This window comes from Carnobacterium viridans, assembly GCF_900102725.1.
In the GTDB taxonomy this organism is placed as follows: domain Bacteria; phylum Bacillota; class Bacilli; order Lactobacillales; family Carnobacteriaceae; genus Carnobacterium_B; species Carnobacterium_B viridans.
In genome coordinates, this window is record NZ_FNJW01000008.1 from 1,325,951 (window position 1) to 1,556,636 (window position 230,686).

Here is a 230,686-nt window from a genome sequence, read left to right on the forward strand (position 1 = left end):
CAGGTCGCAGCACGATCAAGAATGTTCAACTATCTGATGATATCCTTGCAACTATAGAGGGTATGCGTTCGTTTGGAGCGATTATTTCTTACGATGATCAGACATTGACTATTGATGGCATCCGTAATGGATCTGCTAAGGAAATTCGTACAATCAATTGCAATGAGTCCGGCTCTACCTTGCGTTTTCTGATTCCTTTAGCGACACTGTTTACAGGAGAAACGCATTTTATCGGTCAAGGACATTTAGGCAAACGCCCGCTTGAACCTTATCAAGAATTATTCGAGGCTCAATCACTCCACTATAAACAAGCCGCAACTGAAAATCTACAGTTGAGTGTCGCTGGACCTTTAACATCAGGTATCTATGAAATGCGTGGCGATATCAGTTCCCAGTTTATCACCGGTATGTTACTGACCTTGCCTTTACTTACCGAAGACTCTATCCTAAAAATTACGACTCATTTAGAATCGAAAGGCTACATTGATTTAACCCTGTCTGTCTTGCAATCCTTTGGCATTGTGATTGAACAAGATGAGGATGGGCAAGAATATCGCATCAAAGGCCAGCAAGCTTATACCGCCCGTGATTACACAGTCGAAGGTGACTACTCACAAGCAGCCTTCTGGTTGAGTGCAAATGCATTAGGGAATGAGCTTTTGGTAAATGGTTTGGATTCAGATTCTTTACAAGGTGATCAAGCTATCGTCTCGATCTTAGAGACAGTGAACGGCGGGTCTAATGATAGTGAACGAATTATAGATGGAGCTCAAGTTCCCGATATTATTCCAGTAGTAGCTCTAGTCGCTGCGTTAAGCAAAGGAAAAACAAAAATTATCAATCTGGAACGTCTACGGATCAAAGAAAGTGATCGCTTAGTTGCTACACAAAAAGAGTTGACTGCTTTAGGCGCACAGATTGAGATTGTAGGAGATTCGCTTTTGATTGAAGGGGTTTCTGAACTATCAGGCGGTCAAGAAGTTTGGAGTCACAAGGATCATCGCATGGCTATGATGTTGGCCATCGCTTCAACGGTGTGTCAAGAACCAATTCACATCAAAGACACAGATTGTGTTAAGAAGTCTTATCCCAACTTTTGGGAGACATTCCAACAACTAGGAGGAAAAATACATGAGTGGAATATGGGGTAAAAATTTACAACTCTCACTATTTGGAGAGTCACATGGTGTGGCGATTGGTATTACCATCAATGGCCTGCCTCCAGGTTTGGAAATAGATATGGAACAGGTTTTAGTTGAAATGGCACGCAGAGCGCCAGGGAAAAATGAATTGACGACACCAAGAAAAGAAAAGGATCATCCAGAAATTTTAAGCGGCTTTTTAGATGGGAAAACAACTGGTGCACCACTGACTGCCATTATTTGGAACACAAATACGCGCTCCAAAGACTACAGTGTGCTGAAAGATGTTATGCGCCCAGGACAAGCTGATTACCCCGGACGAGTGCGTTACAATGGCCACAATGACCATCGTGGCAGCGGCCATTTTTCCGGGAGGATCACTGCTCCTCTCGTATTTGCAGGTGCTATTTGTCAGCAATGGCTGAAACAAAAAGGCGTAACAGTAGGATCTCATATTCAATCGATTGGAACAATCGAAGATGAAACTTTCGAGGATCAAGAAACGGTCACGTTAGAGCAAATCGAACAGTTCAAAGAAGAACAGCTTCCTTTGTTTAATGCTGAAAAAAAAGTGGAAATGACCGACTTGATTTTGGAAGCCAAAGAAGATGGGGATTCTGTAGGCGGCGTCGTTGAAACATTTGTCTTAGGATTAGATGCCGGGTATGGGAATCCATTTTTTGACTCAGTTGAATCTCAACTGGCTCACCTCGTATTTGCCGTGCCAGCCATTAAGGGCATTGAATTTGGAACAGGATTCGATATTACCAAAATGCGCGGTTCAGAAGCGAATGATGAATACTACTATGATGAACAAGGGCGCATCAAAACACGCTCCAACAATAATGGTGGAATCATTGGCGGGATTACTTATGGCATGCCCATCGTCTTCAGAGCTGCCGTTAAACCACCTGCTTCCATCAAAAAGAAGCAACAGACAATCAATATCCAAGAAGGAACAGAGACTGAATTAGAAGTTGAAGGACGTCACGATCCTTGTATCGTTCCACGGGTACTGCCGGTCTTAGAGGCGGTTACCGCTATCGGATTAATGGATTTGATGCTTGGAGGACAATCGAATGAATGAATTGGAACAGTACCGAAAAGACATTGATGAGATTGATCAGGAACTTACTCGCTTGTTTGAGTTACGGCTAAACACAGTTTTAAAAGTCGGTCGCTACAAAAAGCAACGCAACTTACCTGTATTGGATGCCAGCCGCGAGCAAGCTGTTATCGAAAAAAATATTAGCCGCTTAACAGATAAAACATTTGAACCGCAAGTAACGAAGCTTTTTCAATCTATGATGGATATCACGAAAGAAACTCAAACGGCTCTCTTAAAATCAAAACCGTAATTTATCGATTTATTGCACAAAATCGGGTTATTCATGAACGGTTGCGTTCATTGAATAACCTATTTTTTTATAGCTGATGTTTCCCTTTTTTTCTCCCAAAGATAACTTACTCCATTAAATTTATTCCTTCTAAATTCTCATACAACTGGAGATACTCATGGCATTTCATATTTCTGGGCACGCATATTTATCTTCCGAAAGAAATCATGGATTGGTGTGCTCTTCCCCAGTATTTTGCTGGGATAATTTCTGTCACGCGTTCTTCAATTTGTTTGGGCGTGGCATTTTCTGCTATAGAGTTTCATAATTTCATAAACAACGTGTTGAGCAGCTTCTTTTGTTAGCATAGATATTCTTTTCCTTCTTTCAATCCCCTCTATGTATACCCTGTCTTCAGTTATAAAATTTTTAATTCGATTGGCACAATTTTAGTATATCTTATAACGAGCAAAAAAATCCCAGAAATAATTCTTTTTCCTTCTGGGATTTACTATTTTTCGAATCCGCAAATTATGCGTGATAAGCGTGATCTGTTTCAGATAGCATGTTGTATACCCCTGCATAGGTTCCACACACATCTCCAGGAATAGTATAGTTGGATGTTATTTTACGTAATTTCGCAAATTCTTCCTCTAAATGTGGCTTACCGGTGGTACCTGCTTCTGTTGTCTTTTCCTTCATTGTATTAAATAAACTTCGTACTTCAAACGCTTCAGGATGGTTCTTACCGTGTGCACGCGTGATTGCTAGTGTAAATATATCCAATTTTTCAAAATAGTGCTCTGCTACTTCATTAAATGTTGCCATTAGTGAATTCCTTCTTTCTTGTGTAGGTTATTTTGCTTTATAACAGCAGTATAGTCCATATGTCACAATGGAAAATTGACCCACATCAAGTTTTGAAATCTTGACAAAATCAAAAAAAGTCAAAGAAACAAACTATTGTAAAGCTTACATTTTATTTCTTTGGCTTTTTATGAAGTAACACCATCACACAGATTATTAGGTAATTAAAGTAAAATCGACACAATCAAATCATCAAATTTTCTACTATCGATATCTTTTCCTAAGCCAATTTTGATATTGCCTGCTCTCGTCCATAATTCAACTTTCGCATTGATATCAAAATTTCCTGCATTTTCGGTGGACTACATGTTGATTGAACTATAAGTTAAAGAATAAATCTCGATTTTCTTCCCACGTAATCCTTGTGCATCACGAACAATCAATCGTTTGTTCGATTTTCTATTTTCGTTTCTAAATAGTTTTTCTAATTTAATACACCACGAGGTATTGTATGTAAAGCTTATTTTTTTTAAATATAATAAAAGCTAGTAGCTACATTCAAGTCATTAATACTTGTTTTTCAACTGATAATTTGCTATATTTAGATTGTAATTAATATAATTAAATAATTATTATGAAATGGAGTGATTAGGATAATGAGTATTGATTTTAAAGATCATGGCAAGAAACCTTATGTTGTAAATATTGAAGATGCTACAGTGCAAAATGATAACTACCGTACAACGATATGGACAGGCGCTAAATTACAAGTAACCGTCATGACTATTCAACCAAACGATGATATTGGCCTAGAAGTTCATCATGGAATTGATCAATTTATTCGCATCGAAGAAGGCCAAGGGCTATGCCAAATGGGACCTTCTGAAGATAACTTAAATTTTGAACAAGTTGTTTCTGAAGATGAAGCAGTATTGGTTCCAGCAGATATGTGGCACAATATTAAAAATACTAGTGACAAACCACTAAAATTATATACCATTTATGCTGGTCCTGATCATGTTGAAGGTACTATACACCCAACTCATGAAGACGCAGAAAACGATCCTAATGAACACTAAAAAAAGCCTCGCTTTATAAAAAAAGACTGTTTTGAGTCCAAATATTTGAGCAACAGCTCTAAATATTGGACTCTCATTTTTGTAATTTATTAAATATAGACTAAGGAGGAGAATATATGGAGACACCACTATTAAACACAACCCAACTAGGCTACGAATTAGATGGAAAAGCTATTTTAAAAGGAATAACGCTGTCTGTTGAAGAGGGAGAATTCTTAACGATTACAGGACCCTCAGGAAGTGGAAAAAGTACCTTATTAAAAATTATTGCTTCACTCTTGTCTCCAACTGAAGGAACCGTTTCTTATCAAAGTAAACCAATTGATGACTACGAACCTACTGATTATCGCAAAGAAGTATCCTACTGTTTCCAAACAGCAACGCTTTTTGGAGAAACTGTAAAAGATAATCTAATGTTCCCATTCGTTATCAGAGATCAGCCTTTTAATGAAAAAAAAGCCTTAGATGCTTTAAAAAAAGTTGGTTTAGGAGCAGAGTATTTAACTAAATCAGTCAACGCATTGTCTGGTGGGGAAAAGCAAAGGGTAGCATTGATTCGTAATGTTTTATTTATGCCTAAAGTCCTCTTACTAGATGAAGTAACCAGCGCGTTAGATCATGAAAACCAAGAAATTATTCGTAATTTAATTCGTAATCTCAATCACGAACAGGGTGTTACAATCTTGTGGGTCACCCATAATGCAGTAGAGATTCAAGCTTCAAATCGTATTATTCAATTAGTTAATGGCGAAATGGAGGAACCGAAATGAACTTAGCTATTAATAATTCATCCTTATTCTTTGCAACTGCCTTAGTTGGTATAGCACTTATTGTTGTTTATAAAGAAAAGTTAGGCTTAGGTAAAGATATTTTAATCGGTGTTGTTCGAGCCGTTATTCAACTATTTGCTGTTGGTTATTTATTGGGCTATGTCTTTAAATTAAATAATATTATTGTGACATTAGCACTTGTTTTAGTTATTATTTTTAATGCCTCTTTTAATGCGGGGAAGAAAAGCAATGGTATATCAAATGCATTTAAAATATCTTTTATTGCAATCTTAACAGCTACTAGTTTAACTTTGATTGTTTTACTATTATCAGGAGCTATTTTATTCATCCCTTCTCAGGTTATTCCAATATCAGGAATGATTGCCAGTAACTCAATGATTGCGATTGGAATTTGTTACCGTAATTTGAACTCGAAATTTAAAGACCAACGTCAACAAGTATTAGAAAAATTGGCCCTAGGGGCAAATTTAAAACAAGCTTCTATCTCTATAGTACGTGATAGTATTCGTGCAGGAATGCTCCCAACAATAGAATCTGCAAAGACAATCGGAATTGTTAGTTTACCCGGTATGATGTCAGGATTAATGTTTGCTGGCGTAAACCCTACGCATGCGATAAAGTACCAAATCATGGTTACCTTTATGTTGCTATCCACTACAAGTATTGCATCTGTGATTGCTAGTTACCTGGCTTATAAAGAATTTTATACAGCAAGGAAACAACTAAAAGATTAAAACCAATAAAAAGCGTGTGAGCCTATCGGAAATTCCAATAGGCTCACACGCTTTTATATTTTTTTTAACGCAACAAACGTAATCCATTCAAAATAACTAAAATCGTCGATCCTTCATGGAAGACAACTCCTACCGGCAAATCTAAATAACCTAAAAGGTTTAAAATCATCAATAGGATGATCACACTGATGGAGAAGAAAATATTTTGTTTAATAATTCGGTTCAATCGTTTGCTTAAGTGATAACTATAAAGCAATTTAGCTAAATCATTTTTTACAATCACCACATCAGCTGACTCTATCGCCACCGATGATCCACTCCCCATAGCAATGCCGATATCCGCATTCGCTAATGCGGGTGCATCATTGATTCCATCTCCAACCATGCCTACCACCTTTTTATTTCGCTGACTTTTTAGGATATGTTTAATCTTATCTTCTGGAAGACAATTTGCTACATAATCATTTACTTTGACTTCCTTAGCAACTTTCGAAGCAACCATTTCATTGTCTCCAGTCAAAAGTACAACTTGAATACCTTCTTTTTGAAAACCAGCTACTGCTTCGATTGCTTCATACCGAATTTCATCAGAAAGAGAAATGTACCCCACAATTTCATTACTTTTCGCTACAAAAATAGTCGTATTTTCTTCAACTACTTTATCAAGATAATAATTTTTATCAGGATACCCAATAAACGTACTTGGTTTTCCTATTTCAATTGCTCCTTTTCTAACGCCTTGTCCAGCTATTTCCTCCACAGGTTCTGAAGTATCAATGTCTTTAAAGTTTCTGTTTTCAAAAGCTGCCACAATAGCATTAGCTATTGGATGGTTAGATTGTTGTTCCATATAAACCACTTCATTCAGAATATCTTCTGGAATTTCATAATTTAATACTCTGAAATCACCAAATGTCAGTGTACCTGTTTTATCGCTATATAAAATATCCATCGTATTCAAAGACTCCATTGCTGCTCCTCCTTTAACTAACACCCCATTTTTTGCTCCATTACTGATAGCACTTAATGTTGCTGGTGTAGCAGAAGCGACCAAAGCACATGGACTAGCAACGGTTAATAAAACCATTCCTCTATAAAAAGCTTCCTCAAAGCTATACCCGTTAAAATAATAAAGACTCGCAATGAATAATGGGACCATAATTAAAACTACTAGTACGTATTTCGTTTCAAAACGATCAATAATTTCCGAAATTTTCGAAGGGCTTTTCTGCGCTTCTTCTACCATCCGTATAATATTTGAGAAGACGGTTTGATCACTCGTTTTATTCACTTCAAGATGAAAGGCATTCCCTTCATTGAAAGTTCCAGAAAATACTTCGGCTCCTTTTTCTTTTTCAACAGGCATTGATTCCCCAGTAAGGCTGGATTCATTAATTTGCGTTTTTCGGTCGGAATACCCATCAATAGGTATCTGTGCTCCTTTTGAAACGACTACAATGTCACCAACTTTTAACAATTCAGTAGGTACTTCACTCACTTCATCATTATCTTTTAGCAGTTGCGCTGTAGAAGGCACATGAGATAGCAACTCAGAAATAGCACTTTTTGATTTATTGGTTGCATAGGATTCTAGAGCTTCTGAGCCAGCAAAAATGAGCAGTAATACAGCTCCTTCTGATTCATAATGAATCAAACATGCACCTAATGCTGCTAAAACCATTAGCAAATCAACATTGGGAGCTTTAGAATGGATTGTTTCTGTCACCGCTTTTTTAGCTGAAAAGAACCCTAAAAAGAAAATTGCCCCATAAAAAGAAATTGAACTATAAAAACCTCCCATCGTATTTAAAATAAATCCAATAATCGTAAAAAAGACTCCAATGACTAAAAACTGTCCTGAACGCGTATTGCTTAAAAACTTCAACATTTCCCTCTTCCTTTCTGTAATTATTTTTAAGTTAGTGGTTAAATTACCCCTCCTTAATAAAAAGTAAAAATAAAAAAGGCACACCTATAGGACAGTAGTACTGTCCCACAGGTGTGCCTTTTTTGGCACTACTCTGCTATCACACATGTGTGATCCGGCCGCATGAACCTCTAAGAGTTCACCGCCTGTTCAGATTTAATTGGCTCTCATTCTTACATTAGCTATAAGAAAGAAGAGCAAGTTAAATTAGATTTATATACACTTATAATACCATTTACTAATTGAAGTATCAAATGTTACTCCACTTTTACTGAATTCAATCGAGTTTACTCTATCAATCCAAGATGGAGAAAGGCTTTTTCTAGTCCGTCATTATCAACACTGTCAGTTATGTGATCAGCCATAGCTGTTATTTCTTTACCGCCATTTCCCATTGCTACACCTATTTCACAATATTCAAGCATAGGAATATCTACTTTTGCATCGCCAAAAGCTATCGTGTTCTTTCGGTCAACTCCATGATGTTCTAACAGTTTTTTAATAGCTGTCTGTTTTGTAATGTTTGCTAAGGCAATATCTCCAAACAGAGCTTGTTCACCTATACCTCCCCACGTACCTACTTGAAAGTCAGAAAAAAAATCGGCTGCAGCTAGGTAATCTTCATACTCTTCTAAAATGAAACTGATTTTGTTCACGTCAGCTCGATACAATTGACCATCAAAAATCATTTCTGGAAATGCTTGTCGCACCGTCATTGTTTCTGTACCGGATTTTTCTTTATAAGCAGCATAGTCTTTAACCGTTTGCTCTCCACGTGTCTCAAACTGTTCACTTGCAAACAATCCATTGTTGGACTCCAAATAAAAAGCTAATCCACGGTTATTCAGCCAGTCTACAATCATTTTTTCTTGTTCTGCTGTTATTAATTGATGCAAAATAACTTCATTATCACTTTCAACATAGTTGCCATTTCCACCAATATACCCATCAAAACCGATCTCTAATAGTTCATCATACATTTCAGCTTTGCTGCGTCCAGTCACCGGGTACACTTTATGACCGTTGGCTTGCGCAACTTTAATAGCTTTGACTGCAGAATTCGGTAATTCATTAGAATAATCTACTAATGTTCCATCCACATCTAAAAAAACATAGTTTGATTCCATAGTAACCTCCTTAAAAAGGCCATACCAATAAGTAAGCATGACCTTCAAACTAAATTATCCTTTTGTATAGTCTACATTTTCACCATTAGAAGCAATCACTTGTTTATACCAGTCAAAAGACTTTTTCTTCGAACGCGCCATTGTTCCATTACCTTCATTGTCTCGGTCTACATAAATAAAGCCATATCTTTTTTTCATTTCCCCAGTTGACGCGGAAACCAAATCGATACATCCCCAAGACGTATACCCTAAAATTTCTACTCCATCTTTGTCCACAGCTTCTTTCATAGCTTCGATATGTTGTTTTAGATAATCGATACGGTAATCATCCACTATAGATCCATCTGCATTAGGCGTATCGACTGCTCCTAATCCATTTTCAACTACAAATAACGGTTTTTGATAACGGTCATATAACTCATTGATCGTGATACGGAAACCGATTGGATCGATTTGCCAGCCCCATTCGCTTGCTTCTAAATAAGGGTTTTTAATGGAATCAAATATATTTCCACCTACTTTTTCTTGTTCATCTTGAACGGCAGAAACCCGCGAAGAATAATAAGAAAATGATATATAATCAACCGTATGCTTCTTCAGTAGTTCCTTATCTCCTTCTACAAAAGGAATTTCTATCCCTTCATTAGCCAAGCGTTTCAATGCATAATTAGGGTATTCGCCACGAGACTGTACGTCAATAAAAAAAAAGTTTTCTTGATTGTCTACTTGAGCTTGACGAACATCTGCAGGATTTGGTGTATTTGGATAATACTGTCCAGCTGCGATCATACAGCCGACTTTATTTTCCGGATCTACTTCATGAGCGATCTTGGTCGCTAACGCACTGGCTACTAATTCATGATGGGCTGCTGTATATTTTACTTGTTCTTCATTTTCTCCTTCTTCAAATACTAATCCAGCTCCCATAAACGGTGCATGCAATAGCATATTGATCTCATTGAAAGTGATCCAATACTTTACTTTTCCTTTATAACGATTAAATAATACAGTGACAAGATTTTCATAAAAATCGACTACTTTACGACTGCGCCAACCCCCATATTCTTTAATCAAATGGATTGGCATATCAAAATGTGTGATTGTAACAATAGGTTCGATGCCGTACTTAAGACATTCATCAATAAGGTTATCGTAAAATTGTAACCCTGCTTCATTTGGTTCAGCCTCATCACCTTTTGGAAAAATACGTGTCCAAGCTAGACTAAAGCGATAAGATTTAAATCCCATTTCTCCAAATAAAGCGATATCTTCCTTATAATGATGATACATATCAATGGCTTCTTTAGCTGGATAAAAATGCTCCTCATCGAAGTCCAGATGTTTCATTTTTCCTGTTATGATTGGGTAACGGTCTTCTCCAATTGGAACGACATCTACATTCGCTAAACCTCGGCCATCCGCGTTATAACCACCTTCACTTTGATTAGCAGCAGTAGCCCCACCCCAAAGAAAATCTTTATTAAATCCCATACTTTTTCCTCCTAATAAAATCAGTTTTATCTTACTTACATCTTATCTAAACGGTTTCATTTTTTCAATCTCTTATATACAAGTAGAATGTTCCTACACATACTTTCTAAATTTAACGATTGCTCTTGTAAAACCTGTACACAAAAACATATACTATTTGTGTAAGGAAGGAGTCTTTTTATGCTACTTATTGAACGATTAAAACATACTTCATTTTCAGATGCTGAACAAGTACTAGTAAGTTACCTCATTGATCACCCTGAAGGCTTACAAGACATGACGACTCAAAAAATTGCAGATTTAACTCATACGAATCCTACGAGCCTTATTCGTGTAGCGAAAAAAATGGGATTTACAGGATGGCTAGACTTAAAAGAAGCTTACCTTGAAGAATGGCAGTACCTCAATAGCCACTTTACAGCTATTGACGCCAACTTACCTTATGAACAAACGGATCATTTAATTTCTATCGCCCATAAAATAAACACGTTGCAACAGAATACTCTTCAGGATACCCTATCCTTAATAGATTCAAAAGATTTGGAACATGCACAAAAACTCTTATTAAACGCTGATGAAATCAAGGTATTTGCGAGCAAAACTAATGCGCTCATTGCTCAAGATTTCGTGACTAAGATGCGTAGGATCAATAAAAAAATTACTATTTCTTCCACTTATGATTACAGTACGTATGAAGCTTTTAACAGTGGTAACCGAACTTGTGCCCTTATTATTTCATACACAGGTGAAGATGATTCCTTCATAAAATGCATGGACATTTTGAAAAAACAAGGAGCTTCCACTATTAGCTTAACAAGTATAGGAGATAATCCTATTGCAACAAATAGCGATTGTTCATTAAAAATCACTACTCGAGAAAAACTCTATTCTAAAATCGGAAACTTTACCTCAACCACATCTGTCATTTATCTATTGAACCTTTTGTATTCTATCGTCTTTACTGCAGATTATGAAATGAACTTGAACCACCTCATTCAAATCGGTCGTTCAACAGATACCCGAAAAACAAACATCGACATCATTAAAGAACAGTCTTAATTGGATAAGTAAATTTAAGGAAGGAGAAGGGATATCTAAATACTTCTTCCTCATTTATAAACACAAAAAAACGGGAAGCTCATTGCCTCCCGCTAATTAAAATTAATTTATTTAATATTCGCAAAATGTTCTAACGTTCCTACCATATTAGCCACAAAACCGTACTCGTTATCATACCAAGCAACCGTTTTGACTAATTGTCCGTTCGTTCCCTCGATGACTTTTGTTTGAGTGGCATCAAAAATCGAACCTGCTGGTACCCCGATAACATCTGAAGATACGATTTCGTCTTCATTGTATAAGAATGCCTCAGATGCAGCTTCTTTCATTGCCGCGTTGACTTCTTCCACTGTTACTTCTTTATTCAAAACAGAATACAGTTCTGTCATTGAACCTGTAATGGTAGGAATTCTGATGGCTGTTCCGTCAATTTTCCCTTCCAATTCAGGAATCACTTTTCCTACCGCTTTGGCAGCACCTGTTGAAGATGGAATGGCGTTTTGTGCTCCTGCACGATTTTTGCGTCCACCTGGTGAATCTTGCAATGCTTGCGATGCAGTATACGCATGAATCGTTGACATTAAGGCACTGTTAATACCATATTTTTCGTTCAAAACATTTGCCATTGGTGCCAAACAGTTCGTGGTACAAGATGCTGCAGAAATGATTTCATCATTTTCATCCAGCGAATCATGATTCACACCATAAACAATCGTTTTAGTGTTGTCTACTTCTGCACCTGAAGCTTTTACTGGCGCGGAAATCAGTACCCGCTTTGCACCTGCATCCAAATGAGCCTGGGATTTTTTCGCTGAGGTATAGAACCCCGTACATTCTAAAACAATATCGATTCCTAAATCGCCCCATGGCAATTGACTTGCATCTTTTTCTGCGTAAGCTTTAATCTCTTTTCCATCTACTACAATCGCGTCATTCCCAACTGCTACTTCATATGGAAAACGTCCTTGTGCGGTATCGTATTTTAGCAAATAAACTAAGTCGTCATTATCCGTCAAATCATTGATCGCGACAACCTCTAAATCTGTATCCTTTTCCAACATTCGACGCAATGCTAAACGTCCAATCCGGCCAAATCCATTAATCGCTACTTTTATCGACATGAATATTTCCTCCTTCTTTATTTGAATCTAATTTTATGGTACCGCTTTTAGAATAAAATTTCCAATTGTTTGCATCACTAGTTTAGCGATCAGGCACAGTTAGTCCAACTCCACCGAATCGGATATATAATACTGCCAGCCTCTTTTAGTCGCATAGTCATGGACATCTTTAGCCAGCTCTTTTTTTGTAGAGTATTCAAGCAAATAGATCTCTTTCCCAGCTTTATCAACTGTATATAAATAATTTAAGTAGTAGGTTTGATTTTCTTTTGTTTGAGTACTCAGCTTATCTTCCTCAAAATCAATAGCTGAAAAGACGGTTTCTTGGTTTACACCAGTCAAAATATCATCTAGTTGCTGATTTTGCTGTAAATATGCACTAACAAATTCATTTCCTCCATTAATAAGGACCGGTTTGCCATAGCTCATGAGTGTCTTTAAGATTTTTTCCACTCCAATATACGTTTCTTTTGTTTGAAATTGCCAGTATACATCTACATTATCGATCCAAAAGCCATCAATTCCCTTATCAAGTAGTTCGTTAGCTAAAGTAACGGCACTAAATTTTTGCCAGTCTTCATTGGTTACATCGACCCAATATTCTTCTTCCCAATTTTCATAAGGGCTCAAAGTAAGATACTGAAATTCTTTATAGTAAGGTCTAAAAGTCTCCAATGATCCTATATTTAAATAACTATAGACTTCTTGACCTCGAGCTTGCATCTCAGCAATTTCTGCTTTGGAGAGATTTTGTGCATCAATAATGACCGTTTCGTAACCTTCACTAGCTTCAATCGCTTTGCTTCCATCTAGACTCAAAAATACACCATACTCACCTGTATTTTCGAGTTTACTGTTGCTTTTTCCTTCTAAGTTTGCACAACCTGTTACTCCTAGAATAGCCATTGCTCCTATCAAAAAACGTATTGCAGTAGTTTTCATGTAATGGCTCCTTTATCTCTCTCGCTATCCACTTAATTCAAACTAAAATCCAATTCCGGTCCTGCTGGAACGATGCCAGTTGGATTGATATTTTTATGGCTGCGGTAGTAATGATCTTTTATGTGTTTGAAGTTCACTGTTTCCGCTATCCCCGGCCAATTGTATAATTCTCGCGTGTAGCGCCATAGGTTCTTGTACTCTGTAATACGTTTGATATTGCATTTGAAATGACCGTGATAAACACTGTCAAAACGGATCAGTGTAGTAAATAAACGCCAGTCTGCTTCAGTGATTTGCTCCCCTACTAAGTAACGATTCTCTTCTAGGCGTTCTTCAAGTTCATCTAACGCAGCAAATAAGTTCATCACTTCTTCTTGATAAACTTCTTGCTTCGTCGCAAATCCAGCTTTGTATACTCCATTATTAACTGCATGATACACTTTTTCATTGATTTCATCAATTTCTGGACGCAATGCTTCAGGATAATAATCGCCTTCTTTTGCACCGACTTCATTGAATGCAGAATTCAACATCCGCATGATTTCAGAAGATTCATTGTTGACGATTTTATTTTGTTTCAAATCATACAATAAAGGCACCGTTACACGCCCACTATAATTCGGCTCTACATGTGTATACAGTTCATAAACATACTCTGCATCAATTACAGGATCCGGAATCACACCTTCTTCTGCATCAAATGTCCAGCCATTTTCGGCCATCAAAGGATTCACAACAGATACCGAAATCATCTCTTCTAATCCTTTTAATTTACGCATGATCAACGCACGATTTGCCCAAGGGCACGCCAAGGCTACGTACAAATGATAGCGTCCAGGTTCTGCTTTAAACCCGGCTTTACCAGTTGGTCCAGCACTTCCATCCGGCGTGATCCAATTGCGGAATTGTGATTCCTGACGAATAAATCGTCCACCGCTGCCTTCCGTGTCGTACCATTGATCATGCCACTTGCCATCTACTAATAAACCCATCATTATTCCCCTTTCAACTACTAATCTTTATCTCTTATTTTATTTATCTTCTCTTTTTATTATAGGTAGGGCTTAATTTATAATCCAGGAATCGGTTCAACTAACAAAGCTTTATGATTCGTGTCATAATAAACCACTTGCTTCAACACTAAATCACTCGTCCAAAAAGGAACACCAGCTTTTCCAGCTAACTCACAAAAAGTTTCAAAATCAAACTCCCCAGATTGCGCTCTTTGTACAGCTATTTTGATAGCTTCAGGACTACTTTGTTCAGCAACTTTTTTCGGTTTCCCATTTAAAGGCAAATCGACTGAACTTTCTTCATCAAAATAACGGTACAGTCCTTCAGCAACTAGGTAATCGTAACGTTTAATGCCTAACGTTTTGAATTCCTGCATCAATTGAGCAAATCCACCTGCATTTTTTTCTGCATATACAGCTTTTTCAATCTCTTGTTTGTTTAAACTCATATTTATTATCTCCTTTTAATGAATGACGCTTCGGTTACACTTTTGGCTGTTCAACTTCAACCGTAACCATTTCTTGATAGTTTGTGCCCCAATCCTTCATCGCATCTAAAATTGGTTTTAAACTATTGCCTAATTCCGTCAATGTATATTCCACACGTGGAGGGACTTCTGCAAAAATTTCACGATCCACCAATCCATCTTCTTCCATAGACCGTAAATGTGACGTCAAAACTTTTGCCGAAACCGTTCCAATAGCTTTTCTTAATTCACCAAATCGTTTAGTCCCATCTAACAGCTCTCTTAATATCATTACTTTCCAGCGATCATTTATCAACAATAATGTCGTCTCTACTGGACAAGCTACAACTTTGTTACGCATAGAAACCCTTTCCTTTCACATTAGTTACTTATTAGTCACTAAGTAACTCCAAAGTACTTACTTTACATAAGTTACTTAGAGTCCTATTATAATAGTAGAACTTGAAAGAAACAAGCTAAGAATCTAACTAGTAGGAAGGTTGATACCAAATGAAGTACTTATTAACAGGCGCAACAGGAGAACTAGGCACTCATGCCTTACATTATTTAAAAGAACAAGTTGAGTTAAATGAAATTGTGGTATTAGCACGAACAGAAGAAAAAGCTGCTATGCTGCGTGAACATGGAGTTGAGGTTCGTATTGGTGATTTTGGCGACTATGCAAGTTTGATTGAGGCATTCAACGGCATCGATCGTTTATTATTTGTTTCCTCACAACCTGGTGCAGTAGTTTCACGTGGTGAGCAGCACAAAAATGTTGTAAATGCTGCTAAAAAGACTGGCATTTCATTTATTGCTTATACAAGTTTCCCTAAAGGTGCTGAATCCAAAAGTCCTTTAGCTCAAGACCATATTTTAACGGAACAATTAATTTCTAAATCCAACATTTCCCACACTTTTTTACGCAACAACTGGTATATAGAAAACGAAAAGGACACACTAAATGCTGCAGCAGCAGGCCATCCTTTCACGTATTCTGCTGGAGAAGGCAAAACGGGTTGGGCGTTAAAACGTGAATATGCCGAAGCTGCCATCAATGTCTTAACTGGACAAGCAGCAACACCAGAAGTACTTGAATTATCAGGCAATCCTATTACTTATGTAGAATTAGCAGAGGCTCTTAAAATTGCTAGTGGCTCAGCATTTAAGGTCGTTAAAATGAATGATAGTGATTATCAAACTGCATTAACCAATAATGGCGTTCCTGAGGCAGTTGTCGGCTTCATCTTAATGATTCAGAATGATATTCGTAATGGAGAATTGGATGTTATGTCAGATGATTTTGAACAAACGTTAGGCAAACCATTGACACCGCTAGTTGATGCTTTAAAAGAGTTCTTACAAAAATAACAGTTTATAAGTAGTTTTATTCTTCAATCATGTAGAGAACAAATAAGAAGAAACCTTATTAAAGGCTCCTTCTTATTTGTTTTGCTTTTGATAAAGTTCATCTATTTCTAAGCACTTTTTTGACATAAAGTTCTTTAAAGACATCAAAATCGCTATTCACACTAATTTTTTCAGTCCCAGCAGCATTCAGCAGTTTTTTGCAACTTTAGCTGCTGGACTGCCAGCCGGAAGCTTTAAATCATCGAACGGGGCAAAATTAACTGGGTTCTTAATATCAATAATATGTTTATATTCTATGTTGCCCCACAAAGAGCTATCCTGATTCCGTTTAGATTATTTGAATCATCTAAAGATATCGTAAAAGTGAAGGAACTCACTCAAATAAACATTGACTCAAAAAGTACAAAATTTGAAGATTAGCACGAATGCATCACCCTATAAATTGAATGAATATAGAATAAAAAAAAGCGAGAGGTTGGCAGATGATTCAATCATCTGCCAACTTCTCTTATCATCATGACTTGTATTTGTTTACCTTAAATACGCTACTCCTTGTCCGTTTTCTAAAAGATAGTGGGTACCATTCCACCATCTGCTCGAATAACCGAACCGCTAAAACTACTTGCTAGAGGACTACAAACAAAGGTAACTAAGCGACCTAACTCTTCTGCTGGAATAAATCGTTGGATCAAAGAAGCGCTACGGTGTTCCGCCATGAAGCGACGTTCTTGTTCTTCAAAGCTTATGTTTTCCTTTCCGTAAAATCCTTCTAGCATCCCGCTAACCCCTTCAGTTAAGGTTGGCCCAGGTAAAACAGTGTTGACTGTAACCTGTGTTCCTTTGGTTTGGATAGCTAAAGTTTTAGCTAGAGAAAGCTGCATGGTTTTAGTCATACTATAGTGAGCCATTTCCCCAGAAGGCATTAACGCTTCTTCACTAGCAATAAAAACAATCCGTCCAAAATTAAGCTTAAGCATATGCGGTAAATACTGTTTCGCTAAGGTGTTGCTGATTAGGACATTCATTTTGAAAAAACGTAGCCACTCTTCATCATTAATCTCATAATAGTCCGTTGGTTTAAAAATACCTAAACTATTAATTAACAGATCTACTTGCGGAAATTTCTCCATCAATTGATTGATTTCTTTTTCCTGACTTAAATCGTAAACTGCGCTTTGAGGGTTGGTAGTAGGAAATTTTGTTTGAATTTCAGCAATCACTGTATCAACATCTACCTTACCACGTCCGTTAATAATTACATTTACGCCTTCACTGGCTAACTCTAGAGCAATGGCTTTTCCAATCCCCTTAGTTGAGCCGGTTACAAGAGCGGTTAACCCAGTCATTTGCATTTTCATAGTCTGCTCTTCCTTTCTAAAATTCAAAATTGTCTGGATCTGGACCAATTCGACGGTTTTGATTTAATGCTGTAATACTTGCGACTTCTTCTTCAGTTAATGCAAAGTCAAAAACAGCTCTATTTTCAAGTAACCGATCTGCATTGGTTGATTTAGGAATTGTAATAACGCCATTTTGTAAATCCCAACGTAAAATAATTTGGGCAGCTGACTTCCCATATTTTTGACTTAACGCTAAAATTAAATCATTTTGCAAAATTTCTCCATTCATCAACGGAGACCAAGCTTCCATTTGAATATTTTTTTTTGTTAAATAATCCTTTAGTTCTCCTTGAGTTAACAAGGGATGGTATTCCACTTGATTAATAACCGGGGTTACAGTACTGTGTTTCGTCAATTCCTCTAAATGATGAACTTGAAAATTACTTACCCCGATACTCCGAACCTTTTTAGCGGCATAAAGTTTTTCCATTTCTTGCCAAGCAGCAACATAATGTTCTGCAACTGGCCAATGAATCAGATATAAATCCAAATAATCCACGCCTATTTTATCTAAACTTGTTTGATAAGCTTCTATTACTTTTTCACTACGCATATCTTCATTCCAAATTTTAGAAGTGATAAATAAATCTTCACGACTAATCCCCGCTGCAGCAATCCCTTGACGAATCCCTTCGCCTACTGCTTCTTCATTGCCATAAATACTTGCCGTATCAATGCTTCTGTAACCTGCAACAATAGCCGTTTTAATTGCCTCAACTAATTCTTTATAATCTTCCACCCGAAAAACGCCTAAGCCTAAAGTCGGCATCTCAACTCCATTATTCAAAGTAATAATTTCTTGCGTTTTCATAAATATTCCTCCAATTTTATATTTACATTTGCCTAACATGTCGTTAGTATAGACCCTATACAACTTAATGGGAAGTAGGTACTTTTTTGTGCTATAGGAACTAAAAAGTACCTATAAAAAGGAGAGAAATAAAATAAAAATGAAACCAACAATTGTTTACGGTATTGGGGTTGAAGCTACCATTGAAGTAATTGGCGGAAAATGGAAGCCGATTATTCTGTGTCACTTAAAGCATGACACCAGACGGCCTTCTGAATTAAAACGTCTTATGCCCACAATTACTCAAAAAATGTTAACTCAACAATTACGTGAGTTAGAGGATTCCGGAGTGATTGATCGCACCGTTTATGAACAAGTACCACCTAAAGTCGAATATTCTTTAAGCACTTATGGCCGCTCTTTAGAACCCGTTTTAGAATTGTTATGTACTTGGGGCGAAGAGCATATTGATCGCCGGAAAACACAATTTAATGAGAACATTATTTTAGAACATACTGAACTTTAAACGTTCAAATACGAAAAATAAAACATTAGATAATCATCCCGTCCTTAGATAGAAACATTATATAATCTATTTGTCTATGATTGCTATTACTCCAGCTGTAATACTCAACTACACGCTATTTAAATTCTTCCTCGTATTTAACTATAAAAAGACCTCTAAAGTTAATTTTTTAATTTAACTTTAGAGGTCGCTACATTAGGTCAGATGCTTTTTTCATACCTTCCGAACAGGATCACGAAGAATTGTACGTAGAGTATCTTGAGGAGTTTTTGCTGTAAATGAGTCTAGGTGAATCTCAAGATGAGAACCACTACGTCGTACACCATTTTGTTCAGCATTCCTTTCTAAATCAGCAAGCGTTCTAAGTTCATCAGAAAAAGGTCCATGGTGCATAACCTGAATGACTGTTTGGGCTGGGATTGAAAAAGGTTCAAGAATATCAGAAGACTTTTTATTTGAACTAGAACTAGCAGTAATAATCTCTTCAATTTCTTCTTTTGTTAAAAGTTGAGACGTTTTCGTCATGATCCGGTATTCTAGCAACGACAAGGGGTTAGCAGTATAGAAATCCGCAATGTTAGCTGGTTTAGCACCTTTTGCATACCAATATTGAACTTCTATAACTGGCACATTTATTTGTTGATCCAATTTTTTTGATATATCTGCAACTAAAGCTTTCTTTCGATAAAACTCAGTGCTTCCTGGAGCCCCTTTTCCAAGAATCGATAAATAGTTAACAGCTTCTGTATGGACGATCTCTGGAATATTTGTTGCCGAATAGTGTTCAGTCAATTTAATCTCTGCCATTTAAAAGCCTCCTTTATTAATTTGATAAATTAGTTTTGGTTTCCGTTAGAAAAGTATCTAATGCTTGTTCAACATTGATGTTCGCTTGATTGGCAAGAATTGTAAGCCACCAAATATTTTCCCCAATTTTATGTGCTAATAATTTTTCGTTATTCTCCCCAGTCGGCCAGCTGCCTGTTTTGTCCATGATTAACCTACTTAATAAACCAGCGTCAGTCAAAAATGCTAATGTGTCCTGTTCTATCGTCCATTTTTCCCCTTGGGTTGCTTGCTCAATTCGGTGATACTGTTCTCTAATCTCATCTGAACGTTGCACTAATTCATTAATATCCATCCTATTTTTCTCCTCTTTATTCTATTTAAGATCGGCAATCAACTGCTCAATTTTTCCTGTCGGCGATAAACTAAATTCATAAAATCCTGAAATCCCCTGCCCTCCATTAGGAAAACTCCCTTTAAAAATAACCTTTACAGTGACTACGTTGTCTTTGATCTGATATTCTTGAATTTTCGTGCTGGTCTTGTAGTCAATAAAATAATTTCTAAAGTATTGTTTGATTTCTTCCTCGCCTTCAAATTTTCTGCCGACTGATAGTTCATCGATAACACCATTGTCGATAAAGGTGTCTGCATATCCAGTTTCGTCAAAATCATTACTAGCTTCAATATATTTTGAAATAATCTCAGGTAATTGTTTTTCCATTTTGACACTTCCTTTCTTATATTTGAAGTATATAAAAAAAAACATGACAATAGTCTGTCACGTTTTAATAATAATCAAGCATACTTTTTAATTCTTTTTTTAATCGATTTTGAATTATAGTTGGCGCCAACACTTGTAAATATTTACCAAACGAAAGCAAGTAACTATCTAACCACTCGCCATCATTGGTTAAACAATTGACAAGATAATAGTTGTCATCAATTTTGCTGATTTGTTCTTGAGTAAATTCTTCAAATATACGATAACTCATTTTAGCGTTGATTTTCAAAGTTAAGGATATTGAATCAGTTATTTTTTTATCCTCCTGTTGCACCATTATGGGAGCAACAGTTCGTTGGGACTTGGATTCTGCAGAAACTATAGCAGTCTTATGCATTCTAGTTAACTTAAATAATCGCCAATCTTTTCTTTCAATGGAGTACCCCTTCAAATACCATGCCTTATCTTTAAATATAACTTGGTTAGGGTAGACTTTTCTTGATAGATATTCATTTTTAGCATTCAAATAGTTAAAAGTAAGCAGTTCAGATTGAAAAATGGCTTGTTTTATCAATGCTAATGTCGACTTTTGTTCCTGACTGTTACTCCAATTTGAAGGATCAATTTCAATCCAAGAGATTGGCTCTTTTTGGAAGACTGCGGATAGTTTGTCCAACGTTTCTTGATCACTTTGACCAACTCCTACTAAACTTTGCAATGAAGATAATATATTTATCTGCTCATCTTCTGAAACCAAGGTACTATTCATTCTAAATTGTGGCAACAAAGAAATCCCGCCATTTCTCCCCTGACTAGTATAAATCGGGATACCTGCTTCTGATAAATTATCAATATAGCGATAAACTGTTCTTACTGAAACTTCTAATCTATCGGCTAATAATTTTGCTGGCATTTTTTCATTACTCATTAACAAATAGACCATTTGAAATAAGCGGTTTGATTTCATATATTCACACTTTCATGTTGACTCTTAAAAAGTTGCTTAAATCTTCTTTTCTGGGTCTTAATACTGATTCCATTCTTACGTTCAATCATCTTATAAGTCTTTCTTGATCGTCTTAATGGATAGGCAAAAATAGTTGTAATTACTAATTCAAATATTAGAAACCCCCTAAGAATTTTATCCATATCAACTACCTCCCTATATTTAAACAATTTAATTTCTATTTAATAGCATCCAAATTCCTTCTAAACCTTTATTTTATATTACTATTTTAATTCTTGAAGTTCACTATAAAAAAATTTTATGAAGACCATCTATGAACATAATGTTCAGGTTAACTCACTTTATTTGGAAGAAAAAAGAACATGGGAACCTTAATGGATGAGTAACAGCATATTTCACTCGTTTTCATATATAATCTAATTATCAGATACTATAGGAGGTTTTTTAAATGTTAACAATGGCTTATATTGGTAACGGAAAAAGTACGAATCGCTATCATTTACCTTTTTCATTAAAAACAGAGAACGTTAAAGTGAAGACAATCTATTCTCGTCATGAAAATAGTTCATGGGATAAGGTTCCTGGAGTCCACTATACAACAAATTTAGAAGATATTTGGAATGATCCAGAAATTCAATTAGTGGCAATCTGCCTTCCAAGTTCATTACATTTTGAATTTGCAAAATTATCACTAGAAAACGGAAAAAATACACTAGTTGAAAAGCCATTTACCGAAACTGCTGAAGAAGCAAGAGAACTATTTGAGTTAGCAAAATCAAAAAATTTACTCGTTCAATGCTACCAAAACAGACGTTACGATTCAGATTTTCTGACAGCTCAAAAAATTATTGAAAGTGGCATGATAGGTGAATTACTAGAAGTTGAAATGCATTATGATTATTTTAGACCAGAAGTTCCAGAAAACAGCACAGAATTTTCAGCCTCTTCAAGTTATTTATATGGCCATGGGTGCCATACAATCGATCAAGTTCTTTCCTATTTTGGAGATCCAGATTCTATTCATTATGATGTAAGGCAATTATTGGGTCCTAATCGTATGAATGATTATTTTGACTTAGACTTTTACTATTCAAAAATAAAAGTTTCTGTTAAATCAAGTTATTTCAGAATAAAACCACGACCAAGTTTTGTTCTATATGGTAAAAAAGGTATGTTTATCAAGCAAGAAAAAGATAGGCAGGAAGAACATCTAAAATTATTCTATATGCCAACTAATCCTGATTTTGGTATAGATACCCCAGAACATTACGGTACTGTAACTTATATAGATGCTGATGGTTTATATCATGAAGAAAAAGTCATTTCAGAAATTGGAGATTACAGTCATGTTTATGAAGGTTTATATGAGTCTATTATAAATGGAAAAGATAAAACAGTGAAAGATGAAGAAACGATTCGTCAACTAGAAATACTTGAAGAAGGGATTCAAAGTATTAAATACTAACTTATCAACTTGTCTAAAAAAACAAGGATCACTCAACTAAGAAAGAAGGTTTATAATGAAACTTGCAATTATAGGTTCTGGAATGATAGTAAATGATTTTTTAACTATGGTCTGTGATGTTCCAGGGATTCAATTAGAGGCAATTGTGGGAACGGATAGAAGCATGGATAAAATGAAGCTTTTAAAAAATGAATATGGTATTCGTCAAGTCTCAACTAATTATTCTGATTGTTTAAACAATCAGAATATCGATACCGTTTATATTGCGTTGCCTAATCATTTGCATTTTTCTTTTGCTAAACAAGCCCTACTGAGTAAAAAAAATGTTATTTGTGAGAAACCCTTTACCTTAAACTTATCAGAAATGAAAGAGCTGAGAGAACTAGCTTTAGCAAACAAAGTCATGTTGTTAGAAGCTATAACCAATCAATATTTAACCAATTATAAAAAAATAAAAGAAGCCATCAATACTATTGGAGCTATTAAAATTATTGAATGTAATTATTCTCAATATTCATCAAGGTATGATGCCTTCAAAAAAGGAGATATATTACCAGCTTTCAATCCCAAAATGGGCGGGGGAGCTTTAATGGATATTAATATTTACAACATTCATTTTGTAACGGGTCTTTTTGGGGAGCCCCAAATAGTAAACTATTTGGCAAATGTTGAAAATGGAATTGATACTTCTGGCATCTTAAGTCTTGATTACGGGGATAAAAAAGTAGTCTGTATAGGTGCTAAAGATTCTACAGCTCCGATACGAACCATTATCCAAGGCGAAAAAGGAGCTATTATTATTGAAGGACCTACAAGCACCATCGACCGTTTTACTGTAATCGATCATCAAAATAAGAGCGAAATCGTTGATTCTAAAGTGCATACGCACCGGATGTACGAAGAATTCATTGAATTTGAAAGAATCATAAGAGAATCTGACGTTGAAACTATGATAAAACACCTTGATCACAGTGAAATAGTTATGTCCATTGTAGATAAAGGATTAGAAACTGCAGGTATAACATTAGGCTAAATTTTCAAAGCAAAAAACAGGTGCTTTTTCAATATATGGACAGGTCATAGCTCTTCTGACAAAATTCCATTTTGAATGAGTGACTGTTTTTCTTTTAATTTCTCCAAATTACTTCTATATTCTTTTGCATATAAAATAGAATATAATGTGTCTAATACATACTGAAAGGCAACTTGTGATGCAAAAGTTCCAACTTTTACAAAATCATATTCTTCCTGGACTACTACTATCGTGTTGGCAGCTAATTTAATCAAATCAGATTCTGTATTTCCTGTTATCAAAATGGTTGGAATATTTTTGTTAGAAAAATGTTGTAGCATACGCTTATATTGTGGACTAGTTCCACTATAAGATAGAAATAAAGCACAATCTTTTGGAGTAAGGTTAGAAGCATTCCATGCCTCATCTGCATATTCTTCAGAAATAATAGCAAATCTATTAATCTTTACTAATTTATTTTGAAAACTTCTCGCTCGTACTTGTGAATCACCACGAGAAAACAGAAAAATATGCTTAGAGTTGAAAAGGATTTCTGCCACTGACTGTAGTAAATCTTCATCTAATTGATTTAACGTTTTTTTTATCGTATCAATCGTTAAATTTGCCATATTCTTAGCTATATCCATGGTTAAATCTTCTTGTTTAAAAGGAAAGTTAGCATCCACTTCACTAGGTAAATGCATTTGGCTATAAACTACACCTGAAATAGCGTCCTTAAAACTTCTAAATCCATCATACCCAATTTTTTTACAGAGACGGATAATTGTTGAGTGAGAAGTGTATGTTAATTTTGCTAAATCCTCAATATATATCGTAGGAATCGTGGTGATATTTTGAATGATATAGTCAGCAATTCTCATTTCTGTATTTGTAAAGTTCGTTTGATCTTTCAACTTATTCAATACTTGCACCAAATTTAACAACTCCTTTATAAAATGATTCTATATCATTTAGTTATAGTTTACTATATAACCGTAAGTGTAAAATAGTATCTTTTTATAAACAAACTATGAAACTGCGGTATAAATCTCCCCTTTCAAATTAAAAAGGCTGTAGGTTTGCATGGAATATGCATATCTACAGTCTCTTTAATTTTTTATGTCAGTACTTTCCCAGTCTTTTCCTCGTAACCTTTACTCCTAGTTTTTCAATATCTTCATCGAATCGAATCAGTTATAATCTGTTAATTTCGCTTACGCAAGATATTATAATTTGCATAGTGAGCGGTATAAATACTATCTACTAGTTCTTGTGAATTTTTTTAATAACGGCGGTTTTCTATTTACAAAAGATACCTAGAGTTCTAAACTAACTACTGTTACAAGTAGAATAAAATACGAATGGATATGAAGTAAAATGGACAAAAATGAAAAAAATAGGAATAAAGGCTGGATAAGGAAAATAGATTCTATCAGCTTGGAAGAAGTAAATAATTCAGTAAAAATCCCACCAGCAAATGCTTCTTTTCTAAGAAAGTTGCTTGCTTTTATGGGTCCAGGCGCATTAGTGGCTGTTGGGTATGTTGATCCGGGTAATTGGGCGACATCTATAGAGGGTGGATCTGAATTTGGCTATACCTTATTAAGTGTCATATTGATTGCTAGTTTAATTGCAACCTTAATGCAAGAAATGGCTGCGCGATTAGGAATCGCCACAAGTATGGACTTAGCTCAAGCAACTAGTGCTTCTGTCGGAAAAAAATTATCTTTTTTCTTATGGATTTTAACAGAAGTTGCCATTATCGCTACCGATATTGCTGAGGTTATTGGATCTGCTATCGCTCTAAAACTATTGTTCAACATTCCCATCCTTTTAGGTGTAACAATCACAACATTAGATGTGCTCTTGTTGCTTTTATTGCAGAAACGCAGTTTTCGTATTATTGAAAGTGTCGTTATTATCTTAATGGCTACGATTTTTATCATTTTTGCATATGAAATTTTATTATCCAATCCAAATGTCACAGACTTAGTTCAAGGTTATATTCCTAGTTCAGATATTGTTACAAACCCTTCGATCCTATTTGTAGGTTTAGGAATTTTAGGTGCCACAGTTATGCCCCATAATCTATATCTGCATTCTTCAATTATTCAAACGAGAAGCTATGAACGTACAGAAAAAGGAAAAAAAGAAGCGGTAAACTTTGCTCGAATCGATTCTATCTTTTCTTTAACCATTGCTTTTTTGATTAATTCGATGATTTTAATTTTAGGTGCGTCAGCTTTTTACGGCAACGGACAAGTTGTCAGTGGAATAGAAGATGCTTATGCTTTACTTGCACCAACTATTGGCGCATCTATAGCGAGTACCTTATTTGCAATTGCTCTACTAGCTTCTGGCCAAAACTCAACCATCACCGGAACATTAAGCGGTCAGATCGTTATGGAAGGCTTTATTCATTTAAGAGTTAAGCCATGGGTACGCCGAATCATCACAAGATTACTAGCTGTAATTCCAGTATTTATTGTGACCATTATTGCCGGAGAAAATGGAACTACCAATCTTTTAATATTCAGTCAGGTTATTTTAAGTATGCAACTCCCCTTTGCACTTGTTCCACTGGTTTTATTCACCAGTGATAAACATAAAATGGGAAGTTTCGTAAACTCAACTTGGGTCAAACTAGTGGCCTGGACAGCTACTGTTATTATTATTTGTTTAAACGTTTATTTAGTAGTCTATACATTGATTGGCCTATAACTATTTGTCTGATTCCTTTAATAATTAAATAGGCTTACTCTATCATTTAAACGATCTCAGCAACAAAAAGACGACAGCTAATTAAACTAGCCGTCGTCTTTTTGGTCTTTCGACATCTTTAATGTACATGCTATTGTTGATAAATTATAAAATAGCATTAAGCCATCACAGAACGAGTAGATGTAAATATCAATTTCGTTTTCTAAACTCTCTACGCACTTTGGCAATTATAAATGTTGCAAAAAAAAGCATAAGGCCAACTTTGTTAAAAAGTAAAAATACATTTAGTACATCATCAAAAGAGCTCAACGGATAATAACCGCTTAGCAAAAGAATGGGGAATACCGTAAGCAACATTGTTATGTAGTGAACTATGATTTGTTTGGAGAAATTCCAGCGGTTGATTTCATAGATGACGCTCGCTATTCCCAAAAACATAATTATAAGCCCGTTTATTAAGAATGTCCTCGCATCACTAGATGAACCTTGAATAAGCTCCCACACTGACATGACCAACATAAAAATAAATGGAATTGCTCCTCTAATGAATCCTTTTAAAAATAGTTTCATTTGTCTATCCTTTCGCATTTTTATATATTTAACCAATACTGATTACCATCGCTGCTTCTTTTGAAAAAATTAAAGGTGATTAAATATCTTCTCTGTTCAACATACTCTCCTGTTGGATACACTTTAAGTAACTCCGCATTTATTTCTTTTTCCGTATAAATTTTACCTTGTTCGAATCTTGTAATAAATTCCGCTAATAAAATATATTTCTTTTTTTCTTTCTCTGGCACTTTAGTCACTTTGTTGTTTTTCATAAAGTTCGTGACTACGCTTTCTTTTCCCTGTTCTATGTAGTGATACCTCATAAGTCATTTCTCCCTCTTTACACTTTATTTTCCCTATCAATAATAACTGCTTCTTTTAAATCGAATTTACCAAATCTAATATATAAAAATACGGCTAGATACATGGCAATACCGCTAATAATGAATATAAATGAATCCCATACTACCGGTACTCCAATTTTATTATCGAAAAGCGCTACATAAATAAGGATGCCTATAGGTTGTATACATGTGCATAATACTCCCAGCAAATGGAAGACTCGGCCTTGTATATTCGTTGGTACATTTTTTTGCATCCAAATTGAAAAAGGAATATTCAAAAGCGAATTAGAAAGTCCGTTTAGTATCATTAAAATACTGATCCAAATCATAATAACTGTATTTGAACTACTTAATGCCGATAATGCAATCCCAATAAAAATTAGCGGAAGAATTTTACTGAGCCGCAATAAGTCATAGACAGGAGTGTCTGTTTCTTTTTTTCTCGTCAACATATAAGCACCTAGTATAAAACCTAAGCTAGTGGCTCCTTGCGTGACACTATACTGAAGTGAATTAAATTGTAATGTTTGCAATAAGAATGAAGGTAGACCAACAAATGTAATGGCATAAAAGAAATTAATAGCCATACACGCAATCATAGCTACCATTAAGTAAGGTTGTACTTTAAGATAATGAAGTCCTTCAAGAAATAATTTCCAACTTGAAACTTCCAAATTATCATTGAATTCCATGTTGTCAGATTTAGTAAATTTAAAATCAATCGACCATGTTAAAACTAATGTCAATAGTTCAGTGAGTATTTCAATCCCAATAAGGATACTGAATGGAAATACTGCGTACAATAGCGCGCCCATAACCGAAGAAAATAGACCTGATAAATTTGAACTAAGTTCTTGGTATCCTGACAATTTTTGTAAATCACTTTCTAAAACAATATTAGCTTTGCTGGACTCTTGGGCAGTACTTGTAAACTCATCACTTATTCTCAAAATTACAATAAGTATGATGGTTACTAAAAAGATATGATTATCTGATAGATAGGCATAGATAGTATATAAGATCAATGCCATTATCACTATAGATTGACTAAGTAAAATAACAGCTTTTCGGCTTTGTTTATCTACAATAGGGCCAACTAAAGGAGCAAAAAAGAGACTAACTAACGCAGATACCATTATCGAGAGTGCGAAGCTTATAGATAAACCCGTTCTTTCCATTAACATCAATCCTAAAGAAAATGAAAATATTGAACTTCCTAATGATCCAATAAGGCTAGAGACTGCAGACTTTATCATTTGCAGTTTTGACTTTTTATGTATTGTGTTTAACATACTTTTTGCCTTTCTTCCGTTACTATTTGTTTTAATGACTAATACTAGTAACTATTAGCTTCTAAACATCTATTACTCATAAGAAGGATATCATTAAAAATAGATGAGAGTCAATATCCTAAACAATTTTATTCAAACTTATAAAGTAACTTTCCACCTAAAATTTGCTTTTGCGAATGTCTAATTTGTGAGATACTGATAAGCGTGACTGAAAACGGAGGGAACAAGATGATTTATATAAAAGAAGCCATTTTACACATTTTTGATTTGAACAGTAACGAACCTATCTTCTCTTTTGCCGGCTTAGATCTTACAGAGAAATTCACATTTGATTATCTCCATGCCATGATTGAAAAAGTAGAAGACTCAGACAACATGAAAACCGGGATATTAACCGAAAATAATCCTTTAAACCAAACTTTTTCTACGATTCCAACTGATTTTATTGAGACAACCAAAACGTTGACCGAAAAATTCTTTTCCATTACAAAACTTAATCCAGAAATACCGCCAGCTGACTTATTATTTGTCTACTTTACTTTGGACGAAGTACCGCAGTTAGGTCTGTTCAAATTAAATTATTCTGACAGCATCACTCACTATGTCTCTTATGAAGAAGAAACGCTAACGAATCAGTTGATCATTAACCGTTCTATCTTACCGAGTGCACGCCAAGCGATTCAAGAAGGAATGGTGCTAAATTTGAATACCATGGAATACCATGTGATTGAGAAAAAGCACCTAATTGATGAATTAGCAGAGAAAATTTATTATTTCACAGAACTATTTTTAGAAGATAAACCTCAACCTAGTCTTAAAGAGAACATTTCGATTATCAAAAAAGCCGTTCAAAAAACAAGCAAGGCATTTGATGATGAAGAATTCCAAGTACTGGCTGATACGAAAGATGCACTTGTCCATAGTATGACGGAAGAAAACGTCATTGATAATCAAGTGATTGCTGAGACTCTATATGGGGATAATCATGCGAAAAAAGAAAAGTTTTTTGAAGAAATCAAAGAGTTAGGTTACGTAGATCGTGCTCCTGCTGAAGTGGCAGTAGCTGGACCAAAATATTCCAAACAAAAATTCCGTTTAGATAACGGAATCGAGATCAGCATTCCTATAGAACTTTACAGAGACCCAGATGTTGTCGAGTTTATTAATAATCCAGACGGGACGACTTCTGTAATGATCAAAAATATCGAAAAAATCAAAAACTTATTCTAAAAAATCTTCCTTTGTATGAGCCTTTCAATGCTCAGTACAGAGGAAGATTTTTCTTTTATGACAGCGATTGTTTAACCATTGCTGAATAGTATGTACTTTCGTAGGCCCATTATCAATACAAATGAAAGCATCAATAATGAAAAATGTTAAATCCTTTTAGCGTCACAGATTGATTAGATTTTTTTGATTTCTGACTAAATAAACATAGTTAAATTTAGACAGCATCAATTGAGTCAGTTGGATCTACTTCTTCTAAATTCTCATACAGCTGTGGATAATCATGACACTTCATATTTCTAGATGTACATATTTCTTTTCCAAAGGAGATCATAGATTGGTGTGCTCTTCCCCAGTATTTAGCTGGGATAATTTCTGTCACGCGTTTTTCAATTTGTTTGGGTGTGGCATTTTCTTCTACTATTTTGTGATGCTTGCAGATTCGTGCAACATGTGTGTCCACTGCAAAAGCCTCTTGGTTAAATGCGACATTCAATAATATATTAGCTGATTTAGGTCCAATTCCAGTTAATGATTGAAGTTCTTTACGTGTACTTGGAACTTTTCCATCAAACTTTTCAAGTAATTGACAACTGCTTTTATAAATATACTTTGCTTTATTCCGGTAGAGTCCGACTGTTTTTATGTATGATTCAATTTCTTCAGGTGAAGATTCAATAACAGCTTGAGGATTTGGATAGCGTTTAAATAATTGGTCTGTCACTTTAGCGACTGAAATATCTGTTGCCTGAGCACTTAATATAACGACCATCAACAATTGAAATGGATTTTGATAACGCATCATTGGGACAGCATCAGGATAAAGTTTCATAATTTCATAGATAACGTGTTGAGCGGCTTCATTTGTCAGCATAAGCTTTCCTTTCTTTTATTTAGTTTTTTTTAATATAACATACTTTCAATAACACTAAAATCAAGTTTATTAGTATCTTAATTTCTATAAAGCCAGAATCATAAGGATAGCTTTACTTAGAGACATGCCATTCTGACTTTTCATGTTCAAAATAACGTTTCAACAGTTCTTTAGCACTGCTGGCTGATGTATAATAAATTAAAGATTTATTCCTCAAAAACAAGCCTAAGGAGGGTCCTCTATATGAGACAGAATGACGAAGAAACGCTCAATGATTTATATAATCTGATCCTCAATCCCGCGACTCGTGAATGGGAACGGTCAGCACTATCTTCGACCAAAAATGCCTTAGAAGAGGGTGCAACTATTGACGACCAGCTTTCAAAGCTTGAAGCTAAATTACGCCCGCTAGCATTAAGAAACAACTTAACGCCTGACGTGACAGATTTTTATAACAGCATAACTGGAAATGCTAGTGCCGACGCTCAATTTGATTTTACAAAACACTCCATTGATGATCTGACTTACCAAGATTCTGCGGTATTTGCAGGGGGCTGTTTCTGGTGTATGGTAGAACCTTTTGAAACCAAAAATGGAATCATTTCTGTCTTATCGGGTTACACTGGAGGGCATATGGATCATCCCACTTACGACCAAGTGAGCGGCCAGTACACAGGGCATGTCGAAGCAGTTGAGATTATTTTTGATACGCGGATCATACACTATGAAGAACTGGTAGAACTTTATTGGCAGCTGACAGATCCAACAGACGCGTTTGGTCAATTTCAAGACCGCGGCAGTCAATACCGTCCGATTATTTTTGTTCGAAATGAAGAACAACGAAAGATTACTGAAAAGTCAAAACAACGATTAATAGAATCCGGAAAATACAAGCGTCCAATCGTTACATTAATTGAGCCAACGTCTGTATTTTGGCCAGCAGAAAACTTCCACCAGCAATTTTATAAGAAAAATCGAAAGAGATACAAAAGAATTGAGCGTTCCCGTCAACAGTTTTTGGCTTACCAACGTTTGCAAGGTAAAATCCGGAAAGAACTTAATCATTTTACACGAAAACCTTAATGAACTGTGCCATGCTAGCTATTCTTCTCTACCATATTGAATAGCTATTTTATTTTTCTTCGTTCCTTGTTTTAAAAATGAAGAATGATTAGAACGTCATTTATCTTTTCATTGAATTGATTTTGTTTAAAAATTCACAAAAATAGTTTACCATAAAGAGAAACCTTTATATTTTTATAAGAGAAAGAGGAAATTACTGTGTTGGAAACAATTTTAAGTTTATACGTTACATTAATGTCAGTCATTTTTGCAGGTGTTGCCAATATGGCTTTTTGTAAATACCCTACCTATCAACGTTTAAATATCCCCATGGATGCAGGTAGATTATTATCGGACGGAAAGCGATTATTTGGTCAAAACAAAACTTGGAAAGGCTTTATTGGCATGATTCTTTTTGGCGGACTATCTCAGATCGTCTGGGGGCTCATTTTAAAAACTATTCCCTCTCTTGAATCGCTGAATCTATTCTACGACGTCTATGCAAATTCTATACTAACGAATCTTTGGATTGGACTTTTATTAGGACTAGCCTATATTGTTTTTGAATTACCGAATAGTTTTATGAAACGCCGTTTAGAAATCATGCCAGGCAAACCAGCAAATAATCAATGGAAATGGTTCTTTATTTTTATTGACCAAGCAGATTCATTGCTGGGGTGTGCTTTAATCGTAGCAGTTCTGGTTCCCATAAGTTGGACTCAATTTTTCGGCTTCATCATTTTAGGAGCAGGTACTCATATTGTGATCAATCAGTTATTGTATTTTTTAAAATTAAGAAAAAATCCATTCTAATTATTTTAGATGTACAAAGAGGTGTATAGACAATCTATTGGACTTTAATAGAAACTGCAGAAAAAAATCCGCGGTATGGCGGTAAAATAAACGCGTTAATCGATTTGTCTCAATTAGGCCTTCAGGTACCTAAAGGCTATTTCATTTCAGAAGATAAGCTCACTTCACTATGGATGGAAGCAATCCCAGAACTAGTAAGATTAGAAGCAACGGATCAACCTAGCCTACCAACTTATGAAACGATTGTTCAACGTCTGGACCAGCTGAGTTTTCCAATGAAATTATATAGGGAAATAAATGATCTTATGCTTCCTAATAAAACGTATATCGTACGTAGCAGCGGTCTAATGGAAGACCACGCGTCTACTTCTTTTGCTGGACAGTATGACACGATTGCAAATTGTACAACAATTGATGACATTATTGCTGCATTAAAACAGTGTATCGCCTCTCTTTTTAAGCCCGCTAGTTTAAATTATTGGCAGACACAACAATTGGATATTCAAAATCTAAGAATGTCTGTCATTATTCAAGAACAAATTTCAGCAGTTTCCAGTGGTATTGCGTTTACACTCAATCCTTTGACAAATAATGATCGCCAGTTAACGCTTGAAGTAGTAGAAGGCGCAGGAGAACAGCTTGTTAGCGGGTTGGTTACCCCTGAACAATTGACGATCGACTGGTTTTCAACGATTGGACCAATAAATGTCTCCCAAATTTTATCTTCAGACCAGTTGAAGCAACTTCAAGAACAATTGCTTTTGATTGCAACCTTTTATGGCTATCCTGTCGATGTAGAGTTTTGCTTCAGCAAAGATTCCTTATTTTTCTTGCAAGCTCGTCCGATTACAACCATCCGTCGAAAAATCAATGAAGGCAATTGGACCACTACGAATTTTCGTGATGGCGGTGTCGCTGCGCAGCCTTGTCCAGGATTGATGTGGAGTTTATACCGCGAATCATGGCAAACAACGTTAGAAAAATTTCTGATTCAAAATAAGTTATACGATTCAACAAACATCAAGCAGCTTTCCATCAATCATTTTGCAAGACCTTATTGGAATATTGGTGTTGTCAAAGAAGCCATGTCACGAATACCTGGCTACATTGAACGCGAATTTGACGATGAGCTTGGCGTTTATAAAAATTATCAAGGAGACGGCTACAAAAGCAAGCTGACAGTTAAGACAATCAGCCATTTACTAACTGTGGCGACTCGCATCACTAAAACGACTCAGCAGCAGCGTCAAACGGCAGCACAGCAACACAAACAACTATTAGAGACTTATCAATCAATCGATAAAAAAATCCAATCGCTGTCTTCCATAACAGATCAGCAAGACATTGAAATGTTATGGGAGTCCGTCATCAATGATGCTTATTTGCAAAGTGAACAGACTTATTTTTGGCAAGTCTATGTCAACACGGTACAGCTTTCCATGAAAAAAACGGCATTATTGAAAAAATTGCCATTAGAGACCTTTTTCCAGCTCATCTCAAAACTAGGAGAAGTCTCACATGTCCAACCGCTACGTGATTTGTATGAAATCGTTGAAATCATCGTTACAAACGAAAAATTTAAGCAGGAATGGCTGATAAACAGTCCAGTAGACATCAATACGCTGCTAACCAAACAGCCCCATCGTCTAGATGCGCAGCGGATTAAAGTTTTTCAAGCAACATTTGGCTATCATTCAAATCGTGAATTGAATTTATTGGTGCCAAGTTATAGCGAAGACCAACAGCTCGTTGTTGATCTGTTAAAAGACTACGTGGATCATCCAGAGAAACTCACGACTGCTAAACGTTCCTTCTCGCAAACGCTGACAGATGAGCAACTGGGGAAACTGATTGAACCCTATGTCACTAAATGGCAACGTACCAAAGTAATCAAGGATATCAAAATGCTACGCGAATTATTGTGGTGGCGTGAGGAGTTTAAAGATGTATCGACTCGTTTTTATCATTTGATTCGTCAAATCACTTTGAAATTAGGTGAAAGGTATTCCCAACTAGGGTATATTGATCAAACAGAAGACCTCTTCTATCTTGAAAAAGAAACGATACACTCTTTTATTACTAACCAACTTTCTCAAGAAAGTCTTCAAAAATCCGTACAAGACAATCGTATGTACTGTCAGGCTTATCGCCACTTTGTTCCTCCAGGAGATTTAATGGAGACAAGTATTTCCCCAGAGATGGAAAATCTTTTGGTAGATACTCCATCCAGTTTATCTGGAATCGGTGCTAACGATGGAATTGTTTCTGGAAAAGTAAGAATCCTTCTAGACCCTAAAGACATCCATCAGTTGCAAGCTGGCGAAATCTTGGTGACTCGTTTTACAGATACAGGTTGGAGTCACGCTTTTGGTTCCATTGAGGGTCTGATTACAGAAACTGGCGGTGTTTTATGCCATGCCTCAATTGTTGCCAGAGAATTCGGGATTCCAACGATCGTCTGTACAGCACACGCTACTGAAAACTTAAAAACAGGTATGACCGTTACAATGAATGGAACAACGGGTGATATTACAATTCAAAAAGGTGGATGCTAAAAATGTTTATTGGAGAATATGGAAAGTTTGTCTATTTAACCTATTTTGGGACAGCCCTGTCGTTAGTAGCGATGCATTTTATCATTCAAGGTGAAATGATCTGGGCGATGAGCTGCTTTATTGTGAGCGGACTTTGTGATTTATTTGATGGCATGGTTGCGCGTTCTTTTGAAAGAACAAAAGCGCAAGAACAATTTGGTGTGGAGATCGATACCCTTTGCGATATGATCAGTTTTGCGGCATTGCCCGCAGTTTTATTGATCGCACAAGGCCGGTTTCCTTTAATGAACATTTTTTTAGCTATTATTTATGTCATCGCTGCAGTTACAAGACTGGCTTATTTCAATCGTGAAACGAAAGAAAATTTAGCAGAAAGAGCTACTTATTTCCGGGGAGTTCCGGTTACCTATGGTGCACTTGTTTTTCCGGTCGGTTATTTGGTAAGTGAATGGTTAATAAGTGGCAGTTTTCAATCTGTTCTTCTACTGCTTGCTCCTATAATGGCTTTTCTATTCATCTGGGACATTAAGATTCCTAAACCCAATCGTGTAATGTACCTCTTTTTCCTAGGATTAGCGCTTGTAACGTTGTTCGGATTATGGAGATTGTAGTATGCCAAAAGTCTATCAACGTGAAACGAAATCGATTACTGAACCTAAGGAATATCAAGCAGCATGGTTAAAACGATTGTATTTAACAAAGTGGGGAAACATTTTGCTTTTCGTAGTCACTTCCCCATTGTTTTCAATCATGTGGACAGCTATTGACCATACCCGATTTTCTAAAAATAAAGTTGCTCAGTTCACCAAAGAGTACGGTATCAACATAAACGATTACGAGTCTGCAAACTATAGATCTTTTGCAGCATTCTTTATCCGAAAATTAAAAGCGGCTAACATTCACGTAAGTCCGTCTAATCGCGTTTGCGCTGTTGCGCAAGCGAAACTATTAACTGTTCCCATTCATAGTGATCAGACCTTTACCGTCAAAGGACAGAACTATCGTTTAGAAGATATCCTTCAAGACCGTTCTTCAGCTGATTATTACGAGGGTGGCACACTATTTATTTACCGATTAGCAGTCGATGATTACCATCGTTATCTGGCTAGTGAAACAGGCTCGGTTATTCATCGTCGCAAAATCCACGGAAAATTACATACAGTCAGAGAAATCGCCCAACAACACTTTCAATTATTCAAAGAAAATAAAAGAGAATATTGTCTACTTGAAACAAAGAATTTAGGGATGATCATGCAGATGGAAGTTGGAGCGCTTTTGGTTGGAAAGATTTATAATCAACCATTCGATAGTTATCAGCGAGGTAAAGAAAAAGGCTGGTTTAGCCTAGGTGGGTCCACTATACTGGTGGCTTATCCAAAGGGAACAGTAACCGTTGATCAAGATATTGATTATTATTCTAATCTAAATATAGAAACTCAAGTCAACATAGGGGAAGGAATTGGTCTGAAAACATGCTAAAGAGATTATTAACTTACTATAAAGAAATGTACCCACTGATTCCGCGATTCCTATTAGCAATCATCTACTTTTTTGAAATCTACTTTATCTTACTCCTCAACGTAGGAAAGTCAGATTTTTCAATAGGAATACAAGAATGGACCGGAGTTTGGACAATATTCACATTTTTGATGGCGCTTAGGATCGCAGATGATTTTAAAGACTACGAACACGATCAACGACTATTTCCTGATCGAGCACTGCCTTCTGGTAGAGTTAAGAAACGTGATTTAGCTATTGCTTTAGCTGTCATGGTCACGATCACTGTTGTGCTCAATGTCATCTTTATGAATAATATAGGCTGGTTTCTCTTTTTATTCATCTATGGAACCTTGATGTCGCTGTGGTTTTTCAGCAAAGCTAAAATTCAAAAATCATTACCTTTAGCACTTGTTACCCATAATCCTGTGATGATGGTCATGAATATCTATATCATCACATTCGTTTGTTACAAATATCAATTGCCATTGCTATCCCTACCTACTGTTTTGCTGGCATTTACGATGTATTTCCCAAGCTTGATATGGGAAATCAGCCGTAAAATAAGAGCACCCAAAGACGAGACAGAATATGTGACATATTCCCAACTCTTCACTTATCAAAAAGCCACACGTTTCGTTCAAGTGCTGACGATTATTGATATTTTAACGAATTTTATTTTATTATGGAATATTTCAAAAATCGGCGTCGTTGTTCTATTGGCAAATGTCATCTGGATGACGATTCAATTTCAACAATTCATTCATGATCCGACACGTTTCAGTATCAAAAATCGAGTAGAACGTTATACCTACATTACGGAAACAACGATGGTTCTTTCGGTTGCCGCACATCTATTGTTACAGGGGTTTGTCCGATGAAACAACTCACTAACTTTCACCGTCGATCAGTAGGTTCAAAAGCAGCTAATTTGCATCTCATGAAAGAGCAGGGTCTCGTTGTTCCTCCTTTTTCCGTTTTTTCATTTGATCTTTTTGATCAAACAGATGTACTTACTTTCTTGCAGGAACAGCAAGAAGCATACCATACAGGAAACGATACATTGAATGCATTAAGTCAACGATTACAACAGGAACTTAAGGCGAAATTTTTGCAAGAAGATTTTACAGCTATCCATGATTTTAGCAGACACGCATCTGGCAAGCATACCTACTCTGTGCGATCTTCAGCAAACGTTGAAGATGATGCCTCTGCCTCATTTGCTGGACAATTTTCTACGCGTTTGTTTGTTGAAGTAGATGACTTAGTTGAGGCTGTAGAGGAAACTCTTTTGTCGTTGTACCAGCCCTCTGCATTGAGTTACTACTTTGAAAATGGCATCTCGTTAGAAGCAGTTAAATTATACGTCATTCTTCAAGACATGATTTCAGGAGATTTATCTGGGGTCTATTTTACCGCGAATCCTCAAGGGTTATTGAACGAACAGTTAATTGTTGTCGGCGTTGGCGTTGGTAGCGGGATCGTTGAAGATAAAGTAGATACAACGATGGTTACGATCCATTCGGATGATCAATTGTCTTACTTTGAAACTTCTGGTACTTCTCCAATCTTAACAGAAAAACAACAAGTCGAGTTAGAAGATATGGCGGAGAAAGTAACGGACATCTTTGGTCCGCGAATGGATATTGAATTTACTTTTTTGAATGACCAACTGTACGTTTTACAGGCACGTCCTATTACAAAATTGCCTGCAGAACCGGTCACCATTTTAGATAATAGCAATATCGTGGAAAGTTATCCCGGAACAACGACTCCTTTGACATTCAGTTTCATTCAAGAAGCTTATGGGAGTATTTTTAGAGGTTTGGCCAAGCGTATGCTGAAAAATGATACACAGACACTTCAATCATTTGAGCCTACTTTTCAAAATATGATTGCTCAAGTAAACAGCCGTGTATACTATCAAATCAATAATTGGTACAAATTACTTCATCTTCTGCCCTTTTCTAAGCAGATCATCCCTATTTGGCAAGATATGTTAGGTGTTCAAGCCACCGATATCTCTGCAATTACAGTAAAAATCAGTCGCTCAACTCGACTGAAAATCATGGGACGCATCATTAAGAGTTTCATCCAAGCGCCTCGTTCAATGAAACAACTCGATTCGGATTTTGAAGCGATTTCTGAACATTTCAATCAAACGTATACGCGAGAGGCTTCATTTGAAGAACTTCATCAATTATTTGAGCAGATCAAACGACAAGTATTGGAACAATGGGATGTCACTTTGATCAATGATCTCTATGCGTTTGTTTATACTGGGCTGTTAAAAAAAGTCTGTCCGCCTGAAGAAGTTCAAGAGGCAATAGCCGGGATAGAACAAATTGAAAGTATGAAACCAGTGTTTGAACTGAATAAAATCATTTATGCCATTCAGGAAGAACAACATAGCGACTATCGAAAAATAATTGAAAGCATTTCTTCGGAACTTGCAGCTGATTTTATTGAGACAGATTTGCATCCAATCACACAAGATATCCGACAGTTCATTCAACAATTTGGAGATCGAGCTCCAGAAGAATTAAAATTAGAGACGGCAACCTTTCGTAGTCATCCTTTTTCATTAATTCAACTGATCCAACAGCAATTGGAATTGCCGCAAACAGCTATACGTACTGACTCTAAAGCAACGATAACAAACAAATCACGAAGTCCATTGGTGAATGGGCTGAAAAAACGCGCTATGACAGGGATCAAATACAGAGAAAGTTCTCGCTTGAATCGTACGCGCATTTATGGAATGATGCGACTCATCTTTATCACTATGGGCGAGCAGTTGGTAAAAGAAAATCGTCTTGAGCAATCAGAAGATGTATTTTATTTAACGATGGCTGAATTATTCGATTTGGCTAGCCATAGAGATCTTTCAAATATGCAAACAGAGATACAAAAACGGAAACATAAACGGTCTGTAGATCAGAAATTACCTGCATTCAGCCGGCTGATCTATGCTGGAAGTATTTTCGAAAAATATCCACAAACGATCAATCAGCAGCAGATCGTCTCGACCAGCCAACAGGACTTCCAAGGAATCGGTTGTTCAAAAGGCGTGGTTCGAGGGCAAGTTTTAGTTGTCGAAGATATTCAAGCCGTTAATGTTCAGCAATCCTATAATAGAATTATCGTCACAAAAATGACGGATCCGGGATGGGTGTATTTACTGACCCAAGCAAAAGGAATCATTGCGGAAAAAGGCTCGTTATTATCTCATACAGCAATCATCTCTCGCGAATTAGGTATTCCTTCTGTCGTCAATGTCCAACAAGCCACACAACAACTAACGACTGGAGAATGGATCGAAATAAATGGCCAGACTGGTCTGATCAAACGTTTGGAGGATGAAAATGATTACTCATAGTTCTTTAAAAATCATTCCAGTGGTTTCAGGTGAAAAATCAGAAGCCGATTTCCTGCAATTCCCACAACGGGTTTATAAAAAAGAGGAATTGATGCAATCCGTCTCAGAGGAACAAGCACAGATCAGTGGACAGCATCCGTTGAGTCCAACCTATACTTTCCAAGCATTCAATGGTTACCAAGAGGGTCAAATGGTAATTCGCGGGGCTCTGATAAAACCACATCACTTGGAAGACTATTACTTAGGGTATTTTGAAGCAGTAGATGATGTAACCGTCATGATTCAGTTTATCCAAACACTGAGTGAAAAAGTACGAGACAAAAATGTGCAGCGCATCATTGGTCCTGTTCAAGGAAGTTTCTGGCTAGGCTATCGAATGAAAGTTAAAGGATTTGAACGAGCGCCATTTACGAGTGAACCGCACAATCCATCGTATTATCCGAAGTTATGGCAAGCGGCCGGTTTTAAAGAGGTCGAACACTACACGTCAAATTTTTATCGTTCGATTCCACCTCAATATGAATCAAAAAAACTAGCCAAACGTTATCAATTATTTGTGGAAAAAGGTTATCGTTTTGTTTCTCCTAAACCAGAAGATTGGCCAACCGTTTCGCTTGAAGTCTTTGAACTTTTAAGAGTACTCTACAAAGACTTTCCATTGTATCAAGAGGTTACAGCTGAACAGTTTAGTCAAATTTTTGCCGATTTAAAACAAGTGATCGATTTTTCTATGGTGAAGTTGGCCTACAAAGATCAGCAGCTTGTTGGCTTTTTGATTACTTTGCCGGATTATGGCAATTTGATTTATCAAAAAATGAATCTGCTAAATCTAGCGAAAATTATTTATAAAAAATGGCGTGCTAAACGTTATGTCATTCTGTATTTAGGTGTAGACTCTAAGCATCTGGGTTTGGGATTGGCGATGTCCTATCCGGTTTTCAAACAGGTAAAACAACGCAAAGCAGAAGTAGTTGCTGCATTGATCCATGAAAATACGGTAACAAACCGATATGTGACAGAGATGCAGGAAGATTCTCATGCTTACAGCTTATGGATGCTGGAATTGGAGTAAACAAAGCTGGGGCGAAATTTAGAAAAATCAAACGATCTCACCAATCATATGATGTGCTTTACTGCATAAAAAGACCCCAAAAGCTAAGCTTTTGGGGTCTTTGGCTTAATTATTTTAAATTACGGACAGCTTCTTCAACAGCTGTATTACCAGATAGAACTTCAAATTCTTGTTTGATTGTGTTGTCATTATGAAGTACCGAAATCAACGTTTGAGCTACATCTTGACGTGGAATCTCAGTAATATCTTGGCCCATACCGACTTTTATTTGATTGGTACCAGGTTCATCAACTAGTATACCAGGATGCACAATCGTCCAATCTAGATCTGTACGATTTTTTAACCATTCATCCGCATAATTTTTAGCGATGGTGTAAATTTGTAAATCCTGTTCTTGAGACATGGCTTCACGCCCTGTACGGAAGGTACTAACCATAACAAAACGTTTAACGCCAGCTTGTTCTGCAGCCGTCATTGCTTTAATGGCTCCATCTAAGTCAATCAAAATGGTTTTGTCCAAACCACTTCCACCAGCTCCAGCACTGAAGATAACTGCATCGACATTTTTCATAGCGTCTGCCAATTCATCTACTGAATTTTTAACAAGATCTAAGAGAACCGTTTCAATTCCTCGTTCTTCGAAGAAACTAACTTGTTCAGCCTTACGGATCATTGCGATTTCTTCAATAGCAGAATCCTCTTTAGTAAAATCTGCAAAATGACGAGCTACTTTCCCATTGCCACCTACAACTAGTACTTTCATTTAAAAACTCCTCTCAATAAATAATTCAGCTTACATTTAGTATAACGCATATCACTTACTTTTTGTTGTATTGTGAACTAAACACAGGCATGACTTGATCGTCACCATAAGTTTCGATAAGCGGCAACTCATTTAACGTATTCATATCCACTTCAGAGATTGTAAAGTCGATATCGGCATTCGATTTCATATGATCCTTATTAGTCGTTTTAGGTAAAGCAACTGTGTCTAATTGTAAGACATAGCGAATACTTAATTGAGCAGGTGAAGCCTTATACTTTTCAGCCATCTCTTTAACGACTGGATGATCAAGAATAGCTCCGTGAGCAATTGGTGAGTAAGCTTCGACAATGATGTCTTGGCTTTGACAATACTTAATGACATCGGTTGGAACATTCGTAATGTGTGCAAGAACTTGGTTTACCATTGGTTTGACTTTTCCGTTATTGATCAAGTTTTCCAAGTCTACTTGCTCAAAATTAGACACACCGATTGCGCGTAATTTGCCTGCTTCATATGCTTCTTCTAAGGCGCGCCATGCTTCCAAATTCCCTTCGAAGTAATGGTTGCCATCACGGAAATTTGCCCAAGGCTGCGGACTATGAATAATCATTAAGTCGATATAATCCACATTTAAAAGTTCAAGTGATTTCTCAATTGCTTTGACCGCTTCCTCATAATTTTTGATATCGCCTTCGAGTTTCGTGGTGACAAAAATAGCTTCACGGTTAACACCTGACTCTTTAAGTCCACGGCCTACACCTTCTTCATTAAGGTAAGCTTCAGCTGTGTCAATATGACGGTAACCTGAATCAAGGGCATCTTTTACAACTTGAACAACTGCTGCATTATCTATCATCCAAGTTCCTAAACCTAATTTAGGAATTTCAACTCCATTTGCTAATGTATACGTTTCGTTTACTACCATTTTCAGTTCCTTCTTTCTATCTCTTTTTATTTTTCAACAGATTAATGAAAGACGATTTCTTTAGTGATTTTCGCAGGTGTACCCGCAACAATCACATTGTCTGGTACATCTTTAGTGACTGTAGCATCTGCTGCAACAATAACATTTTTACCAATTGTTACGCCAGGCAGAACAGTTGCATTTGCTCCGATCCAAGCATTCTTTTTAATTTGAATCGAATCCACGATGATTCCTCTTCTTTTTACTGGATCCACTAAATGGTTCACTGTGAGCAAACGCGCGCCAGGTCCAATCAAGACCTCATCTTCGAGATAAATACCGCCTAAATCGACAAACGTGACGTTTTGATTGATAAAAATATTTTTCCCAAATGAAATGTGTTTTCCAAAATCTGTGTAAAAAGGCAACGATACAGTAACCGAAGAATCAATCGTTTCACCAGTGATTTGTTCAAGAGAAGTGCGTACCTCTGAAGGAGTATGGTAACCGGTATTCAATTCCATGACTAATCTTTCGTTTCCTGCCTTCTGCTCATGTATTTCTTCAAAATAAGAGGATCCTTTCACTATTTCTTTCCTAATAATTCGGCTTAATAAGTCTTTCATAGCTCTTCACCACCTATATCGTTATTTCTTGTTAAACCCATCATACTAAGATAAACTGAATCTGACTAATACTTATATAGCATACGCAGCTATGCTTTTTAACTATACATAGGAGGGATACATATTGGATTTTCGTGTATTAAATTATTTTTTGACGGTGGCTCAAGAAAAAACAATTAGTAAAGCAGCAGAATCCTTACATTTGTCTCAACCGACCTTATCTAAGCAACTAAAAGAACTGGAAGAAGAATTAGGCGTTCGATTATTTACTCGCGGAAACCGCGAAATCACCTTAACTGAAGATGGACACTATTTGGTGAACCGTGGTAAAGAGATCCTTTCATTAGTCGACACCACAATGACAAACTTATCGAGTAAAGAAACGATCAGCGGGAAAATCGTTATTGGCGGTGGCGAAACCAAAGCCATGCAATTTATAGCTGAAAGTGTACGTGTCTTAACTGAAGAATATCCTGATGTAAAAATCCATTTATATAGTGGAAATGCAGACGATGTTTCTGAGAAATTGGACAAAGGGATCTTGGATTTTGGGATCGTCATCGATCCAGTAGAAAAGAAAAAATACGATTACTTAAGACTGCCTAGAACCGATCAATGAGGTATTTTATTCTACAAAGACCATCCTTATGCAAAAAAAGAAGCTATCTTACCTGAAGATCTAAAGTCTCTTTCGCTCTTTGTTTCAAGCCAATCTTTAGTTGATGATCAAATCGGTGAATGGCTAGGGAAAAATCTCGACAGTCAACAAATCATCGGCACCTATAACCTTTTGTATAATGCCTCGATCATGATAAAAGAAGGTATAGGTTGCGCACTATGTATTGATGGGATCATAAACACTCAAGGAACAGATTTAACATTTGTTCCACTAAAACCCAATTTGGAGGCTAGCTTAAATATAATATGGAAAAAGAATGCTATTCTTTCAAAAGCAGCAGCTGTATTCATAAAAACGGTTCAAACTTCTATCCATTTGTAGCAGCCTTTCAATACTATCGTCATTCTATTACCCATTCCTAATTAGAAAGGATCTATTCAAAAATGGAAATCGAAAATGCGCTTACTATTACGAACAGACAAGACTTAAGAAATTGGCTTGCGGTACACTCATCTACAGAAAGCTTTTGTTGGGTAGTTATCAATAAGACTGAAACCTCAGAAGTTGTTCAGTATCTAGACATCGTTGAAGAAGCTTTATGTTTTGGTTGGATCGATGGCATCAAGAAAAAAATCTCCGAGAAGGAATCTGCTCAACGAATTTCTCCAAGAAGGAAAAAAAGCAACTGGACAGAATTAAATAAAGAGCGTGTAAGAAGATTAGAAAAACTGGGTTTAATGACAGAAGCAGGCTTGAAAGTTCTTCCGGATATGCGTCCTGAATCATTTATCATCGATCAAGTGATTGAAACTCGTTTAAAAGAAGATGACCAAGTTTATCAGAATTTTATTAGCTTCCCTGAACTCTACAGAAGAATCAGAATTGATAACATACAAGCTTATAAAAATGATCCAGAACTTTTTAATAGACGATTGGATAAATTTATTGAAAGTACCAGAGCAAATAAACTTTATGGTCAGTGGCATGACAATGGTCGGCTGCTCAATTATTGATAAAATAAAAAAACGCAGACAATAAAATTATCTGCGTTTTTTAGATAATTGCCATTTTTATGTTTAACGAACAGATAAACAGTGTTAACTTGGTTTGGATAATATACGTACTCGTTTAACAGAAGGAATATCCTGAATTTTTTTTGCAACAGGTTCTATTCGGTCAAAACTTTCTTCTAAATCAATCAGCATATAGTCGTATCCATCTTTTCCATTACTGGTCATGTTTCCAATTTTAAGGTTTTCTTGGTCCAAATAGTTCATGATTTTGGACCATGCTTTTCTAGTTTTTTGATAAAAAATGGTAAGACGGTATGGGGACTGAAACACAAGACGAGTAGCTGGAAAGTTGACAGATTCTCTAACCGTTCCAAATAATAAAAAATTACGCAATGCTCTTACAGCGAGTCGGTCTCCACCCTTTAGAGCTTCCTGAGTAGTTCCACCAATATGGGGAAGCATTAAAATATTCGGGTGTCCAAGGTATTCTTCTTGAGGAAAATCAGTAATGTAACCGGCTATGGTTTCATCCTGTAGGACCTTCAATAGTCCTGTACTGTTCACAATCGGGTCACGTCCAAAATTAAGCAAATAGGCTCCTTTTTTCATTTGACTCAATTTTTCTCCCGTTAGTAGATCTTTGGTTTCATTAGTCAACGGCAGAACAACGACAACAAAATCTGAAAAGCGAAGCAATTCATCTAACTCCACTTGGTTTACATAATCAATATCATGATCCCGTCTAGCGTAGCCCAATACTTCCATTCCTAAATCATAACAGCTTCTAGCAATTTGGGTGCCGATAGCCCCCATTCCTAGTAAGCCAATTGTTTTTCCTTGAAGTTCTTGCCCAACATAGTCTGAGCGTTTGGATTCTGCTTGTCCAAGTATATCCGGACCTTTAAGTGTGCGAACCATTTCCGCTGCTGTCGCAACAGGACGTACCGTTAAAAAGAGGCAAGCCAAAACCAATTCTTTAACTGCATTTGCATTGACCCCTGGCGTGTTCAAAACAGCTGTTCCATTTTCAGTAGCAGCTTCTAGATTGATTGTATTGACACCGACACCTGATCGAGAAATAACCAATAGTTCTTCTGTGATCGCTTCATCAGGAACGTTGGAACTTCGAACTAAGATTCCTTCAGTCTCTTTCTCTTGGCTAATTTCAAAGTTTGGTTGCTGCAATCTAGCGATAAGTCCATCAGGAATTGAATCAATCAGTCGTAACTTATACATATAGCTCTGCCCCGTTTCTTCTACTGTCTCGTTCTCGTAGTCATGCAATGAATCATATTTTGAATTGTTGCTTTTTATTTTATCATTCGATACACTAAAAGAAAAGATGGAGAGGTTTGAGGCTATGCATATTGAACCAACAAAACTATACCCAGATCGTCCTGTCATTGGAAAAGACAGTCAAATCAAAGACACCCTCTTTGGTGAATATAACGAAATTGGCAAACAAAATGCGGTTGATCACTCAGAATTCGGCAGCTATACGTATATTGGAGATTATTGCTTCATCCAAAATTCAAAATTAGGCCGTTTTAACAGTATTGCCGATATGGTTCGAATTGGTCCCACAAATCATCCTTATGAACGTCCTTCTCAACATATATTTGCCTACAATGGTAGCGGCTATGGTTTCCCTGAAAATGATACAGATTTCTTGGGAAAAAGACGGGAGAACTATACAACTATTGGTAATGATGTCTGGATCGGCCATGGCGTGATCATTCAGTCTGGTGTTACTGTGGGAGATGGAGTGGTCATTGGAAGCGGCGCTGTCGTGACTAAAGATATACCACCCTATACTATTGTTGGGGGAGTACCGGCAAAACACATAAAAGATCGTTTTCCAGAAGCTATCAAAGAAAAACTTGCTCAAATTGCATGGTGGAATTGGACCCGTCAAGAATTAGAAGAACGCTATGAAGAGTTAAAATTGCCTATTGAACTGTTTGTTGAAAAATGGTCAAAAGAATAAAGATACCCTTTTAATTAGTTGATACAAAATAAGTTAATGTCTTATTTAAGATGAAGAAGATCACTCAAACCTATTTTTATAAAAAAAAGCGTGAGCCAGCTGCTCACGCTTTTTAAATTTACTGAAATTTTTGACTCCTCCTATTTTATACATAGTATTCGACAAGGAGTTTTTTTTATTGCTATTTGTTAAAATGCTTCTTTTAATGGTTGGCAAACTTCGCACTTGCGTTGATTTTTATTTTTAAATTTTGTAAAGGATTTCTCGAATGTATTGCCGCATGCACATTCAAATTGTAGTTTTTGAGAAAAACCGTGATATTCTGTCGTTAGCAATTTGCTATCCGAATTTTTTTCAACAAATTCCTTGATTGAATCGATTGTCCATTGTTTATTCATTTTCTTACACCTCCATAGTTTATTGATAGGCGGAGGCTTTCTTTGCATCCGTTCTAAGTAAACCTTAAGCTATTCATTATAACACGAATAGATACAATTAAATAGATAGAAGGTATCTCTTTAAGTTAGCTCGAAGCACATCCAACTGCAGAAAGATTCTGTCAGGTAATCATCAATCTGACTGAAACCTCAGAAGTTGCTAAATATTTAAGTCTCGTTGCGGAAAAATCTTGTTATAGTTAGATCAGAGAAAATCTATATATATAATTGTATCAACTTCTCTAAACTTTCTTTCATAATATGTTTAATTGATAAAATACGAAAAGCGTCCTGTAACAGAATTTGCAGCAGAATAATAATGATTAGTAAGAAATTTGCGAATTTGAATCTTTTTTGTTTACTTACTAAATATAAGTGTTATACTCAACTTGTACTTCAAAAAAGACATTATAGGGGGAAAATAAACATGGCAAACATTACAATTTTTGGTAAAGGAAATATGGGTTCAGCAATTGGCGGTAACTTCGAAACAGCAGGAAACGTTGTGTCTTACATCGGTAGCGGTGAATCATCAGATCAATTAGGCGATATCGTAGTATTGGCTGTTCCTTATTCAGCACTTTCTTCTATTGTGGAAGAAAATTCAGAAAAATTAGCTGGAAAAGTTGTTATTGATATTACAAACCCGCTTGATTTTGCTACATTTGATTCTTTGGTTGTTCCTTCTGACAGTTCAGCAGCAGCTGAAGTTCAAAAAGCACTTCCAAACTCTAAAGTATTGAAAGCTTTCAACACAACATTTGCTGGAACTTTGACAAGCAAAACTATTGGTGATTCACATCCAACAACTGTTTTAGTTGCAGGTGACGACACAGATGCTAAGAATCAAGTTTTCGATGCTTTAGATGGCAGTGGTTTAGCGACTCTTGATGCTGGTTCTTTGAAGAGAGCACGCGAATTGGAAGCTTTAGGATTCCTACAATTGACTCTAGCTGGTTCTGAAAAAATTAGCTGGAATGGTGGATTTGGACTTTTCAATTAATTATAAATAATTGAACTGTGCTCCATTTACGTTCCTTAAATATACTAGTAAAAATTAAATAGTTAGTATTAAATAAGATCTTGAAAACTCTATTAAAGAGTGCTCAAGGTCTTATTTGAAGGTTATCCTGACTTAGATTGTTTGTATTATTGAGTATATTTTATAGTTTAAAAACAGCTAACTGACAAGTATAAATCCGGTAGTAAACCAGACTCCTAATTGTCAATTAGCTGTTAAAGAGAACTATTTAAATGCTAACAATTCTTTACAATAATTGAAGTATCAACAAAAATAGTGTTAACTTATTATTTGATTTTTTTTTAAAAAGAGAATCCTTATACTTGTAACGTACCCTTTAGTTCCGCAGCTTTAGTAGCAATTAAATCCATTAACTCAGGAGACAAGGTATCGTAAGTCGGTAGTCCCAGATTATTTAATTCTTTACGAACATCCGCCATTTTAGAAGCTGGTGTACCTGTTTCGATTACAGATGAAACAAAGGCTGCGAATTTTGGTGCAGACCATCCTTTTTCTTCTGATAATTCTGTATGAATAAAGTCTAATCCGTAAAATGCATGATTTTTATTTTCTATACGACCATACATATGTGCACCACAATCTCTACAATAATGTCTTTGGATTGCCGCTGTTTCATCAACTACTTCTAACTTATCTTCATTGTTAATGACTTCAACTGTTTCACGAGAAACTACAGCTACTAAAGAAAACCTAGCGTCTTCTGGTTTCCAACACTGAGAACAGCCACATGCGTGGTTGTGTAGCGTTTGCGAGCTTACTTTGACCTCTACTTTATTCGATTCACAAAGACACGTTAATGTGCCCCCACCGAATCCTTCTACTTCAGGGTAATCTTGGATTCCGTTATCTAATCTTGGGTGTAATTTAATGTTAGTCATATACTTCACTCCTTGGATTTATTGTTTTTGATTCAGCGATATGAAACTCTAACTGTTCTTTTATAAATGATGAAATCATCTAATAGTTCTAAACATGTCCACTTGATATCCAAACAATCAAAAGATGATTCTTTTATTTCACGACTGCAGTTAGCTTAATCGTCTCCAATTCCTTTTTTTAGAATGGATTTGCATCGCTGATTGTTTTTCTAAAAAATTATTTGCGAAAAAAACAATTCTTAATAAGACAGGATAGTGCGGATTGATTCACCTTTGTGTAATAAGTCGAATGCTTCATTGATATCTTTAAATTCTAAGTTGTGAGTAATAAATGAATCTAAATCAATTTCACCATTCATGAAATCCAAAACCATTCCTGGTAATTCAGTTCTTCCTTTTACTCCACCAAATGCTGATCCGCGCCATACGCGTCCGGTAACTAATTGGAATGGACGTGTTTGAATTTCTTTTCCAGCACCTGCTACACCAAGGATAATACTTTCACCCCATCCTTTATGGCAAGATTCAAGTGCAGATCTCATTACATCAACGTTACCAATACATTCAAAGCTATAATCTACACCACCATTTGTCATTTCTACAATAACTTCTTGGATTGGGCGATCATATTCTTTTGAATTAACAAAATCAGTTGCGCCCATTTTTTTAGCTAATTCCCATTTGCTAGGATTAATATCAATTGCAATGATGCGTTTGGCGTTTGCTTTCTTTAATCCTTGAATAGCGGCTAAACCAATTGCACCAAGACCGAATACAGCTGCTACAGCGCCTTCTTCAACTTTTGCAGTGTTTTTAACTGCTCCCAGACCTGTAGTAACTCCACAACCAAGTAAAGCAATTTTGTCCAAAGGAGCATTTTCGTCAACTTTCACTAAGTTGATATCATTTACTACTGTGTACTCACTAAAAGTACTGGTTCCCATATAATGATAAATAGGCTCTCCTTTATATGAAAAACGAGTCGTTCCATCAGGCATTAACCCTTTACCTTGCGTCTCACGAACTGCACTACATAAATTTGTTTTGCCAGAAAGACAAAATTCACATTTTCCACATTCTGCTGTATAAAGTGGTATAACGTGATCTCCTGGTTTTACAGTTGTTACATTTTTACCTACAGATTCAACTACACCTCCACCTTCATGGCCTAAAACTGCTGGAAAAACTCCTTCTGGATCATCTCCAGACAAAGTAAAAGCATCCGTATGACAAACAGATGTATACAATATTTTAACTCTTACTTCATTTTCCTTTGGTTCTTCTACATCGATCTCAACAATTTTAAGTGGTTCATTTGGACCAAATGCTACTGCTGCTCTACTTTTCATCATTATACCCTCTTTCTTATAAACCAATTGTAGTGTATACTATTATAAATGTTAATACTGACATTTTTGTCACTACTAAATTTAACAAATAATTCTTTTTACATATGGGAGGATATGATTAAGATGATTATTCATAAAGGAAAAGAATTTTATACGGATAAAGATTTAGCGCTGTCTGTAATTGGTGGACGTTGGAAAGTTGCTATCGTCTGGGCCCTGTTGCAAGAAACTCCACTGCGTCTTAGTGAATTAAAAAAAATATTACCAGACGTCAATCAAAGAATGCTGATTCGTCAATTAAGAGAACTAGAAGAAGACAAAATTATCGAAAGAACTGTTTATCCGGTCGTACCCCCAAAGGTTGATTATAAATTAACTGATATAGGCTTAAGCTTAGAGCCTATTGTAACAGCGATTTGTGATTGGGGAGAAACCTTCCATCAGTTTCTAGATTCAAAATGAAGTTGCTGTCATCGCATTCCGTTCATAAGCAGTCAATACAAAGCGTATAAATGGTATTTTAGTTGACCAAATAACAAAGTGAACTAGGATTAGGTTAAGGTAGCTTCGACGGCACCATGACAAGGAATTTCTTCATCTAAACTAGTATGAAAGAAGATTGACATTTGCATCAGGATTACCTGAACTATATAGAAGGAATTTAAGGAGTGTAACATCTCTGGTATAAAGTGAATGAATCTTTTTAACAGACTATTATTTAAACTCGTTTATCACTAAAAAAGAAGATACTCTCGATAATGAATCGAGAACATCTTCTTTTTGTTTCTTGACTTAAAGTTTCACTTTAGCAAGGTTGATATCGTAACGTCCGCCTACCTTTTGCAATTCTTTTAACGCTTTTTTCAGTAGCGTTGCTGCTTCAACTTTCTGACTAATGCCTTTATCAATCTCGACAGTATAAGCTCTTTTTTCAATTTCGTATTTCAATCCATCAATAGTGTCAACTTCTTTTTCAAAATCATTGTACAACACACCATATTGGAGATACTGATGTGTATCACTTCCCGCTAAAACCGGCTTATTGTATTTAGCAGCTATAGCTTCAATGTTCTTTTCGTTACTCATTCCCATTAATCCTGTATCTTTCCCATTCAAATCAAAGAAGTCATAACAGTCAATCAGTTCATCAGATAATGCTAAATTGTTGCATCCGCTTCGGTAAACATGTGCAGCCCCAAAAAGCACATTGTATTCTTTGATGATGGAAAATAAGGCTTTTGCTGGTAGAAATGCTTCATTTGGTTCTGGTAAAACGCGACGACGGATCTCTAAAATATCTTCGAATCGCCCGATAACTAAATTATGGCCACCTTCTTGAATATCTACTTCTAATCCAGGGAATACACGTACACCTTCTACTAGATAAGTGTCTCCATCTTTTGGGTAGTTCTCTGTAATGTAGCCATAAATTTTTTCGAATTCTTGAGTGTTGAAATGCTCCGTCAGACAGAGTGCATCCAAGCCTCTTCTTTTTGCCTCTTTAAATAACTGTACAGTATATTCTTCTGAGAATGGTAAGTTTTTAGCTAATTTACCATGTGTGTGAAAATCTATTTTCAAAATAAGTTCCTCCGTTTAAACTAATTTAGGTGCGATAAGCGCTGCCGTAACGACTAAAGCAAAATACAAAACTGAACTTGCTAAAAATACAAGATCTTTTGAAGTGAAGTTTAATGTCTTCAATTTCATTTTTTTCACTCTTGGATCTGTCATTGAATTACGGTAGCCTTTTATTTCTAGTGCTTCTACTGTTGTTCGGCTTCGTTTAGCCATATTCAACATCAAGGGATAGAATGAACGCATGACGATTTTTAATTGATACATAATGAAACGGATTTTACCCATAAAGCCTGTTGAATCAGGTTGTACACCTCTCAATCGATAAGAAAGATTAACACTCTGGAATTCTTCCATAATGATCGGTAAGATTCGGTAACCATAAGAAATACTGAATGCAAACTGATCAGGCAAACCAATCGATAGAAGTCCATTAGATAATTTATCAGGATCCATCCCTGCAAAGGTCGTAATTGAAGCTAATGAGACGACTCCGATTTTCAAAGTCAGCTGGAGCACTGGAATCAATGCAGTCCAATCACCGCCGAATAATAAAATGAATAAAAACAGGAAACCTGTTTCTGACAAAAGACCGATACAAAAGACGAATAAAATAAGCGGTACTGTTCGTGCTAACTTAGTCGTGATAGCTACGAAAATAAATAAACCCGCTAATACCCAATAATTTGTAATGAACCAGGGAACGATCCCGAAGAGCACATACCACATGAATAATGTACGAGGATCTAGTGCGGCAACAAAAGTTTCATCATTCCCGTAAGCATTTTTCAACACTTGATTTTTCAAGGTCGTGATCGTAAATTTATCTAAGAAATTTTCATTCACTTTCATCATGATAAGACCCCTTCTTTCTTCTGTAACTGATCCACGAATTGATCAACTGTGTAGATAGAAGCATCTGGATTCATCGCTTTTGCCAATTTAAAGATTTCTGGTGGATCGATTCCAGCTAACTGAAGTAATGTTTCGTCATGAAAAATTTCTTCTCTTGTACCGTTCCCAATGACTTTTCCTTCATGAAGAACGACAATCCGATTCGCCCACTCTGCTACTAATTGCATATCATGTGTGGCAATAATAGTTGTTTCCAAGCTGTCTTTTAAATCATCAAGTGTCTTTGTAATGCTTTTTCTGGTTGCAATATCCAGATTGGCTGTTGGTTCATCCAACAGCATGATTTGCGGATTCAACGCTACACCGATTGCTAAAGAAGCTCTGCGCATCTGTCCGCCACTGAGTAACCGTCCATCTCTTTCTGCTAGCTCTACTAAATCAAACTGTTCTAACAGAGCCTCCGTTCGTTCTTTGTATCCTTTTATATTTCTTGCTTTCATTGAAAATGCAATATCGCGTTTGATGCTGTCATCGATAAACATATTTTCAGGATTTTGATAAACATAACTGATCGTATCTGAGATCTGTTCTGGTTTTAACCGAATAATATCCTTGCCATCTAACTCGATTTCTCCGCTATCTGGTTTGATCAGTCCTGTCAGTAATTTAAGCAACGTAGATTTACCTGCACCGTTGTTCCCAATCAATGCTACTCTCTCGCCTTTGTTGATTGTAAGATTCAAAGAATCAAAGATAAGTTTTTTATCTCCTTTGATCATATCGTAACTGAGCGAAACGTCTTTTAAATAAATCATCGCATCCGTTTGTTTTGAATGAATAATAGGTATCCTTTTTTCAACAGTCTGGAGTGCATATTCTTTGAAATACTCTTTTCCTTGATCGTGATTGATTGGTAAGAGACTTGCATTCCTTTCAGAATGCTGCGCTAATTGATGCGCTGCTTGTGTAATTTGTGGTGGAAAGATCGAACCCTTCATCAATTCTTCTACCTTAACAAGTGCTTCTTTTACAGGTAATTTCCACTGAATCCGATTATCTTTCATGAAGATAACCGAATCACAATACTTACCAATAAAGTCTGTATGGTGTTCGATTACGACGATTGTCTTACCTAACTCTTTATTGAATCGCTTCAATACATCATACGTTTTGAGTGCATGAAAGGGATCCAGTTGCGCTATGGGTTCATCCAGAACCAGGATATCTGGTCTTAAAGCTGTCATTCCCGCTAATGCCAATAAATGCTTTTGACCACCAGAGAGCTGCCAGATATATTCATCTGATTGTTCTTCTAGCCCCGTTAACTCTAAGGCTTCCATCCCACGTTCAATATAATCTTCCAAACCATTGTTCAAACATGAAAAGGCAGCATCATCCAACACTTTTGGACGAATTAGCTGGTTTTCAAAATCCTGATAGACATAGCCAATCGTATGTGCCAAGTCTGAAACGGTTGAATCCACAGTTTCGACGCCATTTATTTTAAGGGATCCGCTCACATCACCATCGATAAAATGTGGGATGACACCGTTCAACAACTTGCATAGAGTTGATTTACCCGTTCCATTGTTTCCAACGATAGCTACGAATTCTCCATCTTCAATCGTTAAATTGATATTTTCTAGTTGATAATTTTCCTGACTTGGATAATTAAAGTAGAGATTTTTGATTTCAATCAAATTACTCACCTGCACCAATCGTTTTATTTTTTCTGATAACCAGTATAATGCCTACAATCAAAGCTAACGTAATGACAATGCCTGCAAAGACTGCTTCAGGACTTTCAGCCCAACTTGCTTCCCAGTCGATAAAGTTGATTCCTGTTTCTGCCATGAATTCAGTTGTGACAGCTATTAGGAAGAAACCGATTGCCATCAAGATGGCTTTAACGTTTAATACTGCTCCAAATGTGGGTCTATTTTCAGGGGTTCTTGGACGCATGCCCAGTAAGGGTTCAATTTTTTTATATAATCGTGGTACTAAAAATAACGTTGGGAGTACACAGAATAAGATTCCAGAAAAGAGCAAATCATTTACAATTGCAAATCCTTCAGTAAAAAATACTGATTCAGGTAACCCTTGAACAGCCTCAAAATCTTCAATCGCAAACACTACTTTTGTGATGTCAACTAGTCCACCTAAAAATTGGTGAATGAAAATACCAGTAAACGAAGCGATGGCAACTTGGACTTTATTCAGAGGATCATTGACCATCATACCAGCAATATAGATACCTAAAGAGAATAGAACAAATTTTTCAACTTCTCCGACACCACCGAATTGGCCTAACATAATTTCACTAAAGATCACTTCTCCAGTTGCTGCACCTAACGCAGCTGATAATGGATCAAATAAAATCGCCAATGTTAAAGGAATAAAAGCAAAATACTCAACTGATAATTCAACGACACCTAATTGAACAGACGGAATCAATTCAGTGAACAATGTAGCCAGACCGTATAAAGACATAGATAAGACAAAAATCATCATCTTTTGTGATTGCGTAAGTATCGTTCGTTTTCCTTTTAATTGCAAAGTAATTCCTCCAATAGTTTATGTTTTATTTAGTACGTGCACATCTTACCGAACGAATGTAAATTACGCGCAAATTTATAGTAAAAATGTAGTGTTTTTTTCATTGAATTTGTAAAAGAAAATTAATTTTCATTAACAAACTCATTAAAATGAAAGATTGTGCTACAATAAATGATAAGTAACCCTTAAAGGAGGAAAACATGGCTACACATACCTTTACCATTCCTAAGGATTCACTGACCAAAAGTCAGCTTGTAATATTGGAATATATCTACTCGAATATTGAAACGATTCCTTTTTTAAGCATAACAGAGCTTTCTAATGAACTAGGAATTAGCGATGCAACCATCACTCGTTTTTCAAAAAAAGTTGGTTATCCGTCATTTAAAGAAATGAAAATGGCCATTTTTTCTGACATACAAGTCTCTCCTGCTAAAAAACTCCAAAATAGTTTTGAAGAAGGTGACTTGAATGCTAAAGACAATTTACTCATTTTCAAAGAAATTCAGCATTTGATAGAAACCGTCTCTCATCTGGATATGCAAACATTGAATCAGGCGATTCACTTACTGTTAAAAGCTAAAAAAATCTATGTATTTGCCAAAGGTGCTGCTAAAAGTCCTGCTGACTTACTCGTTTTCCGTTTGAATCGCTTTGACTTGGATATCCAGCTTGTTACTGCAAGTGGTTCAGAACTTTTCGAGAAATTAAACAACCTTTCGCAAGAAGATGCCATTGTCCTTTTTGGGTTCGGTTCTGTCCCTAGAGAAATCAAACTGGTAGAAGACTATGGAAAAAAAATCAAAGTTCCTATTCTGTCTTTTGCAGATAGGCATTATAACTCTACTTCTGAAGAAGGTGTTACAACCTTTTTTGTAGCACGAGGCCTACCCGATGACTACCATTCCATGACGTCAGTCGTAGCCCTGATTGATACGCTGATCGTTGAAATGGCGAAACAGATGCCTGAAGAAAAAAAACAGCAACTTGAAAATTTATTTTCACTTAAAGAAGAATACAAGCATACTATTCCAAGATAGTTTTACATTATCGATATCGATAGAATTATCTCTTAATTGCTTAATCTATTTTTGTACTAGAGTAAAACTCATGGTCAAAGTAACATAACAAACTTTTTATTTCGATTTCAAAAAAAATACCCTATTCTATCATTTTTATATGACAGAATAGGGTGGCTTATTTTAATGTACTTATTTTTCTTCTTTTGCTAAGTCTTCTTCAGAATCATAACCTAGATCATCTAGTGTTTCAGCTAATTTATCAGCTGGAATAGTTTGATCTTCTGTTGGTTCCGCCGGTGTACCATGAACATTTCCATGTGCTGATTCTGTTTCATCAGAATAGCCAGTCTTATGTTCTATATCCGTTTTGTCCATGTGGTTCTCTTTCATGTCTTGAGCTTTTTCTACGCCCTTTTCTTTTAATTCTTTTCCTTTTTCCATGCCAGTATCTTTTACATCAGTGAACTTATTTTTTATATCTGTCCGTAATGCTTTCCCAGATTTAGGTGCAAACAATAATCCAGCTAATACGCCTACTAAAGGTAAAATAATTAATTTTGCTAATTCCATTTGTTTTACTTTTTTGGGCATTGCTTTAGTGACTCCCTTAACAAGCATCTTATCTGTCTTCATTTTTGACTTAGCTAACTGATGTGTCGATGGAAGATAATCTTTGGCCATGTCAAATGCGTCGTGTGCATGATCCTTACCCATATTGATTAATTTTGATGTTTTCATTTTATTCGTGCTCCTTTCAATTTTTGTTTCTTTATTTTGTCATTTATCTGTTAAATAGATATCTCTATAAACATCATATAACACAAAAGCCATAGTCCAAAACAAAAGGCATTAAGAATAAAAAAAAATCTCCATTTAACTAGTATACTGCCGAGTTTAATTCATGCTGTTGGCTTTTTACATACTCAGCAGCTTGCTGACCAGCTTGGCGCCCAAAAACAATAATTTCTGCAACCGAGTTTCCGCCAATCCGATTAGTTCCGTGTAATCCTCCAGCCAATTCGCCTGCAGCATACAAACCTTCAATTGGTTGATGTTCTTTATTCAAGACTTCAGCTTGCGTGTTTACTTTAATGCCTCCCATTGTATAGTGAATTCCTGGGGCAATTTTTATGGCATAATAATTTGGCTTAGCTAAGTCATTTTCCATTGCAGTGGTACGATTAAACTCTTTGTCTATCTTATTCGCAACACTTTGATTCCATGTGATAACCGTCGTATGTAATTGATTGCTTGGTAGATTGACTTTCTCTACTAACTCTTCTATGTCTTTACCACTACTAACATATCCTTTTTTTTCATAAAAATCGATTGCTTTTGCTCGGTCACGCACTCCTTGATCAAAAATTAAATAAGCTGATTTTTCTGGTAACTCATTAATGGCTGCAGAAACTTTGTCACGCGTAGTTAACTCATTAACAAAACGATTGCCCTTATGGTTTACTAGGATAGCTCCTTCGCCACGAACGACTTCTCCTATTAAGATTCCTTTATCTTGCTGAACTGTTGGATGGATTTGAATTTGGTCCATATCAATCGCTTGACCGCCTAATTTTTCAATCATTTTGATTCCGTCACCCGTACTGCCTTTATGATTAGTTGTTACATAGTCTTTTAAATCAGGTCTAACTGCTTCAATCATTTCTTTACTTGCTCCAAATCCTCCAGTTGCAACTATAACAGCCTTTCCTGTGAGCATTTTAGGTTCTAATCCTTTTATTTTAATGGTTACTTCATTAACTTTACCGCCATTTTTATTGAGCCTTATCACACGTGCATTTACGAGTATTGGAATGTTTCGTTTGTGGACAGCTTTTAACAATCCTTTAACCAAGTAGCCGCCTATTGCTGAACCTTCAGATGGTCGATGGGTTCTTTTTTGATTCATTCCACCTGTTATAGTTAAATTATCTAATGTCATTCCATTCTCATCCAGCCAATCAATCGCTGCGGCAGAGTGATCGACAAAATAACGCAACAACTCTTTGTCATTCGTACCGTAGCCGCCCGCTAATGTTTCCTCGTAAAAAGCATCATTGCTGTCCTCTATTCCTTCAGCCTCTTGGAATTTAGTAGTTGAAGCATTCATACCGCTTGATGATTTTGCAGTATTCCCTCCAGCGGCCGGCATTTTTTCTATAATGACAGGATTTAAACCGGCATCTTTTGCTTCAATAGCTGCAGCCATTCCTGCACCACTTGCGCCAACAATAATAACATCATACTGATCTTTCAAGTCACTAAATTGAGTATATACCTGTTCTAAAGTTCTTGATTCAACTTCAATTTTCTTAGCAGAATCCTCTTTAATTTCATTAGTTTTTAATCGCTTATTTTTTTCAATTGCTCTGTAAGATATTCCAAAAATAACCGTACAAACCACAAGTGAAACATGCAAAAAAGATTTCTTTTTCATCATTTCCTCCTTAAAATCAACCATACGAATGATCTCTTACACCTATTTTAGTTTAACTTATTTTTCGCGAGAAAAACAGTTGCTAAATTAGTAAACTATTTTAGCAACTGTTTTTTTTGGTTCTTCATTTTCTGGCGTTGATAAGGAAATTTCCTCCGGATTACGGGATAGCTTGCGGAAAGCCATGGGACCATTTTGAGCCGAAGAACGCGTCTCAAAACTTGCAAGCGTCAAATGTTGCAGAACTTTTTTTTCAGTACTCTTACTTTGTAAACTGGATAGCGTTGTCTCCGATATCAAAACGATAGAACGTATGCGCTATTTGATTATTCGTTAAGTAATAGTAAGCCTTGTCTTGAGCTTCTTGTAACGTTGAACCTTGTGCTGCAACAAGAAAAATACGCCCTCCATCAGAAACGAGACTGCCTTTATCTTTCTTCATACCCGCATTATAAATCGTGCAATCCGAATCTGTTGCAGTCAACTGTGGTAACGGGATATCTTTTACCGTATTCTCAGGGTAACCTTCAGCTGCAACAACAACACCCAATGTGTAGCGGTCCGTATGCATTTTGATAACCGGATCTTTTCCATTCAGGATATCATCGATTATTTGTACAAAATCAGAATCCAACTGGTTCAAAATGACTTGGGTTTCAGGATCTCCAAAGCGAGCATTAAACTCGATAACCCTCAGTCCATTTTTCGTCATCATCAATCCAGCATAGATGACCCCTTTGAAAGGACGTGATTCAGCAACCATCGCATTCACAGTTGGTTTTATGACCGTCTCCAAAACTTCTTGAATCACAGCTTGGGAAACTTGCGGAACCGGAGAATAAGCACCCATACCACCCGTATTCGGTCCTTTATCTCCATCATAGGCCCGTTTATGATCTTGGGCAACACCAGCATAATAATAATTTGATCCATTTACAAGCGCAAATAAAGAAAATTCTTCACCCTCGAGGTATTCTTCAATCACGACTTTAGGTTTGCCTGCTGCGTACTTCCCTTTCACTAACATCTCACTTAAAGCATTCGTTGCTTCAGTTAGAGTCATCGCAACGACTACACCTTTTCCGGCTGCTAAACCATCTGCTTTGATGACAATAGGTACGCCACGTTTTTCCACATAAGCTAAAGCCGCGTCATACTCTTCAAATACCTCATACATCGCGGTTGGAATAGCATATTTTTCCATCAATTCTTTTGCAAATTGTTTTGAACATTCTAAGTCTGCTGCTTTTTTACTTGGTCCAAAGACCTTTAATCCAGCTCTATCGAATACATCTACCAGCCCTTCAAATAAAGCTATTTCCGGTCCAATAAACGTCCAAGTAATTTTTTCTGATTTCGCAAAATGAATCAGTGCTTGGTGATCGTTTTCTGCGATATCAACCAATTGGATGCCATCATTTTCCATCCCAATATTTCCTTTAGCACAATAAACAGTTTCCACTAATGGGCTTTCTGCAAATTTTTTTGCGATGGCATGCTCACGGCCGCCACTACCAATAACAAGAAGTTTCATCTATGAAATCCTCCAATTTTTTTATTAGATTAGACATTTTCTGCTGTAGTTCGGATTTGTTCAGTAATGTTTTGCAATCTAGTTGATTTTTAATGTCTAAAGTGACGCACATTTGTTTTTAGCATGGTTATTCCGTATCTATTCGCCATTTCAATAGACTCTTTATCTTTGATGCTTCCACCTGGTTGAATGATTGCCTTGATGCCATGTTGTGCTGCGTATTCCACACTATCATTCATAGGAAAGAAAGCATCACTAGCCAGTACAGCACCTTCTATAGCATTACTTGCTTCAGCCTGCTCGATTGCAATCTTTACGGCTCCGATGCGGTTCATTTGACCAGCCCCAATTCCAACGGTCTGTTCGCTAGTTGCTAGAACGATAGCATTGCTCTTAACATGTTTAACTATTTTCCATGCAAAGTCCATAGCATTCATTTCGTCTTCGGTTGGTTTACGGTCTGTCAGTACTTCCCAGTTAACTGCTGTATCTTCAGCACTGATATCTTGTGTTTGTTCTAATATACCGCCCAACACAGAAACAACTTCTTTGCCGCCTACTTTTGCAGTTGAAAAATCCAAGGTCATAATCCGAATATTTTTTTTCTTCGATAAAATAGCTAATGCTTCTTTTGTATAACTTGGCGCGAGAACGATTTCTAAGAACATACTGTTCAGCTTTTCTGCTGTCACAGTATCCAATTGGCGGTTAGCAACTACGATTCCTCCAAAAATTGAGACTGGATCAGCTGCGTAACAGCGATCAAAAGCCTCTTCAATCGTTTCAGCAATGCCCACTCCACATGGATTCATGTGCTTGACAGCAACTACTGCCGGTTCATCAAATTCACGTATGATACGAATAGCAGCGTCTGCGTCTTTAATGTTATTGTATGACAATTCTTTTCCATGTAATTGAATCGCATTTGCAATCGAGAATGGGACAATAAGCGACTCTTGATAGAAGGTAGCGACTTGATGTCCATTTTCACCATAGCGTAGTTTTTGTTTCAAATCATAGGTCAACGTTAATTTTTCAGGTTCTTCTTCGCCAACATTAGTGGTCAAATAGTGCGCAATCAAGGCATCATAACTTGCGGTGTGGCGGAAGACTTTTGCAGCTAAAGCTTGGCGTGTTTTACTCGTTGTTGCTCCTTTTTCTTCCAACTCACTGATGACCTTACTATAATCAGCTGGATCCGTTAAAACAGTCACGCTTGCATAGTTTTTAGCCGCACTACGCAACATACTTGGACCACCAATATCAATATTTTCAATGGCTTCTTCTAAAGCAACATCCTTTTTACTGATCGTTTCTTTGAATGGATAAAGATTTACCACTACAAAATCAATCGGTATGATGTTGTGCTTTTCCATTGCTGACATATGTTCAGGTAAATCACGTCTTCCCAATAAGCCCCCATGAATAAGAGGATGTAAGGTTTTGACACGACCATCCATCATTTCCGGAAATCCAGTCACGTCTTCAACAGAAATGGTCAAGATACCTGCATCTTCTAATACTTTTTTGGTTCCACCAGTTGAAATAATTTCAATACCCTTCGCCACTAAGGCTTGTGCGAATGGTACAATACCTGCTTTATCTGAAACGCTGATCAATGCTCTTGTCACTTTATGCCACTCCTCAATTTTTATTCACTCTTTTTAAAGGTTTTATTTTCAATCACTTTTTGAATGACCTGCGGAAAAAGACGGTGCTCTACTTGATGTATTCTGTCCTCCAGAGAGTCTAGTGTATCTTCAGGTAAAATAATTACCTTCTCTTGTGCGATAATTGGTCCAGTGTCTACCCCTGCATCAACAACGTGCACCGTCACACCAGTTTCCTTCTCATTTGCATCAAATGCGTCTTGAATGCTGCTTTTGCCAGGAAAAGATGGCAATAAAGACGGATGGATATTCAAAATACGATTTGCATATGCCCTTAGCAAGGTCGGTCCAATAATTCTCATATATCCTGCCAATACAATCAAATCCACCGCATGTAGTTCAAGCTGATTCAATAGTTCACGCTCATAAGCTGCTCGATTCTCATAGTTTCTCGGACTGAACACCTTAAAAGGAACACCTAATTTTTTTGCACGCTCTATAACATAGGCTTTCGGATTGTCGCAAAACAAGAAGCAAATAGTTGCATCGACTTGTTTTGAGGCAATCGCCTCTGCTATCGCTTGGAAATTAGAACCATTTCCTGAAGCATATACGGCTATTCTCATAGTTGCTTCTCTTTCAAAATGACTTTTCCCTCTGATTCCTTTGAAACTACCGAACCAATCACATATCCTTTTTCATTGTTCTCTTCAAGGATGCCTAATACTTCAGATACTTTTTCAGGAGCAACCGAAAGAACCATGCCGATTCCCATGTTGAATATTTCATACATATCAGCTTCTGGAATTTCACCAATTGTTTTCATCGTTTGAAAGATTGGCAACACTGGCCAGCTCCCTAACTGAATCTGAGCTTGCACGTTCTCAGGAAGCATCCGCGGAATATTCTCAATGAATCCACCCCCTGTGATATGGGCAACACTATGAAGCAAGTGTTTTTTTATCAATGGCAGTAAAGCATTCACGTAAATTTTTGTTGGCGTCAATAAAACATCGCCCAACTCTTGATTAGTTAATCCTGGCACTTTATCCGTTAATGTATACGCATGATCTTTAAAGAAAATTTTTCGTACTAATGAATAACCATTTGAATGGATTCCCGATGAAGGTAACCCAATTAAAACGTCTCCTTCTTTGACTAACGCAGCAGATAATAAAGCATCCTTTTCAGCAATACCAACCGTAAATCCAGCCAAATCAAAGTCTTCCGGATTATACATATCCGGCATTTCAGCTGTTTCACCACCAATCAAAGCCGCTCCCGATTGGACACACCCGTCTGCTACACCAGCTACAATTTGCTCGATTTTTTCAGGATGATTTTTCCCAACTGCAATATAATCTAAGAAGTAAAGGGGTTCTGCACCCTGCGCTACAATATCATTGACACACATCGCGACACAATCGATTCCAATTGTGTCCCATTTTCCAGATTCAATGGCCAACAGTAGTTTTGTCCCAACACCATCCGTCCCAGATATAAGAACGGGCTTTTTATAGTTGAGTTCGCCAAGATCAAAATGACCACCGAATCCACCGATTTCACCAAAAACACCCGGTCGTTTCGTACGGTTAACATGTTTTTTGATGCGTTCGACTGTTTCATAACCTGCTGTGACATCTACACCCGCTTTCGCATAGGCATTTCCCATTATTACACTCCTCTAAGATTTTCTTTTTGAATTTCAGTCATATTCTTTAGATAGTCTTCTTCATAGTCGTACAGACCTGCTGGATAATCTCCATTGAAGCTGTCCATGCATAATCCTGAATAAGGACTATCAAATTTCAATCCAATTGAATCAATTAAGCCTTTTTGGCTGAGAAATGACAAACTGTCTGCTCCGATATAATCACTTATTTCAGGAATTGTCATTCTTGCAGCTATCAATTCCGCTGACTTGGTGATATCAATCCCGTAAAAGCTTGGAAATATCAAAGGGGGAGAAGCAATCCGAACATGGACCTCTTTCGCTCCGGCTTCTTTCAATAACATGACAATTCGTTTGCTGGTTGTGCCTCGGACGATTGAGTCATCTACCATGACAACAACTTTTCCTTGCACGACTCCTTTGACGGCGGATAATTTCATTTTCGCACCCAATTCGCGCAGTTCTTGTGTCGGTTGAATAAACGTACGCCCTACGTATTGATTCTTAATAAGCCCCATTTCATAAGGGATACCACTCTCTTCAGCATAACCGCTAGCTGCGGATATTGATGAATTAGGAACACCAATAACGATATCGCCATTTACCATAGGAGATTCCAGCGCCAACCGTTTTCCCATTCTTTTGCGTGCCGTATGTACATTCACACCGGCTATGTTCGAATCTGGTCGAGCAAAATAGATATACTCCATTGCCGCGATAGAAATACTAGTATTTTCTGTGTATTTTTCAATCGTTAAGCCAGTGCTGTCAATAATTGCCAATTCTCCGGCATTAACATTACGGACAAACTCTGCGCCAATTGTATCGATCGCACACGTTTCACTTGCCATCACATAGGCACCATTTGGCAATTGTCCAATCACCAGTGGGCGTAAAGAGTTCGCATCAACGGCACCGAACATCTTTTCTTCTGTCATGAGGACATAAGTAAACCCACCTTTAACAAGGTTCAGGCTTTCCTTTATTTTATCGATCAATGTGTCTTTCTGGCTACGTCTAATGAGATGGATCAACACTTCCGTATCTGATGTCGAATGGAAAATTGCTCCATCTTCTTCCAGCTTACGTCGCAAGCTCTGGGCATTCACCAAGTTTCCATTGTGACAAATCGCGATATCTAAATTATAGAAATGATACAAGAAAGGTTGTACGTTTTCGATGCTGTTCTGGCCAGATGTAGAATAGCGCACGTGTCCGATAGCACGATCTCCTGACAATCGTTTAAGGTCGTCTCCATTTTTAAAGACTTCACTAATCAACCCAAGATTGCGATGAACCAATAGTTTCCCATTATCACAAGAAACGATTCCAGCACCTTCTTGTCCGCGATGCTGCAAACTATGCAATCCAAAATAAGTCAGTTGGCTAGCACTTGGATCACCCCAAATGCCAAATACCCCGCACTCTTCATTTAAGCTTTTTGTTTCAGCAAACATGGGATAGCCTCCTGCCATTTCATTTCTACTTCTTTTATAGCTAACGTAATTGTTTCATTTTCAGTAGTAATTTTCGCTAATCCGTTACTTTTCACTGTCCCAATTTCTGTTGCAGTCGATTTGGCTAGCGCTTTAAATGCAAGGACATTTTCAGGCTTCACTGTTAAAATAAAACGCGATTGGGTTTCACTGAATAACCATTTTTTATCCATCGCAACTGTTACATCAAATCCCAATGCCGTATCGAAGACGCTCTCCATTAAACCGACAGCCAATCCACCTTCTGCTAAATCATGAGCACTTTCTATCAATCCAGCTTGAATAGCTTTCAAAACAGTGTCTTGATTTTCTTTTTCAGTCGCTAAGTCGAAGTCCATTAATTTTCCTTCGATTTTGCCTAGTTCTAATTTTTGTAATTCGGAACCATTGAAATCCGCTTTTGTATCGCCAATAATAAAAATTCGATCATTGGCATTTTTGAATGCTTGGGTTGTGATATGCTTATTGTCTTCGATCAGACCGACCATGCCGATCAATGGTGTCGGATAAATAGCTTCACCATCCATTTCATTGTAGAGCGATACGTTACCCGAAATCACTGGAGTACCCAATAAACGACAAGCTTCTGATATGCCATCTGCAGAAGTGCTCAATTCCCAGAAAATTTCTGGTTTGTCAGGATTCCCGTAATTCAGACAATCTGTGATAGCCAACGGTTTTCCTCCACTAGCCACGATATTGCGAGCAGCCTCTGATACTGCCATCTGTCCACCGATTTCAGGATTTAGATAAATATAACGGCTATTACAATCAGTCGTCATCGCGATTGCTTTTTCAGTTCCACGTATGCGAATAACGGCAGCATCACTTCCTGGTCCCACAACTGTGCTCGTACGAACCATCGAATCATAGGTTTGATAAATGTTTTTCTTTGAAGCAAGCGTTGGTTGTTGCAACAACTTGACCAGCGTTTCCGAAGCTGACGTGAAAGTTGGCTGGTAGTCAGCCATTGCAGCAAACAATGCAATGCGTTCAGGCTCTTTCATTGGTTTAATGTACTCTGGTGCATCCTCCGCTAACGCATCAACTGGTACATTAGCCACTTCTTTTCCATCATGAAATAGACGGTACAAACCATCATCTGTGACTTCTCCGATAGCGACAGCTGCTAATTCATATTTTTCAAACAACTCAATAATTCGTTGTTCTTCACCTTTCTTGATACACAACAACATACGCTCTTGCGATTCAGAAAGCATGATTTCATAAGGAGTCATATGCGTTTCGCGTTGTGGAACATCATCTAGATTCAAAATCAACCCACTTCCCGCTTTTGAAGCCATTTCAGCACTGGAGGAAACCAACCCTGCAGCTCCCATATCCTGAATTCCAATCAATGCATCAGAATAATCATAAATGCATTCTAAACAAGCTTCCATCAATAGTTTTTCCATAAATGGATCTCCTACTTGAACAGCAGAACGTTGCGCTTCTTCTTCTTCTTTGAATTCAACAGATGCAAACGTCGCTCCATGAATACCATCACGTCCCGTTTTTGCGCCCACATACATAACCGTGTTTCCTATTCCTTTAGCTTGCCCTTTTTGGATATCTTTTTGGTCGATCAAGCCGACACACATCACATTCACCAAAGGGTTTCCTTTGTAACAAGGATCAAAAACTGTTTCTCCACCAACCGTTGGAATACCGATACAATTCCCGTAACCACTAACTCCAGCTACTACCTCTTCGAAAATGTATTTTGTGCGTTCGTTGTCTAACTCGCCGAAACGCAGAGAGTCAAGAATCGCGATTGGGCGAGCTCCCATACTAAAAATGTCGCGAATAATGCCTCCAACACCAGTCGCTGCTCCTTCATATGGCTCAACTGCAGATGGATGATTATGACTTTCCACCTTAAAGACCACCGCTTGGCCATCACCAATATCAACAATACCCGCACCTTCACCAGGGCCTTGCAACACTTGTGTCCCTGAAGTAGGAAATTTACGCAAAATCGCTTTTGAGTTCTTATAAGAGCAATGTTCGCTCCACATTACAGAGAACAGACCCGTCTCAGTGTAGTTCGGTAAACGATGCAAAATATCCTCATTGATGAGTGCGTACTCTTCTTCGGTCAATCCCCATTCACGATAGACTGCCATCTCTTTTATTTGTTCGGGTGTTGGTTCCAAAAAAACCATTATTGGCACAGCTCCTTCTGATAGTTTTTATACATAGACTGGAATAATTTTAATCCATCATCTGAACCCAGTAATGCTTCAACAGCGCGTTCAGGATGAGGCATCATACCCAGTACATTTCCTCGCTGATTGATAATGCCCGCTATATTTTCAATGCTTCCATTTGGGTTATCGTTCGCATACGTAAAAACAATTTGATGATTGTCCTTCAATTGCTGCAATGTTTCTTTATCACAATAGTAATTTCCTTCTCCATGTGCGATAGGTACCGTAATGGTTTCTCCTTTTTCATAACTCGATGTAAATGATGTATGTGTATTTTCTACTCTTAGATGTTGCTGCTTAGAAATGAATTTTAGTGAATCATTGCGGCGTAACGCTCCCGGTAATAAACCCGCTTCTGTCAAAATTTGAAATCCATTACACGCTCCAAAAACTGGCTTTCCTTCTTCAGCAAACCGAATCACTTCAGCCATAATAGCGGAAAATCGGGCAATAGATCCTGTGCGCAAGTAATCGCCATAAGAGAATCCTCCTGGGAGTAACACTGCATCGAACCCTTCCAAGCTGCTCTCATAGTGCTGAACATATTCCGCGTCTACCCCAAGACTATCTTTTACAGCTGTATACATGTCTAAGTCGCAATTGGATCCAGGAAAAACAATGATGGCAAATTTCATTACATTTCAACCTCCTGAATATCATAACGGTATGTTTCCATTACTACATTTGCTAAAAGTTTGTCACAGATTTCTTCAATTACGTGCTCGATATCTTTTTCAGTTTTAGAAACTTGAATTTCAAAGTACTTTCCAATCCGGATATTTTCGATTGACTCATATCCCATGCGATGAACTGCACCTTTGACTGCCTCCCCTTGTGGATCTAGAACGGAGTCTTTATAAGTGACATAAACGGTTACCTTATACACGATTGAAACGCCTCACTTTTCTTTTATGATTTATAGTAGTTGTTTTTTATTTGTCTGTATTTACACGAAAGGACGATTCGTTTATTCGCAAGTTGTTCAGACGTTCCAATACTTCTGTATAAACAGGAATGATATCTCCTAGATCACGACGATACAGATCTTTGTCCAAATGTTCTTTCGTATTTATATCCCATAAACGACAAGTATCTGGAGATATTTCATCAGCGAGGATGATTTTTCCATCCGCTGTTTTCCCAAATTCAATTTTAAAGTCAATTAACCGAATAGCGATTTTTTTGAACATTTCCACTAAGACAGCATTGATCTCTAATGCTTGTTTTTTTATTTCAATTATCTCTTCGTCATTCGCAACATTGAGCATCTTAACGTGTGAGTCATTGATAAATGGATCATCCAGCTTATCGTTTTTGTAATAAAATTCAAGAATAGGAAAAGGCAAATCGATTCCTTCTTCGATACCAAACCTTTTTGTAAAACTGCCGGCCGACGTGTTGCGCACAACGACTTCTAAAGGAATCATTTCAACTTCCCTAATTAATTGTTCGGTTTTTGACACTTCTTGGATATAATGGCTGGCAACTCCTTTTTCAGCTAAGTATGTGAATATCAAACCCGTGATCTGGTTATTCAGTTCTCCTTTCCCTTCAACGTTTTCCTTTTTAGCGCCATTTAACGAAGTTACTTGGTTTAAATACTCTGCTAAAAGAACTTTTTCTTGATTTGTCGCATACATTTTTTTAGCTTTCCCGGTATAGAGCAATTCTTTCTTTTCCATTATCTCGTCCTTTCTATTTACGAACATTAATTTTAACAACTCTTACATCATTCGTTTTAATTGTAGCATTCAACCTTTGTTTGTCAATGGAATATCCATTGTTTTTTCAAATGATGTCCTAACTAAATTAATCTTATTCCATACAAAAAGACCGTAAACAGTAGTTTCGGCCTTCTTGTATGAATTTATCCATTATTTACTTCGCGATGCATTCCAAATTCCGGTATCCCCTATTTCTATCAAGGTTTTTTCGATATCATTTGTCAAGATCGTGACGTGCCCGACTTTTCTATTGATCTGTAAGTTTTCTTTACCGTAGTAATGAAACGACCATTCTGCTTTTTTATCACGAAACACTAAACTTTTTTCCATGTGTTGCCCTAAAATATTGACCATAACAACACTTGAAAGCAAGCGCGCTTTTGGCATCGATAATCCAGCTACTGCTCGGATATGCGCATCAAATTGAGAAAGAGACATTGCTTCAATCGTATAATGTCCTGAATTGTGCGGTCGAGGTGCCAGTTCATTGACGAAAATGTCATCATCTTTTGTCAAAAATAATTCGATTCCTAACGTGCCAACTAATTGTAATGCATCAGCAATCTGTTGAGCCGTCTCTATGGCTTTTTCGCTCACTGCTGGAGAAATCCGTGCAGGTACAATGGATTCATGTAAAATATTAGCGACATGGATATTTTCAGAAACTGGAAAAATAGTCGTCTCACCTTTTCGATTGCGAACAATCATAACTGATAGTTCTTTCGAAAAAGGTACCCAGGCTTCAAGAATACAACTATGATCACCAATCAGCGCTGCTGCCGCTTCTTTATCCGCTTCTGATTTTAAAACAACTTGTCCTTTACCGTCATACCCAAAACGTGTTGTTTTCAAAACGCAAGGATAGCCAATTTTTTCAAGCGCAGTATTCAGTTGAACTATTTTTTCCACAACCTCGAAGGCTGCAATCGAAACTCCACTAGCTTCTAAAAACCGTTTTTCTTTGATTCGGTCTTGCGTAATAGCTATTACCTCGCTACCTTGTGGGATAGCGACTATTTCTTCCATCTCTCGTAGTGCATCTGCATCAATATTTTCAAATTCAAACGTTAGAACAGAAACTTTTCTCGCAAATTCACGTAAAGCTTCTTTGTCAGCATAATCAGCACAGATATTCCAATCAGACACTTGAGCTGCTGGACAATTTTCATTAGGATCCAAGATGCCAACAACAAAACCCATTTTTTTTGCTGATTGAGCCATCATTTTCCCTAATTGTCCGCCTCCAATAATTCCAATAGTCTCTCCTGGTTTGAGTGGTTTATACAAGATTCTCACTACTTTCTATTACATTTTTTTTAAGCCAATCACGTCTTGTTTCCAACTGTTTCGCTAACTTTTTATCTTCAATTGAAAGAATCTGAACTGCAAGAAGTCCTGCATTCACAGCTCCTGCTTTCCCAATCGCCACAGTAGCAACAGGTACACCCGCCGGCATCTGTACAATAGACAATAACGAATCCATGCCATTAAGCGCACGAGATTGTATCGGTACACCTATGACTGGCAATGTTGTTTTTGCTGCAATCATGCCCGGCAAATGAGCCGCACCTCCAGCTCCTGCAATAATTATTTTTTTTCCCAATTCTCTTGCTTGTTCAGCAAAACTAAACATCAAATCCGGCGTCCGATGGGCTGAGACCACCTTTTTTTCATACGCTATATCAAATTCATCTAAAATCGCACAACAGTCTTTCATCGTTTCCCAATCAGAAGTACTTCCCATAACAACAGAGACAATGGCATCCATTTATTTTCCTCCACTCTAATTTCTCACGTTCAATATAGCACAACGCTTTGAAGTTTTACAAACGTTTATTGAAACGATTTATTTTTCGTTCGTGATTAGAGTTGTTCTGATGCATTAAATTAGTTTTGTGATAATTTTTACTAGATTATAAGCAACCCTTTTTTATGTATTGATTTTTTAGCGTTCGCATTCTTAGTCTTATCCGTACACAAAAAAATTCTTCATCAAATGGTGTTGGTTGGTTGATAGAAGAAAAAATTTCTTCTGGAATAGATGGGTTTGCTTGTGGAGAGCCATGGGAACGTCTGAAGCCTGTAGTCTTCAGAGCTTTCAAGCCTCAAATAAAGCTTAATCGCTGAAGCGTTAACGCTTTATAATTCGCATTGAATCCAATGCACGGCTACAAGCAAACCCTATTCCTCCAGAAATATTCTGTAACCAATTTAACTAAGCTATCAGGACTAAAGAGTATAGAGCCAAAAAAAGCCAAGGTCTGCTCACAGCATTCCTTAGCTTTTTTTGAATAACTCATGAAAAATAACTATCTCACTTCTGTACTCTCCCACTGAACGGCATCTTTTGAACGTACACGTAAAGCTTCGGAATTTCCATTTGCTTTTTCCACTGCATCTGCTACTCCATCAATAAGGCTTTTCGAAGTCACCGTTGCTCCTGAAATGACATCTACTTGCAACGTTTGCCCAGTAATAATCTCCTCTGGCAATCGCTTGAAAACGGTAGTTGCAACGGCATCTGGTTGCTCTTGTCCATCCAGTTCTATTGCCAAAATTTTAGTATCTGAGAAGGTTACTTTCATCAGGATACCACTTCCATCATGACCTTCAACAGACGCTTCATAGGTTCCCGGATTGAAAGTAATTTTTACATTTTGCAATTCTTTCAGCTGTTCATATTTTTGTTCTTCTGCTTGTACATCTCTAATCATAAAATCCATTACATCCCATAAAGGTTCAGGGACGTGCAACAGATTCTGTTCGCTGATGTCGGCAAAATCTTTAATTTCTTCATCTGATTTTGCTTTTTCAACCCAATTCGGTTCGACTAAAAAAGCTTTTCCTACTGCAACTAAATCATAGCCCGCTTTAAGTGTAGCTTCCGCATCAATGCGCTGACCAACTCCACCTACACCGATTAGAGCTATTTGAGCCAACTCTTCTGATTGCTGCTCAATGTACTTCTCGAGCAAGGGCTGACTGTCTTCTTTATTGATGATTGATGATCGGTTCCAGCTACCCATTGAAATATGAAAGTAATCTGGTTTTAGTTTAGCTAAACGATTCAATAAATACATCGTATCTTCAAAACGTATCCCTGGCTCTTCAATTTCTTCGGGAGAAAATCGGTAACCTACAATAAAGTGCTCTGCTTGTTGTTTCTTAACTTCTTCTTGTACAGCTCTCATCACTGCTTCCGGAAATTTAGCACGTGCTTCTCGGCTGCCTCCCCATTTATCTTCACGGCGGTTAGAATGCGGAGAAAAAAATTGTTGAATTAGGTACGTATTTGCGCCATGAATTTCGACTCCATCAAATCCAGCTTCAATCGCACGTCTGGTAGCATCTGCAAAGTTTTGAATCATTTTATCAATATCCACCGGCATCATTTGACGCGGTGTAACAGCTTCCGGTCGCAATGCTGAAACAGGGCTAGCTGAGATGGGCGTAGCTCCACCATTGAGTTCTGGAGCAGCCATACGTCCAGCATGATAAATTTGCAAAATAGCTTTAGATCCTTTTTCTTTAATAGCATTAGCTAGTTTACGCAGTTCTTTCACTTGAGAATCTTTATTGTTGCCTAAAGCTCCCGCAAATCCTCGACCTTTATCTTCCACAAACGAACTTTCAACAATGATTGCACCAACTTCTCCAGAACGATGAGCATAATAATCAATCATTTCTTGTGTGACCGTTCCATCAAAGTATGCTGCTTGAATAGTCATTGGTGCCATCATGATACGATTCTTTAGTCGTACTCCCGATTTCAGTTCCATTTCCTCGAATAATTTTTTTGACATGTTGGTAGTCCTTTCCAGCAATTTAATGTGCATATTTTTTTCTTCATTCATTTTTAGGTAGAACTTTACGAGTTGGAATAACAAATAATAATGCTACAGTTAAAGCAAGTGTCACTATCGCCAACACTACTTTAATGAGTTGAAATGGTGCAAAAAAAATTGAGATGCCCATCAGAATATAACTATTAACGAGTATTTTCCATTTTTTATTTTTAGGAATAGATTTCGTTTCAACGTAATCTGATACATATAGTTGATACAATTTAGTCTTTTTTAACCAATCATTAAACGTACTGGAGCTATGTGCAAAACAGTAGCCAGATAACAATAAGAATGGTGTCGTTGGCAGCACAGGTAGAATTGCGCCTGCTGAACCCAAAAGAAAAGAAAGAATCCCAACACTAATTAAAAAATGGCGTTTCATCTGCATCCTTCCTTTTCTTCAACTAAATGATAAGTGAATTTATTCCTGTCATTTTAGTTCCATTTTTCGCGGGCAAATGGATTTGGTTCAGTAGGATTGCTTAATTCCCCACGGCGATTCGGTTCATCGATTGTCTCAATAAAAGGTGTTCCATTTTGGACATATTCCATGAATCCAATATTTTTTCCTGTGCGATTGAAAACAGGAACATAAGAAACAAAAATTTTACGATCTCCATCTTTTCGTGTGAACCAATACGTTTCGCTTTTGCGTGTCCCATCTGCCAGTTCTCCAGCTAATTTACCAACAAATTCACGCACGTGAGGCGGATGACAATCAATAAAGTGGCTTCCTAAACTCGCCTGAGAACGATGAAACTCATGATGATCTTCATTAAAATATTGAAAGCGCAAATCCGGACCAACAAACGTAATTTCGACTGGTAGCGCATTCAAAACAGCTTCAATTTGTTCAATGGTCAGGGATCCTCCTCTAAATTGGATACGTGGTTCTAAATCTTCTAACTGCGGTGCAGCTTCAGGATCAATCTCACCTCTAGCTATACCTAAAGCGTAATCTAACGCTTCTTGTGCTCCGCGTGAAGAAAAAGTTGCGCCCGAAATCGTATCAATTTGAGAAGATTGACTGCGTAAAACATTTGCAATTATGTCTTCAATTGCTTCACCACCGATATCAGGAGTTTCTTTTCCTTGGTAGTCAATTTTTTCAATTTTGTTTTCACTTACGGTTACATTCAGATTAATTTCACCTTTATACCCATCTCCATTTCCACTGTAAGTTCCAGGTGTGAAATGATGTTCAATCTTTCCTGTTTCTTCATTAAATTCCCCATCAATAGGAGCTCGTTCGCCTCGTGCAACTCCTAAGGCATAATCCACAGCCCGCAAAGTCCCTTCTGAAGCATATGTCGCACCAGAAATTGTATCAACTTCTACTGATTGTCGTTTAATGATCTCTTCTACCATTTTCGCTACGGCTACACCACCTTTGTTAGGCGTTTCATTTTCAGTGTAATCAATGTTTACTATTTTTCCCTCATCTACTTTTACATCTACGGTGATATAATCATGGTACCCAGTTGCTCTTCCTTTGTACGTTCCCGTTTTAAGATTATTCATATGAACCTCCTTGATATTGTTATCAATTTCACAAATAGTTTTTACATTCCTAGTATAAGTAGAAAAATAATTAAAAAAATTGATTTAAATCAATTCTTTTAATTATTTTTAGAGAAAACCTCAACTAATTTTTAGAGTATGTTAAAATGCAAACATATGCATTGTATAGGCTTTTCAACTTTATAGATAGGTGGGTTAAAAAAATTAAACAGAAAATTATCAACCGAATGGGAACTCGAATCAGCCTTTCCATCGTGCATCCAGAGTCGGAAAAATTATTGGAAATAGCTAGCCACATGTTGGCAGACTATGAAGCTCGTTTCAGCGCTAACAATCCTAAAAGTGTTTTGATGATCGTGAACCAACAAGCAGGAATACAGCCTGTTCATGTCGATTCAGATTTATATGAATTAATTCAAGTCGGCAAGGAATATAGTTTGTCTTCTAACCTTGCGTTAAACATCACAATTGGACCACTCGTCAAACTATGGAAAATCGGATTCACTGGTGCGCGTTTACCTGATCAAAAAGAAATTGAAGAACGTATAAAACTAATTGATCCAACTGAAATTGAATTAGATGCGGATAAAAGAACCGTATACTTAACAAAAAAGGGTATGGAATTAGATCTTGGCGCCTTAGCAAAGGGGTATTTTGCCGATAAACTTAAACTTTTTTTCCAAAAAGAAGGCGTACAAAGCGGTATAGTGGATTTAGGCGGTAACGTATTGACTATTGGAAAAAATCCTAAATACAAAGATGGCTATTGGCGTGTAGGTATTCAAAAGCCTTCACTAGTTCGTGGAGATTTAATAGGAGCTGTACTGGTGAAAGACAAATCAGTGGTTACATCTGGCATTTATGAACGGTCACTTAAGGTAGGTGAAAAAGAATACCATCACATTTTTGATTCAACAACAGGCTACCCGATTGAAAATGAATTGGCCAGTGTAACCATCGTTTCGGATGAATCAATTGATGGAGAATTATGGACCACTTTGTTGTTTATGTTTAGTCCCGATGCGGCCATCCAATATATCGATAACACTCCCGGCATAGAAGCTCTTATTATCACAAAAGACAACGATGTAAAGATGACACGTGGTATCATGCCGTATGTTGTTTTATTTTAAGAAGCTATAAAGATGAGGCTAACCATTTAGTTTCTTGAGCGAGGATCGAGAATTTTCGAGGTATACCACCTTGTAGAAATGGCCTCACGAATTTTGATAAATAAAAAAGTATAAAAGCTTATCTTTAGTATAAAATATTCCGTACACTCTAAATACAGTATGGTATTATCTATATTAGTAGATCGTTCATCAAGTCATGATAGCCGTTAAAAAGCCTAACAACTCATTATTGAAAGGGGGTGAAAATGAAGTGTTAACCGCGATCTTAGAAAACTCACTGTACTTACAATTTGCTTTTACAGGCTGTATAGCTTTAGCCATTTTGACATTGCCGCTAAAAGATATCATCAGTGTCGGTTTTTACGACATCAGTGATTTTTTTGTCACAGGAATGATTGCTTTTTTCATTACATATGGGATTCTAGTGACCAATCTTATAACCGTATCTATCTGGTTATTTGTAGGTATCTTTTTTGTCGTAATGGTTGCCATTATGCTCATGAATATTCTTGTTATACTGCCTTTTAAAAGCCGTGCTGAAAATTCAACTATTACATCGATTCATGAATTAGAAGGCAAAGAAGCGAAGGTATCCATCCCAATTACACTCAACGGAACAGGCGAAGTGATCGTATCTACTGGTTTTACACGAGTGAATAAAATGGCTAAAATCTATGACAATACCGATAATATAACCGAGATTCCTAAAAATGAAAATGTATTGATCATGGATGTCAGCAACAACATTCTTTATGTTCTTCCTTACACAAACAGCATTAAAGCTATTGGCAAACCAACGCCAACATGGAATAAGAAACAAAAAAAATAACTCCACCCTCAAAAAGCAGATACGAGAAAGTAGGAATGTATAAATGAATTCAACATTATTTGCAACCATTGGCGCTATCGTCATCGCAGTCGTTTTACTCGTCGCATTGGTCAGTCGTTACCGTACAGCCTCACCTGCAGAAGCCCTAATTATCAGTGGTACAGCATTAGGTGATAAAAATGTTTATGTTGATCCCAATACGGGCAATAAAATGAAAATCGTTAGCGGAGGCGGGACATTCGTTTGGCCAATTATTCAATCGGTTCACAAGTTATCACTACTGTCGTCTAAATTAGACGTTCGTACACCCGAAGTGTATACCGAGGAAGGTGTTCCAGTCGCAGTTGACGGAACCGTTATTATTAAAATCGGATCTACATCAGAAGACATCGCAACAGCTGCTGAACAATATCTTGGTAAATCAACAGAACAACTTGAAAGCGAAGCAAAAGAAGTCTTAGAAGGACATTTACGTTCAATTCTAGGTCGCATGACTGTTGAAGATATTTATCAAAACCGTGATAAATTCAACCAAAATGTTCAAGATGAAGCATCTGGTGATTTAGCTAAAATGGGACTAGTTATTTTATCTTTTACAGTAAAAGAAGTAACGGACAGAAACGGTTACCTAGATTCATTAGGCCAAGGACGTATTGCTGAAGTGAAACGAGATGCAGATATCAAAACAGCAAATGCAGATAAAGAAACACGTATTCAACGTGCACTAGCTGAGCAACTCTCTCAAGAATCTGAATTGCAACGACAAACAGAAATTGCCGAAGCTGAAAAAGTGAAAAGCCTTCGCATATCTGAATACGGAAGAGAACAAAATATCGCAAAAGCCGAAGCTGAAAGTGCATATGACTTAAAGAAAGCTGAATTAAAGAAAAAAGTTATCATCGAAGAAGGTAACGCTCAAATTATTGAACGTGAAAAACAAATCGAGTTGCAAGAAAAAGAAACCATTAAACAAGAACGCGAATACGACGCAACTGTCCGTAAGAAAGCTGATGCTGAACGTTACTCTGTTGAGCAACGCGCGGAAGCCGATAAAAATAAAGCTATTGCAGAATCTGAAGCGAGAGCCAAAGAAATTGAATTAAACGGTATGGCTCAAGCCGAAAGTATTCGTTTGATCGGTAAAGCTGAAGCAGATAGCAAGACAGCCTGGGCTGAAGCTTTGAAACAATATGGCGATGAAGCTATTGCAACCTTACTGATTGAAGCTTATCCTGCAATTATTCGTGCTGCTGCTGAACCATTGAGTAACATTGACAAAATTACAGTTGTCGACAGCGGAAACGGAAATGGTGCATCAGCTATTACCAAAACAGCCCTAAACACACTGGCCGCTTCTCAAGAAGCATTTAAAGACGCAACAGGCTTAGACATCAACAATTTAATCAGTTCATTTGCTGGAACAAAGAATGTGGGTCGTCAAATCAGCAATTTAAATGACACCCTCACTCAAACACCTGTCGTGGCTGAAGAACCAATTATCACAAACGACTCAAAATAATCATTTAACTATTTATCAATGCACGGCTAGGAGCTTTGTGACGGTTCGATTCCGCCTCGTGTATTATAATTAAATCAAAGAAGTTCCAAAAAAGCAGCTAATCAGGGCTCTATACTTTTTAGTGTTGATAGCTTAGTTAAATTAGTTACAGGATATTTCTGGCGGAATAGGGTTTGTTTGTAGTTTGCATTGAATTCAATGCGAATGACAAAGCGTTGGCACTTCAGTGTTCCATTTGCTTCATTAAATAGTTTCTTTTTTTCTACAAAGACATCTCTTTTTCAATTTCAATAAATGTGATATCGGATTTTTCTTGATAGTCTTCAAGATAAAATGGTTGAATAGTGTTATTATCGTGGCACTTGATAAAGTATGCTTTTTTTTGGGTATCCATTATCGATGTATATAACGTTTCATCTTTGTGACCTTTTTCAAGATCTACTACCGCTCCTGTTGGGATATCGGCTTGCGATAAGATACGAAACCCTTGTAAGATAGCAGCTTGACGTTCTAAATCTTTAGGTGTACTGGCTACAAAAAAAGCAGAACGTACAAAACGCGATGGAGGCGTAAAATCACCTGGAAGACCGACTGCTCCACTCCCTTCCCCAAACTTTGAAACTACAGTACCATTGAAGTCTCTGTTTTCAATATTTTCTGGTCTGATATTCAAGTAATTCTTCAAGTTGGTTTCATGCCAATGGAACTCGGGAGCATTCGTCAAAACACCATAAGGATTATCATAAGGAATTAAATGTCCATTTTTTGGCTCTAAAACAATTTTTCCGCCTTTAGAATCCATAAAGAAGAAGTGGTTGTTCGTTGCTTGCTGTCCCCCTTCTTCATACTTTTCCAGTAAAATAAGCTTTTCAGCTTCTTCTCTTACTTCAGCGACATTTTTACATCTACTCAGCAAATAATCAAAAGCTGTTGATGTAATGAGATTTATTTTTCCTTCTACAGCTTTTTTCGCAAAGGAAGCATTTCCAGGAAACAAGTTACTAGAACCCATCAGCCCCATCTCATTAATTCCATCTCCTAAAGAAGCAATGTTAAAAAAACCAGTTCCTATAGTTGCATATTTTGTAGAAAATTCTCTACCTTTTACTTTAAGAAATTCTTTATTGTCTTTTGGGATATAAAGAATTTTATTATCTAGTTTTACGCTAACTTCTAAAGTCCTTCCAAAAATTATTCCATCTTGATAAGAAAATCCAATTGTTGTACACATCGTGTTTGTCTCCTTTTTATTAAATAGTTGGTTAACCTCATTTTTGAAAATGCAAAAAAATTTTCCATTTTATGTTAGGGGGTAGATCAAAACTATTTTGTTAAGAGAAGTATTTCAATTTATCCTTAGAAAATTCTTCAAATGTGCGAGGCTTTCTACGAGTTAATTCATAAAAATGATTAGTCATTTCTTTAGCTGTCCCCATTCTTGTCATAAAATATAACGCTACTGTCACGTCAACATAAGCTTTGTCTAAACCTCTTTTTTTAATGTAATAATTTCTATATTTTAAATAGACAGGTTCAACCTGATTTCCAAATAGATCTCTTAGTTTCTAAATATTGGTACCTGCAGCTACTACTGGTTCATTAAGTTTCACTAATTCTCTTATTACATATCTTCCACCATTACCTGATGCACCGGTTACTAATACCTTCATCATTCTTACTCCTCACTTAATAGCTCATTGGCTTCTTGTAGCAATTGAATAAATAAACTGAATTTTTGATACCCCATTTTTTCTTCAAGAAAATCCATGGTTCCAAGGTATTCTTTAGCTGTAGATTCAAGCAGTTCATGGCCTTTATCAGTAATTTTTACCGTATAACTTCTTTTGTCTATTTCAGAGGGTACTTTAACTAAACAAGTTTTTTAATTAGTGTATTAACCATATCAGTAACAGAAGGTTTTGCTATTCCCAAGAAAGTACTTATCATAAGCGGTGTCACTTTATCTTCAGTTTTTTGCACATATATTAATGCACCCATCTCACTGGCTTTATAGGTATAGCCCTTTTTTTATTCATCTGGAGAAGGCAAAATCTTGAAACAACATCCCTACTATCCAATATACCTTCTTTCATAAATACACCTCAATATAGTTAGTCTGACTAACTATATCTTATCGAACACAAAAATTTTTGTCCATTCATGATGACCGAATTCCAAATAGTAAAGGTTACTCGAATCGATTTGATACTACGCCACAAGAAATTAATCGAGCTGAACGGTCTATTCAATTAGACTCTCAAAAGAAACAGAAGAATTAGTAAAAGTTTTTTCTGACTATGTAAATGAAGAAAAACTAAAAAAATTCAAAAATAGAGAACGGATTTATAACCTATCCTCTATTTTTGAACTATTTAAAATTTGAAAAATATTTTTTTAAGCCACTGCTATTATCTACTTTTCATTAACAAACCAATGGCTTGTTGGATACTCTCTTCTCCAGTACTTCCTTCTTCTATACTTTCCTGCACACATTCCACTAAATTTTCAGCAACAATCAAACTGATAGCACGATCAAGACTGGCACGCACAGCTGATAGTTGAGTAACTATAGCTGCACAATCTCTTCCTTCTTCAATCATATTTAGTACCCCATGAAGTTGGCCATCAGACCGTTTTAATCGATTCACAATTTTCACATTGTATTCCATTAAATCACTTCTCCTCTCCAAGCAGAAATACCGCCCATAACATTCGTTACTTTGTATCCTTCTTTTGCTAGCTGCTGACAAGCCATTGCAGAACGAGCTCCTGAGTGGCACATCACATAATAATCCTGTTCTTTATTTAACTTTTCTTTTCCATTTGATAAATCACTTAAAGGTACATGAACAGCACCATCTACATGTTTAGATTCCCATTCATCGATTTCTCGTACATCGACTAATGAAAGTGTTTCTTTTCTCCATTTTTGTTCAAACTCTGGCATTGATATTGAATGATACATTATTTTACCACCTTTTCTGATCTGACTGTTGAATAAAGAGCAAATGCTCCATCTAAATTTTTAGCCGTATATCCATTTTGTTTTAATATCCGTTCAGCGATATAGCTACGTAACCCACTGTGACAACTTACAATAATTGGTTGCTCTTTAGGTACTTCTAACAAGCGCTCACGTAACTGATCAAGAGGAATATTCATGGCCCCACTTAAGCGACCATTTTTTTCAAGTTCTCCTTCATTACGTACATCAAGCAATAAATAGCCTTCTCTTTGTTTCTCTTCTAGTTCATGCCACTGAATTGACTCGCTAATTCCTTCAATAATATTTAAAGCAGCATACCCCGCCATATTTACAGGATCTTTTGCGGATCCAAATGGTGGTGCATAAGTAAATTCTAATTCCGGCAAATCTTGAACAGTCATACCTGCTTTGATAGCCGTTGCAATGATATCGATGCGTTTGTCTACTCCATCTTCACCAATAGCTTGGGCACCATAAATTTTTCCATTTTCAGGATTAAACAGTACTTTTAATAAAATCGTACCAGCATTTGGATAGTACCCTGCATGGCTTTTTCCTTGAATATGAACAATTTCAAATGTTTCATTTGCTGATTTTAATTGTCTTTCATTTAATCCAGTGGATGCTGCTACTTGGTTAAATACACGAACAATTGCGGTACCAATACTACCTTTGTTTTTTCGAGACAATCCACTAATAACATCTGCAACTTGTCTGCCTTGACGATTAGCTGGAGCAGCTAAAGCAATCATCGTATCTTCCCCATTGATTTGTTGTTTCACTACGATAGCATCTCCAACAGCGTAAATATCTTTTTGACTTGTTTCATAGTTCTCATCTACTAATATACCACCACGTACACCAGTTTCAACACCCGCAGTTAAAGCCACAGTTGTTTCAGGCTTAACCCCTACTGACATTAATGTTATATCGCTTTCTAAGCGTTCCCCATTTTCAAGCACAACCACTTTTCCTTCTTCTTCAAAAGCTTCAGCAGCCAATCCTGTATATAATTTAACACCATTCGCCTTTAATTCTTTAGTGATGTAAGCAGCCATTTCTTCATCCAAAGGTGGCAAAACTTGTGGTGCTTTTTCAATAATTGTAACATCTAGTCCACGATGAACCAAACTTTCAGCCATCTCTAAACCGATAAATCCAGCTCCGATGACTACAGCTTTTTTAGGATGGTGAGTGTCCATGAAAGCAGTAATTCCATCTACATCCGGAACAGAACGCAATGTAAAAATGTTCTTAGCTTCTTCTAGCCCCTTAGCTGGTGGGGTAAACGCTTTAGCTCCAGGAGAAAGAATCAATTTATCATAAGTTAACGTATACTCTTCTTCAACTGTTCGAACAGTTACTTCTTTTAGAGAAGCATCTATGGATACTGCCTCACTATCAGGACGTACATCTAGTTCAAAACGTGCTCGCAAAGCTTCTGGCGTTTGTACCAATAAACTGCTGCGTTCTTCAATTTCACCAGCCACATAATATGGCAGACCACAGTTAGCAAATGATACATAAGGTCCCTTTTCCAATACGATGATTTCTGCATTTTCGTTTAAACGTCTTAAACGAGTAGCTGCTGACATTCCACCAGCTACTCCTCCTATAATCACAATTTTCATTATAATTTTCCTCCCCTTTTAGTTCCAGTCCAAGATGACATACCACCACGAACATTCACTACATCATATCCTTGTTTCATTAAAAGTTTTGAAGCTTTTTTACTGCGCATACCTGATTGACAAATCACATACGTTTTACCTACAGGGGTATAACTAGCGATCTTGCCTAATGGGACATTTTTAGCTCCAGGAATATGGCCTCCTTGAAATTCATGAGTTTCACGTACATCTATGATGACTGGCTTTTCTGCTAAATTTTTCTCTAGTTCGCTGGTTGAGATGGACGGTACTGTTTTAAAAAACATTTTTATTCCTCCTTATTCTTATTTATCTTCTATTTTCTTTATTAAATAGTCTTTTAATACTTCTTTAGGCTTGTAACCAACAATTCTCTCTAGCGGTTGACCGTTTTGATATAAAACCATCTTTGGAATACTTCTAATACCTAATTGATTAGCAATTATTTCATTTTCGTCAATATTTAATTTAGCTATTTTAACTTTTGGTGCTAATTCTTCTTCTAACTCTTCTAAAACAGGTCCTAACATCTTACACGGTCCACACCATGGTGCCAAAAATTCCACAAGCGTTATTCCTTTTTGTACCTCTGATAGTAAAGTTGAATCTGTTACTTTTATAGTCATAGTTATTTTTCCTTTCTTATAGAAATTTACTTTGTATTCCTTTTAAGTGAGAATTTATTGGGAACAGGATCGTAACCGCCCCTGACAAATGGATGGCAACGTAAAATACGTGATACTCCCATTAATGTTCCTTTTGCTGATCCATGTTTTTCTATCGCTTCAATAGTATATTCAGAACATGTAGGATAATATCGACAGCTAGGCGGAAATAAAGATGAGATTCCTTTTTGATATCCTTTAATACTTGATATAAACAATTTTCTCAAATTAATACCCCCATCCGTATACATAATATACCCCCTCCAGTATATTATGTAAAGAGTTTTTTTGAAAAAAGTCTTAAATAGAATGTGAATTTCCCCAATCCATCTCAATCGATTACTGTAAAAAATGGTGAGTAACCTTTGTATAGTTAGAAAATTTAAAAATTGATTTAAAGATATAGTCTATAATACAAAGTACAAATAAAAAGAAAATAACCGGATAGAAACATTGTTAATAAATCAACGTTCTCATCCGGTTACTTTGATAATCCGACCAAAATTAACGTTTGTTTTCATAACGATAGGAAAGATATTTTATTTGTATCAGAATAAAATTGTTTTGAAAAAACATTTATTGTTTTTTTCATTTTCGTTTAGTTTAATGATATTCTTTGTTTTTTCTGTATTTAATTCTTGATTAAGGTCCTTATCAAACACGCGATATTTAACTTTTTCTTTTAATCATTCATCAGCAGTCTTTTCTTCTTTTCTTTCGGTAGTTTGTTTAATAATCAAATCTATTTGATCAATCAACCTCCCAGAAGTTTTTTTTACTTCTGATAAAGAGTTTATTTTATCTTCAACTTTTTCTGAATTATTCGTCCAATTAGAAATAGAAATACCTTCTTCGCTACTAAAGCAATCATCAACTAAGAGATTGTTTAAAATTTGCAAACTACGCTGAAGCTTATTTTTTAGCTTTATGTCCTTTAAATTCAACGCTAATTCATTCTCGTGCAATGTTTCCAATAACTATTCATGAAATGTATTAGATGAGTTCTCCATGTTGTACAACTCCATTAGATTCTGTTTCTAAAAGTAAATAATAACCTTCTTCATTGCTTATATTTTCTTTCAAATCTTTAAATAATGCCTACTGAACAATTGGGCTAATTTGAAATGGAGAAAAGTTCAATAGAACTAAACAGCTTTTTTTCCGATTTTTCAGTTGTCCAAAAAAAGAGCGCAAGCGATTGCGATTAATGTTATCTACATTCATCGCAATGACGGATAAGGCAATCGTAGTCAAGGTAGTTTCGCGGAGTTTGGTGCGGATATTTTCCATACCGAAACAACGCTTCAGTAAACTGAAGCCGCGCTCAACTTCTACACGATCTGCATTATCGCGATATTCGATTTCTTTGTCTCTGGTTTGGTCTTTCTTTGGACGACCAAGTGATGGTCCGGCTAGGCGAATGCCTCGTATTTTGCAGTAAGACCTGTTTTCTCGATTTCGATAGATCTTGTCGGCAAGAACCCGCTCAGGATAACGTCCGTTTCGATCGTAGAAACGGCGGACAGCTTGAACCAACACAGAAGCTTCATTGTAGGCATCAAAACTGGTCTTTTCAATCCGTGCCATCCCATTTGAATCGATACTCAGATCTAACTTCGCGCCGAATTCAACTTTTGCTTTGGCTTTCCCTCGAACAATAGGTCGCAGCCATGGTTGAGAAAAGCTGACAATCCGGTCTTTTACGGAATGCGTCTTTTTATCGAACATTTCCTTCTGCTGGTCATAGATACGACAAATAACTTCGAATGTTTTTTGTTGTTTCTCGTTCAGTTTGATTCCATGCTCGAGATAGCCTTTGATGTAATCGATATCTCGGCGCACATATCCAAGCAGCTTCCGTATTTTAGGGCGCAACCATTTGGCTGACTTTCTTTTGCGGCGAACAATTGACAAATAGTCTTTTCTAGCTTTCTTGCGATACATACGAGGCTTAGAGAATCCGTTGGTTTCACAAATGTCGTCTACCATCTTTTCTGCATGCGTACGTGCTTCATTGAGCAGTTCTGTATCCGTAGGATACTTGATTTTTTGAGGTGCACAAGTTGCATCTAAGATCAATGTTCCGGCATTCCCTGAATCATTCGAATCTGTATCGTCATCAGTGTCGTTATCGTTATCTTGATTTTCTTTGTCTTTGGCTAAGGCGTACTCAGTAATTTTTTCATTGATCTCGGTCAGTGTAACAGCGTCCAAGCGTTTGCGAAAATAAACCATCGTCGAAGAGTCGAATGGTTTTTCCTCTTGATAGCCGGGCAAGCCGATAAAGAATTGAAGATAAGGGTTTTCTTGGATCTGAAGGACAGTCTCTTCATCAGAATAACCGTATTCTATTTGAATCAAAAGGGCACCCAGAGCCATACGAAGCGGTTTGGCGACATTGCCTTTTTGATTGCGAAAGTTCTTGGCATAGCCTTTTTCCAGTTCAGCCCAAGGGATCCATTCCGCTTTTTCAATCCATCTATTTTTCGGGTTCATTTTTAGTCCCATTGGTTGGTTGAAGTCTTCGAAAGCGATTTGTGAATACGGTTGTGATTTATACATGTTTCTGTCCTCATTTCAGTAAAAGTGCAAGGTTTTGTTTAACATCCTATAAAAACCCTTGCATCTATTATATCAATCATTAGTTGTAAAAGGCAGCAGAATAAGCATAGTTTATTATTCAGTAGACATTAAATATATAGCTCTCTACCAGAATTTCTACTTCTTTTTTCTCTTCAGTAAGGTGAAAAAGAACTTTATTCCCTTTTAAAATTCTTAAAGCTAACGCTAAACGATCCGACATAATCATTCCACTTTTCTTGACTATTTTTCCTTAAGCATAAATAAAAGCTAGTTATAGGGCTAAATATATGCCTACAACTAGCTTTTATAATTTAGAAACTACTAATTTTAAATTAATCAGAGTTACAAGTACTTTGGTTAATGGAGATTATGTTTACTAATTATTAAAAGTATCTATAAAAAATTAATTATTTTTTTTTTTATTTCTTTTGACTCTGATAAGTTCAATTACAGTAAGCGCTATAGCGGTATATAATGCTCCGCCGATAAAGTCTTGATTTACTATATACTCTATTGAAATACCAATAAGACTAGAAAAAACCATTATTAGTATAATATTAGCATACGGGTGCTTTTCTGCAAAAATTTTATAATTATCAAACACATACTCACCTCTAATTTATAAATCTACTTCGTTTTATATTTTGTTGCAACATGTTTCCCTGCTGCATTATACCCTTTACTCATATAAAACTCTACCCAACCATTTCCACTTGTATCCCATTTTTTTGCAACTGCTTTTCCTGGAGTACTTCCTAATTTAGTCCATTGTGCTGAGTTCAATAATGCTGATACAATATATACTGGTAGTCCAATTGTTCCAGCTACAGCCCCTATCCCTGTATAGAAAGCAGTGTTGATCGCACCTGATAGAACGCCTCTACTAATTGATATATGAGTATACCCCCAAGCTCCCCATTTAGAAACGCTAGTGCTTCCAGCTACAGCTCTTGCTATTTCAATATTTTCCTCATAAACTACAATAACTGGACCGTCTTCCTCATATTCAATTGTATATTTTTGAGAATCAGTAGCATCATCAGAATTTTCTTCACTTTCAGTTATAACTGGTTCTTCTTCTGTAGCTATTTCATCCTCTTGAATATCATTCTCTAAAACAATTTCCTCGTTAGAATTAAATTCACTATTTTCGCCATCAGAAAATCCAGCAGCACTTACGTATGTAGGTAACCCATAACTAGCTAACATGCTTCCTGCTAATAAACTAAGTACAATTTTTTTCATTTTATTTCCCTCCTATTTTGTAAAAAAGTTATTATTTCGCTATTAGATTATCAACTTAGTACTACACCCTCCTTTTGCTTTTGTAACTTTATTATGTCTACATTTAGCTATGAATAATAGCACGTATTGGTTTACATCTTAGCAACCATTAGGTGCTAACAGAGTAATAAGGTGTTTTTAATCTACTAAATCAGACTTTCGAAGGAAATAATAACCTAAAATTATTAAAGCGTATCCAAAAGATATATTTTGAGTGAACACAGCCAAAATAGCTCCACTAAAAATAATGATAGACAAAAATTGATAACAGTTTCTTTTGGTTAATTTTTTCATTATGGTATCTCCCATAGCCATTCTCCTAACCTAGTAGTTCATAATCAAATTATCTATCGAATCTTACGAAACAAACAGAACGCAACAGTTTACATAGTAGCAACCATTAGGTGCTAAAAGGCAACTAATAGCTTATAGTCAATGATCTTTACTTTCGGTATGATAGAACAAAGAATGATAGAAGGAGGAATAATTATGGCCTTAGGAGAACGATTGAAGGCAAGTAGAGTTAATAAGGGATATTCGCAAGGAGATGTAGCAGACCATTTAAATATATCAAGACAATCCATTTCAAAATGGGAAAATGGCAATAGTTATCCTGATTTAGATAATTTAGTAAAATTAAGTACGTATTACGAAGTTTCGATAGACGAATTATTGAAAGAAAATCAAGAACTTAAAAAAAAAATAGAACAAAATGAAGTTAAAATAGAAGAAAATGTTCAAAAATTAAATTTCATTCAGGGAACAAGCGAAAAGGATGAGGGCTTAATTTTGTTAGTTCTTTCTTTTTTGGGCTTCTTAATTACTCCTTTAGGCTTAATCACCTCGCCCTTATTAATTGTTAGAAATAAACAAACAAATACACTATATAAGTTTGTTTACATAGCGTGTATTTGTTGTATTGCTTACAATTTATTTATAGGGTATGGAATTTTAAGTGATATTTTTGGTTGGGGAACCACCACTGTTGAATATCTAGGTGAATAGTCCTTAATAGGTTATAAAATACTGTTTTAGCATAACTAATAAAAATAATTTAGAAACATATTACGATTTAAGATTTGAATTCACCTATTAAGTAAAGTTAATACTAATGCTATGACGAATAGTAAAATGTTTATATATCGAATAATTAAATAATATTTAGGTAACGATTTATGATTCTCTTTTAATTCAATAATACTTGTAGTTATGGCAATCAAAAGAATACCAATATTCCCTTCTATATGTTCAGGATAAAAAATAAAACCCGTAAATGCTGCTATAAATATTAGTCCTAATAGGATAGTTTTCAGCTTATAATTAATGACTTTTTTATTTATATACATCACCTCTCAGTTAAATTTTAGTAAGTTAATCTACCAGTAAGCTATGTATGATTATCAAATTTATAGTTGTTTATGTTAAAAAATTAATTATCGTATAAATCAGTAAGATTGCACATATAATGACGACAACTATTTCAAGTACACTGTATATCTTAGGTATTCTTTTATAGTTCATCCAAATGTTATAACTAGTAGAAGGGATAGCTATTATAAGTAATATAATTCCTATAAGACCACCTTCAGCATGATCACCAGGGGAAATAATCAAGCCTATGAGAAAGATTGTAACCATTATAAGGAATGATTTAGCTCTTTTTTCTGATGTCATTAAATAACCTCTATTCATTTAGTTTGTACTATACCTTATCTATTTCTATAAATGTGAAGGAAGGAGTAAATTTTTTTAGTCCTCTAACTCTGATTTTCGCAGGAGATAATAACCTAGAATAATTAAAACATAGCCAAAAATAAGTTCTGTATTTAATACAGCCAAAATAGCCCCACAAAAAATAATAATCGATACAACCTGATAACAACTTCTTTTAGTTAGTTTTTTCATTATGATATCTCCCATAGTTAATCTCCTCACTGACTAATTCCTAATCTTATTATCTAGTTAATTTATTAAAACTAAAAGAACGCATTGGTTTACATAGTAGCAACCATTGGTTGCTACTATGTAAACTATTGCGTTATAGGCAATAAACCTTACTTTCAGTATGATAGTAATAAGTAAAGATGAGGAGGAGGATCATTGTTATTAGGCGAAAAATTAAAAAGCAGTCGAATCAAAAAAGGTTTTTCTCAGAACGATGTAGCCGAAGAGTTACATATTTCAAGACAATCCATTTCAAAATGGGAAAATGACATCAGCTATCCTGACTTAGACAACCTGGTTAAATTAAGTACCTATTATCAAGTTTCAACTGACCATTTATTAAAAGAGAAGCCCTAATAATAGATAGTCGGGACTGAAAATTAAAGGAGTAAAAATTAAAATGGAAAAAACTAAAGTAAGCCGATTAAAAGAAGGTTTTTTATATGCCTTACTTTTTATAGGATTCAATATAATAAAGAAACTTATTTTTGATTATGGAGAAACGAGTCAACTTTTCAATGAATTAAGCCACGCACCAAGGTATGTACTTGGAGTACTTATCCTTACTATTGTAGTAGTATGGCTGTTTATTGGTTTGCTAATTGGAGTAGTATTAATAGTTACCGATACCTTGAAAAGATAATTAGCCTAAACCAATCTAAAATAGCAGAAATAAATGCTACACTACTGTTAAATAAATTTAATAGGACATAGATTACCCCAATCACATTCTAAATTTTATTTAATTTAAGATTATATATTATAGGAGGTTTTTTTTTGAATAAAAAAATTTTTAAACAACCAGTTTTTTATCTAGCACTATTTAACTTTTTTATAGGTTTAATTTTTATTTTTCAAGATGGGATTCTTGCAAGAATAGCTAGTTATCTTTTCCAACTTAATTTTATATTTAGCATGTATATATTAAAAAATACTGAAAATAAAAAATGATTAAAGTTTGAGAGTGTAAAATATTTTGTGTAAATGAATAAAAACCATACAAAAAAGGAAGTCCCTTCTGTAGAATAAAGTTAACGACAACCAATTCACAGAAAAGAGGACTTCCCTATGAATGATTTTACTACAGAAATTGTACAAACACTAGTCACTAAAGGCGATTTAAATGGATTATTCCGTTCCCACTTAGAAAGAGCGATAAACACCCTCCTACGGACAGAATTAACAGCTTTCTTGGATTATGAAAAATATGACCGCACTGGTTTTAATTCAGGTAATTCGAGGAACGGATCTTATTTCCGATCAATCAAAACCGAATATGGTGAATTAACATTGGAGATACCTAGAGATCGAAATGGCGAGTTTAAACAACAAACTTTACCAGCATACAAAAGAACAAATGACACATTGGAAACTACCATTATCCATTTGTTCAAAAAAGGCGTTACGATGTCTGAAATCGCTGATTTAATTGAAAAAATGTATGGACATCACTATACTCCACAAACCATGTCAAACATGACTAAAGTGCTGACTGAAGAAGTAAATGCATTTAAAGCAAGAGCCTTAAATGATAAGTATGTCTCTATTTTTATGGACGCTACTTATATTCCATTAAAACGTCAAACCGTGTCCAAAGAAGCCATTTACATTGCCATTGGAATACGAGAAGATGGCACTAAAGAAGTACTAAGTTATGCAATTGCTCCGACTGAGTCAACACACGTTTGGAATGAGCTACTACAAGATATTAACTCCAGAGGGGTTCAAGATGTCTTGCTCTTTATTACAGATGGCTTAAAAGGTATGAAAGACACCATTCATAAAATTTATCCAAAAGCAAAATACCAACATTGTTGTATCCATGTGTCTCGTAATATTGCTCATAAAGTACGTGTCAAAGACCGAAAAGAAATCTGTGATGACTTTAAGACTGTTTATCAAGCCAATTCAAAGGAAGAAGCGAATACTTTCTTGTCCTGTATGGTTGAGAAGTGGCAGAAAACTTATCCTAAAGTGACGCAGTCACTCATAGAAAACCAAGATTTATTGACTTTCTATGAGTTTCCGCCTAGTATTCGCAGAACCATTTACTCAACCAATCTGATCGAGTCTTTCAATAAGCAAATCAAGAAATACAGCCGCAGAAAAGAACAGTTTCAAAATGAAGAATCATTAGAACGTTTCTTAGTATCCATCTTTGATACATACAATCAAAAATTTCTAAACAGAAGCCATAAAGGTTTCCAACAAGTAACCGATACATTAGCTTCAATGTTTACTAAGTAACAGATTATTTTGCAGAAGGACGATTTATTTACACAAAATTATTGACGCTCCCTCAGTATTAGGAACGACAATTGATAATTTATTTATTAATAATGAAATAATCAAAATATAGAATAACTTTTTTATAAGATACTTGAATACGAAAGAGAGAGATTAAAAAATCACTCTCTTTTTTTGTTAAAAATAATCGTGTATCAAGAAGTTTCTTGATACACGATTATTTTTAATTTAATGTATTAAAGGGGAGGAGCTAGTGCAAAAGTATGTTTTCTAAAAAAACTATCTCTTCGACAATAATTAAATAAAAGACATTCCCACTATTGGATAAATATTCTAGTAGTTTTGGGAGTTTTTTTCAAAAATCTATTTGTCTCAGTCCCTCTAGCATCATTATTTTATATGATTATTATTTTTTACAGTTTTAAATAAAGATGTACATTGTGTTTTTTTTGAGAGTGTAAAATATTTTGTGTAAATGAAAAAATCCATACAAAAAAGGAAGTCCCTTCTGTAGAATAAAGTTAACGACAACCAATTCACAGAAAAGAGGACTTCCCTATGAATGATTTTACTACAGAAATTGTGCAAACTCTAGTCACTAAAGGCGATTTAAATGAATTATTCCGTTCGCACTTAGAAAAAGCGATAAACACACTCCTACGGACTGAATTAACGGCTTTTTTAGATTACGAAAAATATGATCGCACTGGTTTTAATTCAGGTAATTCGAGAAACGGTTCTTACTTTCGATCAATCAAAACCGAATATGGTGAATTAACATTGGAAATACCTAGAGATCGTAATGGTGAGTTTAAACAACAAACTTTACCAGCCTACAAAAGAACAAACGATACATTGGAAACCACTATTATCCATTTATTCGAAAAAGGTGTTACGATGTCTGAAATTGCTGATTTAATCGAAAAAATGTATGGGCATCACTATACTCCACAAACCATGTCCAATATGACTAAAGTTCTGACTGAAGAAGTAAACGCCTTTAAATCCAGAGCCTTAAATGATAAGTATGTCGCTATTTTTATGGACGCTACTTATATTCCATTAAAACGCCAAACCGTATCCAAAGAAGCGATTTATATTGCCATTGGTATACGAGAAGACGGCACTAAAGAAGTACTGAGTTATGCGATTGCTCCGACTGAATCAACATACGTTTGGAATGAGCTGCTACAGGATATTAACTCCAGAGGAGTTCAAGAAGTCTTGCTTTTTATTACGGATGGCTTAAAAGGCATGAAAGATACCATCCAACAAATTTATCCTAAAGCAAAATATCAGCATTGTTGTATCCATGTATCTCGTAATATTGCTCATAAAGTACGTGTCAAAGACCGAAAAGAAATCTGTGATGACTTTAAGGCTGTTTATCAAGCTAACTCAAAGGAAGAAGCGAATACATTCTTATCCTGTATGATTGAGAAATGGAAGAAAAACTATCCTAAAGTGACGCAGTCACTCATAGAAAACCAGGATTTATTGACTTTTTATGAGTTTCCACCCAGTATTCGTAGAACCATTTACTCAACCAATCTAATCGAGTCTTTCAATAAGCAAATTAAAAAGTACAGCCGCAGAAAAGAGCAGTTTCAAAATGAAGAATCACTAGAACGCTTTCTAGTCAGCATTTTTGATACATACAATCAAAAATTTCTAAACAGAAGCCATAAAGGTTTCCAACAAGTAACCGATACATTAGTTTCAATGTTTACTGAGTAACTAATTATTTTGCAGAAGGACGATTTATTTACACAAAATTATTGACGCTCCCTTTTTTTTAATGGCATATCTAAATATGTAAATAAAGATATAATTTTTTCTATATTTTGACTGTTTAGTTTTCTTGATTTCATGATACCTATTAATTCTTTAAAAAACGTTAACATTGTTTTTTCATACATTTTATTATTGGTTTCAGACACACTTTTTTTTAGTTCATTATAGAAATAAATGCATTTTTCAGTATCATTTTTTGTTATAAAAACAACTAAAATATTGGATAGTAAGGAAAAAACTTCATTATTATATTTCTTTAGTTGGCTAAAGTCTTCTAATTTTTTTTTTGTTCTTTTATATAGTAATAATATTAATTCTTCAGGAAAAAAATCTAATGAGTTAGTAAATAAAACTAATTCATAATAGGTCCATTCTTCACATTCAAGAAGGTATGTGTTTAAGACTTTTAAATTCTCCATATTTATTGGAAGATTTGAAATATAACTAGCAGTTAAATCACATAATACTGAGTAATGTAATTGTTTTACTTGATTAGTAAGTCTGTACTTTTGTTCAGTAATTACTTTCAACTCATTTAATCTTGCTAAATTGTTTAAATAAAAAGCCTGAGAATAGTTATTGAAAAAATCAGAGTCATTCTCTACTTTGTAATCATTATAGATAAAATAAAATTCATCCAAAGAAATATTTAGATTAGTTAAAATTTGAAATAATTTCTCAGTAGTAGTATCACTCAAACCGTTCTCAAACCTTGAAACTGCTGGTCGACTTAAAATATTAGTATATACATTTTTTGATTTCAGTTTTTTTGATAACCGAATATACCTAACTACTATACCAGTTTTCATAGAGGTGCCTCCTTTTGTTACTTATTGTTAACATTTAAACATATGTAATTCCCAACTCTGTAATCTTAATTATAGAACAAATGATAAAAAATAATCCATTGAGGAGGTATTTTTTTGTCTGGACTAATTGATATTTTAGTATGGGATGTTATTGGTGGTAATTAAAGATATAAAAAAAAATAATTTGTATGAGGAGAAAATCAAATGAAAAAATATTCAAAAATTCCATTTTTAGTTACTTTACTAGCGATACCAGTATTCTCTACTTTACCAACAAATGATTCTGTTGTTTCTGCTAGTGAGATTTCAGATATATCACTTGAAGAAAGTGGATCTTTTTTTGATAACCTTACACCTGCAAATGTTCAAAATATCAAGAGTGAGTTAAAAGAAAACGGAGTTACTGAAGAAGTAAGTCAATCGCTTATAGATAAGTTAAACAATGGAGTTGCGTTTGATTCCATGTTGTATGGAGAAGAAGACGCAGTTACAGTAGATACAATACCAACTATGACAGGATATAAAATCACTTATACCTTTACAGATGGTTCAATTACTACAAGTAGTACTGAGGAATTAGAATCAGTTCTTAATAATACGATGTCAACCTTTGCTACTGGTATCAAAGGCGGTTCTACATCTAGTGGCACAGGATACTTTAATGGAAGTAACAGAGAAGTATATTATACTAATCCAGGAGTATGGAGTATTAGTTTCAAAGCAAATTATAGTTTAACACAAGGTAGTTATGATAAAATCACTTGGGTAGGTAAACATAATATAACAATGATAATAGCTGGGACTATGAATGATGTAAGTCTAAGAATCATTAGAGGAACTGAAACGTTTAATCAAAAAGCTGAGGCTAGGTTATCTACTTATTTAACTTTAGGTGGTGGATATGGAACTATGACAAGAAGTGTCTCTTTAATAGTTGGTGGCGACGCAGCTAGTGCTAGAGGAAATACTTATTATTAAATAAAGGGGTCTTTTATATGTTTCTGACGGATCGATTATTAGGAATTTTTTCATACGGAATACCTATAGTATTAGTGATTCTAATTTGTTTTTATTTTTATAAAAAAAGAAAAAAACATTAATAATTTATAAAAAAAACTAAGAAGCCAATTAAATTACTAAAATCAAAAAAAGCACACTTATGGAATCCTAATTCCTAAGTGTGATTTTTTTATAAGTATTATAATATCATGCTCGTTGATAATTAAAACGTTTACTTATTAATTTATCTCTATTTCTCTTATAATTTTATTTATAAAACCGTTCTTAAAACAAGAATCAAGAACCTTGAATTACAATATTCTAGATACATGACTTTATCCAATTTCATATATCCATGTTGAACAATTTAATTTTTTATTAATCCGAATCAATCGACCAGTTAAGTGTTGTGAGCGAACGAAGAAAGAAGTAGACTGAACTTTAATACATAAGCGTGTGAGAGTGAGGTATGCAAGTGTCAGATGAAACAAGAACCAAAACAAATGAAATAAATTCTCAAGATAAAATGGTTAATGGATCGGCTTGGATGACAGGCGGTAGTATACTATCGCGAATATTAGGTGTTCTTTATATTATTCCTTGGATGGGGAATAAAGATGTAGCAACTGCTGCTAATGCATTATATGGAATAGGCTATACTCCTTATGCATTATTTTTAAATATCGCAACAGCTGGTGTCCCTTCAGCTATTGCTAAGCAAGTGTCTTACTACAACGCTCTAGGTGAATATCAAGTCAGTCGAGATATTTATAAAAAAGGGCTACAAATCATGGCTATTACAGGTGTTGTGTCAGCGGTAGTCATGTATGTCATTGCCCCATTTATCGCCTCTAACAGTCCTGTAGCAACTGTAGAAGACAGTACACAAGTTATTCGCTCATTAAGTTGGGCCTTATTAATTATTCCTTGTATGAGTGTCACACGTGGGTTTATTCAAGGACATCATACGATGGCTCCCTCAGCTATTTCTCAAGTTATTGAACAAGTCGGACGTGTTATTTTTATGTTAATGGCCGTTTATATTATTCGAATAGTTATGAATGGAGAAGTCGTTGACGCTGTTTCAGCGTCAACTTTTGGTGCTTTTGTTGGGGCACTATTTAGTACTTTATATTTACTCTTTGTGATTTGGAGAAAAAAACCTGAAATGGATAGGAACCTTGCAATAAGCAAAAAGAACAGTACTGTTTCAACTAACGCTATTTTAAAATCCATTATTAAAACAGCCATTCCTTTTATTATCATAGGATCAGGAATTACACTCTATCAATTAATTGATCAATTAATTGATCAATTCACGTTCGATCCTATGATTAGAGCCGTTACGAACATGACAACTAAACAGATTATTGATCATTATGCAATTGTAGCTGTTAATGCGAATAAACTAATTATGGTTGTGATATCGATAGCGGGTTCAATGGCCATTACTTCCGTTCCCGTTATTTCAGAATTACTAGCCAAAAATAAACTAAAAGATATGAGAGATCAATTAAGCAATAATATTCAATTGTTTTTTTTCATTATGTTCCCTGCTGTTATTGGAATGGTTGTTGTTTCAAAGCCACTTTACACCGTATTTTACGGATATAGTGCGTTTGGAACGAGCATTTTACAGTGGTCTTCTTATATGAGTCTTTTTTTAGGTTTATTTGTTTTATTTGGCTCTACTTTACAAGCAATTAAACAAACAAAATCAGCACTAACATCTCTTTTTATAGGGTTAGTTGTTAAATTAATTACTCAATTTCCATTACTTTACCTCTTTCAAACTCACGGTATGTTACTTTCAAATATTCTTGGGTTTGGTGTAACCATCTATTTAATGCTTTTAGCTCTAAATAAAATAGCTCCTCTAGCTATTAAACCATTAGCGAAACAGCTTAGTTTGATTGTATTGGTTACTCTTGCAATGTCTTTGATTGTGTTTGTTGTTCAGTTAAGTATGTATCAACTATTTGACCATAAAAATCGTCTTGGAGCATTATTCAACGTAGGTATTTCAGCAACTATAGGTGGATTCTTTTATTTGTATATGACTTTAAAAATTCGTTTGGCAGATCGATTGCTAGGAAATCGAATAGAAGGACTTAGACGAAAACTAAAGATAAAGTAGTACTCTTTTAATGGTTTATGACCTAAAAAACCGTGTATCTAGAACCTTGATTTATCAATTTTTCAGATACACGATATTATGTAATTTCATGTATCGAATTATATTACTTAGATAATGCGCCAATCTGTTAGTACAAAAAAAAGACAACGAGTTTTAATCGCTGTCTTTTTTTGTACTAACAATCAAACTATTTATTAATTAAATAAACTCAATACAGTTTGAATCGTACCATTTTCGATCAATATATAAATTCCTAAACCAATAAACACGATAGGAACAATGATTCGTTCATATTTTTCTAACGTTTCGGAAACAAAGGAAATTTTGGCTAATTTATAACTGACACAGCAAAGAACCGCAACAGAGATAGCAAATACGATTAAAGTAATAACAATTTCGGAAACAGCTAGCGAAGTAAAGTAGGGAATATAAATCCCTAAATTATCGCCACCTGACGCAATGGTTATTAAGGCGACAGTCCAAAATAACCGACTGGTTCCTCTAGATTCTAACTTTTCAACGACTTCCTCTTCTTCTTCCTCCTCTTCGCCTATCACAGCGACACGGATACCTAAATAAATTGGAATTAATCCAAGAAATCCAATGATCCAATCTTGCGGAATAAAATTTAGCACATAAGCAGCAAACAAACTTACGGCTACCAAAATGCCTGTTCCAAGATATTGACCCCAAAAAATGTGACGAATACCTTTTTGTGTGTGACTTTGAGAAAAGATAATTAGCAAGATAAACAAATAATCAATGCTGGTAGAAATATAAACAGCGATAGCTGAAAAAATACTTTGTAACAAAATAACTTCCTCCAAACTAAGATTTCATAGATAGATTTTCTGATAACTTTAAAAAAACATGAATAGCGGAAAGGATGTCTTCATTCGCTAAAGAGTAATAAACTACTTTTCCATCTTGACGTGATTTTGCCATTCCATGTTTTTTTTAAAAACGTAAATGGTGTGACGTTGTAGCGACACTAGCATTAAGTATTTCTGCTAAATCACAGACACACATTTCCTTATAGGTTTCTAAAGCATAAAAAATTTTAATTCTAGAAGAATCGCTGAAACATTTCCCTAACACAAGTAAGTTTGAAAAATCTTTTTGATCCAATTTTTTTTTTATTACATTTACTTTTTCTTTATGTACGATAGTCACTTGGCAAACTTTTTCCATTCATCTCACCTCACATTCAAACGGTCGTTTGAATGTAGTATATCTATTTGATCACTCGTTTGTCAATCTACCTTAATTTCAATACACTATTATAAGCAATTTCATGTATTGAAAAGCAATTATAAAACTTGATAATATATCATTTTTGATATATTATAGAGATATACAGAGAGTGATAGGAGTTTCTATGAAAAAATATGAAATAGAGTTCTATGAAGATAAGAAAGGCCAAAGTCAAATAGTGAATTGGATCAAAGAACTGGATAGTAACCCGACTAAAGAAAATAAATCCACCTTAAAAAAGCTCTATTATCAAATGGAACGTCTGGAATATGACGGCACTTTTATAGGTGAGCCTCTTGTTAAACAGATTGAGGGTAAAATTTGGGAATTACGCCCAGTTCCTAATCGCGTATTTTTTGCAACCTTAGAAGATAATGAATTAATTTTATTACACCAGTTTAGAAAAAAATCCCAAAAGACACCCAAAAGAGAAATTGAACAAGCTAAACGTGAATTAGCTGATTGGTTAGAACGCAAGAAAGGATGATTAGTATGAAATGGACAGATGTAAAGAAAGACATTAGCAGCATTTCTCAAGAAGATAAAAATCTGATTGAGTTGACTGCTTTATTAGCCAGTCTCCGTAGAGAAAAGAATATGACTCAAAAAGAATTAGCTGAAAAAGTACATGTTTCTCAGGCTCAAATAGCTCGTGTAGAAAACTTTTCTTATGCTCCTTCTCTAAAGACCATTACAAAAATTGCAGACGGTTTAAACTTAGAGCTGACATTTATAGACAAAACGACTAAAAAACTGGTAAAAAATTAAATTATACGATGAAGCTCTTTCGCTCTAAAATTAAAATAAGCTCTCTCAATACTCAAATAGGTAGCGCCCCCCAAAAGTTAGAGTGAAATCTAAACTTTTGGGGGGCGCTACCGTATTGGCTTCATTTATTTAAATCGTAAAAAAAAGATCAGACAGCAACTTTTGGCTGTCTGATTCTTTTTTTTATTTATTTTGATTTCGATTTTAACATTTTAAGATAACTTTGATAATTTTTATTCCCACCAGATAAATTATAAACTTTTTTAAATCCATAATTTAATAATAAATTTTGAGATGCATTTCCAGTTACACCTTTATTACAATAAGTGACTGTTACTACATCTTTATCCAATTCTGCATTGCTTGATCTTAGTTCTCCTAAAGGAACATGAATGGCTCCTTTGACATGTGATTTATCAAAATCTTTTTTAGAACGTGTATCGATAATTTGTAATGTTTCACCACTATTTTGGCGACGTATTAATTCAGCTGGTGTCAACAAGGGGTTACGTTTCAACGCATTATCTAACGCCATACCGGTGTAAAGGACAGGGTCTTTTGTTGTCGCAAATGGTGGTGCATAGGCTAAATCTAAATGGAATAAATCTTCTGCTTTTGCTTTAAAGGTGATGGCTGTTGCGATTACGTCGATTCGTTTATCTACGCCACCTTGACCAATAGCTTGTGCGCCTAAAATGCGACCAGTTTCTTTATCCGCTAATGCTTTGATCGTTAATTCTTTCCCACCTAAATATTCAGCATGGTCTGGCTTGATATTATATAAAATTTCAACATCATAACCTTCTTTTTTTGCTTCTTTTTCAGTTAATCCTGTTTGACCAACGTGTAGATCAAAGATTCTGAAAATCCCTGTTCCTAAGACACCTCTATGCTCTAAATCTCCACCAGTAATCACGTCTCCAGCAATCCGTCCCATTTTATTAGCTGTTGATCCTAATGGACGATAGATGGGTTTTCCTGTAATAACGGAGAAACTTTCTGCCACATCCCCAACGGCATAAACATCTGGAAGATTGGTTTGCATTTTGTTGTTGACCGCAATTGCTCTTGAAGCTCCCAGTTCTACGCCCATTTCTTTAGCTAATTCTGTATTTGGACGTACACCTGCTGATAAGATAACGATATCTGGTTCAATTGTAACGCCGTTTGTCGTGATAACTCTCTCTACTGACGTTTCTCCTTCAATCGTTTTTACCGTGTCGCTAAGGATTAAATTAACGCCTTTTGCACGCATATGCTCTTCTACACGGAAAGTCATATCTGCGTCCATAGGAGGCATGACTTGATCTTCTAATTGAACGATTGTTACTTCTAATCCTTTATGGATTAATTGTTCTGTCATTTCTAAACCAATAAATCCAGCACCAATAATCAATGCTTTTTTAGGTTGTTTAGCTGAATAGGCTCCAATGTCTCGTGCGTCTTGAATATTGCGAACTTGGAACACATTATCATACTCTTTTTGATTAAATGGAGGTGGAGTGAATGGAGAAGCCCCTGTAGCAAAAACCAATACATCGTAATTTTCTAGTTTCTTTTCTCCAGAAACAAGATCCGTCACTTCTAACTGTTTCTTGGCTTGATCAACGTGTGTCACTTTATGCTCGGTGAAAACAGAGACATTGTATCTCTTTTTAAACCATGCTGCATTTCTAGGAGTTAAGGCACTTAATTCTTCCACTTCCCCACCAATGTGATAAGGAATACCACAAACAGAATAAGAAATATCTTTTCCTTGATCGTATACCACAATTTCAGCTTCTTCAGTATTTCTTCTAGCTTTAGCTGCTACAGATGTACCAGCTGCTACAGATCCAATAACGACAATTTTCATTTTTTTCGCCTCTTTTCATTTAATTTAAACAATGCTTAATATTCATATCCGTCGAACCAATGTTTTGTTTTATTTGAAAATTTAACTAATAAAAGCATAACAGGAACCTCTACTAATACTCCCACAACGGTTGCTAAAGTTGCACCAGAATTTAATCCAAACAACGCAATTGAGACAGCTACAGCAAGTTCAAAAAAGTTACTTGTTCCGACCATGGCTGCGGGTGCTACTATTGAGAATGGTAGTTTACACGCTTTAGCTCCACCATAACCAAGAATGAATATGACAATATTTTGAACAATTAGTGGAATAGCAATTAATAAAATATGGAATGGATTACTTAGAATTCGTTCACCTTGGAATGAAAAGATAATAACTAAAGTTAGTAGTAAACCAATTCGAGTTGTGCCATCAAATTTATTCACAAAATCTTTTTCAAAATAATCGTCACCTTTTTGCTTAACGACTTTTTTTCTGACAACAATTCCTAAAACTAAAGGAATAACAATAAAGACAAAAATGGAGAGTAAAAGTGTATTGATAGGGACAGATACGTTACCTATACCCAGTAAAAGTGCCACAATTGGAGCATATAAAAAGAGAACAATAATATCATTGATAGACACTTGCAATAAAGTGTATGCTGGATCACCTTTTGTTAGTTCACTCCAGACAAATACCATAGCCGTACAAGGAGCTGCCCCTAAAAGAATCGCACCAGCTATGTATTCATTGGCTAGTTCTGGACTTAAAAACGGTCTGAATACTACCAAAAAGAAAAAGGCAGAAATTCCATACATGGTAAATGGTTTAATTAACCAGTTTACTACGGTAGTTAAGATTAATCCTTTGGGTTTTTTTGTTGCATTTACAATACTGCTAAAATCAATTTTTAACATCATTGGGAAAATCATTAACCAAATTAAAATAGCTGTTGGAATTGATACATTATAATACTCAAATTGACTTAAAAAATCAGGAATTACAGGAACAAATTGCCCTATTAATACACCTACAATCATTGATAAAGCAACCCATAAACTTAAATAACGTTCCCAAAGTCCAATTCCATTTTCTTTATTCGATACTTTTTCTTTTAAAGCTGATTCTTTCATGATTTTCCTCCAATAATAATCGTATTTAATTTTTTAACGAGAAACAAAAGAAGATAAACTTTTTGCTTCTTTTTGAATGCCTTCAGTCTCACAAATACATTCAGATGAATGTGTTAATAAATGAATGGATCCTTGAATGTATTGCTGGGCTACTTGCTCGTTAATTGAGTAATGTTGCCAAGTCCCTCTTTTTTCGGCTGTAACTAAGCCAGCTTCTACTAATATCTTAATATGGTGAGACAAAGTAGGTTGAGTAAAATCAAAATGTTCTAAAATATCACACGCACACATTTCTCCGCACGACAACATATCCAATATTTTTACGCGTTTTGGCTCCGAAAGTGCTTTGGCAACCTTCGCATATTCTTCGTAAGTCATTTTTATTCTCCTTTCTACTTAATTACAGTGAGACTTCTGCTTCTTCCAAGCATAGATTCAGCCACTTAGATAGTTCTTTATTAGTTGGATAGTCGTTAATTTTAACAACTGTTTCATCATTCAATACCGTTATAGGCAAACAGTCAATCCCTTTTTCTTGGATTAACTGCGTTACCGTTTGATTTCGAACGAATGAGTCCGGATTGGCACTTAAATTATATCGAATGAATTGTTTCCCTTTTATCTTCCGTATTTGTTGAAAGAGACTTGTTATACGGATCAGATTTCCATCTACAGAAGGTCCACAAACGCCTGTGCTACAGCACATTGGAGGTTCATAAAGAGTTATTTTATCCACTTTTATTCTCTTCCCTTCCACTAATTGATTCTAAAATTGCGATATGGATTTCCCTTTCACTTCAGTAGAATGCCACTCGACTACCGCAAAATGATCATTGGATAGTTCTGCTACTTTATTGATCCAAGTAACCTCGCTTTGAGCACGAGCTCTTAATACGTCATTCGTTGTACCACTTGTTAGCATACTATTGTTTATGACCCACCAAGTATGAGCGATTTTAGCACGATTTAAATCTTCTTGTAGGCGCATAGATTCATATACTGGTGTATTTTCAGGTAAAGTAACCATGACAACTTCGGTTTGTTCTGGATCTTGTAAGACTGGCAACAGTCTACGAACGGACTCAGGAACTTCACCAGAAGTTCGTTCCACTTCTTTAGCATAGCTTTGAGAGGAATCTAATAACAATAAAGTGTGTCCAGTTGGGGCGGTATCAATGACGACTACATCGCAATCAACTGTAGCGACAATCTCTGCAAATCGTCTGAAAACGGCAATTTCTTGAGTACAAGGCGAGCGTAAATCTTCTTCAACATAATCCAATTCCTCAGAAGACATTGTTTTACGGGCTGTAGCTAACACTTCTTCCTTATAATCCTGTAATTCTTTTTTCTCGTCGATATGGCTCATTTTAATTGAATCCGATTCTTTTATTACAAATCCCAAATGAGCAGCAGGATCTGTTGTTGCTAAATGAACTTTTTTTCCTTTGGCTGCCAATCCCGTTGCTAGTGTAGCAGCAATCGTAGTTTTACCAACGCCACCTTTACCCATAGTGAAAACAACTTTTTTATTTGTACGATCTAATTCATCTACAATGTGTTGTAATTTAGGGTAATCCATTACTTCTGGAGCTTCTACAACGGCATTTGTTTGATCTGATGTTAAAAGTAATCGTAAGTTTTCAACACCTGTTACGCTATATGAGCGTAATGGAACGATAAATTTTGAAAATTGTTTCAAATTTTCAGGCATATTTTTTAACGTTAATTGTTGTTCATCATAAATCTTTTGAGAAATGTTATCTGTCGGTCTTTCTAATAAACCATTGATAATTAATTGTTGATTTAACACACCGATTTCTTTTAATTCTTCAGAAGCTCTATTCGCTTCTACCAGTGGTCCGTTTTGTGGACGTGTCACTAACATTAAGGTTGTTTTTGTACCTTCTGATAATGTGTTTACTGCGTGTTTATACATTTCTTGCTTATCTCCAAGTCCAGAGAGCTGACCCATACATGAAACACCAGTAGTGTTTTCATCCAAAAAGTTACTCCAAGCAGAAGGCAGTTGCAACATTCTTAATGTATGCCCCGTAGGGGCAGTATCAAAAATAATGTGATCATATTGAGCTTCAACTTCTGGATTCGTTAAAAATCCAGCAAATTCATTAAATGACGCAATTTCAACGGTACAAGAACCTAATAATTGTTCTTCCATGTTGGCTACAGCTGATTCAGGTAAAACTCCTCTATACGGACCAACAACACTTTCCATATAGTCACGTGCAGCAGTAATTGGATCAAAGTTCGCTACTGTTAATCCCTTAACTTCTGGAATTTCTAAGCCGTTGTTCGTTAATTCTTTCTCAAAAACATCTTGTAAATTACTCGCGGGATCCGTACTCACTAACATAACGTTCTTTCCACTATCCGCTAAAGAAACTGCGGTAGCACAAGCTGTAGATGTTTTTCCTACTCCGCCTTTACCAGTAAAGAAAAGATATTTTGTAAGGTTTAATTGTTCTGGTTGATAATTTTTCATTTTTTAAAATCCTCCTAACAACATCCTGAGTTTGATCCACAGCAGCCACCGTCATTTGATTCCACTGGGACAAATCTAACTCCTGTAAAAGCAGTTATTTCTTCGATTGAAGGGTATCCTCCAAATTTAACTATCACACCATTTAATAGTGTTGCTGGCAACGCATCAGCGCCCTTTTCTTGCAATAATTTACTCATTTGTTCGTTTTCTACAAATGTTTGAGGATCACTAGATAAATTGTATCTTTTAGCTTGAAATCCCTCTAATGTATCTAAAGCGTTCATAACTGAAGTAATTTGTAATAAGTCTTCATTTACAGCTGGTCCACATACACCTGTGCTACAGCACATTGCTGGTTCAAATAATGCTAATTCTGTCATAATTTTTTTGCTCCTTTGTAGAGAATTTATTTTGACACTAATACATATACAATCGTCTATATACAATATAGAACTTTATCTATCTATAGTCAATAAAAAATAATTTTGAGTAATTGTACTAGCTTAAATTCCTGCCGCCATCTCTAAGAGTACCTCTGATTAGCAAAAAAATAACCTCAAAATATCAAGGTTCTGAATACATGATTCTATGTAATTTTATGTATCGAAGAGATGCTATACTAATAATCAATAGTTTTGTCATTATTCGTTTATATTTCATATTTCTTATACTAATATTTAAATTTATTTCTCAAGTATTTTTGAGTTTTTTATCTTATAATTAAATAATATATTTTTCATTTTACCAACTTTTAAATAGGAGGAAAACTATGAAACATAAAGGAACGCAGTCATTAGAATCACATCGTTTGATTTTAAGGAAATTTAAGTTGGAAGATACAGATATGATGTATCAAAACTGGTCAAGAGATGAACAGGTAACAAAATTTTTAACTTGGCCTACTCATAAAAATGTTCAAGAAACCCATTCTCTATTAGAATATTGGATTTCAGAATACATAGAACCAGAAACATACAGATGGTGCATTTCTTTAAAAGATAATAAGGAGCCAATTGGCAGTATTAGCGTCGTTTCATTCAACCCTAAAGTAGATTCTTTAGAAATTGGTTACTGTATTGGTCGAGACTACTGGAACCAAGGTTTTACAACCGAAGCAGTTCAAACAGTAGTGGATTTCTTGTTTTCACAAGTTTCTATTAATCGTATTGAAGCGCATGTCGATCCACGAAATATAGGATCTGGATCAGTATTAGTAAAGTCTAGTTTTAGATACACTGGTTTAAGAAGACAAGTAGCAGTTAATAATATGGGTATATGTGATGTCATTACATATGAAATCTTAAAAGAAGATTATATAAATTAAAAAAGGCACTACTGCTTTTTAGCAGAAATGCTTTTTTTCTCAATACATGATTCTATCCAATTTCATGTGTTACAACTTAATAGGAATTTAAATTTTATTATTAGATTTTTTAATCATTTACACGAAAATTAATTTTATAAAGAGCATACTCTATACTCTTATTTTTTTTTCAAGAACTCAAAAAAGCGGAAACTCCCAGAATTTTAAATCTGGGAGTTTCCGCTTTTGTCATTTCAAGGATGGACTATTGTCTCAGCCTCTTCTAATTTATTCTTAAGATATTTTTACTGTCTCTGCAGGTGCTGATACTTCTTTTTATTCTTTTCGACCTTTCAACTTATACTTCATTAATCTCATGGCATTGAAAATTACCACCAGGATACTACCTTCATGAACCAACATTCCGATAGACATATTCATCCATTCGCTGAAGAAGACGCTGGTCAACAAGACCAACACTACTCCAATTGAAATCGCGATATTTTGTTTCATATTATTTGCGGTGGCTTTTACTATTCCTAATGCGTGAGGCAAGTTGCTGAAGTTCGAGTTCATTAAAACGACATCGGATGTTTCAATCGCTACGTCCGTTCCGCTTCCCATTGCGATGCCAATGTCTGCTAAAGCTAAGGACGGACTATCGTTAACGCCATCTCCAACAAAGGCTACAATTTGACCACGTTGTTGAAGTTTTCCGATATAAGCCGATTTGTCTTCCGGCAACATGTGGCCGTGAGCTTCGGTCAAACCAAGTTCGCCGGCGACCACATCAACGGTTCCTTGGTTATCTCCTGAAAGAACGACTAGATTTTTCACGCCCAAGTCTTTTAATTCCTGCAAATTAGCTTTCACACCCGGACGGACTTGATCGCGAATGCCCATCAGTACTTTTAATTCACCGTCGACCGCTGTCAAAACGAGAGAGTTCCCTTGTTGTTCAAACCGTTTGACATCTTTTTGCACTTTTTTGCTGAGAGTGACCTTTTCTTTTTCCATCAAGGCCACATTCCCAACAGCCACTCTATGTCCAGCTACACTTGAAACGATTCCGCCGCCTTTCACGACTTCAGTTCCTTCAACAGGATAAAAGTTTGTTTCTCCAATTTGATTTAAGACCGCTTTTGCTAATGGATGATCTGATTCCCGTTCCACACTGGCCAGATAGCCAAGCGTTTCAGCAGAATCTTTTTCATACAGTTCAGTCGCTGCAACGGTTGGGTTTCCGACAGTTAAAGTACCTGTCTTATCAAATACAATTGTATCCACATTGCTGAAGTCTTGAATGACTTCACTCCCTTTTAAAAGAACACCGTTACGAGCACCATTCCCAATACCGGCAACGTTTGAGACAGGCACTCCGATAACTAATGCGCCTGGGCAACCTAGAACCAAGATGGTGATTGCTAACTCAATATTTTGACTGAACGCCCATACAACAATTGCCAGAACCAAGACAGCTGGTGTGTAGTATTTAGAAAAGCGATCAATGAACCGTTCCGCTTCGGATTTAGAATCTTGTGCTTCTTCCACGAGTTCAATAATTTTTCCAAATGTGGTGTCCTCACCAACTCGGTCAGCTCTGATTTGAATCGTTCCGTTTTCTAAAATGGTTCCTGCAAAAACTTCTGCATCAGCTAGCTTGTTGACCGGAACAGCTTCACCTGTAATGCTAGCTTCATTGATATGCCCTTCACCCGTAAGGACTGTGCCATCTACTGGAACTTTCGCACCCGTTTTAACGAGCAAGATATCCCCTTCATCTACATCATCCACTTCTACTTCTTCAAATTCGCCATTATCCATTTGTTTCAAGGCGCTTTCGGGTGCCATTTCAGTCAATTCTTTGATAGCAGATCGCGTTTGGTTCAATGTTCGTTGTTCCAAGTAGTGTCCGAATAAGAATAAGAACGTGACAATAGCCGATTCTTCATAATTTTGAATAAAAAGCGCACCAATCGCTGCAATACTGACTAAGACATCAATACTGATGACTTTGACTTTCATTGCTTGAAACGCTTGAATGGCAATTGGCGTAATCCCAAAGACAGAGGCGATGATCAAAGACCACTCTGAAAGTCCTACGTTTTCTAAAACAAAGTGACTGAAGAAACCGAGTGCGATTAACAATCCACTGATGACGGTGATAACATTTTTCTTGCTTAATATATATTGTTGCATGCTTTTTCCCTCCAAATTTAATTTCTCTTTTATTGATAAACACAGTATAAGATAATTGCCTAAGTAATTAATTGACTGACATCAAGTTTTGAAAAAATACGTGTCCCTTTTCACTATTTTTTTGATCTAACAGCCTCAATGACACTTATTCCTCTTTACAGTTATAACGATACCTTCTTTTTATCGAATAAAAATTGACGGCTATCAAGTTTAGAAAGTTCTCTTTTATCGTTTCTAAGCACCTCGAATCGGATTGCAACAAAAAAGCAATCCCGGAAAAATAGCTTTTCTTCCAGAATTGCCTAGTTCATTTAATCTGTTAAGCGGCCTTGACTTTTGCTTTAAGGACCGGATAGCCTACGTTTTCGATAGCTTTTTGAATCTCTTCAATCGAAGTGACAGCTGAATCAAAATTGGTTTTGACTTTGCTGGAGTTGAATAACACTTTAATGCTGTCTTTATCAATACCGTTAACTGATTTCAAGGCACCTTCAATTTTTTGCATACAACTTGGACAAGACAACGTTTCTAATTGCAATATAGCTTTTTCCATAATTCCTATCTCCTTTATGTGTTTTTATTTTATCGGCAGCAGATTAATGAACACTGCCTTTTCCTCTTTACAACTGTAGTATAGCTCACTTTTAGCAAACGAAAATTGACGCATATCAAGTTTTGCACTTCTTTTTATCTTTTTGCTCAATTCACCATCTTAATAGTCTTTTTCTGCCCCTTATTGCCATCAGAATAATAAGAAATTGGTGGATAGTCTTGTCTGCGTATAAACCATACTACAATCGCGCCAATAAACAGGGCCAGAGACAAGGCTTGCGAAACGCGGATCCACTCGCCAATCCATAAACTGTCCGTTCGCATACCTTCAATGAAGAACCGACCCACTGAGTACCACAAAACGTAACTCAAAGCGACTTCTCCTTGACGCAAAAGCTGTTTTCGGTTCCGTATAGTGACGATGAGGACAAAGCCCAACAAACTCCACAATGACTCGTATAAAAAAGTCGGATGGTAGTAGGTACCATTGATATTCATTTGTTCAATGATAAATTCAGGTAAATAAAGATTTTCCAAGAATTGACGAGTAACCGGTCCACCATGAGCTTCCTGATTCATAAAATTGCCCCAACGACCAATGGACTGGGCTAACAATACATTGGGCGCTAAAATATCAAGAACGAGTGCCAAAGAAGTACCTTTTTTCTTTGCATACCAATATAGCGTACCCCCTCCTGCAATCAATCCCCCATAAATCGCAATGCCGCCATTCCAAATCGCAAGGATTTGTCCTGGATTTTGCAGATAATAACCAAGTTCAAATAACACATAATAAAGCCGAGCGCCGAGGAATCCAATCGGAATTGCCCATAAGGCCATATCGATAATGGTATCCTCTTCCAGTCCTTTTTTCTTTGCTTCCTTGGTGCTCAACTGGAGAGCCGCTAATATGCCCGCTGCAATAATGACTCCATACCAATGAATCACAACAGAACCAATCTCCACCGCATGGGGATTCAAAACGCCTAATACGAATTCCATTCTATTTGCTCCATTTCTTCAATTTTTCGCGTCATTCTAGTCATGGTGATGCTGAACAAGATTCCGGCTAAGCTCCATGGAAACCAAACAGTGAATACACTTTTATCTCCCTGGTCACTCGCTTCGTAATACGCCACTTTTCCGTGTCCGATTACGCCGGCTCCTTTTACAACTTCCTCTTCTTTTTCCATAGCTAACCTATCTGCCTCAACAACGTTAGACGTTTTTGCTTCGCCGCCAATCGTGTTCTTGGTGAAAGGGACGACAAAGAATGCACCCGCTGCTGACAACGTGATGGCAACTATCACCCAAAAATAATGCACATTCACCCCTACTTATTTTTACGTTTTGTTCGACAACCCTATCTTAAAGAAAAATAAAACAAAAAAACTTGAGGGTTATCATGTTTGTGCTTTTATTTTTCCAATGAATGAAGGTCGTTCTGTCTTAAAAAAGCCAAAAACGGACAGATGGAAGCAAAAGCACTGAGTTCTGTCCCGTTGTTAATGAAGAGCGACAGAACATCAACGTGTAGAAAAAAGTGTGTCCGATTATTCGCTGTAAAGCAATAAATCATCTAAATCCTGAATCTTGATCCTTTTCCCAGACAGCTGTTGAATCAATCCCTCGTCCTCCAATTCTCCAAATTTGCGACTGATGGTCTCAGGTGTCGTTCCTAAATAGGAAGCAATGTCCTTTTTTGCCATCGGCAGGGTGATGGTGGGAGAGTTGCCTATTTCAGGTTCCACATTTTCTGCCAAAAACAAAACTAAACGGGTAATGACACTCTCCACGGCTACTTGTGCGGTTTGACGTTCGGAGCTTTCTAACCGCTGCGACATCTCTCCTAGCAGCTTTAACGAAATTGCAGGATACTCTTTTAGAAACTCTTGTACATCCTGTTGTTGAATCATGCAGACAGACGTATCTCGAGTAGCTTCTGCGTATTCCTCGTGCACAGCATCAGGATTGAACAACGTCCATTCTCCCGTAAAGTCACCCGGATTCAAAATACGAACTAGTTGCTCTTTGCCAGAATCAGACAAGCGATAGATGCGGACTTTTCCGCGATTCACAATATACAAGGCATCATCTTTTTCTTGCGAGCGAAACAGAAACTCCCCTTTTTGATAGTGATTCGTGTGAGCTTTTCCAGCGATGCGATCCATCGAGCTTTCCTCCAAATGATTGAATATCGGGACTAAGCGGATACAAGCTGAGTGGTCTCCTGCTGCATGTGGTTGGGTGTATTGAGTCAATTCGTTCTTCCCCTTTATCAGTTTATTGTCCTTTTTTTAACTTTCCTATATTTAGTATAAAGGCCCCCTACCTCAAAAAAATTGACGCTCATCAAGAAAAGTCTTTTTAACGGCAAAAAAATAGGAGCTGGAAAGAGTCCCAACCCCAAAATCTTTAATTTTTAAATGTATGTTTACGAAAAACCTAATCTTCATCCTCATCAAACGCATCGTCGTCTTCCAATGCTTCTTTACCAATGAACGCTTGCAGCATCCAAATGTTCTTGTCTAAGTCATTTTTAAAAGCAATCAATGTATCTTCTAAAGCATCGTCACCCTCGTCTTGAGCTAAACGAATCGCGCGAATAGTTAGGTCACGAGTGCTTCTGAAGTCCTCGATAATATTTTCAACCATGTCTTCTGCTTTAGCGTATTTATTAACTGCATCTTCCGAAAGCATCGAATATTTTTCAAATTCAACCGTTGTCGAAGCAGGTTTATGCCCAGAAGTAATTAGACGCTCCGCAAGTTTGTCGAACCATTTTTCATTTTCGTTATACAACTCTTCAAATTTTTCATGCAACGTAAAGAAATTGGCTCCTTTTACATACCAGTGATATTGGTGCAGTTTCACATGTAATGTATGCATGTTGCCTAAAAGATGATCCGCAATGGCCGCTGCATTAATTTTCGTATGATGAACATGTTCCTTGTGTTCTTGTTCTGCTTGCAATCTTTCTTGGGGTGTTCTTTCTTGAGTAGCTTTATTTTCAGTCATGATTTATTCCTCCTATAATTTTGGTTTGTTTAAAATAGCTTTCTTTGATTCCTCCTTTTTCTTTACTGAATTTAGTATAGGATAGATTTCCGTTAAAAAAATTGACGCTCATCAAGAAAAGTATTTCTTAATAGACGCCAGGCTTCTCTATTAAATTCAACTGAAATAATCAAAGGAATGAAGTCGTTCCCTCCAAACAAAAATTTCATTAAAGTAGGGCCTAAAAAAAGAATAGCAACTATACTTTGTCAAGAGACCTGACTGCTATTTTTTTGCTTGTTATTCTTCAATTACCAAATGTCTTGCCTTGCAGTATATTTAATGCTCTTTCTCACTAGTGTTGCATGCAACACTAGTGAGAAAGAGTATTAATAAGATTAACCTAGACGAATAACTTTACTTTATTTATGTCATACCATAAATAAAAATTGAAAAGAATTTTTTTATTTATCTGATTTGTCAAATTAAGCTAGACAGAACGTCTTCACTCATGTAACTCAAAAATACTTCCAATGGTGTTTGATAATTCAATGACTTTCTGGGAATAGTATTTCTCTTATTTGCAACGGATGAAACAAACAATTGGTCGACTTGATTAAAATCCATTTCTTTTGGTAATCCATCTTTTCGGAGGAGACCGTTAGAATTTTCGTTTAAAGCGCGTTGTGAAGGTGTTCCAGGATCCGCAAAATAAATGGCGATATCGTGGTGGTTGCATAGCGATTTCCAGTTAGAAAATTCTTTTCCACAATCAAAGGTGATAGAACGGAATAAGTTTCTTGGAATACCGTGAAACCAGTGATTCATGGCTGTTTCAATGTCGCTGGCCTTTCGTCCATTGGGTTTCAAAGTAATAATGACTTTAGATAGACGTTCCACTAAAGTGATAACAGCACTCTTATGGTGGACACCTACAATGGTGTCGCCTTCGATATGGCCAAATTCTTCTTTAAACTGGGGATAATCTTTTTCTCTTTCTGTGATATTCCGCTTGAAAGATTGTTTTCCCCGACGTTCTTTATGACCATTTGGTTTTCTTTTCCCTTTCATTGGAAGTGTGGTTTCATCAAAGATTTTTTCTTTGAACTGGCGGTAAAGAGTACGAACGGAACACGCAACAGGCTCTTCCGCCCGACCAATAATGACGTCAGGAGTCCAACCTTGAGTGACTTTCTTTTTGATATAGGCCTGTTATTTCTTTGAAAGCACGATTTTGCGACGTCCACAACCTTCTTGTTTTCCTTGTACTGTTGGAAGTACTCAAGTGCCGTATGCCCTGCTTTCAAGAAGTTAATGACGTTGTAAATGGGTGTTCGCGTTCGTTTTAAATAAGCGGCTATTTTCGCAACTGGGATATTTTTGTGGTAATAAGACTCTATCATCACCAATTCATCCGTGGTAAGATGGGTGTGGGTCATTCGTGATCACTCCTATGTCTTCTTTAGTCGGAATTACATTTTGAGTGTACCACGAATGGCTTTTTTGTTTGTCTAGCTTAATTCTACAATCGGCGATCTATTAAAGCTAATAGTTACATAATAGAGAGGAAGTAAATATTTATGAAGAAAAAACATTGTTATTTATTGCCATAATAGGTTTAATAGTATTTATATACCCAAATAATAAAGTTAATGCTTCAGAAAATAATGCACCTGCAGAAGATATAACAGAAACTATAATAGAGAACACTGAATAAAATTTACCGATTTTTTCTATGGACCAAATAAATACTATGTCCGAAGAAGAGCTACCTGAAAATTTTTTAGTGAAAGAAGATTAAACTCCTAAACTGAGAAGTGCGTCTCTAGGATATCAAAAATGGAGCAAAGTGAGCACCACAAGACTGAATACAAATGTCTACATAGCTTGACATCCATCTTTTAAAGGATGTACTAAAGGTACACTTTAGAGCTTAGCGGCCTTTTGAAACATCTGATAGAACGTATTCACTTCTACATGTCCTCCCTTGGTGCTGGGAAACAAGTAATCCTCTGGTGCTAAGTCTTTCGTGTACTCTAAAATTAAGTCCTGCAGATTACTCAAATACAAAATACGCGTCTTTCCCGTTTTCTTTTCGACAATTCGAGGATTTTAGAGGAAATCAAGTCTTGTTTCTTTAATTTGACAATATTAGACATGCGTAACCCACTGTTAATGCCAATCAAAAACAGAAAAACATCCTGATCCGCGTATTTATCTAATTTCACGTATTGAGATTCTTTAAAGAAACAATATATAATAAAAGATAACCCAGTAAGGAGATAAGAAATTATGAAAAATAAATTCAAACTAATTTTATTTTTAGTCGTTATCGTTATCATTGTATTAAGTTTATACATATCATCTAAAGATTTATTAGTTAATCTAATAACAAAAAATGAAATATCTGGAGAAGTAGAGTATGTTTCTATTTATTCACATGGAAGTAACAAGAAAACAGAGGCGTTTAAAAGCGAAGATTTTGAGCTATATACCGCAGATTCAACTAGCTTTACATCATATATTTCTAACAGTAAAGTTCTTAATAAGATAAATAAAATTGTACTTACAGATTCTTCAGGAAATATTGTAGATAATGATGAAATAATTACAGGGATTTTTCAATCAGCAGAACAAATAGAACATGAAATTTGGGAATTCCAAATTTTCAAAGTTTTGGATGCTTATTTTGTTTTAGTCAAATTAAATGTAAATTGGCAATCCCCTTGCGACTTTTATGAGTACGATATAACTAATAAAGAATTAAAACTTATGCATAGGTTTGATGATATTGACGTTTTAGGTTTATCCTTATCACGTTAAATGAATCTTTACGTAAGTGTCTATTTAGATTTTATCCAGAATAGATATTTACAAGGTATCAATCGAATTGTTTTTTTTGCTGTCTATTATAAAGTCGCTTAATATATTTAGGTTTATTGGCTAAAATAGTCTTGTATTGTTTTCCCTGGCGTTTTAAAAAAAGCTTTCTAATCCTACAAGTAGACCATTTCTAGAGATAAAAGCGCTGAAGATTATAACGAAAGAAAGTACAACTCCAGTAGGAATAGTAGTCTCAAAAAGTAGATAAAAAGTTATAACCAGGTAAATGATTGTAAAAGCTGTTCTTTTAACTAATATCATCCTAAATAACTCCCTTTATAAAAATTATCATACCTATAATGCTAACTTTCTCAATTTCAATCAAGCTCTATCTTTTTTTTTAGCGTTAACATAAGTAAACCAACAGCCTAGTAATACAAAAAATAGCATAACTAGATTATCTACTAACTCCGTAAAACCTATAGTACTTCTTAAAGTGATTGCAACAATTATTAATACTATTACACCAACAATCTGTTTCTTAGTTCTCATAAAACAACTCCTTCTATAAATGATTATAATTGCCTATTCGCCTATAGCATAGCGTTTAATGATAAATAGAAAAGAAGTCTTAATTTGATAAAGCTCTAGATACACGAATTTATCCAATTCATGTATTGCTACTTTACTAAATATTCACCCATCTTTTCTATCCCTTCTTTCATCTATTTTATTTCTTACAAAATACGTTATTGGAATAGACACAAACATGAGACTTGAAAATAATTGAATAATGCCTCTATTTATATTTCCGTTTATTATTATTTCTTCAGGCTGAAATAAGAAAGTTTGATACGTCCCATATAAACCGAATAATCCTGCAAGTAAAAGCAACCAAGAAGAATCTTTTTTATTCTCATTTTTACGAAAGTAGGCATTATGATAGACACTTATATTTGTAAAAACAATGGCGACTATAAATAGTATGCTTAACATTTCTAGTTCCTTGGTAGCACCCCATTGAAAATTAAAAAATAAGCCAAGGATATAATTTAGTGCTAATAGAATAATTAAAGTATTAAACGAATAATAGCCATATTTATATCTCATTAATTTTTGGTATTCATCATATTGTTTCATTTTCATTCCTCCCAAAATAAATCATTTAATGTTAGATCAAATTCTTTACAAATTTCTCTACACAAATTGATTGTCGGATTGTAATCTCCTCTTTCAATGGCACTGATTGTTTGTCTAGTAACATTAACAGCATCTGCCAATTGCTGTTGAGACATATCATTCTTTGCTCGTGCTGCCTTTAACTTTAAATTCTTAGCCATATTATCCCTCCTAATATGACAAATATATTTTACATTAAGTAAACTATATCACATATCCTAAATAACACAATAGTTTTAATAGTTCAGCATTTTTTTTTTTGGGAGCGTCAATAATTTTGTGTAAATAAATCGTCCTTCTGCAAAATAATTAGTTACTCAGTAAACATTGAAACTAATGTATCGGTTACTTGTTGGAAACCTTTATGGCTTCTGTTTAGAAATTTTTGATTGTATGTATCAAAAATGCTGACTAGAAAGCGTTCTAGTGATTCTTCATTTTGAAACTGCTCTTTTCTGCGGCTGTACTTTTTAATTTGCTTATTGAAAGACTCGATTAGATTGGTTGAGTAAATGGTTCTACGAATACTGGGTGGAAACTCATAAAAAGTCAATAAATCCTGGTTTTCTATGAGTGACTGCGTCACTTTAGGATAGTTTTTCTTCCATTTCTCAATCATACAGGATAAGAATGTATTCGCTTCTTCCTTTGAGTTAGCTTGATAAACAGCCTTAAAGTCATCACAGATTTCTTTTCGGTCTTTGACACGTACTTTATGAGCAATATTACGAGATACATGGATACAACAATGCTGATATTTTGCTTTAGGATAAATTTGTTGGATGGTATCTTTCATGCCTTTTAAGCCATCCGTAATAAAAAGCAAGACTTCTTGAACTCCTCTGGAGTTAATATCCTGTAGCAGCTCATTCCAAACGTATGTTGATTCAGTCGGAGCAATCGCATAACTCAGTACTTCTTTAGTGCCGTCTTCTCGTATACCAATGGCAATATAAATCGCTTCTTTGGATACGGTTTGGCGTTTTAATGGAATATAAGTAGCGTCCATAAAAATAGCGACATACTTATCATTTAAGGCTCTGGATTTAAAGGCGTTTACTTCTTCAGTCAGAACTTTAGTCATATTGGACATGGTTTGTGGAGTATAGTGATGCCCATACATTTTTTCGATTAAATCAGCAATTTCAGACATCGTAACACCTTTTTCGAATAAATGGATAATAGTGGTTTCCAATGTATCGTTTGTTCTTTTGTAGGCTGGTAAAGTTTGTTGTTTAAACTCACCATTACGATCTCTAGGTATTTCCAATGTTAATTCACCATATTCGGTTTTGATTGATCGAAAGTAAGAACCGTTTCTCGAATTACCTGAATTAAAACCAGTGCGATCATATTTTTCGTAATCTAAAAAAGCCGTTAATTCAGTCCGTAGGAGTGTGTTTATCGCTTTTTCTAAGTGCGAACGGAATAATTCATTTAAATCGCCTTTAGTGACTAGAGTTTGCACAATTTCTGTAGTAAAATCATTCATAGGGAAGTCCTCTTTTCTGTGAATTGGTTGTCGTTAACTTTATTCTACAGAAGGGACTTCCTTTTTTGTATGGATTTTTTCATTTACACAAAATATTTTACACTCTCTTAGTTTAATTTGACATACGAAAAAGTATGAATCATTCTGCTATAGATAATTACTGATTTTTCAACAATTATTTTATTTATAAGGTGATTTTTTTATATGAACGTTGATCCCCCTCCATAGTTTCTCCATAAATTTGGGTTATACTAATACTGAATACAACGGTATTAGGAGGAAGTAAAATGAAAAAGAATACACTTATTACCCTATTAATAGTTTCTTTGATTTTATTAATAGTTGTATCCATTACTTTAATTCTAACCTATAACAAAACAAATTTTTCCTTAAACGATGATAATGAGGAACAAATAGGAATGTTCAATAATGAAACAAATTCTATGATGGGAAATGGTCAGATGGAATCAAATAATAGTATTGACATCATTAATAATTCTCAGGTACAGAATAAACTCAAGTTACCTCAACTTTTGGAAAGTGACCAAGAAACTTCAACAGATGTTTTTTATACTATAACAACTCAATCAGGAACAACCGCATTCAAAGATGGAAGTTTAACAGAAACGTATGGGTATAACGGTTCCTATCTCGGTCCTATCATACGTATTCACAAAGGTCAGAATGTACATCTTACTACCATCAATAAATTGAAAGAAAATACTTCTTTTCATTGGCATGGTTTAAAAATACCCTCAAATGTTGACGGTGGCCCCCATAGTCCTATCAAACCAAATGGAACAGCCACCGTTGATTTCACAGTAATGCAAGAAGCTGCTACGTTATGGTTTCATCCCCATCCTGAAGGTCGTACTGGTGAACAAGTCTACAATGGATTGGCTGGATTAATTTATGTTGAAGACGAAAACTCTGATTCATTGGATCTTCCCAAAGATTATGGTATGAATGATTTTCCAATCATTGTTCAAGACCGTTTTTTTGACGAAGACAACCAATTTAATTATCAAGACATCCGAAATGTGGATGGTACACAAGGAGATACTCTGTTAGTAAATGGAACAATCAATCCTTATATAGAGGTAAAAAATGAACAAATAAGGTTGCGTCTTGTCAATGGTTCGAATGCACGTAATTATCAGTTTAACCTATCGAGTAAGGAAAAATTTTATCAAATCGCTTCTGACGGAGGTTTTCTGAATGAACCGGTACAGATGGATACTCTTCAATTAGTTCCTGGAGAAAGAGCTGAAATTGTAGTCGATTTAAGTGACTATAAAAATGGAACTATCGTGCAATTAATGGACGGAAATGCTGAAGTCCTTTCCATAAAGGTTGTGGAAGAAATAAATTCTGAGGTTGGATCATTACCGAAAACTTTAAATGCTATTTCAAATGATTTTGATAAAGTTTCTGTTCCAGATAAAAAAATTACCTTCAGCGGTATGGGAAATATGGTTGCTATTAATGGAAAACAGTTTGACATGGATCGGATGGATCTACAGGCAAAAACAGGTACCACAGAAATATGGGAAATAAATAATTTAAATGATATGATGGGTGGGATGATACATCCTTTCCATTTACATGGCGTTCAGTTCAAAGTATTAGACCGGAATGGAAAAATTACACCTGCAAACGAACAAGGATGGAAAGATACGATAGCATTATATCCTGGAGAAAAAGTTCAGATTGAAGTTGAATTTTCAAAAAAGGGGATTTTCATGTACCACTGTCATATTCTTGAACATGAGGACAACGGAATGATGGGACAAATAATTGTAGAATAAAAAATTTAAAACCTGTTACAGACAAATTAATGGAGGCAAGGGATTTTGAAAATATTAATTGTAGATGACGAACCAAAAATATTGGATATTGTGGAAGCTTATCTCACTATAAAAAGGTTTCAAGTATTCCGTGCTTCTAACGGAACGGAAGCAATGGAAAAATTTGAATTGGTGCAGCCAAATTTAATCGTGCTGGATCTCATGTTACCCGATATATCCGGTACAGTTATTTGCCAAAAAATAAGAAAAACTTCTGACGTACCCATCATTATGCTGACTGCGAAGTCTACAGAAAATGATATTCTAAACGGTCTACAGATTGGGGCTGATGACTATATAGTAAAACCATTCAGTCCTAAAGAATTGGTTGCACGTGTAGAAACCGTCTTGCGTCGATCGGACTCGTCTGTTGTAACAGAAACTAAGTGGTCATTTGATAAAGGAAATTTGGTAATCTATCCTGAAAATAAACAGGTTTTTAAAAATCAGAATGAAGTCATCTTAACACCTACTGAATTTGAACTATTGACACTATTTGCTTCCTATCCAAAAAAAATATTTTCTCGAGAACAATTATTAGAAAACGTGAAAGGACTTGAGTTTGACGTTCTTGATCGTATCATTGATTCTCATATTAAAAACTTGCGACAAAAAATTGAGGATAACACAAGACAGCCCTATTTCATCCTAACAGTTTACGGCATGGGTTATCGATTTGGTGGGAAAAAAGATGAATCGTACAATTAAGTGGCAGTTTATATTTTCATTTGTTTCTATCTCGTTCATTATAATTGGCGCATTTAGTATCATGACGTTAAGTCTAATGGATAATCACTTTGCTAAATATGTTGCCGAGAGACAAGAGTCTGAAATAGGAGAATATACCACTAGTTTAGAGAGAATTTATGAAGAGAATGAAGGATGGCCAAATACTGCTGATTTTGAATCTATCGGTTTAGAGTCGTTACACAATTTAATTATATTGAAGGTATATGACAATGAAAAAAATTTACTCTGGGATCCTGCTTCTTCAGATGAGTTGGGGAATAAACAGAAAATGCAAGATAACGCTTCCTATATGGATAAAATAATGGGCGAGATGGAGCATGACTATGTAGAAAAAACGGTTCCTTTATTTAATGGCGAACAAAAAATTGGAGAAGCTCTCATCAGTTATATGGGTCCCACTGCGTATTCAGAACATGATGCTTTATTTATTGCAGATATGAAGAATAATCTTATTATAGTAGCCATTGTAGCTTTAATTCTTTCTATCTTTTTTGCTGCTTTGGTTGCTAAAAAGATAAGTGGACCTATAGTGAGAGTAAAGGATTTTACAAGAGAAATTGCTAAAGGAGATTACACAAGTTTATCTCCTGAAAAAACTGATATCAAGGAACTAGATGAACTCATTTCATCTGTAAATGCTCTTTCTGTTCAACTTGAGAATCAACAAGATATCAGAAACCAATTATCTTCCGATATCGCTCATGAGATTAGAACTCCATTGACAACACTAAAAGGAAGTCTGGAAGCTATGATAGATGGAATATGGGAAATAACAGATGACCGACTTCAAAGTTGTTATGATGAGGTGAACCGTATTACCCGCCTTATAGGAAGCATTGATAAAATTAATGAAATTGAAAGTCATCAGGATAGTTTAAACAAAACATCTTTCGATTTATATGCTCTCGCGGAAAATATATCTTCTAATTTTGAAGCTCTTTTTGTTAAGAAAAATATTTATTATGCATTAAATGGGGATCCTCTATTCATTACCGCTGATAAGGACAAAATAAGTCAAGTCATTACAAATCTTTTATCCAATGCTGTTAAATTTACACCCCCAGAAGGAATAATAACGCTAAAAATTAGCAACGAAAAAAATCAAGCTTTATTGACTATCGCAGATACGGGAGAAGGAATTCACCCAAAAGAAATTAATCGTATTTTTGAAAGGTTTTATATGTCTGATCTTTCAAGAAATAGTTTTCTAGGCGGGCAAGGAATTGGCTTATCTATCGTAAAAAGTATCATAAAGGCTCATCATGGCAACATAACAGTCAAAAGTGATTATGGAAAAGGTTCTACATTTACCGTTATTCTTCCTGTCAAAAGATAGTAATCATCAAAAAAAGCGGTTCACTTTTATGTAAAGTGAACCGCTTTTTCAGCTTCATGCTAAAGTTTTTCATTTAATTTAGGCCTAATTAAGATTTTTAAACGTTAGAATAATTTATCTCTTTTCAGAAATCATTAAGTTGATTTTTTAGTTTAACTTAGCACTAATAATCATTTCAGAGTAATCCCATTTGGTGTTTCACCAACCTCAACCGTGGCAATAACTTCACTAGTCTCATTCTCAATAACACTGACCGTATCATCGAATGCATTCGTGACAAAGGTGTATTGATCATCTTCACTAATGACAACTCCATGTGCACCGCTACCCACTTCGATTGTTTCGACCACTTCATTACTATTTAAATCAACCTTTGAAACGGTATTGGAAGGATTCTCTTCGGTACCTTCATTTGCCACAAATACATATTGATCATCATGTTGAACAAACAACTGGATAGGACCATTTCCAACTGCTACTTTCTCAACTTTATTGGTTGTCAGATCAACGATTGCTAACGCATTTTCTCCATTTAATGTTACTAAGAGCGTTTGTCCATCTGAGGTGATACCAGTTGTAGCTGGAGTACTGCCAACAGTTATTCTATTAATTTCTTCCATACTTTCTAAATCAAGGACGCTTACAGTGTCTTCACCCATATTGGCAACGTAAGCCGTTTTTCCGTCTTCAGCGATTCTAAAACCGTGTGGACCTTCGCCTGTTGGGATTGTTTCAACCACTTCATAAGTAGATACATCAATGACTGAAACAGTGTTCTCTCCATTATTGGAAACTGCTGCATAGTTGCCATCGTTAGTGAAAACGATATGAGCAGGGTGACTCCCTACTTCAACTTCTGCAAGTTTTTCACCTGTTTCAGCATCATAAAAAGCTGCAATACCTTTTTCATCGTCACTTTCATTACTCATACTAGTATCATTATCTTCGTCGTGCTCCATCTCCATACTTTCATCACTCATACTGGTATCACTATTTTCGTCGTGTTCCATCTCCATACTTTCACTACTATCTGCACTGTCTTCAGCATGTCCCTCGCTGGGAACAATTGTTACACCAATGACTTTTTCATCAGGTGAAATTTGTACATTATGTGCGGATCCATCGATGGCAATCGTATCCACAACTTCGTGCGTTTGAGCATCTACTTTTGTAACACTTCCAGTATCGGAAGTGTAATAGGCTTCTGTTTGTTCCTTATTTCCTTTTTTAGAACTCGATTGAGACTCACTAGTTTCTTGTGACGTTGATACAATTTCTTGTTGAGAAGAATTTTGACTACTTGTTGAATCTTCTTGACCACAAGCTGCCAGCAAGAGACCCACTGACGACAATAGTGCTAAAGTGATTCTTTTTTTCATTTTAATATCTCCTTTTTATTACATACTTTTTACTTTTTGTACTATTTTTATTGATCTACAATTGCCTGAATTATTCATAATTTTTCCGTAGGTTTCTGAAAAGATTGTGGCACTGTCATTTCATCACGAAAAGGACAAAATATTCTGGCAGGAACCCTTTTGTCCAAAATCGGGAGTTAATAAAGAATATACAATCCCTATTTTTGAACTATGAATAATTCAGGCTAATAACAGGTATTTACTTCATCAAATAGTCTTTATTTATAACCATACTATTGTAGATGTTTCTTTCTTTCCAAATAGTCTTCCTCAGAGATATTTCCTTTCGCATATTCTTTCTGAAGAAGTTCTAAAGGTGTTTCTCTATTAGAACTTTGATTCGGTTGATTGAAAAATAATTTCCCAATCAGAAACACTACCACAACCAACAATAGAATCCAAAAAAATCCCATAAACATCATAGTTCCCATTCCTCCTCTATAAAAAAAATTTAGACATTCAGACATGGCTATTCCTTCTTTCCTTCTCTTTATTAAATTTTTTCATCTGATTCAATTTTTTTACTAGTTTTTAGATCAGTCATTCCTTCTAGATAATAGAGTTTTGAAGGATAATCTTGTCTACGGAGATACCATATAAGGATGGATCCTATGAATAGGACAATAGACAAAGCCTGTGAAACACGCAGGAAGTCACCAATCCATAGACTATCCGTTCTCATGCCTTCAATAAAGAACCTTCCAGTTGAGTACCAAAGCACGTAACTTAACGCTACTTCCCCTTGTCGTAACAACTGTTTACGATTCCGTAGAATGATAATGATCACAAATCCTAATAGGCTCCATAATGACTCGTACAAAAATGTCGGGTGGTAATAAGTACCATTAATATTCATTTGTTCAATGATAAATTCAGGCAAATAGAGATTTTCCAAAAATTGACGGCTGACGGGTCCCCCATGTGCCTCCTGATTCATAAAGTTTCCCCATCGACCAATAGATTGAGCCAGTAGCACACTAGGTGCTAAGATATCTAACAGAAGAGCTAAAGCAATTCCTTTTTTCTTTGTATACCAATATACGGTAAGTCCACCTGCAATCAAGCCACCATAAATCGCAATTCCACCATTCCAGATGGCTATGATTTCGCCTGGATTTTGCAGGTAATAATCCCATTCAAATAAAACATAGTAGAGACGGGCACCTACGAAACCAATCGGAATGGCCCATAGAGCTATATCAATAATGGTATCTTCTTTAAGCCCTCTTTTTTTTGCTTCTCTTGTAGCTAAAGAAATAGCTACAAATATTGCTACAGCAATGATAATACCATACCAGTAGACCCGAAACGGTCCAACTGAGATAGCAATAGGATCAATTTTACCAAGTAGTCCATTCATTCCTTAATCTCCTTCTTATAAGTTACTTTCTATTGCTCAACTATCTAGGCAAACTTACTTATAATTGATTACCTACATAATTGAGAGGTACTTTTATCCTATTTCTATAAGGCTAAGTACGGCGCAGGATCTACTCGTGTGTTGTTGTCGTAAACTTCAAAGTGTAAGTGAACGCCTGTGGAGGCTCCTGTTGTCCCCATTGTTCCTATCTGCTGACCTTGTGATACTAGTTGTCCAGGGGAAACTAACAAACTACCTGCCTTCATATGAGCATAAAGGGTTTGAAACCCATTCCCATGATCAATTTTCACGTAGTATCCCCATGAGCTATGGTACCCAGCTACTAGCACTGTGCCACTTTTAGCAGCTACTATTTGACCGCCCCCAGCAAAATCAATTCCACCATGTAACTTACGCTCGCCAGTAATCGGGTGGATTCGATAGCCAAATGGTGAGGTAGTATAGCCATTGCTCGGGCGAATAAAATCAGAATTACTGGCTTCCAAAGGTATTTCATTAGATGAAGGATTCTCAGAACCAGCAAGTGAAGAATTAGTAGAGCTGATAGAGCTATCTTGTTTGTTAACGACTAAACTTTCTTCTTCAAATTCTTCAGACATGATTTCACCAGCAGAATCTTCAGCTGCTTTTTGAGCCGCTGCTTGTTTCGTCTTTTCTTCTTCAATAATTCTCTCGCGCTTTTCTTCTAATTCGCCTGATAACATACTGGTTTGGGCAGCAACTGCTTGTTGCTCTTTGACAAATGCTGTTTTTTCCAATGCTGTCATATCATAAGCTGCAGCCACTTTAGTAATTTTGTCATCTAGTTCTGATTTTTGAGCTACAAGATTACTTTTATTTACTTCAATACCACTTTTTAATGTTTCAATTGCCAATTTCTCTTCTTCTGCTTTTTTTTCATTTTTTTCGAGAAGATTCTTATCATTTTCTTGAACAATAACGATTTCTTTATTAGCCGTTACCAATTGGTTAACAATGCCTATACGACCAACCAAATCTGTGAAGGTTCCAGAAGAAAATACAACATCTACTAGATTGGAGACATTACCATCTGTTTGTACTGCACGTGCCTGAGACTTTAATTTTTTTTCGCGTTGTAAAATAAGTTCTTTCAAGGAATTAATTTCTGTTTGCAACTTTTCAATTTTCCATTTTGATTCTTCTAAATTTTTTTCTTCTTTTTGTAATTGTAGAACAAATCCGTCAATTTTCAGCTGTAATTGTTTCACATCTTCCGTAAGAGTTTCTTTTTCTGTTTCTAAACTGCCTAGTTGGTCTTCTTTTTCTTGAATGTCACTATTTATCTGAGTCGACTGCGTTTCAAGTTCTTGTTTTTTCTGCTCTAATTGCTCTGTCGTTTCTGCATTTACTGTAAGAGGTAAATAACTTGAATTTATCATTAAAGCAGCAACAAACACACCGGCTAATAGTCTTTTTTGCATATGTACCTCCAATAAGTATTTTTATGGTTTCATTTTTGATCATAGGCTTAAAATTATGTATTGTGTCAAGATTATACAAATAGCCTTTATAAATTATTTATCCTTATACCAAGGGGTATTTCTGTCTATTTCTTCTATTTAAAGTAGTCTTCTATTGTATTTTAAAAGTTCTTACATTAGAGACTATCTATTGAATTTTCCAGATTAAGTACGTCTTTTTTTATTTGATTATAATTAAAAAAAGAGTCTTTCAAAAAAATTGATTACGACAACTAAAAATTACAATGACTATTATTCACTCCCTCACCTTTCCTATTATAGTCATAAAATAGTTTATCCTGGTGAACCCTTTATTCATTTGCTTCCCTACTTCACCACTATACAATTCAATTGTGTGGAAGTTATGTAGTTACTATAAATTTCCTTTCTACATAACATCCACACAATGATTTGTTATTCTATAATTGTTAAGAGCTTATAGTACCTTAAAGGTCAAACATATTACTTAGCTCTTTATTTAACTTACTTGATAAAAGAAAGGATGATTTTAATGGAAACGATTTTATTTTTTATCATTATGATTGTTGGGCACGGATTAATGATGTTTATGATGCCTGGAATGCATGGGGGGCATGGAAAAAAACATAATCATGGCGAAAAATCTTCAGATGATGTAGAACTATTAAAAACAGAAAACGAAGAATTAAAAGAAGAACTGCACGCAGTAAAATCAAAATTAAACAGATAATAGATACGAGGTTTACTAACCATGAAATCAACAGTCATTTACTTATTGGGATTTTTTTGTCTATTCTTTTTCATTCTTTCAGTATCAATTGCCATTACCATCAACTTTACACCGCTATACACATTTGATATCACTTATCTGAACATAGCAGATGAAATTGGAATGACAAAAGAGGTTATATTAAAGAATTACGGTGTATTAATAAATTACTTGAATTTTCCTTGGATAACGGAGCTTAAGATGTCTGACTTTCCAAGTTCTGAAAAAGGCTTATTTCATTTTTTTGAAGTGAAAAAGTTGTTTTTGCTTGATTACGTTACCTTAGTAATCTCCGGTATCGGATCCATTTTATTTCTAAACTATCTAAAAAGAAAAAAAGGAATGTGGAAACTTGTTCGTTTCTTTCAGTGGGGATCCATCATACCGCCACTATTGATTGTCACTTTATTTATCAATTTTGATACACTATTCGTCTTGTTTCATAAAATATTTTTTAACAATGATGCTTGGTTATTCAATCCTAGCACCGATCCGATTATATTAGCTTTACCCGAAGCATTCTTTATGCATAGTCTTATATTGGCATTTGGAGTAATCGAATTTTTGTTTATAATAGGGTATTTCATTTCAAAGAAACAATGGGTAAAATACGAAAAAAAGACTCCTTGAATATATCAAGGAGTCTTTTACACTGGTTTCTCTGCGTACGAATTTATTACAAGTATTTTTATCAAAAGAATTAATTGTGCTATTAAGTTGATTAAACAAAAAGATTACACCTAGAAATCACTCTATAATTGTAGTGTCAAAACCAACATTAAGAAGAAACAAGATGTACTCAGTCGTATCATCAAAATTTCAAATTTTGAAAACTTATTACTTATTTTCCAAGCGTATTTGTTAGTGATTCAAAAGTCATGGTTTCAATTAGATGGATAACTTATTCATATTATTTTTGCATCGCTGAGATAGCCATAAAATATCACTGAACCCTTAAACCCTCTATATGTATAGAGGAAAAAATAGATTTGCCCATCATAGACAAATGCAGCTCGTTCTTCTTCAAGGGCAAGCCTTTAGCAAGATAAATAAAAAGACTATTTTGTTGAATCAACAGATAGTTGTTATTTTGAGGATTTTTATATGAAATATTCACATCTTCTGCACTCACGCAACAGGTGCGCGTTGCTTTAAGTGAAACAGTTATTACCGTCCGATTTTTCTTCTTCATCCACTCTTGTACTGCCTCATCCACTTTAATAGATATAGCCATTTTTCTATCACTATCCTTTTTTAGACTAATCAGGATTTTATCTAATTATACCGCAAATAATTTGGCCGTTAAAATAGACCAATATAAGTTAAGGAGAAAGTAATTTTATATTGCCCCAATAAAAAGAACACATCTCCGGATCCGTTACACTGGTAGTGCCAAAACCACTATTAGTAGGAACTGAGACGTGTTCATATAAACTATTTACTTTATACTGCTTTTTTTTCTAATCGTAAAGTCATCGCGTTAATGGCCACGATAACTGTTGAAATTGACATTAGGACAGCTCCGAAAGCCGGTGCTAACGTAATCCCTATCGGTGCTAAGATACCTGCTGCTATCGGGATAGCGATAAAGTTATAGCCGGCACCCCAAATTAGGTTTTGTTTCATCTTACGCGTTGTTTTATTGGCTAGTTCGATAAACGATTCAATGTCTCCCGGATCGGACCGAACTAAAACGACATCAGCTGAATCAAGGGCTACCTGAGTACCTGCTCCAATAGCCACACCAACGTCAGCCAAGGCTAGTGATGGGGAATCATTCACGCCGTCACCTACCATGATCACTGTCTTGCCTTCTTTTTTCAATGATTCAACTAAATCATATTTGTCTTGCGGAGATTGGTTTGCTTTATAGTCGATTCCCAATTCTTCTGCAACCCCTTGAGCGGCTTTTTCATTATCACCGGTAGCCATAATGGGCTTGATACCCCTAGCTTTCAATACTTCCATAAGTTCTTTACTAGTTGATTTCAATTCATCCCCTAAAGCAACAGCACCGATAGCCTCCCCTTCTTCAACTAAAAGACTAACCGTTGATCCTTTTGGAATCTCAAAATCAACTTTCTGTCCAAATGCTTTTTGACTGATTAATTCATAGCGACGTCCATTTGCTTCACCTTCAACCCCAGCACCGGATACTACATTGATAGAATCAAAGTTAATCGGTTTAACTTTTTGTTTTTCAGCAAATCCTACGATTGATTGCGCAATTGGATGGCTGGATCCTCCTTCGATGCCGGACATTAAGGCAAGCACTTCCTCTTTACTATAGTCTTTACTTAACGATTCCGCATTTAAGACTTTAAATTCCCCGGAGGTCAATGTTCCAGTTTTATCTAAAATCATTACATCAGCCTTTGTAGCCAATTCCAATGCTTCACGGTCTTTGACTAATAATCCGTGGCTTGCACCTAAACTGGTACTTCGTGAGACAACAAGAGGAATCGCTAACCCTAAAGCATGTGGACAAGCAATTACTAAGGTGGTTACCGTAAAGATAATGGCGGTTTGTACATCGGTTATAAACAGCCAGACTATAAAGGCAATCAAGGCTACAGCTATAGCAACATAAAACAACGAGCTTGCTACTTTTTTGGCAAGATTCTCTGCTCGAGAGGGTTGGCTTTGTGCCTGAGCAACTAACGTTTGTACTTGGGAGATGAACGATTTGTCGCCGGTTTCTTGTACCTCAATATATAAGACACCTTCTTGGTTTGTTGACCCCCCAATTACTTGGTCTCCAGCATTTTTTTCAATCGGTTTCGATTCACCAGTCAAAAGAGCTTCATTGACTCGTGATTGTCCTCTTTGGATCACGCCATCTGCTGGAATATTTTCGCCAGCCTGAACGCGTATAACATCCCCCACTTGCAGTTGGGATACAGGACGGGATTCGACAGCATCATCTTCCAAAACAACATATGCATCTTTCGGTACTAATTCAGCAAGGGACTTCTGAGCATTTCCAGCTTCTCCTAATGCTTTCATTTCAATCCAGTGACCAAGCAACATAATTAGGAGCAGTGAGGCAAACTCAAAGAAAAAGTCCATCATGTGTTCACCCGTAACGTACCGAGCGATAACGGCATAAACACTGTATAAATAAGAGACACCTATCCCTAGTGTAATGAGCGACATCATTCCTGGATCTTTTTGTTTAAACTCATCAATAGCACCCATATAAAAGGGTTTCCCACCATAAATTATCAATATGGTAGATAATACAGCAGCCAGGATATCTGAATAGAGAAACGAAATTTGAAATGGCAGGCTAATGCCCATCATTGGAGTCAGTAACATAACAACGATTCCAAGTGGCAGAGATTTTAAGAATATGGCTTTAAAACTTCCATGATGATGGTGTTCGTGACCACTATTTCCGGCATGTCCCTCATGATCATCGTGAGCCATCTTGCTATGATCCATTTTACTGTGATCCATCTTGCTATGATCCATTTTACTGTGATCCATCTTGCTATGATCCATTTTACTGTGGTCTATATGTTCATGATCTGGCTGTTTCCCCTTTTTGTCATTCATAGCTCTTTCCTCCTTTAAAATAATACCCCTAAGCAAAATAATCCCGCTTTTCCTCTATTTCTATACTGTTAGAGGAAAAAAAGTAAGATTTACAAAAATCGTAAAAATAGTGAAGGGTGATATACCCATTTTAGCACCTTATCCATTTATTACAGAATATTTGGTATCAGAAAGAGCGGAGACAAGCTTATCTTTATCAATATCAGATTGGCTTTCAAGAACCGCTTTTTTATTCACCAAATCGATTGCAACTGACTCTACGCCTTCAATGGCTTCAAATCTTTCTTGCACTGTGTTAGCGCAACCTTCACATTTCATGCCTTCTACCAATACTTCTCTTTTCATAATAAATTCCTCTTTTCTTTTATTTTTTATTTCATTTCTTCTCTATTCTATATAGAAGTAGATTTAAATCTTTAGGAAGTTAAGGGACCACCGGACTACCCTAACTGAAAATTATAACGAATTTCTTTGCAACAGTGACAATCAATCGATTCAATGACTCTCCCTAATAAATAAGGAGTATCAGATAATGACGTCAGAAAATCAAGCTGAGAACTACTCTTTTGTCTATGAACAAAGACTATTTTTTTGTGTAAACTATTGAAGACTTTTTCAACAGTTGATTTAGATATAATCTTCTTTTCTATTGTATCTGAGCATTTCTCACATTCTATTCCTTCAATAATCAATCCTGTCTTCATATTTATACTCCCTATCAGTACTATTTTCGTCAGCTATTTAGCTAGTTACTTAACAGAAGAAGGTTTGAATCTTTTTAATCGTAATGCGTTTATTAGTACAGATACAGAGCTAAAGCTCATTGCTGCGGCTGCAATAATTGGACTCAATAAAGGGCCTCCGAAGAGATATAGTAGTCCCATTGCCACTGGAATGCCTAATATATTGTAAGCAAATGCCCAGAATAGGTTTTCCTTGATATTTTTGATTGTGGCTTTACTTAATTCGACCGCTGTTGGAACGTCCATCAAATCACTTCTCATCAAAACAATATCAGCTGATTCCATTGCAACATCTGTACCGGAACCAATCGCGATACCAGTATCCGCTTGCGCTAAGGCTGGAGCATCATTGATACCATCCCCGACCATGGCAACTTTTTTACCTTCAGCTTGTAGTTTTTTCACTTCATTCGCTTTATCTTCTGGCAATACTTCACTCATTACACGATCGATACCAACTTGTTTAGCAATCGCTTCGGCAGTTCGTTTGTTATCTCCTGTAATCATGGCTACTTCAATACCCATTCTGTGTAATTTTTCAATGGCTTTTAAACTATTTTCTTTAACGGTATCAGCAACGGCAATAATACCGGCAATGTTTCCATCCTTCGCAATATACATGGGCGTTTTACCTTGATCAGCTAACTTATCTGAAGCTGCAGCTAATTTTTCCAACGAAATACGGCTTTCAGTCATTAGTTTTTTATTGCCAAGCAATAAATGTTGACCGTTAATAATTACTTCAATACCCAATCCAGGAATGGCCTTAAATGATTCTGTTTTAATTAATGCCAAGTTTCTTTCTTTTGCTCCATTCACAATGGCTTCACCCAGTGGATGCTCAGAACCTTTTTCGGCAGAGGCAGCTAAAATCAATAGGTCAGTTTCAGAAAGACCATTTGTAGTCACAATATCGGTTACCTTTGGTTTTCCTTCTGTAATAGTTCCTGTTTTATCAAAAATAATTGTCCCAATTTTATGAGTGGTTTCCAAAGCCCCACCACTTTTAATCAAAACTCCATTTTCGGCTCCTTTACCCGTTCCAACCATGATAGCTGTTGGTGTTGCCAAGCCCAATGCACATGGACAAGCGATAACCAGTACCGAAATCGTAATGGTTAAAGCAAAAATCCAAGATTCTTGTCCTAAGAAGAACCAGGCTAGACCAGCTAGAACAGCTAGAACTATTACAATTGGAACAAAAATACCAGAAATTTGGTCAGCTAATTTGGCAATCGGAGCTTTTGAGCCTTGGGCATCTTCCACCAATTTAATGATTTGAGATAAGGCAGTATCTTTCCCAACTTTTGTTGCTTTGTATTGGAAACTTCCGTTTTTATTAATGCTTGCACCAATAACGTTGTCGCTTGGTTTCTTTTCCACCGGCATACTTTCACCGGTCAACATCGACTCATCGATTGAGGTATTTCCCTCCATTACGATTCCATCAACCGGTAGTTTTTCACCGGGGCGAACAACAATAATATCTTCAACCTGAACTTCATCAATTGCTATTTCCATTTCTTGATCGTTGCGCAATACACGTGCTGTTTTTGGTGCTAGACCCATCAGTTTTTTTATCGCTTCTGACGTTTTACCTTTTGAAACTGCTTCGAAATATTTTCCTAATGTAATCAGCGTTAAAATGACAGCTGCAGATTCATAATAAAGAACCATCGTGAAGCTGGTATCGCCCACATAAATCATATAGGTTCCAAATAGACTATAAACAAATGCGGCACTGGTGCCGAGTGCAACAAGAGAATCCATATTTGGATGTCCTTTAAATAAGGTTTTGAATCCAACCGTAAAGAAACTGCGACCATAATACATGACTGGAAGTGTTAATATTAATTGAGTTAGAGAAAAGGTTATAGGAGACATCATTGGATCAACAATTTCTGGTAGTGACAAACCTAACATATGCCCCATGGCAATATATAGTAATGGTAATGTGAAAATAGCCGACATTAAAAATCTGTGCCACATCTCTTTAATATGCTGTTGTTTTTTTTCACGGTCCAAATCGACTGCTGCTGCAGAGTCGACTTCCTCATGAGCTTCATACCCAGCATCGGTTACGGCTTTTGTTATATCCGATACATTCAATACGGTTGGATCATACTGGACTGTCATTTTTTCAGTTGCCAGATTAACAGCTGAGTTGTTCACCCCTGCAAGTTTTTGCGTTGCCTTCTCAATGGTTTGTGCACAAGAAGAACAAGTCATTCCTTCTATGTTAAACGTCTTTTGAAGCGTATTTGGTTTCGCTGTATACCCTGCATCTGTTACAGCTTTTTGAATATCTGATTCTGTCAAAGATAATTCATTAAATTGGATAGTCATTTTTTCAGTAGCTAAATTAACATTTGCTGCTTTTACACCTGGTAACTTACTTGTAGCTTTTTCAATTGTTTGTGCACAAGAGGCACACGTCATACCCTCTATGCTAAACACTTTGCTTTCCATTCTTATCCCCCTCTGTTAGGAATGATGTAAGTGACATTCACATTGTCCCGTTACACATTCACACGGAACTACTTCCAAAGCGCTTTCTGATTTTTTCTGCAATAGTTCCATTAAACTTGCAATATCCTTTTTGCTCAGTGCTGCTTCCTCTACCAAATCAGCAATGAACTTGCCAATATGTTTGTTACAAACCCGAGAAAGGATATCTTCTGTGTATACATCCATACTCTCTTGCTCACTAACTTTCGCAGTGTAAATGAACTTTCTTCCTTCTGGAGAAGTAGCCAGTGCGCCTTTTTCAACCAAACGGCCTATCAACGTTTTGATTGTTGGGGCCTTCCATTGCATTTTACTCTCTAAAATTTCGATGATTTCTCGACTGGTCACTGACCCGTGTGCCCAAACAACCCGCATGACTTCCCATTCAGCGTCTGTAATTTTAATTTGGATATTCATCACCATTATTTCTCACTTCCCTTTTACGTTTACAATCGTAACCTACAACCATAGTCTACACTCGTAAACTATGGTTGTCAAGGAATTTTTATTGCGTCTCATATAAAGCATTAAAAATACCTATCTACCTTTAGATGATACACGCACCTTCCATATAGATACCAGGCATCAGATGAATAAGGAGTTAAACCAACTTCGAAAAGTGTTCTACAAGACGGATCATATTGCTTACAAAGCCATATTCGTTATCGTACCAAGCAACTGTTTTAACCAATTGTCCCCCATTTGCATCTAATACTTCTGTTAACGTTGCATCAAAAACGGATCCATGTGTATCCCCCACGACATCGGAGGAAACAATTTCATCCTCAGTGTACCCATATGAATCATTCGCGGCTGCCTTCATCACTTCGTTAATCTGATCAACGGTTACCTCTCTATCCAACACCGAGAACAGTTCTACAAAGCCCGCAGTAATGACAGGAACCCGTGTGGTGGTACCCGTAATGATCCCTTTAACCTCTGGAACGACTTTTCCTAATGCGTTGGCAGCGCCAGTCGTAACAGGAATGACATTTTGAGCACCTGCGCGACTTTTACGTCCCCCGGAAGCATCTTGCATGTTTTGTGTCGCTGTATAGGCACGCGATCCTGACATCAGGCCTCGTTGAATCCCAAACTCGTCCACTAATATTTTTGTCATTAAGGCTAAACCATTTGTCGTACAGGAAGCGGCGGAAATAATTTTGTCACTTGGACTCAAAATCTCTTGGTTGACACCAAAGACAACGACTTTCGTTTCTTCATCTTTAGTTGGTGCTGAAATAATTACTTTTTTAGCTCCAGCGTCTATGTGTGCCTGTGCTTTTTCATTAGTTGTGTAGAAGCCTGTACATTCCAAAACGATATCAATGTCCAAATCGGACCATGGTAGTTTTTTGGCATCCTTTTCTTCGAATGTTTTAACTTCTTTGCCATCAACCAGAATTGAATCGCCTCTTACCTCGATATCATAAGGGAAAATCCCATATGCAGTATCGTATTTTAAAGAGTAGGCTAAATCCTCATTATTTGTTAAATCATTTACTGCAACAACCTGTAGTTCTGAGTCCCTCAACTCTTTAATACGGCGAAATGCTAAGCGTCCAATACGACCAAACCCATTAATAGCTATTTTTATTGTCATTTAATCTCATTCCTCCTTTTTTCATTTTGATTACAATTGTAATCTGCTTAATAATTATAGATTACTCTTGTAAACTATAATTGTCAAGCTTTTTAATCCTTAGTTAAGAACAAAAAATTCGTTGTTCTTCAAAGACATTCTTTATCATAAATTTAGAATTTGTTTCATCGAAAGCCCAATTCGATAGGTCGAATCTAAATCTTACGTTAGTTTACGATTGTATTCCTTTGTATGCTCGCAGCCTATTCAGGTAAACAAATCACGTCAATAGTTCTTTTTGGAAAATTAAAAAGAAGAGCAGCTGAGAATTCCTCTCGGCTGCTCTTCCAATATTCTTTTTTAGATACATCCCTGTTTCTTACTCAGCAGAAAGCTCCGAGTCGGTTACCCATTTATGGTTCTCGACTTCCTCTCCACCCGTGGTTGGCTGGTAGTCAATCATGTATACTGTGGTGCTTTTAGCATCGTCAATCGTAGCCGTTGCGCCTTCCATGCCTTCCATGTGGTTGGCTTCCAAGGTTACCTCGTCTCCTGGTTCGAAAGGTTCCTCTCCTGCATCCGCAATCTCCTCGTGAATTACCCATTTGTGATTCTCTTCGCGCGGGCCGCCATTCGTAGGATCATAGGATACCTCGTAGGCTACAGTGTCAAAAGCGCCCACAATTGTTCCGGTAGCCCCTTCCATGCCGGCCATATGGTCGGTTTGGATAGTCACCGTGTCTCCAACTGTATAAGTTGGATTTTCTGCCTCTTGTAGACCTTCTGGTATTTCGCCAGAATCATCATGCATCATGCCTCCCATATCGTCCATACTTTCCGATTCATTCATCATATCAGACTCGGAACTATTTTCAACAGTTGGAGTACTGGATTGTTCACTTGTATCAACAGATTCTTGGTTGCCACTATCTTGGGGTGTGCAAGCAGCTAGCAGAGCTAAAGAGGATAAGGTTATTACCCCACTAATAATTTTCTTCTTATTCATAATCTACCTTCCTTTCGTTACGTCTGTAAACTTATACTGAGAGTCTAACTTTTTTATACGGAAAAATCAAATGATTCAATTTTTAGTAAGAATCGACTCAAATTAATTTTTTGATAAGTATTAAGAAAGTAAATGAAATTTTCGCCAAAATTTTAAAGTAAGCAAAAAAAATTAATTAATAGGATATTTGTTAAACTAATAAGCTATTAATGTAAGTATTTAAGTTAAGCTCTTTAGAACTTTTCTATTAAAATGCATTAATTTTAAGTTAAGAGAAACTTTTAGATGAGTTATATTTAGCTATTTTAGATAAAGAAGTTCACTACTGTTACATAAATATAGCTCATACAATACCAATAAAAAAAGAAACAGTATACTTACTGGAACGATTAAATGCATGAAATTACGTATAAACGTGTATCAAATAGAATAAGGGCTACCCTATCCTACTTTAATTACCTAACGAATCACTTTTTTTGTATAGGCTATTTTTAGGAAGCTCATCAATTTAAACGACGACTTCCAGTTTCAGATTTCCGCCTACAAATTCCACAATATCACTTAATATTTGTGTTTCCTTTTTTTACTCAAGAAATATAAGATCATTTTTTTCCAGTTAGAGTCGCTAATTCAGATTGAGTTAACTGTTTTTCTTCTCTAATTCTTAAAAGAATGTTTGCAGCTTGATAGCTAACTTCCGTTTCTTTCCATGCTTTAGCAAATTCTGGGACACCCTTTTGGGTATCAAAGTAGTGTTTTAATCTATTTTCCATCGTTTTCACCCTTTCTTCCTAGGTAGTCTTTACGATACTCTTTTGATTTAGTAATTTCTCTTGAAGGAGTTTTTTTGTGAAACCATGAGTAATAGTATACTTGCTATTGCTCTTATGGAAATATAAACACCTAAAAATATTGCTTGAGAATTTTACTTTAAGTAGGATTATTCAGTCCTTTAAGACATTATTCCATATTGACTATCGATAAGATAAGAAAATAATTGAAAATCCTATTTTAACTATGGAATTGACCGATATTTTTCTACCTTTCTATAGCGATAATAAAGAAAAGTTATGTAGATTAAATAACTCCATAAAATCTACATAATTCATTGTTATATTGATACAGGTTAATCGGCGTAATCATTGCTCTACGGAACCGCAAAGATTTATTGTGGCAAGGCGAAGCGGCCTTTAGCTATATGATCTGGTATTCAGTAGGAATTTTTTTTATAGAAGGCATGCGAACCGACAGCTTATGGATTGGTGATTTACTCCGGGTGTCACGAGGGCTATCTTTGATTCTATTTACTGGTGCCATTGGGATTTGTATATACCTCAGAAGAGATTACCCCATTAAATCCTACTATTTAGAAGGATGGCGACTCAAAAAGGAATAATAAACAGAGACTAGCATGGGTGAATAATAGAAGAGGAGGTGTTAAATATGTGGAATTGCGGGAATTTATTTACACAAGAAGGAATGGGTTGGATGATGTAGATGGGACTATTTTGAATTGTACTGATTGTCGTAGTATTGTACCTTGACATAAAGCTCCTCTCCGACTGGACAAATAATCGAAGTGGAAAAGAGACCCCACTGGAATTTCTTCAAAAAGAATTCGCTAGAGGAAACATCCCGGAAGAAGAGTACTTGAAGAGAAGAAAACATTTGGGGTGAACTAGAAAAAGTGTGCAGATAAGAGATGTGGAGGGCAATCCCAATTAAAAAATATCTAAAAAGTGTAAAACCTTTTACCATTATTATTGTCTCCCTGCTGATTATTGTTTCTGTGTTATCAGCGGTCATCTTTGCAGTACAAAATACGCAAAATGAAGCAAGCAAGCTATATGCAGTGATTTCTATCAATGGAGAGGAAGTAGACCGTTTCCTTTTGACAGAAAATGAGGAAAACCAGCTAATCACCTATTATCCGGCTCCCGGGAAGTATAATATTATCGAGATTGATGGGGAGCGGATTCGTAACAAGGAAGATAACAGCCCCCGGCAAATCGCTGTACGGACAGGCTGGATTCAAGATTCTGGACAAACTATCCTTAACTTACCCCATCGATTGATTATCGAAATCGTGTCCGATAATCCAGAAGAGGCAGAGATTGATGTCATTTCCCAGTAAAGAAGTTAAAACCACTCAAAAAGCACTCCAACTGATTTAGAAAGCTGCTGATAAGGTCAGATAGAAATATCTGTCTTTTTTGTATTTTTGTGGAAAAGAAATGCATACAAGGAAGGGATGAACATATTTCGGAATGAAGAACAGCTCATTACGAGCCCAAGACGGGTACGTACCGACATATCACCCAAGAGCTGCGCCGCCAAGGCCAGCACCACAACCATAAAAAGGTTCTGCGGCTCCTGAAGTAGCTGGGACTGAAATGTACAAAATCCACCCGTAAGTCCCGCCGCTACAGATTTTACAAGGGGGACCGTGGGCACATTGGCGGATAACCGCCTGAATCGTTGCTTCACTTCCACCATCTCGCTCCAGAAACTGGTGACGGACATCACGGAGTTCAATTAACTGGGAGAGGAGAAGTTCTACCTCAGCCCATTCCTGTACCTCTATAACGGATAAGTGGTCAGCTATGGTATGGGATAGTTTAAATAGTACAGAGAATAAAAGGAGAAGCTGCTTACAGATGAAAATAACAGATATACTAAAAATGGGTCATTTAAACTACAGCGAACCCTTGAATCAGTCACGAAACGTAAAAGGGATCACCGATAATTCAAATGAAGTCCGCCCTGGCTATATATTCATAGCAATCAAAGGGCACAAGGAAGATGGGAACATCTATACCCAGCAAGCCATTCTAAATGGGGCAATCCTGATCATTGGCGAAGATGATTTCACTAATTTAACCGTTCCCTATTTGAAAGTAAAAAATGCTCGAAAGACATTGGGTCAAGTGGCAAAGAAATTTTATAAAGATCCCTCAAAAAATAAAATTATGATCGGCATTACTGGGACAAATGGCAAAACAACAATCGGTTTCTTTATTAAACAGCTATTAGAAAAACAGGGTTACAGCGTTTCCTCGATTGGGACCATCTACAATGAAATCAATGGGAAAAGAATCCAATCCGTCAATACGACACCAAATGCAAAAACAATCAATCAATTGTTAACAGCCTCAACGGACCAAGTTGTGGTCATGGAAGTTTCCTCTCAAGGCTTAGCACAAAACCGTTTGGAGGGAATCCAGTTTGATTATGCTTTATTTAATAATTTACAGCATGATCATTTAGATTATCACGGCACAATGGAAGAATACTTTGAATGCAAAGCCTTGTTGTTCGAAAAACTTAAACTGGATGGTACAGCCATAATCAATTATAATGACCGCTGGGGCAAAAAACTGACCGAACGTTTGACTGCACAAGGAAAAAAAGTCATAACCGTTGGCGAAGAACCAACTAATCAGGTTCAAATTTTAGCTAAAGAGCTAAATAACGTTTCAGTAAGGTATAAAAATAAGGAGTATAACTTGCGTACACCCTTACCTGGAGTGCATAATTTAGAAAATTTAACGATGTCTAGTTGTGTCGCTCATGAACTAGAAGTACCTTATGAGCAAGTCACAACGTATATGTCGCAGTTTTCCGGTATTGCAGGACGATTTGAAATTTTTCACTTAGCCAATAAGGTAACGGTCGTCGTTGATTACGCTCATACACCAGATGCTCTGGCGACCTCGATCAATACAGCCATCAGCAATGGTGCAAAACGCATCATAACCGTATTTGGGTTTGCAGGCAATCGTGATGAATCCAAGCGAAAAGCGATGTTAGAAAATGTTTGCCGGTTAAGTACGTATGCTATTTTAACGGTAACCGAACTTTTTGGTTCAACAATCGACAACTTATATTCCGATTATATATCCATCCAAAAAGAGTGTCAGGTAGAAGAGAAAACGAGTATCATCATGGATCGAACATTAGCTATTCAAAAAGCGATTTGGGAAGCTCAATCAGGTGACTGGGTGTTATTATTAGGCAAAGGACATGAGCAATACAAAGAAAACTACTCTTTAAAGACTAAAACAGATCAAGAAACCGTACAATATTTGCAAGGACAAGGGAATCAGCTCTCAACCTTAAAAACGTTGATCGGTAATGAGAAAGAGTTGATTAATAAGTTACAACAAGGAAGAGAGAACTGACGATGAGCCATAACGGAAAAGAAAAAAATTCTTGAAATCATTCGTTAGAATCCTTTTATAGCAAAAAACTTACAAAAAATAAGCTTGGAATTAATAAAATATGTTTAATTAGATACACTATTAATGTTATAAAAACATGTATCGGGAATCCTATTCCAATAGGGTTCTTTTTTTATATCGCTCTTCAACACATGATTTCGTGGTATATCAAACAAAATCATGTATCGCTTTTGTAAGAGGAAAGGGATTTTAAATGAGTTACAACGTCCAACCATTAAGAATGCAACAAGATATAAACGACTTTTTATTCTGTTTGAGACGCAATAACAACGCATATCGAGATGTTTTTCTGTTTTTGATCAATATTAATAGCGGTTTGCGCACAGTTGTTTTTCCTTATTAAAAGTGATTATTTAGATTACATTCCAAAGTAGAAAGAAAAGTTACTAAAAACGTACAGTGATATTGAAATCGTTGTTACTACATATGGCTTTTTCAAATAGCGGTAATAACTGATTATTTCGTTTTATTCGTAAACTCCTTTAATAAACTAATCATTTTTTATTTAGACAAAAATCTTTTTCTGTAATGAAATAATTTTTTTTTGCGATTCTTTTCAATTTTTGAAAAAAGATTACCTTTTATCTTTCTTATTTTGCTGCTGAAGCTGCACTTGTTACACTTTTAGCTCGCATCATATACATTCTAGTAGCCATTTTACTACCTTGCATAGTTGCTTTACCGGATCCCGTTCCATACCACATGCTTCTTAGAACACTCGGACCGCGAATAATTAATACACCAAAACCAATTAGCAACATAAAGCTGTACCATTCAAAGGTTGTACTAGATAATACTTCTACAATTCCTACCATTAATCCCATTTGGACAATAATACTCACGATTTGACTTAAAAATTCGCGCCACCATACAGACATGTAATTATATTCCTCATTAATAATAGATATTGCTGCCCAAACGCTCAACAACTCCAACAAGACAAGATCCGCATGATAAATACATATTTTAATTAAAAAGGTCGCAAATACAATCAATATAAATAAAAGTAAAATAAGAGTACTAATTACATTTGGTGCTACTTGTGAAACATCCTCTATTTTTCTGAACTGATGTATTTTATCAATCGTCATTCCACCAATTGAACTAAACATCCAATTACCTAGTGGATAAACAATCATATCAAGCGAAAAAATTAAAATTAAAGGCAAAATCAACACCATGGCACTGGCTTTAAAAGAATCAACTATCAATCCCCATACAGAAGCATCACGACTTCCATCAGCTTCAGACAACAAAAAAATCAGCACTTTAGCTAAAGCAATCGTAACCAACATCACGCCACCAAAAGCTACAAAAACACCATATAGTTGCGAGAAAAAACCACTAAGTGCATCGTGATCGAAAATAAGATTTCCTAACATATTAAAAGTAGTTTCTAATAAGTCAGTAATCCATTCTTGAAACATTGAAGCTATTTTTTCTCCCACGTCTATTCCTCCAATTCTGATACAGAATTCAATTTCCATTCTCCTTCTTCTACCATTTCTATATTCAAATCATTGGGAATTACTAAAGATAACTCATCTAATGAAATAGAGTGATTAACAGTTTCGCTCTCTACGTCAACATTACTTTCCTTTATATGGGAAATCTGCCAAAAAAGGCCATTATCATATTCTTTACTACTTTCATCTAGAAAAAAAATGTCTTTACCTAATTCTAGTTTCCCATTAAATTCATAGTTGCTAACCTTGTTGGTAATGTTTTCTTGGTAGCTTTCTGTTAAATAAGGAAAGATCTCATCTTCTAAGCGAGCTTGTAAATCATCGTTATCCAAGTCCGAAAAACGTTCTCGCTCTTCGTGTAGCGTCAAAAAACTTTCGAGCTGGTTTGTACTTTCTTCTACTGCTTCTTCTTCGTTAAATCCGCATCCGGATAAAAAGAATGAGACACTCAATAACATTAACCCTTTCGTTCCTTTAATCATTTTGTCACTACCTTCCTTAATTCATTGACTTAAAAAATCCGGCCGCTTCAGTTATTATTTCTTGTTCTTTTTGCTCTTTTGCTTTTTCTAGTTCTACAGACTCATCCTTTTCTCGTTCAGTTCGATTCTCAGCGTCTGCTTTCATATAGGATTGATAGTTTTCTTTATCTTGTTCGAATTTTTCTAGTTGTTCAGCTGTAGAATGGGGTGTGTAATCACTTTGATTCAATAAGAATTTGGGTTGCGGAAACAACTCAAATTGAAAAGCTTTTTTCGCTTGAATGGGGCGTTTATTCTGAAAGACAATCAAACTCGTATCGTCTTCCATCTGCATAATTTCACCAGCTGTCATTAAATCTCTTCCCGTGTAGCTTTGATTTTCGCTGGAACTACTAGAATTATTCTCTTTCCCATGTTGTGTGCTCTCAGATTCAGTTTCCACTTTTACTGTAGCTTTATCCAACAAGCGTTTAAAATACTCAGCAGTAGTCGAATTCGCAGCGCTTAAGCACGTTTTCACGGCACAGTTTCCTAAAATACTTTCCGCTTTTTTATCGCCATATTTATCCTGCAATTGCGTCAAAGTTTGAATAATAGTGGCCACTCCAATTCCATACCCTCGACAAGTAGCTAAAAATTCTTCATATCCAGGAAATTTACCTAAGTTCACAAATTCATCTAAAATAAAGTTCACTGATTTCGGCAGTTTTGAATGGTTTTCAGAAGCAAAATCATAGAGTTCATTGAATAACTGGCTAAAAAAGATATTGATTAGCCCTTCCCATGATTGATCCATCACTGGAATAATAACGTAAAGCACCATTTTTTTGCGTCCAATATCGCGTAAATTAAAATCGCTAAATCGCGTGATTTCGGCGACTTCATCATCCACAAAGTCAGAAATTGTTGTTAGAAGGGACATAATGATACTGCCTTGCATGTCTCCTTTGGCTTTTTTATAGCCTAGTTCATAGGCTCGCCTAGCTGGGTGTTTGCGTTCTAACTTTAAAAACTCTTCGTCTAAGCCACTTTCTCCATCTTCATCTGATTCTGGGTCAAATTCTTGTAAAAAGTCTAATATACCCTCCATATTTCGTCTTTCAGGAGGCAATTCATACTTCACGAACAAAATAAGTGCCTTTAACAGTGCTCTTTGTGAGTAATACCAAACGTCTCTTTTACTGTCTTTATTGGCACTATCCACGATTTTAGTCGCCACTGTTGTGGCATGAATGTCTTTTTTAACGTAATCAATGGGGTTGTGTCGGTCAGAAGCCATCATATTTGCGAAATTTAAAACTCGGACGTCATAGCCTTGCTGCTGTTTAACGGCAGCTGTTTGTTCATACACTTCTCCTTTGGGATCCGTCACAACGATGCTATTTTCCGTTTCATTATAGACATTTGTAATGACAAAACTTTGGGTTTTAAAAGACCCTGGTCCTCCCATCACCATTATATTTCGATTGGGTTTCGATTCAGTGGGTTGAATAATGACCTTATTATTTAAAATACCTAAAATGGTTCCTGTCATTTGTTTCCCTCCCCTTCAGTTGGTTGATCAAGCGAAGCGGTAAAGTTTTTCAGTATCTCTTGTTTAGATTGAGCCAGGTAATTTTTACCGTCAAAAATTTCTTTTTCGCGTGCCCAACGTGCTGAACCATGGTATTGGTTTCGTTCATCGGCTTCCCATCCCTCTTTCTTTTCTTTAGACGCTAATTTAATTTGAATAGAAGCACATTAAAGGAAAAGACCAATGGTTCCCATTAGAAATAATGGATTTTTTGTTTCGATCAACGTTTGAATCGTTTGAAAAGGATGAAGAAGTGTTTCTTTTACTGTTTCGAGTAAGATAGTAGTCGTTAAAGACAATTTAAATTTGGAAAAGGTCATGATTAATTGAGTCACCACTACCAAGCACCACTCTGAAAGGACAAAACTAACGAGAAACCAAACGAGTTTCTTTTTTATTTTGTTAAAAAATTTTTCCACTGAATACCTCCCTTAATGGCTTTAGTTGGTTGCTGTCAAACCTAGATTTGTTAATTGGCTAATCTTATACTCCCCATCAGTTTCAATGAGGGTAACTTGATACAATTGCGGCAAAGTAGAAACCACTTCATGATCCAATGAGTATTCAGTGGTTAATTGAACCAGAAAAATCAGTTGATCCGTCGGATGAAGATAGATAATCAGTTCCGTTAACTGATTCTTTACATCTAAAAAAGGCGGATCTGTAGAAGAAAGTTCTTTTAGGCGTTGAATGGTTTCATCTGTAGCCTTGTTTTTTAAGTGGTCGAAACGAGTAAGATAAGTATCGTTATCGTAGTCTAAATAAGTGCGTAATCCCTCTTCAATCACGGTCAGTTTCTTTTGATTCGCTACAGTGTCAGTGAACTTAGTGTCTTGCTTGATTAGCTGGTCCATCGTTTTTAATTCTTCTTCTGCTTTTGAGAGCTTACTTTCTAGTGTTTGATTTGTTTGGTTTAAACTAAACAGCGATACAATCAAAATAAGTACCGTTACGCTTCCGGTAACCATTAGTAGTAATTTTTTCATCTCTATACCCTCAATCTTTACATCATTCATTACAATCCCAACAAGGGTGCTGGATCGATTCGATTATTGTTTTGATAGACCTCAAAATGCAAATGTACACCAGTGGAAGATCCAGAAGTCCCCATATAGCCAATGGTTTCGCCTGTTTCAACTTGTTGACCAGGTAAAACGGTGATTTCTTTTAAATGAGCGTAGAGCGTCTCTATTCCATTACCATTCGTTAGTTTCACGTAATTTCCCCAACTACTGGAGTAAGCCGCTTGACTAACTTTCCCTTTCAATGCCGCAAAAACAGGTGGATTTCCACCATTGATTGGCGCAAAATCAACACCCCCATGCAGTTTATGTTCTCCCGTTATAGGATGGATTCGAAAACCAAATGCAGACGTAATGGTTTGATCCTCAACTGGAACAGCTAGTACACCATTGCCGGATAACCCACTATTTAAAGCTTGCTGTACTAGATCCACATAATAAAAATTACCACCATTCGTGTATAAGTAATGGCCATTTTCATCAGCCACCGGTGCTGAGTACGGATACGTTTGACCGGATGTATTGCCTAAGGAAGGTGCGACAACTTCTTTAGAATACGTTTCTGCCAATTCCGTCGTGTGGACACCACCGTTATCTGCAATATACGTTAAATAACCACTACCAAAATTGTAGCTCTGGATAGCTGTATTTAGGTCGACTCCAGTTTGATTCATTTGATCAATCACATCTTTAAAGTGCTTTATCCCTATCTGAATACTATAAACAGGATCTTGAATGGCATTAGGTGCTAAACCAATGGCTTCACTCGACTGCATGATATCTAACTGAGAACCATCTGACTCAGTAGCTGTAATGGCCAATACAATCTGTATATAATCTTCCATCCCATATTTAGCTAGTTCCTCTTCCATGATGGGTTTCCATTTTAGAACCGATTCAGGTATAGAAGCCAATTCGCTCTCATCAGTTCCAGTAAAATAATTAGAAAAGGCAGTCACTAAGATGGTAATTAAGAGGACTAGTCCCAATGCAGACCAACCAAGAACTTTTCCGATTTTACTTTTAACATAAAACGTTAGTGGCTTCATTTATATCCTCACCAACTTTACTCGTTGTTTTGTAGTGTCTCGATTTCTTTTGTCAATGTTGCGATTTTATCCTTCTGAAGCTGTTGTTTTTCGTCCTTTTTCTCATCATCTTCTTTAATGGCTTTTAAATCTTCTTCTGATTTTGCCAATTCATTCTCTGCTTGCTTAAGTTTAATCTTGTTTTCTAAAGAAGCTGACGGAAATTTTTCTAGTACTTTTTGTGCACTAGTGACATCATCATTGGTTAGATAAGCCAATCCCATTCTGACTGCTGTCTCTTCATCTTCTAGAAAGGGCAGAGCCGAGGACATTGTAGCAGTATCATAAGCCGCAATAGCTTTTTCAGTTTCTAATTTAGTGGAGTGCTCTTCTGCAACTTCTGTCAGTGTTAAATCAAGAACCGCTTCACTTTGATCGTTGTCGTAGTAGTAGGCAATAACTGGCTCTAGAAATGAACTATCAGTATCTATGGCTTGTTGGAATTGGTTATTTTCAAAGTACATAGTGCCAATATCCTTTTTAGATTCTCCAGCTTTTTTCATAGCGATAGCTGCTTTTTCAAAGTCTTTATTAACGATCTGTTGAGTGGCTTCTAGTGAATAGTTTTTTTGTTCCAAGTCTTGTTCCATTGCCTGAACAATTTGTTCTTGCTGGGCATTAGCGTGTTGCTTTGTGAACCCTACTGCCGCCAAAGAAAAGAGAACACTCGCTGCTAAAGCATACAGGGTGCGTTTCTTCAATTTTTCTTTGTTGGTTGAGTTGTGTTGAATGTAGTCATAGGTCACAAAATCATACGCTTCTTCAACAATCAGCAACATTTCTTGCCTGGTACTAGCCTGAACAACTGCTTTAACCAATTCATTCCCACGCTTTAAGACTTCTTCTTTTTCTCCTAAGCACGTTTCATAGCTAAAGTTAGTCAAAATAGCTAAAACTAACGCCTTATACCGATCAAGATCGGAATACTTATGTTCTTGAGGCAATACATTTGTAGCCAAGTAAGTATATTTCACCGTTTGCATTGGATAATAAAAAATTGTGGCCGGATGAATACTCACAAATGCGGACGTTTGTTGTAAAATGTTCTCTCTCAGTAGTGTTTGGGCAATCGATAACTTAACGGAGTATTCTTCTTTTTTTATCATGGTGAGTGATCTCATGCTTTCTAAGCGTTCATAATGAAGGTATAGGGTATGGTCATCTTCCTCTACTTGAATTAAATTAAAAAAATGAACATCATCTTGTTTTTTCAGACTCTCTATATCTTCGATTTGCTCATAGGAACAGAGATTTTTTGAAATTTCATACACGATTTTTTCTTTAAACAATTTGATACTTCCAAATTCAAAGTTCATCACCTTAAAGTCTTGCCATCCTAGCATCTTATCCCTCCTTGCTAGTCATATAGAAAGTTTTTAGCTTCTACCAACTCACTAGGTGTCATCTGTATGCGTTCTTCATAATTGGGAATTTCCATTGCGGGTTCTCCATAGTGTTCTTCGTACCGTTCTGGGTCCTTTAACCGTAATTCTTCTTCTGTGAGCTCAACCTTCATAAAAGCGCGTTGCGACCCATGTATGATTAACGCTTCTCCTTGTTTTCTACGCGACAACAATTTCTTTTCTTTCTCACTAAAATTCATATGCAGTTTATCGGTCAAATCTTCCACACCTTTATCATCTAATCCAAAAAAGACTTTTGTGTAACTGTTGCCGATAATGGCTTCTCCAACATTTTTACGATCACTCATGGTCCCTTCAAGGACGTCCTGAATCTGTTGGGTTCCGGCAATCGCTCCTGCGTTGTACTTTCTAAACCGTTTATACGCTTGATAAAAGAATTGTGCGGCTTCTGGATTTTGAGTTAAAAAATGAAATTCATCCACCACTAATTTAATGTTTTCAGTCTTGTTTTTAGTGATCTCATCCCATAAGAAACTAAACGTATTGAGATAAGCAGCTGCTTGAACATCTGCTTCATTTTGTAGAGCTTTCAAATCAAATGACAACAAGTTGGCATTGATATTTATATTGGTATGTCCATTGAAAAGCGTCGTTGAACCATGAACATAACTTTCTAAAATATAATAAAAATCTTTTAATACCTTAAACCGGTCTGTATCCTTTTGTTTTAATTTTTCAATTTCATTAAAGACGTTCTCCAAGGTAGGGTATTGCTCTGACTTGATTTCCGAAATACTAGAATACTTGAAAATACCTGCATTCAGATACGTATTGCGTAAAACAGAATCCAATACAGCTTGCTCTACTTGAGTAATATCCGGTTTTAATACCTGAAAAAAGCCTTTTACCCGTTGAATCTTATCTTTCACTAACAACTCTAAATCAATCGTTAAAGTTTCGATATTCTCACTGATTTCTTCTGAGAAAATTTCTAAAGGATTGATTTTAGTTTGCGCATTTGACGATAAATGAACGACTGTCCCACCTAAGTGTTCCACTATTTGCGAATATTCATTCTCAGGATCAATAATAAAAACTTTAATGTCTCGAGCAACATACCGTAATATTTTTTGAATCATATAGGTTGTTTTTCCGACTCCACTGGTTCCAATAACGACCATGTTTTGATTCAGCGTATTTTTACGATCTAAGTAATCGATAGCAATGAGACTGTTTGTGTCTTTGTTAATGCCTTCAACGTCGCTCCTGGGTGATAAATGAAGAATCTCAGCGTCGTCAAAAGGAAACATACTAGACGCTACTTCTGTATTCGATTCTTTATACGTATAATCCCCTAATAAATTTTCGCCAATTGGAAGTGCACTCCAAAAAGCTTGATACATGCCTTTTACTGGTATCATAGATTTCATTTGTAATTTAATAAGCGTTTTAGTGATATTTTCAGTCAAGTCATTCAAGACTTCTAACGTTGAAGCATTTAAGTAAATGTACGTGTATTGATAAATGAAACTGGAGTTGCTTTGTAAGTATTTATCCAATTGCCGATTTGCGGTTTCAATTTGTTGCTCTAAGCGCTTTCGTTTTAACGGATCGTAAATCTTTAATAATTCTGCTTCTTTATTCTTAATCGTTTCGTTGTAATGGTGAATCATTTTTGTTGAACTAGACGACTGTAAGAACTGAGAAATCGTAATATTCCCTTTTTTTCGTTTGAGTTCTGATAACCAATTGCCATACTGAACTTTAGGGTAATCCACAATAGCAATGACGCGAATAAAATTGTCGCCACTTTCAATATAATCAGGAAATTCCTCCCAAGAAAACGGATAGACCACATCTAAACTACTTTTATCTAAAAAGGAATCCAACGAACTTTCTGTTTCTACTTTGTTGACTGGTGATTGATCCCTTTCTTCTTTTGTGCGTTTTTTCCCAAAATACACGCGTTTCCCCTCCCTTCTGGAAGCATTAATGATTGGAAAAATTAATCAGGTGTTTCAGTATTTTCCGATATTCCATAGAGGATAATTGCCGGGCTTCCATATCGTAGTTTTCTAAACTATTCTCCAATATTTTGATAAATTGACTTACTTTTTCATGAAGATTTATTGCAGCCAACTCAAGACTAGTCTGTTTTTTATCTTTTATTTTTTGTCGTATCGCGATTAAATGCTTTTTTGTGCTCATTTGATTCGTCAATTGTAAGTTTTGATAATAATCTACATAGCTTGCAATTAAGGTAACCTTTGCTTGATTGATAGGTTGCTCTTCTTTTACTTTTAAGTAACGTTTTTTCCAGTACAACACATAGTCGTCAAAAGCGACTGGGGTCGTCATATCTAAATACTGTTGCACTTCTTCTGTATCGCCTTCACCAATAGTCGACATTAAAAAAGCATTGAATTCGTCAAAAACGTCCTCTTGTTCAATTTCATTTAGTAAATCCAGATTAACCCCGGACCCTTCAATCAAAGCGACGAGATAGCCTGTTTTTGTAATTAAAAAGTCTTGATATTGTGCCTGAACCAACGACATTTCTTGTAACGTTTGCTTCCCTGTATCCAATTCTTTTAAGTTATGAATATAGTTTACTAAAGTAGTTGAGAATCGACTATTAAAAATACATTCTTGTGTTCAAATTTTCGTATGAATCAGATTACTTGAGTTTTTATCTTACTTGTTGAATTTTCCAAAATGCTATATGTATTTAATTCTATTTAATAAATCTGCTTTAATTTAGTGAAGTTTTTCGGATAATAGTTTCCATGGGAAACTCGGCTATATGATATGGTCTATTTCCAGATATATCATAATGCATTCAAAAAATAAGAGACAAAGCGGATGCAACTTTGTCTCTTTGATAAATTATCTACTATGAAATTTATTTTTTATCCACTGATTTATTAGAATTTTGAAGAGACTTAAACAGTCCTTGAAACTGTCCTTTAAATGACATAGCTTGTTCGAAAATATCTTCCCCTTCATTTAACATTTTTACGGTTACCCAACCTAAAGATTCTGTGATTGCACTAGCAACAGTCGCATTAATTGTAGCACCTGCAACAGTCCCAACAGCCGGAATAAATTTCAGTATATTACCAACTGCACTTCTACCTAAGCCAACAATTACTAATTCCTTAGATAGGCTCTTACCTAAACTTTCAGACCATGATTGCCCAAATATCTTATGCAACCGAGCCATCATTGTTAATTGAACTGGCACCAGCAAGAAAGCATCTGAAAAAGGAATAGGTGAACAGCCGATAATGGCTGCTGTTAAAGACGCAGCATGAATGGTCGTATGACATTTTTTACGCGTTTCTTCATCTACGCCTTCCAAAAATTCCTCAAAAATACTATCAAATTGATTTTTACTTTTAGCTAGAGTTTTTTCCGCTTGCTCTCTTGATTTATCATAAGCATTAAGTACGATGGTTGAAGTTTTTTTAGGTAATCCTTTTAACACCTCTGAGAAGAATGATTCAAATTCATTTTCGCTTTGCTTCAGATCAATATCTGAAATTTCTCTTTCAACCTGATCTTCTATTTCTTCTTTTTTCGGACGTACCGTTTTACCAGTGATCTTTCTTTTTTTGAACAACTTTTTCATGACAATACCTCCTTTATAGTTAATCATTATAGAGCATGTAAATTTTGCGAATAGACTGTACTTATTCTTCATTTAACTATGTTGTACTTGAAGTTATGAACGACTCCAAAAGATATATCTTTAGCCCTCTGGGTTGTGCCCTAGCCATTACTGATAATCTACCAAAAACACAGTTTAGTATTCGTCGTCTTCTCTATGCATCTCAAAGGACTGCTTTATTAAAATCATAATATAGTCTAAATCTTTTCGATCTGAAAGACCCACTTCTACGTACCCATGTCCCCAACGTCTCATATTTGTTACATCCTTACACATTCCTCTAGGGTCACTAATTTTTTCAAATTGTATATTTAAATTAATTCTAAGCCTTCTTTTCTGAGGTACAATATCAACAAAATTTGTAGTTGTTGTATAAGCAATATGTTTTTTAAAAAATTTCTCTGTAACGGAGCTATCTAAATTTAAGATCCATTTTCTGAGTTTTTGGAACAGCTCAAGGATAGTTCCCTCAGATAAGTTAGGAAAATCAGTGATTGAGTACTCTTTTTTTATCTTATTTGGTTTCTGTTCTTTGTATTTTTCTAATATTTCTGGAGGTAAATCAGGAAAACCCCAAACAAGCAAGGATTTTTCAGACAAGCCTTCAGCTCGTTCCTGAATGAGACTGTCATTCCAAGTGTCCAACTTGCCTAACTCCCTATTTAATCGGAGTGGACTATCCGCAAATCCTCCTTCCAAATCTCGCTTTTCCTTAAAGGGACGGTCACTCAATTCAGAATTGTAAGCAGTTAAGGTAAGATTCCCTACTGTGTGTAAGTATTTTTCCTGAACTTCTTTCCAATCAGGTCCAAGATTTTGCTGCCACTCTATTGAAAGATTCTCGTTCTGAGGCATAATATGTTCAATTGTGAAAGTTTCTATATTCACTACTTCTTTCCGCTTAAAGTTTTCTAGTTTTCTTAATAGGTAATTGCGGTTTCGATAATTATAGACATCCTTAATCATAAGGGACATTTTAAATTCTTCATTGTTTGGCATACGTTGGTAAGTCCCTTTCATCACAAAAGCGATTTCTAAACTCTCTAAATAATTTTCTGCTATAATTTCATTTTTTAAAGAAGCAAATGTTTTATTCAAAGAATTAGTAGGTATACCTACTACCGTTCTGCGGAAAATATAGGATTCCACGATGCGTAAGACTGAAACAAAATCCTCTCTGGAAAGTTTGTTTCGAGAAAAGTCATCATAAACACCCATTAAGAAAGGGTAAGAGACCTCCACATTTAATTCATTAATATCTTTCAATGCCTCATTAATTTTTTGGTCAGGTTCCTGGTTAAAGGTTAAATATACAAAATATTTTGAGTATTGAACTATATCTTCCAGGACATGCTCAATACCCATTTGTGAATAATCATCTAAATATCTTTTAAAGTCCTTGTATACTTCCTTTATCCGCGGTATATACCCTGTTTTGAGTGTCAGATAATCCCGCATGAATCGGTCGAATAAGGTAGACTCATTCAGATTTCCAAAGCTCTTCTCCATTGGATGCCAATATTTTTGATATAACCGAGTCTGTTCCTGAGGCTCTAACCGCATAAGAATATAGTTTCGAATTAAATCTGCTTGAGAAAGATCCAATCCAGTTGAGTTCAAACTTTCAAATATCAATTGGGGATTATCATTGTCACGATCTAAGGATATATCTACAATAATAAATTTTTGTAGACCTTGATAGAGTTCATTCAAACTAAGGTCGCTGTTGCGAATTTTATTTAAGAAAAACTCATAATTATTTAAAACCTTAGGTGAACTACCTTTTTGAATGTCAATATGATCTACTAGATTAACTAAAGATTCTCTATCGCTCTGGGATAGAACCAGTTTATGGTAAAGATCGCCCTCTTCTTCATTATTTACAAGATAATAATTACGGATTTTTTTACTAGTAATATCTACACTTTCTTTACGCTCATCGATCATTTGACGGAAGGCAAGCAATAGCAATGTGAGAGTCGTTAGCCGTTGCTGACCGTCAATTACAAGCAACTTTGGCACTGCTGAAATCTGATATAGACCTTTCTCTATGTATACAATCGATCCCATAAAGTGTCCTTTTATTTTTGAATTACTTGCTGCGCTTTCCAGATCATCCCACAGCTGCTGACATTGCTGAAGATTCCAACTATACTTACGTTGATATATAGGGATAATAAATTGCTTAGTCCCTTGTAAAAATTTCAAAAAATTAATTTCTGAAGCTTTCATTATGTAGTCTCCTTTTATAAGTTTATTTATTATAATTTTTTAAATTGAAATAGCTAAGCATAATAATTTTCATACAGCGAGCTCTATCATAAAGGCTCAATCTCTTTCCGAATACGGTATACTGTATCTCTTGTCACGCCTGTATCATCAGTAATCTTCTTCACAGGTTCTTCATGTTGCAACTTACTTACAATAATCTGATAGGTCATTTGATCTTTAGGATTCTTTGCGTCTGCAGAGTATTATAAAGGCCGTCCTTTATAATATCCTTTTTTCTTTGCAATTTCGATTCCTTGCCGCTGTTTTCGTTTACTTTCTTCTCGTTCATTATCAACCCTCCAAGATAGCAATTGGACACTCATATTGCGAATTAATTTTTGTAAACTTGGATTACTCAGTTCTTGATTTAAGATGGGTAAGTTTAAAATCATTAAGCCAATCTTTTTTTAATCCAGTTGTTGAACAATTTGAATGATATGATCATAGTTTCTTCACAAGCGATCTAATAACTCTACTACTAGTATATCTCTTTCACGCAGAAATAAGAGAGCTTTTTAAAATTCTTCACAATTTGTTGTGTTTTTCCCAGATATTTTTTAAAAATGACTTTCATCCGCCACTACATTTTCTAATACTTCTAGTTGTTGGCCTAAATTTTGATCCATTGTGGACATGCGTGCATAACCAACTTTCATTTTATCCCTCATTCTTGAGTTATTAAATCGACACTTATAATCCATACCATAAATGTAATAAAATTAATATCTTGTCGTGTCGATTTTGGGTTCACCCTATTGGCTAAGTGCTTTCTGAAGTTTATTAATTTAAATTCTTTATATGTATCCTTTTTTTAATGTGACGCATACAATTTGTGATAGTTCTTGCACAAATTGTATGTGTTATTTATTCTAGTGTTAATTTACAAGTTTAATTCCAAATTATAAAATGGTTAACTGTATGAAAGTCATATTCAAAGCGTAGATAATTTTAGTAGCCTTTCAATTTTTTTGATTTAACGGAAATATAAATTTTTCTTCATCACGAGTTAGACTTTAACGAGGTAGAGAAGATTTATGCTTGCTAATTAACTTCATACTTACGGCTAGGAGTGCTATGATAAAATAAAACTACTACCAGTAAAGAAAGAAGTGAATCTATTGAAGAAAATTAATGTCGTTGGCGCCATTTTAATAGAAAACGGAAAAATTTTATGTGCGCAACGAGGTGAAGGTAAATCGTTAGCTTACCTATGGGAATTTCCTGGTGGGAAAATAGAAACTGGAGAAACACCGCAAGAAGCTCTAATTCGTGAGCTACAAGAAGAGTTAATGATTGATGTGGAAGTGCAATCTGAAAAATTTGAAGAAACGAGTTACCAATATGACTTTGGTTTGGTAACTTTAACTACCTTCATTTGTTTTTTAAAAAGAGGCACACCACAGTTAACGGAGCATATCGCTGTAGAATGGTTAGCGCCTAAAGAATTGACTACACTAGAATGGGCACCAGCGGATATACCAGCCGTTGAGAAATTAATGGAAATGGAAACAATACGATGACAGATATGTTAGAGCGTTCTTTAAAAAAAGCTTTTATAGACCAAAAAATTGAAGGTTCTTTATATGACCCTCAAATGATCATCAATGATACGGAAAAAAAGCAGTATATGCTAAATGTGTTGCAAAATGAATTGGATACTTGTAAAGAATTCTTTTTTTCAGTGGCTTTTTTAACTCAAGGTGGACTAGCAGCGCTAAAAACACAATTAGCTGACTTACATACTCGAGGAATTAAAGGGAAAATTTTAACTTCAACTTATTTAGCCTTTAATCAGCCTGCTGTCTTTGAAGACTTAATAAAGTTTCCTAATGTAGAAGTGCGCATTTCAGAAAAACAAGGGTTTCATTCCAAAGGATATCTATTTAAACAATCAGGGTATCATTCTTTTATCATCGGAAGTTCCAACTTAACCATGAGTGCTTTAAAGACGAACTACGAGTGGAATGTCCGTTTAACTTCCTATGACCATGGGCAGATGATTCAAGACATCCAATTACATATGGAGCAAGAATGGCAAGCGGCCCAAGTATTAACTTCCCAATGGGTTTATAATTATAAAAAGACTTATCAACCAATGACGTACTACAAAGAAGTCAACACAATCCAAGATCCAGCTCTTATTGATGAGTCCACTCCTTACATCGTGACTAAGCCTGATCCTAATAATATGCAAAAAGCAGCTCTATTCAATCTAAAAGAACTACGGAAAACTGGAGCCCAAAAAGGATTGGTCATTTCTGCTACAGGAACTGGAAAAACGTATTTATCAGCTTTTGATGTTTTACAAGCTAAACCTAAACGCGTTTTATTTATCGTTCACCGAGAACAAATTCTTAACAAAGCCAAAAGTGTTTTTCAAGAAATTCTTGGAGAACAAAAGGATGATTATGGAATTCTCTCGGGAAATAAAAAAGAAATAACAGCAACTTATTTATTTGCTACTATTCAAACGATTTCAAAAGATGCGGTTATGCAACAATTTGCTAAAGATCACTTCGATTACATTCTAATTGATGAAGTGCATAAAGCTGGTGCTTCTTCCTATCATCGCGTAATCGATTATTTTAAGCCCAATTTTTTACTAGGTATGACAGCTACTCCTGAACGAACTGATGGATTTAATATTTTCGAGTTATTTGATTACAATATTGCTTATGAGATCCGCCTTCAAGAAGCTCTAGAAGAAAATATGCTTTCCCCCTTTCATTATTTTGGAGTGACCGATTATGTAAAAGATGGAGAATTAATTTCTGAATCAACAAATTTGAAAATTTTGGTTGAAGAAGAACGTGTCACGTATTTACTAGAAAAGCTCCAGTATTATGGTTGTTCTGGTAACATTCCTAAAGGGCTAGTTTTTTGTAGTCGTAAAGAGGAAGCTAAAACATTGTCTACGCTATTCCAACAAAAAGGACATCCTAGTACTTACCTAACAGGAGAGCATTCACTTGAGGAGCGAGAAAAACAAGTTGAACGGTTAGAACGTGGCGAGATTGAATACATCTTTACAGTAGATATTTTTAATGAAGGAATTGATATTCCTAAAATTAATCAAGTGGTCATGCTTCGAAATACCCAATCGAATATCATTTTTGTGCAACAATTAGGCCGTGGATTAAGAAAAGATCCTTCAAAAGAATTCGTTACCGTAATTGATTTTATCGGAAACTACAAAAACAATTATATGATTCCAATGGCTTTATCTGGCGATGTGTCTAGGGATAAAAATAATTTACGCAAAGATACTTTTGACACGAACTTTATTTCAGGCATTTCTTCTATTAATTTTGAAAAAATTGCAAAACAGCAAATTTTCTCTTCAATTAATCAAGCTTCTATGGATAGCATGAGTGAATTAAGAAAATCATTCCAATTGCTTTATAATCGCCTTGGCCGGGTACCCTACTTAAAAGATTTTGAAGAACAACACACGATTGATCCTTTGCTAGTTGCCAATAAAAAATTAAGCTATTACGATTTCCTAGTCAGTATAAAACAAAGCGAAGGAACACTTTCTGAATTAGAAAACCGATTCTTAATGATTGCTTCAAGAGAATGGTTACCAGGAAAAAGAAAACAAGAATTAGTATTGCTAGAAAAAATGATGAGTGAACCTGAAAATAGTCTATCTTTAAAAGGAATCCAACAGCTATTTATAGAGAACGGGATTTTAGCAGACGAAGAAACGATAAATTCTGTACTGAATACATTAGATTTGTCCTTTTATACTGGTTCTATGGCAGCTACTTATAAGAAACAAGCCTTTATCGTACGAACAGAAAACAACGTATTTTTGTCTTCTCTGTATAAAGAAGCATTAGTAAATGAATACTTTGCGTATATGATGTCGGATATTCTTGCAACAGGGCTGCTTAAATCTAAAGCTTACACTACGTCAAAACCTTTAACGCGTTACCAAAAATACAAACGAAAAGAAGTTTTACGTTTGCTAAATTGGGACAAACAAATGGTAGACCAGAACGTTGGTGGCTATACATCAAGCAAAGACGAATTTGTTATTTTCGTAACGCTGAAAAAAGGCGAAAACTTCACAGGAGCACAAATGGCTTATGAAGATGAGTTGATCGATTATTCCACAATGAAGTGGTTCACGAAATCTCCAAGGACAATGTCCTCTCCTGAAGTGCAGAAATTAATGAAGGCTGAGAAATGGCATATACGCGTATTTGCTAAGAAATCGGATAACGAAGGAACAGAATTTTATTATTTAGGAGAAGTAAAACCAGTAAAAGAATCTATTATAGAGTTAGAAAAAACACTTCAAAATGGTAAAAAGAAAAAAGTTGTAGAGATGTTTTTGAAGTTTTTAGAACCAATTGATGTAACCTTATATCGATATTTAGAAGCTGGACAAGAGTGATGTTGGGAATGAAGGTCATCGTATAAGTATTGAATTGATCTTTTAACTATTTTAATTTAGAATTCGATGTATCAAAAAAAGCAGCAGCTGAAATCAGCTGCTGCTCTTTTTTGATATACCATGGTTTACTTATTAAATATCTTTGGACCTTTTCGCATGTTTTTAAGATCATTTTTTGGTGTGTTGGTTTGTTTCGATTTTCCGCCACCTGCTTGTTTCTTTTTAATGATCTCTAACATTTTCTCTTTTGAATTCACTTATCACACCACCTTGTTAGTGTAACACTAAATACTTTCAGTGAGATAAGAGGAATAATAACTACTTTAATGGGATGATTCTTTCTCTATCTTAGTGAGTTCTTAGAATGATTAATCCATTCTCAAGACAACACTATTTCTTAAATCCATTATTTTTTCTATATCCTTTGCCCACTATCACAATATCTGGTTTTACATTCATCATTAAATAATACAGGATAAATCGTGAAGTAACAAACAAATTTTTGTTTATTGAGCAGATAATTTGTCCAATAAATGTCAGTAATTTATATTAGAATGGAATTTAAGATAAGCAACAGAAAAGAGACTCTTGTAACCACAAGAATCTCTTTCTTAAAATGTTCAATAATATAGTTTAAAGAAGATGCTTAAAAATTGAAATCATCATCTTCATTTTTATTCTCTGCTTTAAACAGCCAACGTGCTAAACAAACTACTAAAGTTACTAATATCGTTATAAAAATAAGTTTACCTAAGAAGAAAATCATTTTATCACCTACTTATTAGTATCAACAATTGCTTCACCTGTTTGTACTTCAACCCAACCATGTTCTAAACGTGCTTCTACTTCTTTTAACTTGATCAATTCTTCTGAAATGGATTCTGATAATTTTTTATTTGCTTCAGCCTCTGCTTCTGCTGCTTTTACTTTTTGATAGGCTAAGCTATCCGCTTTTGTTTTTGCTGTATCAGCTTCTAAGAGAGCTTTTTCTTTTTCTTGACCAGCTTTGATGATCTCATCAATTGATTTTTGTGTTTCAGCATCTACATCTGGTACCCCAAAAGCAACATCTTCTACCAGAAATCCTTTTGGTTCAACTGCTTTAGTGAAATCTTCTAAAATGGATTGCTGAACTTCTGTTGATTTCGATCCCGTTACATCCAATAAACTATATCTGGCTACTACAGCACGAGAGGATTTAAGCAATTGTGCTTTTAACCAATTGGCTTCAATGTCTTCTACATTAATACTACCAAATTCTTTAAATACATCAGAAACTTTTTTTGAATCTACTTTATAGGCATATGTAATAGATACATGTGTAGCTTTTCCATCTTCTGTTGCTAAATTTAATTTTTCTGCTTTAACCGTTTGTAATCGAATAGGATACTGGGTTACTTTATCCAGACCTACAAATTTAACCCCTTGACTTAAAGTTTGATCTTTCACTCCGCCATTCATTGAATAACGAACACCTACATAACCATTTTCTATTTTTTCAAAAAACACTAAAAATCCGCCTACCAATAAGATAATTACTAGAATACCAATGATTAATCCTTTGATTTTTTTGATGCTGTTCTTATCGTATTCTTTTTCGTTCAATTTTATGTCCTCTTTTCTTTTTTAACTAAATGATTGTCTTAATAACGAATATTTTTCTTTACTCTCTTACAACTTACCACCCCGTGTAACTGTTTACTGCAATGCACAAAAAGAAATACACAGCCTTTTCTGCTGTAAGCCTGTATATTCTTTTTGACATACTTTTTCTTTTACGAGTTGACTCTATGTACCTCATCTCTTCCCATAAAAAATCATCTTAATTATTATACCAAAGAAAGGAATAAAAACGATGGATTCTTTAAATATTTAAGCTTCATTACAAAGGTTACTTTAGTTTACTTGATTTGTTAAATTATTTTTTTAATATCTAATATGTAATTTTACAATCTTCATTGAATCATACATAATAAAACATGAAGTAACAAAATATTTTACACTCTCTAAACATCTTTTCTCTATGGTCTTAATCAATAAAATATCTTAGCACATCTATTATTCTAAATAAATTTGTTCATTCAGGAGGATTTTATGAAAAATTTCGTTACACAAACATGGTTATTAGAAAATTATTCAAATGATAACTTAATCTTACTTGATGCTCGCGCAGAATTAAATGATCCAAAAGCCGGATATAATCAATATAAAAAAGGACATCTAAAAAGAGCTCAGTTCGTCTCTTTAGAAGATACAATGACTGGAAAAGTCAGCAAGCATGGCGGTCGGCATCCTTTACCAGATATGGAAGTATTTATTACGGAAATGAAGCAGCTGGGTATTTCTGACTCTTCTACAGTAATCATTTATGATAACGGGGATCTGGCGATGGCAGGCAGATTATGGTGGTTGTTAAGATACGCTGGTAAAGATAAGGTATTTTTATTAGAAGGCGGTATAAAACATTGGGTCGATAATGAATTAGAAATTACTACAGTTATTGCCGAGCCGCAATCTTCTGGAGCTCTAAGTTTGAATTTAAATGAATCCATGATTGCAGAACACTCTGAAGTAAAGGCTGCTGTTGACTTAGAACAAACAGTAATAATCGATTCCAGAGCGTATGAACGGTATTCTGGACAAGTGGAACCATTAGATAAATTGCCTGGACATATCCCCAGTGCTTTAAACTATCCTTGGATGGATTTAGTTGATGAAGGTACTATAATAGACAACAACAATATAAACGAAAAGTTTAAATCTCTGGAAGAATATGAGGATATTATCGTTCACTGCGGATCTGGGATAACCGGGACAGTAAATATGTTGTTTATGGAAGAAGCTGGATTGGAGCCAAGGTTGTACCTAGGAGGCTACAGTGACTGGGTCAGTTACGAAAACAGTCAAGTGGTAAAAGACTAAAACTCAGGGAAAACATTGTTTTATACCCCTTTATCGATAAAGCGAATAAATTTCAGGTTTTACGTTTGAGTTTATCCAAAACAAAATTAAGGTAGACACAGCACAAGTCATTACTTTAGTAGAACATCTATCTAAGGTTATTATATCACTCTAAACCCCAATGGGCGAAAGGCAAACGACATTGAAATTATCATGTTCTCAGAGAGTTATTAAATTATCAGATTTTTATGCATAAAAAAGGAACTGCCATATAAGCAGTTCCTTTTTGATATATATATAAAGTAAATTAACGTTTTGAGAATTGTGAAGCTTTACGCGCTTTTTTCAAACCTGGTTTCTTACGTTCAACCATACGTGGGTCACGAGTTAATAGACCTGCAGCTTTTAATGGGCCACGGAAATCTGGATCAACTTCTAATAACGCACGAGAGATACCATGACGGGCAGCTCCTGATTGACCAGTGAATCCTCCACCATTTACGTTTACATGTACGTCGTAGCTACCTAAAGTTTCTGTAAGAGCTAAAGGTTGTTTAACAACTTCGTGTAAATACGGGAATGGAATGTATTCAGTGATATCTTTTTTGTTCATGATGATTTTACCAGTACCTGGTACTAAGCGTACGCGAGCAGTTGAATTTTTACGTCTTCCTGTTGCGATATATTGTGTTTGTGCCATAGATATTCCCTCCTTAAATTAAGTTTGTGATGTCTAATACTTCAGGTTGTTGCGCTTGGTGATTGTGTTCTGCTCCACCGTAAACATGTAATTTCATGCCTTGAGCGCGACCTAAAGTGTTTTTAGGAAGCATACCTTTGACAGATAATTCGATTAATTTACGAGAATCTTTAGCACGTAAGTCACCAGCAGAGATTTGTTTCAATCCACCTGGATTACCATCGATGTTACGAGAATAGATTTTGTCAGTTGCTTTTTTACCAGTTAATTTCACTTTGTCAGCGTTGATTACGATAACGAAGTCACCTGTATCAACATTTGGTGTGTAAGTTGGTTTATTTTTACCACGTAAAATAGCTGCGACTACACTTGACATACGTCCCATAGGGATATCAGTTGCGTCTACCACATACCATTTACGTTCTACTTCATTTGGTTTTGCCATATAAGTTGTACGCACGTTTTATTCCTCCATATTCTTATCTGTTTGTTTGAATGCACAATAAGTTTCCGGGGCTCATCGTGGTGGCAAACAATACCATTTAATATTCTAACCTTAATACTAGTTTTTGTCAATTATTTTAATAGAAATAATTCATTTTTTCATTATTGTGATTAATCCATGTGAAATTTCTGGAGGAATAGGGGTTGCTTGTAGCTATGTTAAGGATTTAATGCGAATGACAAAGCATTAGCGCTTAAGCGATTAGCTTTGTTTGAGGCTTAAAAGTCTGAAGACCACAGGCTTCAGGCGCTCCCATAGCTCTTCACAAGCAAACCCGTCCATTCCAGAAGACATTTTATTTTATATAAAATTAAAAAAATTAATCTAAAAAGTACGCCATAAATAAATCATCAATAAACTGACCTTCAATTAAGAATTCATCTCTTAAACGACCTTCTACTTCAAAATCGTTTTTTTGATACAAGTGAATCGCAGCCGGGTTCGTAGACAATACTCGTAAACTTAATTTATGAATCCCTTGTTCAGCCGCTAAGGCCTTGATAGCCGTTAGTAAAGCTGATCCTACCCCTTTACCTTCTGCATCGGGATGAACGCCTACATCAATGCTCCACGTCTTCTGGTGAGGAGCTAAGCTACTAGGAGTATGAAACCCTAAGAAGCCTGCAATTTGTTGGTTTTCTTCTGCTATGGCTACCAACTGTGAACCCTCGGTATATTGCTTTTCATACTCTTCTACTGTTTCATAAGTTGAAACATGAGGTGTGTTGCCTAAATGCCAGATTTGATTTTCAATGGCCATCAATTGAGGATAATCGCTTCGTTTACTTGGCCGTATGATCCAATTCATGCTGCACCTGCTCTCCTACTTCACCGATTTCCTGATAATCTGTGCCTTTTTTTGCGATTGACGATTCATAGTAAACTTCCATCAAATACAATCCTTGAGGTTTAGCCGTTGGACCAGCTTCGTTGCGGTCTTTAACTTCTAACAGACGTTGAATCTCATCTGCTGGGCGCAATCCATTTGCGATTTGCAATAATGTACCTACAAAAATACGAACCATATTGTATAAAAAGCCGTTCCCTCTAAAAGTAAAGAGCAATTCGTTGTTGAAGTCGTCTTTCACAACACTAGCTTCATATACGGTACGCACTTTATCTTCTCTACCACTGTTGCTGGCACAGAAACTTGAAAAATCGTGCTCACCTTCCAGGTCTTTCAATGCATTTCTCAACTTGTCCATATCGAGCGGATACGGATGGTGTAAGGTGTATAACCGTTTAAACGGATCCGGTATCGCATTGAGATCGACACGGTACTGGTATTTCTTTCCAGAAGTATTGTACCGTGCATGAAAATCATCTTCAACAATTGAGACTTCTTTTACAAAAATCTCATCTGTCGTTAAACTGTTCAATGCGCGTTGCATATTTTTAGCGGGGATTATAAAAGGGTAATCAAAATGAATGACTTGTCCCTTAGCGTGTACCCCAGAATCGGTTCTTCCAGATCCATGAATGATCACTTCTATTCCCTTGGTCATGATTTTTAATGCTTTTTGAATCTCGCCTTGCACAGTTCGATCATGCGGTTGGATCTGGAACCCAGCAAAGTGTGTCCCATCGTATTGCACGATCAATTTATAACGTATCCATTTCATTTGTGTGACTCCTTTACACTAACTTGTTCTAAGGTCATTAAAAGTTAAAGAACCTTTCACAACCTAGCAGAAAGGTTCTTTTCCTCTTACATCAATTTCTCAATACAACTAACCCAACGGTCAATACAGCATAACCCAGCATCGCTACGGTATCGCGTGACACCCATTCGAGCTGACGGTACTTTGTACGCCCTTCGCCGCCTTTATATCCCCTAGCTTCCATAGCCGTAGCTAATTCTTCCGCACGGTTAAATGAGCTGACGAATAAGGGAATCAAAATGGGAACAATAGCTTTCATTTGTTGGAAAATATTGCCTTCTCCAAAATCAACTCCACGAGCGCGTTGTGCGTTCATAATTTTTTCGGTTTCATCCATCAATGTTGGCACAAAACGCAAAGCAATCGACAACATCAAGGCAATTTCATAAACTGGTACTTTAACTACTTTCAATGGACGCAATAAATATTCAATTGCATCGGTCAACGATAATGGCATAGTAGTCAATGTCAGCAATGTCGACATAAAAATGATTAAGACAAAGCGGCAAAAGATGAAGACCCCATTCAATAACCCTTCTTGCGAAATAATAATTGGACCCCAGTCAAAATACACCGTGCTTCCGCCGGTAAACAGTACTTGCAAGATTACGGTAAAGAGTATTAGCCAGATCAGAGGCTTGACTCCATTAATAAAGAAACTCAGTTTAATCGTTGATAAGCGAATCGCTGTCAGCGCAAACGCCAATAATAGCAAATACGTCATCCAATTGTTGGCTAAGAAAATAATCCCGATAAAAATAACTGTTCCAAGCAATTTAGCCCGTGGATCTAATTTATGAATCCATGAATCTCCAGGAATGTACCGACCAAAAATCAATTTATCCATCATTTGGTATCACCTGCTTCTGATTCATTGGGTTGCAGCTTCAAAGAGGCCGCGATCACATCTGCTAAGTGATTGGTCGTTAATGGTAAGACATTAAAGATAAGACCCGTTTTCTCGCTCAATAGGCTGCCAAACGAAACGGCAGCAGGAACACCTAACTGCTTGGATTCAAGCCACTCTGCGTCTTTAAATACGTCTTGCGGAGCACCTTCTTTGATGACTGTCCCTTTTTCAAGAACGACCATATGATCGGCGTAATTTGCTACGTCATCCATTTGATGAGTCACTAAAATAATGGTTAACCCTTGCGTGCGGTATAACTGATAAAACATTTCCATCATTTCTTTGCGTCCTTGTGGATCAAGACCCGCAGTCGGTTCATCTAACACTAAGACTTCAGGTTCCATCGCTAAAACGCCGGCAATGGCCACACGTCGCATTTGACCACCAGACAGGTCAAACGGTGAGCGTTCCAAGTAAGATTCGTCTAAGCCCACTATAGGCAGCATACGTTTCGCTAACTCAAGACCCTCTTCTTCTGTAGCTCCAAAATTTTTCGGTCCAAAAGCAATATCTTTAGCAACCGTTTCTTCAAACAGCTGTGACTCTGGAAATTGGAAGACGATGCCGACTTTTTTGCGGATGCTTTTCAAGTTCTTGTTGTTGGATTGTGACGTAATGACACGGTCACCAATCGTCACTGTTCCTTCACTCGGTTTCATCAAGGCATTCAAGTGTTGCAATACCGTAGATTTTCCACTACCGGTATGCCCTACTAAAGCGGTAAAACTGCCTTCTTTAATGTGCAAGTCAATATCAAAAAGTGCCCGATTTTGGAAAGGTGTCCCTTTTTGGTAGGTATAGCCTACTTTTTCGAAAGTAATGTCCATAACCAGTCCACCATCCCTTCTTCGGTTAAATACTCTGTTGGAACATCGATTCCGCGATCACGTAAGTCGCTTTTCAGCTTCTCAGCAAATGGCAGATCAAGACCCATTTCAATCAATTGATCACCATAAGAAAAAATCTCTTCCGGTGTTCCTTCTTGTACCAATTCGCCATTTTTCATCACTAGAACACGATTGGCATTTGCTGCTTCATCGATATCATGAGTAATCGAAATAACCGTTAGATTAGCTTTTTCTTTGATCTCTTTGACCGTTGCCAAAACTTCTTGTCTTCCTTGAGGGTCTAACATACTTGTTGCTTCGTCCAAAATAATAATCTGCGGACGTAATGCAACCACTCCAGCAATCGCTACCCTTTGTTTTTGTCCACCCGATAAACGAGCCGGTTCTTTTTCCATAAAATCTTGCATCTTCACTCGTGTAATGGCGCTTTTTACGCGTTCAATCATTTCATCTCTGGGAACTCCTTGATTCTCTAACCCAAATGCGACGTCATCTTGAACCGTTGAGCCTACAAATTGATTATCGGGATTTTGAAAAACCATTCCGACCATCTCGCGAATTTTCCAAATGTTTTCTTCACTTAAAATAAGCCCGCCAACGGTTACTTCACCTTGACTAGGAGCAATCAACCCATTGATCGTTTTTGCAAGCGTAGACTTACCAGACCCATTATGACCAATAATAGCGATCCATTCGCCTTCTTCAATGGACAGAGAAACATTATTTAACGCTGGTCGATCATCGGTTTCATGGTATTGATAAGAAATATCTTTTAACGTTATGATTTTATTCACTGAACATTCCTCACGTTCTATATACTAAAAAAGAATCGTTTCTTTTCCAGCTTTCTAAGTACAAATTTAGTTAAGACTAACAAAAAATAAGCTACGTTGCAATACACTCAACGTATGCAGCTGTTCATCAGACTTAAATCACTTGCTGCTTTATAGTATAACATTACACAATCTTTTTGGGGGTGTCTTGACACTATTTCGCAAAACTTTTAACTCTTTTTTCATTTTTTTGAAACAAAAACAACCTATTCTTAAATTGATTTTTTTTCATGGAAGAGTGAGTACATGTTACTGCTTGGCTTGTTCGACAAACTTATCATTACGACGCAACCAAGAAGACCGCTTATCTTATCAGCTTAGTTACAATTTCTGGAGGAATAGAGGCTGCTTGCCGCTACCCTTCAGACGGTCTCATGGCTCTCGATAAGCAAACCCGTCCATTCCAGGAGAAATTTCTTTTACACGGTCAAATACTAGTTATTCCACTTATCTTTTTGTATTAAAAAAGGAAACAAATATATGGACACCCCCACCTATTTGCTTCCTTTCTTAAGACAAAAAAAATCACTTTCTTTTGATGAATTTACCTCTCCTGAATGAGCAAACTCAAATCAGGAGAAGTTTCGAGCTAGACTTGGAAACCAATAAAATTGATCCCATCATCATAACACTCTTTGCATACATCTAAAAAGTGAAACACATTGAATTTCAAACAATTTTTGTAAGTACTAAATACACGCGGCAACTCGTCATTTTAGCACCTCATTAAAATTAAACTAATTCAATAATAACCATTGGTGCAGCATCGCCGCGACGTGGTTGAGTTTTCATGATACGTGTGTATCCACCTTGACGCTCAGCGTAACGTGGAGCAACATCGCTAAATAATTTTTGTAAAACTGATTGAACAACGATATCTTCGCCTTCTTCTTTAACAGAAGCGACTTCGTTACGTACGAATTCTGCAGCTTGACGACGTGCGTGTAAATCGCCTTTTTTACCTAAAGTAATCATTTTTTCAGTCGTTTTACGGACTTCTTTAGCGCGAGCTTCAGTTGTTACGATACGTTCGTTGATGATCAAATCAGAAGTTAAGTCGCGTAGCATTGCTTTACGTTGTGAACTTGTACGTCCTAATTTACGGTAACCCATTGTACATTTCCTCCCTTGTTACAGTACTAGTCGTCTTGGCGTAAGTTTAAGTCTAATTCAGCTAACTTAAATTTCACTTCTTCAAGTGATTTACGTCCTAGATTACGTACTTTAATCATTTCAGCTTCAGTTTTATCAGTTAACTCTTGAACAGAATTGATTCCAGCGCGTTTCAAACAGTTGTATGAACGTACAGATAAATCAAGTTCTTCAATCGTCATTTCAAGCATTTTTTCTTTATGAGTTTCTTCTTTTTCTACCATGATTTCAGCTTTACGAGCTTCATCTGTTAGATTTACGAAGACATTCAAATGTTCTGTAAGAATTTTAGCTGCTAAACTAACAGCCTCTTCTGGACTAATTGAACCATCTGCCCAAACATCAAGTGTTAACTTGTCAGAAATATTTTTCTGACCCACTCGAGTATTTTCGACTTGATAATTCACACGACTAACCGGGGTGTAAATTGAATCGATTGGTAATACACCAATTGGCATATCATCTTGTTTGTTGTGTTCAGCTCGTACATATCCTCGGCCTGATTTTGCTGTCATGCGTACGTGGAAACGTGCGCCTTCTGCAACTGTACAAATGTACAAGTCAGGATTTAGAATTTCAACATCGCTATCATAAATGATATCAGCTGCTGTTACTACTGCTGGACCCTTCACATCAATTTCAATCGTTTTGTCTTCACCAGAATATAACTTGAGAGCAAGTTTTTTAATATTTAAAATGATTGATGTTACATCTTCAACAACACCATCGACAGTTGAAAATTCATGTAATACACCATCAATTTGAATAGTAGTTACTGCTGCTCCTGGAAGCGAAGACAACAAAATACGACGTAGAGAATTTCCTAGCGTTGTACCATAACCGCGTTCAAGTGGTTCTACAACGAATTTACCAAACTTGGCATCATCGCTGATCTCAATCGTTTCAATTCTTGGTTTCTCAATTTCGATCATTCTATCTATACCCCTTTCAAAACGTTAAATTCATGTTACTGAGTGCTACCCGACATAGTGAAGCGGCTCTCAATTAAACACGACGGCGTTTTGGAGGGCGGCATCCATTATGTGGAATCGGAGTTACGTCACGAATTGCTGTAACTTCTAATCCTGTAGCTTGTAAAGAACGGATAGCTGCTTCACGACCAGAACCTGGTCCTTTAACTGCAACTTCTACAGTTTTCATTCCGTTTTCCATACTTACTTTAGCAGCTGCTTCTGCTGCCATTTGTGCTGCAAATGGAGTAGATTTTTTTGATCCGCGGAATCCTAAAGCTCCTGCTGAAGACCATGAAATCGCATTTCCATGTACATCTGTAATCATTACGATTGTGTTGTTAAAAGTAGAACGAATATGTGCAACTCCGCTTTCTACATTCTTTTTAACACGACGTTTACGTGTAACTTTTTTTGCCATGAGGTTACCTCCTTACTAATGTTTTATTTTTTTCTGCCTGCAATTGATTTAGCTGGGCCTTTACGAGTACGCGCGTTGTTTTTCGTGTTTTGTCCACGAACGGGTAAACCACGGCGATGACGTATACCTCGGTATGATCCGATTTCAATCAATCGTTTGATGTCTTGGCTTACTTCACGACGAAGGTCACCTTCAACTTTTAATGTATCAATTGTCGCACGAATAGCGTCTAATTGATCATTTGACAAGTCACGTACACGAATTTCTTCTGATACGCCAGCATCTTTTAAGACTTTTTGAGCTGTTGTTTTACCGATTCCATATACATAAGTTAGAGAAATTACTACACGTTTGTCACGCGGAATATCTACACCTGCAATACGAGCCATTAACAATTACACCTCCTGTTTTTTTAAATGATTATCCTTGACGTTGTTTGTGTTTAGGGTTTTCGCAAATCACCATAACACGTCCTTTACGACGGATAACTTTGCATTTGTCACAAATTTTCTTTACTGATGGTCTTACTTTCATGAACTATACCTCCTATTTTATTGACGGAGTACAATTATTTAAAGCGATAAGTTATGCGACCACGTGATAAATCGTAAGGTGACAACTCAACTGTGACTTTGTCTCCTGGTAGGATTCTAATGTAGTGCATTCGGATTTTACCTGAAACGTGAGCCAATACAACATGGCCATTTTCAAGTTCGACTTTAAACATTGCATTCGGCAAAGTTTCAACGACTGTTCCTTCAATTTCAATGACATCGTCTTTCGCCACGCCTAGTACCTCCTTAAAATTGTTTCGCGTTAATACGCGATAAACAGTGAGCGCACTTAGCCCTCACCTTCTATTTTTTTAATCTTCTTATTACTAATACAGTATACCAGCATTGAAAACACAACACCTCGAATATTGTACCACAAATTAAATATAGTGACAAGTAGCCTCGCTCGATAACTGATCAAGCAATTTTAACCATGAGCTAGCTGGCTGTGACTTCTATCAAGAAAATCCTGAAGTCATTGTTGCTCTGTTCATTTACTTAGTGTTTGCAATTATGTCTTGGATGTCTTTGAAAACATCTTTAACATCATCTTCACCATTTACGGTGTACAACACATTACGTTTTTTATAAAAGTCTAATAGAGGTTCGGTTAACTCAAGGTTAACACTAATACGATTTTCAACAGTTTCTGGTTTATCGTCATCTCTTTGATAGAATTCATGTCCACCACAACGATCACAAGTACCTTCAACCACTGGTGGTTTATTGATTTTATGATACGTAGCACCACATGAACGACAGATAATCCGTCCAGTCAAACGTTGCATTAAGATATCTTTGTTAACACTGATGTAAACAACAGCATCTAATTCTTTGTTTAGATCTTTTAAGATTTCTTCCAAAGCTTGCGCTTGGTTAAGCGTTCTTGGAAAACCATCTAGCAAGAATCCATTTTCAGTATCTGCTTCAGCCAAACGTTCTTTTACAATCCCGTTTGTTACTTCATCAGGTACCAAATCGCCTTTATCCATATAAGTTTTAGCTTCTAATCCTAAGGCAGTTTCATTTTTGATAGCAGCTCGGAACATATCCCCTGTCGAAATGTGTGGCACATGGTATGTGTCAACAATTTGTTCAGCTTGCGTTCCCTTTCCTGCACCAGGAAGACCCATTAAAATGAGATTCAAAATTTTTCCTCCTTAAATGTAAGAATGAGTGCCGAGGATAATCCCCAACACTTTCTTCTTATTGTATAAAGCCTTGGTAATTTTTCTTAGACATTTGTCCTTCAAGTTGTCTCATCAGTTCTAAAGCTACACCAACTACGATAAGTAGGCTGGTTCCGCCAAGAGAAACAGATTGAGGCAAGTTCCAAACGTTCGACGCAAGTATTGGTAGTATTGCGATAACTCCTAGATAAACTGCTCCGACTGTACTCAAACGTGTTAACGTTGATGAGATGAAGTCTTGAGTAGGTTTTCCAGGTCGCACACTAGGAATATATCCGCCTTGTTTTTGTAAGTTCTCAGCAACTTTTTCTGGATTCACTTGAATGAATGCATAGAAGTAAGTAAAGACTACGATTAAAACAGTATATAATACTGCTCCAAGCGGTTCTTGCAAATTAAAAATCTTATTTAAAATGATGTACCATTGTGCGTCAGCATTCGTTGCACCAAAGAATCCTAAGATTGTTTGTGGTGTCATAATAAATGAACTTGCGAAGATTACTGGAATTACACCAGCTGAATTTACTTTCAACGGTAAGTGAGTGTCCTGACCTGAGCCCGCTGAGCGTTTTGAGTATTGAACAGGAATTTTTCTTTTTGCATTTTCGACATAAACGACAGTTACAACAATTGCTACAAAAGCAATAGCAATCAAAACAGCAAAGAGAATAGCTTGCGCCATATCATCTCCAGCATTTCGAATTTGCGAATTGTAAAAGTCTCCTAAATCAGAAGGTACGCGAGCAATGATACCTGAGAAGATAATCATTGAAATCCCGTTACCAAATCCTTTAACTGTAATTTGTTCACCAAGCCACATAACCAACATTGTTCCAGCAGTTAACAGAATAGCAATCATAAGATAAGTAGTTGTACTAGGATTAATAACCAAACCTTGGTCCACTAGAGCATTAAAGCCATACGAGATACCGATTGCTTGAACAAAAGCCAAACCAATCGTTAAGTATCTTGTAACTTGATTTAATTTTCTACGGCCTACTTCACCTTGTTTTGCCCATTCAGCAAACTTAGGAATAATGTCCATTTGCAACAGTTGAACAACAATTGAAGAAGTAATATAGGGTGAAACACCGAGTGCAAAAATAGAATAACTGTCTAATGCTCCTCCACCAAATGTATTTAACAAACTAAACAAAGAACTATTTGAGGATAGATCTTGTAAAGCGGCCGCATTAACACCAGGAACCGTTATATGAGTTCCTAGCCTAAATATGATTAAAATACCTAAAGTGAAGAGGATTCTACTACGAATTTCCTTTGTTTTAAAGGACTCTATAAGCAGTTTGATCATTAGATCACCTCAATTGAACCACCAGCAGCTTCAATAGCTTCTTTAGCTGCTTGGGAGAATTTGCTTGCTTTAACAGTAAGTTTACGTTCAACTTGTCCGTTACCCAAAACTTTAATCCCTGATTTTTCAGATTTAATGACTTTTGTTTCAATTAACAACGCTGGTGTTACTACTGTACCATCTTCGAAACGGTTTAATGTATCAAGATTTACGATAGCATACTCTTTGCGGTTAATGTTTGTAAATCCACGTTTTGGTACACGACGGAATAATGGTGTTTGACCACCTTCAAATCCTAAACGTACGCCACCACCTGAACGTGAGTTTTGTCCTTTTTGGCCTCGACCTGATGTTTTACCATTGCCTGATGAAGTCCCACGTCCAACGCGGTTACGCACTTTACGAGATCCTTCAGCGGGTTGTAATTCATGAAGTTTCATATAGATTAGGCACCTCCTTCAATAAAAGTCTACTTACAAATGTTTTTATACTTCTTTAACGTCCACTAAATGTGAGATTGTTTTAACCATACCAACGATAGCTTCGTTAGCAGGTTTAACTACAGTACTATTGATTTTTCTTAAACCAAGAGCTTGAACTGTATCTTTTTGGTTTTGAGGACGTCCGATAACGCTACGTTTTAAAGTAATTTCTAAATTAGCCATTTCTTAATGTCCTCCTTATCCTATAATTTCTTCTACAGTTTTCCCACGAAGTTTTGCAACTTCTTCAACGCGTTTTAATTGTAATAAGCCCTCAACAGTAGCACGGATCATATTGATCGGTGTGCTTGAACCTAATGATTTACTTGTTACGTCTGCAACTCCAGCTAATTCCAATACGGCACGTACTGGACCACCAGCAGAAACCCCAGAACCGGCAACAGCAGGTTTAATTAAAATGTTACCGCCGCTATAACGACCAATAACTGCGTGAGGAATCGTAGTATCTACCATAGGTACTTCAATAAGATTCTTTTTAGCATCTTCAATTGCTTTGCGGATAGCTTCTGGTACTTCTTGTGCTTTACCAGTACCGAAACCTACGTGTCCGTTTTTATCTCCGACAACAACGATAGCAGCAAAACGTAGACGACGTCCACCTTTAACAACTTTAGTTACGCGGTTGATTGAAACGACACGATCTTCTAACTCCAAATGTGTTGGATCGATGTAAACCATGTGTGGTATTCCTCCTTTTTTTAAAATTCTAGTCCATTTTCGCGAGCAGCTTCAGCTAAAGCTTGCACACGGCCATGGTAAAGGTATCCACCACGGTCAAAGACTACTTGTTTGATACCTTTTTCAGTAGCAGCTTTAGCGATGGCTGAACCAACAGCTGAACCTTGAGCTACTTTTGTTTCTGCTGAAATTTCTTTGTCTAATGAAGATGCACTTGCTAGCGTTACACCCGCTACGTCATCAATTAATTGAGCGTAGATGTTTTTATTAGAACGGAACACGTTTAAGCGTGGGCACTCTGCAGTACCAGAAATTTTAGAACGTACACGACCATGTCTTTTCAGACGTAGTTTGTTTTTGTCTGGTTTTGTAATCACAATTGTCACCTCTTTAATTTTATGGTTGAAAATTAGGCAGCCAGGCTATTATTTACCTGTTTTACCTTCTTTACGACGTACGATTTCGTCAGAATAGCGAATTCCTTTACCTTTATAAGGCTCTGGTGGGCGTACGCCACGGATGTTAGCAGCTAAAGCGCCAACTTTTTCTTTGTTTGTTCCTTTAACAACTACTTTAGTGTTAGCAGGAACTTCAATGTTAATGCCTTCTTCTGCAGTAAATTCTACAGGATGAGAGTAACCAACGTTCAATACAAGTTTGTTACCTTGTAATTGTGCACGGTACCCTACACCAATTAATTCTAATGTCTTTTCAAAACCAACAGTTACACCAACAATCATGTTGTTTAAATTAGCACGCATTGTACCATGTAGAGCACGATTTGCTTTCAAGTCGTTTGGACGAGAAAAGTTAATTTCGTTACCTTCTACATTCATTGTGATAACTGGGCTGAAAGAACGACTCAATTCACCTTTTGGTCCCTTAACAGTAACGATGTTCTCATTACGAGTAACCGTTACGCCTTCAGGGATAGTGATTGTTTTATTACCTATACGGCTCACAGCAATACACCTCCTTGATTAGTCTTTCTTATTACCAAATGTAAGCGACAATTTCGCCACCAATATTTTTTGCTCTTGCTTCTTTATCTGTGATGACACCTTCAGAAGTTGATACGATCGCAATACCAAGTCCGTTAAGAACTTTAGGTACTTCGCCAGCTTTAGCGTATACACGCAAACCTGGTTTAGAGATACGTTTCAATCCTGTGATAACACGTTCGTTGTCTTTTCCGTATTTTAAGAAAACGCGGATAACGCCTTGTTTGTCATCTTCCATGTATTCAACATCTTTAATGAAACCTTCACGTTTCAAAATGTTAGCAATATCTTTTTTAATTTTTGATGCAGGTGCTTCTAGTTGTTCGTGACGTGCTTGGTTAGCATTACGTACACGAGTTAGAAAATCTGCAATCGGATCTGTCATGACCATTGAATTTAGCCTCCTTTATGCGAGTATCGTATTACCAGCTTGCTTTTTTCATGCCAGGAATTTGTCCTTTATAGGCAAGTTCACGGACGCAAATACGGCAAAGTTTAAATTTGCGGTAAACTGAGTGTGGACGTCCACAGCGTTCACAACGAGTATATGCTTGAGTTGAGAATTTAGCAGGGCGTTTGTTTTTAGCAATTTGTGATTTTTTAGCCACGTAGTTCGCCTCCTATTCTTATTTTTGGAATGGCATTCCAAGTTGTGTTAACAATTCACGAGATTCTTCGTCTGTATTAGCAGTCGTTACAATAACAATATCCATTCCGCGGACTTTGTCTACTTTATCGTAGTCAACTTCTGGGAAGATTAATTGTTCTTTAACGCCTAACGTGTAGTTTCCACGTCCGTCAAAAGACTTGTTGCTGATACCGTGAAAGTCACGTACACGAGGAAGTGAAACAGAAACTAATTTGTCTAAGAAATCATACATTCTGTCTCCACGTAATGTTACTTTAGTACCAATCGGCATACCTTCACGTAAACGGAAGCCAGCGATTGATTTTTTTGCTTTAGTGATTAATGGTTTTTGACCAGAAATAACTGTTAACTCATCAACAGCTTTGTCTAAATTTTTAGCATTTGATACAGCATCACCCACACCCATGTTGATAACGATCTTATCTACTTTAGGAGTTTGCATAACTGATTTGTAACCAAATTTTTCTACCATTGAAGGTGTTACTTCTTGGATATATTTTTCTTTAAGGCGGTTCATGAAGTTCATACCTCCTTCCTTATCTATTATTTATCTAAAACTTCACCGGTTTTTTTAGAAATACGTACTTTTTTGCCGTCTTCAACTTTAAAGCCAACACGAGTTGGTTCGCCAGTTGCAGCGTCTATAAGCATAACATTTGAAACGTGGATAGGGGCTTCCATTTCAATGATTCCACCTTGTGGATTCGCTGAGTTGGGTTTTTGATGTTTTTTCATAACATTAACGCCTTCTACGATTACACGATCCTTTTTAGGAAAAGCTTTTAATACAACAGCTTCAGTTCCTTTGTCTTTACCAGTAATAACTTTTACTTTATCGCCTGTTTTAATGTACATGTCTTTCACGCACCTCCTTTGTGGATGGTTGATTATTAAAGAACTTCTGGAGCAAGTGAAACGATCTTCATGAAGTTGTTGTCACGCAATTCGCGAGCAACTGGTCCAAAGATACGAGTTCCACGTGGGCTCTTATCGTCACGGATAATTACACATGCATTTTCATCAAACTTAATGTAAGAACCATCTGAACGGCGAGCTCCTGATTTAGTACGAACGATAACTGCACGAACGACTTCACCTTTTTTGACAACGCCACCTGGTGTTGCATGTTTTACAGTACAAACAATTACATCACCAATGTTAGCAATTTTACGGCCTGATCCGCCTAATACTTTAATAGTTAAGACTTCACGAGCTCCTGAGTTATCTGCAACTCTCAAACGACTTTCTGTTTGGATCACTGTGGTATCCTCCTTCCAGATTTGGAAACTATGTTATTTGTTGAAAAACCTTAAATCGTAACAGATTCTACAACAACTTCTACTAAACGGAAATGTTTTGTAGATGACAACGGACGAGTTTCCATAATTTTTACGATATCGCCAATTTTGGCAACATTGTTTTCATCATGTGCTTTATATTTTTTTGAGTATTTAATACGTTTACCGTAACGGCTGTGTTTCTTTTGAGTTTCTATTACGACAACAATCGTTTTATCCATTTTGTCTGAAACAACTCGGCCTTGGTAGACTTTACGTTGATTACGTTCTTCACTCATTGTTTGGTGACCTCCTTTGACAATCAACTATTTTTGTAATTCAGCTTGACGTAACGCAGTTTTAATACGTGCAATCGATTTGCGAACTTCACTTAAACGAGCAGTATTTTCTAGTTGGCCAGTAGCTAACTGGAATCTTAGATTGAATAACTCTTCTTTAAATGCTTTTTCTTTCTCAACCATTTCAGCAGTGGTTAACTCTTTAAGTTCATTAGCTTTCATTCGATTCACCACCAATTTCTTTACGTTTTACAATCTTAGTTTTAACAGGTAGTTTATGAGAAGCCAAACGAAGTGCTTCACGAGCTACTTCTTCTGATACTCCATCAACTTCAAACATGATTTTTCCACGTTTAACTGGTGCAACCCAACCTTCAGGTGCTCCTTTACCAGAACCCATACGAACTCCAATTGCTTTAGACGTATATGATTTATGAGGGAAGATTTTAATCCATACTTTCCCACCACGTTTCATGTAACGTGTCATTGCAATACGAGATGCTTCAATCTGACGGTTTGTGATCCATTTTGACTCTACGGCTTGTAAACCCCATTCACCAAAAGTTACTTCTTTCCCACCTTTAGCTTCACCGCGCATTTTACCTCTAAACTCACGACGGAATTTTACACGTTTAGGTACTAACATGATTATTTCCCTCCTTTCTCAGTGTTCTTTTTTGCAGGAAGAACTTCTCCACGGTAAATCCAAACTTTTATGCCTAGTTTACCATAAGTTGTAGCTGCTTCTTCCCATGCGTAGTCGATGTCGGCACGCAATGTATGAAGAGGAACAGTTCCTTCTGAATGTGTTTCGCTACGAGCGATATCTGCACCATTTAAACGGCCAGAAACCATTGTTTTAATACCTTTAGCTCCAGCACGCATTGTGCGTTGGATAGCTTGTTTTTGAGCACGACGGAAAGCAACACGGCTTTCTAATTGACGAGCAATTCCTTCGCCGACTAATTTAGCATCTAGATCAGGGCGTTTGATTTCCACGATGTTGATGTGAACTCTTTTGCCTGTTAAATCATTTAATTTTTTACGTAATGCGTCAACTTCAGACCCACCTTTACCAATAACCATTCCTGGTTTAGCAGTGTGAACTGAAACGTTAACACGGTTAGCAGCACGTTCAATTTCTACTTTAGAAACAGAAGCTTCGCTTAATTTTTTTGCGATATATTCGCGGATAGCGATATCTTCGTGTAAATAGTTTGCGAAATCTTTTTCTGCATACCATTTAGAATCCCAATCGCGGATGATACCTACACGTAAGCCTGTTGGATTAATTTTTTGACCCACAGATTATCCCTCCTTCTTTTCAGATACCACTATTGTAATGTGGCTTGTGCGTTTCAAGATTGGTGCAGCTGATCCTTTTGCACGTGGACGGAAACGTTTCATCGTTGGTCCTTCGTTAACATAAGCTTCGCTTACTACCAAATTTTCTACGTCTAAATCGTAGTTATGTTCTGCATTAGCAATTGCTGACATTAAAACTTTTTCGATTGCTGGTGAAGCACCACGTGGAGTGAATTTCAAAATTGAAATTGCTTCTCCAATGCTTTTCCCTCTAATAAGATCGACAACTAAACGAACTTTACGAGCTGCAATACGAACAGTTTTAGCAGTTGCTTTAGCTTCTGTAATTTGTTCTGCCATATCGAGTTATCCTCCTCTCAAAATTAACGTTTAGTTTTTTTATCATCCGCAGTGTGTCCGCGGTATGTTCTTGTTGGTGCAAATTCACCTAATTTGTGTCCGACCATGTCTTCTTGAATGTAAACTGGTACATGCTTGCGTCCATCATAGACTGCGATTGTGTAACCAATGAAACTCGGGAAAATTGTTGAACGACGTGACCAAGTTTTAACGACAGATTTCTTTTCGCCTTCAGCCATTGCATTCATTTTTTTCATTAAGTGTTCATCGACAAAAGGTCCTTTTTTAAGACTACGACCCATGGGTGAACCTCCTTCCATTCCTTAGGAAAGTTGGTAAAACCAACTAACCTAGGTTTATTTTGTTTTACGACGACGCGTAATAAATTTATTAGATTGAGCTTTCTTGTTACGTGTTTTCAATCCAAGAGCAGGTTTACCCCATGGAGTCATTGGACCAGCATGTCCGATTGGAGCTTTACCTTCACCACCACCGTGTGGGTGATCGTTCGGGTTCATTACAGATCCACGAACAGTTGGGCGTTTGCCTAACCAACGAGAACGTCCGGCTTTACCAATGTTAATCAATTCATGTTGTTCGTTACCAACAGAACCGATTGTTGCACGACAAGTTCCTAAGATTAGACGAACTTCACCTGAGTTTAAGCGGATTAATACGTATTTGCCTTCTTTACCTAACACTTGCGCGCTAGTTCCAGCTGAACGAACTAATTGTCCACCTTTACCTGGTTTCATTTCAATATTGTGGATTACAGTACCAGCAGGAATATTTTCTAATAAAAGAGCATTTCCTGTTTTGATATCTACTGTTTCTCCTGAAACGATTTGTTGTCCTACTTGGATTCCTTTAGGTGCGATGATGTATGTTTTAATACCATCAACGTATTGTACTAAAGCAATGTTAGCTGAGCGATTTGGATCGTACTCAATTGTTTTGATGATACCCACGATACCGTCTTTATTACGTTTAAAGTCGATAACACGGTAGTTACGTTTGTGTCCGCCACCACGGTGACGTACCATGATCTTACCAGCATTATTACGTCCGGCTTTTCTTTTGTTTGGTTCCAACAATGTCTTTTCAGGCGTTGTTGAAGTGATTTCTGCGAAATCAGAACCAGTCATATTACGACGGCCGTTTGTGGTAGGTTTGTATTTTCTAATACCCACGTGTTTTACCTCCCGATGTTTATTTTCAAAGCTTTAATTAAGCTTCAAACAATTCGATTTCTTTTGATTCAGTTGTTAAAGTTACGATTGCTTTACGACGTTTTTTAGTGTATCCAGTATGTTTACCCATACGTTTTAATTTTCCACGTACGTTCATAATGTTAACATTAGAAACTTTTACGTCAAAAATTTCTTCAATCGCTTGTTTTACTTGAGTTTTATTTGCGCGAACATCCACTTCGAAAGTGTATTTTTTGTTATCTTGAGCAGCCATTGCTGCTTCAGTGATAATTGGGCGCAAGATTACGTCACGTACATCCATTATTGAAGAACCTCCTCTAGCTTAGTTAGAGCAGTTTGTGTCAAAATCAGTTTTTCATGCGCTACAACATCTAACACAGTAACATTATCAAAAGCTACAACTTTAACTCCTGGAAGGTTACGAGCAGATAATGTTGCGAAATCATTGTCGTTTTCTACTACGATAAACGCTTTAGAATCAACATTTAGATTTTTTAACACTTGTGCAAATTCTTTAGTTTTCGGTGCATCAAAGTTCAATGCGTCAACAACGATTAAATCTCCGCTTACTACTTTTGTAGAAAGAACAGATTTGATTGCTAAACGACGAACTTTTTTAGGAAGTTTGTAGCTGTATGAACGTGGAGTTGGTCCGAAGACGATTCCACCACCGCGCCATTGTGGAGATCTGATTGACCCTTGACGAGCACGACCAGTTCCTTTTTGAGCCCACGGTTTACGTCCACCACCGCGTACTGCGCTGCGATTTTTAACTGCGTGATTTCCTTGTCTTAATGAAGCACGTTGCATGATGATTGCATCAAAAACAACGTTTTCGTTTGGTTCGATACCGAAAATAGCGTCGTTTAAAGTAACTTCACCATTTTGTGTACCATCTTGTTTGTATAAGGCTACGTTTGGCATTCCTTTGTTCCTCCTCTCTTAATTTTTATTTAGCTTTTTGAAAAGCTGATTTAATTTGGATTAAGGATTTTTTAGACCCAGGTACATTTCCTTTAATAAGAATTACATTTTTTTCGACGTCAACGCGAACAACTTCAAGGTTTTTGATAGTTACGCGGTTTCCGCCCATACGACCTGGTAGTAATTTGCGCTTGAATACGCGGTTAGGATCTACAGGACCCATTGACCCTGGACGACGGTGGTGACGGGATCCGTGAGACATTGGTCCACGACTTTGTCCGTGGCGTTTAATAACACCTTGGAATCCTTTACCTTTGGTAGTCCCCGTTACATTAACGATGTCTCCAGCTTTGAAAGCATCAACTTTCACTTCTTGTCCTACTTCGTAGTCTCCAAGCTCAACATCGTCAAATTCACGAATGAAGCGCTTAGGAGTAGCATTTGCTTTTGCTACATGACCCATTGCAGGTTTATTAGACAATACTTCACGTTTATCTTGGTAACCTAATTGAACTGCTTCGTAACCATCCGTTTCGATTGTTTTAACTTGTAAAACAACGTTTGGAGTTGCTTCGATTACAGTTACTGGAATTAATTCACCAGACTCAGTAAAGACTTGTGTCATTCCTACTTTTTTTCCTAAGATTCCTTTGGTCATGAGTACACCTCCATTATATTTTTTTAAATTAAAGCTTGATTTCGATATCTACGCCAGATGGTAGATCTAGTTTTGTTAAAGCATCAACAGTTTTAGCTGTTGGATTAACAATATCAATCACACGTTTGTGTGTACGCATTTCAAATTGTTCACGAGAATCTTTATATTTGTGAGTCGCACGGATCACAGTGTAAAGAGTTCTTTCTGTTGGCAATGGAATTGGACCAGATACACTAGCACCAGTTCTTTTTGCTGTTTCTACAATTTTTTCCGCTGATTGATCTAAGATACGATGTTCATATGCTTTTAAGCGGATACGAATCTTTTGTTTTGCCATTATTTTCCCTCCTTCGCCTATTTTTATAAATTAGACATTGCTCCACGAAAATCTCCGATACACGCGCCGTGACAAAGCGGCCGGGTGTGTCGCAACCTCTCGTTTCATAGCCATTGGGTTTCTTTCGAATACCCCTAGCACGATTCCACTTATGAAATCAGCACCTTTTTAATTATACAAAAAAACACTTTTTTAATCAAGCTTTTTTTGATGTTTGCTAAATTAATTTATTCTTATCTAAAAATAATCCTCTATTTTTGCTAATTTTCTCGTTTATCTTGTTTTACGAAAAAAATAAACTAAGCTAGGAATACATCAACGTTTCCCATCTTAGCTTATTTTGTTTTGTTTGTCTATTTATTTGTTTGATTAATTTATTTCTTCTATATATTATCCTAATTGTTTTATTTTACTCTACTTTTTGAATCCAGCCAACCGGTGCTTCTACGTCACCATACTGAATGCCGGTAAGTTCTTCATACAATTTCTTCGTCACTGGTCCAGTTTCTGTTTCACTATAAAAGACATGAAAATCATCTTTATTTTGTATTCCACCAATTGGCGAAATAACAGCAGCTGTCCCACAAGCCCCAGCTTCTTTAAAATCATCTAGTTGATCAATGAATACATCTCCTTCGATAACTTCAAGCCCCAAACGTTCTTTGGCTAGATAAAGCAATGAATATTTTGTGATGCTCGGTAAAATAGAAGGCGATACCGGTGTCACAAATTTATTGTCTTTTGTAATTCCAAAGAAATTTGCTGAACCTACTTCTTCTATCTTAGTATGGGTCGTTGGATCTAAGTAAATTGCATCACTAAAGTTGCGTTTATGAGCCTCAGATCCCGGGAGCAAGCTACCTCCATAGTTTCCTCCAACTTTCGCAGCTCCGGTTCCATTTCCAGCAGCTCTATCGTAATCAGAGACCATAAAGTTGGTTGGTTTCAGACCACCTTTAAAGTAGGCTCCAACAGGCATACAAAAGATAGAAAATAAATATTCTTCTGCCGGCTTCACTCCAATGTTATCTCCTACACCAATCATATACGGACGAAGATACAACGAACCTCCTGTACCATAAGGCGGAATATACTGTTCATTCGCTTTTACTACTTTTTTAACAGCTTCAATAAATGCATCTGTCGGTATAGCAGGCATCATTAATCTTCTACAGCTGCGTTGCATCCGTTCTGCATTTTGATCCGGTCGGAACAAATTGATTGAACCGTCTTTTGTTCGGTAGGCTTTCATTCCTTCGAAAACTGTTTGTCCATAGTGTAAAGCCGTCGAACCTTCACTGATATGAACTTTATTGTCTTCTGACAACGTTCCATTATCCCATTCTCCATCTTTCCAGAACGAAATGTATCTATAATCGGTTTTTATGTAACTAAAACCTAAATTATTCCAGTCGATATCTACTATTTTTGTCATCCTATCACTCCTTATCACTAATGTTCTTTAGTGTAACACATCAATGATAAAATTATGAGAGTTTTCTTACTATTATATTTTTTTTCATATGTAAGTTCTTTTTTCAATTTTTTAAATCATTCACGATAATTTGTACAACTTCTTCTTGTGTCAACTCTTTTGGAATCATTCTTTCATGTGGAATTCCTAAGTAATCTTTTTCATTCCACCAACTACGCATTTCTTTTTCGCCAAATTCATTTACCTTTGTTCTTTTCTTATGTCTGTCAAGAGTCTCATCGAAAGGTAGGTCAAAGTAGTAAGTATAAACATTCGGTTTAAATGTATGTATTAAATCGAGCAACATATTTTTATACCTTTCGTTAACCATAATTCCCTCTACAATGACAATAGGGCATTTTCCTAATCCATATTCAGCAATTTGCTTGATTAATTCAATGGACAGATTGCCTTCTCGATCATTAACCTTAAGCATATCTCGTCTAACGACATCTTGAGAAACAACCAAAGTAGCTTCTCCCAATAGTTCTTGCAGCTTTAAAGCCGTTGTTGTTTTACCACTTCCAGAATTCCCACGCAAAATAATTAATTTTGAATCCATTTTTACAACTCCTAGCGAATAGATAGTCTGCTGATCTTCTTATCTATTATACTCTATACATAAGAATTTTATCTTGAAAACTAACATTAGTTGCTAAATAAAAGGTTGCATGACAAATAGTGTTGGTGCATCAAACTAAAATTTCTTCTGGAATGAACGGGTTTGCTTGTATAGAGCCATGAGACCGCCTGAAGATTATAACCTTCAGGCTTTCAAGCCTCAAACAAAACGTCATCGCTGAAGCGTCAACGCTCTGTAATTCGCATTGAATCCTCTACACGGCTATAAGCAACCCCTATTCCTCCAAAAATTTTGTATAATCAATTTAGAAATCTACCCACACTAAAAATTATAGCACCAAATAAAAAAGTCCTGTCACAAGGACAGGACTTTTTTCTCGTATGATCACGCTCTATACCAGATAGAGTCAATTTTTATTGTTTACTTTTAGAGTTGATTAAGCTTCGATTGAAGCAACAACGCCGGCTCCAACAGTACGTCCACCTTCACGAATAGTGAATTTAGTTCCTGCATCGATAGCGATAGGTGCGATCAATTCAACGTTGATTGTAACGTTGTCTCCTGGCATAACCATTTCAGTACCTTCTGGCAACTCAACAACACCAGTTACGTCAGTAGTACGGAAGTAAAATTGTGGGCGGTAGTTAGCGAAGAATGGAGTGTGACGTCCACCTTCTTCTTTAGATAAGATATAAACTTCACCTGAGAATTTTGTATGTGGAGTAATTGAACCTGGTTTAGCTAAAACTTGTCCACGTTGGATGTCTTCACGAGCAACCCCACGTAACAATGCACCAATGTTGTCCCCTGCTTGAGCAAAGTCTAACAATTTACGGAACATTTCAACACCAGTAACTGTTGATTTAGTAGTAGCTTCATGAATTCCGATGATTTCTACTTCTTCACCGACTTTAATTTGTCCAGTTTCTACACGTCCTGTAGCAACTGTTCCACGTCCAGTAATTGAGAATACATCCTCAACTGGCATCATGAATGGTTTGTCAGTATCACGTTCTGGAGTTGGGATGTAAGAATCTACAGCATCCATCAATTCCATAATTTTATCTTCGAATTCTTCAACGCCTTCAAGAGCTTTAAGAGCTGAACCAGCGATAACTGGAGTGTCATCACCAGGGAAGTCGTATTCTGACAATAAGTCACGAACTTCCATTTCAACTAATTCTAATAATTCTTCATCATCAACTTGGTCAACTTTGTTTAAGAAAACAACGATGTATGGAACACCAACTTGGCGAGACAATAGAATGTGTTCACGAGTTTGTGGCATTGGACCATCAGCAGCAGATACTACTAAGATAGCTCCATCCATTTGTGCAGCACCAGTGATCATGTTTTTAACATAGTCAGCATGGCCTGGGCAGTCTACGTGAGCGTAGTGACGAGTTTCAGTTTCGTATTCAACGTGAGAAGTGTTGATCGTGATTCCACGTTCGCGTTCTTCAGGAGCTCCATCGATAGAAGCGTAGTCCGTTGCAGTACTCTTGAAACCTCTTTTAGCTAATACAGTTGTGATTGCAGCAGTTAATGTTGTTTTACCATGGTCAACGTGTCCAATAGTACCAATATTAACGTGCGTTTTTGAGCGATCGTATTTTTCTTTTGCCATTTTAGTAATTTCCTCCTCATAGTGAGTTGTTTTTTTAGTGATAAGGATAGAATAAGATTATCCCATCCCCATCATTTGTAAAAATTATAACGATTATCCATTAGAAAATCAATACTTAACGTTGGAGAGCAAATTAAGATTAGTTTGCTGATCCGCCATTTTTCTTGATAATTTCTTCAGAGATAGATTTTGGCACATCTTCATAATGATCAAATGTCATTGAGAAAGTACCGCGACCTTGTGTTGCTGAACGTAATGCAGTTGCATAACCGAACATCTCAGCTAATGGAATCATACCTTTAACAATAGTAGTATTTCCACGAGCTTCAGAACCTTCGATACGTCCACGACGAGCAGAGATGTGTCCCATTACGTCTCCTAAATAATCTTCAGGAATTGTAATTTCAACGCCCATCATAGGCTCTAAGATAACTGGATTTGCTTTTTTAGCAGCATTTTTCAATGCCATTGAAGCAGCAACTTTAAAGGCAGTTTCATTTGAATCGACATCATGGTATGAACCATCATAAAGTTTTGCTTTAATATCAACTAATGGATATCCAGCAAGAACTCCATTGTCTAATGAAGCTTCCAAACCAGCTTTAACTGCTGGGATATATTCACGAGGAACAGTACCACCAACGATTGCATCCTCAAAGTCAAAGCCTTTTCCTTCTTCATTAGGAGAGAATTCGATCCATACGTGACCGTATTGACCTTTACCACCTGATTGACGAACGAATTTACCTTCAGCTTGAGTAGAACCACGGAATGTTTCACGATAAGAAACTTGTGGAGCACCAACACTAGCTTCAACATTGAATTCACGTCTCATACGGTCAACAATGATGTCCAAGTGTAACTCACCCATACCAGCAATAATTGTTTCGCCAGTTTCGTGGTCAGTTTCAGCACGGAAAGTTGGATCTTCTTCAGCAAGTTTTTGTAACGCAACACCCATTTTATCTTGGTCAGCTTTTGATTTTGGTTCAATAGCTACTTGGATAACTGGTTCTGGGAAGTCCATTGATTCTAAGATTACTTGATCTTTTTCATCACACAAAGTATCCCCAGTAGTCGTATTTTTCAATCCGACAGCTGCTGCAATATCTCCAGCAAATACTTCAGGAATTTCGCTACGAGAGTTCGCATGCATTTGCAAGATACGACCTACACGTTCACGTTTTCCTTTAGTTGAGTTTTGGACATAAGATCCTGCTTGTAACGTACCAGAATAAACACGGAAGAAAGTTAAACGACCTACGTACGGGTCAGTCATAACTTTAAATGCCAATGCTGAGAATGGTTCGCTGTCATCAGCATGACGTTCTACAGTTTCTTCAGAATCTGGTAAGATTCCTTGGATTGCAGCTACGTCAAGTGGTGACGGTAGGTAGTCAACGACTGCATCAAGCATCAATTGAACACCTTTGTTTTTAAATGCTGAACCACATAGAACTGGGTAGAAATCAACGTTAACTGTTGCAGTACGGATAGCTTTTTTCAACTCAGCTTCAGAGATTTCTTCACCTTCAAGATATTTCTCCATTAAAGCTTCATCTGTATCTGCTACTGCTTCAACTAATTTTGTACGCCATTCTTCTGCTAATTCTACGTATTCTTCAGGAATATCTTCCTCACGGATATCTGTTCCTAAGTCATTTGTATACATTTCAGCTTTCATCTTGATCAAGTCAATGATACCTGTGAAGTTATCTTCAGCACCAATTGGCAATTGAATCGGATGAGCGTTTGCTTGTAAGCGGTCAAGAATCGTACCAACAGAATACAAGAAATCTGCACCTGTTTTGTCCATTTTGTTTACAAATACAATACGAGGTACGCCGTAAGTTGTCGCTTGACGCCAAACTGTTTCAGTTTGAGGCTCAACACCTGATTGTGCATCAAGTAAAGCAACAGCACCATCTAATACACGTAGCGAACGTTCTACTTCAACAGTGAAGTCAACGTGACCAGGAGTATCAATGATGTTTACGCGGTGATCATGCCAAGCAGCTGTTGTTGCAGCTGATGTAATTGTAATACCACGTTCTTGTTCTTGTTCCATCCAGTCCATTTGTGAAGCACCCTCGTGGGTTTCACCAATTTTGTGGATTTTACCAGTATAATACAGAACACGTTCAGTTGTTGTTGTTTTACCAGCATCAATATGAGCCATGATTCCAATATTACGGGTATTTTCTAGAGAAAATTCTCTTTTTGCCATCTTGCAATAACACCTCTCTTAATTTAATTTGAACTAAGAAACTTCAATTCTTCCTTTAAAGGCTAAGCTGCACAAGTGCACCAAAGCCTTCTCTAGAAAAAATCTTACCAACGGTAGTGAGCAAAAGCTTTATTTGCTTCAGCCATTTTATGAGTGTCTTCACGTTTTTTAACTGCTGCTCCAGTATTGTTAGCAGCATCCATGATTTCTTTAGCAAGACGTTGTTCCATAGTATCTTCTCCACGTAGACGTGAGTAGCTTACTAACCAACGAAGAGCAAGAGCCGTACGACGTTCTGGACGAACTTCGATTGGAACTTGGTAGTTAGAACCCCCAACACGGCGAGCTTTAACTTCAAGAACAGGCATGATATTTTTCATTGCTTGTTCAAATACTTCAATAGGTTCGTTGCCAGTTTGTTCTTTAATCATGTCAAATGCATTATAAAGAATTGTAGCAGCTTTCCCACGTTTTCCGTCAACCATGATACGGTTGATCAAACGAGTTACAAGTTTAGAATTATAAAGTGGATCAGGTAAAACATCACGTTTAGTAATAGGACCTTTACGAGGCATCCAAATTCCTCCTTTCGATAATAATTATCTTTTTAGAATAGTTTTTTATTTCATTTAAGCAATAAGCTTATTATTTAGGGCGTTTAGTTCCGTATTTAGAACGGCTTTGTTTACGATCTGCAACACCGGCAGTATCTAAAGCTCCACGAACGATGTGGTAACGAACTCCTGGTAAATCTTTCACTCGTCCTCCACGTAAAAGAACCACACTATGTTCTTGCAAGTTGTGACCTTCACCTGGGATATAAGCAGTTACTTCAATTAAGTTAGACAAACGAACACGTGCATATTTACGTAACGCTGAGTTAGGTTTTTTAGGAGTCATAGTTCCCACACGAGTACAAACACCACGTTTTTGAGGTGAGTTTACTGTTGTTTGTTTTTTTCTTTTGCTGTTGTAACCTCTGTTTAAAGCCGGAGATTCAGACTTTTCAATTTTTGATTTACGAGGTTTACGTACTAATTGATTAATAGTAGGCATCGGTTGTTTCCTCCTTCCCTATGTTAGTATTCTAGTCCACACATCCAGGCGGTTCTTTTTTCAGCAAAAAAATAAGTGCTGCAAAACTGCAACCAACCAGTCTGTATAGTTTAAGGCCAATGTACCAGTCAGCACGACTGATAGACAGGAATCTGCGTACAAAAGCACCTTTTGAATCATAACATGGTCTGATTTTATTGTCAACAAGTTGAGTTGAAAATGCAAAAAATTTTTTTATCTCTTTAGCACTTTTACTAGTATACTCCTACTCTTTATTTTTTTAAAGCTTTCTTTCTTAATTAACATATATTTATTATTATAAGTCATACATTTGAGGTGAAAAAAATGCTGATAAGTAGCTTGTCTTTATTGATTTGGTTTACAGGGTGTTGTTTGGGCTCATTCTTTATGGTCATAGGATCGAGGGTGCCTATCCATCAATCCATTGTTTTTCCTCGTTCTCATTGTACAAATTGTCATCATACCTTATCGATTTTTGAATTGATTCCTATTTTATCTTACCTTATCCAAAAAGGAAGATGCCGTGATTGCCAACAAAAAATTTCTGTTTTTTATCCATTAGTAGAGCTTTTCATGGGATTTGTTTTCCTATTTATCTTTTTTACTCATCTATCTTTTCCAGCAGAAGGGGTATTCATTACAGGAATTGTTGCTTTCGGTCTCATCTTTATTATTTCTGATAGTTATTACCAACTTCTACCAAATAACTTGATGAGTCTGTTTTTTTTATGGATCTTTTTAGGTCGGTTGATTATTCACCCCTACCCGATTAGTTTTTATCTCTTTAGCGGATTAGGGTTTTTCAGTTTCTTTTACTTGGTTTATCACTTCTCTTCCACTCCTATAGGTGGTGGAGATGTGAAATTATTAGGAATCATTGCTTTATTACTGGGCTATCACTCAAGTATAGTTGCCCTTCTTTTCGCCTCTTTATCTGCTATTCTTGTGTACCTTCCCTTAATGTTCAGTAAAAAAATTTCTTATCACCATCCGATTCCATTTGCTCCCTTTATTTTTTTAGGAACTTTCATCGCTTACTGCTTGTAGCCCTATATAGAATTCATGCAAACTTGTCCATTCCAGAAGAAATTTTATTTTGAAGCAACCCACACCATGTTTGACATAAATCAAAAAAAGCTGAGGAAAACGTAATGCCTCAGCTTTTTGGTTTTCTTAATCTAAATACTTTGTATGAACAAATTTCACTTCTAAAAATTCTTGTATTCCATAACTTCCATTTTCACGACCAACTCCTGAGTGTTTCACTCCACCAAATGGTGCCTCAGAAGTCGAAATAGCTGTGTTATTAACACCGACTAAACCATATTCTAAAGCTTCACTGACTTTTTCAGCTCGTTTTAAATCCGATGTAAAGAAGTAAGAAGCTAAACCAAAGATGCTATCATTCGCCATTTTGATAACTTCTTCCTCATCGTCAAAATCAATCAACGGAATCACCGGACCGAACGTTTCTTCATAGAAAATAATCATCTGGGTAGTCACACCATCTAAGATCGTCGGCATATAAAAGTAGCCATTAGCGTAGTCTCCCTCAGTGAGTCTTTCGCCTCCTGCAAGCACAGTAGCTCCTTTAGCTTTTGCATCATCGACTTGAGCTTGGATTGTTTCGATCGCTTCTTCATTGATAAGCGGTCCTACCATGACATCCGTTAAACCATTACCGACTGTTACCTCTCCAACGGCCACTTCTAATTTTTCAATAAACTCTTTTTTTACGGCTTTACTCACAAAAATACGGTTCGGAGATGTACACGCTTGCCCATTATTTCTAAATTTCATAGCAACAAGCCCATCTACCGCTTGATCGATATCCGCATCATCAAAAATGATAAACGGAGCATGCCCTCCTAATTCAAACGAAATTTTCTTCATTGTTTGAGCAGATTGTTCATAGAGCATTTTCCCAACTTCAGTTGAGCCTGTGAAAGTTAGTTTCCTTACATCATCACTATCGGTTAGTGTCTTTCCAATTTCTTTTGATGGTCCGATAACGAGATTGGCTACTCCTGCTGGTAAGCCAACTTCATGGAAAATTTCAAAAATTGCAATAGGTGATAAAGGGGTACTGCTTGCAGGTTTTAAAATGACGGTACAGCCTGCTGCAATAGCCGGAGCGATTTTCCGTACAATCATATTTGACGGAAAGTTCCATGGAGTGATTGCTCCAACGACGCCAACCGGTTGTTTTTTCACTTCATATTTGTGTTGATTAGGAGCAGGGATTGTTTCTCCATAAATGCGTCGCGCTTCTTCTGCATTCCAATGTAGATTTTGAATATTTGTCAGGATTTCTCCTTTAGCTTCTTTTACTGGTTTCCCTTGTTCTAGAGTCATAATCAAGGCTAATTGATCTGCTTTTTCTTCAATCTTATCGGCAATTGCATGGATAAGTTTTACACGATCCGCCAGTTCCATACCTGACCATTTTGGAAAAGCTTCTTTAGCTGCTTGAATCGCTTTTAATGTTTCTGTTTCTCCACCTTGAGACACTTGTATCAGTTCTTCTTTAGTAGCTGGATTGTTGACCGCTTTTTTTTCTAACGATCCTTCGACCCATTGCCCGTTGATGTAAAGTCCCGTTTGAATTTTTGGTAATTTTGCTTGTGTGTTTGCCACTAAAATCACTCCTTCAAATTATGGTGTCTACTTCTTTTCATCGTTCACCTTAACATATCTTAAAAAAATTCTAAACTATTTGCTCTTCTCCCATTCCCTACAAAAGAGTACAAAAAAAAGAGCTCCTCATATAAATATGAAGAGCTCTTTCTTATGTTATTTAGGTTCCACTTGATCATTGATGCTGTAAACATTTTCACTTACAACGCCAACGCCTTTAGGTTTCATTTTACGGTATTTAGCCATTCCAGTACCAGCTGGAATTACTTTACCAATGATAACATTTTCTTTCAATCCTAATAAAGGATCACGTTTTCCACGAATCGCAGCATCCGTTAAGACACGTGTTGTTTCTTGGAATGATGCAGCAGATAAGAAACTATTTGTTTCAAGGGAAGCTTTTGTAATTCCAAGCAATACAGGACGAGCTGTTGCAGGAATCCCGCCAGATACCAATGTCTCAAAGTTTTTATCTGTGTAGTCATGAATGTCAATTAATGTACCTGGTAAAATATCTGTTTCACCCGGATCCATTACACGTACTTTACGTAACATTTGACGTACCATTACTTCGATATGTTTGTCTCCGATTTCTACCCCTTGCATACGGTATACTTTTTGTACTTCACGTAACAAGTAGTTTTCAACTGCAAGTACATCACGTACACGTAACAATTCTTTAGGATCAATCGAACCTTGGTCTAATGCTTCACCACGGTGGATAATATCTCCTTCTGCAACTCTCATACGTGCCGTAAATGGAACTTGATAAGAACGAGTATCCGTTTCTCCCTTGATCGTAACTTCTTTTGTACGAGCAGCTGGATTTTCATCAATTGAGATGATTTCCCCAGTAACTTCAGTAATCACAGCTTGACCTTTAGGGTGACGAGCTTCAAAAATTTCTTGAATACGAGGAAGCCCTTGAGTAATATCATCTCCGGCAACCCCACCTGTATGGAACGTACGCATTGTTAATTGAGTACCGGGCTCTCCGATTGATTGAGCGGCAATTGTTCCAACTGCTTCTCCCACTTCAACCTCAGAACCTGTTGCTAAGTTACGGCCATAACAATGTTTACATACACCATGTTTGGTATTACATGTAAACACGGAACGAATCGTTACTTCTTCGATACCAACAGCAATAATTTCTCTGGCAATGTCTTCAGTAATGATTTGGTTTTCACCAATGATCACTGTTCCATCTTCAGGGTTAAAGACTGTTTTACGAGTGTAACGTCCTAGTAAACGTTCTTCAAGCGGTTCAATAACTTCATTTCCTTCTTTGATCGCATAAATCACTAGTCCACGGTCAGAACCACAGTCTGTTTCACGAATGATAACATCTTGTGCAACGTCAACTAAACGACGAGTCAAGTAACCTGAGTCAGCTGTTTTCAAGGCTGTATCGGTCATCCCTTTACGAGCTCCATGGGTAGAGATAAACATTTCTAAGACAGACAATCCTTCACGGAAGTTAGAAGTAACCGGCAATTCCATGATCTGACCATTCGGTGCAGCCATCAATCCACGCATACCAGCAAGCTGAGTAAAGTTGGAAATGTTACCACGGGCACCTGAGTCACTCATCATAAAGATTGGGTTAAGGTCATTCAAACTTTCCATTAACTTGATTTGAATGTGGTCTTTTGTTTTGTTCCAGATATCAATAACACGTTCATAACGTTCTTCATCCGTAATTAAACCACGACGGAATTGTTTCGTTACTTTTTCAACTTGTAAGTGAGCATTATCCAGAATTTCTTGTTTTTCTTCTAATACTACGATATCGGCAATACCAACTGTAATACCAGCTTTTGTAGAATATTTGTATCCTAGATCTTTCATTCTGTCTAGCATTTTAGACGTTTCAGTAATCTTGAATCGTTTGAATACTTCAGCAATGATATTTCCAAGATTTTTCTTCTTGAATGGTTTAACTAATTCCTGCGCTTGAATATGTGCAAGAACGTCTATACCCGGTTCAACAAAATAGCTGTCTGGAGTTTGAACTTCCAAGTTGCTTTGTGTTGGTTCATTCATATACGGGAATTCATTTGGCATGATATCGTTAAAGATCAATTTACCAACAGTCGTAATCATTAATTTCTCTTTTTGCCATTCAGTAAATGGTTTATTTGGAATATCAGTTGGTTTGATTGCGATTCTAGAGTGCAAATGAACGTATCCGCTTTGGTAAGCAAGCATTGCTTCATTCAAACTACTAAATTGCATACCTTCGCCTTCACGTCCTTCTTCTTCCATAGTCAGGTAGTAGTTACCTAAGACCATATCTTGAGAAGGTGTTACAACTGGTTTACCATCTTTAGGATTCAAGATGTTTTGTGCAGCCAGCATCAACATACGAGCTTCAGCTTGCGCTTCGTCACTTAACGGTACATGGACAGCCATTTGGTCACCATCGAAATCGGCATTATAAGCTTCACACACTAATGGGTGAAGACGGATAGCTTTACCTTCAACAAGAACAGGTTCAAATGCTTGAATCCCTAATCTGTGTAAAGTAGGTGCCCGGTTCAATAGTACTGGATGTTCACGAATCACTTCTTCTAAAATTGGCCAAATAGCGTCATCTTGACGATCAATTTTACGTTTAGCATTTTTAATATTGCTTGCGATGTCGCGTTCAACTAATTCTTTCATTACAAATGGTTTGAACAATTCAATAGCCATTTGTTTTGGTAAACCACATTGGTACATTTTCAAGAACGGTCCAACAACGATAACTGAACGTCCTGAATAATCGACACGTTTACCTAGTAAGTTCTGACGGAAACGTCCTTGTTTCCCTTTAAGCATGTGTGACAATGATTTCAATGGACGGTTACCTGGTCCAGTAACTGGACGGCCACGACGACCATTATCGATCAATGCATCTACTGCTTCTTGTAGCATACGTTTTTCATTTTGCACAATAATATTCGGTGCATTTAAATCTAATAAACGTTTCAAACGGTTGTTACGGTTGATTACACGACGGTACAAGTCATTTAAATCACTTGTAGCGAAACGTCCACCTTCTAATTGAACCATTGGACGAATTTCTGGTGGAATAATAGGAACAACATCCATAACCATCCATGAAGGTTGGTTACCAGAATTACGGAATGCTTCTAAAATGTCTAAACGACGAATCGCACGTGTCCGTTTTTGACCAGTAGTTGTTTTTAAGACTTCTTTTAATTCTTCCACTTCTTGATCCAATTTAACATCATTCAAGAGTTGTTTAACCGCTTCTGCTCCCATTTCGGCATTAAATTCATTGCCGTATTGTTCGCGCTTTTCGCGGTACTCTCTTTCAGTTAATAATTGTTTCTTTTCTAATGGTGTACTTCCTGGTTCAGTTACTACATATGAAGCGAAGTAAATGATTTCTTCAAGAGCACGAGGACTCATATCTAACACAAGACCCATACGACTTGGAATACCTTTGAAGTACCAAATATGAGAAACTGGTGCTGCTAATTCAATATGACCCATACGTTCACGACGTACTTTTGAGCGTGTAACTTCTACTCCACAACGGTCACAAACAATTCCTTTATAACGAATACGTTTGTATTTTCCACAAGCACATTCCCAGTCTTTTGAAGGACCAAAAATACGTTCACAGAACAAACCATCACGTTCAGGTTTTAAGGTACGGTAGTTAATGGTTTCAGGTTTTTTTACTTCACCATAAGACCAACTGCGGATTTTATCTGGAGAAGCCAAACCAATTTGCATGCTTTCAAAATTATTAACGTCTATCAAGGGGCTAACCTCCCTTTATTTTTGTTGAGCTGCCCTACCTGCTCTAATGTTTTATTTATAGATAGTGGTATCTATCTTTGGTTGTCATTTGTTGAACGTCTTTAAAATGGATGCTCGAAAGGCCAAATAAGTATCATTCACTTAATGGCCAATCGAAAACACCAGTCTTAGTCTTCTTTTAACCGTTCTTGTTCAGCTGCTTCAGTGCGAATTTTTTCTTGTTCTTCAGCATATTTATTTAACGCATCCGGATTCACGATGTCATCATCGTCATCCATATCGCGTAGTTCAATTGCTTCATCATTTTCGTTTAACACTTTCATGTCTAAACCTAATGATTGTAGTTCTTTTACTAATACGCGGAATGATTCTGGAACACCTGGTTTTGGAATTTTTTCGCCTTTGACGATTGCTTCGTATGTTTTCACACGACCAACAACATCATCAGATTTGTAAGTTAAGATTTCTTGTAACGTATAAGCTGCCCCATATGCTTCAAGAGCCCAAACTTCCATCTCTCCAAAACGTTGTCCACCGAATTGAGCTTTACCACCCAATGGTTGTTGTGTAACTAATGAGTAAGGTCCTGTTGAACGAGCATGTAATTTATCATCGACCATGTGGGCCAATTTAATCATGTACATAACCCCAACTGAAATACGGTTGTCAAACGGTTCCCCAGTACGACCATCATATAAAACAGTTTTTGCATCAGCAGCCATTCCAGCTTCTCTAACGGTATCCCATACATCTTCATCGGATGCTCCATCAAATACTGGTGTTGCAATGTGGATACCCAATTGACGAGCAGCCATACCAATGTGTAATTCTAATACTTGCCCAATATTCATACGTGATGGTACCCCTAATGGGTTCAACATGATGTCAACTGGTGTTCCGTCAGGCATAAATGGCATATCTTCTTCCGGCATGATTAAAGAGACAACCCCTTTGTTACCATGACGTCCGGCCATTTTATCCCCTTCGTTGATTTTACGTTTTTGAACAATGTAAACACGAACTAACATGTTTACACCTGGTGATAATTCATCTCCAGCTTCACGAGTAAAGATTTTCACATCATGAACTGTTCCGCCGCCACCATGTGGCACACGAAGAGAAGTATCTCTAACTTCACGAGCTTTTTCACCAAAGATTGCATGCAATAGACGTTCTTCAGCTGATAATTCTGTTACCCCTTTAGGAGTTACTTTACCAACTAATAAATCGCCGTCTTTTACTTCAGCACCAATACGGATAATTCCCATTTCGTCTAGATCTTTCAAAGCGTCGTCTCCAACGTTTGGAAGTTCACGTGTGATTTCTTCAGGTCCAAGTTTTGTATCACGTGCTTCTGATTCAAATTCTTCAATATGAATAGAAGTGTATACATCATCTTTAACTAAACGTTCACTCATGATAATGGCATCCTCATAGTTGTACCCTTCCCATGTCATGAAGGCTACTAATGGGTTTTGTCCTAATGCCATTTCGCCATTTTCCATAGAAGAACCATCTGCTAAGATTTCGCCTTTTTCTACGCGGTCGCCTTTTTCTACGATTGGGCGTTGGTTGTAACAAGTACCTGAATTTGAACGACGGAATTTTGTTACAGCATATTTATTTAAAGCACCGTTTTCTTGACGTACACGAATTTGATCTGCATCTACGTATTCAACGATACCATCATTTTTACAAATCAATGCAGCTCCAGAATCTCGAGCAGCTACGTGTTCCATACCCGTTCCTACTAGTGGACCTTGAGGGTGGATCAACGGAACAGCTTGACGTTGCATGTTTGCTCCCATAAGAGCACGGTTACTATCATCATTTTCCAAGAAAGGAATACAAGCTGTCGCAACGGCTACTACTTGTTTAGGAGAAACGTCCATATAATCAACGCGACTAATAGGAACTTCTAAGTTTTCTTCCACATAACGAGCAAGTACAATATCATTTGCAAATGTGCCGTCTTCATTCAATGGAGCATTTGCTTGGGCAACAACATAGTTATCTTCTTCATCGGCTGTTAGGTAATCAATTTGATCCGTAACAAGACCTGTTTCGCGGTTTACACGACGATAAGGAGTTTCAATGAAACCAAATTTATTTACTTTAGCATAACTTGATAGACTGTTGATCAATCCAATGTTTGGACCTTCTGGTGTTTCAATCGGACACATACGGCCATAATGGGAATAATGCACATCACGTACTTCATATCCAGCTCGGTCCCTAGTTAAACCACCGGGTCCTAAGGCAGATAGACGACGTTTATGTGTTAACTCACCTAATGGGTTTGTTTGGTCCATGAATTGAGACAATTGAGAAGAACCAAAGAATTCTTTGATTGATGCTACAACCGGACGAATGTTGATCAATTGTTGCGGTGTAACAGTAGCCATATCTTGGATAGACATACGTTCACGAACCACACGTTCCATACGAGATAACCCAATACGGAATTGATTTTGCAACAATTCACCTACTGAACGAATACGACGGTTTCCTAAATGGTCAATATCGTCTACGTTACCGATACCTTCTTGTAAGTTAAAGAAATAACTCATAGAAGCTAAAATATCAGCTGGTGTTGCATTTTTAGTTTCGTCTGCAATTACTTTATTTCCAATCATATTTACAACACGTTCTGGGTCTCTTTGAGAAAAGACTTTTACAACTTGTAATTCTACAGGTTCTGGAACGACACTGTCATCTGATGGGTAATACGTAACACTGTTTAAACCATCATTTAGATATGGTGTTAATTTATCAATTTGATCACGGTCTAAAAATGTACCTGATTCAACGATGATTTCGCCTGTTTCAGGATCAACTAAAGTTTCAGCTAAAGTTTGATTGAACAAACGTGTTACTAAGTTTAATTTTTTGTTGACTTTGTAACGACCAACATTTGCTAAGTCGTAACGTTTTGGATCGAAGAAGCGCGCTGTTAACAAGCTTCTTGAGCTGTCAGCCGTTTTAGGCTCACCTGGACGTAGACGTTCATAAACATCTTTCAATGCTTCTTCTGTACGTGAATCTCCAGCATTTTTATGCAAATCTTTTTCCATTGTTAAACGAAGACTTTCGTTATCTCCAAAGATTTCAAGAATTTGGTCATCTGATCCAAAACCTAATGCACGAACCAATACAGTTAAAGGTATTTTACGTGTACGGTCTATACGAACATAAGAAAGGTCTTTTGCGTCAGTTTCGAATTCAAGCCATGCTCCACGGTTTGGAATAAGTGTTGATCCGAATCCTTCTTTTCCATTTTTATCCAATTTACCATGGAAATAAACACCAGGTGAACGGACTAATTGAGATACGATTACTCGTTCTGCTCCGTTGATAACAAAAGTTCCCATTTCTGTCATTAGTGGGAAATCACCGAAGAAGACTTCTTGTTCTTTCACTTCTCCACTCTCTTTGTTGATCAAACGTAACTTAACATAAATCGGTGCTGAATAGTTTGCGTCATGTGAACGAGCTTCTTCAACGGAATATTTAGGTTCTTGCAATTGGTAATCTGTAAATTCTAATGATAGATTTCCAGCAAAGTCATCGATTGGAGAAATATCTTTAAACATTTCACGTAATCCTTCATCTAAGAACCATTGGTAAGAATCAGTTTGAATTTCAATTAAATTTGGAAGCTCTAAAACCTCATGGATACGTGAAAAACTTCTACGTGTACGGTGCTTACCGTAATTTACTAAATGGCCTGCCAACCTGTTCACCCCTCAAACTGTTTTTAGTGTGGTCACTTCAAACAAATCAATACATTTCATTCATGTTACATTTATTAAAAATAAGTAACAAGTTGAAAGTTTGCTTATTTTTTGACAAAAAAAAACCAAAAGATTCGTGAACTTTTAAAATAAAAATCCATTTCTTTTGTTTTCTTCTTCAAACCTGCTCTGGACAATATTTCAGAACAAATTTTTCTTCTTTAAGACACACTATATGCATTAGATTATTTTACATTATTTAAGTGTAAAAGTCAAGGAGATTAATTAATTCTCTTCTTCTTTAAAACTTTGAATAATCCAATAACCTTTATCTTTAACGACCACTTTAGCATTGCCGAATGTCTCTTCCATTTTTGCTTGCGCACTTGGTGCACCTTGTTTCTTTTGAATTACGATTGTTAACGTTCCGCCTTTTTTAAGCAGGTCAAAAGCACCTGTTAAAATACCATGTACCACTTTTTTTCCAGCTCGAATAGGAGGATTGCTAACAATGGCCGCAAACAATTTGCCTTCTACAGATTCATAGACATCCGAAGTATGAATCAGTACATTGGATAATCGGTTATTCGATGCGTTTTGCTTAGCTAATCCCAATGCTCGTTCATTTACATCAACCATTTCTACTTTACGATTAGGATCTTCTTTCGCTAAGGCTAATCCCATCGGGCCATATCCACATCCTACATCTAAAATATCGCCATCTATTATTTCAGAGAATTCAAGCGTTTCTATCAATAGTCGAGAACCGAAATCCACTGTTTTTTTTGAAAATACTCCTGCATCTGTGACAAATTTAAACTCATTGCCACGCAGCGTATATGTCCAAGCTGCTGTTTCACTGGCAATTTTGGGATTGTTCGAAAAATAATGATCTGTCATGTGCGTTCCTCCTCAATTATCTTTATTTTATTGTCTGAACAACTCATTGTCATTCCAGAAATCTTATATTAAAGAGAAAAAAGACACGCAGCAAAAACTGCGTGTCTTTTTTAAAGCTTAGTAGAGTTAAAATTATTTAACTTCTACAGAAGCTCCAGCTGCTTCTAAAGCTTCTTTCAAAGCTTCAGCATCTTCTTTAGAAATGTTTTCTTTGATTGCTGCTGGTGCTCCATCAACTAATCCTTTAGCTTCTTTCAAGCCAAGGCCTGTAGCTTCACGTACAGCTTTGATAACTTTAATTTTTGAGTCTCCAGCAGAAGTTAATTCTACTGTAAATTCAGTTTGTTCAGCTGCTGCTGAGTCTCCAGCTCCTGCTGCTGCTACTGGAGCTGCTGCAGTTACGCCAAATTCTTCTTCGATTGCTTTTACTAAGTCGTTTAATTCTAAAATCGTTGATTCTTTCAAGTCAGCAACGATTTGTTCAATGTTTAATGCCATTGTTGGTTTCCTCCATTATTGGTTAGTTTTTTTTGTTCAACTTGCTTTATTTTCAAGAAAAAACAGCTTGATTAAGCTACTTCTTCTTTTGATTCTGCAACTGCTTTGATAGCAAGTGCAGTATTGCGAACTGGTGCTTGAAGTACAGATAACAACATTGACAACAAACCATCGCGGTCTGGTAATGTTGCAAGAGCATTGATCTCAGTAGCTGAAGAAACGCGTCCTTCAATTACGCCACCTTTGATTTCTAATGCCGCTGCGCCTTTAGCAAATTCAGCGATAATTTTTGCAGGTGCTACAACGTCATCATTACTGAATGCGATAGCTGTAGGTCCTTTGAAAACATCGTCCATTCCTTCTAAACCTGCTGCTTCTGCTGCACGGCTTAAAACTGAATTTTTGATAACTTTCATTTGAATTCCTGCATCACGTAATTGCTTACGTAAATTAGTCACTTCTTCAACAGTTAATCCACGGTAGTCCATTACAACTACTGAAGCTGCTTCTTTAAATTTAGTTGATGCTAAATCAACTAGTTCTTGTTTTTTTGCGATTGCTGCTTGACTCATTAATTTTTCACCTCCTGATCGATTGGCTAGAATTTTTTGTTTTCAACAACTAACTAAGCTCATTAAAACGCAAAAAACTCTATGTCACCTTAGACATAGAGGGATAATTGTATGCTTTCACATATTCATCCTCGGCAGGGAATTAAGGCATCAGCCACCTACTGTCTTCGGTAATATTTCTCAACCTAGACGATTTTAACAATTCCCATCGTCTAGGTCAAGACTTTTAATAATTATTTATTAAAACGATCCTGCATCAACTTTAACACCAGGTCCAAAAGTAGTAGTTACTGTAATGTTCTTGATGTATTCGCCTTTAGCAGTTGAAGGTTTAACTCTCAACATTGTATCGTTGATTGTTCTGAAGTTTTCAACTAATTTAGCATTGTCAAATGATACTTTACCGATTGGAGCATGAACATTTCCTGCTTTGTCAACACGGTAAGTAACTTTACCAGCTTTAATTTCATTGATTGCTTTAGTAACATCCATTGTAACAGTACCTGTTTTAGGGTTTGGCATTAGGCCTTTAGGTCCTAAAACACGTCCAAGACGACCAACTTCAGCCATCATGTCTGGAGTTGCAACAACAACGTCGAAATCAAACCATCCGCCATTGATTTTTTGAACTAATTCAGCTTCTCCTACGTAATCTGCTCCAGCAGCTTCAGCTTCTTTAGCTTTTTCACCTTTAGCAAATACTAATACTTTTTGAGTTTTCCCTGTTCCATTTGGAAGAACAACTGCTCCACGAATTTGTTGATCAGCTTTCTTAGGGTCAACGCCAAGTCTATAAGCAACTTCTACAGTTGCATCGAATTTAGCGTAGTCAACGTCTTTAATTAATGCTACAGCTTCTTCTAAAGAATAAGCTTTTAAAACATCAACTTTTTCAGCCGCTGCTAAATATTGTTTACTTTTTTTAGCCATAATTTTTTCCTCCTTGATTGTGGTTATAACGGTTTTACCTCCCACTTAATCCTTATGCTATTACGCATAAGGGATACTGAGAAGCGGAATATAGAATTAACCTTCTACGGTGAATCCCATGCTTCGTGCAGTACCTTCGATCATTAACATAGCAGAGTCAACGTCAGATGCGTTTAAATCAGCCATTTTTGTTTCAGCAATTTCTCTAACTTGGTCGCGAGTTACTTTTGCAACTTTTTTAGTGTTTGGTTCACCAGAACCAGATTCAACACCAGCAGCTTTTTTAAGTAAAACAGCAGCAGGTGGAGTTTTTGTAATAAATGTAAATGAACGATCTTCATATACAGAAATAACAACGGGAGTGATTAATCCGTTTAACTCAGCAGTACGAGCATTGAATTCTTTACAGAATCCCATGATATTGATTTGTGCTTGTCCTAAAGCTGGACCTACGGGTGGAGCTGGAGTTGCTTTCCCTGCAGGAATTTGCAATTTAACTAATTTAACTACTTTTTTAGCCACGTGACATACCTCCTTGATTGAGTCCGTGATGTGGTTAATGGGGTTAATATTTCCCCTCCCACATTTGACGCATACGTAAAACGTACCAAAATACTATACCATTCAAAAAACTGTTTTGCAACTACTTTTTGAACTTATTTGTCTTTTTCACTCGAGAACGGTAAATAGCTGGTTCCTCTGCTGGTTCGTTTGAAATTGGTTCTCTTTTTTCTTCTATCGAAACTTGAGTAGTCTTCTTTGCCTTTTTTCTCTTTTTAATACGAGTATATATACTATAAAACACACCCATTACGAGGGCATAAATAGCGAAAAAGACTATAAATCCCCATAAACCCATCGCAGCATCTGCAAACTCCATATTTCCTCTATTCGTAATGGCTTGTTGGATTTCAATAGCAAAGACCAACACGGTCATCACTGTAAACGTGAAAACAAACGAAAGGATCGTAGCACTAAATTTCATTTTTTCAATAATCTTAATGACAAGATAAACCGCTAAAAAGAGCAGAATGCCGATAATACCCATAACCCAAAAATGCAAGGATTTATCCGTCATACTCATTCCAAACAACTGATTGAGAACATCGTGCACCTCATTTACAATAGCTGCCAGTACTAGAATAAGTTCTTTCATTACTCATCACCTGCTTATTTCATTTTTTCTTATTATAACATAGGCTGGTTGTTTTTCTTAACCCATTCTTTAGCGTATAATTGTAAATAAAGTAGGTGAATCTATTATGTGCCTAATTGCCCTTCAACTTCACGAACACCCCCTTTACAAAATGATTCTGGTTGCTAACCGGGACGAGGCCTATACACGTCCGACTGCAGCTGCCGGTTTTTGGAAGGATTATCCTCAAGTTTTAGCTGGTAGAGATTTGTTACAAATGGGAACTTGGTTAGGCATTACGAAAGAAGGACGCTTTGCAGCTTTAACGAATAGCTACGATTCTACTTTTAGCGTTCCAGAAAATCCTGTTTCAAGAGGTCAAATCGTGCGTGATTATTTAACGACTACTCAATCTGCATTAGACTTTTTAGCCTATCTACAAGATAAACGCTTAGACTACGCAGGTTTCAACTTATTACTAGGCGATATCGACCACCTTTGGCATTTCAATAATCATACGAATCAAGTAAACTCTCTCAGATCCGGGATACACGGTTTAAGCAACGCTAGTTTGAATGATCCATGGCCAAAAGTGCTAAAAGTAAAATCTCATCTCCAACAACTTCATTTAAAAAGTACGTTCCTTGACCCAAACGAATTGTTAACAGCTTTTATGGATACCAGCTTACCCTCAGGAAAAGACGCCATACTCACTAGCACTACTTCTTTACATCTAGAACAAGAAACTCCTCCAATTTTTATCAAGACTCCGGAATACGGAACAGTCTCCACAACTGTTTTATTAGTTGATCATAAGAATAATGTTACGTTTATCGAACGCAGTTACACTAAAGAAGGCATTACTGGAGAAGCAAACTACTCATTTAAAATTCACTAACAAAAAAACTCGGTCCGCTTTATTAACTAAACGGACCGAGTCTTACTGTTTCCCTATTCTTTTGGTTCTAATTCTTCAATAGAGTCAATATCCATATAACTAGGAACAACTAACCCATTTTTAGCACCCGTTAAGTTCTCACCTAAATCAACGATATTATCCTGGTGCTTTTCATAAAAAGATGCATGTGTCGTTGGCAACCATGGCGCAAGCGATGCATCTGCTGACCCATTTGCAATTGCTTCAAACAAAACTGCAGGATCAACATCTGTTACGGTGACTTCGTAGCCTTGTTGCTCTAATACAGCTTTTGCTACAAGACTGGATGCTCTTTCAGTATCCCACGGCGTTGATACAAGTTCGATTTCTTCCCCGTCTACTTTTTCAGCACCTTCAACCCACATTTCTACTTTATCTTTATTCGCTTCCACCCAATTCGCCGCAGACTCTTCAAAAGAACTTTCTTGTGCTTCAAACATTACAGCTTCCATATCTTCTACTTCCCATTGAAAAGCATCAAGAATTTTGTAGGCATTAGGCATTTCTGCTTCAAAATCTACCCTCGCAATAGTATGAATACTCTCGACATCCCCCATAGTTCCCTTTGGATCTTCTAAGTATTTTAAATCATATTCTGAAAACATCCAATGCGGTGCCCATCCGGTAAAAATAATAGGTTCTTCATTAGCGATGGCTTGATCCAACAACGTTAGCATGCCACCAGTTGAACTTTCTTCAAGTTCCCAGCCTGCTAGATTTTCATATCCCTCTAAAGTTTGATGTGCCATCCCAGTTATTCCCGCTCCAGGTTCAATACCCGTAATAGTATAATCCACTTGTTCGCTCACCGTCTCATTGGTACTATTTTCTGTTTCGTTACCACCCGCACATCCACCTAGCGTTAACACAGTAGATAATCCTAAAATGATTCCAATCGATTTTACATTCATCATATTTCCTCCATTTATATTAAAAGCATCTCGCTTTTTTTATTCGGCCAATTTTCAGTTCTTAGCACCCTTACTTTAGGCACAGATAAGAACATTAATTTACACGTAATTCATTAGTATAACCGACAACCTTATATACAATAAGTACTCCTATACTTTTCAGAAATCAATAAATCAATCGCTAATTTGCATACATTGTAATCTTAAGGCCTCCTCTTTTGAGAGTTGGTCATCGCTTTTTCATAGCCATTAACAACCTACCATGAATGCTTTCGAGATTCAAATCGACAAAAAAAGAGTTAAGACAGTTACTGTCTTAACTCTTGTTCCATTCTATTTTATGATGCTTATCAACTTATAGCTTATCTGCTTGCTCAAAATCTAATTCAGTACTTGTTTCGCGACCAAACATTTCAACATTCACTTTAAGTTTTGCTTTTTCTAATTCAATTTCAGTAATTTTACCTGTAAGCCCACTAAATGCACCTTCAATAATCGTTACGGTTTCGCCAACTTCAAAATTGATCTCTTGATGACGAGCACTCATTCCAATACGACGTAAAATAACTTCTATTTCAGAATTTAAAAGCGGTGCTGGTTTACTACCTGCTCCATGAGAACCTACAAACCCGGTCACACCTGGCGTATTACGAACAACGTACCAAGAATCATCAGACATGATCATTTCAACTAAGACATATCCAGGGAATGTTTTTTTCATATTTGTTTTTTCTTTGCCGTTTTTCACTTCTTTTTCTTCTTCTTCAGGGATAACTACTCGGAAAATATAATCCCCCATACCCATACTGTTTGCTCTAGACTCGATATTTTGCTTTACTTTGTTTTCATATCCAGAATATGTGTGTAGCACATACCACTGTTTTGCACTTTCTATTTCTTCCACGCGTATCACTCCTATTCATTTTTGTTCTTAGTTATTTTCGATATTGGCTAGTTGGCTCATTTGTTTTTAAACATACAAAAAAACCTTCATTTGCTTTTAAAGAAGGTTTTGTGCATTTATTCATGGGTTCATTATACCATCATGCAAAGCTTCATGCCAGTGGTTTCTTTCTCAGACCTCTTATAAAACAAAATCTAAGAGTGCATCTATCCCAAAGTCAACAACCGCAAAGAAAAGAACAAATAATAGACAGACGACAAAAACAGTCAACGTATATTTTCTAAGTTCTTTACCAGTAGGCCATGTGACTGCTTTGATTTCTTGACGTACACCGCCAAAAAAGTTTTTTATTTTCTTCATGTTTATTCCCTCCAAATTGGTATCGAGACTTCTTTTTTACTTCGTTTCACGATGTAATGTATGTTGATTGCAGTATTTACAGAATTTTTTTACTTCTAAGCGTTCTGTGCGATTTCCTTCATTTACTTTTTTAGAATAATTTCTAGATCCACAAACAGAACAAGCTAAAGATGTTTTTTTTCCACTCATTTTTTCACCTATTCTCTCTATTATACGGACGAATGACATCTTACTAAATTTACCATCACTCAGGAAACATGTCAATTCCTCTTTTTAACTTTTATTTGAATACTAAACTTATTGCTAACAGCACAACTTCACTGGCACTAAATAAAATGATGTTTTTTATAGCAATAACAAATGTCTCCGACTTAACTTGCTTGTTGTTGTACAGAGCTAAGTTTTTCCTCATTGGGATAATGGTTAGTAATAAGAGCAATAAAATAGGGTGTAATAAACTCAGTAAAACAGCTAAAACAATCACTACATAACTCATGTAGACTAATGCATTAAACAATTGAACAGCTCGCTTTTTACCAATATAAAACGGCAAGGTGTACCTGTGATTAAGGATATCTTGTTCTAAATCACAGGTATTGTTCGCCAACATAATATTAGCTATCAAGAATACTGTCGGCAACGACACAAAGAATAATACCAGAACAGAAACCATATTTCCTCCTAACAGAAACAGTTGGCCTTTAAATAACAAACTCAATAAACTAAGCTCATCAACATTTACAAAGGCTGCAATAAAAAAGATGCCAAACCCCATAGTCAAACCAGAAATAGGTTCTCCTAAAGGCATTCTTGAAATGGGAACTGGCCCAAAAGTATAAAAAATCCCAATAAAGAAGCAGAGAGCTCCTATGATCAACAATACAATATTGGTTCTATAAACTAACCCAAACCCTAGCAACATTGAACTAACTACCATTCCGACAATCAGATGAATGACGAGTTTTTCTGATAGTTTTTCTTGTCCAATAACATTCACTTCATCTCTATAATCTTTATCTTTAGCTTTTCGGTAATCCATTAAATTATTAATAGCTGTTGTTGCCATATCAAAAATCAGCATCGCTACAAAGAACAGCAGTGTATTAACAAAGTTAAATGTATTGAAATAATAAGCTGTAAATAATGTTCCTAATAAAATAGGAAATAAACTTGCTAACTTTGTTTGAATCTCTACTAATGTAAAAAAGGTTTTTATCGACATCATTATCCCTCTTTGATTTTTATTTTAATGTAAATGCATCATTTGTTAATTTAAAGGTTTCTTTTAACCCATCTGATACATAAACCTCTTTATCTTTTGTTACAAATAGTGCATCAACATCTTCTAATGTATTCACGTATTCTAATCCTTCTTTTAACCCTTTAGAGAAAAGTGAAGTTGATAGTCCGTCACCATCGATTGATTTTTTAGTGATCACACTGACTCCTGCTAACTCATTATCAAATGGATACCCTGTTTCTGGATTCATCAAGTGATGGTAATTCACTCCATCAACTTTAAGGAACCGTTCATAAATACCTGAAGTAACGATTGACCTATCGCTTAAAGCTAAAGATCCTATAATCGTTCCACGTGTTTCAAACGGATCTTGAATCCCTACATTCCAAGCTGCTCCTTCACCTTTTGCACTATCTCCCATAACATACACGTTTCCACCTAAATCAATAATCGCAGTATCTACTTGGTGTTCTTTTAACACCTCTACTACTTCATCTGTGATAAAACCTTTAGCAATCGCTCCTAAATCTAATCGCATACCTTCTTCTGGCAAATAGACTGTCTGAGCTTCATCATCAAACTTTACCTTTGAGTAATCTACTAAGTTCAACGTTTCGTCAATTTCAGATTGTTCTGGTTTCCTGGCATCATCAAAACCAATATGCCATAGCTCTGTAATGGGTCCGACTGTCAAATCAAAACTACCAGCAGTACTTTCACTATAATCATATGCCGCCTGTACTAAATAATATAAATCATCCGCTACTTGGACTGGTTCAATACCGGCTTGTTCATTAATTTTTTCAATCTCCGAGTTCTCATTTCCCTCATCAACCGTAATTAAACCTGCTAGCTCTTCAATTCGATTAAAAGCCGCATCTAACGCTTCTTGTTTATCTTGATTATAGATGGTAACTTTCACAACAGTTCCCATCAAAAATTCAGTTCGTTCAAAGGGTTCTTTAACTAACGCACGCTCTTTTGTGTCTTCATTATTTCCACAACCAACAAGCAAGAATAATACCGTTAGTAGGGAGAACATTACTTTCACTATCTTATTTTTTTTCATTCAGCATACTCCTTGTTAGATAATTTATGTATATGTTTTCACTAACTTTATTTAAAATAAACGGGTCCTAGAAATACATCTAAGACCCTCATATTATGCCATTTCTAATGGTGCTTTTCAATCTTACTCAAATAGAAACCTTATATTGAAATTAGAATATCCATAGTATTAGTTGTCAATTTCAATTGTCTCCGTTTTACCTTCTGCTGCTGCATCAACTAGCTGTTGTGCGTATTCAACAAATAATTCGTGCGAATGAGTTGCACCTGAAACAACTTCTACAGCTGATGGATCTTGCGCATCTACTAAAGCTTGGTTATAAGCTGGAATGTACTCAGCAGGACCAGTTCCCACTTTATCTTTCATAGCTTTTTGGTACTCTGCATCTTTCGTTTTCAACTCTCCAGCATCATTCACATAATCATAAGTAGATTCTGTAATTTGTCCACCTTCAACGGTCATCCCAAAAACAACGCTCCAACCATTGTCGTCAAGATTTTTTTCTTCTAATAGATAGCTTCCATCTTGTAAAGCAACAGTCTCAGTTGAACTCATTTTTTCAGAACTCGTTGCCTCTGATTCAGCTACTGCTGAACTTTCTTTACTCGTCGCATCGTCAGAACCACACGCTGCTAGTATAAATGTTGAAGCCAAAACAACTGACGCTAATTTCAAACCGGCTTTAAATCCCATGATATATACCCACCCTATTTTTATAGTCTAGTCTTCCTAACGAAAGAATCATACGGCTATTTCATTTGGCAGACTATCTACTAATAGTATAACGACTTTATTTCTAATTGTCTATATTTTCACATGAATTTATAATTTCCGTTCTAAAAATTATTCATTCTATTTCTCACACTAAACAAACGTCTAAATAATAGCTTTTTGAGTTATTTTTTGTATATCTGAAAACCAATGCTTCCTACAGAACACTTATTTTTATTTTCACAAAATTATTAGCATCCATTTATTTTTCCTTCTATATCAACCTTTTAATGCTGACTTGTTTATTTGTATTACATTTTTTTCCAAAGAATAAAATTCATGATTTTTCGCTACTAATACTGAATTTGTCAATAATATGACAACTATTTTTGTTTCTTATTTTCTATTTTTCTTTGCTTTAATACGATTTAGAAAAGAAGATTGAGAATAATTTCATTAAAATTTATTTTTTTCAATAATTTTTTTATCTTTAAAAATCTTTTTTCGAAAAAGAACCTTTAAAACATAGACATATTCATTTATTTTTTGTATAATATGTTTATCATATGGTTGTGAAACTTTTAACTAACTTGATAAGCACTTATTATTATTCAATTTATCTATACTATATATATTTAAAAAAATGGTTGAAAAAAGGAGCTAGAAAAATGACTCAAACAAAAGTAGTTATTATTGGCGCTGGTTTTGCAGGGGTTTCTGCTACAAAACAGCTAGCAAAAAAACTTAAGAAAAATAAAGATGTAACGATTACGCTAATCGATCGTCACTCTTACCTTACTTATATGACCGAATTGCACGAAGTAGCTGGGGGACGTGTTGAACCTGAAGCTATTCAGTATGATTTACAACGATTATTTGCACGTAAAAAAAATGTTAACTTAGTAACCGATAACGTTACAGCAGTTGATCATGATAAAAAAGTAGTACTAACTGAAAATGGCTCTTATTCTTATGACTATTTAATTCTAGGTATGGGTGGAGAACCAAATGACTTTGGAACACCTGGAGTTAAAGAACACGGATTCACTCTTTGGTCGTTAGAAGATGCTGTTCGTCTACGTCACCATATTGAAGCTACCGTTGCTGCTGCAGCTATTGAACACGATGCTGCAAAACGTGCCGCTATGATGCGTTTTGTGATCTGTGGTTCTGGATTTACAGGTATCGAAATGGTCGGAGAACTTTTAGATTGGAAAGATGTTTTAGCGAAAGAGTACAAATTTGACGCTTCAGAGATCGAACTGATCGTTGTTGAAGCTGCTCCAACTATCTTAAACACTCTTCCTCGTCAAGACGCAGATAAAGCTGAAAAATTCATGACGAAAAAAGGCATCAAAATCATGAAAGATTCTCCAATTATTAGTGTTGGAGCTGAATCTGTTTTATTGAAATCTGGTGAAGAACTTCCTACCAAAACATTAGTATGGACTGCAGGTGTTAAAGCTAACACAGATACAGCAGAATTTGGAATGGAACAAGCGCGTGCTGGACGTTTAGTTGCGAATGAGTTTATGGAAGCGAAAGATTTAGAAGATGTTTATGTTATTGGCGATCTTGTCTACTATGAGGAAGAAGAGGGAAAACCAACTCCTCAAATCGTACAAGCTGCTGAACAAACTGGACATACTGCTGCTGTTAATGTTATTGCAGCTATTGAAGGAAAAGAAAAACACAAATTTGAATCAAATTACCAAGGAACAATGGTTTCTATCGGTTCAAAATATGGTGTTGCTTACTTAATGGATAAATTCCACCTTAGCGGATTTTTCGCTATGTTGATGAAACACATCGTTAACTTAAAATATTTCTTTGACATTCGTTCTGGTTACTACATGGTGCAATACTTGTTCCATGAATTCTTCCATATTAGAAATCAACGAAACATTTTCCGTGGTCACCTTTCTCGTTATGGGAATGTTTTATGGAGTGTTCCTTTAAGAGTCTTTTACGGTAGTATGTGGTGTTTTGAAGGGATCAAAAAAGCCTTTGGTTTATTTGGTTCTCAAAGTTGGTTTGGCGATAATGTAGCTTTACCATTCTCTTGGTTGCAAGATGTAACTAGTGGAGCTTCAGAAGTAGTAGAGGAAGTTGCAGAACCAATTTTTGGTTTAAGCTACGTCTATGGCGAAGAACCTATGATGGTTTTCTCTAAAGCTCCTGATTGGTTTAACAGCATTATGCAATTTATGATTCCTACTCCAGAAGTTGCTTTGATTTTCCAAAAATTCATGACTTTCGTAGAAATTGCTATTGGATTAGCTTTGATTGCTGGATTGTTCACTTGGTTGGCTAGTGCAGCTACGGTTGCTTTAGTTGTCAGCTTTACATTATCTGGAATGTTTTACTGGGTAAATGTTTGGTTCGTATTTGCAGCTATTGCTTTGATGAATGGCTCTGGACGTGCATTTGGTTTAGACTACTATATTATTCCATGGATTCAAAAAGTAGCCGGTAAATGGTGGTATGGTACACCAAGATCTTTATACAAATAAAAAAATAAGTTTCATATAGCAGTATGGGTGAGTGAAGGTAGGTCTCTTCTACCTCCGCTCATTTTATTATGTCTTAAAAAGGTTACTGAACCCATGTGTATAACGATAAAAAATGTTAAGATAGAAAGAAGCATTCTACTATTATTCTTCTTTGTCTCTTGTTATTTTTATTCAATTATTAAAACAAGCAATCATTTAGTTAAATTCATTTTATAGTAGATAAGGGCTGGTGTTTATGACTAGAAATCAAAAACTTGTGTATATTGCATTGTTAGCTGCTCAAGCTGTTATCTTAAGCTTAGTCGAACGAAGTATTCCTTTTCCTTTTGCTTTTGCTCCAGGTGCAAAACTTGGGATTGCTAATCTAATCACTATTGTCGCTATTTTCACTTTACCATTAAAGGATAGTTTTACAGTAGTGTGGATGAGACTTATTATGACCACTCTTTTAGGCGGTACACTTTCAACCTTTATGTATAGTTGTGCTGGAGCTTTACTTAGTTATATTGGTATGTTGCTAGTCAAACAACTTGGGCCAAAACGTGTCAGCATCATTGGGATAAGTGCTACAGGCGGCATTTTGCATAATGTTGGTCAACTAGCTGTCGCAAGTTGGATTGCTCAAACATGGACGGTTATGCTGTACTTACCGATTTTATCTTTTATGGGGATTTTATCCGGTATCGCTATCGGCATTGCCGCTAATTACTTGATGACTCACGTACGTACCTTAAAAAACTTCCAACAACAGACGCAACAACCCGCTAAAAAAAAGCGCCGCAACACTACTTACGTAAATTCTTAAGCACAACCACCATAACTTATGAAACGAAAGGGGAATACACATGAAGATTCATCCTATGTGGGAAGCCTACCCTGAATTACAATCTGAATTAATACAAACTATTGAATTAATAGATTCAAGAATTCATTTGCGAAATAAATCTATTGAACATGCTCTAGTTGATATGCTGAACACAGGCGGAAAATTAGTACGTCCTGCTTATACTTTGCTTTTTTCAACTTTTGGAGAAGAGCATGATCCTAACCGAGCACGTGCTTTCGCTGCAGCTATTGAAGTGTTGCATATGGCAACTTTAATCCATGATGATATTATTGATGATTCACCTAAAAGACGTGGCCAACATTCGATTCAATCAAGATACGGCAAAGATATTGCAGTTTATGCTGGCGATTATTTATTTACTGTTTCATTTAAATTAATAGCAGATTATTCTAATTCTATGAAACAAATGCAAATCAATACTAAAGGGATGGAAAAAATCTTGATGGGTGAAATTGATCAAATGCATTTAAGATACAACCAAAAAATAACGATTCGCAATTACTTGACTCAAATATCTGGTAAAACGGCTCAATTATTTGCTCTTTCTTGTTATTCTGGAGCTTTAGAGAGTGGACAAACTGAACGATTTGCTCGAAATTGCTATTATATTGGAAGTCATATTGGAATGGCTTTTCAAATCAAAGATGATATTTTAGACTATACTCAAACCACAGATGGGTTTGGAAAGCCTGTTTTAGAAGATGTAAGACAAGGCATTTATTCTGCTCCTCTTATTTATGCTATGCATAAAAAAAATGCTCCTTTTAAAGAATTACTTGAAAAAAAAGACCAGCTAACAAAGAAAGAAACACAAACAATCCAACAATTTGTTATTCATTCTGGTGGTTTAGATGAAGCAAAACGTTTGGCTGAAAAGTACACCGATAAAGCTTTGAAACGGATTGATCAATTACCAGACAGTTCAGAAAAAGAAATGATTCGTAACTTAACCCTGTCACTATTAGACAGAACGATTTGACTTATTGTTTAATCTTTTACTTCTCTCTAGAATAAAACGTAAAAAGACAAGTTATTGGGAAAACCCGATAACTTGTCTTTTTACTTGAAACCTTACGAGAATGGTAGACTCTTTGTTATGGATGGATCCAACAAAAACAAGAAAGCGTTATCATTTAACCGTATTTATAACACGTTTAATTACCGTTAAGAAATAGCTAAGATTCTAGTGTTCGTTTTAATTTGCGCTTGCAACGATCTAAAGCATTTTTTATTTGCAGACTATCACACTGTAACTGCTCAGCAATTTTGTCTACTTCGTTATTCTTTAAGTAAAGAGAAAACACTTTTTGTTCAAACTTTGACAATGTATGGTGATAACCTGCTAATTTTTCTTTAACCTGTAAGATATCTAATGCGGATAGCCCTTCTTTTCCATTCGTTATGTATTGAGGACTTATTCCTTTTTCTATCATACCATCTAAAGACTCAGCAATTTTTTCTATTTTTCGTTTCTTAGCCATATCTTTTCGAATCAAGCTAAAAATATGGTGTTTAAAATTTAGTTTGTAGAAATTTCCGAACGTGTGCCCTTTATCTTGATCATACGTTTGAATCGCTTTGTGGAAGACGATTCGCGCTTCTTGCCATAAATCCTCTAACTCATAACTTTTAAGGTAGTATTCTCTCGTCATTTTTGTTACTAAGGGATGATAACGCTTAAACAAAATTTTGAATGGATACCCATCTCCATTTTTAATCATGAGAATCAATTCTTCGTCACTCATAAGATCAATTTTTTCATCTTCATCTGCCAAAATTGTCCCTCCTTCTAGTGGCTATAGTAGTGTGATTGATGAATAATATAAGTTATTTTAATTGTCTACCATTCTCGAAAACTTTCAAAATAGCCTATCTTTTATCTTAATATTTTGTTAAATCATCTCTCAGTTTTTCTAATCTGTCTATTTGGTTATGCGACCAAGGCGAATTTCTTCGGTAACTCTGTAAACGATACTGTTGTGCATCTGCCTCAATGGCTTTTTTAATGCGTTTAACATCACTAAAAAGTTCATTAGCCGATTTTCTTAAAGCACCTTTTTGAAAAACAATCCATTGTTCTGCAAGATCACTTGTTGCAACGGTTACTTGTGTTAATAGAGTGCTTTCTTTGCCAACAATGCGTTCAATATAACTATCCGCAGTTTCTCCTTCTTTCGTGAAAATAACCGATAATTGATACTTCTTATACGATTGTTGAATTCCAGGAACAAATTGGGCGTCAAATACTACATGAATATCGATACCGGTGTATTTTTGATAATTGGATAATTCGTGCAATAAAGAGTCTCGAGCATCTTCCAATTTATCTTGATTCTTTAGTTTCACTAAGTGTGGCCATGCCCCGATAATATTGTACCCATCTACAATCAACAGCTCACTTTTCATGATATTTGACCCCCTTTCCCTTTTAGCTTTTTAGTTAAATTTTGTTTCGTCCACGGTACACTTCGTACATTAATAAGCTTGCTGCTACACTAGCATTTAAACTTTGAACATGTCCAGTCATTGGTATAGTGACCATGCCGTCCATTTGTTCTTTAACTAAACGAGAAATTCCTTTTCCTTCATTACCCATCACTAATCCTATTGGCAATGTAGTCTCCCATTGACGGTAATCTTGTCCTTCCATATCGGTCCCATACAGCCATAATCCACGCTCTTTTAATTCTTTGATTGCTTGGACAAGATTCGTTACTCGTGCAACCGGCACATGTTCTATTGCCCCTGTTGAAGCTTTCGCAACTGTAGCTGTTAAACCTACAGCACGTCTTTTTGGAATAATGATTCCATGAGCTCCAATAGCATCAGCTGTTCGCATAATTGAGCCTAAGTTATGTGGGTCTTCAACACCATCCAAAAGAATAAAAAAAGGATCTTCATTTTTTTGAGCAGCTACTGCAAATAAGTCATCTATCGTTGCATATTGAAAAGCAGATGCAGCCACAACTACTCCTTGGTGATTCATGCCATCTACTAGTTGATCCAATTTAGACTTAGGTACAAATGAGATTTGAACACTGCGTTTTTTAGCTAAATTTTGAATTTCTTCCATTTTCGATCCGCTTAAACCTTCTTGCAGAAAAATTTTATTGATATCACGTTCTGATTTCAATACTTCAATAGCTGGTAATCTGCCGGCTACTAAATCACGATCAGTTTCTTGTTCTTCTACTCTATCCTCAACCGGTTTTACTTTTTGTCTAGCTGGTCTTTTGGTAAAAGCTTGTTTATTTGGTTTATTATTCCGTTTGCTAAAATCTTTATTATCTCTTGTCATCTTTTGTAGCCTCCACTTTTTTAATACACCATTGAATCAATTCTTCCATACGTTCCGTTCGTTTTGCTAAATGTAGATAGCCCATTAAGGATTCAAATCCAGTAGCGACACGATAAGTTGTGATATCTGCATTTTTTGCGGAAGTATAGCTTTTAGAGTTTCTACCTCGTTTATACATTGTCACTTCTTCTTCTGTCAAAAAGTCTTCTTCCGCTAACATTTCATGCATCAAGAAACTTTGTGCTTTTGCCGAGACAAAATGCGTAGCCGTTTTGTGCAATTGGCTTGGCTTCGTATATCCTTGTTCGACTAGATAATCGCGAATATAGGTTTCATATATAGCATCTCCTACATAAGCCAATGCTAATCCATTTAATAATGCCCAATTTTTTTCTGTCATGTGTTTATTATCCTCTTCTCCATCTAGTTCCTTGAGGGGTATCATCTAAAATAATGCCCTCTTCTTTTAACTGGTCTCTAATTTCATCACTGCGTTGGAAGTTTTTCGCTGCACGCGCTGCATTTCTCTCTTCAATCAAATGCTCAATTGTTTCATCCAATAATTCTGTTGCCGCAAATGTAATCCCAAAAATTTGGACTAATTCTTGAAACTGATCTAACATGGCTTCAAGAACAACTTTAGAAACAACCGAACGTTCGCTATAAATATTCATTGCTTTAGCCATTTCATAAACAACTGTAATACCATTGGCAGAATTAAAGTCATCATCCATTTCTTTTATGAAGTTTTCTTTGAATGATGTGAGTTGATTCAATAGTTCTTGATCATCCATCTCTTCTTCTATTGCATCTTTCAAACGATACATTGCATTATCATAAGCTGTTTTTATTTTTGATAAATTGGCTTTGGCATCTTCGATCGTTGTTTCATTGTAGCTAATGGGCCTGCGGTATTGAGTTGTTGCCATAAAGAAGCGAACGATTTGAGGGTCTACTTGTTTAATAATATCATGGACTAAAACAACATTCCCTATCGACTTACTCATCTTTTCATTATCCATAGTGACAAAACCATTGTGCATCCAGTAGTGAGCAAATGGGTGTCCGGTTTTAGCTTCACTTTGAGCGATTTCATTTTCATGATGGGGAAAGGTTAAATCTTGTCCTCCAGCATGGATATCAATTGTGTCCCCTAAATATTTTGTAGCCATAACAGAACATTCAATATGCCAACCTGGACGACCTGCTCCCCATGGTGATTCCCAACTAATTTCCTCTGCTTTAGCTGATTTCCATAAAGCAAAGTCTAATGGATCTTCTTTTTTATTGTTTTCTTGAGCAGTTAAACGATTACTTGCTCCAACTTCCAATTCGTCAATTGAGATGTCACTTAGTTTACCATAGTCTTTGAATTTCCTTGTACGGTAATAAACATCGCCTTCTACTTCATAAGCATACCCTTTTTTTACCAGTACGGATATAAAATCAATAATTTCAGGCATGTTTTCCATTACACGTGGATGATGTGTGGCTTTTTCTACTCCTAACGCATGTGTATCTGCATGATAAGCTGCAATAAATTTGTCCGCTACTTCTTGAGCAGTCAAATCCAACTCTTTTGCTGTACGAATAATTTTATCGTCTACATCAGTAAAGTTTGAAATATAGGCTACATCATATCCACGATATTCAAGATAACGTCTGACCGTATCAAATGCAACGGTACTGCGCGCATTTCCAATATGAATATAATTATAAACAGTTGGTCCACAAACATACATCTTTACTTTTCCTTCTTCTATTGGAACGAACTCTTCTTTTTCTCTTGTTAATGTATTATATATTTTTAGCATAGCTACTCTCCTTCTCTACTTAAAGATACAATTAATGAGGGATTTTTTTTCCGTTTATTCTCACTACTTTAGCAGGAATACCTACTGCAGTTGAATTAGGCGGCACTGTTTCTAAGACAACGGCTGCTGCACCTATCTTTGAATCATTCCCTATTGTTATAGGTCCTAAGACCTGCACATGTGCAGATAACAATACATTATTTCCAATTGTTGGATGACGTTTTCCTTTGTCTTTTCCTGTTCCGCCCAATGTCACCCCATGAAAAATAATGACGTCATCTCCAACGCTAGCCGTTTCACCAATCACAACACCCATACCATGATCGATGAAGAGTCTCTTGCCTATTGTAGCTCCAGGATGAATTTCAATTCCTGTTAAAAAGCGAGAAAAATTTGCAATTATACGACTCAATAAAAATGCATTCCGCTGGTGCAAAAAATGTGCCCATCGATGAAAAATAATGGCGTAGAAACTAGGGTACGTTAACAGGATTTCAAGTGTACTTTTAACTGAAGGATCATTCTGTTTGATTGTTTGAATGTCTTCTCTTAATCTCCTCATAGATTATTCCACCTTATTTTTTTTACAAAAAAACAGCGTCTCTTATATGATAAAAGACGCTGTTGCGTGGTTCCACTTTTCTTTATCGCCTTATTCTTATTGATTAGACTAGGCAATCTTTGACATTGTAACGGGTGTTAACCGATAAGAGTCTACTACTTTTTCAACCCCATAACTCAGAGACGCACTTCATCCAATAGCCACCATCTGCTTTCACTACTACAGACTCTCTTTAGATTTTTATTGGATTACTCTTTCTCATCAATGTTTTTCATTTTTATTTAATTTGTTTTGCTTAAAAAAAGCTCTTTAATATTTGATTTCAGATTATAGTTTCGCTAATGCTGCTTGTAGATGTGCTTGAGCTTTTTCACGGCCAAGTAGTTCGATCGTTGGTCCAATTTCTGGTCCATGTGATTGTCCTGTTACAGCTACTCGAATAGGCATAAAGAGATTTTTCCCTTTAATTCCAGTTTCTTTTTGTACTGTTTTAATTGCTTTTTTGATTTCATCTGCATCAAAAGGCGTAATCTCATCTAATTGTTTAGAGAAAGCATTTAAAACTTCTGAAACTGTTTCACCTTCTAAAACTTCTTTTGCTACACTATCGATTGCGGGTTCTTCACTGAAAAACAAACTTGATAGTTCAACAATTTCTGCTCCATAACTCATTTGTTCATGATATAAGCTCACAACTTTTTGAACCCACTCTAATTTCTCTGGAGATGCATTTTCTTCAACATAACCAGCTTTAATTAGATGTGGCAAAGCTAATGCGGTTACTGTTTCTAAATCAGCTTGCTTCATGTATTGATTATTGATCCATTCTAATTTTTTAGCATCAAATGCAGCTGGTGATTTGCTTAAACGTGCAGGGTCGAACATTTCAACAAATGTATGATGATTAAAGATCTCTTCTTCTCCAACAGGTGACCATCCTAATAAAGAAATAAAGTTAAACATCGCTTCTGGCAAGTAGCCTAATTCACGGTATTGTTCAATAAATTGAAGAATATTGCCATCACGTTTGCTTAATTTTTTACCTGTTTCACTATTGATAATTAATGTCATGTGCCCAAATTGAGGAGCTTCCCATCCAAAGGCTTCATAAATCATTAATTGTTTTGGTGTATTCGCAATATGGTCATCTCCACGTAAAACATGTGTAATTTCCATAAAGTGATCGTCTACAGCCACTGCAAAATTATATGTCGGCATACCATCACGTTTTACGATCACGAAGTCTCCGCCAATGCTTTCTGCTTCAAAAGAAATAGGACCTTTTACGATATCTTCAAAATTGTACGTGTTTTCTTTGATCACACGGTAACGAATAACTGGCTCAATACCTGTTGCTTCTTTTTCTTTTTGTTCCTTAGCTGTTAGACTTGCACATTTCCCGCTGTAATGAGGCATTTCTCCTCTAGCTCTTTGTGCTTCACGTTCTTCTTCTAACTCTTCTTCTGAACAGTAACATTTGTATGCACGATTGCTTAACAATAATTGTTCAACTAATGGATCATAAATTTCTCTACGTTCAGATTGGCGGTAAGGGCCAAATTCTCCTGGACTATCCGGACTTTCATCCCAATCCATTCCTAACCATTTCAAGTTTTCTAACTGGCTAGCTTCTCCACCTTCAATATTGCGTTTTAAATCAGTATCTTCAATACGGATGATAAAGTCTCCGCCATTGTGTCGTGCAAATAAATAATTGAATAATGCTGTACGAGCATTCCCAATATGTAGATGTCCTGTTGGGCTTGGCGCATAGCGTACTCGAACTTTTTTTGTCATAATTTATATCCTCTTTTCTTTCTATTTTTTATATCCACTAAATCTAACTTTACTAACTAGAATTAAAGAAGTGATGGCTTGTTATCTTGCTTTTCTAATAAGCAAATCGCCATTGCTGCAATACCTTCATTTCGTCCAATAAACCCCATTGTTTCAGAAGTTGTTGCTTTAACGTTAACATGTTGGATACTTGTTTGACAATCATAAGCTATATTTTCTTTCATTTTCTCTAAATATGGAGCCATCTTGGGGTTTTCAGCTACAATTGTGGCATCTATGTTGCCAATCGTATAACCTTCTATTTTCAGTTCACTCCATACTCTACGGAGCAACTCCCTCGAGTCTATATCTTTAAATTGAGAATCAGTATCGGAAAAATGGTGACCAATATCGCCTTTACCTCCAGCTCCTAAAAGAGCATCTATAATAGCATGAATAAGCACATCGGCATCAGAATGACCTTCTAATCCATAGTCAAAAGGAAGGGTTACTCCACCAATGATTAAGTGTCTATCACTGACAAACTGATGGACATCATATCCTTGTCCTACACGAATCATAACCTAACCTCCTTCTTTTTACTTATCTTGCTGTTCTCTATGAAGCAAAATGGCTTTTCCAGTTACCATATCTTCAGGAGTGGTAATTTTTATATTGTCATAAGATCCTTCTACTACTAAAACAGCCTTTTCCAATCGTTCAACTAATGACGCATCATCGGTTCCTAAAAAACTATCTGTTCTGGCTTTTTCATGTGCTTGCAGAACTACTGAACTGTCGAATGCTTGAGGAGTTTGGATTTGCCATAACTCACTTCTTGGCAGTGTAGTTTTAACTGTATGGTCTGAGTGAACAGCTTTAATCGTGTCTTTTGCCGGAACTCCTAAAATAGCTGCTCCCGTTTTTTGAGCTGCTTCATTTAACCGATCAATAGCTTGCTGTTCAATGAAGGGCCTTGCGCCATCATGAATCATTACAAGACCTGAGGACGTTTTATTTTTCAATTTTTGCAGCCCTTTATAGACACTATGCTGTCGCTCTGTACCACCTATAGCAATGGTAATCGTCTTTTCACTATACATCTGTTCTTGTTGCAACAAATCCGTGATCAGCTTAACCTCATCTTCTTTTACAACTAGAATAATGTGGCTACAATTTTCATCTTTCAAAAATAGAGTTAATGGGTATTCGATCAACGGTTTATTTAGCAAAGGTAATAAAACTTTATTCTTAGAAGATCTCATGCGTCTTCCGTGACCAGCTGCCAATAATATCAGCTCATAGTCCTTGTTCATCGCACCAGCTCCTAATCTTTATCTTTAATGCCTTTTTGAGAATGAACCGGTTTTGCAAATATCATTCGTCCAGCTGCTGTTTGAAGCGCACTGGTTACGACAACCTCAATTGTTTTGTTCATAAAGTGCTGGCCTTCTTCAACAACGATCATTGTTCCGTCATCTAAGTATGCTACACCTTGGCTCCGTTCTGTTCCAGCTTTAACAATCATGACCGTCATATTTTCACCTGGAATCACAACTGGTTTTACAGCATTAGCCAATTCGTTGATATTTAATACAGGCACATTTTGAAATTCACTTACTTTATTTAAATTGTAATCATTCGTGACTACAACACCATCTAATAATTTTGCCAATTTAATCAGTTTACTGTCGACTTCTGTAATATCTTCAAAATCGCCATCATACATTTCGACTTGCATATCATCTTCTTTTTGCAAAGCATTTAATATGTCTAATCCTCTACGTCCACGCACACGCTTCAAACTGTCCGATGAATCTGCAATGTATTGCAATTCTTGTAATACAAAGTTAGGGATCAAGATTGTCCCTTCAAGAAAACCTGTTTTGGCAATATCATAAATTCTTCCGTCAATAATTACACTAGTATCTAATATCTTATACTTGCGGAAGGTTTCATCTGCCAGTCGCTCTAAGACTTTTCCATCTTCATCTTCAGTATTCCTTTTTGTTTTTACTTGGAATAGCTTACGCCATTCATCTCGTCGAGTCGTTCCAACGCGGAAGCCTAAATAAGCAAAACCAAGAACTAAGATAATAGGAACCACATCACTGACAACTGGTATCCTCATACCAATCAACACTACGCTAATCAGCCAAGAAAGAACCAAACCTATGATTGTTCCTAAGCTCCCAAATAACAAATAAGTTACACTTTGCTGACTTAAAAAAGTTTCAATCTTTTTAAATGCTTGTTCAATGTACGTCACCGATAAAAAAGAAATAAATAAAAATATAATTGCACCAATCAGAATATTTGTGACTACATTGTTAACATATGGATTTTCAACTCCTGCCATATTCCATGCAATTGGCATTAAACTTGCCCCAATGCTTCCACCGATAAGAATAAAGATACCGGTTATGATTTTTTTTACCAAAATGATTCCTCCTTTATAAATGGTGTTCCTGTATTATAGAAAAAAACAGGAACGTGCCATTTTATTTTTTTTGCTTATTTTGTACTTAAGAAAAAGCTTTCTTTATAGCTTCAGCTAACGTCATAACACCGATAACCTCTATATTTTCAGGGAAAGTCCAACCACCAATATTATTTTTGGGAATCATGATTCGTTTAAACCCTAATTTAGCAGCTTCATTGACCCGCTGTTCAATCCGGCTGACTCGTCTGATTTCTCCAGTCAACCCAATTTCGCCAATAAAACAATCGGTTTCTTTTGTTTCTTTTTCTTGATAACTGGATGCCACACTAATGGCAATAGCTAAGTCGATTGCTGGTTCATCCAATTTAACGCCGCCTGCTGATTTTAAATAGGCATCTTGGTTTTGCAGCATCAGCCCTGCTCTCTTCTCTAGAACAGCCATAATTAAAGACACACGATTGTAATCTAACCCACTAGCTGTCCGCCGAGCATTACCAAAAGCAGTCGGTGTGATCAACGATTGAATTTCAGCTAAAATGGGACGTGAACCTTCCATTGAAGCCACTACCGCAGAACCTGTCGCTCCAGATAAGCGTTCTTCAAGAAACATTTCCGAAGGATTCAGTACTTCTACCAATCCGCCTTCACGCATTTCGAAAATCCCAATTTCATTCGTTGAGCCAAATCGATTTTTAACCGCTCTTAAAATACGGAAAGTCTGATGTCTTTCTCCTTCAAAATACAACACCGTGTCTACCATGTGCTCCAACATCCGTGGACCAGCAATAGACCCTTCTTTTGTAACATGACCTACAATAAAGATAGCAATATTATTTGTTTTTGCAATTTTCAATAAATCAGCTGTACTTTCTCTGACTTGAGAAACGCTTCCTATTGCTCCGTTAATATCGGATTGGTTCATGGTTTGAATAGAATCAATAATAACATAATCAGGCTTTAAGTCCTCAATTGTTTGTCTTATTGCACCCATATCCGTTTCAGGGTAAATATAAAAATCTGCTCCCTTTACACCTAAACGGTTCGCACGCATTTTAATTTGGCTCGAACTTTCCTCACCACTTACATATAATACTTTTCCGCCTGCTAAATTCAACTGTGCTGAAACTTGCAGTAAAAGTGTTGATTTTCCAATACCAGGATCTCCACCAATCAAAACCAATGAGCCTGGTACTACTCCGCCTCCTAAAACGCGATTTAGTTCTTTTAGCTTTGTTTTCACTCTAGGAACTTTAGATACTGTGATGTCTTGAATGGCTTCAGCTTTAGCGGTTTTGCCAGTCATACTGACACGACTTCTACGATCATTTTTATCCGCTACTACTTCTTCTTCCATTTGATTCCAACTACTACAGTTTGGACAACGTCCCATCCACTTTGGCGATTCATACCCACATGCTTGGCAGACAAATTTAGTAATTTTCTTTTTTGCCACTTGTTCAGCCTCACCTTCTGAGTTTTAAAAAACGATTTATTTTATTTTAACATAAATGCCATTAGAATAGGCATTGAAACAGATAAAAGGCAGATTAATTCAAGCATTCTTCAACAGAAATTCATAGTCTTACTTTACCTGCTTATGTCTATTCATAAATCAATTCAATATTTTAACCATTCAGTAAATTATATCATTCTTCTCTTCAAATGATTCTATTATCTGCCCGAAGAACCAAAACCACCTGAACGAACTTTTCCATTTGCTTTATCCGCATCTGCTTTTAAGAATGACATAAATATACCTTGGCCGATTCGATCTCCTTTTTTTATTACATGATCAGTTAATCCATAATGAATAAACTGAAAATAAATGTGCCCCTCATTATTTTCATTATTGTAATAATCCGCATCAATAATGCCGACTCCGTTTGGCAAAATCAATTGATGTTTAATTGGGTTACTTGAACGATTAGCCAATTGTAGATATTCATCTTCTCCCATGTAAGCTTTGATACCGGTTGGGACTAATGTTGATTTTAAATATTTTTTGTCTTCTTCTATAAATATTAAATCTGTTTTCTTTTGTTTTATTACCCGGGCAATGCTTTTCACTATCACTTTCCAAATAGAAGGCACTACTGTATCCTCTGCTGCTTCAAAATCATAGCCTGCTGCATGATTTGTTGCTCTTATTGGTAAATGAATTTCTTTTGATTTATAAGCTGCTATTACTTCAAATCCACGTTTCTTTTCCATACTTTTAAATTTCCTCATTTCCTATCCTATTCGGTAACTGCTTAATTATAACAAAAAAACCGCCAACTAGCGATTCTCTCTATTCTGTTGCTTCGTGATCCCTCTATGGGCAATCTGCACAAATAACACTTAGTTGTTTTGTGCAGATTCCCCTTTCGAAAAGATAACGTTTACATTATGATTACATTATAAGAAATCAGCTTTTAATAGAGAGGAAATGTGACTAGAATGGTAGAAATCGCACTTAAAAATATTAATAAAAAATACGAGAATAACGAAAATTATTCAGTAACAAACTTTGACTTAAATATAAAGGATCGTGAGTTCATTGTATTTGTTGGACCATCAGGATGTGGAAAGTCAACTACTTTACGTATGGTTGCCGGATTGGAAGATATCTCAGAAGGAGAATTATATATTGGAGATAAACTAGTTAATGATGTTGCTCCTAAAGATCGTGATATCGCAATGGTTTTCCAAAACTATGCTTTATATCCTCATATGACAGTATATGATAATATGGCTTTTGGTTTAAAATTACGTAAATACAAGAAAGAGGAAATCAAACAACGTGTTGAAGAAGCTGCTGAAATTTTAGGATTAACAGATTTCTTGCAACGTAAACCTGCCGCATTATCTGGTGGACAACGTCAACGTGTTGCTTTAGGACGTGCAATCGTTCGTGATGCTAAAGTATTTTTAATGGACGAGCCTCTATCAAATTTAGATGCTAAATTACGTGTAGCGATGAGAGCTGAGATTGCAAAATTACACCGTCGCTTAAACACAACTACGATTTATGTAACACATGATCAAACAGAAGCAATGACAATGGCAGATCGTATCGTTATCATGAAAGACGGATTCGTTCAACAAATCGGAACACCTAAAGAAGTTTATAATACACCAGTTAACGTTTTCGTCGCAGGATTTATCGGATCTCCAGCAATGAATTTCTTCGATGTCACTTTAACAAACAATATTATCTCTAATGGTCAAGGGTTATCTATCACACTTGACGAAAGAAATGCAAAAAATCTTGCAGCTAAAGGTTATGAAGGCAAAAAACTTGTTTTTGGTATTCGTCCTGAAGACATTCACAGTGAACAAATTGTTTTAGATGCTAATCCAAATAGTATCGTTCATGCTGAAGTTGTCGTGTCTGAATTACTTGGAGCAGAAACAATGCTTTATACTAAAGTTGATGGTACAGAATTTATTTCAAAAGTTGATGCTAGAGACTTCCATAATCCTGGAGAATTTATTGATCTATCATTTAATTTAAATAAAGCACATTTCTTTGATGCTGATACTCAAAATGTCATTAACTACTAATAAATAGCACCACACTCCTAAAGTTAGTGTGAAAAAAACTAACTTTAGGAGTGTATTTTTATGGTTAAATATAATACATAATCTATTCCTTATCATTTTCCACTAAGAAAGGAGTTACAGTTACATGAAATTTTTAAGTGGCGTTATAGCTATTTGTTGTGCTTTGTGGCTTCATGTTTATCTATATGGATTAGAACAATCCTCTTCTGTAGGCTTCAATAATGTTTTTAACTTTTATGCCTTTTGTTTGTTTTCACTAGGAATCGTTTCTATCTATTTATCGTATAAAGAGAAAGAATAGCTTTTTTCTCCAATTGTATTTTTCAAATTGTTTCACGTGACACAATTTGTTGAGGACTATAATTTTTAGTTTGATAGATGAAGCAAACTACTCACCAGTTTTTAGAGGAATAGATTTGCTTGTAGCCTTGTATAAAATTCAATGAAAATCAAAAACTGTTAACGTTTCAACAATTATGATTTCTTTGAATACTGTAAATTTCCAGAAGGTGATTTTTTGAAGCAGCCATATCATTTATCATACAACCGTAAAGCATTAAAAAAATTCCAACTAAAAAAGACACCATCCGAGGATGATGTCTTTTTTTATGTGCGTGGCAACGTCCTACTCTCACAAAGGGAAACCCTTCACTACCATCGGCGCTAAGAAGCTTAACTTCTGTGTTCGGCATGGGAACAGGTGTGACCTTCTTGCCTTCATCACCACACAATGTCAATCGAAAGTCCGTTGGACTCTCAAAACTGGATAAAGTCTAAAGTGTGTTTCGTTTGCTTACCTTTGTACACCGGGTATTGCTTTGGTTAAGTCCTCGACCGATTAGTATTGGTCCGCTCCGTATATCGCTATACTTCCACTTCCAACCTATCTACCTGATCATCTCTCAGGGGTCTTACTCACTTACGTGATGGGAAATCTCATCTTGAGGGGGGCTTCACGCTTAGATGCTTTCAGCGTTTATCCCGTCCACACATAGCTACCCAGCAATGCCCTTGGCAGAACAACTGGTACACCAGAGGTGTGTCCATCCCGGTCCTCTCGTACTAAGGACAGCTCCTCTCAAATTTCCTACGCCCGCGACGGATAGGGACCGAACTGTCTCACGACGTTCTGAACCCAGCTCGCGTACCGCTTTAATGGGCGAACAGCCCAACCCTTGGGACCGACTACAGCCCCAGGATGCGATGAGCCGACATCGAGGTGCCAAACCTCCCCGTCGATGTGGACTCTTGGGGGAGATAAGCCTGTTATCCCCAGGGTAGCTTTTATCCGTTGAGCGATGGCCCTTCCATGCGGAACCACCGGATCACTAAGCCCGACTTTCGTCCCTGCTCGACTTGTAGGTCTCGCAGTCAAGCTCCCTTATGCCTTTACACTCTGCGAATGATTTCCAACCATTCTGAGGGAACCTTTGGGCGCCTCCGTTACACTTTAGGAGGCGACCGCCCCAGTCAAACTGCCCGTCAGACACTGTCTCCCAGCCCGATAAGGGCTGTGGGTTAGAGTGGTCATACAGCAAGGGTAGTATCCCACCAACGCCTCCACCAAGACTGGCGTCCTGGCTTCAATGGCTCCTACCTATCCTGTACAAGCTGTACAAACACTCAATATCAAACTGCAGTAAAGCTCCATGGGGTCTTTCCGTCCTGTCGCGGGTAACCTGCATCTTCACAGGTACTATAATTTCACCGAGTCTCTCGTTGAGACAGTGCCCAGATCGTTACGCCTTTCGTGCGGGTCGGAACTTACCCGACAAGGAATTTCGCTACCTTAGGACCGTTATAGTTACGGCCGCCGTTTACTGGGGCTTCAATTCTGAGCTTCGCCCGAGAGCTAACCCATCCTCTTAACCTTCCAGCACCGGGCAGGCGTCAGCCCCTATACGTCATCTTACGATTTTGCAGAGACCTGTGTTTTTGATAAACAGTCGCCTGGGCCTATTCACTGCGGCTGACCAATTGGTCAGCACCCCTTCTCCCGAAGTTACGGGGTCATTTTGCCGAGTTCCTTAACGAGAGTTCTCTCGCACACCTTAGGATTCTCTCCTCGACTACCTGTGTCGGTTTGCGGTACGGGCAGTTGGTTTCTAACTAGAAGCTTTTCTTGACAGTGTGACATCGGGAACTTCGGTACTTAATTTCCCTCCCCATCACAACTTGTTCTTATAGAAGCAAGCATTTGACTCACTTCAAAACTTGTTGCTTGGACGCGCATATCCAACAGCGCGTATTCCTTAGCCTACTGTGTCCCTCCATTGTTCAAACAAAACCAACTGGTACAGGAATCTCAACCTGTTGTCCATCGTCTACGCCATTCGGCCTCGACTTAGGTCCCGACTAACCCTGGGAGGACGAGCCTTCCCCAGGAAACCTTAGTCATTCGGTGGACGGGATTCTCACCCGTCTTTCGCTACTCATACCGGCATTCTCACTTCTAAGCGCTCCACTAGTCCTCACGATCTAGCTTCAACGCCCTTAGAACGCTCTCCTACCATAGAACCATTGGTTCTATCCACAGCTTCGGTGTTATGTTTAGCCCCGGTAAATTTTCGGCGCAGGGTCACTCGACTAGTGAGCTATTACGCACTCTTTAAATGATGGCTGCTTCTGAGCCAACATCCTAGTTGTCTAAGCAACTCCACATCCTTTTCCACTTAACATAAACTTTGGGACCTTAGCTGGTGGTCTGGGCTGTTTCCCTTTCGACTACGGATCTTATCACTCGCAGTCTGACTCCCGGATATAAATCAATGGCATTCGGAGTTTATCTGAATTCGGTAACCCGAGAAGGGCCCCTAGTCCAAACAGTTGCTCTACCTCCATGATTCTAATTCCGAGGCTAGCCCTAAAGCTATTTCGGAGAGAACCAGCTATCTCCAAGTTCGATTGGAATTTCTCCGCTACCCACACCTCATCCCCGCATTTTTCAACATACGTGGGTTCGGTCCTCCAGTGCGTATTACCGCACCTTCAACCTGGACATGGGTAGATCACTTGGTTTCGGGTCTACGACCACATACTCATTCGCCCTATTCAGACTCGCTTTCGCTGCGGCTCCGTCTCATCAACTTAACCTCGCATGGGATCGTAACTCGCCGGTTCATTCTACAAAAGGCACGCTATCACCCATTAACGGGCTTTAACTATTTGTAGGCACACGGTTTCAGGGGCTATTTCACTCCTCTTCCGAGGTTCTTTTCACCTTTCCCTCACGGTACTGGTTCACTATCGGTCACTAGGGAGTATTTAGCCTTGGGAGATGGTCCTCCCGGATTCCGACGGAATTTCTCGTGTTCCGCCGTACTCAGGATACTGATCAGAGTGAAATTGGTTTCGATTACAGGGCTTTTACCTTCTTCGGCAGACCTTTCCAGGTCGCTTCTTCTACCAACTTCATTTATGACTCTATGTGTTCAGTCCTACAACCCCAGAAAGCAAGCTTTCTGGTTTGGGCTATTCCCGTTTCGCTCGCCGCTACTCAGGGAATCGATTTTTCTTTCTCTTCCTGCAGGTACTTAGATGTTTCAGTTCTCTGCGTCTACCTCTACTGACCTATGTATTCAGTCAGCAGTAACATCCTATCAAAGATGCTGGGTTCCCCCATTCGGAAATCTTTGGATCAAAGCTCACTTACAGCTCCCCAAAGCATATCGGCGTTAGTCCCGTCCTTCATCGGCTCCTAGTGCCAAGGCATTCACCGTGCGCCCTTATTAACTTAACCTATGGTTAACAGTTAATTTTTAAACCTCATCTTTCGATGAGAACCTTAAAAAAACTCATTTTTAAAACTTTTCGGTGTGTTTCTGGTTTGTTACTTGAATTACACTTTTTAACTTTATCCAGTTTTCAAAGAACAACGTCTTGCCGCAACCAAAGTTGCGTTTTTTTGAGAAGATTAGACCTCTCAAAACTAAACAAAGTAAAGACGAATGTGTGGGTTTCCGTTAAATTCCTTAGAAAGGAGGTGATCCAGCCGCACCTTCCGATACGGCTACCTTGTTACGACTTCACCCCAATTATCTGTCCCACCTTAGGCGGCTGGCTCCCAAAAGGGTTACCTCACCGACTTCGGGTGTTACAAACTCTCGTGGTGTGACGGGCGGTGTGTACAAGACCCGGGAACGTATTCACCGCGGCGTGCTGATCCGCGATTACTAGCGATTCCGGCTTCATGTAGGCGAGTTGCAGCCTACAATCCGAACTGAGAATGGCTTTAAGAGATTAGCTTGGCCTCGCGACCTTGCGACTCGTTGTACCATCCATTGTAGCACGTGTGTAGCCCAGGTCATAAGGGGCATGATGATTTGACGTCATCCCCACCTTCCTCCGGTTTATCACCGGCAGTCTCACTAGAGTGCCCAACTGAATGCTGGCAACTAATAATAGGGGTTGCGCTCGTTGCGGGACTTAACCCAACATCTCACGACACGAGCTGACGACAACCATGCACCACCTGTCACTTTGTCCCCGAAGGGAAAGCTCTATCTCTAGAGTGGTCAAAGGATGTCAAGACCTGGTAAGGTTCTTCGCGTTGCTTCGAATTAAACCACATGCTCCACCGCTTGTGCGGGTCCCCGTCAATTCCTTTGAGTTTCAACCTTGCGGTCGTACTCCCCAGGCGGAGTGCTTAATGCGTTAGCTGCAGCACTGAAGGGCGGAAACCCTCCAACACTTAGCACTCATCGTTTACGGCGTGGACTACCAGGGTATCTAATCCTGTTTGCTCCCCACGCTTTCGAGCCTCAGCGTCAGTTACAGACCAGAGAGTCGCCTTCGCCACTGGTGTTCCTCCACATATCTACGCATTTCACCGCTACACGTGGAATTCCACTCTCCTCTTCTGCACTCAAGTTCTCCAGTTTCCAATGACCCTCCCCGGTTGAGCCGGGGGCTTTCACATCAGACTTAAAGAACCGCCTGCGCTCGCTTTACGCCCAATAAATCCGGACAACGCTTGCCACCTACGTATTACCGCGGCTGCTGGCACGTAGTTAGCCGTGGCTTTCTGGTTAGATACCGTCAGGGGATGAGCAGTTACTCTCATCCTTGTTCTTCTCTAACAACAGAGTTTTACGATCCGAAAACCTTCTTCACTCACGCGGCATTGCTCCGTCAGACTTTCGTCCATTGCGGAAGATTCCCTACTGCTGCCTCCCGTAGGAGTCTGGGCCGTGTCTCAGTCCCAGTGTGGCCGATCACCCTCTCAGGTCGGCTACGTATCATCGCCTTGGTGAGCCATTACCTCACCAACTAGCTAATACGCCGCGGGTCCATCCATAAGCGGTAGCCGAAGCCACCTTTTTTCCATTCGCCAGGAGGCGATTAGAAGTATGCGGTATTAGCATCCGTTTCCGAATGTTATCCCCCTCTTATGGGCAGGTTACCCACGTGTTACTCACCCGTCCGCCACTCTTTGACTTCGGTGGGTGCAAGCACCCGGTGAAATCAAAGCGTTCGACTTGCATGTATTAGGCATGCCGCCAGCGTTCGTCCTGAGCCAGGATCAAACTCTCATATAAAATGATGCTTGAAGCTCATATTGATTGCTAGCGAATAATTATTCACTATTTTTGTTACTGTTGACTCAGCACTGCTGAGTCACCCTCACATTTGGTTCGTCTTACTTTGTTTAGTTTTCAAAGGTCTAAAGTGTGTTGTTTTGTTTGTGACAACTTATAAATATTATCATATATATTGCTAACTGTCA

At 36.6% G+C, this 230,686-nt stretch carries 238 protein-coding genes, 3 rRNA genes, 7 pseudogenes, 1 riboswitch and 2 other annotated features (1 of these 251 only partly in view); of the genes and pseudogenes, 61 read left to right on the forward strand and 187 right to left on the reverse strand.

Annotated elements, in window-relative coordinates:
• The 3 genes in view from aroA to BLT48_RS07785 are tightly spaced (each overlapping or abutting the next) and all read left to right on the forward strand, a layout consistent with a single transcriptional unit that may run on beyond the window.
• Positions 1-1,151 carry the 3' portion of a 3-phosphoshikimate 1-carboxyvinyltransferase gene (gene aroA, locus BLT48_RS07775; RefSeq protein ID WP_089976955.1) on the forward strand. The gene continues 103 nt to the left of window position 1, outside the view, so 1,151 of the gene's 1,254 nt are visible here — the last part of the coding sequence; the start codon falls outside the window, past its left edge; the stop codon is at positions 1,149-1,151.
• Positions 1,132-2,229: a chorismate synthase gene (gene aroC, locus BLT48_RS07780; protein ID WP_089976959.1), complete on the forward strand. Its 1,098-nt coding sequence runs from the start codon at positions 1,132-1,134 to the stop codon at positions 2,227-2,229. Before aroA ends, aroC begins: the two co-directional genes overlap by 20 nt.
• Positions 2,222-2,500: a chorismate mutase gene (locus BLT48_RS07785; protein ID WP_089976962.1), complete on the forward strand. Its 279-nt coding sequence runs from the start codon at positions 2,222-2,224 to the stop codon at positions 2,498-2,500. Before aroC ends, BLT48_RS07785 begins: the two co-directional genes overlap by 8 nt.
• 510 nt (positions 2,501-3,010) lie before the next feature.
• Here the strand turns inward: BLT48_RS07785 and BLT48_RS07795 are convergent.
• Together BLT48_RS07795 and BLT48_RS14330 are read right to left on the reverse strand one after the other, a co-directional pair.
• Positions 3,011-3,307, reverse strand: a complete 297-nt coding sequence (locus BLT48_RS07795) for an iron-sulfur cluster repair di-iron protein, ric (protein ID WP_089976965.1) — start codon at positions 3,305-3,307, stop codon at positions 3,011-3,013.
• Between the two features lie 341 nt (positions 3,308-3,648).
• On the reverse strand, positions 3,649-3,810 hold the full coding sequence (locus BLT48_RS14330; protein ID WP_342341808.1) for a PH domain-containing protein: 162 nt from the start codon (positions 3,808-3,810) through the stop codon (positions 3,649-3,651).
• A 132-nt stretch (positions 3,811-3,942) separates the two neighbouring features.
• On the opposite strand from BLT48_RS14330, the gene BLT48_RS07805 reads away from it, so the two are divergent.
• The 3 genes from BLT48_RS07805 (at position 3,943) to BLT48_RS07815 (ending at position 5,890) form a co-directional block, all read left to right on the forward strand.
• Positions 3,943-4,365 (forward strand): cupin domain-containing protein, encoded by a 423-nt coding sequence (locus BLT48_RS07805; protein WP_023179409.1) that lies wholly within the window; start codon positions 3,943-3,945, stop codon positions 4,363-4,365.
• Positions 4,366-4,481: 116 nt separating this feature from the next.
• Positions 4,482-5,135: an ABC transporter ATP-binding protein gene (locus tag BLT48_RS07810; RefSeq protein ID WP_023179411.1), complete on the forward strand. Its 654-nt coding sequence runs from the start codon at positions 4,482-4,484 to the stop codon at positions 5,133-5,135.
• Positions 5,132-5,890 (forward strand): ABC transporter permease, encoded by a 759-nt coding sequence (locus tag BLT48_RS07815; protein ID WP_023179412.1) that lies wholly within the window; start codon positions 5,132-5,134, stop codon positions 5,888-5,890. The genes BLT48_RS07810 and BLT48_RS07815 overlap by 4 nt, the downstream gene beginning before the upstream one ends.
• A 64-nt stretch (positions 5,891-5,954) precedes the next feature.
• On the opposite strand, the gene BLT48_RS07820 is transcribed toward BLT48_RS07815, so the two are convergent.
• The 3 genes from BLT48_RS07820 to BLT48_RS07830 all read right to left on the reverse strand — a co-directional run bounded on the left by BLT48_RS07820 (position 5,955) and on the right by BLT48_RS07830 (position 10,435).
• Positions 5,955-7,778 carry a heavy metal translocating P-type ATPase gene (locus BLT48_RS07820; protein WP_089976969.1) on the reverse strand — a complete coding sequence of 608 codons (1,824 nt, stop codon included), beginning with the start codon at positions 7,776-7,778 and terminating at the stop codon, positions 5,955-5,957.
• Between the two features lie 98 nt (positions 7,779-7,876).
• Positions 7,877-7,981: riboswitch (NiCo riboswitch) on the reverse strand.
• A gap of 123 nt (positions 7,982-8,104) precedes the next feature.
• Positions 8,105-8,944 (reverse strand): Cof-type HAD-IIB family hydrolase, encoded by an 840-nt coding sequence (locus tag BLT48_RS07825; RefSeq protein ID WP_035020620.1) that lies wholly within the window; start codon positions 8,942-8,944, stop codon positions 8,105-8,107.
• Positions 8,945-8,998: 54 nt separating this feature from the next.
• Positions 8,999-10,435 (reverse strand): 6-phospho-beta-glucosidase, encoded by a 1,437-nt coding sequence (locus tag BLT48_RS07830; RefSeq protein WP_089976972.1) that lies wholly within the window; start codon positions 10,433-10,435, stop codon positions 8,999-9,001.
• Positions 10,436-10,615: 180 nt separating this feature from the next.
• Between BLT48_RS07830 and BLT48_RS07835 the strand changes: the two genes are divergently transcribed.
• Positions 10,616-11,494: a MurR/RpiR family transcriptional regulator gene (locus BLT48_RS07835; RefSeq protein ID WP_089976976.1), complete on the forward strand. Its 879-nt coding sequence runs from the start codon at positions 10,616-10,618 to the stop codon at positions 11,492-11,494.
• 107 nt (positions 11,495-11,601) lie between these two features.
• Here BLT48_RS07835 and gap (BLT48_RS07840) read toward each other — a convergent pair whose 3' ends face one another.
• The 5 genes from gap (BLT48_RS07840) to BLT48_RS07860 all read right to left on the reverse strand — a co-directional run bounded on the left by gap (BLT48_RS07840) (position 11,602) and on the right by BLT48_RS07860 (position 15,398).
• Positions 11,602-12,615, reverse strand: coding sequence for a type I glyceraldehyde-3-phosphate dehydrogenase (gene gap, locus BLT48_RS07840; RefSeq protein ID WP_089976979.1), 1,014 nt, complete (start codon positions 12,613-12,615; stop codon positions 11,602-11,604).
• A gap of 99 nt (positions 12,616-12,714) precedes the next feature.
• Entirely contained in the window at positions 12,715-13,557 is an 843-nt protein-coding gene (locus BLT48_RS07845) for an endo alpha-1,4 polygalactosaminidase (protein WP_089976982.1), read from the reverse strand.
• 32 nt (positions 13,558-13,589) lie between these two features.
• On the reverse strand, positions 13,590-14,549 hold the full coding sequence (locus BLT48_RS07850) for a glutathione S-transferase family protein (protein ID WP_089976985.1): 960 nt from the start codon (positions 14,547-14,549) through the stop codon (positions 13,590-13,592).
• A gap of 77 nt (positions 14,550-14,626) precedes the next feature.
• Positions 14,627-15,019: a DUF1398 family protein gene (locus BLT48_RS07855; protein WP_089976988.1), complete on the reverse strand. Its 393-nt coding sequence runs from the start codon at positions 15,017-15,019 to the stop codon at positions 14,627-14,629.
• Between the two features lie 34 nt (positions 15,020-15,053).
• Entirely contained in the window at positions 15,054-15,398 is a 345-nt protein-coding gene (locus BLT48_RS07860; RefSeq protein ID WP_089976992.1) for a winged helix-turn-helix transcriptional regulator, read from the reverse strand.
• A gap of 149 nt (positions 15,399-15,547) precedes the next feature.
• On the opposite strand from BLT48_RS07860, the gene BLT48_RS07865 reads away from it, so the two are divergent.
• Complete coding sequence (locus tag BLT48_RS07865) at positions 15,548-16,408, forward strand: SDR family oxidoreductase (protein ID WP_089976995.1); 861 nt, start codon at positions 15,548-15,550, stop codon at positions 16,406-16,408.
• Between the two features lie 563 nt (positions 16,409-16,971).
• Here BLT48_RS07865 and BLT48_RS07870 read toward each other — a convergent pair.
• Together BLT48_RS07870 and BLT48_RS07875 are read right to left on the reverse strand one after the other, a co-directional pair.
• A complete protein-coding gene (locus BLT48_RS07870; RefSeq protein WP_089976999.1) occupies positions 16,972-17,766 on the reverse strand; it encodes an SDR family NAD(P)-dependent oxidoreductase in 795 nt (264 codons plus the stop codon).
• A gap of 16 nt (positions 17,767-17,782) precedes the next feature.
• Entirely contained in the window at positions 17,783-18,619 is an 837-nt protein-coding gene (locus BLT48_RS07875; RefSeq protein WP_089977003.1) for an aldo/keto reductase, read from the reverse strand.
• 139 nt (positions 18,620-18,758) lie between these two features.
• Here BLT48_RS07875 and BLT48_RS07880 point away from each other — a divergent pair, with 139 nt between their 5' ends.
• Entirely contained in the window at positions 18,759-19,124 is a 366-nt protein-coding gene (locus tag BLT48_RS07880) for a winged helix-turn-helix transcriptional regulator (protein WP_089977007.1), read from the forward strand.
• Positions 19,125-19,337: 213 nt separating this feature from the next.
• On the opposite strand, the gene BLT48_RS07885 is transcribed toward BLT48_RS07880, so the two are convergent.
• From BLT48_RS07885 to BLT48_RS07900, 4 genes are all read right to left on the reverse strand, one after another.
• On the reverse strand, positions 19,338-19,931 hold the full coding sequence (locus tag BLT48_RS07885; RefSeq protein ID WP_089977010.1) for a GyrI-like domain-containing protein: 594 nt from the start codon (positions 19,929-19,931) through the stop codon (positions 19,338-19,340).
• 16 nt (positions 19,932-19,947) lie between these two features.
• The gene (locus BLT48_RS07890) at positions 19,948-20,265 is read right to left on the reverse strand and encodes a nucleoside triphosphate pyrophosphohydrolase family protein (RefSeq protein WP_089977014.1); all 318 of its coding nucleotides are present in this window, start codon (positions 20,263-20,265) and stop codon (positions 19,948-19,950) included.
• Between the two features lie 21 nt (positions 20,266-20,286).
• The gene (locus BLT48_RS07895; protein ID WP_089977018.1) at positions 20,287-20,634 is read right to left on the reverse strand and encodes a hypothetical protein; all 348 of its coding nucleotides are present in this window, start codon (positions 20,632-20,634) and stop codon (positions 20,287-20,289) included.
• A gap of 64 nt (positions 20,635-20,698) precedes the next feature.
• Positions 20,699-21,601: a helix-turn-helix transcriptional regulator gene (locus BLT48_RS07900; protein WP_089977021.1), complete on the reverse strand. Its 903-nt coding sequence runs from the start codon at positions 21,599-21,601 to the stop codon at positions 20,699-20,701.
• A gap of 448 nt (positions 21,602-22,049) precedes the next feature.
• Here BLT48_RS07900 and BLT48_RS07910 point away from each other — a divergent pair, with 448 nt between their 5' ends.
• On the forward strand, positions 22,050-23,066 hold the full coding sequence (locus tag BLT48_RS07910) for a Gfo/Idh/MocA family oxidoreductase (RefSeq protein WP_089977026.1): 1,017 nt from the start codon (positions 22,050-22,052) through the stop codon (positions 23,064-23,066).
• 55 nt (positions 23,067-23,121) lie between these two features.
• Positions 23,122-24,099 carry a Gfo/Idh/MocA family protein gene (locus BLT48_RS07915; RefSeq protein ID WP_089977030.1) on the forward strand — a complete coding sequence of 326 codons (978 nt, stop codon included), beginning with the start codon at positions 23,122-23,124 and terminating at the stop codon, positions 24,097-24,099.
• A gap of 44 nt (positions 24,100-24,143) precedes the next feature.
• Here BLT48_RS07915 and BLT48_RS07920 read toward each other — a convergent pair whose 3' ends face one another.
• Positions 24,144-25,010 (reverse strand): MurR/RpiR family transcriptional regulator, encoded by an 867-nt coding sequence (locus tag BLT48_RS07920; RefSeq protein ID WP_089978723.1) that lies wholly within the window; start codon positions 25,008-25,010, stop codon positions 24,144-24,146.
• Positions 25,011-25,455: 445 nt separating this feature from the next.
• Here BLT48_RS07920 and BLT48_RS07925 point away from each other — a divergent pair, with 445 nt between their 5' ends.
• The gene (locus BLT48_RS07925; RefSeq protein ID WP_089977033.1) at positions 25,456-26,799 is read left to right on the forward strand and encodes an Nramp family divalent metal transporter; all 1,344 of its coding nucleotides are present in this window, start codon (positions 25,456-25,458) and stop codon (positions 26,797-26,799) included.
• Positions 26,800-26,988: 189 nt separating this feature from the next.
• Here the strand turns inward: BLT48_RS07925 and BLT48_RS07930 are convergent, their stop codons facing one another.
• From BLT48_RS07930 to BLT48_RS07940, 3 genes are read right to left on the reverse strand one after another with little or no spacing between them, the layout of a single operon-like run.
• Positions 26,989-27,369, reverse strand: a complete 381-nt coding sequence (locus BLT48_RS07930; protein WP_034538718.1) for a DUF3021 family protein — start codon at positions 27,367-27,369, stop codon at positions 26,989-26,991.
• 20 nt (positions 27,370-27,389) lie between these two features.
• Complete coding sequence (locus BLT48_RS07935) at positions 27,390-27,674, reverse strand: DUF2087 domain-containing protein (protein ID WP_089977036.1); 285 nt, start codon at positions 27,672-27,674, stop codon at positions 27,390-27,392.
• Positions 27,675-27,691: 17 nt separating this feature from the next.
• Positions 27,692-28,951: an MFS transporter gene (locus tag BLT48_RS07940; protein WP_176944098.1), complete on the reverse strand. Its 1,260-nt coding sequence runs from the start codon at positions 28,949-28,951 to the stop codon at positions 27,692-27,694.
• Positions 28,952-29,215: 264 nt separating this feature from the next.
• On the opposite strand from BLT48_RS07940, the gene BLT48_RS07945 reads away from it, so the two are divergent.
• Positions 29,216-30,217, forward strand: coding sequence for a nucleoid-associated protein (locus tag BLT48_RS07945; RefSeq protein ID WP_023179432.1), 1,002 nt, complete (start codon positions 29,216-29,218; stop codon positions 30,215-30,217).
• Positions 30,218-30,431: 214 nt separating this feature from the next.
• On the opposite strand, the gene nth is transcribed toward BLT48_RS07945, so the two are convergent.
• Positions 30,432-31,088: an endonuclease III gene (gene nth, locus BLT48_RS07950; protein ID WP_089977043.1), complete on the reverse strand. Its 657-nt coding sequence runs from the start codon at positions 31,086-31,088 to the stop codon at positions 30,432-30,434.
• 243 nt (positions 31,089-31,331) lie between these two features.
• Here nth and msrA point away from each other — a divergent pair, with 243 nt between their 5' ends.
• The 8 genes from msrA (at position 31,332) to BLT48_RS07990 (ending at position 41,466) form a co-directional block, all read left to right on the forward strand.
• Positions 31,332-32,171, forward strand: coding sequence for a peptide-methionine (S)-S-oxide reductase MsrA (msrA, locus tag BLT48_RS07955; RefSeq protein WP_089977048.1), 840 nt, complete (start codon positions 31,332-31,334; stop codon positions 32,169-32,171).
• Positions 32,172-32,372: 201 nt separating this feature from the next.
• On the forward strand, positions 32,373-32,963 hold the full coding sequence (locus tag BLT48_RS07960; protein ID WP_176944157.1) for a CDP-archaeol synthase: 591 nt from the start codon (positions 32,373-32,375) through the stop codon (positions 32,961-32,963).
• An 86-nt stretch (positions 32,964-33,049) separates the two neighbouring features.
• A complete protein-coding gene (locus BLT48_RS07965) occupies positions 33,050-35,518 on the forward strand; it encodes a PEP/pyruvate-binding domain-containing protein (protein ID WP_267462157.1) in 2,469 nt (822 codons plus the stop codon).
• Positions 35,519-35,520: 2 nt separating this feature from the next.
• Complete coding sequence (locus BLT48_RS07970; RefSeq protein WP_089977055.1) at positions 35,521-36,129, forward strand: CDP-alcohol phosphatidyltransferase family protein; 609 nt, start codon at positions 35,521-35,523, stop codon at positions 36,127-36,129.
• Between the two features lies 1 nt (position 36,130).
• Positions 36,131-36,997: a phosphatidylserine decarboxylase gene (locus BLT48_RS07975; protein WP_089977057.1), complete on the forward strand. Its 867-nt coding sequence runs from the start codon at positions 36,131-36,133 to the stop codon at positions 36,995-36,997.
• Complete coding sequence (locus BLT48_RS07980; RefSeq protein ID WP_023179441.1) at positions 36,991-37,896, forward strand: UbiA prenyltransferase family protein; 906 nt, start codon at positions 36,991-36,993, stop codon at positions 37,894-37,896. The genes BLT48_RS07975 and BLT48_RS07980 overlap by 7 nt, the downstream gene beginning before the upstream one ends.
• Entirely contained in the window at positions 37,893-40,394 is a 2,502-nt protein-coding gene (locus BLT48_RS07985; RefSeq protein ID WP_089977060.1) for a phosphoenolpyruvate synthase, read from the forward strand. Before BLT48_RS07980 ends, BLT48_RS07985 begins: the two co-directional genes overlap by 4 nt.
• Positions 40,381-41,466, forward strand: coding sequence for a hypothetical protein (locus BLT48_RS07990; RefSeq protein WP_089977064.1), 1,086 nt, complete (start codon positions 40,381-40,383; stop codon positions 41,464-41,466). Before BLT48_RS07985 ends, BLT48_RS07990 begins: the two co-directional genes overlap by 14 nt.
• A 109-nt stretch (positions 41,467-41,575) precedes the next feature.
• On the opposite strand, the gene BLT48_RS07995 is transcribed toward BLT48_RS07990, so the two are convergent.
• The 3 genes from BLT48_RS07995 to BLT48_RS08005 are packed head-to-tail and all read right to left on the reverse strand — an operon-like array spanning position 41,576 to position 43,762.
• Positions 41,576-42,229 carry an SDR family oxidoreductase gene (locus BLT48_RS07995; RefSeq protein WP_089977066.1) on the reverse strand — a complete coding sequence of 218 codons (654 nt, stop codon included), beginning with the start codon at positions 42,227-42,229 and terminating at the stop codon, positions 41,576-41,578.
• A 55-nt stretch (positions 42,230-42,284) separates the two neighbouring features.
• Entirely contained in the window at positions 42,285-43,157 is an 873-nt protein-coding gene (locus BLT48_RS08000; protein WP_089977069.1) for an aldo/keto reductase, read from the reverse strand.
• 41 nt (positions 43,158-43,198) lie between these two features.
• Entirely contained in the window at positions 43,199-43,762 is a 564-nt protein-coding gene (locus BLT48_RS08005; RefSeq protein ID WP_089977073.1) for a DapH/DapD/GlmU-related protein, read from the reverse strand.
• A 124-nt stretch (positions 43,763-43,886) separates the two neighbouring features.
• Between BLT48_RS08005 and BLT48_RS08010 the strand changes: the two are divergent.
• Together BLT48_RS08010 and BLT48_RS08015 are read left to right on the forward strand one after the other, a co-directional pair.
• A pseudogene (locus tag BLT48_RS08010) lies at positions 43,887-44,762 on the forward strand (LysR family transcriptional regulator).
• Between the two features lie 62 nt (positions 44,763-44,824).
• Entirely contained in the window at positions 44,825-45,394 is a 570-nt protein-coding gene (locus BLT48_RS08015) for a YdeI/OmpD-associated family protein (RefSeq protein WP_089977077.1), read from the forward strand.
• A gap of 84 nt (positions 45,395-45,478) precedes the next feature.
• Here BLT48_RS08015 and BLT48_RS08020 read toward each other — a convergent pair whose 3' ends face one another.
• Positions 45,479-46,630, reverse strand: coding sequence for an NAD(P)-dependent oxidoreductase (locus BLT48_RS08020; protein WP_035020661.1), 1,152 nt, complete (start codon positions 46,628-46,630; stop codon positions 45,479-45,481).
• A 124-nt stretch (positions 46,631-46,754) separates the two neighbouring features.
• On the opposite strand from BLT48_RS08020, the gene BLT48_RS08025 reads away from it, so the two are divergent.
• The gene (locus BLT48_RS08025) at positions 46,755-47,381 is read left to right on the forward strand and encodes a DapH/DapD/GlmU-related protein (protein ID WP_089977080.1); all 627 of its coding nucleotides are present in this window, start codon (positions 46,755-46,757) and stop codon (positions 47,379-47,381) included.
• A 188-nt stretch (positions 47,382-47,569) separates the two neighbouring features.
• Here BLT48_RS08025 and BLT48_RS08030 read toward each other — a convergent pair whose 3' ends face one another.
• The gene (locus tag BLT48_RS08030; protein WP_043945489.1) at positions 47,570-47,779 is read right to left on the reverse strand and encodes a hypothetical protein; all 210 of its coding nucleotides are present in this window, start codon (positions 47,777-47,779) and stop codon (positions 47,570-47,572) included.
• A gap of 466 nt (positions 47,780-48,245) precedes the next feature.
• Between BLT48_RS08030 and BLT48_RS08035 the strand changes: the two genes are divergently transcribed.
• A complete protein-coding gene (locus BLT48_RS08035; protein WP_023179458.1) occupies positions 48,246-48,821 on the forward strand; it encodes an NADPH-dependent F420 reductase in 576 nt (191 codons plus the stop codon).
• Between the two features lie 335 nt (positions 48,822-49,156).
• Here the strand turns inward: BLT48_RS08035 and gfa are convergent, their stop codons facing one another.
• Together gfa and BLT48_RS08045 are read right to left on the reverse strand one after the other, a co-directional pair.
• Positions 49,157-49,738, reverse strand: coding sequence for an S-(hydroxymethyl)glutathione synthase (gene gfa, locus BLT48_RS08040; protein WP_023179460.1), 582 nt, complete (start codon positions 49,736-49,738; stop codon positions 49,157-49,159).
• Between the two features lie 239 nt (positions 49,739-49,977).
• Positions 49,978-51,087, reverse strand: a complete 1,110-nt coding sequence (locus BLT48_RS08045) for an S-(hydroxymethyl)glutathione dehydrogenase/class III alcohol dehydrogenase (protein WP_089977084.1) — start codon at positions 51,085-51,087, stop codon at positions 49,978-49,980.
• Positions 51,088-51,210: 123 nt separating this feature from the next.
• On the opposite strand from BLT48_RS08045, the gene BLT48_RS08050 reads away from it, so the two are divergent.
• Entirely contained in the window at positions 51,211-51,549 is a 339-nt protein-coding gene (locus tag BLT48_RS08050) for a winged helix-turn-helix transcriptional regulator (protein ID WP_035020669.1), read from the forward strand.
• A 330-nt stretch (positions 51,550-51,879) separates the two neighbouring features.
• Here BLT48_RS08050 and BLT48_RS08055 read toward each other — a convergent pair whose 3' ends face one another.
• From BLT48_RS08055 to BLT48_RS08070, 4 genes are read right to left on the reverse strand one after another with little or no spacing between them, the layout of a single operon-like run.
• Positions 51,880-52,668 carry a PHP domain-containing protein gene (locus tag BLT48_RS08055; protein WP_176944100.1) on the reverse strand — a complete coding sequence of 263 codons (789 nt, stop codon included), beginning with the start codon at positions 52,666-52,668 and terminating at the stop codon, positions 51,880-51,882.
• 15 nt (positions 52,669-52,683) lie between these two features.
• Positions 52,684-53,520: an energy-coupling factor transporter transmembrane component T family protein gene (locus BLT48_RS08060; RefSeq protein WP_218123366.1), complete on the reverse strand. Its 837-nt coding sequence runs from the start codon at positions 53,518-53,520 to the stop codon at positions 52,684-52,686.
• Positions 53,517-55,220: an ABC transporter ATP-binding protein gene (locus tag BLT48_RS08065; protein WP_218123367.1), complete on the reverse strand. Its 1,704-nt coding sequence runs from the start codon at positions 55,218-55,220 to the stop codon at positions 53,517-53,519. Before BLT48_RS08065 ends, BLT48_RS08060 begins: the two co-directional genes overlap by 4 nt.
• 1 nt (position 55,221) lies before the next feature.
• Entirely contained in the window at positions 55,222-56,076 is an 855-nt protein-coding gene (locus BLT48_RS08070; protein WP_035020676.1) for a DUF8171 family membrane protein, read from the reverse strand.
• A 200-nt stretch (positions 56,077-56,276) separates the two neighbouring features.
• Between BLT48_RS08070 and BLT48_RS08075 the strand changes: the two genes are divergently transcribed.
• Positions 56,277-57,116, forward strand: coding sequence for a MurR/RpiR family transcriptional regulator (locus BLT48_RS08075; protein ID WP_089977095.1), 840 nt, complete (start codon positions 56,277-56,279; stop codon positions 57,114-57,116).
• Between the two features lie 171 nt (positions 57,117-57,287).
• On the opposite strand, the gene BLT48_RS08080 is transcribed toward BLT48_RS08075, so the two are convergent.
• The 16 genes from BLT48_RS08080 to BLT48_RS08155 all read right to left on the reverse strand — a co-directional run bounded on the left by BLT48_RS08080 (position 57,288) and on the right by BLT48_RS08155 (position 75,144).
• Positions 57,288-57,836 carry a YtxH domain-containing protein gene (locus BLT48_RS08080; protein WP_035020681.1) on the reverse strand — a complete coding sequence of 183 codons (549 nt, stop codon included), beginning with the start codon at positions 57,834-57,836 and terminating at the stop codon, positions 57,288-57,290.
• A gap of 139 nt (positions 57,837-57,975) precedes the next feature.
• Positions 57,976-59,532 (reverse strand): flavocytochrome c, encoded by a 1,557-nt coding sequence (locus BLT48_RS08085; RefSeq protein WP_035020682.1) that lies wholly within the window; start codon positions 59,530-59,532, stop codon positions 57,976-57,978.
• Between the two features lie 262 nt (positions 59,533-59,794).
• A complete protein-coding gene (gene purD, locus BLT48_RS08090; RefSeq protein WP_089977099.1) occupies positions 59,795-61,066 on the reverse strand; it encodes a phosphoribosylamine--glycine ligase in 1,272 nt (423 codons plus the stop codon).
• 89 nt (positions 61,067-61,155) lie between these two features.
• The gene (gene purH, locus BLT48_RS08095; protein ID WP_089977102.1) at positions 61,156-62,697 is read right to left on the reverse strand and encodes a bifunctional phosphoribosylaminoimidazolecarboxamide formyltransferase/IMP cyclohydrolase; all 1,542 of its coding nucleotides are present in this window, start codon (positions 62,695-62,697) and stop codon (positions 61,156-61,158) included.
• 20 nt (positions 62,698-62,717) lie between these two features.
• Positions 62,718-63,302 carry a phosphoribosylglycinamide formyltransferase gene (gene purN, locus BLT48_RS08100; RefSeq protein WP_089977105.1) on the reverse strand — a complete coding sequence of 195 codons (585 nt, stop codon included), beginning with the start codon at positions 63,300-63,302 and terminating at the stop codon, positions 62,718-62,720.
• Positions 63,299-64,348, reverse strand: a complete 1,050-nt coding sequence (gene purM / locus BLT48_RS08105) for a phosphoribosylformylglycinamidine cyclo-ligase (protein WP_089977108.1) — start codon at positions 64,346-64,348, stop codon at positions 63,299-63,301. Before purM ends, purN begins: the two co-directional genes overlap by 4 nt.
• A 2-nt stretch (positions 64,349-64,350) precedes the next feature.
• Complete coding sequence (purF, locus tag BLT48_RS08110; protein WP_035020692.1) at positions 64,351-65,805, reverse strand: amidophosphoribosyltransferase; 1,455 nt, start codon at positions 65,803-65,805, stop codon at positions 64,351-64,353.
• Positions 65,781-68,009 carry a phosphoribosylformylglycinamidine synthase subunit PurL gene (purL, locus tag BLT48_RS08115; protein WP_035020694.1) on the reverse strand — a complete coding sequence of 743 codons (2,229 nt, stop codon included), beginning with the start codon at positions 68,007-68,009 and terminating at the stop codon, positions 65,781-65,783. Before purL ends, purF begins: the two co-directional genes overlap by 25 nt.
• Positions 68,009-68,689 (reverse strand): phosphoribosylformylglycinamidine synthase subunit PurQ, encoded by a 681-nt coding sequence (gene purQ, locus BLT48_RS08120; RefSeq protein ID WP_089977112.1) that lies wholly within the window; start codon positions 68,687-68,689, stop codon positions 68,009-68,011. The genes purL and purQ overlap by 1 nt, the downstream gene beginning before the upstream one ends.
• On the reverse strand, positions 68,689-68,943 hold the full coding sequence (purS, locus tag BLT48_RS08125; protein WP_176944158.1) for a phosphoribosylformylglycinamidine synthase subunit PurS: 255 nt from the start codon (positions 68,941-68,943) through the stop codon (positions 68,689-68,691). Before purS ends, purQ begins: the two co-directional genes overlap by 1 nt.
• 43 nt (positions 68,944-68,986) lie before the next feature.
• On the reverse strand, positions 68,987-69,736 hold the full coding sequence (gene purC / locus BLT48_RS08130; protein ID WP_089977115.1) for a phosphoribosylaminoimidazolesuccinocarboxamide synthase: 750 nt from the start codon (positions 69,734-69,736) through the stop codon (positions 68,987-68,989).
• A gap of 192 nt (positions 69,737-69,928) precedes the next feature.
• On the reverse strand, positions 69,929-71,065 hold the full coding sequence (gene purK / locus BLT48_RS08135; RefSeq protein WP_089977119.1) for a 5-(carboxyamino)imidazole ribonucleotide synthase: 1,137 nt from the start codon (positions 71,063-71,065) through the stop codon (positions 69,929-69,931).
• Positions 71,058-71,546 carry a 5-(carboxyamino)imidazole ribonucleotide mutase gene (purE, locus tag BLT48_RS08140; RefSeq protein ID WP_089977122.1) on the reverse strand — a complete coding sequence of 163 codons (489 nt, stop codon included), beginning with the start codon at positions 71,544-71,546 and terminating at the stop codon, positions 71,058-71,060. The genes purK and purE overlap by 8 nt, the downstream gene beginning before the upstream one ends.
• A 541-nt stretch (positions 71,547-72,087) precedes the next feature.
• On the reverse strand, positions 72,088-73,581 hold the full coding sequence (locus BLT48_RS08145) for an oxidoreductase (RefSeq protein ID WP_089978732.1): 1,494 nt from the start codon (positions 73,579-73,581) through the stop codon (positions 72,088-72,090).
• A gap of 43 nt (positions 73,582-73,624) precedes the next feature.
• Positions 73,625-74,005, reverse strand: coding sequence for a YbaN family protein (locus BLT48_RS08150; protein ID WP_035020703.1), 381 nt, complete (start codon positions 74,003-74,005; stop codon positions 73,625-73,627).
• A gap of 53 nt (positions 74,006-74,058) precedes the next feature.
• Positions 74,059-75,144: an FMN-binding protein gene (locus BLT48_RS08155; RefSeq protein WP_089977125.1), complete on the reverse strand. Its 1,086-nt coding sequence runs from the start codon at positions 75,142-75,144 to the stop codon at positions 74,059-74,061.
• 227 nt (positions 75,145-75,371) lie between these two features.
• Here BLT48_RS08155 and BLT48_RS08160 point away from each other — a divergent pair, with 227 nt between their 5' ends.
• The 3 genes from BLT48_RS08160 to BLT48_RS08170 all read left to right on the forward strand — a co-directional run bounded on the left by BLT48_RS08160 (position 75,372) and on the right by BLT48_RS08170 (position 78,625).
• Entirely contained in the window at positions 75,372-76,277 is a 906-nt protein-coding gene (locus tag BLT48_RS08160; RefSeq protein ID WP_089977129.1) for an FAD:protein FMN transferase, read from the forward strand.
• A 250-nt stretch (positions 76,278-76,527) separates the two neighbouring features.
• Entirely contained in the window at positions 76,528-77,106 is a 579-nt protein-coding gene (locus BLT48_RS08165) for a membrane protein (protein WP_035020707.1), read from the forward strand.
• Between the two features lie 43 nt (positions 77,107-77,149).
• On the forward strand, positions 77,150-78,625 hold the full coding sequence (locus tag BLT48_RS08170) for a flotillin family protein (protein WP_089977132.1): 1,476 nt from the start codon (positions 77,150-77,152) through the stop codon (positions 78,623-78,625).
• A gap of 262 nt (positions 78,626-78,887) precedes the next feature.
• On the opposite strand, the gene BLT48_RS08175 is transcribed toward BLT48_RS08170, so the two are convergent.
• The 14 genes from BLT48_RS08175 to BLT48_RS13865 all read right to left on the reverse strand — a co-directional run bounded on the left by BLT48_RS08175 (position 78,888) and on the right by BLT48_RS13865 (position 88,101).
• The gene (locus tag BLT48_RS08175; protein ID WP_089977135.1) at positions 78,888-79,856 is read right to left on the reverse strand and encodes a linear amide C-N hydrolase; all 969 of its coding nucleotides are present in this window, start codon (positions 79,854-79,856) and stop codon (positions 78,888-78,890) included.
• 100 nt (positions 79,857-79,956) lie between these two features.
• The gene (locus BLT48_RS14335) at positions 79,957-80,091 is read right to left on the reverse strand and encodes a hypothetical protein (protein WP_280513129.1); all 135 of its coding nucleotides are present in this window, start codon (positions 80,089-80,091) and stop codon (positions 79,957-79,959) included.
• Between the two features lie 99 nt (positions 80,092-80,190).
• Positions 80,191-80,298, reverse strand: a complete 108-nt coding sequence (locus BLT48_RS13665; protein WP_143019111.1) for an SDR family oxidoreductase — start codon at positions 80,296-80,298, stop codon at positions 80,191-80,193.
• 735 nt (positions 80,299-81,033) lie between these two features.
• A complete protein-coding gene (locus BLT48_RS08185; RefSeq protein WP_089977139.1) occupies positions 81,034-81,294 on the reverse strand; it encodes a metal-sensitive transcriptional regulator in 261 nt (86 codons plus the stop codon).
• The gene (locus BLT48_RS08190) at positions 81,294-81,590 is read right to left on the reverse strand and encodes a rhodanese-like domain-containing protein (RefSeq protein ID WP_034537892.1); all 297 of its coding nucleotides are present in this window, start codon (positions 81,588-81,590) and stop codon (positions 81,294-81,296) included. Before BLT48_RS08190 ends, BLT48_RS08185 begins: the two co-directional genes overlap by 1 nt.
• A complete protein-coding gene (locus tag BLT48_RS08195) occupies positions 81,590-83,242 on the reverse strand; it encodes an FAD-dependent oxidoreductase (protein WP_089977144.1) in 1,653 nt (550 codons plus the stop codon). Before BLT48_RS08195 ends, BLT48_RS08190 begins: the two co-directional genes overlap by 1 nt.
• On the reverse strand, positions 83,242-83,547 hold the full coding sequence (locus BLT48_RS08200; protein WP_034537896.1) for a rhodanese-like domain-containing protein: 306 nt from the start codon (positions 83,545-83,547) through the stop codon (positions 83,242-83,244). Before BLT48_RS08200 ends, BLT48_RS08195 begins: the two co-directional genes overlap by 1 nt.
• 18 nt (positions 83,548-83,565) lie before the next feature.
• A complete protein-coding gene (gene trxA / locus BLT48_RS08205; protein ID WP_089977146.1) occupies positions 83,566-83,886 on the reverse strand; it encodes a thioredoxin in 321 nt (106 codons plus the stop codon).
• Positions 83,887-83,912: 26 nt separating this feature from the next.
• Positions 83,913-84,176 carry a membrane protein insertion efficiency factor YidD gene (gene yidD / locus BLT48_RS08210; RefSeq protein WP_411155643.1) on the reverse strand — a complete coding sequence of 88 codons (264 nt, stop codon included), beginning with the start codon at positions 84,174-84,176 and terminating at the stop codon, positions 83,913-83,915.
• A 435-nt stretch (positions 84,177-84,611) separates the two neighbouring features.
• Positions 84,612-84,890 (reverse strand): hypothetical protein, encoded by a 279-nt coding sequence (locus tag BLT48_RS08215; RefSeq protein ID WP_218123368.1) that lies wholly within the window; start codon positions 84,888-84,890, stop codon positions 84,612-84,614.
• Between the two features lie 133 nt (positions 84,891-85,023).
• Positions 85,024-86,487 (reverse strand): IS5 family transposase, encoded by a 1,464-nt coding sequence (locus BLT48_RS08220; protein WP_226776547.1) that lies wholly within the window; start codon positions 86,485-86,487, stop codon positions 85,024-85,026.
• A gap of 424 nt (positions 86,488-86,911) precedes the next feature.
• Complete coding sequence (locus BLT48_RS08225) at positions 86,912-87,112, reverse strand: hypothetical protein (protein WP_089977149.1); 201 nt, start codon at positions 87,110-87,112, stop codon at positions 86,912-86,914.
• A gap of 23 nt (positions 87,113-87,135) precedes the next feature.
• Positions 87,136-87,753: a hypothetical protein gene (locus tag BLT48_RS08230; protein ID WP_089977152.1), complete on the reverse strand. Its 618-nt coding sequence runs from the start codon at positions 87,751-87,753 to the stop codon at positions 87,136-87,138.
• 177 nt (positions 87,754-87,930) lie between these two features.
• A complete protein-coding gene (locus tag BLT48_RS13865; RefSeq protein WP_176944101.1) occupies positions 87,931-88,101 on the reverse strand; it encodes a hypothetical protein in 171 nt (56 codons plus the stop codon).
• Positions 88,102-88,281: 180 nt separating this feature from the next.
• Between BLT48_RS13865 and BLT48_RS08235 the strand changes: the two genes are divergently transcribed.
• A complete protein-coding gene (locus BLT48_RS08235; protein ID WP_089977155.1) occupies positions 88,282-88,797 on the forward strand; it encodes a helix-turn-helix domain-containing protein in 516 nt (171 codons plus the stop codon).
• A gap of 411 nt (positions 88,798-89,208) precedes the next feature.
• Here the strand turns inward: BLT48_RS08235 and BLT48_RS08245 are convergent, their stop codons facing one another.
• Both BLT48_RS08245 and BLT48_RS13870 read right to left on the reverse strand, forming a co-directional pair.
• Positions 89,209-89,466, reverse strand: coding sequence for a hypothetical protein (locus tag BLT48_RS08245; RefSeq protein WP_089977161.1), 258 nt, complete (start codon positions 89,464-89,466; stop codon positions 89,209-89,211).
• A gap of 75 nt (positions 89,467-89,541) precedes the next feature.
• Positions 89,542-89,712, reverse strand: coding sequence for a hypothetical protein (locus BLT48_RS13870; protein ID WP_176944102.1), 171 nt, complete (start codon positions 89,710-89,712; stop codon positions 89,542-89,544).
• 180 nt (positions 89,713-89,892) lie between these two features.
• Here BLT48_RS13870 and BLT48_RS08250 point away from each other — a divergent pair.
• From BLT48_RS08250 to BLT48_RS08265, 5 genes and pseudogenes are all read left to right on the forward strand, one after another.
• Positions 89,893-90,084 (forward strand): annotated as a pseudogene (locus tag BLT48_RS08250) (helix-turn-helix domain-containing protein); the annotation flags it as partial.
• A 52-nt stretch (positions 90,085-90,136) separates the two neighbouring features.
• The gene (locus BLT48_RS08255; protein WP_226776545.1) at positions 90,137-90,379 is read left to right on the forward strand and encodes a hypothetical protein; all 243 of its coding nucleotides are present in this window, start codon (positions 90,137-90,139) and stop codon (positions 90,377-90,379) included.
• Positions 90,380-90,513: 134 nt separating this feature from the next.
• The gene (locus BLT48_RS13875) at positions 90,514-90,687 is read left to right on the forward strand and encodes a hypothetical protein (RefSeq protein ID WP_176944103.1); all 174 of its coding nucleotides are present in this window, start codon (positions 90,514-90,516) and stop codon (positions 90,685-90,687) included.
• A 117-nt stretch (positions 90,688-90,804) separates the two neighbouring features.
• Positions 90,805-91,983, forward strand: a complete 1,179-nt coding sequence (locus BLT48_RS08260; RefSeq protein ID WP_089977167.1) for an IS256 family transposase — start codon at positions 90,805-90,807, stop codon at positions 91,981-91,983.
• 558 nt (positions 91,984-92,541) lie between these two features.
• A complete protein-coding gene (locus BLT48_RS08265) occupies positions 92,542-93,720 on the forward strand; it encodes an IS256-like element ISEf1 family transposase (RefSeq protein WP_035019968.1) in 1,179 nt (392 codons plus the stop codon).
• A 38-nt stretch (positions 93,721-93,758) separates the two neighbouring features.
• On the opposite strand, the gene BLT48_RS08270 is transcribed toward BLT48_RS08265, so the two are convergent.
• Positions 93,759-94,586, reverse strand: coding sequence for a helix-turn-helix domain-containing protein (locus tag BLT48_RS08270; protein WP_089977170.1), 828 nt, complete (start codon positions 94,584-94,586; stop codon positions 93,759-93,761).
• 204 nt (positions 94,587-94,790) lie between these two features.
• Here BLT48_RS08270 and BLT48_RS08275 point away from each other — a divergent pair, with 204 nt between their 5' ends.
• The gene (locus tag BLT48_RS08275) at positions 94,791-95,564 is read left to right on the forward strand and encodes a hypothetical protein (protein ID WP_089977173.1); all 774 of its coding nucleotides are present in this window, start codon (positions 94,791-94,793) and stop codon (positions 95,562-95,564) included.
• A gap of 496 nt (positions 95,565-96,060) precedes the next feature.
• On the forward strand, positions 96,061-97,722 hold the full coding sequence (locus BLT48_RS08280; protein WP_226776543.1) for a putative polysaccharide biosynthesis protein: 1,662 nt from the start codon (positions 96,061-96,063) through the stop codon (positions 97,720-97,722).
• Positions 97,723-97,916: 194 nt separating this feature from the next.
• On the opposite strand, the gene BLT48_RS08285 is transcribed toward BLT48_RS08280, so the two are convergent.
• Complete coding sequence (locus BLT48_RS08285) at positions 97,917-98,534, reverse strand: CadD family cadmium resistance transporter (RefSeq protein WP_035020741.1); 618 nt, start codon at positions 98,532-98,534, stop codon at positions 97,917-97,919.
• 16 nt (positions 98,535-98,550) lie between these two features.
• Positions 98,551-98,913 (reverse strand): annotated as a pseudogene (locus BLT48_RS08290) (ArsR/SmtB family transcription factor).
• Between the two features lie 187 nt (positions 98,914-99,100).
• Between BLT48_RS08290 and BLT48_RS08295 the strand changes: the two are divergent.
• Positions 99,101-99,463, forward strand: coding sequence for a type II toxin-antitoxin system RelE/ParE family toxin (locus BLT48_RS08295; protein ID WP_035020746.1), 363 nt, complete (start codon positions 99,101-99,103; stop codon positions 99,461-99,463).
• A 5-nt stretch (positions 99,464-99,468) separates the two neighbouring features.
• Positions 99,469-99,744, forward strand: coding sequence for a helix-turn-helix transcriptional regulator (locus BLT48_RS08300; RefSeq protein ID WP_051923348.1), 276 nt, complete (start codon positions 99,469-99,471; stop codon positions 99,742-99,744).
• A 187-nt stretch (positions 99,745-99,931) separates the two neighbouring features.
• Here BLT48_RS08300 and BLT48_RS08305 read toward each other — a convergent pair whose 3' ends face one another.
• From BLT48_RS08305 to arsD (BLT48_RS08330), 6 genes are read right to left on the reverse strand one after another with little or no spacing between them, the layout of a single operon-like run.
• Positions 99,932-101,599, reverse strand: a complete 1,668-nt coding sequence (locus BLT48_RS08305; RefSeq protein ID WP_089977180.1) for an FAD-dependent oxidoreductase — start codon at positions 101,597-101,599, stop codon at positions 99,932-99,934.
• A gap of 35 nt (positions 101,600-101,634) precedes the next feature.
• Positions 101,635-102,714: an ACR3 family arsenite efflux transporter gene (gene arsB / locus BLT48_RS08310; protein ID WP_089977184.1), complete on the reverse strand. Its 1,080-nt coding sequence runs from the start codon at positions 102,712-102,714 to the stop codon at positions 101,635-101,637.
• 33 nt (positions 102,715-102,747) lie between these two features.
• Complete coding sequence (locus BLT48_RS08315; RefSeq protein WP_089977188.1) at positions 102,748-103,092, reverse strand: ArsR/SmtB family transcription factor; 345 nt, start codon at positions 103,090-103,092, stop codon at positions 102,748-102,750.
• A 22-nt stretch (positions 103,093-103,114) separates the two neighbouring features.
• A complete protein-coding gene (gene arsD / locus BLT48_RS08320) occupies positions 103,115-103,450 on the reverse strand; it encodes an arsenite efflux transporter metallochaperone ArsD (RefSeq protein WP_035020754.1) in 336 nt (111 codons plus the stop codon).
• Positions 103,451-103,480: 30 nt separating this feature from the next.
• Positions 103,481-105,217: an arsenical pump-driving ATPase gene (gene arsA / locus BLT48_RS08325; protein WP_089977191.1), complete on the reverse strand. Its 1,737-nt coding sequence runs from the start codon at positions 105,215-105,217 to the stop codon at positions 103,481-103,483.
• 14 nt (positions 105,218-105,231) lie between these two features.
• Positions 105,232-105,597 carry an arsenite efflux transporter metallochaperone ArsD gene (gene arsD, locus BLT48_RS08330; RefSeq protein WP_089977195.1) on the reverse strand — a complete coding sequence of 122 codons (366 nt, stop codon included), beginning with the start codon at positions 105,595-105,597 and terminating at the stop codon, positions 105,232-105,234.
• 389 nt (positions 105,598-105,986) lie between these two features.
• Between arsD (BLT48_RS08330) and BLT48_RS08335 the strand changes: the two genes are divergently transcribed.
• Complete coding sequence (locus BLT48_RS08335; RefSeq protein WP_035020766.1) at positions 105,987-106,541, forward strand: GNAT family N-acetyltransferase; 555 nt, start codon at positions 105,987-105,989, stop codon at positions 106,539-106,541.
• A 315-nt stretch (positions 106,542-106,856) separates the two neighbouring features.
• Here BLT48_RS08335 and BLT48_RS08340 read toward each other — a convergent pair whose 3' ends face one another.
• From BLT48_RS08340 to BLT48_RS08380, 8 genes and pseudogenes are all read right to left on the reverse strand, one after another.
• Entirely contained in the window at positions 106,857-108,719 is a 1,863-nt protein-coding gene (locus BLT48_RS08340; RefSeq protein WP_089977198.1) for a heavy metal translocating P-type ATPase, read from the reverse strand.
• Positions 108,720-109,038: 319 nt separating this feature from the next.
• Positions 109,039-109,272 (reverse strand): heavy-metal-associated domain-containing protein, encoded by a 234-nt coding sequence (locus tag BLT48_RS08350; protein ID WP_003125439.1) that lies wholly within the window; start codon positions 109,270-109,272, stop codon positions 109,039-109,041.
• 146 nt (positions 109,273-109,418) lie between these two features.
• Entirely contained in the window at positions 109,419-110,273 is an 855-nt protein-coding gene (gene lgt / locus BLT48_RS08355; RefSeq protein ID WP_089977201.1) for a prolipoprotein diacylglyceryl transferase, read from the reverse strand.
• Positions 110,258-110,596: a hypothetical protein gene (locus BLT48_RS08360; RefSeq protein WP_003102891.1), complete on the reverse strand. Its 339-nt coding sequence runs from the start codon at positions 110,594-110,596 to the stop codon at positions 110,258-110,260. Before BLT48_RS08360 ends, lgt (BLT48_RS08355) begins: the two co-directional genes overlap by 16 nt.
• A 228-nt stretch (positions 110,597-110,824) precedes the next feature.
• Positions 110,825-111,532 carry a Crp/Fnr family transcriptional regulator gene (locus BLT48_RS08365; protein ID WP_089977205.1) on the reverse strand — a complete coding sequence of 236 codons (708 nt, stop codon included), beginning with the start codon at positions 111,530-111,532 and terminating at the stop codon, positions 110,825-110,827.
• A 184-nt stretch (positions 111,533-111,716) separates the two neighbouring features.
• On the reverse strand, positions 111,717-112,289 hold the full coding sequence (locus BLT48_RS08370; protein ID WP_089977208.1) for a Dps family protein: 573 nt from the start codon (positions 112,287-112,289) through the stop codon (positions 111,717-111,719).
• Between the two features lie 459 nt (positions 112,290-112,748).
• Positions 112,749-113,707: pseudogene (locus BLT48_RS08375) on the reverse strand (IS30 family transposase).
• Positions 113,708-114,197: 490 nt separating this feature from the next.
• Positions 114,198-114,478 (reverse strand): annotated as a pseudogene (locus tag BLT48_RS08380) (tyrosine-type recombinase/integrase); the annotation flags it as partial.
• A gap of 82 nt (positions 114,479-114,560) precedes the next feature.
• Here BLT48_RS08380 and BLT48_RS08385 point away from each other — a divergent pair.
• Positions 114,561-115,091, forward strand: coding sequence for a hypothetical protein (locus BLT48_RS08385; RefSeq protein WP_089977211.1), 531 nt, complete (start codon positions 114,561-114,563; stop codon positions 115,089-115,091).
• Between the two features lie 381 nt (positions 115,092-115,472).
• Here BLT48_RS08385 and BLT48_RS13880 read toward each other — a convergent pair whose 3' ends face one another.
• From BLT48_RS13880 to BLT48_RS08400, 4 genes are all read right to left on the reverse strand, one after another.
• Complete coding sequence (locus BLT48_RS13880; protein WP_176944104.1) at positions 115,473-115,643, reverse strand: hypothetical protein; 171 nt, start codon at positions 115,641-115,643, stop codon at positions 115,473-115,475.
• A 144-nt stretch (positions 115,644-115,787) separates the two neighbouring features.
• Positions 115,788-116,231 carry a hypothetical protein gene (locus BLT48_RS08390; protein ID WP_035020780.1) on the reverse strand — a complete coding sequence of 148 codons (444 nt, stop codon included), beginning with the start codon at positions 116,229-116,231 and terminating at the stop codon, positions 115,788-115,790.
• A 2-nt stretch (positions 116,232-116,233) separates the two neighbouring features.
• Positions 116,234-116,431, reverse strand: coding sequence for a helix-turn-helix transcriptional regulator (locus BLT48_RS08395; RefSeq protein WP_035020782.1), 198 nt, complete (start codon positions 116,429-116,431; stop codon positions 116,234-116,236).
• 152 nt (positions 116,432-116,583) lie between these two features.
• Positions 116,584-117,762 (reverse strand): IS256-like element ISEf1 family transposase, encoded by a 1,179-nt coding sequence (locus tag BLT48_RS08400; protein WP_035019968.1) that lies wholly within the window; start codon positions 117,760-117,762, stop codon positions 116,584-116,586.
• 287 nt (positions 117,763-118,049) lie between these two features.
• Here BLT48_RS08400 and BLT48_RS08405 point away from each other — a divergent pair, with 287 nt between their 5' ends.
• From BLT48_RS08405 to BLT48_RS08415, 3 genes are read left to right on the forward strand one after another with little or no spacing between them, the layout of a single operon-like run.
• Entirely contained in the window at positions 118,050-119,570 is a 1,521-nt protein-coding gene (locus BLT48_RS08405) for a multicopper oxidase family protein (protein WP_089977215.1), read from the forward strand.
• A 45-nt stretch (positions 119,571-119,615) separates the two neighbouring features.
• The gene (locus tag BLT48_RS08410; RefSeq protein WP_089977218.1) at positions 119,616-120,317 is read left to right on the forward strand and encodes a response regulator transcription factor; all 702 of its coding nucleotides are present in this window, start codon (positions 119,616-119,618) and stop codon (positions 120,315-120,317) included.
• On the forward strand, positions 120,301-121,695 hold the full coding sequence (locus BLT48_RS08415; protein WP_023176458.1) for a sensor histidine kinase: 1,395 nt from the start codon (positions 120,301-120,303) through the stop codon (positions 121,693-121,695). Before BLT48_RS08410 ends, BLT48_RS08415 begins: the two co-directional genes overlap by 17 nt.
• Before the next feature lie 170 nt (positions 121,696-121,865).
• Here BLT48_RS08415 and BLT48_RS08420 read toward each other — a convergent pair whose 3' ends face one another.
• The 4 genes from BLT48_RS08420 to BLT48_RS08435 form a co-directional block, all read right to left on the reverse strand.
• Positions 121,866-123,074, reverse strand: a complete 1,209-nt coding sequence (locus tag BLT48_RS08420) for a YncE family protein (protein WP_089977221.1) — start codon at positions 123,072-123,074, stop codon at positions 121,866-121,868.
• A gap of 272 nt (positions 123,075-123,346) precedes the next feature.
• Complete coding sequence (locus BLT48_RS08425) at positions 123,347-123,544, reverse strand: SHOCT domain-containing protein (protein ID WP_244885816.1); 198 nt, start codon at positions 123,542-123,544, stop codon at positions 123,347-123,349.
• Positions 123,545-123,606: 62 nt separating this feature from the next.
• Positions 123,607-124,473, reverse strand: coding sequence for a prolipoprotein diacylglyceryl transferase (gene lgt, locus BLT48_RS08430; RefSeq protein WP_089977227.1), 867 nt, complete (start codon positions 124,471-124,473; stop codon positions 123,607-123,609).
• Positions 124,474-124,577: 104 nt separating this feature from the next.
• Positions 124,578-125,936, reverse strand: coding sequence for a M23 family metallopeptidase (locus BLT48_RS08435; protein WP_089977231.1), 1,359 nt, complete (start codon positions 125,934-125,936; stop codon positions 124,578-124,580).
• A gap of 550 nt (positions 125,937-126,486) precedes the next feature.
• Here BLT48_RS08435 and BLT48_RS08440 point away from each other — a divergent pair.
• Positions 126,487-126,684: a hypothetical protein gene (locus BLT48_RS08440; RefSeq protein WP_007723259.1), complete on the forward strand. Its 198-nt coding sequence runs from the start codon at positions 126,487-126,489 to the stop codon at positions 126,682-126,684.
• 21 nt (positions 126,685-126,705) lie between these two features.
• Entirely contained in the window at positions 126,706-127,353 is a 648-nt protein-coding gene (locus BLT48_RS08445) for a TIGR01906 family membrane protein (protein WP_089977234.1), read from the forward strand.
• A gap of 313 nt (positions 127,354-127,666) precedes the next feature.
• Here BLT48_RS08445 and BLT48_RS08450 read toward each other — a convergent pair whose 3' ends face one another.
• From BLT48_RS08450 to BLT48_RS14580, 10 genes are all read right to left on the reverse strand, one after another.
• On the reverse strand, positions 127,667-127,957 hold the full coding sequence (locus tag BLT48_RS08450) for a CC/Se motif containing family (RefSeq protein ID WP_035020795.1): 291 nt from the start codon (positions 127,955-127,957) through the stop codon (positions 127,667-127,669).
• A 209-nt stretch (positions 127,958-128,166) separates the two neighbouring features.
• A complete protein-coding gene (locus tag BLT48_RS08455; RefSeq protein WP_089977237.1) occupies positions 128,167-130,281 on the reverse strand; it encodes a heavy metal translocating P-type ATPase in 2,115 nt (704 codons plus the stop codon).
• A gap of 138 nt (positions 130,282-130,419) precedes the next feature.
• Complete coding sequence (locus tag BLT48_RS08460) at positions 130,420-130,626, reverse strand: heavy-metal-associated domain-containing protein (protein ID WP_007723234.1); 207 nt, start codon at positions 130,624-130,626, stop codon at positions 130,420-130,422.
• Positions 130,627-130,721: 95 nt separating this feature from the next.
• Positions 130,722-130,985 (reverse strand): hypothetical protein, encoded by a 264-nt coding sequence (locus BLT48_RS08465; protein ID WP_007723231.1) that lies wholly within the window; start codon positions 130,983-130,985, stop codon positions 130,722-130,724.
• Between the two features lie 45 nt (positions 130,986-131,030).
• Complete coding sequence (locus BLT48_RS08470; protein WP_089977239.1) at positions 131,031-133,493, reverse strand: heavy metal translocating P-type ATPase; 2,463 nt, start codon at positions 133,491-133,493, stop codon at positions 131,031-131,033.
• Positions 133,494-133,508: 15 nt separating this feature from the next.
• On the reverse strand, positions 133,509-133,958 hold the full coding sequence (locus BLT48_RS08475; RefSeq protein WP_176944159.1) for a CopY/TcrY family copper transport repressor: 450 nt from the start codon (positions 133,956-133,958) through the stop codon (positions 133,509-133,511).
• A 175-nt stretch (positions 133,959-134,133) separates the two neighbouring features.
• A complete protein-coding gene (gap, locus tag BLT48_RS08480) occupies positions 134,134-135,135 on the reverse strand; it encodes a type I glyceraldehyde-3-phosphate dehydrogenase (protein WP_035020800.1) in 1,002 nt (333 codons plus the stop codon).
• A 358-nt stretch (positions 135,136-135,493) separates the two neighbouring features.
• Positions 135,494-136,120 carry a YdhK family protein gene (locus BLT48_RS08485; protein WP_089977244.1) on the reverse strand — a complete coding sequence of 209 codons (627 nt, stop codon included), beginning with the start codon at positions 136,118-136,120 and terminating at the stop codon, positions 135,494-135,496.
• A gap of 602 nt (positions 136,121-136,722) precedes the next feature.
• Positions 136,723-136,893, reverse strand: a complete 171-nt coding sequence (locus tag BLT48_RS13885; RefSeq protein WP_007723223.1) for a hypothetical protein — start codon at positions 136,891-136,893, stop codon at positions 136,723-136,725.
• 18 nt (positions 136,894-136,911) lie between these two features.
• The gene (locus BLT48_RS14580; RefSeq protein ID WP_439328946.1) at positions 136,912-137,064 is read right to left on the reverse strand and encodes a type II toxin-antitoxin system RelE/ParE family toxin; all 153 of its coding nucleotides are present in this window, start codon (positions 137,062-137,064) and stop codon (positions 136,912-136,914) included.
• A gap of 191 nt (positions 137,065-137,255) precedes the next feature.
• Here BLT48_RS14580 and BLT48_RS08495 point away from each other — a divergent pair.
• The 4 genes and pseudogenes from BLT48_RS08495 to BLT48_RS08520 all read left to right on the forward strand — a co-directional run.
• A pseudogene (locus BLT48_RS08495) lies at positions 137,256-137,516 on the forward strand (prolipoprotein diacylglyceryl transferase family protein); the annotation flags it as partial.
• A 306-nt stretch (positions 137,517-137,822) separates the two neighbouring features.
• Positions 137,823-138,254 (forward strand): NusG domain II-containing protein, encoded by a 432-nt coding sequence (locus BLT48_RS08505; protein WP_051923352.1) that lies wholly within the window; start codon positions 137,823-137,825, stop codon positions 138,252-138,254.
• A gap of 523 nt (positions 138,255-138,777) precedes the next feature.
• A complete protein-coding gene (locus BLT48_RS08515) occupies positions 138,778-140,301 on the forward strand; it encodes a UDP-N-acetylmuramoyl-L-alanyl-D-glutamate--2,6-diaminopimelate ligase (protein WP_007723219.1) in 1,524 nt (507 codons plus the stop codon).
• Between the two features lie 253 nt (positions 140,302-140,554).
• Positions 140,555-140,683 (forward strand): annotated as a pseudogene (locus BLT48_RS08520) (tyrosine-type recombinase/integrase); the annotation flags it as partial.
• Between the two features lie 268 nt (positions 140,684-140,951).
• Here BLT48_RS08520 and BLT48_RS08525 read toward each other — a convergent pair.
• From BLT48_RS08525 to BLT48_RS13895, 13 genes are all read right to left on the reverse strand, one after another.
• On the reverse strand, positions 140,952-141,809 hold the full coding sequence (locus BLT48_RS08525; protein WP_035020803.1) for a conjugal transfer protein TrbL family protein: 858 nt from the start codon (positions 141,807-141,809) through the stop codon (positions 140,952-140,954).
• Positions 141,810-141,811: 2 nt separating this feature from the next.
• Positions 141,812-142,309 (reverse strand): hypothetical protein, encoded by a 498-nt coding sequence (locus BLT48_RS08530; RefSeq protein WP_089977254.1) that lies wholly within the window; start codon positions 142,307-142,309, stop codon positions 141,812-141,814.
• Positions 142,310-142,325: 16 nt separating this feature from the next.
• Positions 142,326-143,843, reverse strand: a complete 1,518-nt coding sequence (locus BLT48_RS08535; RefSeq protein WP_089977257.1) for a VirD4-like conjugal transfer protein, CD1115 family — start codon at positions 143,841-143,843, stop codon at positions 142,326-142,328.
• Positions 143,844-144,049: 206 nt separating this feature from the next.
• Positions 144,050-144,301: a hypothetical protein gene (locus BLT48_RS08540; protein WP_089977260.1), complete on the reverse strand. Its 252-nt coding sequence runs from the start codon at positions 144,299-144,301 to the stop codon at positions 144,050-144,052.
• A gap of 21 nt (positions 144,302-144,322) precedes the next feature.
• Positions 144,323-144,868, reverse strand: a complete 546-nt coding sequence (locus tag BLT48_RS08545; protein ID WP_023176446.1) for a hypothetical protein — start codon at positions 144,866-144,868, stop codon at positions 144,323-144,325.
• A 29-nt stretch (positions 144,869-144,897) separates the two neighbouring features.
• Complete coding sequence (locus tag BLT48_RS14205) at positions 144,898-145,953, reverse strand: lysozyme family protein (protein ID WP_226776538.1); 1,056 nt, start codon at positions 145,951-145,953, stop codon at positions 144,898-144,900.
• A 17-nt stretch (positions 145,954-145,970) separates the two neighbouring features.
• On the reverse strand, positions 145,971-147,335 hold the full coding sequence (locus tag BLT48_RS08555) for a hypothetical protein (protein ID WP_089977263.1): 1,365 nt from the start codon (positions 147,333-147,335) through the stop codon (positions 145,971-145,973).
• Between the two features lie 14 nt (positions 147,336-147,349).
• Positions 147,350-149,320, reverse strand: a complete 1,971-nt coding sequence (locus BLT48_RS08560; RefSeq protein ID WP_089977266.1) for a VirB4 family type IV secretion system protein — start codon at positions 149,318-149,320, stop codon at positions 147,350-147,352.
• A gap of 25 nt (positions 149,321-149,345) precedes the next feature.
• Positions 149,346-149,942: a TrsD/TraD family conjugative transfer protein gene (gene trsD, locus BLT48_RS08565; protein ID WP_176944105.1), complete on the reverse strand. Its 597-nt coding sequence runs from the start codon at positions 149,940-149,942 to the stop codon at positions 149,346-149,348.
• Positions 149,943-150,258: 316 nt separating this feature from the next.
• A complete protein-coding gene (locus BLT48_RS08570) occupies positions 150,259-150,987 on the reverse strand; it encodes a YcjF family protein (protein WP_035020811.1) in 729 nt (242 codons plus the stop codon).
• Between the two features lie 174 nt (positions 150,988-151,161).
• A complete protein-coding gene (locus BLT48_RS08575; protein WP_089977269.1) occupies positions 151,162-153,258 on the reverse strand; it encodes a DUF262 and DUF1524 domain-containing protein in 2,097 nt (698 codons plus the stop codon).
• Positions 153,259-153,344: 86 nt separating this feature from the next.
• On the reverse strand, positions 153,345-153,467 hold the full coding sequence (locus tag BLT48_RS14340) for a hypothetical protein (protein ID WP_280513130.1): 123 nt from the start codon (positions 153,465-153,467) through the stop codon (positions 153,345-153,347).
• Positions 153,468-153,500: 33 nt separating this feature from the next.
• Positions 153,501-153,689 carry a recombinase family protein gene (locus BLT48_RS13895; protein ID WP_156097335.1) on the reverse strand — a complete coding sequence of 63 codons (189 nt, stop codon included), beginning with the start codon at positions 153,687-153,689 and terminating at the stop codon, positions 153,501-153,503.
• A gap of 726 nt (positions 153,690-154,415) precedes the next feature.
• Here BLT48_RS13895 and BLT48_RS08580 point away from each other — a divergent pair.
• A complete protein-coding gene (locus BLT48_RS08580; protein WP_035020815.1) occupies positions 154,416-154,817 on the forward strand; it encodes a (deoxy)nucleoside triphosphate pyrophosphohydrolase in 402 nt (133 codons plus the stop codon).
• Positions 154,814-157,699 carry a DEAD/DEAH box helicase gene (locus BLT48_RS08585; protein ID WP_089977275.1) on the forward strand — a complete coding sequence of 962 codons (2,886 nt, stop codon included), beginning with the start codon at positions 154,814-154,816 and terminating at the stop codon, positions 157,697-157,699. The genes BLT48_RS08580 and BLT48_RS08585 overlap by 4 nt, the downstream gene beginning before the upstream one ends.
• A gap of 125 nt (positions 157,700-157,824) precedes the next feature.
• On the opposite strand, the gene BLT48_RS14345 is transcribed toward BLT48_RS08585, so the two are convergent.
• Together BLT48_RS14345 and BLT48_RS08590 are read right to left on the reverse strand one after the other, a co-directional pair.
• Positions 157,825-157,956 (reverse strand): hypothetical protein, encoded by a 132-nt coding sequence (locus BLT48_RS14345; protein WP_034537971.1) that lies wholly within the window; start codon positions 157,954-157,956, stop codon positions 157,825-157,827.
• A gap of 517 nt (positions 157,957-158,473) precedes the next feature.
• Positions 158,474-159,304: an SPFH domain-containing protein gene (locus BLT48_RS08590; RefSeq protein ID WP_226776535.1), complete on the reverse strand. Its 831-nt coding sequence runs from the start codon at positions 159,302-159,304 to the stop codon at positions 158,474-158,476.
• A 489-nt stretch (positions 159,305-159,793) separates the two neighbouring features.
• Between BLT48_RS08590 and BLT48_RS08595 the strand changes: the two genes are divergently transcribed.
• Positions 159,794-160,621 (forward strand): sulfurtransferase, encoded by an 828-nt coding sequence (locus BLT48_RS08595; RefSeq protein WP_089977279.1) that lies wholly within the window; start codon positions 159,794-159,796, stop codon positions 160,619-160,621.
• 286 nt (positions 160,622-160,907) lie between these two features.
• On the opposite strand, the gene rpsI is transcribed toward BLT48_RS08595, so the two are convergent.
• The 42 genes from rpsI to rpsL form a co-directional block, all read right to left on the reverse strand.
• Complete coding sequence (rpsI, locus tag BLT48_RS08600) at positions 160,908-161,300, reverse strand: 30S ribosomal protein S9 (protein ID WP_035020835.1); 393 nt, start codon at positions 161,298-161,300, stop codon at positions 160,908-160,910.
• 13 nt (positions 161,301-161,313) lie between these two features.
• Positions 161,314-161,760, reverse strand: coding sequence for a 50S ribosomal protein L13 (gene rplM, locus BLT48_RS08605; RefSeq protein ID WP_023179528.1), 447 nt, complete (start codon positions 161,758-161,760; stop codon positions 161,314-161,316).
• 364 nt (positions 161,761-162,124) lie between these two features.
• On the reverse strand, positions 162,125-162,613 hold the full coding sequence (locus tag BLT48_RS08610) for a GNAT family N-acetyltransferase (protein ID WP_089977283.1): 489 nt from the start codon (positions 162,611-162,613) through the stop codon (positions 162,125-162,127).
• On the reverse strand, positions 162,588-163,427 hold the full coding sequence (truA, locus tag BLT48_RS08615; protein ID WP_089977286.1) for a tRNA pseudouridine(38-40) synthase TruA: 840 nt from the start codon (positions 163,425-163,427) through the stop codon (positions 162,588-162,590). Before truA ends, BLT48_RS08610 begins: the two co-directional genes overlap by 26 nt.
• A gap of 91 nt (positions 163,428-163,518) precedes the next feature.
• On the reverse strand, positions 163,519-164,316 hold the full coding sequence (locus tag BLT48_RS08620) for an energy-coupling factor transporter transmembrane component T family protein (RefSeq protein WP_089977290.1): 798 nt from the start codon (positions 164,314-164,316) through the stop codon (positions 163,519-163,521).
• Positions 164,313-165,203, reverse strand: a complete 891-nt coding sequence (locus BLT48_RS08625) for an energy-coupling factor ABC transporter ATP-binding protein (protein ID WP_089977293.1) — start codon at positions 165,201-165,203, stop codon at positions 164,313-164,315. Before BLT48_RS08625 ends, BLT48_RS08620 begins: the two co-directional genes overlap by 4 nt.
• Positions 165,179-166,018: an energy-coupling factor ABC transporter ATP-binding protein gene (locus BLT48_RS08630; protein WP_089977297.1), complete on the reverse strand. Its 840-nt coding sequence runs from the start codon at positions 166,016-166,018 to the stop codon at positions 165,179-165,181. Before BLT48_RS08630 ends, BLT48_RS08625 begins: the two co-directional genes overlap by 25 nt.
• Positions 166,019-166,789: 771 nt before the next feature.
• Complete coding sequence (gene rplQ, locus BLT48_RS08635) at positions 166,790-167,170, reverse strand: 50S ribosomal protein L17 (RefSeq protein WP_007722182.1); 381 nt, start codon at positions 167,168-167,170, stop codon at positions 166,790-166,792.
• Between the two features lie 26 nt (positions 167,171-167,196).
• A complete protein-coding gene (locus BLT48_RS08640; RefSeq protein ID WP_007722184.1) occupies positions 167,197-168,141 on the reverse strand; it encodes a DNA-directed RNA polymerase subunit alpha in 945 nt (314 codons plus the stop codon).
• Between the two features lie 73 nt (positions 168,142-168,214).
• Entirely contained in the window at positions 168,215-168,601 is a 387-nt protein-coding gene (gene rpsK, locus BLT48_RS08645) for a 30S ribosomal protein S11 (RefSeq protein ID WP_007722186.1), read from the reverse strand.
• A gap of 23 nt (positions 168,602-168,624) precedes the next feature.
• Positions 168,625-168,990, reverse strand: a complete 366-nt coding sequence (gene rpsM, locus BLT48_RS08650) for a 30S ribosomal protein S13 (protein ID WP_035020846.1) — start codon at positions 168,988-168,990, stop codon at positions 168,625-168,627.
• Positions 168,991-169,021: 31 nt separating this feature from the next.
• Positions 169,022-169,135, reverse strand: coding sequence for a 50S ribosomal protein L36 (gene rpmJ / locus BLT48_RS08655; RefSeq protein WP_007722194.1), 114 nt, complete (start codon positions 169,133-169,135; stop codon positions 169,022-169,024).
• A 34-nt stretch (positions 169,136-169,169) separates the two neighbouring features.
• Positions 169,170-169,388 (reverse strand): translation initiation factor IF-1, encoded by a 219-nt coding sequence (gene infA / locus BLT48_RS08660; RefSeq protein WP_013712012.1) that lies wholly within the window; start codon positions 169,386-169,388, stop codon positions 169,170-169,172.
• Positions 169,389-169,649: 261 nt separating this feature from the next.
• A complete protein-coding gene (locus BLT48_RS08665; RefSeq protein WP_035020848.1) occupies positions 169,650-170,303 on the reverse strand; it encodes an adenylate kinase in 654 nt (217 codons plus the stop codon).
• 58 nt (positions 170,304-170,361) lie between these two features.
• A complete protein-coding gene (secY, locus tag BLT48_RS08670; protein WP_089977300.1) occupies positions 170,362-171,657 on the reverse strand; it encodes a preprotein translocase subunit SecY in 1,296 nt (431 codons plus the stop codon).
• Positions 171,657-172,097 (reverse strand): 50S ribosomal protein L15, encoded by a 441-nt coding sequence (gene rplO, locus BLT48_RS08675; RefSeq protein WP_013712015.1) that lies wholly within the window; start codon positions 172,095-172,097, stop codon positions 171,657-171,659. The genes secY and rplO overlap by 1 nt, the downstream gene beginning before the upstream one ends.
• A gap of 45 nt (positions 172,098-172,142) precedes the next feature.
• Complete coding sequence (gene rpmD, locus BLT48_RS08680) at positions 172,143-172,322, reverse strand: 50S ribosomal protein L30 (RefSeq protein WP_035020852.1); 180 nt, start codon at positions 172,320-172,322, stop codon at positions 172,143-172,145.
• A 15-nt stretch (positions 172,323-172,337) separates the two neighbouring features.
• Positions 172,338-172,838, reverse strand: a complete 501-nt coding sequence (gene rpsE / locus BLT48_RS08685) for a 30S ribosomal protein S5 (RefSeq protein ID WP_007725699.1) — start codon at positions 172,836-172,838, stop codon at positions 172,338-172,340.
• A gap of 20 nt (positions 172,839-172,858) precedes the next feature.
• A complete protein-coding gene (gene rplR / locus BLT48_RS08690) occupies positions 172,859-173,215 on the reverse strand; it encodes a 50S ribosomal protein L18 (protein WP_035020854.1) in 357 nt (118 codons plus the stop codon).
• 48 nt (positions 173,216-173,263) lie between these two features.
• Entirely contained in the window at positions 173,264-173,800 is a 537-nt protein-coding gene (rplF, locus tag BLT48_RS08695) for a 50S ribosomal protein L6 (RefSeq protein ID WP_035020856.1), read from the reverse strand.
• A gap of 31 nt (positions 173,801-173,831) precedes the next feature.
• Entirely contained in the window at positions 173,832-174,230 is a 399-nt protein-coding gene (gene rpsH, locus BLT48_RS08700) for a 30S ribosomal protein S8 (protein WP_035020858.1), read from the reverse strand.
• Between the two features lie 31 nt (positions 174,231-174,261).
• Positions 174,262-174,447 (reverse strand): type Z 30S ribosomal protein S14, encoded by a 186-nt coding sequence (locus tag BLT48_RS08705; protein ID WP_013712021.1) that lies wholly within the window; start codon positions 174,445-174,447, stop codon positions 174,262-174,264.
• Positions 174,448-174,465: 18 nt separating this feature from the next.
• Positions 174,466-175,005 carry a 50S ribosomal protein L5 gene (gene rplE / locus BLT48_RS08710; RefSeq protein ID WP_035020860.1) on the reverse strand — a complete coding sequence of 180 codons (540 nt, stop codon included), beginning with the start codon at positions 175,003-175,005 and terminating at the stop codon, positions 174,466-174,468.
• Positions 175,006-175,031: 26 nt separating this feature from the next.
• On the reverse strand, positions 175,032-175,343 hold the full coding sequence (gene rplX / locus BLT48_RS08715) for a 50S ribosomal protein L24 (RefSeq protein WP_035020862.1): 312 nt from the start codon (positions 175,341-175,343) through the stop codon (positions 175,032-175,034).
• A gap of 35 nt (positions 175,344-175,378) precedes the next feature.
• The gene (gene rplN, locus BLT48_RS08720) at positions 175,379-175,747 is read right to left on the reverse strand and encodes a 50S ribosomal protein L14 (RefSeq protein WP_013712024.1); all 369 of its coding nucleotides are present in this window, start codon (positions 175,745-175,747) and stop codon (positions 175,379-175,381) included.
• 50 nt (positions 175,748-175,797) lie between these two features.
• Positions 175,798-176,064, reverse strand: a complete 267-nt coding sequence (gene rpsQ / locus BLT48_RS08725) for a 30S ribosomal protein S17 (protein ID WP_035020864.1) — start codon at positions 176,062-176,064, stop codon at positions 175,798-175,800.
• 27 nt (positions 176,065-176,091) lie between these two features.
• A complete protein-coding gene (gene rpmC / locus BLT48_RS08730) occupies positions 176,092-176,286 on the reverse strand; it encodes a 50S ribosomal protein L29 (protein WP_013712026.1) in 195 nt (64 codons plus the stop codon).
• Positions 176,276-176,710: a 50S ribosomal protein L16 gene (gene rplP, locus BLT48_RS08735; RefSeq protein ID WP_035020865.1), complete on the reverse strand. Its 435-nt coding sequence runs from the start codon at positions 176,708-176,710 to the stop codon at positions 176,276-176,278. The genes rpmC and rplP overlap by 11 nt, the downstream gene beginning before the upstream one ends.
• Positions 176,711-176,712: 2 nt before the next feature.
• The gene (gene rpsC, locus BLT48_RS08740) at positions 176,713-177,369 is read right to left on the reverse strand and encodes a 30S ribosomal protein S3 (protein ID WP_035020867.1); all 657 of its coding nucleotides are present in this window, start codon (positions 177,367-177,369) and stop codon (positions 176,713-176,715) included.
• A gap of 3 nt (positions 177,370-177,372) precedes the next feature.
• Positions 177,373-177,729, reverse strand: coding sequence for a 50S ribosomal protein L22 (gene rplV / locus BLT48_RS08745; protein ID WP_023179559.1), 357 nt, complete (start codon positions 177,727-177,729; stop codon positions 177,373-177,375).
• A 23-nt stretch (positions 177,730-177,752) separates the two neighbouring features.
• Positions 177,753-178,031 (reverse strand): 30S ribosomal protein S19, encoded by a 279-nt coding sequence (gene rpsS, locus BLT48_RS08750; protein WP_035020868.1) that lies wholly within the window; start codon positions 178,029-178,031, stop codon positions 177,753-177,755.
• 54 nt (positions 178,032-178,085) lie between these two features.
• On the reverse strand, positions 178,086-178,919 hold the full coding sequence (gene rplB, locus BLT48_RS08755) for a 50S ribosomal protein L2 (RefSeq protein WP_035020870.1): 834 nt from the start codon (positions 178,917-178,919) through the stop codon (positions 178,086-178,088).
• A 37-nt stretch (positions 178,920-178,956) separates the two neighbouring features.
• Positions 178,957-179,241 carry a 50S ribosomal protein L23 gene (gene rplW / locus BLT48_RS08760; RefSeq protein ID WP_007725672.1) on the reverse strand — a complete coding sequence of 95 codons (285 nt, stop codon included), beginning with the start codon at positions 179,239-179,241 and terminating at the stop codon, positions 178,957-178,959.
• On the reverse strand, positions 179,241-179,864 hold the full coding sequence (gene rplD / locus BLT48_RS08765) for a 50S ribosomal protein L4 (protein ID WP_035020872.1): 624 nt from the start codon (positions 179,862-179,864) through the stop codon (positions 179,241-179,243). Before rplD ends, rplW begins: the two co-directional genes overlap by 1 nt.
• Before the next feature lie 25 nt (positions 179,865-179,889).
• A complete protein-coding gene (rplC, locus tag BLT48_RS08770) occupies positions 179,890-180,522 on the reverse strand; it encodes a 50S ribosomal protein L3 (RefSeq protein WP_035020873.1) in 633 nt (210 codons plus the stop codon).
• Positions 180,523-180,550: 28 nt separating this feature from the next.
• A complete protein-coding gene (rpsJ, locus tag BLT48_RS08775) occupies positions 180,551-180,859 on the reverse strand; it encodes a 30S ribosomal protein S10 (protein WP_035020876.1) in 309 nt (102 codons plus the stop codon).
• A 409-nt stretch (positions 180,860-181,268) separates the two neighbouring features.
• A complete protein-coding gene (locus BLT48_RS08780) occupies positions 181,269-182,294 on the reverse strand; it encodes a branched-chain amino acid aminotransferase (protein ID WP_089977303.1) in 1,026 nt (341 codons plus the stop codon).
• Between the two features lie 103 nt (positions 182,295-182,397).
• Positions 182,398-182,895 carry a kinase gene (locus BLT48_RS08785; protein WP_089977307.1) on the reverse strand — a complete coding sequence of 166 codons (498 nt, stop codon included), beginning with the start codon at positions 182,893-182,895 and terminating at the stop codon, positions 182,398-182,400.
• Positions 182,896-183,352: 457 nt separating this feature from the next.
• Entirely contained in the window at positions 183,353-184,543 is a 1,191-nt protein-coding gene (gene tuf, locus BLT48_RS08790; protein ID WP_023179572.1) for an elongation factor Tu, read from the reverse strand.
• A 139-nt stretch (positions 184,544-184,682) separates the two neighbouring features.
• Positions 184,683-186,770 carry an elongation factor G gene (gene fusA, locus BLT48_RS08795; RefSeq protein ID WP_089977310.1) on the reverse strand — a complete coding sequence of 696 codons (2,088 nt, stop codon included), beginning with the start codon at positions 186,768-186,770 and terminating at the stop codon, positions 184,683-184,685.
• 104 nt (positions 186,771-186,874) lie between these two features.
• On the reverse strand, positions 186,875-187,345 hold the full coding sequence (gene rpsG / locus BLT48_RS08800) for a 30S ribosomal protein S7 (RefSeq protein ID WP_013712039.1): 471 nt from the start codon (positions 187,343-187,345) through the stop codon (positions 186,875-186,877).
• A gap of 70 nt (positions 187,346-187,415) precedes the next feature.
• Complete coding sequence (rpsL, locus tag BLT48_RS08805) at positions 187,416-187,826, reverse strand: 30S ribosomal protein S12 (RefSeq protein ID WP_013712040.1); 411 nt, start codon at positions 187,824-187,826, stop codon at positions 187,416-187,418.
• Positions 187,827-188,171: 345 nt separating this feature from the next.
• Between rpsL and BLT48_RS08810 the strand changes: the two genes are divergently transcribed.
• Complete coding sequence (locus BLT48_RS08810) at positions 188,172-188,894, forward strand: prepilin peptidase (protein WP_089977314.1); 723 nt, start codon at positions 188,172-188,174, stop codon at positions 188,892-188,894.
• A 126-nt stretch (positions 188,895-189,020) separates the two neighbouring features.
• On the opposite strand, the gene BLT48_RS08815 is transcribed toward BLT48_RS08810, so the two are convergent.
• The 9 genes from BLT48_RS08815 to BLT48_RS08855 form a co-directional block, all read right to left on the reverse strand.
• Positions 189,021-190,484 carry an NAD-dependent succinate-semialdehyde dehydrogenase gene (locus tag BLT48_RS08815; RefSeq protein ID WP_218123369.1) on the reverse strand — a complete coding sequence of 488 codons (1,464 nt, stop codon included), beginning with the start codon at positions 190,482-190,484 and terminating at the stop codon, positions 189,021-189,023.
• Positions 190,485-190,640: 156 nt separating this feature from the next.
• The gene (gene rpoC, locus BLT48_RS08820) at positions 190,641-194,261 is read right to left on the reverse strand and encodes a DNA-directed RNA polymerase subunit beta' (RefSeq protein ID WP_035020887.1); all 3,621 of its coding nucleotides are present in this window, start codon (positions 194,259-194,261) and stop codon (positions 190,641-190,643) included.
• A gap of 167 nt (positions 194,262-194,428) precedes the next feature.
• A complete protein-coding gene (rpoB, locus tag BLT48_RS08825; RefSeq protein WP_035020888.1) occupies positions 194,429-197,995 on the reverse strand; it encodes a DNA-directed RNA polymerase subunit beta in 3,567 nt (1,188 codons plus the stop codon).
• A gap of 285 nt (positions 197,996-198,280) precedes the next feature.
• Positions 198,281-198,895 carry a class I SAM-dependent methyltransferase gene (locus BLT48_RS08830; protein WP_089977324.1) on the reverse strand — a complete coding sequence of 205 codons (615 nt, stop codon included), beginning with the start codon at positions 198,893-198,895 and terminating at the stop codon, positions 198,281-198,283.
• A gap of 132 nt (positions 198,896-199,027) precedes the next feature.
• Positions 199,028-199,393: a 50S ribosomal protein L7/L12 gene (gene rplL, locus BLT48_RS08835; RefSeq protein WP_035020891.1), complete on the reverse strand. Its 366-nt coding sequence runs from the start codon at positions 199,391-199,393 to the stop codon at positions 199,028-199,030.
• A gap of 71 nt (positions 199,394-199,464) precedes the next feature.
• On the reverse strand, positions 199,465-199,965 hold the full coding sequence (rplJ, locus tag BLT48_RS08840) for a 50S ribosomal protein L10 (protein WP_029276491.1): 501 nt from the start codon (positions 199,963-199,965) through the stop codon (positions 199,465-199,467).
• 61 nt (positions 199,966-200,026) lie between these two features.
• Positions 200,027-200,154, reverse strand: a sequence feature (ribosomal protein L10 leader region).
• Between the two features lie 51 nt (positions 200,155-200,205).
• The gene (gene rplA, locus BLT48_RS08845; RefSeq protein ID WP_035020893.1) at positions 200,206-200,895 is read right to left on the reverse strand and encodes a 50S ribosomal protein L1; all 690 of its coding nucleotides are present in this window, start codon (positions 200,893-200,895) and stop codon (positions 200,206-200,208) included.
• 96 nt (positions 200,896-200,991) lie between these two features.
• Positions 200,992-201,417 (reverse strand): 50S ribosomal protein L11, encoded by a 426-nt coding sequence (gene rplK, locus BLT48_RS08850; RefSeq protein WP_013712049.1) that lies wholly within the window; start codon positions 201,415-201,417, stop codon positions 200,992-200,994.
• Between the two features lie 121 nt (positions 201,418-201,538).
• Positions 201,539-202,051: a hypothetical protein gene (locus tag BLT48_RS08855; RefSeq protein ID WP_089977327.1), complete on the reverse strand. Its 513-nt coding sequence runs from the start codon at positions 202,049-202,051 to the stop codon at positions 201,539-201,541.
• A 106-nt stretch (positions 202,052-202,157) separates the two neighbouring features.
• Here BLT48_RS08855 and BLT48_RS08860 point away from each other — a divergent pair, with 106 nt between their 5' ends.
• Positions 202,158-202,928, forward strand: coding sequence for an NRDE family protein (locus tag BLT48_RS08860; protein ID WP_089977330.1), 771 nt, complete (start codon positions 202,158-202,160; stop codon positions 202,926-202,928).
• A 53-nt stretch (positions 202,929-202,981) separates the two neighbouring features.
• Here BLT48_RS08860 and BLT48_RS08865 read toward each other — a convergent pair whose 3' ends face one another.
• The 7 genes from BLT48_RS08865 to BLT48_RS08895 form a co-directional block, all read right to left on the reverse strand.
• Positions 202,982-203,878 (reverse strand): glycine betaine ABC transporter substrate-binding protein, encoded by an 897-nt coding sequence (locus tag BLT48_RS08865; protein ID WP_089977333.1) that lies wholly within the window; start codon positions 203,876-203,878, stop codon positions 202,982-202,984.
• Between the two features lie 355 nt (positions 203,879-204,233).
• Entirely contained in the window at positions 204,234-204,773 is a 540-nt protein-coding gene (gene nusG, locus BLT48_RS08870; RefSeq protein WP_407371964.1) for a transcription termination/antitermination protein NusG, read from the reverse strand.
• A gap of 189 nt (positions 204,774-204,962) precedes the next feature.
• Positions 204,963-205,142 carry a preprotein translocase subunit SecE gene (secE, locus tag BLT48_RS08875; RefSeq protein WP_035020903.1) on the reverse strand — a complete coding sequence of 60 codons (180 nt, stop codon included), beginning with the start codon at positions 205,140-205,142 and terminating at the stop codon, positions 204,963-204,965.
• Positions 205,143-205,178: 36 nt separating this feature from the next.
• Complete coding sequence (gene rpmG, locus BLT48_RS08880; protein ID WP_013712055.1) at positions 205,179-205,331, reverse strand: 50S ribosomal protein L33; 153 nt, start codon at positions 205,329-205,331, stop codon at positions 205,179-205,181.
• Between the two features lie 91 nt (positions 205,332-205,422).
• Entirely contained in the window at positions 205,423-206,364 is a 942-nt protein-coding gene (menA, locus tag BLT48_RS08885; RefSeq protein WP_089977337.1) for a 1,4-dihydroxy-2-naphthoate polyprenyltransferase, read from the reverse strand.
• Positions 206,365-206,383: 19 nt separating this feature from the next.
• Positions 206,384-207,451, reverse strand: a complete 1,068-nt coding sequence (locus BLT48_RS08890; RefSeq protein WP_176944107.1) for an FAD:protein FMN transferase — start codon at positions 207,449-207,451, stop codon at positions 206,384-206,386.
• A 168-nt stretch (positions 207,452-207,619) separates the two neighbouring features.
• Positions 207,620-208,144 carry an FMN-binding protein gene (locus BLT48_RS08895; protein ID WP_035020908.1) on the reverse strand — a complete coding sequence of 175 codons (525 nt, stop codon included), beginning with the start codon at positions 208,142-208,144 and terminating at the stop codon, positions 207,620-207,622.
• 686 nt (positions 208,145-208,830) lie between these two features.
• Between BLT48_RS08895 and BLT48_RS08900 the strand changes: the two genes are divergently transcribed.
• The 3 genes from BLT48_RS08900 to BLT48_RS08910 all read left to right on the forward strand — a co-directional run bounded on the left by BLT48_RS08900 (position 208,831) and on the right by BLT48_RS08910 (position 212,501).
• A complete protein-coding gene (locus BLT48_RS08900; RefSeq protein WP_089977341.1) occupies positions 208,831-210,675 on the forward strand; it encodes an FAD-dependent oxidoreductase in 1,845 nt (614 codons plus the stop codon).
• Between the two features lie 235 nt (positions 210,676-210,910).
• A complete protein-coding gene (locus BLT48_RS08905; RefSeq protein WP_035020912.1) occupies positions 210,911-211,480 on the forward strand; it encodes a Gx transporter family protein in 570 nt (189 codons plus the stop codon).
• A 40-nt stretch (positions 211,481-211,520) separates the two neighbouring features.
• Entirely contained in the window at positions 211,521-212,501 is a 981-nt protein-coding gene (locus BLT48_RS08910) for a polyprenyl synthetase family protein (protein WP_035020914.1), read from the forward strand.
• Positions 212,502-212,697: 196 nt separating this feature from the next.
• Here the strand turns inward: BLT48_RS08910 and BLT48_RS08915 are convergent, their stop codons facing one another.
• The 12 genes from BLT48_RS08915 to BLT48_RS08970 all read right to left on the reverse strand — a co-directional run bounded on the left by BLT48_RS08915 (position 212,698) and on the right by BLT48_RS08970 (position 223,626).
• A complete protein-coding gene (locus BLT48_RS08915; protein WP_051923353.1) occupies positions 212,698-213,297 on the reverse strand; it encodes a sigma-70 family RNA polymerase sigma factor in 600 nt (199 codons plus the stop codon).
• A 106-nt stretch (positions 213,298-213,403) separates the two neighbouring features.
• Positions 213,404-213,928, reverse strand: coding sequence for an NYN domain-containing protein (locus BLT48_RS08920; protein ID WP_035020916.1), 525 nt, complete (start codon positions 213,926-213,928; stop codon positions 213,404-213,406).
• Positions 213,929-213,962: 34 nt separating this feature from the next.
• Positions 213,963-214,820: a 23S rRNA (guanosine(2251)-2'-O)-methyltransferase RlmB gene (rlmB, locus tag BLT48_RS08925; RefSeq protein WP_035020918.1), complete on the reverse strand. Its 858-nt coding sequence runs from the start codon at positions 214,818-214,820 to the stop codon at positions 213,963-213,965.
• Positions 214,807-215,220, reverse strand: a complete 414-nt coding sequence (locus tag BLT48_RS08930) for a Mini-ribonuclease 3 (protein WP_035020919.1) — start codon at positions 215,218-215,220, stop codon at positions 214,807-214,809. The genes rlmB and BLT48_RS08930 overlap by 14 nt, the downstream gene beginning before the upstream one ends.
• A 7-nt stretch (positions 215,221-215,227) precedes the next feature.
• A complete protein-coding gene (gene cysS, locus BLT48_RS08935) occupies positions 215,228-216,634 on the reverse strand; it encodes a cysteine--tRNA ligase (protein WP_089977345.1) in 1,407 nt (468 codons plus the stop codon).
• Positions 216,635-216,665: 31 nt separating this feature from the next.
• Positions 216,666-217,196, reverse strand: a complete 531-nt coding sequence (gene epsC / locus BLT48_RS08940; protein WP_035020921.1) for a serine O-acetyltransferase EpsC — start codon at positions 217,194-217,196, stop codon at positions 216,666-216,668.
• Between the two features lie 49 nt (positions 217,197-217,245).
• Positions 217,246-217,470, reverse strand: a binding site (T-box leader).
• 53 nt (positions 217,471-217,523) lie between these two features.
• Positions 217,524-218,993 carry a glutamate--tRNA ligase gene (gene gltX, locus BLT48_RS08945; protein WP_035020923.1) on the reverse strand — a complete coding sequence of 490 codons (1,470 nt, stop codon included), beginning with the start codon at positions 218,991-218,993 and terminating at the stop codon, positions 217,524-217,526.
• A gap of 62 nt (positions 218,994-219,055) precedes the next feature.
• Positions 219,056-219,553 carry a 2-C-methyl-D-erythritol 2,4-cyclodiphosphate synthase gene (gene ispF / locus BLT48_RS08950; RefSeq protein WP_089977349.1) on the reverse strand — a complete coding sequence of 166 codons (498 nt, stop codon included), beginning with the start codon at positions 219,551-219,553 and terminating at the stop codon, positions 219,056-219,058.
• An 18-nt stretch (positions 219,554-219,571) separates the two neighbouring features.
• Positions 219,572-220,288, reverse strand: coding sequence for a 2-C-methyl-D-erythritol 4-phosphate cytidylyltransferase (gene ispD / locus BLT48_RS08955; RefSeq protein ID WP_089977352.1), 717 nt, complete (start codon positions 220,286-220,288; stop codon positions 219,572-219,574).
• Between the two features lie 11 nt (positions 220,289-220,299).
• Positions 220,300-221,412, reverse strand: a complete 1,113-nt coding sequence (locus BLT48_RS08960) for a PIN/TRAM domain-containing protein (protein ID WP_089977356.1) — start codon at positions 221,410-221,412, stop codon at positions 220,300-220,302.
• Between the two features lie 85 nt (positions 221,413-221,497).
• Positions 221,498-222,868: a DNA repair protein RadA gene (gene radA, locus BLT48_RS08965; protein ID WP_035020930.1), complete on the reverse strand. Its 1,371-nt coding sequence runs from the start codon at positions 222,866-222,868 to the stop codon at positions 221,498-221,500.
• A 218-nt stretch (positions 222,869-223,086) separates the two neighbouring features.
• Positions 223,087-223,626 (reverse strand): dCTP deaminase/dUTPase family protein, encoded by a 540-nt coding sequence (locus tag BLT48_RS08970; RefSeq protein ID WP_035020932.1) that lies wholly within the window; start codon positions 223,624-223,626, stop codon positions 223,087-223,089.
• A 228-nt stretch (positions 223,627-223,854) separates the two neighbouring features.
• On the opposite strand from BLT48_RS08970, the gene BLT48_RS08975 reads away from it, so the two are divergent.
• Positions 223,855-224,961 carry an ABC transporter ATP-binding protein gene (locus tag BLT48_RS08975; RefSeq protein WP_035020934.1) on the forward strand — a complete coding sequence of 369 codons (1,107 nt, stop codon included), beginning with the start codon at positions 223,855-223,857 and terminating at the stop codon, positions 224,959-224,961.
• A gap of 124 nt (positions 224,962-225,085) precedes the next feature.
• Entirely contained in the window at positions 225,086-225,262 is a 177-nt protein-coding gene (locus BLT48_RS13900) for a hypothetical protein (RefSeq protein WP_176944108.1), read from the forward strand.
• 311 nt (positions 225,263-225,573) lie between these two features.
• Here the strand turns inward: BLT48_RS13900 and rrf are convergent.
• The 3 genes from rrf to BLT48_RS08990 all read right to left on the reverse strand — a co-directional run bounded on the left by rrf (position 225,574) and on the right by BLT48_RS08990 (position 230,498).
• A 5S ribosomal RNA gene (gene rrf / locus BLT48_RS08980) occupies positions 225,574-225,689 on the reverse strand.
• A gap of 90 nt (positions 225,690-225,779) precedes the next feature.
• Positions 225,780-228,700 (reverse strand): 23S ribosomal RNA (locus tag BLT48_RS08985).
• A gap of 236 nt (positions 228,701-228,936) precedes the next feature.
• A 16S ribosomal RNA gene (locus BLT48_RS08990) occupies positions 228,937-230,498 on the reverse strand.
• Together the 16S, 23S and 5S rRNA genes form the textbook arrangement of a ribosomal RNA operon.
• Between the last annotated feature and the right edge of the window lie 188 nt (positions 230,499-230,686).

What these genes read in the sequence shown, in the direction of transcription:
- aroC (WP_089976959.1), top strand. Translation starts at nt 1,132, where the DNA reads ATGAGTGGAATATGGGGTAAAAATTTACAACTCTCACTATTTGGAGAG.
- BLT48_RS07785 (WP_089976962.1), top strand. Translation starts at nt 2,222, where the DNA reads ATGAATGAATTGGAACAGTACCGAAAAGACATTGATGAGATTGATCAG.
- BLT48_RS07795 (WP_089976965.1), bottom strand. Translation starts at nt 3,307, where the DNA reads ATGGCAACATTTAATGAAGTAGCAGAGCACTATTTTGAAAAATTGGAT.
- BLT48_RS07805 (WP_023179409.1), top strand. Translation starts at nt 3,943, where the DNA reads ATGAGTATTGATTTTAAAGATCATGGCAAGAAACCTTATGTTGTAAAT.
- BLT48_RS07810 (WP_023179411.1), top strand. Translation starts at nt 4,482, where the DNA reads ATGGAGACACCACTATTAAACACAACCCAACTAGGCTACGAATTAGAT.
- BLT48_RS07815 (WP_023179412.1), top strand. Translation starts at nt 5,132, where the DNA reads ATGAACTTAGCTATTAATAATTCATCCTTATTCTTTGCAACTGCCTTA.
- BLT48_RS07820 (WP_089976969.1), bottom strand. Translation starts at nt 7,778, where the DNA reads ATGTTGAAGTTTTTAAGCAATACGCGTTCAGGACAGTTTTTAGTCATT.
- BLT48_RS07825 (WP_035020620.1), bottom strand. Translation starts at nt 8,944, where the DNA reads ATGGAATCAAACTATGTTTTTTTAGATGTGGATGGAACATTAGTAGAT.
- BLT48_RS07830 (WP_089976972.1), bottom strand. Translation starts at nt 10,435, where the DNA reads ATGGGATTTAATAAAGATTTTCTTTGGGGTGGGGCTACTGCTGCTAAT.
- BLT48_RS07835 (WP_089976976.1), top strand. Translation starts at nt 10,616, where the DNA reads ATGCTACTTATTGAACGATTAAAACATACTTCATTTTCAGATGCTGAA.
- gap (WP_089976979.1), bottom strand. Translation starts at nt 12,615, where the DNA reads ATGTCGATAAAAGTAGCGATTAATGGATTTGGCCGGATTGGACGTTTA.
- BLT48_RS07845 (WP_089976982.1), bottom strand. Translation starts at nt 13,557, where the DNA reads ATGAAAACTACTGCAATACGTTTTTTGATAGGAGCAATGGCTATTCTA.
- BLT48_RS07850 (WP_089976985.1), bottom strand. Translation starts at nt 14,549, where the DNA reads ATGGGTTTATTAGTAGATGGCAAGTGGCATGATCAATGGTACGACACG.
- BLT48_RS07855 (WP_089976988.1), bottom strand. Translation starts at nt 15,019, where the DNA reads ATGAGTTTAAACAAACAAGAGATTGAAAAAGCTGTATATGCAGAAAAA.
- BLT48_RS07860 (WP_089976992.1), bottom strand. Translation starts at nt 15,398, where the DNA reads ATGCGTAACAAAGTTGTAGCTTGTCCAGTAGAGACGACATTATTGTTG.
- BLT48_RS07865 (WP_089976995.1), top strand. Translation starts at nt 15,548, where the DNA reads ATGAAGTACTTATTAACAGGCGCAACAGGAGAACTAGGCACTCATGCC.
- BLT48_RS07870 (WP_089976999.1), bottom strand. Translation starts at nt 17,766, where the DNA reads ATGAAAATGCAAATGACTGGGTTAACCGCTCTTGTAACCGGCTCAACT.
- BLT48_RS07875 (WP_089977003.1), bottom strand. Translation starts at nt 18,619, where the DNA reads ATGAAAACGCAAGAAATTATTACTTTGAATAATGGAGTTGAGATGCCG.
- BLT48_RS07880 (WP_089977007.1), top strand. Translation starts at nt 18,759, where the DNA reads ATGAAACCAACAATTGTTTACGGTATTGGGGTTGAAGCTACCATTGAA.
- BLT48_RS07885 (WP_089977010.1), bottom strand. Translation starts at nt 19,931, where the DNA reads ATGGCAGAGATTAAATTGACTGAACACTATTCGGCAACAAATATTCCA.
- BLT48_RS07890 (WP_089977014.1), bottom strand. Translation starts at nt 20,265, where the DNA reads ATGGATATTAATGAATTAGTGCAACGTTCAGATGAGATTAGAGAACAG.
- BLT48_RS07895 (WP_089977018.1), bottom strand. Translation starts at nt 20,634, where the DNA reads ATGGAAAAACAATTACCTGAGATTATTTCAAAATATATTGAAGCTAGT.
- BLT48_RS07900 (WP_089977021.1), bottom strand. Translation starts at nt 21,601, where the DNA reads ATGAAATCAAACCGCTTATTTCAAATGGTCTATTTGTTAATGAGTAAT.
- BLT48_RS07910 (WP_089977026.1), top strand. Translation starts at nt 22,050, where the DNA reads ATGTTAACAATGGCTTATATTGGTAACGGAAAAAGTACGAATCGCTAT.
- BLT48_RS07915 (WP_089977030.1), top strand. Translation starts at nt 23,122, where the DNA reads ATGAAACTTGCAATTATAGGTTCTGGAATGATAGTAAATGATTTTTTA.
- BLT48_RS07925 (WP_089977033.1), top strand. Translation starts at nt 25,456, where the DNA reads ATGGACAAAAATGAAAAAAATAGGAATAAAGGCTGGATAAGGAAAATA.
- BLT48_RS07930 (WP_034538718.1), bottom strand. Translation starts at nt 27,369, where the DNA reads ATGAAACTATTTTTAAAAGGATTCATTAGAGGAGCAATTCCATTTATT.
- BLT48_RS07935 (WP_089977036.1), bottom strand. Translation starts at nt 27,674, where the DNA reads ATGAGGTATCACTACATAGAACAGGGAAAAGAAAGCGTAGTCACGAAC.
- BLT48_RS07940 (WP_176944098.1), bottom strand. Translation starts at nt 28,951, where the DNA reads ATGATAAAGTCTGCAGTCTCTAGCCTTATTGGATCATTAGGAAGTTCA.
- BLT48_RS07945 (WP_023179432.1), top strand. Translation starts at nt 29,216, where the DNA reads ATGATTTATATAAAAGAAGCCATTTTACACATTTTTGATTTGAACAGT.
- nth (WP_089977043.1), bottom strand. Translation starts at nt 31,088, where the DNA reads ATGCTGACAAATGAAGCCGCTCAACACGTTATCTATGAAATTATGAAA.
- msrA (WP_089977048.1), top strand. Translation starts at nt 31,332, where the DNA reads ATGAGACAGAATGACGAAGAAACGCTCAATGATTTATATAATCTGATC.
- BLT48_RS07970 (WP_089977055.1), top strand. Translation starts at nt 35,521, where the DNA reads ATGTTTATTGGAGAATATGGAAAGTTTGTCTATTTAACCTATTTTGGG.
- BLT48_RS07975 (WP_089977057.1), top strand. Translation starts at nt 36,131, where the DNA reads ATGCCAAAAGTCTATCAACGTGAAACGAAATCGATTACTGAACCTAAG.
- BLT48_RS07980 (WP_023179441.1), top strand. Translation starts at nt 36,991, where the DNA reads ATGCTAAAGAGATTATTAACTTACTATAAAGAAATGTACCCACTGATT.
- BLT48_RS07985 (WP_089977060.1), top strand. Translation starts at nt 37,893, where the DNA reads ATGAAACAACTCACTAACTTTCACCGTCGATCAGTAGGTTCAAAAGCA.
- BLT48_RS07990 (WP_089977064.1), top strand. Translation starts at nt 40,381, where the DNA reads ATGATTACTCATAGTTCTTTAAAAATCATTCCAGTGGTTTCAGGTGAA.
- BLT48_RS07995 (WP_089977066.1), bottom strand. Translation starts at nt 42,229, where the DNA reads ATGAAAGTACTAGTTGTAGGTGGCAATGGGAAAGTAGCTCGTCATTTT.
- BLT48_RS08000 (WP_089977069.1), bottom strand. Translation starts at nt 43,157, where the DNA reads ATGGTAGTAAACGAAACGTATACATTAGCAAATGGAGTTGAAATTCCT.
- BLT48_RS08005 (WP_089977073.1), bottom strand. Translation starts at nt 43,762, where the DNA reads ATGAAAGACTTATTAAGCCGAATTATTAGGAAAGAAATAGTGAAAGGA.
- BLT48_RS08015 (WP_089977077.1), top strand. Translation starts at nt 44,825, where the DNA reads ATGGAAATCGAAAATGCGCTTACTATTACGAACAGACAAGACTTAAGA.
- BLT48_RS08020 (WP_035020661.1), bottom strand. Translation starts at nt 46,630, where the DNA reads ATGTATAAGTTACGACTGATTGATTCAATTCCTGATGGACTTATCGCT.
- BLT48_RS08025 (WP_089977080.1), top strand. Translation starts at nt 46,755, where the DNA reads ATGCATATTGAACCAACAAAACTATACCCAGATCGTCCTGTCATTGGA.
- BLT48_RS08030 (WP_043945489.1), bottom strand. Translation starts at nt 47,779, where the DNA reads ATGAATAAACAATGGACAATCGATTCAATCAAGGAATTTGTTGAAAAA.
- BLT48_RS08035 (WP_023179458.1), top strand. Translation starts at nt 48,246, where the DNA reads ATGGCAAACATTACAATTTTTGGTAAAGGAAATATGGGTTCAGCAATT.
- gfa (WP_023179460.1), bottom strand. Translation starts at nt 49,738, where the DNA reads ATGACTAACATTAAATTACACCCAAGATTAGATAACGGAATCCAAGAT.
- BLT48_RS08045 (WP_089977084.1), bottom strand. Translation starts at nt 51,087, where the DNA reads ATGAAAAGTAGAGCAGCAGTAGCATTTGGTCCAAATGAACCACTTAAA.
- BLT48_RS08050 (WP_035020669.1), top strand. Translation starts at nt 51,211, where the DNA reads ATGATTATTCATAAAGGAAAAGAATTTTATACGGATAAAGATTTAGCG.
- BLT48_RS08060 (WP_218123366.1), bottom strand. Translation starts at nt 53,520, where the DNA reads ATGATGAAAGTGAATGAAAATTTCTTAGATAAATTTACGATCACGACC.
- BLT48_RS08075 (WP_089977095.1), top strand. Translation starts at nt 56,277, where the DNA reads ATGGCTACACATACCTTTACCATTCCTAAGGATTCACTGACCAAAAGT.
- BLT48_RS08080 (WP_035020681.1), bottom strand. Translation starts at nt 57,836, where the DNA reads ATGAAAACATCAAAATTAATCAATATGGGTAAGGATCATGCACACGAC.
- BLT48_RS08085 (WP_035020682.1), bottom strand. Translation starts at nt 59,532, where the DNA reads ATGAAAAAGAAATCTTTTTTGCATGTTTCACTTGTGGTTTGTACGGTT.
- purD (WP_089977099.1), bottom strand. Translation starts at nt 61,066, where the DNA reads ATGAAACTTCTTGTTATTGGTAGTGGCGGCCGTGAGCATGCCATCGCA.
- purN (WP_089977105.1), bottom strand. Translation starts at nt 63,302, where the DNA reads ATGAGAATAGCCGTATATGCTTCAGGAAATGGTTCTAATTTCCAAGCG.
- purM (WP_089977108.1), bottom strand. Translation starts at nt 64,348, where the DNA reads ATGGGAAATGCCTATGCGAAAGCGGGTGTAGATGTCACAGCAGGTTAT.
- purF (WP_035020692.1), bottom strand. Translation starts at nt 65,805, where the DNA reads ATGTTTGCTGAAACAAAAAGCTTAAATGAAGAGTGCGGGGTATTTGGC.
- purL (WP_035020694.1), bottom strand. Translation starts at nt 68,009, where the DNA reads ATGGTTTTTTTGGAACCAACACCCGAACAAATAAAAGAGATGGCAGTC.
- purQ (WP_089977112.1), bottom strand. Translation starts at nt 68,689, where the DNA reads ATGAAATTTGCCATCATTGTTTTTCCTGGATCCAATTGCGACTTAGAC.
- purC (WP_089977115.1), bottom strand. Translation starts at nt 69,736, where the DNA reads ATGGAAAAGAAAGAATTGCTCTATACCGGGAAAGCTAAAAAAATGTAT.
- purE (WP_089977122.1), bottom strand. Translation starts at nt 71,546, where the DNA reads ATGGATGCCATTGTCTCTGTTGTTATGGGAAGTACTTCTGATTGGGAA.
- BLT48_RS08145 (WP_089978732.1), bottom strand. Translation starts at nt 73,581, where the DNA reads ATGTCAAAAAAATTATTCGAGGAAATGGAACTGAAATCGGGAGTACGA.
- BLT48_RS08150 (WP_035020703.1), bottom strand. Translation starts at nt 74,005, where the DNA reads ATGAAACGCCATTTTTTAATTAGTGTTGGGATTCTTTCTTTTCTTTTG.
- BLT48_RS08155 (WP_089977125.1), bottom strand. Translation starts at nt 75,144, where the DNA reads ATGAATAATCTTAAAACGGGAACGTACAAAGGAAGAGCAACTGGGTAC.
- BLT48_RS08160 (WP_089977129.1), top strand. Translation starts at nt 75,372, where the DNA reads ATGGGAACTCGAATCAGCCTTTCCATCGTGCATCCAGAGTCGGAAAAA.
- BLT48_RS08170 (WP_089977132.1), top strand. Translation starts at nt 77,150, where the DNA reads ATGAATTCAACATTATTTGCAACCATTGGCGCTATCGTCATCGCAGTC.
- BLT48_RS08175 (WP_089977135.1), bottom strand. Translation starts at nt 79,856, where the DNA reads ATGTGTACAACAATTGGATTTTCTTATCAAGATGGAATAATTTTTGGA.
- BLT48_RS13665 (WP_143019111.1), bottom strand. Translation starts at nt 80,298, where the DNA reads ATGATGAAGGTATTAGTAACCGGTGCATCAGGTAATGGTGGAAGATAT.
- BLT48_RS08185 (WP_089977139.1), bottom strand. Translation starts at nt 81,294, where the DNA reads ATGGAATACAATGTGAAAATTGTGAATCGATTAAAACGGTCTGATGGC.
- BLT48_RS08190 (WP_034537892.1), bottom strand. Translation starts at nt 81,590, where the DNA reads ATGTATCATTCAATATCAATGCCAGAGTTTGAACAAAAATGGAGAAAA.
- BLT48_RS08195 (WP_089977144.1), bottom strand. Translation starts at nt 83,242, where the DNA reads ATGAAAATTGTGATTATAGGAGGAGTAGCTGGTGGAATGTCAGCAGCT.
- BLT48_RS08200 (WP_034537896.1), bottom strand. Translation starts at nt 83,547, where the DNA reads ATGTTTTTTAAAACAGTACCGTCCATCTCAACCAGCGAACTAGAGAAA.
- trxA (WP_089977146.1), bottom strand. Translation starts at nt 83,886, where the DNA reads ATGACTATAAAAGTAACAGATTCAACTTTACTATCAGAGGTACAAAAA.
- yidD (WP_411155643.1), bottom strand. Translation starts at nt 84,176, where the DNA reads ATGTATACGGATGGGGGTATTAATTTGAGAAAATTGTTTATATCAAGT.
- BLT48_RS08220 (WP_226776547.1), bottom strand. Translation starts at nt 86,487, where the DNA reads ATGTATAAATCACAACCGTATTCACAAATCGCTTTCGAAGACTTCAAC.
- BLT48_RS08230 (WP_089977152.1), bottom strand. Translation starts at nt 87,753, where the DNA reads ATGAAAAAAATTGTACTTAGTTTATTAGCAGGAAGCATGTTAGCTAGT.
- BLT48_RS13865 (WP_176944101.1), bottom strand. Translation starts at nt 88,101, where the DNA reads ATGGGAGATACCATAATGAAAAAATTAACCAAAAGAAACTGTTATCAA.
- BLT48_RS08235 (WP_089977155.1), top strand. Translation starts at nt 88,282, where the DNA reads ATGGCCTTAGGAGAACGATTGAAGGCAAGTAGAGTTAATAAGGGATAT.
- BLT48_RS08245 (WP_089977161.1), bottom strand. Translation starts at nt 89,466, where the DNA reads ATGACATCAGAAAAAAGAGCTAAATCATTCCTTATAATGGTTACAATC.
- BLT48_RS13870 (WP_176944102.1), bottom strand. Translation starts at nt 89,712, where the DNA reads ATGGGAGATATCATAATGAAAAAACTAACTAAAAGAAGTTGTTATCAG.
- BLT48_RS08255 (WP_226776545.1), top strand. Translation starts at nt 90,137, where the DNA reads ATGGAAAAAACTAAAGTAAGCCGATTAAAAGAAGGTTTTTTATATGCC.
- BLT48_RS08260 (WP_089977167.1), top strand. Translation starts at nt 90,805, where the DNA reads ATGAATGATTTTACTACAGAAATTGTACAAACACTAGTCACTAAAGGC.
- BLT48_RS08265 (WP_035019968.1), top strand. Translation starts at nt 92,542, where the DNA reads ATGAATGATTTTACTACAGAAATTGTGCAAACTCTAGTCACTAAAGGC.
- BLT48_RS08270 (WP_089977170.1), bottom strand. Translation starts at nt 94,586, where the DNA reads ATGAAAACTGGTATAGTAGTTAGGTATATTCGGTTATCAAAAAAACTG.
- BLT48_RS08275 (WP_089977173.1), top strand. Translation starts at nt 94,791, where the DNA reads ATGAAAAAATATTCAAAAATTCCATTTTTAGTTACTTTACTAGCGATA.
- BLT48_RS08295 (WP_035020746.1), top strand. Translation starts at nt 99,101, where the DNA reads ATGAAAAAATATGAAATAGAGTTCTATGAAGATAAGAAAGGCCAAAGT.
- BLT48_RS08300 (WP_051923348.1), top strand. Translation starts at nt 99,469, where the DNA reads ATGAAATGGACAGATGTAAAGAAAGACATTAGCAGCATTTCTCAAGAA.
- BLT48_RS08305 (WP_089977180.1), bottom strand. Translation starts at nt 101,599, where the DNA reads ATGAAAATTGTCGTTATTGGATCTGTAGCAGCTGGTACATCTGTAGCA.
- arsB (WP_089977184.1), bottom strand. Translation starts at nt 102,714, where the DNA reads ATGAAAGAATCAGCTTTAAAAGAAAAAGTATCGAATAAAGAAAATGGA.
- BLT48_RS08315 (WP_089977188.1), bottom strand. Translation starts at nt 103,092, where the DNA reads ATGACTTACGAAGAATATGCGAAGGTTGCCAAAGCACTTTCGGAGCCA.
- arsA (WP_089977191.1), bottom strand. Translation starts at nt 105,217, where the DNA reads ATGAAAAATTATCAACCAGAACAATTAAACCTTACAAAATATCTTTTC.
- arsD (WP_089977195.1), bottom strand. Translation starts at nt 105,597, where the DNA reads ATGACAGAATTAGCATTATTTGAACCAGCAATGTGCTGTAGCACAGGT.
- BLT48_RS08335 (WP_035020766.1), top strand. Translation starts at nt 105,987, where the DNA reads ATGAAACATAAAGGAACGCAGTCATTAGAATCACATCGTTTGATTTTA.
- BLT48_RS08340 (WP_089977198.1), bottom strand. Translation starts at nt 108,719, where the DNA reads ATGCAACAATATATATTAAGCAAGAAAAATGTTATCACCGTCATCAGT.
- BLT48_RS08350 (WP_003125439.1), bottom strand. Translation starts at nt 109,272, where the DNA reads ATGGAAAAAGCTATATTGCAATTAGAAACGTTGTCTTGTCCAAGTTGT.
- lgt (WP_089977201.1), bottom strand. Translation starts at nt 110,273, where the DNA reads ATGGAATTCGTATTAGGCGTTTTGAATCCCCATGCGGTGGAGATTGGT.
- BLT48_RS08370 (WP_089977208.1), bottom strand. Translation starts at nt 112,289, where the DNA reads ATGACTGAAAATAAAGCTACTCAAGAAAGAACACCCCAAGAAAGATTG.
- BLT48_RS08385 (WP_089977211.1), top strand. Translation starts at nt 114,561, where the DNA reads ATGAAAAATAAATTCAAACTAATTTTATTTTTAGTCGTTATCGTTATC.
- BLT48_RS13880 (WP_176944104.1), bottom strand. Translation starts at nt 115,643, where the DNA reads ATGAGAACTAAGAAACAGATTGTTGGTGTAATAGTATTAATAATTGTT.
- BLT48_RS08390 (WP_035020780.1), bottom strand. Translation starts at nt 116,231, where the DNA reads ATGAAACAATATGATGAATACCAAAAATTAATGAGATATAAATATGGC.
- BLT48_RS08395 (WP_035020782.1), bottom strand. Translation starts at nt 116,431, where the DNA reads ATGGCTAAGAATTTAAAGTTAAAGGCAGCACGAGCAAAGAATGATATG.
- BLT48_RS08400 (WP_035019968.1), bottom strand. Translation starts at nt 117,762, where the DNA reads ATGAATGATTTTACTACAGAAATTGTGCAAACTCTAGTCACTAAAGGC.
- BLT48_RS08405 (WP_089977215.1), top strand. Translation starts at nt 118,050, where the DNA reads ATGAAAAAGAATACACTTATTACCCTATTAATAGTTTCTTTGATTTTA.
- BLT48_RS08415 (WP_023176458.1), top strand. Translation starts at nt 120,301, where the DNA reads ATGAATCGTACAATTAAGTGGCAGTTTATATTTTCATTTGTTTCTATC.
- BLT48_RS08420 (WP_089977221.1), bottom strand. Translation starts at nt 123,074, where the DNA reads ATGAAAAAAAGAATCACTTTAGCACTATTGTCGTCAGTGGGTCTCTTG.
- BLT48_RS08425 (WP_244885816.1), bottom strand. Translation starts at nt 123,544, where the DNA reads ATGGGAACTATGATGTTTATGGGATTTTTTTGGATTCTATTGTTGGTT.
- lgt (WP_089977227.1), bottom strand. Translation starts at nt 124,473, where the DNA reads ATGAATGGACTACTTGGTAAAATTGATCCTATTGCTATCTCAGTTGGA.
- BLT48_RS08435 (WP_089977231.1), bottom strand. Translation starts at nt 125,936, where the DNA reads ATGCAAAAAAGACTATTAGCCGGTGTGTTTGTTGCTGCTTTAATGATA.
- BLT48_RS08440 (WP_007723259.1), top strand. Translation starts at nt 126,487, where the DNA reads ATGGAAACGATTTTATTTTTTATCATTATGATTGTTGGGCACGGATTA.
- BLT48_RS08445 (WP_089977234.1), top strand. Translation starts at nt 126,706, where the DNA reads ATGAAATCAACAGTCATTTACTTATTGGGATTTTTTTGTCTATTCTTT.
- BLT48_RS08450 (WP_035020795.1), bottom strand. Translation starts at nt 127,957, where the DNA reads ATGGCTATATCTATTAAAGTGGATGAGGCAGTACAAGAGTGGATGAAG.
- BLT48_RS08455 (WP_089977237.1), bottom strand. Translation starts at nt 130,281, where the DNA reads ATGAATGACAAAAAGGGGAAACAGCCAGATCATGAACATATAGACCAC.
- BLT48_RS08460 (WP_007723234.1), bottom strand. Translation starts at nt 130,626, where the DNA reads ATGAAAAGAGAAGTATTGGTAGAAGGCATGAAATGTGAAGGTTGCGCT.
- BLT48_RS08465 (WP_007723231.1), bottom strand. Translation starts at nt 130,985, where the DNA reads ATGAAGACAGGATTGATTATTGAAGGAATAGAATGTGAGAAATGCTCA.
- BLT48_RS08470 (WP_089977239.1), bottom strand. Translation starts at nt 133,493, where the DNA reads ATGGAAAGCAAAGTGTTTAGCATAGAGGGTATGACGTGTGCCTCTTGT.
- gap (WP_035020800.1), bottom strand. Translation starts at nt 135,135, where the DNA reads ATGACAATAAAAATAGCTATTAATGGGTTTGGTCGTATTGGACGCTTA.
- BLT48_RS08485 (WP_089977244.1), bottom strand. Translation starts at nt 136,120, where the DNA reads ATGAATAAGAAGAAAATTATTAGTGGGGTAATAACCTTATCCTCTTTA.
- BLT48_RS13885 (WP_007723223.1), bottom strand. Translation starts at nt 136,893, where the DNA reads ATGGAAAATAGATTAAAACACTACTTTGATACCCAAAAGGGTGTCCCA.
- BLT48_RS08505 (WP_051923352.1), top strand. Translation starts at nt 137,823, where the DNA reads ATGTGGAGGGCAATCCCAATTAAAAAATATCTAAAAAGTGTAAAACCT.
- BLT48_RS08515 (WP_007723219.1), top strand. Translation starts at nt 138,778, where the DNA reads ATGAAAATAACAGATATACTAAAAATGGGTCATTTAAACTACAGCGAA.
- BLT48_RS08530 (WP_089977254.1), bottom strand. Translation starts at nt 142,309, where the DNA reads ATGATTAAAGGAACGAAAGGGTTAATGTTATTGAGTGTCTCATTCTTT.
- BLT48_RS08535 (WP_089977257.1), bottom strand. Translation starts at nt 143,843, where the DNA reads ATGACAGGAACCATTTTAGGTATTTTAAATAATAAGGTCATTATTCAA.
- BLT48_RS08545 (WP_023176446.1), bottom strand. Translation starts at nt 144,868, where the DNA reads ATGAAAAAATTACTACTAATGGTTACCGGAAGCGTAACGGTACTTATT.
- BLT48_RS14205 (WP_226776538.1), bottom strand. Translation starts at nt 145,953, where the DNA reads ATGAAGCCACTAACGTTTTATGTTAAAAGTAAAATCGGAAAAGTTCTT.
- BLT48_RS08555 (WP_089977263.1), bottom strand. Translation starts at nt 147,335, where the DNA reads ATGCTAGGATGGCAAGACTTTAAGGTGATGAACTTTGAATTTGGAAGT.
- BLT48_RS08570 (WP_035020811.1), bottom strand. Translation starts at nt 150,987, where the DNA reads ATGAAAAAGTTGTTCAAAAAAAGAAAGATCACTGGTAAAACGGTACGT.
- BLT48_RS08575 (WP_089977269.1), bottom strand. Translation starts at nt 153,258, where the DNA reads ATGAAAGCTTCAGAAATTAATTTTTTGAAATTTTTACAAGGGACTAAG.
- BLT48_RS14340 (WP_280513130.1), bottom strand. Translation starts at nt 153,467, where the DNA reads ATGACCTATCAGATTATTGTAAGTAAGTTGCAACATGAAGAACCTGTG.
- BLT48_RS13895 (WP_156097335.1), bottom strand. Translation starts at nt 153,689, where the DNA reads ATGATTTTAAACTTACCCATCTTAAATCAAGAACTGAGTAATCCAAGT.
- BLT48_RS08585 (WP_089977275.1), top strand. Translation starts at nt 154,814, where the DNA reads ATGACAGATATGTTAGAGCGTTCTTTAAAAAAAGCTTTTATAGACCAA.
- BLT48_RS08595 (WP_089977279.1), top strand. Translation starts at nt 159,794, where the DNA reads ATGAAAAATTTCGTTACACAAACATGGTTATTAGAAAATTATTCAAAT.
- rpsI (WP_035020835.1), bottom strand. Translation starts at nt 161,300, where the DNA reads ATGGCACAAACACAATATATCGCAACAGGAAGACGTAAAAATTCAACT.
- BLT48_RS08610 (WP_089977283.1), bottom strand. Translation starts at nt 162,613, where the DNA reads ATGAATTGGATCATACGGCCAAGTAAACGAAGCGATTATCCTCAATTG.
- truA (WP_089977286.1), bottom strand. Translation starts at nt 163,427, where the DNA reads ATGAAATGGATACGTTATAAATTGATCGTGCAATACGATGGGACACAC.
- BLT48_RS08620 (WP_089977290.1), bottom strand. Translation starts at nt 164,316, where the DNA reads ATGATGGATAAATTGATTTTTGGTCGGTACATTCCTGGAGATTCATGG.
- BLT48_RS08625 (WP_089977293.1), bottom strand. Translation starts at nt 165,203, where the DNA reads ATGGACATTACTTTCGAAAAAGTAGGCTATACCTACCAAAAAGGGACA.
- rplQ (WP_007722182.1), bottom strand. Translation starts at nt 167,170, where the DNA reads ATGGGTTACCGTAAATTAGGACGTACAAGTTCACAACGTAAAGCAATG.
- BLT48_RS08640 (WP_007722184.1), bottom strand. Translation starts at nt 168,141, where the DNA reads ATGATCGAAATTGAGAAACCAAGAATTGAAACGATTGAGATCAGCGAT.
- rpsK (WP_007722186.1), bottom strand. Translation starts at nt 168,601, where the DNA reads ATGGCAAAAAAAGTTACACGTAAACGTCGTGTTAAAAAGAATGTAGAA.
- rpsM (WP_035020846.1), bottom strand. Translation starts at nt 168,990, where the DNA reads ATGGCTCGTATTGCAGGTGTAGATATTCCGCGTGACAAACGTGTAGTA.
- rpmJ (WP_007722194.1), bottom strand. Translation starts at nt 169,135, where the DNA reads ATGAAAGTAAGACCATCAGTAAAGAAAATTTGTGACAAATGCAAAGTT.
- secY (WP_089977300.1), bottom strand. Translation starts at nt 171,657, where the DNA reads ATGATCAAACTGCTTATAGAGTCCTTTAAAACAAAGGAAATTCGTAGT.
- rplO (WP_013712015.1), bottom strand. Translation starts at nt 172,097, where the DNA reads ATGAAACTTCATGAATTACAACCCGCTGAAGGATCTCGTAAAGTGCGT.
- rpmD (WP_035020852.1), bottom strand. Translation starts at nt 172,322, where the DNA reads ATGGCTAATTTAGAAATTACTTTAAAACGTAGCGTTATCGGACGTCCT.
- rpsE (WP_007725699.1), bottom strand. Translation starts at nt 172,838, where the DNA reads ATGGTTTACATCGATCCAACACATTTGGAGTTAGAAGATCGTGTCGTT.
- rpsH (WP_035020858.1), bottom strand. Translation starts at nt 174,230, where the DNA reads ATGGTCATGACAGATCCGATTGCAGATTTTCTAACTCGTGTACGTAAT.
- rplE (WP_035020860.1), bottom strand. Translation starts at nt 175,005, where the DNA reads ATGAACCGCCTTAAAGAAAAATATATCCAAGAAGTAACACCTTCAATG.
- rplX (WP_035020862.1), bottom strand. Translation starts at nt 175,343, where the DNA reads ATGTACATTAAAACAGGCGATAAAGTAAAAGTTATTACTGGTAAAGAC.
- rpsQ (WP_035020864.1), bottom strand. Translation starts at nt 176,064, where the DNA reads ATGAGTGAAGAACGTAATCAACGTAAAGTCTACCAAGGCCGAGTTGTT.
- rpmC (WP_013712026.1), bottom strand. Translation starts at nt 176,286, where the DNA reads ATGAAAGCTAATGAACTTAAAGAGTTAACCACTGCTGAAATGGTTGAG.
- rplP (WP_035020865.1), bottom strand. Translation starts at nt 176,710, where the DNA reads ATGTTAGTACCTAAACGTGTAAAATTCCGTCGTGAGTTTAGAGGTAAA.
- rplV (WP_023179559.1), bottom strand. Translation starts at nt 177,729, where the DNA reads ATGGCAGAACAAATTACAGAAGCTAAAGCAACTGCTAAAACTGTTCGT.
- rpsS (WP_035020868.1), bottom strand. Translation starts at nt 178,031, where the DNA reads ATGGGTCGTAGTCTTAAAAAAGGACCTTTTGTCGATGAACACTTAATG.
- rplW (WP_007725672.1), bottom strand. Translation starts at nt 179,241, where the DNA reads ATGGATGTACGTGACGTAATCTTGCGCCCAATTATCACTGAAGCAGCA.
- rplD (WP_035020872.1), bottom strand. Translation starts at nt 179,864, where the DNA reads ATGCCAAACGTAGCCTTATACAAACAAGATGGTACACAAAATGGTGAA.
- rplC (WP_035020873.1), bottom strand. Translation starts at nt 180,522, where the DNA reads ATGACCAAAGGAATCTTAGGAAAAAAAGTAGGAATGACACAAGTCTTT.
- rpsJ (WP_035020876.1), bottom strand. Translation starts at nt 180,859, where the DNA reads ATGGCAAAACAAAAGATTCGTATCCGCTTAAAAGCATATGAACATCGT.
- BLT48_RS08780 (WP_089977303.1), bottom strand. Translation starts at nt 182,294, where the DNA reads ATGACAAAAATAGTAGATATCGACTGGAATAATTTAGGTTTTAGTTAC.
- BLT48_RS08785 (WP_089977307.1), bottom strand. Translation starts at nt 182,895, where the DNA reads ATGGATTCAAAATTAATTATTTTGCGTGGGAATTCTGGAAGTGGTAAA.
- tuf (WP_023179572.1), bottom strand. Translation starts at nt 184,543, where the DNA reads ATGGCAAAAGAAAAATACGATCGCTCAAAAACGCACGTTAATATTGGT.
- fusA (WP_089977310.1), bottom strand. Translation starts at nt 186,770, where the DNA reads ATGGCAAAAAGAGAATTTTCTCTAGAAAATACCCGTAATATTGGAATC.
- rpsG (WP_013712039.1), bottom strand. Translation starts at nt 187,345, where the DNA reads ATGCCTCGTAAAGGTCCTATTACTAAACGTGATGTTTTACCTGATCCA.
- rpsL (WP_013712040.1), bottom strand. Translation starts at nt 187,826, where the DNA reads ATGCCTACTATTAATCAATTAGTACGTAAACCTCGTAAATCAAAAATT.
- BLT48_RS08810 (WP_089977314.1), top strand. Translation starts at nt 188,172, where the DNA reads ATGCTGATAAGTAGCTTGTCTTTATTGATTTGGTTTACAGGGTGTTGT.
- BLT48_RS08830 (WP_089977324.1), bottom strand. Translation starts at nt 198,895, where the DNA reads ATGACAGATCATTATTTTTCGAACAATCCCAAAATTGCCAGTGAAACA.
- rplL (WP_035020891.1), bottom strand. Translation starts at nt 199,393, where the DNA reads ATGGCATTAAACATTGAACAAATCGTTGCTGACTTGAAAGAATCAACG.
- rplJ (WP_029276491.1), bottom strand. Translation starts at nt 199,965, where the DNA reads ATGAGTCAAGCAGCAATCGCAAAAAAACAAGAACTAGTTGATTTAGCA.
- rplA (WP_035020893.1), bottom strand. Translation starts at nt 200,895, where the DNA reads ATGGCTAAAAAAAGTAAACAATATTTAGCAGCGGCTGAAAAAGTTGAT.
- BLT48_RS08855 (WP_089977327.1), bottom strand. Translation starts at nt 202,051, where the DNA reads ATGAAAGAACTTATTCTAGTACTGGCAGCTATTGTAAATGAGGTGCAC.
- BLT48_RS08860 (WP_089977330.1), top strand. Translation starts at nt 202,158, where the DNA reads ATGTGCCTAATTGCCCTTCAACTTCACGAACACCCCCTTTACAAAATG.
- BLT48_RS08865 (WP_089977333.1), bottom strand. Translation starts at nt 203,878, where the DNA reads ATGAATGTAAAATCGATTGGAATCATTTTAGGATTATCTACTGTGTTA.
- secE (WP_035020903.1), bottom strand. Translation starts at nt 205,142, where the DNA reads ATGAAGAAAATAAAAAACTTTTTTGGCGGTGTACGTCAAGAAATCAAA.
- rpmG (WP_013712055.1), bottom strand. Translation starts at nt 205,331, where the DNA reads ATGAGTGGAAAAAAAACATCTTTAGCTTGTTCTGTTTGTGGATCTAGA.
- menA (WP_089977337.1), bottom strand. Translation starts at nt 206,364, where the DNA reads ATGTCGATAAAAACCTTTTTTACATTAGTAGAGATTCAAACAAAGTTA.
- BLT48_RS08890 (WP_176944107.1), bottom strand. Translation starts at nt 207,451, where the DNA reads ATGAAAAAAAATAAGATAGTGAAAGTAATGTTCTCCCTACTAACGGTA.
- BLT48_RS08895 (WP_035020908.1), bottom strand. Translation starts at nt 208,144, where the DNA reads ATGGGATTTAAAGCCGGTTTGAAATTAGCGTCAGTTGTTTTGGCTTCA.
- BLT48_RS08900 (WP_089977341.1), top strand. Translation starts at nt 208,831, where the DNA reads ATGACTCAAACAAAAGTAGTTATTATTGGCGCTGGTTTTGCAGGGGTT.
- BLT48_RS08905 (WP_035020912.1), top strand. Translation starts at nt 210,911, where the DNA reads ATGACTAGAAATCAAAAACTTGTGTATATTGCATTGTTAGCTGCTCAA.
- BLT48_RS08910 (WP_035020914.1), top strand. Translation starts at nt 211,521, where the DNA reads ATGAAGATTCATCCTATGTGGGAAGCCTACCCTGAATTACAATCTGAA.
- BLT48_RS08920 (WP_035020916.1), bottom strand. Translation starts at nt 213,928, where the DNA reads ATGAAAAGTGAGCTGTTGATTGTAGATGGGTACAATATTATCGGGGCA.
- rlmB (WP_035020918.1), bottom strand. Translation starts at nt 214,820, where the DNA reads ATGACAAGAGATAATAAAGATTTTAGCAAACGGAATAATAAACCAAAT.
- BLT48_RS08930 (WP_035020919.1), bottom strand. Translation starts at nt 215,220, where the DNA reads ATGACAGAAAAAAATTGGGCATTATTAAATGGATTAGCATTGGCTTAT.
- cysS (WP_089977345.1), bottom strand. Translation starts at nt 216,634, where the DNA reads ATGCTAAAAATATATAATACATTAACAAGAGAAAAAGAAGAGTTCGTT.
- epsC (WP_035020921.1), bottom strand. Translation starts at nt 217,196, where the DNA reads ATGAGGAGATTAAGAGAAGACATTCAAACAATCAAACAGAATGATCCT.
- gltX (WP_035020923.1), bottom strand. Translation starts at nt 218,993, where the DNA reads ATGACAAAAAAAGTTCGAGTACGCTATGCGCCAAGCCCAACAGGACAT.
- ispF (WP_089977349.1), bottom strand. Translation starts at nt 219,553, where the DNA reads ATGATTCGTGTAGGACAAGGATATGATGTCCATCAGTTTGTCAGTGAT.
- ispD (WP_089977352.1), bottom strand. Translation starts at nt 220,288, where the DNA reads ATGAACAAGGACTATGAGCTGATATTATTGGCAGCTGGTCACGGAAGA.
- BLT48_RS08970 (WP_035020932.1), bottom strand. Translation starts at nt 223,626, where the DNA reads ATGGAAAAGAAACGTGGATTTGAAGTAATAGCAGCTTATAAATCAAAA.
- BLT48_RS08975 (WP_035020934.1), top strand. Translation starts at nt 223,855, where the DNA reads ATGGTAGAAATCGCACTTAAAAATATTAATAAAAAATACGAGAATAAC.
- BLT48_RS13900 (WP_176944108.1), top strand. Translation starts at nt 225,086, where the DNA reads ATGAAATTTTTAAGTGGCGTTATAGCTATTTGTTGTGCTTTGTGGCTT.